General features: G+C 52.7%; 201 protein-coding genes, 2 tRNA genes, 4 pseudogenes, 1 riboswitch and 2 other annotated features (2 of these 210 only partly in view). Of the genes and pseudogenes, 61 read left to right on the plus strand and 146 right to left on the minus strand.

Going from position 1 to position 230,686, the window contains the following annotated elements; translation table 11 throughout:
* The 23 genes from AWM70_RS13590 to AWM70_RS13700 all read right to left on the minus strand — a co-directional run.
* Positions 1-790, minus strand: partial view of an SPOR domain-containing protein gene (locus tag AWM70_RS13590; protein ID WP_068697221.1) — the 5' portion only. It extends 650 nt beyond the left edge of the window; 790 of the gene's 1,440 nt are visible here — the first part of the coding sequence; it begins with the start codon at positions 788-790; the stop codon falls past the left edge of the window.
* Positions 791-997: 207 nt separating this feature from the next.
* Complete coding sequence (gene murC / locus AWM70_RS13595) at positions 998-2,380, minus strand: UDP-N-acetylmuramate--L-alanine ligase (RefSeq protein WP_068697224.1); 1,383 nt, start codon at positions 2,378-2,380, stop codon at positions 998-1,000.
* Positions 2,381-2,385: 5 nt separating this feature from the next.
* The gene (locus AWM70_RS13600) at positions 2,386-3,759 is read right to left on the minus strand and encodes a bifunctional folylpolyglutamate synthase/dihydrofolate synthase (RefSeq protein WP_068697226.1); all 1,374 of its coding nucleotides are present in this window, start codon (positions 3,757-3,759) and stop codon (positions 2,386-2,388) included.
* Between the two features lie 11 nt (positions 3,760-3,770).
* Positions 3,771-6,443, minus strand: a complete 2,673-nt coding sequence (locus tag AWM70_RS13605; protein ID WP_068697228.1) for a valine--tRNA ligase — start codon at positions 6,441-6,443, stop codon at positions 3,771-3,773.
* Between the two features lie 65 nt (positions 6,444-6,508).
* Positions 6,509-6,804 (minus strand) — a binding site (T-box leader).
* A 144-nt stretch (positions 6,805-6,948) separates the two neighbouring features.
* Positions 6,949-8,541, minus strand: coding sequence for a LysM peptidoglycan-binding domain-containing protein (locus AWM70_RS23280; protein ID WP_068697230.1), 1,593 nt, complete (start codon positions 8,539-8,541; stop codon positions 6,949-6,951).
* A 138-nt stretch (positions 8,542-8,679) separates the two neighbouring features.
* Complete coding sequence (locus AWM70_RS13615) at positions 8,680-9,648, minus strand: RluA family pseudouridine synthase (RefSeq protein ID WP_068697232.1); 969 nt, start codon at positions 9,646-9,648, stop codon at positions 8,680-8,682.
* A complete protein-coding gene (gene hemL, locus AWM70_RS13620; RefSeq protein ID WP_068697234.1) occupies positions 9,645-10,946 on the minus strand; it encodes a glutamate-1-semialdehyde 2,1-aminomutase in 1,302 nt (433 codons plus the stop codon). The genes AWM70_RS13615 and hemL overlap by 4 nt, the downstream gene beginning before the upstream one ends.
* Positions 10,947-11,086: 140 nt before the next feature.
* Positions 11,087-12,088: a porphobilinogen synthase gene (gene hemB, locus AWM70_RS13625; RefSeq protein ID WP_068697236.1), complete on the minus strand. Its 1,002-nt coding sequence runs from the start codon at positions 12,086-12,088 to the stop codon at positions 11,087-11,089.
* Between the two features lie 19 nt (positions 12,089-12,107).
* Positions 12,108-13,655: a uroporphyrinogen-III C-methyltransferase gene (cobA, locus tag AWM70_RS13630; RefSeq protein ID WP_068697238.1), complete on the minus strand. Its 1,548-nt coding sequence runs from the start codon at positions 13,653-13,655 to the stop codon at positions 12,108-12,110.
* A gap of 6 nt (positions 13,656-13,661) precedes the next feature.
* A complete protein-coding gene (gene hemC / locus AWM70_RS13635) occupies positions 13,662-14,615 on the minus strand; it encodes a hydroxymethylbilane synthase (protein ID WP_068697240.1) in 954 nt (317 codons plus the stop codon).
* Positions 14,616-14,620: 5 nt separating this feature from the next.
* Positions 14,621-15,265 carry a precorrin-2 dehydrogenase/sirohydrochlorin ferrochelatase family protein gene (locus tag AWM70_RS13640; protein ID WP_068697242.1) on the minus strand — a complete coding sequence of 215 codons (645 nt, stop codon included), beginning with the start codon at positions 15,263-15,265 and terminating at the stop codon, positions 14,621-14,623.
* 5 nt (positions 15,266-15,270) lie between these two features.
* On the minus strand, positions 15,271-16,098 hold the full coding sequence (gene ccsA / locus AWM70_RS13645; RefSeq protein ID WP_068697244.1) for a cytochrome c biogenesis protein CcsA: 828 nt from the start codon (positions 16,096-16,098) through the stop codon (positions 15,271-15,273).
* A gap of 14 nt (positions 16,099-16,112) precedes the next feature.
* Positions 16,113-17,495 (minus strand): glutamyl-tRNA reductase, encoded by a 1,383-nt coding sequence (gene hemA / locus AWM70_RS13650; RefSeq protein WP_068697246.1) that lies wholly within the window; start codon positions 17,493-17,495, stop codon positions 16,113-16,115.
* A gap of 217 nt (positions 17,496-17,712) precedes the next feature.
* The gene (yihA, locus tag AWM70_RS13655) at positions 17,713-18,330 is read right to left on the minus strand and encodes a ribosome biogenesis GTP-binding protein YihA/YsxC (protein WP_068697248.1); all 618 of its coding nucleotides are present in this window, start codon (positions 18,328-18,330) and stop codon (positions 17,713-17,715) included.
* Positions 18,331-18,367: 37 nt separating this feature from the next.
* Entirely contained in the window at positions 18,368-20,704 is a 2,337-nt protein-coding gene (lon, locus tag AWM70_RS13660) for an endopeptidase La (RefSeq protein WP_068697250.1), read from the minus strand.
* 300 nt (positions 20,705-21,004) lie between these two features.
* Complete coding sequence (gene tnpA, locus AWM70_RS13665; protein WP_068693347.1) at positions 21,005-21,478, minus strand: IS200/IS605 family transposase; 474 nt, start codon at positions 21,476-21,478, stop codon at positions 21,005-21,007.
* A gap of 193 nt (positions 21,479-21,671) precedes the next feature.
* Positions 21,672-23,402: an ATP-dependent protease LonB gene (gene lonB / locus AWM70_RS13670; protein WP_068697252.1), complete on the minus strand. Its 1,731-nt coding sequence runs from the start codon at positions 23,400-23,402 to the stop codon at positions 21,672-21,674.
* A 223-nt stretch (positions 23,403-23,625) separates the two neighbouring features.
* The gene (gene ltrA / locus AWM70_RS13675; protein WP_068697254.1) at positions 23,626-24,918 is read right to left on the minus strand and encodes a group II intron reverse transcriptase/maturase; all 1,293 of its coding nucleotides are present in this window, start codon (positions 24,916-24,918) and stop codon (positions 23,626-23,628) included.
* Between the two features lie 573 nt (positions 24,919-25,491).
* Entirely contained in the window at positions 25,492-26,610 is a 1,119-nt protein-coding gene (ispG, locus tag AWM70_RS13680) for a flavodoxin-dependent (E)-4-hydroxy-3-methylbut-2-enyl-diphosphate synthase (RefSeq protein WP_068697256.1), read from the minus strand.
* Positions 26,611-26,728: 118 nt separating this feature from the next.
* Positions 26,729-27,985 (minus strand): ATP-dependent protease ATP-binding subunit ClpX, encoded by a 1,257-nt coding sequence (gene clpX, locus AWM70_RS13685; protein ID WP_068697259.1) that lies wholly within the window; start codon positions 27,983-27,985, stop codon positions 26,729-26,731.
* Positions 27,986-28,001: 16 nt separating this feature from the next.
* A complete protein-coding gene (gene clpP, locus AWM70_RS13690; RefSeq protein WP_068697261.1) occupies positions 28,002-28,589 on the minus strand; it encodes an ATP-dependent Clp endopeptidase proteolytic subunit ClpP in 588 nt (195 codons plus the stop codon).
* Between the two features lie 347 nt (positions 28,590-28,936).
* Positions 28,937-30,241, minus strand: coding sequence for a trigger factor (tig, locus tag AWM70_RS13695; protein ID WP_068697264.1), 1,305 nt, complete (start codon positions 30,239-30,241; stop codon positions 28,937-28,939).
* Between the two features lie 213 nt (positions 30,242-30,454).
* Positions 30,455-31,303: a hypothetical protein gene (locus tag AWM70_RS13700; protein WP_237167714.1), complete on the minus strand. Its 849-nt coding sequence runs from the start codon at positions 31,301-31,303 to the stop codon at positions 30,455-30,457.
* Positions 31,304-31,532: 229 nt separating this feature from the next.
* Here AWM70_RS13700 and AWM70_RS13705 point away from each other — a divergent pair.
* The 4 genes from AWM70_RS13705 to AWM70_RS13720 all read left to right on the plus strand — a co-directional run bounded on the left by AWM70_RS13705 (position 31,533) and on the right by AWM70_RS13720 (position 34,283).
* Positions 31,533-31,606: transfer RNA gene (locus tag AWM70_RS13705), tRNA-Arg, on the plus strand.
* A 339-nt stretch (positions 31,607-31,945) separates the two neighbouring features.
* Positions 31,946-33,052, plus strand: coding sequence for a hypothetical protein (locus AWM70_RS13710; protein ID WP_068697268.1), 1,107 nt, complete (start codon positions 31,946-31,948; stop codon positions 33,050-33,052).
* 132 nt (positions 33,053-33,184) lie between these two features.
* Positions 33,185-33,766, plus strand: a complete 582-nt coding sequence (locus AWM70_RS13715; RefSeq protein ID WP_068697270.1) for a thioredoxin family protein — start codon at positions 33,185-33,187, stop codon at positions 33,764-33,766.
* A gap of 31 nt (positions 33,767-33,797) precedes the next feature.
* On the plus strand, positions 33,798-34,283 hold the full coding sequence (locus tag AWM70_RS13720) for a glutathione peroxidase (RefSeq protein ID WP_068697272.1): 486 nt from the start codon (positions 33,798-33,800) through the stop codon (positions 34,281-34,283).
* An 87-nt stretch (positions 34,284-34,370) separates the two neighbouring features.
* Here the strand turns inward: AWM70_RS13720 and AWM70_RS13725 are convergent, their stop codons facing one another.
* From AWM70_RS13725 to AWM70_RS13745, 5 genes are all read right to left on the minus strand, one after another.
* Entirely contained in the window at positions 34,371-35,270 is a 900-nt protein-coding gene (locus AWM70_RS13725; protein WP_068697274.1) for an ABC transporter permease, read from the minus strand.
* Positions 35,271-35,282: 12 nt separating this feature from the next.
* Positions 35,283-36,287, minus strand: a complete 1,005-nt coding sequence (locus tag AWM70_RS13730; protein WP_068697276.1) for an ABC transporter permease — start codon at positions 36,285-36,287, stop codon at positions 35,283-35,285.
* Between the two features lie 80 nt (positions 36,288-36,367).
* Complete coding sequence (locus AWM70_RS13735; RefSeq protein WP_068697279.1) at positions 36,368-38,035, minus strand: ABC transporter substrate-binding protein; 1,668 nt, start codon at positions 38,033-38,035, stop codon at positions 36,368-36,370.
* 116 nt (positions 38,036-38,151) lie between these two features.
* Positions 38,152-39,156, minus strand: coding sequence for an ABC transporter ATP-binding protein (locus AWM70_RS13740; protein WP_068697280.1), 1,005 nt, complete (start codon positions 39,154-39,156; stop codon positions 38,152-38,154).
* Positions 39,153-40,142 (minus strand): ABC transporter ATP-binding protein, encoded by a 990-nt coding sequence (locus tag AWM70_RS13745; protein WP_068697282.1) that lies wholly within the window; start codon positions 40,140-40,142, stop codon positions 39,153-39,155. Before AWM70_RS13745 ends, AWM70_RS13740 begins: the two co-directional genes overlap by 4 nt.
* A gap of 420 nt (positions 40,143-40,562) precedes the next feature.
* Here AWM70_RS13745 and AWM70_RS13750 point away from each other — a divergent pair, with 420 nt between their 5' ends.
* From AWM70_RS13750 to AWM70_RS13775, 6 genes are all read left to right on the plus strand, one after another.
* On the plus strand, positions 40,563-42,308 hold the full coding sequence (locus AWM70_RS13750) for an ABC transporter ATP-binding protein (RefSeq protein WP_068697283.1): 1,746 nt from the start codon (positions 40,563-40,565) through the stop codon (positions 42,306-42,308).
* A complete protein-coding gene (locus tag AWM70_RS13755) occupies positions 42,301-44,118 on the plus strand; it encodes an ABC transporter ATP-binding protein (RefSeq protein ID WP_068697285.1) in 1,818 nt (605 codons plus the stop codon). Before AWM70_RS13750 ends, AWM70_RS13755 begins: the two co-directional genes overlap by 8 nt.
* 83 nt (positions 44,119-44,201) lie before the next feature.
* Positions 44,202-44,579 carry a PilZ domain-containing protein gene (locus AWM70_RS13760; protein ID WP_068697288.1) on the plus strand — a complete coding sequence of 126 codons (378 nt, stop codon included), beginning with the start codon at positions 44,202-44,204 and terminating at the stop codon, positions 44,577-44,579.
* A gap of 147 nt (positions 44,580-44,726) precedes the next feature.
* Complete coding sequence (locus tag AWM70_RS13765; RefSeq protein ID WP_068697290.1) at positions 44,727-45,482, plus strand: ABC transporter ATP-binding protein; 756 nt, start codon at positions 44,727-44,729, stop codon at positions 45,480-45,482.
* The gene (locus tag AWM70_RS13770) at positions 45,479-46,552 is read left to right on the plus strand and encodes an ABC transporter permease (protein ID WP_068697292.1); all 1,074 of its coding nucleotides are present in this window, start codon (positions 45,479-45,481) and stop codon (positions 46,550-46,552) included. The genes AWM70_RS13765 and AWM70_RS13770 overlap by 4 nt, the downstream gene beginning before the upstream one ends.
* A 61-nt stretch (positions 46,553-46,613) precedes the next feature.
* Positions 46,614-47,291, plus strand: coding sequence for a TetR/AcrR family transcriptional regulator (locus tag AWM70_RS13775; protein WP_068697294.1), 678 nt, complete (start codon positions 46,614-46,616; stop codon positions 47,289-47,291).
* Positions 47,292-47,317: 26 nt separating this feature from the next.
* On the opposite strand, the gene AWM70_RS13780 is transcribed toward AWM70_RS13775, so the two are convergent.
* The 4 genes from AWM70_RS13780 to AWM70_RS13795 form a co-directional block, all read right to left on the minus strand.
* Positions 47,318-48,070 (minus strand): amino acid ABC transporter ATP-binding protein, encoded by a 753-nt coding sequence (locus AWM70_RS13780; RefSeq protein WP_068697296.1) that lies wholly within the window; start codon positions 48,068-48,070, stop codon positions 47,318-47,320.
* Between the two features lie 11 nt (positions 48,071-48,081).
* On the minus strand, positions 48,082-48,750 hold the full coding sequence (locus AWM70_RS13785; RefSeq protein WP_068697299.1) for an amino acid ABC transporter permease: 669 nt from the start codon (positions 48,748-48,750) through the stop codon (positions 48,082-48,084).
* Between the two features lie 35 nt (positions 48,751-48,785).
* Entirely contained in the window at positions 48,786-49,643 is an 858-nt protein-coding gene (locus AWM70_RS13790; protein WP_206093354.1) for an amino acid ABC transporter substrate-binding protein, read from the minus strand.
* 149 nt (positions 49,644-49,792) lie between these two features.
* Entirely contained in the window at positions 49,793-50,533 is a 741-nt protein-coding gene (locus tag AWM70_RS13795; protein ID WP_068697301.1) for a TetR/AcrR family transcriptional regulator, read from the minus strand.
* A gap of 303 nt (positions 50,534-50,836) precedes the next feature.
* Here AWM70_RS13795 and AWM70_RS23920 point away from each other — a divergent pair.
* A pseudogene (locus AWM70_RS23920) lies at positions 50,837-51,364 on the plus strand (MFS transporter); the annotation flags it as partial.
* 145 nt (positions 51,365-51,509) lie between these two features.
* The gene (locus AWM70_RS23925) at positions 51,510-52,256 is read left to right on the plus strand and encodes an MFS transporter (RefSeq protein WP_237167715.1); all 747 of its coding nucleotides are present in this window, start codon (positions 51,510-51,512) and stop codon (positions 52,254-52,256) included.
* Positions 52,257-52,365: 109 nt separating this feature from the next.
* Here AWM70_RS23925 and AWM70_RS13805 read toward each other — a convergent pair whose 3' ends face one another.
* The 5 genes from AWM70_RS13805 to AWM70_RS13825 form a co-directional block, all read right to left on the minus strand.
* The gene (locus AWM70_RS13805) at positions 52,366-53,640 is read right to left on the minus strand and encodes an MFS transporter (RefSeq protein ID WP_068697303.1); all 1,275 of its coding nucleotides are present in this window, start codon (positions 53,638-53,640) and stop codon (positions 52,366-52,368) included.
* Positions 53,641-53,817: 177 nt separating this feature from the next.
* Entirely contained in the window at positions 53,818-54,990 is a 1,173-nt protein-coding gene (locus tag AWM70_RS13810) for an ABC transporter permease (protein ID WP_068697305.1), read from the minus strand.
* On the minus strand, positions 54,987-55,703 hold the full coding sequence (locus AWM70_RS13815; RefSeq protein ID WP_269465770.1) for an ABC transporter ATP-binding protein: 717 nt from the start codon (positions 55,701-55,703) through the stop codon (positions 54,987-54,989). The genes AWM70_RS13810 and AWM70_RS13815 overlap by 4 nt, the downstream gene beginning before the upstream one ends.
* Positions 55,703-57,190 carry an efflux RND transporter periplasmic adaptor subunit gene (locus tag AWM70_RS13820; RefSeq protein ID WP_068697307.1) on the minus strand — a complete coding sequence of 496 codons (1,488 nt, stop codon included), beginning with the start codon at positions 57,188-57,190 and terminating at the stop codon, positions 55,703-55,705. The genes AWM70_RS13815 and AWM70_RS13820 overlap by 1 nt, the downstream gene beginning before the upstream one ends.
* Positions 57,191-57,436: 246 nt before the next feature.
* Entirely contained in the window at positions 57,437-58,105 is a 669-nt protein-coding gene (locus AWM70_RS13825) for a phosphatase PAP2 family protein (RefSeq protein WP_068697309.1), read from the minus strand.
* Between the two features lie 417 nt (positions 58,106-58,522).
* Between AWM70_RS13825 and AWM70_RS13830 the strand changes: the two genes are divergently transcribed.
* Complete coding sequence (locus tag AWM70_RS13830; RefSeq protein WP_068697311.1) at positions 58,523-59,023, plus strand: hypothetical protein; 501 nt, start codon at positions 58,523-58,525, stop codon at positions 59,021-59,023.
* Positions 59,024-59,324: 301 nt separating this feature from the next.
* On the opposite strand, the gene AWM70_RS13835 is transcribed toward AWM70_RS13830, so the two are convergent.
* Positions 59,325-59,398, minus strand: a tRNA-Arg gene (locus AWM70_RS13835).
* A gap of 211 nt (positions 59,399-59,609) precedes the next feature.
* Entirely contained in the window at positions 59,610-59,960 is a 351-nt protein-coding gene (locus AWM70_RS13840; RefSeq protein ID WP_068697314.1) for a hypothetical protein, read from the minus strand.
* A 158-nt stretch (positions 59,961-60,118) separates the two neighbouring features.
* Between AWM70_RS13840 and asnB the strand changes: the two genes are divergently transcribed.
* Both asnB and AWM70_RS23285 read left to right on the plus strand, forming a co-directional pair.
* Positions 60,119-61,963 carry an asparagine synthase (glutamine-hydrolyzing) gene (gene asnB / locus AWM70_RS13845; protein ID WP_068697316.1) on the plus strand — a complete coding sequence of 615 codons (1,845 nt, stop codon included), beginning with the start codon at positions 60,119-60,121 and terminating at the stop codon, positions 61,961-61,963.
* Positions 61,964-62,214: 251 nt separating this feature from the next.
* Complete coding sequence (locus AWM70_RS23285; protein ID WP_151208756.1) at positions 62,215-62,400, plus strand: multidrug efflux MFS transporter; 186 nt, start codon at positions 62,215-62,217, stop codon at positions 62,398-62,400.
* Between the two features lie 216 nt (positions 62,401-62,616).
* On the opposite strand, the gene AWM70_RS13850 is transcribed toward AWM70_RS23285, so the two are convergent.
* From AWM70_RS13850 to AWM70_RS13860, 3 genes are all read right to left on the minus strand, one after another.
* Positions 62,617-63,252 carry an XTP/dITP diphosphatase gene (locus AWM70_RS13850; protein WP_068697318.1) on the minus strand — a complete coding sequence of 212 codons (636 nt, stop codon included), beginning with the start codon at positions 63,250-63,252 and terminating at the stop codon, positions 62,617-62,619.
* Positions 63,249-63,998, minus strand: coding sequence for a ribonuclease PH (rph, locus tag AWM70_RS13855; RefSeq protein ID WP_068697320.1), 750 nt, complete (start codon positions 63,996-63,998; stop codon positions 63,249-63,251). The genes AWM70_RS13850 and rph overlap by 4 nt, the downstream gene beginning before the upstream one ends.
* A gap of 196 nt (positions 63,999-64,194) precedes the next feature.
* On the minus strand, positions 64,195-65,535 hold the full coding sequence (locus AWM70_RS13860) for a GerMN domain-containing protein (protein ID WP_068697322.1): 1,341 nt from the start codon (positions 65,533-65,535) through the stop codon (positions 64,195-64,197).
* Positions 65,536-65,668: 133 nt separating this feature from the next.
* On the opposite strand from AWM70_RS13860, the gene AWM70_RS13865 reads away from it, so the two are divergent.
* A complete protein-coding gene (locus AWM70_RS13865; protein WP_068697324.1) occupies positions 65,669-66,241 on the plus strand; it encodes a phosphatidylglycerophosphatase A family protein in 573 nt (190 codons plus the stop codon).
* A gap of 68 nt (positions 66,242-66,309) precedes the next feature.
* Here the strand turns inward: AWM70_RS13865 and AWM70_RS13870 are convergent, their stop codons facing one another.
* From AWM70_RS13870 to AWM70_RS13880, 3 genes are all read right to left on the minus strand, one after another.
* Positions 66,310-67,314 carry an MBL fold metallo-hydrolase gene (locus tag AWM70_RS13870; protein WP_068700674.1) on the minus strand — a complete coding sequence of 335 codons (1,005 nt, stop codon included), beginning with the start codon at positions 67,312-67,314 and terminating at the stop codon, positions 66,310-66,312.
* A gap of 19 nt (positions 67,315-67,333) precedes the next feature.
* Complete coding sequence (locus AWM70_RS13875) at positions 67,334-68,089, minus strand: class I SAM-dependent methyltransferase (protein ID WP_068697326.1); 756 nt, start codon at positions 68,087-68,089, stop codon at positions 67,334-67,336.
* 171 nt (positions 68,090-68,260) lie between these two features.
* On the minus strand, positions 68,261-69,478 hold the full coding sequence (locus tag AWM70_RS13880) for a peptidyl-prolyl cis-trans isomerase (RefSeq protein WP_068697328.1): 1,218 nt from the start codon (positions 69,476-69,478) through the stop codon (positions 68,261-68,263).
* 243 nt (positions 69,479-69,721) lie between these two features.
* Between AWM70_RS13880 and AWM70_RS13885 the strand changes: the two genes are divergently transcribed.
* Positions 69,722-71,077, plus strand: coding sequence for a dipeptidase (locus tag AWM70_RS13885; RefSeq protein WP_068697330.1), 1,356 nt, complete (start codon positions 69,722-69,724; stop codon positions 71,075-71,077).
* Between the two features lie 166 nt (positions 71,078-71,243).
* Here AWM70_RS13885 and AWM70_RS23290 read toward each other — a convergent pair whose 3' ends face one another.
* The gene (locus AWM70_RS23290; RefSeq protein ID WP_151208757.1) at positions 71,244-71,456 is read right to left on the minus strand and encodes a hypothetical protein; all 213 of its coding nucleotides are present in this window, start codon (positions 71,454-71,456) and stop codon (positions 71,244-71,246) included.
* A gap of 145 nt (positions 71,457-71,601) precedes the next feature.
* Between AWM70_RS23290 and AWM70_RS13890 the strand changes: the two genes are divergently transcribed.
* Both AWM70_RS13890 and AWM70_RS13895 read left to right on the plus strand, forming a co-directional pair.
* Positions 71,602-72,270, plus strand: a complete 669-nt coding sequence (locus tag AWM70_RS13890; protein ID WP_068697332.1) for an HAD family hydrolase — start codon at positions 71,602-71,604, stop codon at positions 72,268-72,270.
* A gap of 182 nt (positions 72,271-72,452) precedes the next feature.
* Positions 72,453-73,679 carry a mannitol-1-phosphate 5-dehydrogenase gene (locus AWM70_RS13895; RefSeq protein WP_068697335.1) on the plus strand — a complete coding sequence of 409 codons (1,227 nt, stop codon included), beginning with the start codon at positions 72,453-72,455 and terminating at the stop codon, positions 73,677-73,679.
* Between the two features lie 626 nt (positions 73,680-74,305).
* On the opposite strand, the pseudogene AWM70_RS13905 reads toward AWM70_RS13895, so the two are convergent.
* From AWM70_RS13905 to AWM70_RS13920, 4 genes and pseudogenes are all read right to left on the minus strand, one after another.
* A pseudogene (locus AWM70_RS13905) lies at positions 74,306-74,531 on the minus strand (helix-turn-helix domain-containing protein).
* Between the two features lie 151 nt (positions 74,532-74,682).
* Positions 74,683-76,173, minus strand: coding sequence for a glycerol kinase GlpK (gene glpK, locus AWM70_RS13910; RefSeq protein ID WP_068697336.1), 1,491 nt, complete (start codon positions 76,171-76,173; stop codon positions 74,683-74,685).
* Positions 76,174-76,413: 240 nt separating this feature from the next.
* Positions 76,414-77,577 (minus strand): group II intron reverse transcriptase/maturase, encoded by a 1,164-nt coding sequence (gene ltrA, locus AWM70_RS13915; RefSeq protein ID WP_237167918.1) that lies wholly within the window; start codon positions 77,575-77,577, stop codon positions 76,414-76,416.
* 739 nt (positions 77,578-78,316) lie between these two features.
* The gene (locus tag AWM70_RS13920; RefSeq protein WP_068697338.1) at positions 78,317-78,901 is read right to left on the minus strand and encodes a DoxX family protein; all 585 of its coding nucleotides are present in this window, start codon (positions 78,899-78,901) and stop codon (positions 78,317-78,319) included.
* A gap of 262 nt (positions 78,902-79,163) precedes the next feature.
* Between AWM70_RS13920 and efeO the strand changes: the two genes are divergently transcribed.
* Genes efeO through AWM70_RS13935 form a run of 3 tightly spaced genes read left to right on the plus strand, consistent with a single transcriptional unit; the run spans position 79,164 to position 83,373 of the window.
* The gene (gene efeO / locus AWM70_RS13925) at positions 79,164-80,078 is read left to right on the plus strand and encodes an iron uptake system protein EfeO (RefSeq protein WP_068697340.1); all 915 of its coding nucleotides are present in this window, start codon (positions 79,164-79,166) and stop codon (positions 80,076-80,078) included.
* Between the two features lie 3 nt (positions 80,079-80,081).
* Positions 80,082-81,422 (plus strand): iron uptake transporter deferrochelatase/peroxidase subunit, encoded by a 1,341-nt coding sequence (gene efeB / locus AWM70_RS13930; RefSeq protein WP_083180308.1) that lies wholly within the window; start codon positions 80,082-80,084, stop codon positions 81,420-81,422.
* A gap of 49 nt (positions 81,423-81,471) precedes the next feature.
* Positions 81,472-83,373, plus strand: coding sequence for an FTR1 family iron permease (locus AWM70_RS13935; RefSeq protein WP_083180309.1), 1,902 nt, complete (start codon positions 81,472-81,474; stop codon positions 83,371-83,373).
* Between the two features lie 95 nt (positions 83,374-83,468).
* On the opposite strand, the gene AWM70_RS13940 is transcribed toward AWM70_RS13935, so the two are convergent.
* A complete protein-coding gene (locus AWM70_RS13940; RefSeq protein ID WP_237167716.1) occupies positions 83,469-83,918 on the minus strand; it encodes a MarR family winged helix-turn-helix transcriptional regulator in 450 nt (149 codons plus the stop codon).
* Between the two features lie 247 nt (positions 83,919-84,165).
* Here AWM70_RS13940 and AWM70_RS13945 point away from each other — a divergent pair, with 247 nt between their 5' ends.
* From AWM70_RS13945 to nagA, 3 genes are read left to right on the plus strand one after another with little or no spacing between them, the layout of a single operon-like run.
* The gene (locus AWM70_RS13945) at positions 84,166-85,029 is read left to right on the plus strand and encodes a MurR/RpiR family transcriptional regulator (RefSeq protein ID WP_418303161.1); all 864 of its coding nucleotides are present in this window, start codon (positions 84,166-84,168) and stop codon (positions 85,027-85,029) included.
* Positions 85,030-85,048: 19 nt separating this feature from the next.
* Positions 85,049-85,777: a glucosamine-6-phosphate deaminase gene (nagB, locus tag AWM70_RS13950; RefSeq protein WP_068697344.1), complete on the plus strand. Its 729-nt coding sequence runs from the start codon at positions 85,049-85,051 to the stop codon at positions 85,775-85,777.
* Positions 85,777-86,958 (plus strand): N-acetylglucosamine-6-phosphate deacetylase, encoded by a 1,182-nt coding sequence (gene nagA / locus AWM70_RS13955; RefSeq protein WP_068697347.1) that lies wholly within the window; start codon positions 85,777-85,779, stop codon positions 86,956-86,958. Before nagB ends, nagA begins: the two co-directional genes overlap by 1 nt.
* Before the next feature lie 96 nt (positions 86,959-87,054).
* Here the strand turns inward: nagA and AWM70_RS13960 are convergent, their stop codons facing one another.
* Positions 87,055-88,062, minus strand: a complete 1,008-nt coding sequence (locus AWM70_RS13960) for a hypothetical protein (protein ID WP_068697349.1) — start codon at positions 88,060-88,062, stop codon at positions 87,055-87,057.
* Positions 88,063-88,247: 185 nt separating this feature from the next.
* Here AWM70_RS13960 and AWM70_RS13965 point away from each other — a divergent pair, with 185 nt between their 5' ends.
* Complete coding sequence (locus tag AWM70_RS13965) at positions 88,248-89,315, plus strand: glycosyltransferase family 4 protein (protein WP_068697351.1); 1,068 nt, start codon at positions 88,248-88,250, stop codon at positions 89,313-89,315.
* An 83-nt stretch (positions 89,316-89,398) separates the two neighbouring features.
* Here AWM70_RS13965 and AWM70_RS13970 read toward each other — a convergent pair whose 3' ends face one another.
* The 18 genes from AWM70_RS13970 to AWM70_RS14055 form a co-directional block, all read right to left on the minus strand.
* Entirely contained in the window at positions 89,399-89,749 is a 351-nt protein-coding gene (locus AWM70_RS13970; protein WP_068697353.1) for a hypothetical protein, read from the minus strand.
* 17 nt (positions 89,750-89,766) lie between these two features.
* Entirely contained in the window at positions 89,767-90,807 is a 1,041-nt protein-coding gene (locus AWM70_RS13975) for a glycosyltransferase family 4 protein (protein ID WP_068697355.1), read from the minus strand.
* A 33-nt stretch (positions 90,808-90,840) separates the two neighbouring features.
* Positions 90,841-91,431, minus strand: a complete 591-nt coding sequence (locus tag AWM70_RS13980) for a class I SAM-dependent methyltransferase (RefSeq protein WP_068697357.1) — start codon at positions 91,429-91,431, stop codon at positions 90,841-90,843.
* Between the two features lie 27 nt (positions 91,432-91,458).
* Complete coding sequence (locus AWM70_RS13985; protein ID WP_068697359.1) at positions 91,459-92,376, minus strand: SDR family NAD(P)-dependent oxidoreductase; 918 nt, start codon at positions 92,374-92,376, stop codon at positions 91,459-91,461.
* Positions 92,369-93,199: a dTDP-4-dehydrorhamnose reductase family protein gene (locus AWM70_RS13990; protein WP_068697361.1), complete on the minus strand. Its 831-nt coding sequence runs from the start codon at positions 93,197-93,199 to the stop codon at positions 92,369-92,371. The genes AWM70_RS13985 and AWM70_RS13990 overlap by 8 nt, the downstream gene beginning before the upstream one ends.
* Positions 93,196-94,182, minus strand: coding sequence for a polysaccharide biosynthesis protein (locus tag AWM70_RS13995; RefSeq protein WP_068697362.1), 987 nt, complete (start codon positions 94,180-94,182; stop codon positions 93,196-93,198). Before AWM70_RS13995 ends, AWM70_RS13990 begins: the two co-directional genes overlap by 4 nt.
* On the minus strand, positions 94,175-95,266 hold the full coding sequence (gene wecB / locus AWM70_RS14000) for a non-hydrolyzing UDP-N-acetylglucosamine 2-epimerase (protein ID WP_068697365.1): 1,092 nt from the start codon (positions 95,264-95,266) through the stop codon (positions 94,175-94,177). Before wecB ends, AWM70_RS13995 begins: the two co-directional genes overlap by 8 nt.
* Positions 95,267-95,302: 36 nt before the next feature.
* The gene (locus AWM70_RS14005; protein WP_068697367.1) at positions 95,303-96,817 is read right to left on the minus strand and encodes a glycosyltransferase family 4 protein; all 1,515 of its coding nucleotides are present in this window, start codon (positions 96,815-96,817) and stop codon (positions 95,303-95,305) included.
* Positions 96,818-96,881: 64 nt separating this feature from the next.
* Positions 96,882-98,039, minus strand: a complete 1,158-nt coding sequence (locus AWM70_RS14010; protein WP_083180310.1) for a CgeB family protein — start codon at positions 98,037-98,039, stop codon at positions 96,882-96,884.
* Positions 98,040-98,069: 30 nt separating this feature from the next.
* Positions 98,070-99,158: a CgeB family protein gene (locus AWM70_RS14015; protein ID WP_237167717.1), complete on the minus strand. Its 1,089-nt coding sequence runs from the start codon at positions 99,156-99,158 to the stop codon at positions 98,070-98,072.
* A 220-nt stretch (positions 99,159-99,378) separates the two neighbouring features.
* A complete protein-coding gene (locus AWM70_RS14020; protein WP_068697371.1) occupies positions 99,379-101,475 on the minus strand; it encodes an alpha-galactosidase in 2,097 nt (698 codons plus the stop codon).
* Between the two features lie 59 nt (positions 101,476-101,534).
* Complete coding sequence (locus AWM70_RS14025; protein ID WP_068697372.1) at positions 101,535-103,136, minus strand: response regulator transcription factor; 1,602 nt, start codon at positions 103,134-103,136, stop codon at positions 101,535-101,537.
* A complete protein-coding gene (locus AWM70_RS14030) occupies positions 103,137-104,954 on the minus strand; it encodes a sensor histidine kinase (RefSeq protein ID WP_068697374.1) in 1,818 nt (605 codons plus the stop codon). It abuts the gene before it with no gap.
* Positions 104,955-105,099: 145 nt separating this feature from the next.
* Positions 105,100-106,770, minus strand: a complete 1,671-nt coding sequence (locus tag AWM70_RS14035) for a type 2 periplasmic-binding domain-containing protein (RefSeq protein WP_068697377.1) — start codon at positions 106,768-106,770, stop codon at positions 105,100-105,102.
* Between the two features lie 82 nt (positions 106,771-106,852).
* Positions 106,853-107,749: a carbohydrate ABC transporter permease gene (locus AWM70_RS14040; RefSeq protein WP_068697378.1), complete on the minus strand. Its 897-nt coding sequence runs from the start codon at positions 107,747-107,749 to the stop codon at positions 106,853-106,855.
* Positions 107,750-107,752: 3 nt separating this feature from the next.
* A complete protein-coding gene (locus AWM70_RS14045) occupies positions 107,753-108,646 on the minus strand; it encodes an ABC transporter permease (protein ID WP_068697380.1) in 894 nt (297 codons plus the stop codon).
* Positions 108,647-108,800: 154 nt separating this feature from the next.
* Positions 108,801-111,887 (minus strand): discoidin domain-containing protein, encoded by a 3,087-nt coding sequence (locus AWM70_RS14050; RefSeq protein WP_068697382.1) that lies wholly within the window; start codon positions 111,885-111,887, stop codon positions 108,801-108,803.
* A 170-nt stretch (positions 111,888-112,057) separates the two neighbouring features.
* Positions 112,058-112,894 (minus strand): AraC family transcriptional regulator, encoded by an 837-nt coding sequence (locus AWM70_RS14055; protein WP_068697384.1) that lies wholly within the window; start codon positions 112,892-112,894, stop codon positions 112,058-112,060.
* Between the two features lie 195 nt (positions 112,895-113,089).
* Here AWM70_RS14055 and AWM70_RS14060 point away from each other — a divergent pair, with 195 nt between their 5' ends.
* Positions 113,090-115,558, plus strand: a complete 2,469-nt coding sequence (locus tag AWM70_RS14060) for a beta-mannosidase (RefSeq protein WP_068697386.1) — start codon at positions 113,090-113,092, stop codon at positions 115,556-115,558.
* 104 nt (positions 115,559-115,662) lie between these two features.
* Here the strand turns inward: AWM70_RS14060 and AWM70_RS14065 are convergent, their stop codons facing one another.
* The 11 genes from AWM70_RS14065 to AWM70_RS14115 all read right to left on the minus strand — a co-directional run bounded on the left by AWM70_RS14065 (position 115,663) and on the right by AWM70_RS14115 (position 125,103).
* Positions 115,663-116,022, minus strand: coding sequence for a hypothetical protein (locus tag AWM70_RS14065; RefSeq protein WP_068697388.1), 360 nt, complete (start codon positions 116,020-116,022; stop codon positions 115,663-115,665).
* A 3-nt stretch (positions 116,023-116,025) separates the two neighbouring features.
* Positions 116,026-116,331, minus strand: coding sequence for a hypothetical protein (locus tag AWM70_RS14070; RefSeq protein ID WP_068697390.1), 306 nt, complete (start codon positions 116,329-116,331; stop codon positions 116,026-116,028).
* A complete protein-coding gene (locus AWM70_RS14075; RefSeq protein ID WP_068697392.1) occupies positions 116,328-116,690 on the minus strand; it encodes an alpha-helical endospore appendage domain-containing protein in 363 nt (120 codons plus the stop codon). The genes AWM70_RS14070 and AWM70_RS14075 overlap by 4 nt, the downstream gene beginning before the upstream one ends.
* Positions 116,691-116,714: 24 nt before the next feature.
* A complete protein-coding gene (locus AWM70_RS14080) occupies positions 116,715-117,002 on the minus strand; it encodes a nucleoside-diphosphate sugar epimerase (protein WP_099093094.1) in 288 nt (95 codons plus the stop codon).
* Positions 117,003-117,132: 130 nt separating this feature from the next.
* Entirely contained in the window at positions 117,133-118,653 is a 1,521-nt protein-coding gene (locus tag AWM70_RS14085) for a glycosyltransferase family 2 protein (protein WP_169823445.1), read from the minus strand.
* A 27-nt stretch (positions 118,654-118,680) separates the two neighbouring features.
* Positions 118,681-119,904 carry a GT-D fold domain-containing protein gene (locus AWM70_RS14090; protein WP_237167719.1) on the minus strand — a complete coding sequence of 408 codons (1,224 nt, stop codon included), beginning with the start codon at positions 119,902-119,904 and terminating at the stop codon, positions 118,681-118,683.
* 34 nt (positions 119,905-119,938) lie between these two features.
* Entirely contained in the window at positions 119,939-120,670 is a 732-nt protein-coding gene (locus AWM70_RS14095) for a sugar phosphate nucleotidyltransferase (protein ID WP_068697394.1), read from the minus strand.
* A 53-nt stretch (positions 120,671-120,723) separates the two neighbouring features.
* The gene (locus AWM70_RS14100; RefSeq protein WP_068697396.1) at positions 120,724-121,470 is read right to left on the minus strand and encodes a glycosyltransferase family 2 protein; all 747 of its coding nucleotides are present in this window, start codon (positions 121,468-121,470) and stop codon (positions 120,724-120,726) included.
* Positions 121,470-122,846: a glycosyltransferase family 2 protein gene (locus AWM70_RS14105; RefSeq protein WP_151208758.1), complete on the minus strand. Its 1,377-nt coding sequence runs from the start codon at positions 122,844-122,846 to the stop codon at positions 121,470-121,472. The genes AWM70_RS14100 and AWM70_RS14105 overlap by 1 nt, the downstream gene beginning before the upstream one ends.
* A gap of 5 nt (positions 122,847-122,851) precedes the next feature.
* A complete protein-coding gene (locus AWM70_RS14110) occupies positions 122,852-123,670 on the minus strand; it encodes a glycosyltransferase family 2 protein (protein WP_068697398.1) in 819 nt (272 codons plus the stop codon).
* A 248-nt stretch (positions 123,671-123,918) separates the two neighbouring features.
* Positions 123,919-125,103 carry a glycosyltransferase family 4 protein gene (locus tag AWM70_RS14115; protein ID WP_099093096.1) on the minus strand — a complete coding sequence of 395 codons (1,185 nt, stop codon included), beginning with the start codon at positions 125,101-125,103 and terminating at the stop codon, positions 123,919-123,921.
* A 140-nt stretch (positions 125,104-125,243) separates the two neighbouring features.
* On the opposite strand from AWM70_RS14115, the gene AWM70_RS14120 reads away from it, so the two are divergent.
* Entirely contained in the window at positions 125,244-126,482 is a 1,239-nt protein-coding gene (locus AWM70_RS14120) for a YheC/YheD family endospore coat-associated protein (protein ID WP_083180313.1), read from the plus strand.
* Between the two features lie 238 nt (positions 126,483-126,720).
* A pseudogene (asd, locus tag AWM70_RS14125) lies at positions 126,721-127,516 on the plus strand (archaetidylserine decarboxylase).
* Positions 127,517-127,904: 388 nt separating this feature from the next.
* Here asd and AWM70_RS14130 read toward each other — a convergent pair.
* Entirely contained in the window at positions 127,905-128,693 is a 789-nt protein-coding gene (locus AWM70_RS14130) for a helix-turn-helix domain-containing protein (RefSeq protein WP_068697403.1), read from the minus strand.
* Between the two features lie 33 nt (positions 128,694-128,726).
* Entirely contained in the window at positions 128,727-130,346 is a 1,620-nt protein-coding gene (locus tag AWM70_RS14135; RefSeq protein ID WP_068697405.1) for an aminotransferase-like domain-containing protein, read from the minus strand.
* Positions 130,347-130,474: 128 nt separating this feature from the next.
* Between AWM70_RS14135 and AWM70_RS14140 the strand changes: the two are divergent.
* From AWM70_RS14140 to AWM70_RS14150, 4 genes and pseudogenes are all read left to right on the plus strand, one after another.
* Positions 130,475-131,094, plus strand: a pseudogene (locus AWM70_RS14140) (pyridoxamine 5'-phosphate oxidase family protein).
* A 97-nt stretch (positions 131,095-131,191) separates the two neighbouring features.
* On the plus strand, positions 131,192-132,487 hold the full coding sequence (locus AWM70_RS14145) for an aminotransferase class I/II-fold pyridoxal phosphate-dependent enzyme (RefSeq protein ID WP_068697407.1): 1,296 nt from the start codon (positions 131,192-131,194) through the stop codon (positions 132,485-132,487).
* Between the two features lie 94 nt (positions 132,488-132,581).
* Complete coding sequence (locus AWM70_RS23930) at positions 132,582-132,707, plus strand: YjcZ family sporulation protein (RefSeq protein ID WP_237167720.1); 126 nt, start codon at positions 132,582-132,584, stop codon at positions 132,705-132,707.
* Between the two features lie 451 nt (positions 132,708-133,158).
* Positions 133,159-133,632 (plus strand): hypothetical protein, encoded by a 474-nt coding sequence (locus AWM70_RS14150; protein WP_068697409.1) that lies wholly within the window; start codon positions 133,159-133,161, stop codon positions 133,630-133,632.
* A 79-nt stretch (positions 133,633-133,711) separates the two neighbouring features.
* Here the strand turns inward: AWM70_RS14150 and AWM70_RS14155 are convergent, their stop codons facing one another.
* The 5 genes from AWM70_RS14155 to AWM70_RS14175 form a co-directional block, all read right to left on the minus strand.
* On the minus strand, positions 133,712-134,932 hold the full coding sequence (locus AWM70_RS14155) for an ABC transporter permease (RefSeq protein ID WP_068697412.1): 1,221 nt from the start codon (positions 134,930-134,932) through the stop codon (positions 133,712-133,714).
* On the minus strand, positions 134,932-135,684 hold the full coding sequence (locus AWM70_RS14160) for an ABC transporter ATP-binding protein (RefSeq protein ID WP_068697414.1): 753 nt from the start codon (positions 135,682-135,684) through the stop codon (positions 134,932-134,934). The genes AWM70_RS14155 and AWM70_RS14160 overlap by 1 nt, the downstream gene beginning before the upstream one ends.
* Positions 135,685-135,756: 72 nt before the next feature.
* Positions 135,757-137,193, minus strand: a complete 1,437-nt coding sequence (locus tag AWM70_RS14165; protein WP_068697416.1) for a DEAD/DEAH box helicase — start codon at positions 137,191-137,193, stop codon at positions 135,757-135,759.
* A gap of 162 nt (positions 137,194-137,355) precedes the next feature.
* Entirely contained in the window at positions 137,356-138,129 is a 774-nt protein-coding gene (locus tag AWM70_RS14170; protein ID WP_068697418.1) for an SDR family NAD(P)-dependent oxidoreductase, read from the minus strand.
* Positions 138,130-138,215: 86 nt separating this feature from the next.
* Positions 138,216-138,671 carry a chemotaxis protein CheX gene (locus AWM70_RS14175; RefSeq protein WP_068697420.1) on the minus strand — a complete coding sequence of 152 codons (456 nt, stop codon included), beginning with the start codon at positions 138,669-138,671 and terminating at the stop codon, positions 138,216-138,218.
* 287 nt (positions 138,672-138,958) lie between these two features.
* On the opposite strand from AWM70_RS14175, the gene AWM70_RS14180 reads away from it, so the two are divergent.
* Both AWM70_RS14180 and AWM70_RS14185 read left to right on the plus strand, forming a co-directional pair.
* Complete coding sequence (locus AWM70_RS14180) at positions 138,959-139,861, plus strand: LysR family transcriptional regulator (RefSeq protein ID WP_068697423.1); 903 nt, start codon at positions 138,959-138,961, stop codon at positions 139,859-139,861.
* 29 nt (positions 139,862-139,890) lie between these two features.
* Positions 139,891-140,700: a histidinol-phosphatase gene (locus tag AWM70_RS14185; RefSeq protein WP_068697425.1), complete on the plus strand. Its 810-nt coding sequence runs from the start codon at positions 139,891-139,893 to the stop codon at positions 140,698-140,700.
* Positions 140,701-140,922: 222 nt separating this feature from the next.
* Here the strand turns inward: AWM70_RS14185 and AWM70_RS14190 are convergent, their stop codons facing one another.
* From AWM70_RS14190 to AWM70_RS14205, 4 genes are all read right to left on the minus strand, one after another.
* Positions 140,923-141,525: a GNAT family N-acetyltransferase gene (locus tag AWM70_RS14190; RefSeq protein ID WP_068697427.1), complete on the minus strand. Its 603-nt coding sequence runs from the start codon at positions 141,523-141,525 to the stop codon at positions 140,923-140,925.
* A gap of 290 nt (positions 141,526-141,815) precedes the next feature.
* Positions 141,816-142,577, minus strand: coding sequence for a succinate dehydrogenase iron-sulfur subunit (gene sdhB / locus AWM70_RS14195; protein WP_068697429.1), 762 nt, complete (start codon positions 142,575-142,577; stop codon positions 141,816-141,818).
* A gap of 16 nt (positions 142,578-142,593) precedes the next feature.
* A complete protein-coding gene (sdhA, locus tag AWM70_RS14200; protein WP_068697430.1) occupies positions 142,594-144,342 on the minus strand; it encodes a succinate dehydrogenase flavoprotein subunit in 1,749 nt (582 codons plus the stop codon).
* 15 nt (positions 144,343-144,357) lie between these two features.
* The gene (locus AWM70_RS14205; protein ID WP_068697432.1) at positions 144,358-145,029 is read right to left on the minus strand and encodes a succinate dehydrogenase cytochrome b558 subunit; all 672 of its coding nucleotides are present in this window, start codon (positions 145,027-145,029) and stop codon (positions 144,358-144,360) included.
* Positions 145,030-145,318: 289 nt separating this feature from the next.
* Between AWM70_RS14205 and AWM70_RS14210 the strand changes: the two genes are divergently transcribed.
* Positions 145,319-146,245, plus strand: a complete 927-nt coding sequence (locus AWM70_RS14210) for a LysR family transcriptional regulator (RefSeq protein WP_068697434.1) — start codon at positions 145,319-145,321, stop codon at positions 146,243-146,245.
* A 26-nt stretch (positions 146,246-146,271) separates the two neighbouring features.
* On the opposite strand, the gene AWM70_RS14215 is transcribed toward AWM70_RS14210, so the two are convergent.
* The 3 genes from AWM70_RS14215 to AWM70_RS14225 all read right to left on the minus strand — a co-directional run bounded on the left by AWM70_RS14215 (position 146,272) and on the right by AWM70_RS14225 (position 149,645).
* On the minus strand, positions 146,272-147,549 hold the full coding sequence (locus tag AWM70_RS14215; protein ID WP_237167721.1) for a nitric oxide synthase oxygenase: 1,278 nt from the start codon (positions 147,547-147,549) through the stop codon (positions 146,272-146,274).
* A gap of 68 nt (positions 147,550-147,617) precedes the next feature.
* On the minus strand, positions 147,618-148,298 hold the full coding sequence (locus AWM70_RS14220) for a potassium channel family protein (protein WP_068697438.1): 681 nt from the start codon (positions 148,296-148,298) through the stop codon (positions 147,618-147,620).
* Between the two features lie 18 nt (positions 148,299-148,316).
* Complete coding sequence (locus AWM70_RS14225) at positions 148,317-149,645, minus strand: TrkH family potassium uptake protein (protein ID WP_335582134.1); 1,329 nt, start codon at positions 149,643-149,645, stop codon at positions 148,317-148,319.
* A gap of 200 nt (positions 149,646-149,845) precedes the next feature.
* On the opposite strand from AWM70_RS14225, the gene AWM70_RS14230 reads away from it, so the two are divergent.
* On the plus strand, positions 149,846-151,480 hold the full coding sequence (locus AWM70_RS14230; RefSeq protein WP_237167722.1) for a CPBP family intramembrane glutamic endopeptidase: 1,635 nt from the start codon (positions 149,846-149,848) through the stop codon (positions 151,478-151,480).
* Positions 151,481-151,485: 5 nt separating this feature from the next.
* On the opposite strand, the gene AWM70_RS14235 is transcribed toward AWM70_RS14230, so the two are convergent.
* The 3 genes from AWM70_RS14235 to AWM70_RS14245 are packed head-to-tail and all read right to left on the minus strand — an operon-like array spanning position 151,486 to position 154,842.
* Complete coding sequence (locus AWM70_RS14235) at positions 151,486-152,772, minus strand: hypothetical protein (RefSeq protein ID WP_068697445.1); 1,287 nt, start codon at positions 152,770-152,772, stop codon at positions 151,486-151,488.
* Positions 152,769-153,866 carry a DUF58 domain-containing protein gene (locus tag AWM70_RS14240; protein WP_068697447.1) on the minus strand — a complete coding sequence of 366 codons (1,098 nt, stop codon included), beginning with the start codon at positions 153,864-153,866 and terminating at the stop codon, positions 152,769-152,771. Before AWM70_RS14240 ends, AWM70_RS14235 begins: the two co-directional genes overlap by 4 nt.
* A gap of 1 nt (position 153,867) precedes the next feature.
* On the minus strand, positions 153,868-154,842 hold the full coding sequence (locus AWM70_RS14245; protein ID WP_068697449.1) for an AAA family ATPase: 975 nt from the start codon (positions 154,840-154,842) through the stop codon (positions 153,868-153,870).
* Positions 154,843-155,093: 251 nt separating this feature from the next.
* Between AWM70_RS14245 and AWM70_RS14250 the strand changes: the two genes are divergently transcribed.
* The 4 genes from AWM70_RS14250 to AWM70_RS14265 all read left to right on the plus strand — a co-directional run bounded on the left by AWM70_RS14250 (position 155,094) and on the right by AWM70_RS14265 (position 158,821).
* Positions 155,094-156,788 (plus strand): plastocyanin/azurin family copper-binding protein, encoded by a 1,695-nt coding sequence (locus AWM70_RS14250; RefSeq protein ID WP_068697451.1) that lies wholly within the window; start codon positions 155,094-155,096, stop codon positions 156,786-156,788.
* A 15-nt stretch (positions 156,789-156,803) separates the two neighbouring features.
* Positions 156,804-157,271 (plus strand): cupredoxin domain-containing protein, encoded by a 468-nt coding sequence (locus AWM70_RS22860; RefSeq protein WP_083180314.1) that lies wholly within the window; start codon positions 156,804-156,806, stop codon positions 157,269-157,271.
* 174 nt (positions 157,272-157,445) lie between these two features.
* Positions 157,446-158,012: an RNA polymerase sigma factor gene (locus AWM70_RS14260; RefSeq protein ID WP_068697454.1), complete on the plus strand. Its 567-nt coding sequence runs from the start codon at positions 157,446-157,448 to the stop codon at positions 158,010-158,012.
* A gap of 2 nt (positions 158,013-158,014) precedes the next feature.
* On the plus strand, positions 158,015-158,821 hold the full coding sequence (locus AWM70_RS14265) for an anti-sigma factor (protein ID WP_068697456.1): 807 nt from the start codon (positions 158,015-158,017) through the stop codon (positions 158,819-158,821).
* A gap of 25 nt (positions 158,822-158,846) precedes the next feature.
* Here the strand turns inward: AWM70_RS14265 and uvrC are convergent, their stop codons facing one another.
* The 4 genes from uvrC to AWM70_RS14285 all read right to left on the minus strand — a co-directional run bounded on the left by uvrC (position 158,847) and on the right by AWM70_RS14285 (position 164,124).
* Positions 158,847-160,868 (minus strand): excinuclease ABC subunit UvrC, encoded by a 2,022-nt coding sequence (gene uvrC, locus AWM70_RS14270; protein ID WP_099093097.1) that lies wholly within the window; start codon positions 160,866-160,868, stop codon positions 158,847-158,849.
* 209 nt (positions 160,869-161,077) lie between these two features.
* Complete coding sequence (gene trxA, locus AWM70_RS14275) at positions 161,078-161,389, minus strand: thioredoxin (RefSeq protein ID WP_068697460.1); 312 nt, start codon at positions 161,387-161,389, stop codon at positions 161,078-161,080.
* Between the two features lie 231 nt (positions 161,390-161,620).
* Positions 161,621-162,571: a primosomal protein DnaI gene (gene dnaI, locus AWM70_RS14280; RefSeq protein ID WP_068697462.1), complete on the minus strand. Its 951-nt coding sequence runs from the start codon at positions 162,569-162,571 to the stop codon at positions 161,621-161,623.
* 44 nt (positions 162,572-162,615) lie between these two features.
* A complete protein-coding gene (locus tag AWM70_RS14285; RefSeq protein WP_068697464.1) occupies positions 162,616-164,124 on the minus strand; it encodes a replication initiation and membrane attachment family protein in 1,509 nt (502 codons plus the stop codon).
* A gap of 214 nt (positions 164,125-164,338) precedes the next feature.
* Here AWM70_RS14285 and hemQ point away from each other — a divergent pair, with 214 nt between their 5' ends.
* Complete coding sequence (gene hemQ, locus AWM70_RS14290) at positions 164,339-165,088, plus strand: hydrogen peroxide-dependent heme synthase (RefSeq protein WP_068697467.1); 750 nt, start codon at positions 164,339-164,341, stop codon at positions 165,086-165,088.
* Between the two features lie 101 nt (positions 165,089-165,189).
* Here the strand turns inward: hemQ and AWM70_RS14295 are convergent, their stop codons facing one another.
* Complete coding sequence (locus AWM70_RS14295; protein WP_068697469.1) at positions 165,190-165,441, minus strand: hypothetical protein; 252 nt, start codon at positions 165,439-165,441, stop codon at positions 165,190-165,192.
* Complete coding sequence (locus tag AWM70_RS14300; RefSeq protein ID WP_068697470.1) at positions 165,441-166,634, minus strand: NAD(P)/FAD-dependent oxidoreductase; 1,194 nt, start codon at positions 166,632-166,634, stop codon at positions 165,441-165,443. Before AWM70_RS14300 ends, AWM70_RS14295 begins: the two co-directional genes overlap by 1 nt.
* Positions 166,635-166,771: 137 nt before the next feature.
* On the opposite strand from AWM70_RS14300, the gene AWM70_RS23490 reads away from it, so the two are divergent.
* Positions 166,772-167,053, plus strand: coding sequence for a hypothetical protein (locus AWM70_RS23490; RefSeq protein WP_169823446.1), 282 nt, complete (start codon positions 166,772-166,774; stop codon positions 167,051-167,053).
* 6 nt (positions 167,054-167,059) lie between these two features.
* Entirely contained in the window at positions 167,060-168,061 is a 1,002-nt protein-coding gene (locus AWM70_RS14305) for an NAD(P)/FAD-dependent oxidoreductase (protein WP_068697472.1), read from the plus strand.
* A 191-nt stretch (positions 168,062-168,252) separates the two neighbouring features.
* Here AWM70_RS14305 and sda read toward each other — a convergent pair whose 3' ends face one another.
* From sda to AWM70_RS14320, 3 genes are all read right to left on the minus strand, one after another.
* The gene (gene sda / locus AWM70_RS14310) at positions 168,253-168,396 is read right to left on the minus strand and encodes a sporulation histidine kinase inhibitor Sda (RefSeq protein WP_094094054.1); all 144 of its coding nucleotides are present in this window, start codon (positions 168,394-168,396) and stop codon (positions 168,253-168,255) included.
* Positions 168,397-168,680: 284 nt separating this feature from the next.
* Positions 168,681-169,343 (minus strand): YheC/YheD family protein, encoded by a 663-nt coding sequence (locus tag AWM70_RS14315; RefSeq protein WP_068697474.1) that lies wholly within the window; start codon positions 169,341-169,343, stop codon positions 168,681-168,683.
* A gap of 529 nt (positions 169,344-169,872) precedes the next feature.
* The gene (locus tag AWM70_RS14320; RefSeq protein WP_068697476.1) at positions 169,873-170,229 is read right to left on the minus strand and encodes a HesB/IscA family protein; all 357 of its coding nucleotides are present in this window, start codon (positions 170,227-170,229) and stop codon (positions 169,873-169,875) included.
* 328 nt (positions 170,230-170,557) lie between these two features.
* Here AWM70_RS14320 and mqnE point away from each other — a divergent pair, with 328 nt between their 5' ends.
* On the plus strand, positions 170,558-171,664 hold the full coding sequence (gene mqnE / locus AWM70_RS14325) for an aminofutalosine synthase MqnE (protein ID WP_068697478.1): 1,107 nt from the start codon (positions 170,558-170,560) through the stop codon (positions 171,662-171,664).
* Between the two features lie 128 nt (positions 171,665-171,792).
* The gene (locus AWM70_RS14330) at positions 171,793-172,854 is read left to right on the plus strand and encodes an NAD(P)/FAD-dependent oxidoreductase (RefSeq protein ID WP_068697480.1); all 1,062 of its coding nucleotides are present in this window, start codon (positions 171,793-171,795) and stop codon (positions 172,852-172,854) included.
* 159 nt (positions 172,855-173,013) lie between these two features.
* Here the strand turns inward: AWM70_RS14330 and AWM70_RS14335 are convergent, their stop codons facing one another.
* Positions 173,014-173,274: a YuzB family protein gene (locus AWM70_RS14335; RefSeq protein ID WP_068697482.1), complete on the minus strand. Its 261-nt coding sequence runs from the start codon at positions 173,272-173,274 to the stop codon at positions 173,014-173,016.
* Between the two features lie 86 nt (positions 173,275-173,360).
* On the opposite strand from AWM70_RS14335, the gene AWM70_RS14340 reads away from it, so the two are divergent.
* On the plus strand, positions 173,361-173,606 hold the full coding sequence (locus AWM70_RS14340; protein ID WP_068697485.1) for a NifU family protein: 246 nt from the start codon (positions 173,361-173,363) through the stop codon (positions 173,604-173,606).
* 71 nt (positions 173,607-173,677) lie between these two features.
* Here AWM70_RS14340 and AWM70_RS14345 read toward each other — a convergent pair whose 3' ends face one another.
* The 13 genes from AWM70_RS14345 to AWM70_RS14405 form a co-directional block, all read right to left on the minus strand.
* Complete coding sequence (locus tag AWM70_RS14345; RefSeq protein WP_068697487.1) at positions 173,678-174,448, minus strand: SDR family oxidoreductase; 771 nt, start codon at positions 174,446-174,448, stop codon at positions 173,678-173,680.
* A gap of 69 nt (positions 174,449-174,517) precedes the next feature.
* Positions 174,518-176,113 carry a response regulator gene (locus AWM70_RS14350; RefSeq protein ID WP_068697489.1) on the minus strand — a complete coding sequence of 532 codons (1,596 nt, stop codon included), beginning with the start codon at positions 176,111-176,113 and terminating at the stop codon, positions 174,518-174,520.
* A complete protein-coding gene (locus AWM70_RS14355; protein ID WP_083180315.1) occupies positions 176,091-178,001 on the minus strand; it encodes a sensor histidine kinase in 1,911 nt (636 codons plus the stop codon). Before AWM70_RS14355 ends, AWM70_RS14350 begins: the two co-directional genes overlap by 23 nt.
* A gap of 65 nt (positions 178,002-178,066) precedes the next feature.
* Complete coding sequence (locus AWM70_RS14360; RefSeq protein ID WP_068697493.1) at positions 178,067-179,758, minus strand: extracellular solute-binding protein; 1,692 nt, start codon at positions 179,756-179,758, stop codon at positions 178,067-178,069.
* A 107-nt stretch (positions 179,759-179,865) separates the two neighbouring features.
* A complete protein-coding gene (locus AWM70_RS14365) occupies positions 179,866-180,756 on the minus strand; it encodes a carbohydrate ABC transporter permease (RefSeq protein ID WP_068697495.1) in 891 nt (296 codons plus the stop codon).
* Between the two features lie 18 nt (positions 180,757-180,774).
* Positions 180,775-181,743 carry an ABC transporter permease gene (locus AWM70_RS14370; protein ID WP_068697497.1) on the minus strand — a complete coding sequence of 323 codons (969 nt, stop codon included), beginning with the start codon at positions 181,741-181,743 and terminating at the stop codon, positions 180,775-180,777.
* Between the two features lie 238 nt (positions 181,744-181,981).
* Entirely contained in the window at positions 181,982-182,842 is an 861-nt protein-coding gene (locus AWM70_RS14375) for a MetQ/NlpA family ABC transporter substrate-binding protein (RefSeq protein WP_068697499.1), read from the minus strand.
* Between the two features lie 93 nt (positions 182,843-182,935).
* Positions 182,936-183,604 carry a methionine ABC transporter permease gene (locus AWM70_RS14380; protein ID WP_068697501.1) on the minus strand — a complete coding sequence of 223 codons (669 nt, stop codon included), beginning with the start codon at positions 183,602-183,604 and terminating at the stop codon, positions 182,936-182,938.
* Between the two features lie 2 nt (positions 183,605-183,606).
* Positions 183,607-184,665 carry a methionine ABC transporter ATP-binding protein gene (locus AWM70_RS14385; protein ID WP_068697503.1) on the minus strand — a complete coding sequence of 353 codons (1,059 nt, stop codon included), beginning with the start codon at positions 184,663-184,665 and terminating at the stop codon, positions 183,607-183,609.
* A 205-nt stretch (positions 184,666-184,870) separates the two neighbouring features.
* Positions 184,871-184,989: riboswitch (SAM riboswitch) on the minus strand.
* Between the two features lie 122 nt (positions 184,990-185,111).
* Positions 185,112-185,831 (minus strand): Cthe_2314 family HEPN domain-containing protein, encoded by a 720-nt coding sequence (locus AWM70_RS14390; RefSeq protein ID WP_068697505.1) that lies wholly within the window; start codon positions 185,829-185,831, stop codon positions 185,112-185,114.
* A 78-nt stretch (positions 185,832-185,909) separates the two neighbouring features.
* Positions 185,910-187,691, minus strand: coding sequence for a UbiD family decarboxylase (locus tag AWM70_RS14395; protein ID WP_068697507.1), 1,782 nt, complete (start codon positions 187,689-187,691; stop codon positions 185,910-185,912).
* A gap of 266 nt (positions 187,692-187,957) precedes the next feature.
* Positions 187,958-188,887 carry a COX15/CtaA family protein gene (locus AWM70_RS14400; RefSeq protein WP_068697509.1) on the minus strand — a complete coding sequence of 310 codons (930 nt, stop codon included), beginning with the start codon at positions 188,885-188,887 and terminating at the stop codon, positions 187,958-187,960.
* Positions 188,888-189,033: 146 nt separating this feature from the next.
* Complete coding sequence (locus AWM70_RS14405; protein WP_068697511.1) at positions 189,034-189,384, minus strand: thioredoxin family protein; 351 nt, start codon at positions 189,382-189,384, stop codon at positions 189,034-189,036.
* Positions 189,385-189,501: 117 nt separating this feature from the next.
* Here AWM70_RS14405 and AWM70_RS14410 point away from each other — a divergent pair, with 117 nt between their 5' ends.
* Complete coding sequence (locus AWM70_RS14410; RefSeq protein ID WP_169823447.1) at positions 189,502-190,869, plus strand: DUF2515 family protein; 1,368 nt, start codon at positions 189,502-189,504, stop codon at positions 190,867-190,869.
* A 184-nt stretch (positions 190,870-191,053) separates the two neighbouring features.
* On the opposite strand, the gene AWM70_RS14415 is transcribed toward AWM70_RS14410, so the two are convergent.
* From AWM70_RS14415 to AWM70_RS14425, 3 genes are read right to left on the minus strand one after another with little or no spacing between them, the layout of a single operon-like run.
* Complete coding sequence (locus AWM70_RS14415) at positions 191,054-192,688, minus strand: putative polysaccharide biosynthesis protein (RefSeq protein WP_068697513.1); 1,635 nt, start codon at positions 192,686-192,688, stop codon at positions 191,054-191,056.
* 54 nt (positions 192,689-192,742) lie between these two features.
* On the minus strand, positions 192,743-193,234 hold the full coding sequence (locus tag AWM70_RS14420; protein WP_068697515.1) for a DUF456 domain-containing protein: 492 nt from the start codon (positions 193,232-193,234) through the stop codon (positions 192,743-192,745).
* A gap of 5 nt (positions 193,235-193,239) precedes the next feature.
* Positions 193,240-193,986 carry a Cof-type HAD-IIB family hydrolase gene (locus AWM70_RS14425; RefSeq protein ID WP_068697517.1) on the minus strand — a complete coding sequence of 249 codons (747 nt, stop codon included), beginning with the start codon at positions 193,984-193,986 and terminating at the stop codon, positions 193,240-193,242.
* Positions 193,987-194,453: 467 nt separating this feature from the next.
* Here AWM70_RS14425 and AWM70_RS14430 point away from each other — a divergent pair, with 467 nt between their 5' ends.
* The gene (locus AWM70_RS14430; protein WP_206093356.1) at positions 194,454-194,918 is read left to right on the plus strand and encodes a nuclear transport factor 2 family protein; all 465 of its coding nucleotides are present in this window, start codon (positions 194,454-194,456) and stop codon (positions 194,916-194,918) included.
* A 26-nt stretch (positions 194,919-194,944) separates the two neighbouring features.
* On the opposite strand, the gene AWM70_RS14435 is transcribed toward AWM70_RS14430, so the two are convergent.
* Positions 194,945-195,100: a hypothetical protein gene (locus AWM70_RS14435; protein WP_169823448.1), complete on the minus strand. Its 156-nt coding sequence runs from the start codon at positions 195,098-195,100 to the stop codon at positions 194,945-194,947.
* 84 nt (positions 195,101-195,184) lie between these two features.
* On the opposite strand from AWM70_RS14435, the gene AWM70_RS23495 reads away from it, so the two are divergent.
* Positions 195,185-195,418, plus strand: a complete 234-nt coding sequence (locus AWM70_RS23495) for a hypothetical protein (RefSeq protein WP_169823449.1) — start codon at positions 195,185-195,187, stop codon at positions 195,416-195,418.
* On the opposite strand, the gene AWM70_RS14445 is transcribed toward AWM70_RS23495, so the two are convergent.
* The 5 genes from AWM70_RS14445 to AWM70_RS14465 all read right to left on the minus strand — a co-directional run bounded on the left by AWM70_RS14445 (position 195,408) and on the right by AWM70_RS14465 (position 202,157).
* Positions 195,408-195,710 (minus strand): MerR family transcriptional regulator, encoded by a 303-nt coding sequence (locus AWM70_RS14445; protein WP_237167723.1) that lies wholly within the window; start codon positions 195,708-195,710, stop codon positions 195,408-195,410. The genes AWM70_RS23495 and AWM70_RS14445 overlap by 11 nt on opposite strands.
* Before the next feature lie 134 nt (positions 195,711-195,844).
* Positions 195,845-197,920 (minus strand): peptidoglycan D,D-transpeptidase FtsI family protein, encoded by a 2,076-nt coding sequence (locus AWM70_RS14450; protein ID WP_068697535.1) that lies wholly within the window; start codon positions 197,918-197,920, stop codon positions 195,845-195,847.
* 303 nt (positions 197,921-198,223) lie between these two features.
* Complete coding sequence (locus AWM70_RS14455; protein WP_068697539.1) at positions 198,224-200,272, minus strand: peptidoglycan D,D-transpeptidase FtsI family protein; 2,049 nt, start codon at positions 200,270-200,272, stop codon at positions 198,224-198,226.
* 219 nt (positions 200,273-200,491) lie between these two features.
* A complete protein-coding gene (locus AWM70_RS14460; protein WP_068697541.1) occupies positions 200,492-201,631 on the minus strand; it encodes a transglutaminase domain-containing protein in 1,140 nt (379 codons plus the stop codon).
* 67 nt (positions 201,632-201,698) lie between these two features.
* Positions 201,699-202,157 (minus strand): hypothetical protein, encoded by a 459-nt coding sequence (locus tag AWM70_RS14465; RefSeq protein WP_237167724.1) that lies wholly within the window; start codon positions 202,155-202,157, stop codon positions 201,699-201,701.
* A gap of 354 nt (positions 202,158-202,511) precedes the next feature.
* On the opposite strand from AWM70_RS14465, the gene AWM70_RS14470 reads away from it, so the two are divergent.
* Entirely contained in the window at positions 202,512-203,666 is a 1,155-nt protein-coding gene (locus AWM70_RS14470; RefSeq protein WP_068697546.1) for an MFS transporter, read from the plus strand.
* A 100-nt stretch (positions 203,667-203,766) separates the two neighbouring features.
* A complete protein-coding gene (locus AWM70_RS14475; protein ID WP_068697548.1) occupies positions 203,767-204,123 on the plus strand; it encodes a toprim domain-containing protein in 357 nt (118 codons plus the stop codon).
* 115 nt (positions 204,124-204,238) lie between these two features.
* Here AWM70_RS14475 and cyoE read toward each other — a convergent pair whose 3' ends face one another.
* Both cyoE and trpS read right to left on the minus strand, forming a co-directional pair.
* Positions 204,239-205,177: a heme o synthase gene (gene cyoE / locus AWM70_RS14480; protein WP_068697564.1), complete on the minus strand. Its 939-nt coding sequence runs from the start codon at positions 205,175-205,177 to the stop codon at positions 204,239-204,241.
* A gap of 338 nt (positions 205,178-205,515) precedes the next feature.
* On the minus strand, positions 205,516-206,502 hold the full coding sequence (gene trpS / locus AWM70_RS14485; protein ID WP_068697566.1) for a tryptophan--tRNA ligase: 987 nt from the start codon (positions 206,500-206,502) through the stop codon (positions 205,516-205,518).
* Positions 206,503-206,591: 89 nt separating this feature from the next.
* Positions 206,592-206,837, minus strand: a binding site (T-box leader).
* Between the two features lie 136 nt (positions 206,838-206,973).
* On the opposite strand from trpS, the gene AWM70_RS14490 reads away from it, so the two are divergent.
* Positions 206,974-207,942, plus strand: a complete 969-nt coding sequence (locus tag AWM70_RS14490) for an aldose 1-epimerase (protein ID WP_068697572.1) — start codon at positions 206,974-206,976, stop codon at positions 207,940-207,942.
* A 250-nt stretch (positions 207,943-208,192) separates the two neighbouring features.
* Positions 208,193-208,414, plus strand: a complete 222-nt coding sequence (locus AWM70_RS14495) for an alpha/beta-type small acid-soluble spore protein (protein WP_068697573.1) — start codon at positions 208,193-208,195, stop codon at positions 208,412-208,414.
* Between the two features lie 248 nt (positions 208,415-208,662).
* Here AWM70_RS14495 and AWM70_RS14500 read toward each other — a convergent pair whose 3' ends face one another.
* Both AWM70_RS14500 and AWM70_RS14505 read right to left on the minus strand, forming a co-directional pair.
* Positions 208,663-209,082: an O-methyltransferase gene (locus AWM70_RS14500; RefSeq protein WP_099093157.1), complete on the minus strand. Its 420-nt coding sequence runs from the start codon at positions 209,080-209,082 to the stop codon at positions 208,663-208,665.
* 326 nt (positions 209,083-209,408) lie between these two features.
* A complete protein-coding gene (locus AWM70_RS14505) occupies positions 209,409-211,226 on the minus strand; it encodes a M3 family oligoendopeptidase (protein ID WP_068697577.1) in 1,818 nt (605 codons plus the stop codon).
* Between the two features lie 106 nt (positions 211,227-211,332).
* Between AWM70_RS14505 and AWM70_RS14510 the strand changes: the two genes are divergently transcribed.
* Entirely contained in the window at positions 211,333-211,494 is a 162-nt protein-coding gene (locus AWM70_RS14510; protein WP_068697579.1) for a YycC family protein, read from the plus strand.
* Complete coding sequence (locus AWM70_RS14515; RefSeq protein WP_068697581.1) at positions 211,491-211,721, plus strand: hypothetical protein; 231 nt, start codon at positions 211,491-211,493, stop codon at positions 211,719-211,721. The genes AWM70_RS14510 and AWM70_RS14515 overlap by 4 nt, the downstream gene beginning before the upstream one ends.
* A gap of 55 nt (positions 211,722-211,776) precedes the next feature.
* Here AWM70_RS14515 and AWM70_RS14520 read toward each other — a convergent pair whose 3' ends face one another.
* The gene (locus AWM70_RS14520; RefSeq protein ID WP_068697583.1) at positions 211,777-212,475 is read right to left on the minus strand and encodes a DUF2225 domain-containing protein; all 699 of its coding nucleotides are present in this window, start codon (positions 212,473-212,475) and stop codon (positions 211,777-211,779) included.
* 41 nt (positions 212,476-212,516) lie between these two features.
* Entirely contained in the window at positions 212,517-212,912 is a 396-nt protein-coding gene (locus AWM70_RS14525) for a globin domain-containing protein (RefSeq protein WP_068697585.1), read from the minus strand.
* Positions 212,913-213,402: 490 nt separating this feature from the next.
* Between AWM70_RS14525 and ylbJ the strand changes: the two genes are divergently transcribed.
* Both ylbJ and AWM70_RS14535 read left to right on the plus strand, forming a co-directional pair.
* On the plus strand, positions 213,403-214,632 hold the full coding sequence (gene ylbJ, locus AWM70_RS14530) for a sporulation integral membrane protein YlbJ (protein ID WP_068700697.1): 1,230 nt from the start codon (positions 213,403-213,405) through the stop codon (positions 214,630-214,632).
* Positions 214,633-214,813: 181 nt separating this feature from the next.
* Positions 214,814-215,617 carry an NAD kinase gene (locus AWM70_RS14535; RefSeq protein WP_068697589.1) on the plus strand — a complete coding sequence of 268 codons (804 nt, stop codon included), beginning with the start codon at positions 214,814-214,816 and terminating at the stop codon, positions 215,615-215,617.
* A 109-nt stretch (positions 215,618-215,726) separates the two neighbouring features.
* Here the strand turns inward: AWM70_RS14535 and AWM70_RS14540 are convergent, their stop codons facing one another.
* Complete coding sequence (locus AWM70_RS14540) at positions 215,727-216,425, minus strand: YutD family protein (protein WP_068700698.1); 699 nt, start codon at positions 216,423-216,425, stop codon at positions 215,727-215,729.
* Positions 216,426-216,603: 178 nt separating this feature from the next.
* Between AWM70_RS14540 and AWM70_RS14545 the strand changes: the two genes are divergently transcribed.
* Complete coding sequence (locus AWM70_RS14545; RefSeq protein WP_068697593.1) at positions 216,604-217,638, plus strand: M23 family metallopeptidase; 1,035 nt, start codon at positions 216,604-216,606, stop codon at positions 217,636-217,638.
* Between the two features lie 275 nt (positions 217,639-217,913).
* On the plus strand, positions 217,914-218,261 hold the full coding sequence (locus AWM70_RS14550) for a DUF4181 domain-containing protein (protein ID WP_068697594.1): 348 nt from the start codon (positions 217,914-217,916) through the stop codon (positions 218,259-218,261).
* A gap of 70 nt (positions 218,262-218,331) precedes the next feature.
* Here the strand turns inward: AWM70_RS14550 and yunB are convergent, their stop codons facing one another.
* The 9 genes from yunB to AWM70_RS14595 form a co-directional block, all read right to left on the minus strand.
* Positions 218,332-219,366 carry a sporulation protein YunB gene (gene yunB / locus AWM70_RS14555; protein WP_068697595.1) on the minus strand — a complete coding sequence of 345 codons (1,035 nt, stop codon included), beginning with the start codon at positions 219,364-219,366 and terminating at the stop codon, positions 218,332-218,334.
* A gap of 133 nt (positions 219,367-219,499) precedes the next feature.
* A complete protein-coding gene (gene treR, locus AWM70_RS14560) occupies positions 219,500-220,216 on the minus strand; it encodes a trehalose operon repressor (protein WP_068700700.1) in 717 nt (238 codons plus the stop codon).
* Between the two features lie 119 nt (positions 220,217-220,335).
* Positions 220,336-222,393: a PTS system trehalose-specific EIIBC component gene (gene treP / locus AWM70_RS14565; RefSeq protein WP_068697600.1), complete on the minus strand. Its 2,058-nt coding sequence runs from the start codon at positions 222,391-222,393 to the stop codon at positions 220,336-220,338.
* 119 nt (positions 222,394-222,512) lie between these two features.
* A complete protein-coding gene (gene treC, locus AWM70_RS14570) occupies positions 222,513-224,231 on the minus strand; it encodes an alpha,alpha-phosphotrehalase (RefSeq protein ID WP_099093099.1) in 1,719 nt (572 codons plus the stop codon).
* A gap of 279 nt (positions 224,232-224,510) precedes the next feature.
* Positions 224,511-225,587, minus strand: a complete 1,077-nt coding sequence (locus tag AWM70_RS14575) for a BtaManbiosPhlase (protein WP_068697601.1) — start codon at positions 225,585-225,587, stop codon at positions 224,511-224,513.
* Positions 225,588-225,655: 68 nt separating this feature from the next.
* Entirely contained in the window at positions 225,656-226,597 is a 942-nt protein-coding gene (locus AWM70_RS14580; protein WP_418303218.1) for an MTP-1 family protein, read from the minus strand.
* A gap of 45 nt (positions 226,598-226,642) precedes the next feature.
* Positions 226,643-227,482, minus strand: coding sequence for a carbohydrate ABC transporter permease (locus AWM70_RS14585; RefSeq protein WP_068697603.1), 840 nt, complete (start codon positions 227,480-227,482; stop codon positions 226,643-226,645).
* On the minus strand, positions 227,469-228,344 hold the full coding sequence (locus AWM70_RS14590) for a carbohydrate ABC transporter permease (protein ID WP_068697605.1): 876 nt from the start codon (positions 228,342-228,344) through the stop codon (positions 227,469-227,471). The genes AWM70_RS14585 and AWM70_RS14590 overlap by 14 nt, the downstream gene beginning before the upstream one ends.
* A 16-nt stretch (positions 228,345-228,360) precedes the next feature.
* The gene (locus AWM70_RS14595; protein WP_083180324.1) at positions 228,361-229,695 is read right to left on the minus strand and encodes an ABC transporter substrate-binding protein; all 1,335 of its coding nucleotides are present in this window, start codon (positions 229,693-229,695) and stop codon (positions 228,361-228,363) included.
* A 350-nt stretch (positions 229,696-230,045) separates the two neighbouring features.
* On the opposite strand from AWM70_RS14595, the gene AWM70_RS14600 reads away from it, so the two are divergent.
* Positions 230,046-230,686 carry the 5' portion of a LacI family DNA-binding transcriptional regulator gene (locus tag AWM70_RS14600; RefSeq protein WP_068697607.1) on the plus strand. 445 nt of this gene lie beyond the right edge of the window, so the window shows 641 of its 1,086 coding nt (coding positions 1-641); it begins with the start codon at positions 230,046-230,048; its stop codon lies beyond the right edge, outside the window.

The following is a 230,686-nucleotide window of genomic DNA, read 5'->3' on the forward strand; positions in this document are numbered from 1 at the left end:
CCCCTACGGCAGGCAGCGAATCAGCCGCTTTCTGGGCAGATTCGCTAATGGCGGCAAGGCCCGGAATCGGGAAATCAACTTCTTTATTAAACAACGATAGAACCACCATGCCGAACAAAGCCCCGGTAATGACGGCTCCGGTTACCGAACCGACCACTTTCCATCTCGAGCCACGTGCAGGCGGACGATGATGAACAGGATCATCTCTCCAAACAGGGCCTTGTCCGCCCCCTGCTTGGGTATAGCGGTTGTCCCGGTCCAATCGGCCTTCGGGCTCGTAAGACAGGATAGGCGGCTGCTCCCCTCCCTGTTCAATAACCGGCCCGCGACCTGCGTTATCCTCCGGCTCCGGATAACCGTAAGCCCCCAAACCGGAATGGGCCTGAAACGGATTGCCCATATCCTCTTCCGGCCAATTGCTGATCGCTGCATTCATATCTGCGTAACTCCGCCGCTCCGCCTGTTCTGCGGCCTTTGCAGCCTTCAGCGGCGGCCGCCCGCCTGACACGCCTCCCCCGCTGTCCCGATCCGGCCTGCGTCCACGTTCAGCTGTTCTCTTGCGGTCAGACATGCGGTTTAAATCAATGATCCGGCCTTGCTCAAAGCTCCGGTTGTGCTCATTCAACTCGGCTGACCTCATCTTATCCAAAGGAGCGGCCGAAGACGCCGAGTTCTCCTGATCTCCCGGTTCCATAGGTTGTCCGTTTGCAGGATCCCATAACGGCTCGCTTTGTTTTGTCCGGGTGGTCTCCTGACCATCAAAGCGGAACGTCATTCTGGCTTTATTCACCGTCACACTCTCCTTGTCCATCTTCTATATCACCAACCTATGAACAAGAACGGGAAGTTATGCCTTTAAAAAATAACCCGGCTGCATCGGCCGCAGCCATAGATTCTCCTCGCTGGCATCAGAGTGGGCATCATCCTAAGGCCGTTCAACACCAAAACACCCCAGCTGTCGGCTGCTGCCATTAGCTGGGGTGTTGTCCATTAATCGTTATTCCGCTTCTCGAATCTCCTTGGCCAGCGTATAGCCAACCTTCCAGATATCGCCGGCTCCCATCGTAAGCACAAGGTCTCCCGGCTGTACTCGTCCCGCCAAATCGGCGAGCACTTCCTCTTTCGTCGGGATATAACGAGCCCCGGCGTTGCTGTTCTGCTTGATCAGCTCAACCAGTTTAGAAGAGCTGACCCCTTCAATCTGCTTCTCGCCGGCAGGTGAATAGATGTCGGTAATGATCACTTCATCCGCATCGGCAAACGCCTTGCTGAACGCGTCCAGCAGGAAGAAGGTCCGCGTATACCGCTGAGGCTGGAAGACAGCCACGATTCGCTTGCCTGTTGCTTTAGCGGCGCTGATCGTCGCCTGAATCTCTGTCGGATGGTGGGCATAGTCATCAATGACCAAAATGTCCCTGGCTTCGCCCAGCACCTGGAACCGGCGTTTCGCTCCGTTAAACTGGTGGATGGCGCCTGCAATAGCCTCAAACTTGATGCCTGCCTCCAGACAGACAATCACCGTAGCTAGAGCATTGTAAACATTATGGATGCCCGGAACGGACAACTCAATGGTTCCCAGCTTCTGCTGGCCGTGACTTACCGCGAAGGAGACCTTGCGGTCGCCAAGCTGAATGTCACTGGCCATATAATCGCATTCCCGGTGGATGCCATAAGTCACTATATTGGCTTTAACCTGCGGAAGCAGCTCCAGCACCGTCTCATCATCCCCGCAGACCACGGCTTTGCCGTCCGCTTTGGTCTGATTCAGGAACTGGACGTAAGCTTGCTTCAGCTGCCCGAAATCGCCGCCGTAGTTCTCCAGATGATCGGCTTCAATATTCGTTACAACAGAAAGCGCCGGGTAGTAATGGAGGAACGAGCCGTCGCTTTCGTCGGCCTCTGCCACTACGTATTCGCCTTTGCCCGCTTTCGCGTTTGTGCCGATATTCATGATTTCTCCGCCGATGATATAGGTAGGGTCCGTTCCACATTCCTCCATGACCAAAGCGATCATCGACGAAGTCGTCGTTTTGCCGTGCGCTCCGGCAACGGCTACGCCTCTGCGTTCATTCAGCAGACGGGCCAGCATCTGGGAACGGTGCAGGATCGGGATTCCTTGTTCCTGAGCTTCTACCCGCTCTACATTATCTTTCGGCAGTGCCGTTGAATATACAACCATATCAGCGCCATGGACCTGTTCGGCCGTATGCCCGATATAAATTTTCGCCCCTTTAGCCGCAAGCTTCTCGGTAAGCTCCTGGGAAGCGACATCCGAACCCGTGACGGTGTATCCCATCTCCAGCATGACCCGGGCGATCGCACTCATGCCATAGCCACCGATCCCGATGAAGTGAACGTGTTCTGTTACCGTGTTTGACATTGAATTCACCAGCCTTTTTCAGAATCGGTTTGGTGCAGCAGCGCTGCCCGAACATCAGAAATTAAATACAGCGTACCGGATACGACCCCCAGATCCTCCGCCTTTGTCAGCGACTTCAGCTTCTCAAGAGCCGCTTTCCAATCGGGTTCCACGATGATTTCCAAATCCGGCTTCGCTGCCGTTCCCTTCAATTCCTCAACAAGGCCAAACAACGCCTCCGCGTCCATCTTCCTGCGAAAATCCGGCTCGGTAAGGATAAGTGTATCCACTATCGGTAATATATGCTTCAAGTATCCCTGATGATGCTTGTTGGACAGCATGCCCATCATTAAAATAAGTTTGTCGTACCGGAAAATCTCCGGGAGAGACCGGGCAAGCGATTCCGCGCCCTCCGGATTGTGCGCCCCATCCAGGACGATCCGCGGCTCCCTGGCCACCTGTTCCAAACGTCCGGCCCACGCCGTCTGCCGCAGTCCGCGGTTCACGTCTTCGTCATCGAGGATAAACGCCATATACTGGCGTAAAACCTCAAGGACCATAAGCGCGCCGGACGCATTTTTACATTGGTGTTCGCCCAGCAGGCCGACCTCGACCTCCATATCACGGAAAGGGCCTTTGAACCGAAGCTGCTGCTTGCCGTCTTTCAGCTCGCCGCGCTCATAGCTGAACTGTTCATCCATTAAATATAACGTGGAATGTTTCCGGGCTGCTTCGGCTTTAATAACCTGCACCGCCTCAGGCTGCTCGGCGCAGCTGACAACCGGAACGCCAGGCTTGATAATTCCGGCTTTCTCGCCGGCAATTTGCTCCAGCGTATCTCCCAGAATATCCATGTGGTCAAAGCCAATGTTCGTAATGAGAGAAACGATAGGCGTTACGATGTTGGTCACATCCATCCGCCCGCCGAGTCCGGTCTCCCAAACCACCACGTCCGGATAACAGACCTCTGCATAATACAGGATGGCCAAAGCGGTTGAAACCTCAAACATCGTTGGCGAGCCCAGCTCTGTCTCGGCCAGCTCCTTCACAACCGGATACAGACGATTGGAAAGTTCCAGCAGAACCTGCTCTGGTATATCTTCACCGTTATACTGAAAACGATTCGTAAATTTTGTTATATAGGGGGACGTATAAGTTCCCACGCTGTAGCCGCTCTCCAGCAGCACGCTGGTCAAGAAAGCGCAGGACGATCCCTTGCCGTTCGTTCCGGCCACGTGAATAAACTTCAGGCGGCGCTGCGGATTGCCGAACCGCTCCATCAGGGCGTAAATCCGGTCGAGACCGGGCCGGATTCCGAATGGAATCAGGCCGTTAATCCAATCCACCGCTTCACTGTATGTCCGCAGCGGCGTTTGCTGTTCCTCATCGCGCTCGTTCATCGCAGTTCACCTTACCCTTTCAGCTCTTCGATCCGGGCAAGCACCTTATCGCGTTTGTCCGCATAATCCTTCTGTTTGGCGCGTTCCTCTTCAATAACCGCTGCCGGGGCTTTGGAAACAAAACCTTGGTTGCTGAGCTTCTTCTCTACACGCTCCACCTCTTTGTTCAGATGGTCGAGCTCCTTCTCCAGACGGGCGATCTCCTGGCTGATGTCAAGCAGGCCCGCCAGCGGCAAATAAAGCTCGGCGCCGGTTACAACAGCCGTCATGGCTTTGTCCGGAGCTTCAGCTGCCGTGGATGAAGCAAATTCGGACGTGTTGCAGAAACGGCGGATGTAATGCGCATTGCGGTCAATAATGTTCTGCAGTTCGGCGGAAGCCGGCTTGATCAGCAATTCGACTTTTTTGCTCATCGGCACGTTCACTTCAGCACGGATGTTCCGTACGGAGCGGATGATATCGATCAGCAGGTTCATCTCCTGCACCGCCTCCGGAGCGGAGAGCGCCTCGTCGTATTTCGGCCATTCGGCCAGCGTGATCGTTTCGCCTTCATGAGGCAGATGCTGCCAGATTTCTTCCGTGATAAACGGCATGAACGGATGCATGAGGCGCAGCGTGCGGTCAAGCACGTAAGCGAGTACGGACTGCGTTTTGGCTTTGGCTGCCGCATCTTCCCCGTAGAGGGACAACTTCGAGAACTCGATGTACCAGTCGCAAAGATCATCCCAGATAAAGTTGTAAAGCAAGCGGCCCGTTTCGCCGAATTCGTAGCTGTCGATCAGGCGGGTGATGTCGCGCGCCGTTTCGTTAAAGCGGTGCAAAATCCAGCGGTCAGCCGTGCTGAGCTCGCCCGTAATATCGATCTGCTCGGCAGTTACACCTTCCAGATTCATCAGCGCAAACCGCGAAGCGTTCCAGATCTTGTTGGCAAAGTTGCGGGCCTGTTCTACGCGCTCCCAGCGGAAACGCAAGTCCTGTCCAGGCGTGCTGCCTGTAGAAATCATATAACGCATGGCATCCGTGCCGTATTTTTCGATAACTTCAAGCGGATCTACGCCGTTGCCGAGCGATTTGGACATTTTGCGCCCTTCGCTGTCGCGAACGAGACCGTGCAGCAGCACGTCGTTAAACGGCATTTTCCCTGTGAACTCGATGCCTTGGAAAATCATGCGGGCTACCCAGAAATAAATAATGTCGTAGCCGGTAACAAGCACGTTCGTCGGATAATAACGTTTGAAATCTTCGTTATCCTCATCCGGCCAGCCGAGGGTAGAGAATGGCCAAAGCGCAGAGCTGAACCAGGTATCCAGCACGTCCTCGTCCTGGCGAATGTCGTCAGTGCCCAGCTTCGCACGGGCTTCCTCTTCATTCTTGGCAACAACAAACTCGCCGGTTTCGTTGGAATACCAGGCCGGAATGCGGTGTCCCCACCACAGCTGGCGGGAGATACACCAGTCGCGGACATTTTCGATCCAGTTCAAATAGGTTCTCTCGAACCGTTCAGGCACGAAGCTTACGCCTTCGCCTGATTTCTGGGCGTTGATGGCCGCTTCGGCCAGCGGCTGCATCGCAACGAACCACTGCGTAGACAAATAAGGCTCAACAACAGCGCCGGAGCGTTCGCTGTGGCCGACCTGGTGCACATGTTCTTCAATGCGGATCAGGACGCCTTGTTCCTTCAGATCATTGACGATTTGCTTGCGCGCTTCAGCGCGATCCAGCCCTTGATATTTGCCGGCTTCTTCGTTCATCGTGCCGGATTCATCCATCACGATGATTTGCGGCAGATGGTGGCGCAGGCCCACTTCAAAGTCGTTCGGATCGTGAGCTGGCGTAATTTTTACCGCTCCGCTGCCGAAGTCTTTCTCTACGTATTCGTCGGCAATAATCGGAATTTCACGGCCGATAATCGGCAGAACCAGCATTTTACCAACCATATCCTTGTAACGCTCGTCTTCCGGATGTACGGCTACAGCCGTATCGCCCAGCATCGTCTCCGGACGGGTAGTAGCCACCGTAATGGAGCCGCTGCCGTCTTTAAGCGGATATTGAAGATGGTACAAAGCCCCGTTGACTTCTTTGTATTCAACTTCAATATCGGACAACGCCGTACGCGCTGCCGGGTCCCAGTTGATGATCTTTTTGCCGCGGTAAATCAGGCCTTTCTCGTACAGCTTGACGAATACCTCGCGAACGGCGTCGGATAATCCTTCATCCAGCGTAAAACGTTCACGGGAGTAGTCCAGCGAGAAGCCCATTTTGGCCCACTGCTCATGGATGGTCTCCGCATACTGGTCTTTCCACTCCCATACCTTCTCCAGAAATTTCTCGCGTCCAAGATCGTAGCGGGACAGTCCCTGCTCGCGCAGCTTCTGCTCTACTTTGGTTTGCGTAGCAATGCCTGCATGGTCGGAGCCCGGCAGCCACAAAGCATCATAGCCCTGCATCCGTTTGGTGCGGATAAGAATATCCTGCAGCGTGAAGTCAAGCGCGTGGCCGATGTGCAGCATACCCGTTACGTTTGGCGGGGGAATAACGATGGTATACGGCTCAGCGTCCTTGCGCTGGCCAGCTTTAAAAAATTCATTGTCCATCCAGTAGCGGTACCACTTCTGTTCCGCTGCTTTCGGCTCATAAGTTGTCGGCATTTCCGCCGATGCGGGTGTTTTTTGTTCCTCAGTCATGTTTGGATTACCCTCCTAAAATGGTTCGAAGATAATGTTGTAGAAATACAAAAAAGCCTTTCGTCTCAAAGGACGAAAGGCTTGATCTCTCGCGGTACCACCTTTGTTTCGGTTGAACAGGCAAGCAGCCGAGCTTATACTTCAACCCAAGTTAAAAGCAAGCAGGCTTCCGGACGGTTCAAACGACACTTCAGCGCAGGTTAACGGATGCGAACCGGCCTGATCTAGCCCTGACGAGGTCAGGACTTCAAACAGGCAACTAACGGGCGACTTCGGCCAGCTGTGTCCTGCGGAATCTCACAGCAAATAATTCCGCTCTCTGAAGGGCATACGGTCTACTATTCCCGGTCATCGTCTTTGACTATAGTCCATCATAACTTTCTTGTTCCCTATAGTCAATGCCGAGACGCGGAAACCTGACAAGATTTGCACGTTTTTGACGTGTTTTTGCTACTTTGAGCGGGGGAAGCCGTCCTTCAAGCTGCCGGGGATGCCGAAACCTCCCTTACGGCAGATACAGAACCTGGCCTTCCTCAATCGTCTGCTCCGACAACCGGTTATGAAGCAGCAGCTCGCGGGCGCTCATGCTGTAACGCTCGGCAATTTCATCAATGGTCTCTTCGCGCTGAACAATGACCATTCGTACCTTTCGGAAAGGCGTTGCCTCGTTCAGATTGGAGATAAAGGCCTGCTTCCACTGCCGCTCTTCCCGTTCTGCCTGCAGGGCTTCCGGCGAAGGTTCCTCGGAGACGGAAGCCTCCGCTTGTTCCGGCGCAGCCGAGGCAGACGCCTTAGAAGAGTGGAGCAGCTGGCTGAAGCCGAAATGACCGTTGTTCTCCGGAATAGTCTTGTTCTTGCTGCCAAGTGCAATCTTCATTTCCTGAGGTTTCTCTTCTTCGGCAGGCCCGGCTTCTGCTTCAGGGGCATTCTCCAATTCCAGTGCGGAATTGTTCTCGGCAGGGGCCAAGTTCTCCGGCTCCTGGGACTCCGCCGGTTTCTCCGGAGCAGCAGGAGCCTGCTCCTCGTGCCGGGCTTCAGGCGCCTGCTCCTCCCGTTCCGAGTCGACTGCGGAGGAGAAAGCCGACTGTACCGCCGTTTCCGCCTCTTGGCTGCTGATGTTCCAAACCTGAACCTCGGCTTGTTCGCGCGGAACCGTATCGCCTCCTGCAGAGGCGAAAGCCGGAGCCGCTGTTTCCGATGTTTGACTGCCTTCCTCGCTAAACCATTCGTCAGAAGCGGCCTGCGTCTGTGTTTGTTCCGCCTGACGCAGTTCAGGAGTCGCTAACGAAGCAAAGCTGATGCCGGGCAAACCGGCTTCCGGCTCCCTTGCCAAAATGGACGGGATGGCTCCAAAACCCGGACTCGAGGTTTCAGGAGCGGCCTGAGCAAACGACGGCTCCGTATCGTCTTGTCCGAAACGCTCAAAGTCCGGACTGCCGGCTGTCAACCAGGATTCCACGGCACCTGCCGCCCGCTCCTCTGCATCCTCTTCCGCCTCTGCGGACACTTGGACAATTTCCTGTTCATTCGCAGGGATCTGATTCAGGAAATCGGCCTGCTCCTGCTGAAGCGTCTGCTCCTGCTCTCGTTCCTGCGCCTGCTGGGCATCCGATGACGCCTCCTCCTGCAGGAAAGCGGCATCCGCCTGAATCCACGGATCGTTGGTGGGATTAAAGTCCTCCGGCACATACGACGCCGTATATTCCCGGCTGCTCCAATCCTGCGCAACCGGGGCAAAGGCAGCTGTTTCAATGCCTTGCAGGGACAAGACACCGGTCACGTTCAGACTCCGCTCGTTCAGCAGGTCCACGTCGAAATTTTCAATTTCAACCGAGATGTCCTCCAGGCGGTTTACCCGGTTCAGCGGGACCGTAATTTCAACCGGGATCAGGTGGGACAGCTCCCGGCTTTCGCCTTCCCCGCGGTAGAGGCCTGTCAGCAGCAAATGCCCCCGCAGAGTCGCATAATCATCGCCGGACACCACCTGGATTCGCGGATAAAGCTCAATTTCTTCCAATTCGTCGATGCCGACCTCTTCTGCCGATAAATGAACGCGTTCATAGATATCAAATCTCAAACCGTAAGACTGATCAGCCAAGGGTACATACCTCCTTTTTACGCTTGCCAAAACGGAATTCTTCGCTTGTAGCCTACAACCGAAGCTCAATCATCGCTCGTTTCTATCTATATGCCGTAAAAAGGAGAGCATGCCATTCTTTTTGTCCTGGCTGGAAAGTTACCTCCGGGCTCCGCCGCGCAGCTTCTGATCAAGCCGGACAAGCTCCTCCGGCCAAGGATCTGCAATCTCCAGAAATTCGCCGGTTAACGGATGGGCGAACTCCAGCTTTTCTCCATGCAGCGCCTGGTAATCCAGCAGGTTCACCTTGGCGCCATAAAGCTTGTCGCCGATCAAGGGATGACCGGCATAAGCCATGTGGACCCGGATTTGATGGGTCCTGCCGGTCTCCAGCCTCAGGCGGACCAGGGAAGCAGCCGATCCGGCTCCGGCTAACAACCCCGCTGCTGCTCCGGTCCCGGAACCGGCCGGGGCCCCAAAGGTCTCCAGCAGCTCCACATGCGTAACAGCCGATTTCCCGCCGGGCGTCACCCGCTGCCTGCGGCTGTTATGGCGATCCCGGCCGATGGGAGCATCGATTTGTGTCAGCGAAGGGGCAACCCATCCTTCTACCCAGGCCAGGTAGGTGCGTCCGATTTGTTTGAGCGACATCGCTTCATCCAGCTTTAATTGCGCCCATTCATTTTTGGCGTACAGCACCGGACCCGAGGTGTATTCGTCCAACCGGTGGATATGGCGGACGGCAATTTGCTCGCCGCTTGCCTCGTAATAAGCCGCAATTGCATTCGCCAGCGTCACCTGGCGTTCACCGCCATCCGGATGTACCTTCATCCCGGCCGGTTTATGAGCCACTAGGCAATAATCATCTTCGTACAGAATCACCGGCGGCTCACCCATCGGCTCAAACCCAAAGCCGCGTTCAGGAAATACTTTCAAACGCAGGCGGTCTCCCGCCAGTTTGATTTCTCCTTCCGCATTCAAACACTTCAGCAGCTTCTCCGGCATGCCGGCTTCGGTTGCCAGCCACTCTGCCGCCGCAGCCTTTTTATCTTCGGCGCCTTTCAGCGCTTTGCCGGGAGTCAGCTCAAGCCACTCTCCACGGCGTATCCCGGCTCCTTGCTTCATCATAGACGCTGCAGCGCGCGGCGGTGGGCTTCAATCGTGTCGTCGATATCGGCTTCCGTATGCACGCCCGAAACGAACATGCCTTCGAATTGCGAAGGCGCTACGCTGATGCCTTCATCCACCATAGCGGCGAAATAACGGCGGAACAAATCAAGATCGCTGGTTCTGGCCGTGTCGAAGTTGATGACCTTTTCGTTTGTAAAAAATGGGCAAACCATTGAGCCTACTCGGTTGATCGTGCACGGAATGCCGCGCTCCTGCGCATTTTGCTCAAAACCTGCCTGAAGGCGTGCCGAAAGGGTTTCAAGCCGCTCATAAACCTCAGGCGTCAGCAGCGACAAGGTCGTGAAGCCAGCCGTCATGGCCAGCGGGTTCCCGCTTAACGTTCCGGCCTGATAGATCGGGCCTGTAGGCGCCATTTTCTCCATAATTTCCCGTTTACCGCCATAGGCGCCTACTGGAAGCCCTCCGCCAATCACCTTGCCAAGGCAGGTCAAATCGGGCGTAATCCCAAATCGTCCCTGAGCACAGTTCAGCCCCACGCGGAAGCCGGTCATAACCTCATCAAAAATCAGCACGCTGCCATACTGCTCGGTCACGCTGCGCAAGTCCTCCAGGAAACCAGGCAGCGGAGGCACGACCCCCATATTGCCGGCTACAGGCTCTACGATCACGCCGGCAATTTCTTCGCCAAATTTCTCGAATGCCAGCTTAACCGTTTCAATATCGTTATAAGGCACGGTAATCGTATTGGCCGCCACCCCTTCCGGAACGCCCGGGCTGTCCGGCAGTCCCAAGGTCGCAACACCCGAGCCCGCTTTGATCAGCAGGCTGTCCGCATGGCCGTGATAAGAGCCTTCAAACTTGAGGATTTTACTGCGGCCAGTGTAACCGCGGGCCAGACGAATCGCGCTCATCGTCGCTTCTGTTCCCGAGTTGACCATACGCACAATATCAATGGAAGGCACACGTTCGGCTACCAGCTTGGCCATCTCGGTTTCAAGCAAGGTAGGCATGCCGAAGCTGGTGCCTTTGGCTGCCGTCTCCTGCAGCGCTTTAACGACTTCCGGATGGGCATGTCCCATGATCAGCGGACCCCAGGAGCCTACATAATCGATAAAGGAATTGCCGTCGATATCATAAATTCTTGAGCCTTGGCCATGATCGGCGTAAATAGGCGTAAGTCCCACTGATTTAAAGGCGCGAACCGGGCTGTTCACCCCGCCGGGAATATACTGTTTGGCTTCTTCAAAGGCCGTTCTGGATTTATCGTCGCGCCGTTTGGGTTGGTTTGTAGTCATGATATTCACTCCTTGTTATATGTAAGGAAGGCAGAGAGCGGTCCTGTTCTTCAGGGCTTCTGCCTTCTTGCTTATCCTATTTATCTTTACCCTTATTGCAGAATTTTTACAGGCAGGTTGTCCAGCTGCCAGAACTCAGCTTAAGCCTCCCGCAGCCAGCGGGCCATATCTTTGGAGAAATAAGTGATGATCATATCCGCGCCGGCGCGTTTCATGCCCAGCAGCATCTCTGTCACAATAGCCTGTTCATTGATCCAGCCCTGTTGAGCGGCCGCTTTCACCATGGAATATTCCCCGCTCACATTGTAAGCAACAAGAGGCAGATCAAACTGATCTCGAACAAGGCGAATGACATCCATAAAAGCTAGCGCCGGTTTGACCATCAGCATATCGGCACCCTCCAGTACATCGGATTCCGCTTCACGCAGCGCTTCGCGTACATTGGCCGGATCCATTTGGTAGGTTTTGCGGTCGCCGAACTGCGGCGCTGAATCCGCGGCATCGCGGAAGGGACCGTAGAAAGCCGAAGCATATTTCACGGAATAAGACATAATCGGAATATGGGAGAAACCATTTTCGTCAAGCGCAGCCCGAATAGCCTGTACAAAGCCGTCCATCATATTGGAAGGGGCAATGATGTCGGCACCTGCGCGGGCTTGGGATACAGCTGTCCGGGCCAGCAGCTCCAGGGATTCATCGTTCAGAACGTCCCCGCATATATGTCCGTCGCGCTCAAAGGTATGGACCATGCCGCAGTGTCCGTGATCGGTGAACTCGCAAAGGCAGGTATCGGCCACGACAAGCAGGTCAGGATAAAGCTTTTTGATCACACGGGTCGCTTCCTGCACAATGCCGTCTTCAGCGAAACCAGAGCTTCCAATGGCATCTTTGGTCTCCGGAATGCCGAACAGCAGCACAGCTTTGATGCCAAGCTCTACGATTTCCTTCACTTCCTGCTCAAGCGTGTCCAGAGAGAAGTGGTATACCCCCGGCATGGAGGGGATTTCCCTCTTAACCCCCGTTCCGTAAGCGACAAAGATCGGCTGGATAAAATCATCGACCGTCAATACCGTTTCCCGAACCAAACTGCGTATATTGGCGGATTGGCGCAAGCGCCGGTGACGTACGATTGGAAAAGACATGCTGCAACAGCTCCTTCATTTATTGGGATTTATGGTTTATTTCGCACAGCTCGTCAACGAGACTGTCAAGGGTGGCTTGCTCGGCTACAGCAGCAACCCGGAGGCCTGCCGCTTTTGCTGTTTGGGCCGTAACCGGCCCTATGCAGGCGATTGCCGACTTATTCAAAACTTCTGCAGGGTCGGAAAGTCCCATCCGGCGAAGCATCGCGATCAAATTTGTTACGGTAGAAGAACTTGTAAAAGAAATCATATGAATGCCGCCCTCCTCCAGGAGGGTAATCAGCTCGTCGTCATTTTCTTCCGGAAGTACGGTTTCATAAACCTTCATTTCGGTAACTTCCAGCCCCTGCTCAACCAGGGTTTCTGGCAGCCAGGAACGGGCCAGGTTGCCGCGGGGCAGCAGTGCTTTCTGTCCCGGCTTCCACTCGGAGCCAAGCAGCTCCGCTAAACCCTCAGCCTGAAACCGTTCCGGCAGGTCCTCGGCAACAATCCCTTTAGCTTTTAGCGCCTCCCGGGTTGCCGGCCCAACTGCGGCAATTCTGGCTTTATGCAGTGAACGGATATCGGCCCCTGCCTCAATCAGATGACGGAAGAAGAAGTCCACGCCGTTAACGCTCGTAAAAAAAAGCCAGTCATAGCCGCTTAAGCCTGCCAAAGCCTGACGGTTATGCCGAAGCGTCTCTTCATCCCGCGGCATCACGGTTTCGATCACCGGGCATTCATACGGTTCTCCGCCCAGTTCTTCAATCCTCCGCACTAGTTGGCTCGCCTGCGATCTGGAGCGCGTGACGAGCACGCGTCTGCCGAACAGCGGCAGCTCCTCTGCCCAGCTCAGCGCCCCGCGCTGCAGCACCGCTTCTCCGACCACGATGACAGCCGGTGGCTGGAAATCGGCTTGGGCTACCTTTTCCTCAATATCCGCCAAGGTCCCGGTCAAGGTCTCCTGTTCCGCTCTTGTTCCCCAGCGGATCAAAGCGACAGGCGTTTCAGGAGGCCGGCCATGCTCAATCAGCTGCCTGCTGATATAGCCGATTTTGGCGACCCCCATCATAAATATCAGCGTTCCGGTAGCCTGCGTGACCTTATCCCATTTGATGGAATGATCCAGCTTGTCCGGACTTTCGTGTCCGGTGATGATCGACAGCGAGGAGGCCAGCTCCCGGTGCGTAACGGGAATGCCGGCATACGCCGGAACGGCGATAGCCGAAGTCACGCCCGGCACGATTTCAAAAGAGATGCCATGCTGGCGCAGCAGTCCGGCTTCTTCGCCCACGCGGCCAAAGATGGTTGGATCTCCGCCTTTCAGCCGGACGACATTTTTCCCTTGCAGCGCCAAATCGGCCAACAGCCGGTTGATTTCGTCCTGCTTCATCGTATGGCGGTCAGGCCTTTTACCCACATAAATCTTGTCCGCCCCAGGCTTCATCCGCTTCAGCAGTGACGGGTTCGCCAGACGATCGTAAACCACGACATCGGCCTGTTCGATACACTGTAACCCCTTAACGGTAATCAGCCGCGCATCGCCTGGACCCGCGCCTACCAGATATACTTTCCCTTTCCCCGCCATCCGATATCATCTCCTAATTTCAGCCAGAATATCTCCTGCCCCTTGAGCCATCAGTTTGTCAGCTACTTCCTTGCCCAGCTTCTCCGGATCGGTTCCCTGACTCCGCTCTCTCAGCACCTTGCCCCCGTTCGGCGAACCGACCATGCCGGTTAAGCTTAGGACAGGCGCCGCCGAGCGATCGGAAGGAACCGAAAGCTCTGCAAAAGCACCAATCGGAATCTGGCAGCCCCCGTTAAGCTCTGCCAGGAAACGCCGTTCAGCCTGAACGGTAAGCGCGGTTCCCGGATCATTGTACAGCGACAGCAGGCGACGGACCTCTTCGTCCCCTTCCCGGCATTCAATGCCAAGCGCTCCTTGGCCTACCGCCGGAATACAGATATCCGCCGGCAGATAGTAGCTGATCCGGTCGCTCCAGCCCATCCGCTGAAGTCCCGCAGCGGCCAAAATAATCGCATCAAATCCTTCCGTCTCCAGCTTGCGGAGCCTGGAGTCGATATTGCCGCGCAGCGACTCGATCCGGAAGTCAGGTCTTACCGCCATAAGCTGGCTTGCCCGGCGCAGACTACTGGTTCCTACTTTGGCGTTCTCGGGCAAATCCATCAGAGACGCAAGCCCCTCCTGCTTGGTAATCAGTGCATCCCGCACATCCGCGCGGCGGGGAACCGCCCCGTTGATCAACCCTTCCGGCAGCCAGGCCGGCATATCCTTCATACTGTGTACGGCCATATCAATTTCTTTGTCCAGCATGGCTTGTTCAATCTCTTTCACGAACAGTCCTTTGCCGCCCACCTTGGATAAAGTCACATCCAGGATCTGGTCTCCACGGGTTACAATTTTGCGGATTTCAAATTGAAACGGCAGATTATGTTCCTCGCAAATCCGGGTCAAATCATCAATCACCTGACCAGTTTGAGTTAAAGCCAGCTGACTTTGTCTGGTACCTACTATAATCGTCCGCATGCTGTTCATCCTTTCACAATCCATTCATCTATTTGTCCCTCAGACCAGATTTGAAATTCTCCTGCTCTGATTTGTTCCCATATATCCAGTTCGCCCAGCTTGTTCATCAGATAGAGCCTTTTGGCAGGATCGTCGACCTGTCGTTTCACCCGCTCTCTGACCTTGCGGCAGAACTCCAGGTACAAAGCATATTCATCTCCGAAACGGGCATTGAGCTCATCGGTTATGCCGCGTACCAGGACCGGACTTGCTCCGGACGCCGAGACCGATATTACCAGATCTCCGCGGCGAATTACAGTCGGCGTAATAAAATTCCCCTCCGAAGAACGTGTTGCCACGTTCACGGGAATATTCAGCTCCCTCGCTTCTTGGGCAAGGTTTCGGTTAACCATTGGATCCGGCGTACAGGCGTAGACAAGCGCAGCCTTTAATGCCTTTAAATCCCCGGCCTGATAAGGCCGGTTCATCCAAATGATCTCCCCTAGCTGCCATTTCTGCTCAAGACTGGGACCCAGCTGCGGACTGATCACCGTTAGCTCAGCTCCTCCTTCGAGCAGCGGAGCGGCTTTCCGCGCTGCTATTCGGCCACCGCCGACTATTACGGCCTTTAATCCTTCACAATCGAGCATAATCGGAATATAGTGCGCCATCGCCGTTACCCCCAGTTCCAGCTATGAAAGGACGAAATTGAATTACTCAGAAAATTCATAATAAGTACAGCATAACCCAGCAACACCCATTTGGCCATGGATACACCAGTTGCCCTTTTGTGTCTTCGGATCAGGAAATACAGCAGATAAATAACAAAGCCGGCAAAGGTGAGCACCAGCTTGAAATCAAGGAACCCTCTCCAGTTTCCTTCCCAAACCATAACCACTCCCGCTATCAGCAGGGAGACCGCCAGCAGGCAAACGCCCCACAAAACGGCAGCCGGTATATAGCTGTCCAAAGCTTCAAGACTCGGCAGGCGGCGCAGAATATCGCCCCATTTCTTTTCCTTGAGCCGGTAATGCAGAAACAGATATAAGACAGCCAGCACGGCAGCGAGCGTCAAAGCTGCAAAACTGACGCCGGCCAGCACAATATGCAGCGTCAGCAGGCTGTGAAGCGTATAACCGGAAACATAAGCCTCCTGTCCCTCCGGGGACCCCAGCCTGCTCGCCGTAAGCAGCACAAATCCGATGAGACTGACGAGCATGACCGCCAATTCCGTTCGAGGCAGAAAAGTAAGAATGATAGAGGCGAGCATCAGGCAAAGAGAGACAAGCTGCAAATAATCATAAGCGGAAAAAAAGGCGGCCAGCCCTTCTTCCGCGATCCTGATCCCGAAAATGGCCAGCATCAAAAACAAAGAACATGTAAGAAGCCCTGTGCCCATCCGTTTGGCTCCCGGATTGCGGTAAAAGCAATTCGAGAAGTAAAACAGAAGGCTCAGGGCATAGATATAAACTACCGCATCATCAATGATCGCAAGCTGCGTCAAGGCTGCTCACCGCCTTATACGGACATCTGTGCCACAGGATAGGTAACCTTGCCCGGTGCCGAAGAGGACCGGCCGCTGCGTTCTTCTCCCGCTTCCCTGGCTTCGGACGGCTTCCGGCCGTCTTCCTGCAGCTGGTCTTCCAGCGCAAAAATTTGGCTGAACATATCCAAAGCGTCGCCGCCGTTCTTCTCGGCAGCCATTTCTTTAATTCGGTTGATCGGGTCAGACATCATTTGGTTAACAATGCTTCGGGTCAAACGGCGGATCACCGTCCGCTGATGTTCGTCCAGCTCCGGCAGCTTGTTGAACAAGCTCTGCAGCGTATCTTCATGAATGGTTGTCGCCTTCTGCTGCAGGGCGCGAATGACAGGTCTAACTCCCAGCGTCTGCAGCCACAAGGCAAAAGCGTCCATTTCCTGTGCGATCATCACTTCGATCTTGGTCGCTTCGCTGCGCCGCATCTCCAGATTGCTTTCCACAATTCCTTCCAGGTCATCAATATCGTAGAGAAAGACATTGGATACATTGGAAATCTGCGGGTCCAAATCGCGCGGCACCGCTATGTCGATCATAAACAAAGGCCGAGAAGGCCGCCGCTTCATAACTGCTGCTACCTGCGGCGATTTCAACACGTAGCTGTCCGACCCCGTCGAGCTGATTACGATGTCTACATCCCCAAGACGGCTGGCGGCCTGCTCCAGCGTGCAAGGCGTGCCTTCAAACTTTGAGGCCAGCTCCTCCGCGCGCTCAAGCGTGCGGTTGGCGACAATCACCTCGTCCGCTCCGTTCGCGTAGAGATGTTTCACGGTGAGCTCGCTCATTTTACCAGCGCCGAGAATCAGCACCTTTTTACCGGAAAAAGAGCCGAATATCCGCTTGCCCAGCTCAACGGCCGCATAGCTGACCGAAACCGCGCTTTCGCCAATCGACGTTTCCGAATGGGCTCTCTTGCCCAAAGTAATGACCTGTTTAAACAGCATATTAAAAAAGGTGCCCGTCGCCTTCTCCTGCTGCGCCAGTAAAAAAGCGCTTTTGACCTGGCCGAGAATCTGCGTTTCGCCAAGGACCATGGAATCCAGCCCCGCCGCAACCCGGAACAGATGCTCGATCGCCTGGTCTTCTTCATAGATATATAAATGCTGCGTAAACTCGGTGCGCTGCACGCCAAACCACTGCTCCATAAAGCTGCGGATATAATGAGCGCACATCGGCAACCTGTCCACAACGACATAAAACTCAGTACGGTTACAGGTGGCAAGAAGAACGGCTTCCAATACACCTTTGATTTGTTTTAACTCCGCAAGCGCTTTGGGCAGATCTGCATCTGCAAAAGTAAACTTCTCCCTTACCTCTACCGGCGCAGTGCGATAGTTTAGTCCAACTGCCATCACGTGCATTGTAAGTTTCACCTGCCTAAATAAATTACGAAAAATCCGTGTCTCAAACAATGTTAATTATATCACACAAAATCAGAAGCATCCCGAGTTGAATATGAAATGTTTATGAAAAGTAGATGAGTTTCAAAGATCAACGGCGGCAGTTAATAGCGTTACCTTTCCACAAAAAAATAACCGCGGATTCAAAAAATCCACAGTTATTTCACTTTTCCCGGCTTTAATTCTCTTCTTCCTCTTCGAGCTCCTCCTGTTCGCCGGCATACCTGCCGATGATTTCCCATAGCTCGTCTTTGCCGATTCCTTCTTCCGCCGAGAACATGACAAAAGGATCTCCACCGCGCATGAGCAGGTCCTGCTTGACGATTTTGACATGCTTCTGCCAGCGGCTCTTTGGAATTTTATCCGCTTTGGTCGCCACGACGCACACCGGCAGCCCATTCGCCTTCAGCCAGTCGTACATCAGAATGTCATCTTTGGAAGGCGGATGACGAAGGTCGATCACCTGGATGACCAGCTTCAGCGGTCCCCGGTTCAGCAAATAATCTTCGATCATTTTGCCCCAAACCGCGCGCAGCGTCTTCGACACTTTGGCATAACCATATCCCGGCACGTCGACGAAATACAGATGGTCATTGATCCGGTAATAGTTCAGATGCTGGGTTTTCCCGGGCGTCGAGCTTGTTCGAGCCAGGTTCTTGCGGGAAATCATCCGGTTGATCAGCGAAGACTTGCCTACATTCGAACGCCCTGCCAGAGCGATTTCCGGCAAGGCGTCTTCAGGATACTGATCAGGCCGGACCGCACTAATAATAAATTCGGCCTTGTTTACTTTCATTGTTATCTACAATTCCTTTCTAAATGCGTGTGTCCTTTTAATGCACTTCACTGTGCTGGACAAGCGCATGTTCCAAAACCTGATCCATATGGGACACCGGAACAAATTCCACATCATGTTTGACGCTGTCCGGAATATCCTTCAGATCCCGTTCGTTGTCTTTAGGCAGCAGAATTTTCTTGTAGCCTGCCCGGTGGGCCGCCAGCGATTTCTCCTTCAGCCCCCCAATCGGAAGCACCCGCCCGCGCAGCGTTATTTCTCCGGTCATCGCAATGTCCTTGGAGACATAACGATTGGTCAGCGCGGAGATCAGGGCCGTTGCGATTGTAATGCCGGCAGAAGGGCCGTCTTTCGGAATGGCGCCTTCCGGAATATGAATATGGACATCATTCTTCTCGTGGAAATCGGTCGGGATGCCCAGCTCCGCCGCTTTGGAGCGGGTATAGCTGAACGCCGCCTGAGCCGATTCCTTCATGACATCCCCGAGTTTGCCGGTCAGCGTCAGCTTCCCGGAACCCGGAACAACCGTAACCTCAATGACTAGCGTTTCTCCGCCGACTTCAGTCCAAGCAAGGCCGGTAACGGTGCCGATTTGATCCTCAAGCTCGGCAACGCCATAACGGAAACGCGGTACGCCAAGATAATCCTTGATTTCGTCCGGTCCGACCACAATGGCCTGCTCCGGATTGGCAACGATTTGTTTGGCGGCTTTGCGGCAGAGCGCTGCAATTTGCTGCTCCAGATTCCGCACGCCGGATTCCCGAGTGTATTCCCGGATCGTCTTCAGGATAGCTTCGTTATTGATGATCAGCTGCTCTTCGGTGAGACCATGGTCTTTCTTCTGTTTAGGCAGCAAATACCGTTCGGCAATCTCCAGCTTCTCCAGCTCGGTGTAGCCCGGAATGTTGAGTACCTCCATCCGGTCCAGCAGCGGTCTCGGAATATTGTGAATAGCGTTCGCTGTAGTCACAAACATCACATTCGACAAGTCAAATGGCAGCTCAATGAAATGATCGCTGAACGTATTGTTCTGTTCCGGATCCAGTACCTCGAGAAGCGCCGCCGAAGGGTCTCCCCGGAAATCGGAGGCCATCTTATCAATCTCATCCAGCAGAAAGACCGGGTTCATGGAACCTGCTGTCTTCATGCCCTGAATGATCCGGCCCGGCATAGCCCCGACATAAGTACGGCGATGTCCGCGGATTTCTGCTTCATCTCTTACGCCGCCCAGGGAGATACGCACGAATTCGCGTCCAAGCGAACGTGCGATCGAACGGGCCAGGGACGTTTTGCCTACCCCTGGAGGACCTACCAGACAGAGAATAGGGCCTTTCAGCTTCTTGACCAGCTTCTGCACGGCCAAATACTCCAGAACACGTTCCTTCGGTTTGTCGAGGCCGTAATGGTCCGCGTTGAGGATTGCTTCCGCTTTGTCCAGATCCAGATCATCTTCGGTCTTCTCGCTCCAAGGCAGACCGAGCAGCCAATCCACGTAGTTGCGGATGACACCGCCCTCCGCCGAGCTTGCCGGCATCTTCTCCAGGCGGTCGATTTCTTTGATGACCTTCTCCCGGACCGGCTCCGGCAGCTCCTTGTCTTCCATTTGGCTGCGAAGCTCATCCGCTTCCCCGGCGCGCCCCTCTTTATCGCCTAGCTCCTTCTGGATCGCTTTCATCTGTTCACGGAGATAATATTCCTTCTGCGTCTTCTCCATCTGCTTCTTGACGCGCTGGTTGATCTTCCGCTCCAGCTCCAGCACTTCACGTTCGTTATTTAAAATGTCCAGCAGCTTCTCCAGCCGCGCACGGACATCAATCGTTTCCAGAATTTCCTGCTTCTCTTTGATCTTCAAAGACAAATGGCTGGTGATCACATCAGCCAGACGTCCCGGCTCCTCGATATCCGAAACTGCGGCGAGCGTTTCCGGCGTCACCTTTTTCGAAAGATTGATATAATGCTCAAACTGGGTCAGCAGCGTGCGCATCAGCGCATCCACTTCCGAATCGGAGGTTTCGGTCTCCGGGCGTTCTTCCGCCAAAACCTCGTAAAACTCCTCGTTATCCAGATATTCAATGATTTCAGCCCGTTCCAATCCTTCAACCAGAACGCGGATCGTGCCGTTGGGAAGCTTCAGCATCTGCCTTACCTTAGCAACGGTACCAATACGGAAAATATCTTCTTGAGTGGGCTCTTCAATGTTCACTTCAGATTGAGAACACAGGAGAATCAGGTTGTCGTCAACCATCGCTTTGTCCAGCGCCTTGACGGACTTCTCGCGGCCTACATCCAGATGGAGAACCATGCTGGGGTAGACGAGAATACCGCGCAAAGGCAGCAGCGGAAACCGGCGGCCCTTGGATTTATGATGTCCCATTGCTTCGCACCTCCATTGGCTCCCTTGTACGATTACTTGCCTGTCTGCCGCATCATTTTGACGGGCCTTGCAATATCATTCCTATTTTAGCAAATGTTCTTTTAAAACACCAACGACCTGACTTTTTTTCTGATATCGCGCATTTCCCTCTGTGGAAAAATCAGAACCACCCGTCCAACGGGTGGTTTGCACTAGGGGTATAACCCCTTGTTGCCAAACTGCGCCTAAAGACGCTAGCCTGACCACAAAGCGTTCAGGCTCAGTGTTATTTGTCTCTTTCACTTACCAGTTAAACTGGTTTTACTTTTTCTTGCTCTTGTTGCTGCTGAATGGATCTTCATACTCTTTTACACTCAGCTTATCCACTGCCTGGTCATGTGCCTCTTGCTCTCGAATGTATTTGGCGACGGTGGCTTCATTTAGCCCCACTGTACTTACGTAGTAGCCTTCCGCCCAGAATTTACGATTCCCATACTTATACTTCAAATTGGCATGCTTCTCAAAGATCATGAGTGCGCTTTTCCCTTTTAAATAGCCCATAAAGGAAGACACAGATATTTTCGGTGGAATCGCCACCAGCATGTGCACATGATCCGGCATCATATGTCCTTCTAATATCTCGACTCCCTTGTATTTACATAGACGCTTCATGATTTCAATTAGATCTCGTCTCACTTGATTGTAGATCTCTTTACGTCTATACTTCGGGGTGAACACAATGTGATACTTACACATCCACTTTGTGTGCGCTAAACTAAAGTTTTTATTTGCCATTTAAGACCATCCTTTCGAATTGAGCCTGAACATCTCAATTTTATCGGGATGGTCTTATTGGTGTAACCCTAGATCCCTCCACCCGCATAGCGGGTGGTTTTATATTTCGCGCGTTTCACGCGCTCAACAGGCTGAAGCCTAAAAATAAAAAGCAGCCTAAGGACAGTTTGTCCATTTCGGCTGCTGAATCATTCTACATTTTACCCGTATAAGGCGGCTTGGCATGAAGAAACGGCGGCTGCGGCGAAGGCGGAAGGAAGAGATCCGCAACACCTTTGGAGGCCTGCTCCTCGGTTTCCTCCGATTGCTGAGGACCAAAAATCCAGCCGAAGGCCTCCTGGATCGTTTCGACAGGGATGACCTGAACGCCTTCGAGTCCTTCAAACATCGAATTCCAGTTCTCTTTCGGAATTAAAACGGTCGTAGCACCGCTTTGGAAAGCCGCTTCGGCTTTGGGAACCACGCCGCCGATCGGCTTCACTTTGCCGTGAATGCCGAGCTCCCCGGTCATGGCGATCTTCGGATCGACCGGCGTTTTGCGGATCGCGGATACTACGGCTACGGCAATGGCCAGACCTGCAGAAGGGCCGTCAATCGGCGTTCCTCCCGGAAAATTGATATGCAGATCGTATTTCTCAGGCTCCACACCAATGTTCTTCAGCACGGTAAGCACGTTCTCCACCGAACCTTTAGCCATGCTCTTGCGGCGCAGCGTACGGCTCCCGCCTCCGCCGATCTCCTCTTCATCGACAACCCCCGTGATGTTGCACAAGCCCTGGCGCCCTTCAGGGGCAGGGACAGCAGTGGCTTCAATTTCGAGCAGCGTGCCCATATTCGGCCCATAGACAGCCAGCCCGTTGACGACACCGATCTGCGGGAATTCCGCAACCTTTTTGTCCGGACGTGGAGCAAGCTGGCTGCTTGTGGCTACCCATTCCAGATCGGCCGCAGCAAGCGTATTCCGCTTCTCGGTAAGCGCCAGCCCTGCTGCGAGCTGCACCATATTGACCGCTTCCCGGCCGTTGGTCGCGTATTTCTTCACTACATCCACCGCTTCGGGACAAGGCTGAAAGCCAAGCCGTTTGACCGCATCTTCGGCAATTTGCGCAATTTCTTCCGGCAGCAGCGGACGGAAAAAGATCTCCATGCACCGCGAACGGATCGCCGGCGGAATCTCCTGCGGCGACCTTGTTGTCGCCCCGACTAACCGGAAATCGGCAGGAAAGCCGTTTTGGAAGATGTCATGGATAAACGCCGGCGTGTTGGAGTCCTCGGAATTGTAATAGGCGCTCTCCAGAAACACCTTGCGGTCCTCCAGCACCTTCAGCAGTTTGTTCATTTGTACAGGATGCAGTTCGCCGATTTCATCAATAAAAAGAATCCCGCCGTGCGCTTTTGTCACTGCGCCTGCCTTCGGCTGCGGTATGCCGGCAACGCCCATGGCGCCGGCCCCTTGATAAATCGGATCATGCACTGAGCCGATCAGCGGGTCGGCAATGCCTCTTTCATCGAAACGCGCCGTAGTCGCGTCGATTTCCGTAAATTTGGCATCGGCCCGGAATGGCGAAGCCGGATTTTTTTTCGCTTCCTCCATAACCACCCTTGCGGCAGCGGTCTTCCCTACCCCCGGCGGCCCGTATATGATGACGTGCTGCGGATTCGCGCTGCAAAGCGCGGCTTTGAGGGCCCGCAGTCCGTCTTTCTGCCCTACTATGTCTTTCATCGCTGCCGGACGTGTACGTTCGGCCAGCGGCTGCGTCAACGAAACGGACCGCAGCTTGCGCAGCTTCTCCATCTCCTTGCGTGATTCGCGGTCTACCGCCGTCCGGCTGCCTTTCTGGCTGCGCAGCAGATTCCAGAAATACATGCCGATAATCACGCCGAAAAACAAGTTGACGACCATTACTATAACGCTCAGATTCATGTTAGACTAACCTCCCGTTTTCTCCTGGCTGTACGTTAATTGACTAATACTTGGTAGTATAGCCTTTTCAAAAACGGCTAAACGTGAAACGGTTATTTTTAGCGATAAATGATGAACTTTGGGCTAGAGTAAAGGGCTGGCTCGCCAGCCCCTCCTCATCAAACCGTACGTGAGGTTTTCCCTCATACGGCTTTCCGATGTTCGTCATTCATGGGCATGCAGATTACAATAGCGTTTGTAGTCCATGCATTTGGGCAATATACTTCACCTCAGATATTGAACTCTTCCAATTCCTGCGTTGTCTCTTCTTCGCGTACCACCGGGTGAATCGCTGCAGAATATACCAATCCAGTTTCGCTAATCTCTTTTGGCTGTAGTTCGTGTAGTAATAATTTCTCCATCCCTTAATCCTTGGATTAAGCCATTCCACCTGTTCCGCGAACGATTTCGAACGCATGCCGGGCGGGGCTAATCTGTCTTTGACCACGCTTCGTATACGTTCCTCTGCCTTCTTCGTTAGCCACTGTTGTGTGGTATAGTACACCTTCCCTTGAGAGGTTTCTGCTTTTGTTTTTCGGTGATGCATCCCTAAGAAGTCGAATCCTTCTTCTCCTGTCCATAAGCCTACAATGCGGGTTTTCGTAGGGTGTAGGGTTAGCTCCAGACGTTCCATTATTCTGCCTATGAGTTCATAGGCATGCTCGGCGTCCTTTCTGGTTTTGCAGACCACTACAAAATCGTCTGCATACCTTGTCAGTTCTCCCAACCCACTTCCGTGTTTCTCCCACAGCCGGTCAAAGTAGTTCAGGTAGATATTCGCCAGAAGCGGTGAAATGACGCCACCTTGCGGTGTCCCTAAATCAGAGCGTCTTACGTTTCCTTCCTCCATGACTCCCGCTTGTAGCCACTTCCGGATTAACTTCAGGATCCTCCTGTCGTTGATACGCATCTGTACCAACTTCATGAGTTTCTCTTGATTCATGTTGTCGAAGTAGCCTTGGATATCGACGTCGACTACCCAATTTCCTTTACGGTTGCAGGCTTTCCGGATTCGCTCCAACGCTCCCTTTGCACTTCGTTTCGGACGAAATCCGAAGGAGACTTCTTTAAAATCCGCTTCGAAGATGGGTTCAATGACTAGTTTGGTTGCCATCTGTAGGACTCGGTCGCGCACGGTAGGGATGCCTAGTGGTCTTGGCTTCCCATCTTTCTTCGGGATGTAGTGCCGCCGCACGGACTGCGGATGGTAATGGCCTTCCTTTAGTTCTCGCTCGCATTCCTTGAGGAAACTTGTTTCTCCTTGTTCTTCAATATCTGCAAGCGTCACGGCATCCACTCCCGCAGCTCCCTTATTTGCTCTCACCCGTTTCCAGGCTTCGCATAGCACATCCCACCGGTAGACTTTGTCGTACAAGGCATGGAATTTACGCTTATGGTTCTCCTTGGCCGCATGACCTAGCTTTTCTTGGAGTTCTTGAACTTTTTCCTTGGGTGTCGTTAGCCGCTTGGCATTCACTCACTCGTACCTCCTCCAAAAGCATAAACAAAGTAGGACCCCTTCCCTCCCTAAGGTTATGTAGTCCTTAGGTTCTTCGGTACTATGAGCCCCTCGGACTCCCTTCCCACAGACGGTTCACTTCATCTTCTGGACTTATAGAGCGTCTCTTTACGGGTTTCTAAAAAAAAAAAATTCCGTGTGGGGGAGGGTCTCCCCAGTTCACTGCATTATCTTTCAACCCATGCCGATCCCTCTACGCCGGAGGATTCTTCACTATTGTTCCAAGTTCTGCACAGTTTCCTTGGCCTTCGTCCATATGTCCGGGACTCGGCTTCCTCTTCTTCCCTTCGCAGGGCCTTTTTGTCGACGCGGCAGGATTCACTTGATGTTACGGCCTGGGTTGTTGCTCGCCCGGCCTCTGGCCGGTACTTTCGTCGATGCGCTTTTACGCACAGATTTCGCCATGCGCAAGCATCCTAGCTACAAGAGTGGCTTGGCCCCTCTCTTGGTTGGACTTTCACCAACTAGATAATGCGTGCCTCTGGGCACGCAACACAAAAAAAGCCGCCTGCAGATGCAGGCAGCCAGTGCTTAAGAGATCGAAGCAGCGCCATGCTGCTTGCGTCCCGGAATTTCTCCCGTTTCCTCATAGGCTTTCACAATAATGTCAATTTCCTTCTTGAGCTCGGACAGCAGCTCTGCCTCCGGCACTTTACGGATCATCTCCCCGTAACGGAACAGTAGGCCTTCGCCCCGGGCTCCGGCAATGCCGATGTCAGCTTCACGGGCTTCCCCCGGCCCGTTGACCGCACAGCCGAGCACAGATACTTTAATCGGCACTTTGATTTTGGAGATGTATTCTTCCACTTCGTTGGCAATGGAGAACAAATCAATATCCAATCGTCCGCAGGTTGGGCAAGAGATCAAAGTAGCGGCATTGGAGATCAAACCAAACGTTTTAAGCAGCTCACGCGCCACCTTGACTTCTTCCACAGGGTCCGCACTGAGCGAGATCCGCACGGTCGAACCGATGCCCATCGACAGCAGCGCACCAATCCCGGCCGAACTTTTGACCGTACCGGCAAACAGGGTTCCCGATTCGGTAATCCCCAAATGGAGCGGATAAGGAATAACCTCAGCCGCTTTGCGGTAAGCCTCAATAGCCATTGGCACATCGGAAGCTTTCAGCGAGACGATAATGTCATGGAAATCAAGCTCTTCGAGGATACCAATATGGTAAAGTGCGCTTTCCACCATAGCATCCGCCGTCGGGTAACCGTATTTCTCCAGCAAATGGTTCTCCAGAGAACCTGCGTTTACACCGATCCGGATCGGAATCCCTTTCTCTTTGCAGGCCTTCACAACCGCTTCGACTTTCTCGCGGCGGCCGATATTGCCCGGATTGATGCGGACCTTATCGATGCCGTTCTCGATTGCTTTCAGCGCAAGTTTATAGTTGAAATGGATATCCGCTACAAGCGGGATATGAATCCGCTTTTTGATTTCCTTGATGGCATCCGCCGCTTCATCGTTGTTGACCGTTACCCGGACCAGCTGGCAGCCCGCTTCCTCAAGACGTAAAATTTCTGCCACCGTTGCCTCAACGTCCGCCGTCTTCGTTGTACACATACTTTGAATTAGGACTTCATTGTTGCCGCCGATGGTCAAATTACCGACTTTCACCGGGCGTGTTTGATGTCTTAGGTACATAGGTCTCTCTCCCCATAACGCCAAATCTCCACCCCTATTCGGCTTAGCGTAGCTAAACCGTCAGAGGTGGAGGAAGGGCGTTTATTGTTGGAAAGGCGTTTGGCTTGCGAACGCAGCCTTACGCGCTTTCTTCTTGTTTCTTGTCGTTACCGGATTTAAGCTCCGGAATGATTTTCTCTTCGACGACTTTCTCGGTAATGACGCAGCTTGTGATATCGTCGCGGGACGGAACCTCGTACATCACTTCAAGCATAATGCTTTCGATGATGGCACGCAGGCCGCGCGCTCCGGTGTTGCGTTTAATCGCTTCACGGGCGATGGCTTCAAGCGCTTTAGGTTCGAATTCCAGCTTCACGTTATCCAGCTCAAGCAGCTTCTGATACTGCTTCACAAGAGCATTTTTCGGCTCTGCCAGGATGCGGACAAGCGTCTTCTCATCCAGCGGTTCCAGCGAAGAGATCACTGGAAGACGGCCAACAAACTCCGGAATCAGACCAAATTTGAGCAGGTCCTCAGGCAGAACAAGCTGCAGGTATTCACCCGGCTTAAGCTCCTTCTGGCCGTCGGAAGCGGCGTTAAAGCCGATAACTTTCTTGCCGACACGGCGTTTGATCATCTGTTCGATGCCGTCAAAAGCACCGCCGCAGATGAACAAAATATTGGTCGTATCGATCTGGATAAACTCTTGATGAGGATGTTTGCGTCCTCCCTGCGGCGGTACGGAAGCTACCGTGCCTTCAAGAATTTTCAGCAAAGCCTGCTGCACGCCTTCACCGGATACGTCACGAGTAATGGACGGGTTCTCCGACTTGCGGGCAACTTTATCAATTTCGTCAATATAGATAATACCGCGTTCCGCTTTCTCGACGTCATAATCCGCAGCCTGAATCAGCTTAAGCAGAATATTCTCGACATCTTCGCCTACATAACCGGCTTCGGTTAAGGAAGTAGCGTCTGCAATCGCAAACGGAACATTCAGGATTTTAGCCATTGTTTGAGCAAGCAGCGTTTTACCGGAACCTGTAGGTCCAAGCAGGAGAATGTTACTCTTCTGCAGTTCAACGTCTTCAATCTTGCTGCCGGAGTTCACTCGTTTGTAGTGGTTATAAACCGCCACGGACAACGATTTCTTTGCCGCCTCCTGGCCGATCACATATTGATCCAAAATCTCGCGAATTTCGCGTGGTTTCGGAATTTCTTTCATGTCGAACTCTTCATCATGACCGAGTTCCTCTTCTACAATCTCCGTGCACAATTCGATGCACTCATCACATATATAAACGCCTGGTCCGGCAACGAGCTTGCGAACCTGATCCTGCGATTTGCCGCAAAAGGAACATTTCAGCTGGCCTTTTTCTTCGTTGAACTTAAACATGACAACACCCCTTTATTCAAATATTAGGCTTATCAATTACTTTATCAATAATCCCATAAGCCTTAGCCTCTTCGGCGCTCAGGAAATAATCGCGGTCTGTATCGCGCTGTATCTTCTCAAGGGGCTGCCCGGTGCGTTCCACATAGATCTGATTGACCTTTTCTTTTGTCTTCAAAATCCATTCGGCATGGATTCCAATATCCGTTGCCTGACCTTGAACACCGCCCAAAGGCTGATGAATCATCACTTCGCTATGCGGAAGAGCGTAACGTTTTCCCGGAGCGCCTGCCGTAAGGAGCAAGGAGCCCATACTGGCAGCCATTCCAACACAAATCGTTGACACGTCTGATTTAATATACTGCATTGTATCATAAATACCCATACCGGCCGTTATAGAACCACCAGGGGAATTTATGTACAAATGAATGTCTTTTCCCGGTTCTTCCGCTTCCAGAAACAGCAGCTGAGCTACAACCAGATTAGCCACTTCATCGTCGATTGCGCCGCTGAGAAAGATGATCCGGTCCTTAAGCAGTCTTGAGTAAATATCGTAGGACCGCTCTCCACGACTAGTCTGTTCAACAACCATTGGTACTAAGCTCATGCCACCGACCCCTTCTCCATATCATCTCAACCAGCTACACCTGTATTCTAACATGTTCCAAAGTCCATGTCATTTTTCCCAAGATGAAGCTTTGGTGATACATTGTATCAGCAACAGCTAATTTATATGCTTTGCTCTTCGTTTGTCAACCCGCCAGAGAGGCATAAGGGTACAGGACTCCAACCTGGCTTGTTGTGCGGAGAAAGAAATCCGCCCTGTTGACACAGAGTATTCGCAGCCAGGATTTCCTGCCATTTTGAACAACGAAGGCACGCAAAAAATCTACGTGCCTTCCCTATTATTTCATATGAAACTTATAGTTCATCCGCTGTTCATTTAGAAGCAGCTTATTCAGCAGCAGCTGCGGTTTCTTTGCTGTTTGCTACCAGGAATTCAATCGTCTTGCGAAGCTGAACTTCTTCGCGCAGACTTCCCAAAGAACCATTGGCAGCGAGAATGTTCTTGATTTCATCTTTGGAGCGTTTGTACATGTCAGCCATGTTCGCCAGCTCTTGCTCGATGTCTTCGTCGGAAACGGTGATGTTCTCTTCTTTCGCGATTTGCTCCAGAACCAGGTTGTTGCGAACGCGTTTCTCAGCGTCGCCTTCCATTTGTTCCTGCAGATCGGAAAGCGTTTGTCCGGAGAAGCTCAGGAACATATCCAGGTTCATGCCTTGGGTGCGAAGACGGTTGTCGAAATCGCGAACCATGTTTTGAACTTCGCCAAGCACCATAGGTCTTGGAATTTCAACTTCCGCATTCTCGGCAACTTTCTCCACGATGGAGGATTCACGAGCCGATTCGCTTTCTTGCTGTTTGCGGGAAGCGAGTTCTTTCTTCAAATCTTCTTTATATTCTTCAAGCGTGTCGAATTCGGAAACGTCCTTCGCAAATTCGTCATCCAAAGCAGGCAGCTGCTTGCGTTTGATTTCATGCAGCTTCACTTTGAACACGGCTTCTTTGCCGGCAAGCTCTTCCGCATGATAGGTTTCAGGGAACGTAACTACAACGTCTTTGAAGTCGCCAGTAGCCATTCCAACTACTTGCTCTTCAAAGCCCGGAATAAAGGATCCGCTGCCCAGTTCCAGGGAATAACGTTCCGCTTTGCCGCCTTCGAAAGGAACACCGTTCACGGAACCGTCGAAATCGATGACAACCGTGTCGCCGTTTTGCGCAGGTTCTTCGTCGATTACGATCAATTCAGCATGACGCTGCTGCAGACGCTCAAGCTCAGCGTTCAGTTCTTCTTCAGTTACTTCAGCTGTAGCAGCCGGAGCTTCGATGCCTTTGTATTCGCCAAGCTTAACTTCCGGTTTAACTGTTACTTTAGCTTTGAAAACAAAAGGTTGTCCTTTTGCAAACTGCTCAACGTCCACTTCAGGACGGTCTACAGGGAAAATATCCGTTTGCTCAACCGCTTCACTGTATACTTCAGGGAGCAAAATGTCGATGGCGTCTTGGTAGAGGCTCTCCACACCGTAGCGTGCTTCGAAAATCGGCCGAGGCACTTTGCCTTTACGGAAACCAGGCACGTTTGCTTTCTTTACTACTTTGTTAAAAGCTTTATCCAGCGCCGCCGCTACGCGTTCCGCTTCGACTTCAACCTCAAGAACGCCGAGGTTCTTCTCTATTTTTTCCCAAGTTGCTTTCATTTTATGCTTTCCCCTCCAAAAATTGTTCACATATTGACAATGAAAAACGAAGTGATGTTATCCGTTTTCAGTCTTGCCCTATCGAATTTCACGTTTAGAATAACCACTATAGTATAATCAAGAATAGTTGATTTTACAAGTGGGCTAAATCATGACGCGATCTGTCAATCTTTTCCGAAATAAAAGATGGGTGTCTCCATTCGCTTTGTTCGCTTAAAAAATCGCTCCGGCTGCGGCAAATTGCTTCATCGCCTTATGGGCTTGTTCAAACCGCAAACGCATCGAATCCGTAATGCCGTACGCCGCTCTCAGCTCCTCATCCGCCTTGCCGTCTCCGCCCTGCAGGCTTTCCGTTACGGTTTGGTGCAGTGCAGCCGCCCAGATGTCCAGCGACGCCTCTTCCTCCCGAATAACGGAGTCATAATCGGCCGTTCCGTACACGCCCATAATAAACTGGTACCAGAACTCCTGGGCAAAATAAAACATGGCCGGATCGTGCACCTGCGCTTCTTGTCCAACCCGGTCCAGCACATCCTGTACCGCCGGAGGGAACTCCTCCGGGGTTAAGGGCACGGCGTCGATCTCAATCGTCGTCAGCGCGCCGCCTCTCCAAAGACGGACCACGCCGCTTGTCTCACGCCGCCGCAGGGTCTGCAACACCCGGAACTGGAGCATCGGATGCCGTTCTTCACGTTCCAGCCATTTGATCAGCGCTTCGTCGATTTCCGGCGCCTGGATAAAAGCCAGCTGCTCCAGGGCCAGAAAAGTATGCTCGGACAAGGGTTTCTCCGTCACGGTCTGCAGCAGTTTGAGCGCATACCCGCGGTCTTCCGCAAATTTCATTTCCGCGTGCCTGCGCGCAAAATCCGCTTCCTCGGCTTCATCCGCCGGCTCCATGACCGGAACGCCCTGGCCTTTCCCTGCCGCAGCTGCCGGGAAAGCCTCCTGCAGCCATTTCAGCAGCGCTTCCCATTCCTCGTAATGACGGTCATCCTGGACCTGGCACTGCAGCAAAAAGCGAAGCAGATCCGCTGCTTCCGCGTAACGCTCCGTTTCCAGCATCCGGGTAAGTTCGACCTGGTAATAATCGAGCGTCTTGGGGAATAGAACTAGATTATCTCGCCCGCTCTGTCGATTCTCGTTAATAAAAGTTCACATCCTTCCACCGCGTCTTCAATGATTTGTAGATTATAACACACGCACCGTCATATTAAAAAGTTATATCCATCAAAAAATCCTTGCTAACCCGCCAAATGTATGGTATATTCTCTTTTGCACGCTTTTATTGTTTGTCCCAGTAGCTCAGCTGGATAGAGCAACGGCCTTCTAAGCCGTCGGTCAGGGGTTCGAATCCCTTCTGGGACGTTCAAGCAAGCTCTCCTTCGGGAGAGCTTTTTTGCGTCTCGGGATGAGAACCCCTTTAGGGGTTCGTCGCAGCGAAGGCACCGTGTGAGGGAGCCTGTGCGAAGTCGCGAGCAATGCGAGCGTACCCCGACTGGGACGCTGAGCGGCTCTCCTTCGGGAGAGCTTTTTTGCGTCGCGCCCCTAGTACTCTCTTTTTATAGCATAACGTTCATAGGCCTCTCATATATTTCGAATAATAGGCTACGCCCATAGAGGTTCGAGATTCTGGTTCTCGCCACCTGCCAACCAGCCTTATGCCGGACAGGCCTTCCTATTTTCCAATTAAGGAGGAGTTATAAATTGAGAACAACCGGAATTCGTTTCACCAAGCTGGCAATCGCGGCCATTTCGGGGATGATCCTGCTGGCAGGCTGCGGCATCAAACGCCCGTCTGCGGACGAGCTTCCAAACGAAATCCAGTCCCGCACAGGTGCGCTGCCCCTGTCCAAGACGTCTTCTTCCTTGCAGAGCGTTAATAGAATTGAAGACGTCGACGGAAGTCTTGGCCTCACCTTTCCCCAAGGCTGGGTTCGGGACGACAACCTGAACAAAGCCGCCGTACTCGGCGTATCAGACCGCTCCAAGGAGAAATACTGCCTGATTGTACGGATGCCTTCCAATCTTCTTAAAGACGCCACTTTGGACAGCATGCGAAGAAAACTTCTGGCCGATACCAAAGTAGCGCTTCAGAACTACCGCTTCGTCGAAAACGGAGATATCACGATTGACGGACTTCCGGCCAAAACCGTCGAGTTCTACGGGACAGCCCGCAGCGTCAACGTCAGGTATCTGGCTGCGGTACTGGAGAAAGACGGAACCTTCTATCAGATCATTACGTGGTCGACTTCCGATTTGTTTGCCGGGTACAAAGATGAATTCAAGAAGGTTATCCAGTCCTTCCAGATCATGAAACCCAACACCAAAACATCGGTCCTGCCCGTACTGGGATCCGCCGCCTCCGATATTTCCCTGGTCACCAGTTCGGACCATCATGCCAGCATTACGATTCCGGAAGGCTGGAGCAAGGATAGCGGCCTGGCTTCAGGAGCCGACATTCAGGCCTCTCATCCTTCTACCGAAGATTATATTGTGGTCCTCAGGGAAGACCGCTCCGGTTTCTCGCCAAACACAACGATCAACGACTACTCCAAGCTGGTGAGCAGCAACATGAAAGAAGCGATTCAAAACGCCAAGCAAGAGATCCCTGAGCAGATTACGATCGGCGGACTGACGGCCCTCCAATATGTCATCACCGGAGAGGTCGACAAAGTCAAAATCAGTTATCTGGTTACGATCATAGCCTCCAAAGACCATTTCACCCAAGTGCTGATGTGGACCCGGTCCGATCTGTTTGAAGCAAAAAAACAAAATTACCTTTACATCGTCAACACCTTCCGGGAATTGTAAGCTCATTCTATTCGAAAGGATGGATGGCATTGAAGAATGGAAGCATGTAGAATAAGAGGAAGTATTTCTTCTATATAAAATCTTTTAAAAATATTGCAGCTTTTCCCGCTGCCCGAGGAGGCCGTGTCATTCATGAGCTTTACTTTGCAGATTGGCGAATCCGCCCCGGATTTTAATCTGAAAGGAACTGACGGAAATCATTACACGCTGGAAAGCTTTGAAGCCTCGAGATTTCTGGTCGTCTTCTTCACCTGCAACCATTGCCCGTTTGTCCTTGGCTCCGATGAAGTCACCCGTCAGACTGCGGATAAATTCACGAAGGACGGGGTAACTTTTATTGGAATCAACGCCAACAGCGAGCAAACCAACCCGCAGGATTCCTTCGATTATATGGTAGCAAGAATGGAAGATAACCGGTTCCCCTGGATCTATTTGCGCGATGAAACGCAGGAAACGGCCAAGGCTTACGGCGCTTTGCGGACACCTCATTTCTTTGTGCTGGACGAGAAACGGAAGCTCGTCTATACGGGACGCGGCATCGACAACCCACGAAATCCGGAGAAAATGACCGTCAACGATCTGGAGCGGGCCCTTTCGGAGCTCGTTGCCGGACAAGCCGTCAGCGTTCCCTTAACCAATCCGATTGGCTGCAATGTGAAATGGAACGGTCAGGATGCGCATTGGATGCCGGCGGAAGCCTGTGACCTGGTTTAGTTTGTTCATATAAAGATAAGGAGGAATTAACATGTCCGATCTGTACAGCATTCAAGTAAAAACCATTGATGGTGAAGCTACCACTCTTCAACCCTACGCAGGACAAGTCCTGCTGATCGTCAACACAGCCAGCGCCTGCGGATTAACGCCTCAATACAAAGGTTTGCAGTCGCTGTACGACACCTATAAAGATAAAGGGTTCACGGTTCTCGGCTTCCCCTGCAATCAATTTGCCGGACAAGAGCCTGGGACCGAAGCTGAAATCAAACAATTTTGCGAGCTGAACTATCAGGTCAGCTTCCCGATGTTCGCCAAAGTGGAAGTGAACGGCGACAACACTCATCCGCTGTACAAATATTTGAAAGAGAACGCCCCTCAGGAAGAGCCTGCGGGCGATATTGAATGGAATTTCGCCAAATTCCTTGTTGACCGTACCGGAAAGGTCGTGAAACGCTACAGCTCCAGAACGGAGCCAGCAGCGATTGAACCTAATTTGCCTGAGCTGCTTGGCGAATAGTCTTAAGACAACTCATCCCCTCGTTACGAACAACAAAATCCGCGTTCTGCTCGTTTACAGCAGACGCGGATTTTGTTGTTTCTAGAATCAATTCTTCATTTTTGGGTCTAAGGCATCGCGCAGACCGTCCCCCATCAGGTTGAACCCTAACACGGTAAGCATGATAGACACTCCAGGGAAAATAACCGTCCACGGTGCAATTTGAATGAACTGGCGGGAATCTGCCAGCATTTTGCCCCACTCCGGCGCCGGCGGTTGTGCTCCAAGGCCCAGAAAGCCGAGGGCCGCAGCCTCGATGATAGCCGTCGCAATCCCCAGCGTGCCCTGTACGATGATTGGGCTTAAGCTGTTAGGCAGGATGTGATGCCATAGGATGCCTCCATTTTTCATGCCGATGGACCTGGCCGCAGTAATAAACTCCTCATTTATCAAGCTAAGCACTTTAGCCCTGATTAACCTTCCATAAACCGGGATGCCAACGATCGCAATCGCTATCAGCGCATTTTGCAGGGAGGGCCCTAGTACCGCCACAATCGCAATCGCCAGCAGCATGCTCGGGAACGCCAGTAAAATATCAAAAAAACGAGAGATCAGCATGTCTAGCCATTTGCCATAGAAGCCGGCCAGAATGCCGAGAAAAGTCCCCAAAATAATCGAACCGACCACAGAGGAAAAACCAACCCAAAGCGAAATCCGCGCTCCGTATATGACCCGGCTGAACAAATCCCTCCCCAAATCGTCGGTACCAAGCCAGTGTTTGCCCGATGGCGCCTTGAGCCGGTCCATCAGCTGCTGCTCTTTGAAATCATAAGGGGCAATTAACGGCGCGAAAATGGCCAGCAGGATAAACAACCCGATGATCACAAGTCCCAGCATAGCCAGCTTGTTCCTTCGAAAGGACTGCCAGGTTTCCCTGGCTGGCCCTTCAGCCCTGGAGGGGATGGCCGGCGGCGTTCCCCCCGTCGTCGTTACTGCTGCATCTGCCATGCTCATCCCTCCTTAACGGTATTTGATCCGGCGGTCAATCGCTGCATACAGAAGATCGACAATTAGATTGATCACAACGAAGATAAAGGCAATGATCAGAATCCCGGTTTGAATGACCGGATAATCGCGGTAGCTTATCGCGTCATACAGATATCGGCCGACGCCCGGCCAGGCAAAGATCGTCTCCGTCAATACTGCCCCGCCTAGCAGCGAACCTGTCTGCAGGCCCACGACGGTTAATACGGGGATGAAGGCATTTTTTAATGCGTGCTTGTACACGACAAGAAACTGAGGCAGACCTTTGGATCTTGCCGTCCGGATATAATCGGATTTCATCACTTCCAGCATGCTTGAGCGAGTCATGCGGGCGATCACCGCCATAGGAATGGTTCCAAGCGCAATGCTCGGCAGGATCAAATGTTTGATCACGATCCAGAGCTGGTCCCATTTCCCCTGGATGATCGCATCCAGCACATAAAGGCCGGTTTGGGTCTCCAAAGGATTGCGCTGATCCATTCGTCCGATGGAGGGAAGCCAGTGCAGCTTAATGGAGAATAACCACTGCTCCATCAGTCCCAGCCAGAAGATCGGCATCGAGATCCCGATCAGCGCAAGCAGCATAGCCGCATAATCGAACCAGGAGTTCTGCTTCCAGGCGCTGAGGATGCCCGCGTTAATGCCGATAATCAAGGCAAACAGCATTGCTGTAAAAGTCAGTTCCAGCGTAGCAGCGAGGTACGGCGTAATCTCTTTGGCGATGGGAACCTTGGTGCGGATGGACTCGCCTAGATCGCCCTTCAGCAGATCTCCGACATACATGAAGTATTGCTGCAGCCACGGTTTGTCCAAACCCAGCTGTTCCCGGAGCGCCTCTTTGGATTGTTCGGTCGCCTTCTGACCCAGGATGGTCTCAGCCGGATCCCCAGGAATGGCATGAATAATGGAAAATACGATCAGGGTCATCCCCACCAAAACCGGGATCAGCACAAAAATGCGTTTCAGCACATACGAATTCATCGCTATTTCACCTGCCGAATCGGAGAGTAGAACGGCCCGATTAACGGGCCGCTAGAAATCGTCTGTCTGACCACAGTCTATTACTCAAAATAAACGCTGCTGTAGTATTCGGTTCCTGTTGGATTCGGAATGAACCCTTTCAGGTTGGCTTTGGCGGCCAGAATGGGCGTCGTGTACACGAGCGGAATCCACGGCGCATCGTCATGAATGATCGTCTGAGCCTGCTTGTACAGATCGGAGCGTTTATTTTGATCGATTTCTTTCTGCGCTTCGACCAGAATGTTGTGCAGATTTTCATTTACATAGAAACCGCGGTTGTTGCCCGGAATGGCGTCTTTATCCAGCAGGGTGTAGATGAAGTTGTCCGGGTCGCCGTTGTCGCCCGTCCAGCCGAGCATGTACAGATCGTCTTTCTCCCCTGCTTTCGTATCGTCCAGGTATGTCGCCCATTCCGGGGATTCAATATTGACCTTTACGCCGATTTTGGCAAAGTCAGCCTGGATGGCTTCAGCCACCTTTTTGCCGTCCGGCATGTAAGGTCTGGATACCGGCATTGCATAGAAGGTGTATTCTCCGGGCAGACCATCCGGATAACCGGCATCAGAAAGCAATTGTTTGGCTTTGTCGAGATCATACGTATAATCCTGAATCTGATCATTATAGCCCCACAAGGTAGGCGGCATCGGATTGACGGCCGGCTTGGCCTGACCGGCGAAGAAAGCGTCGATCAAACCTTGCTTGTTGACGGCATAGTTCAAGGCGACACGCACTTTGGGATCGTCGAAAGGTTTTTTCTTGGTGTTGAAGCCGATGTACGCCACGTTAAATGGCGGGCGCTCGATTTTTTGCAGGGAGGTATTGGCTTCCAGCAGCGTCAAGTCGTCCGGATTTACATCTTCCATCAGGTCGATCTCCCCGTTTTGCAGGGCGTTAAAACGTGCCGAGTTATCCGGAATGGAACGAACGATAACTTTGTTCAGCTTAGGCAGGCCTTCTTTCCAGTAGTTCGGATTCTTCTCCAACGTAATGGAATCGTTTCGTTTCCACTCTTTGAAGACAAAAGGCCCCGTGCCCACCGGTTCGTTTTTGAAGTTTTCCTTTTTCTCCTTGATGGCCGCCGGACTGGCAATCCCGAAGCAGGTCATCGCCAGATTTTGCAGAAAAGGGGCCTGCGGCTGGTTTAGCGTAAACACAACGGTATGGTCGTCTTTGGCGGTTACGTTCTTGATGACGCGCGCTCCGTCCGGTCCAAACATCGAATCATAATAATCGAAAGAGTCCCCTTCAAATTTGTATTCGCTGTTCGGATCGCTCCAGCGGTTGAAGTTGAACACAACGGCATCCGCATTAAAATCCGTGCCGTCATGGAATTTCACCCCTTGGCGCAGCGTAAAGGTATACGTCAAGCCGTCGGCGGAAATTTCCCATTTCTCAGCCAGAGCCGGTTCAACCTCCGTAGTGCCCTCTTTGTACTCTAGCAAGGAATCAAACACCTGATGCACGATTTTGAGCGATTCACCGTCCGTCACGATGGACCCGTCAAGCGAAACGGAATCGCCGCCGCGGCCTAGAATCAGCGTGTCCTGAGTGGATTCGGAAGGTGCTGATGCCGAGGAGGACGGCTGATCGCTAGCCCCCGCATTGTCTGATCCCCCGCTGGCATTATTTGAGCTGCCTCCTCCACAAGCACTTAACAACAGGGTCATGCCGAGCATTAAAGAAAGCAGTTTACCTGTACTTTTGTTCATCCACAAACCCCTTTCTCTTCTCCAAAATTTAATATTAAAACGGGTATGAGTCCCGCTCTAACCAAGACTTGGTACACGCTGTTCATGGGCCCATCCAACAAACGCCAGCAGAAGGCTTAAACTCCACCTGTTACCGATTCGCTGTACAGAAAACAAGCGGTCTGGTGTCCCGCTCCCGTATCGGCAAGCAAAGGCCGCTGCAACCGGCAGATGTCCATAACATGAGGACATCGGGTATGAAAAGCACAGCCTTGGGGGGCATTAGCCGGACTCGGCACCTCCCCCTTCAGAATGATCCGCTGCCGTTTCGCTTTGGGATCCGGCTGCGGAACGGAAGAAAGCAGCGCCTGAGTATACGGATGTTGTGGATGCTGGTAAAGCTCCTGCTTGTCGGCTATTTCCACAATTCGGCCCAAATACATAACCGCGACCCGGTCACAGATATGTTTGACGACGCTCAAGTCGTGGGCGATAAACAAATAGGTCAAACCAAACTCCTGCTGTAAATCCTGCAGCAGATTAATAACCTGGGACTGGATCGATACGTCAAGGGCCGACACCGGCTCATCGGCGACAATCAGCTTCGGCTGCACTGCCAGCGCGCGGGCAATGCCGATCCGCTGCCGCTGCCCGCCGGAGAATTGATGGGGATACCGCTGAAGATGACCGATAGGCAGGCCGACGATATCCATTAGCTGTTCCACTCGCTGCCTCCGTTCTGCGCCTCTGCCGATTCCATGAACCTTTAAAGGTTCTTCAAGAATACGTTTGACGTTCTGCCGGGGATCCAGGGACGAGAACGGGTCCTGGAAAACCATTTGCATGTCCTTCCGGCTTCTCCGCATTTGCTCGGGAGAAAGCGAGGTAAGCTCCTGCCCATCAAACAGGATGGTTCCGCCTGTAGGCTCTATCAGCCTGAGCAGGCTCCGGCCCGTCGTGGATTTGCCGCAGCCGCTTTCTCCCACCAGCCCAAAGGTCTCGCCCCGTCTGATGGCAAAATTCACATCATCTACGGCTTTCACATAAGTGCCTGAGCGCTTCAAGCCCCCCGCAGCGGCAGGGTAATATTTCTTCAAACCATTCACTTCCAGAAGAACATCTTCAGGCTTGGGTCCGTTCATACAGCGTCCTCCTTAACGGCTGAATACAGCCAGCATCGGCAGTACTGTCCCGAGCCCTTATCCTCCAGCTCCGGAAGCTGTTCCCGGCAGATCGGCATCACCTTGCTGCAGCGATCGGCAAACCGGCAGCCCTTCATATCGAGACTCAAAGCAGGAACTTGTCCGGGAATGGAATACAGCCGTTTTCTATCCTCATTCATCAAAGGCATGGATCGAATCAGTCCTTGCGTGTAAGGATGGAGCGGGTTCTCAAACAGCTGCTCCGTCCCGGCTTCCTCTACGATCTTCCCCGCGTACATGACAACAACCCGGGTACAAATTTCCGCTACGACACCAAGATCGTGAGTAATCATCATCATCGTTGTGCCGTTGTCTTCATTCAGTTGTCTGAGCAAATCCAGAATCTGAGCTTGGATCGTCACATCAAGCGCAGTAGTCGGCTCATCCGCAATCAGCAGCTCCGGATTGCACGAGATCGCCATAGCAATCATGACACGCTGCCGCATGCCTCCGGACAATTGATGCGGATATTCATCAATCACCGACTCCGGCCGCGGGATGCCGACTTTGGCCAGCATGCCTATAGCGTGCCGGCGGGCTGCCTTGCGGCCCAGCCCCAAATGAATTTTGACCGCTTCAACAAGCTGTTGACCGATGGTAAATAGCGGGTTTAAAGAGGACATCGGCTCCTGAAAAATCATGGAGATCCGGTCGCCGCGTATTTTTCGCATCTCCCGTTCGGATAAAGCCACTAAATCTTTCCCGCGGAATAGGATCGAACCTTGCACAATTTTGCCGGGAGGCCTGGGGATCAATTGGAGGACAGATAACGAGGTGACGCTCTTCCCGCACCCCGATTCGCCAACAACACCCAGCACCTCTCCGCGGCGGACAACCAGGCTTACCCCATCGACTGCAGGAACCTCTCCCTTGGAGGTCACAAAGTGAGTTCGCAATTCTTGAATTTCAAGCACCGTTTCTTTCATCGGAATCCCCTTCTCTCGAAATAATCGTTTGCGCCAAATGGATCGACATCATTTCAAGCAGGTTAAAGAACAGGAAGCCAAAGAAGGAAATACATAATCAAACACATAATCAAACAGAGTAGGATTAAATAGACTGACATGGTGTGGGAATTAAAGTCATTTGAGGTTCTAATATAATTAAGTGGAAAAAGATAGGTGGTTAATTCAAAACATTACCCCATCTCTCTCTTTTTGACAATACTTATGTGAGGTTATTTATCATTTAAAGATATATAAACCGCAAAAAAATGAGTGGACCGCCTTCACAAACTTTCGGCATTCCGAGAACTAAATTTTTTAATTATGTTATATTTTATATAGATGTGTTTGGTGTTTATCGTAGGAGTCAACAAGAAACAGTCAGAAGGAGGAACCGCCCCGTTGAAAAGCTTTCGATTACTCACGGATTATTTGCGCACCAACAAGAAACTCTATTTGCTAGCCGTCATTTTGATCATTGTTTCGAACGGAATTTTGGCATTGCTCCCCAAGGTGCTTGGAGAAGTTACAGACGGGCTGAAAGCCGGAGAGCTAGGCCAAAACGGGATTGTCCGGTACAGCCTGGTTCTGCTGGCCATTGCCGTCAGCTACGGCGCATTCTTTGGCATAGGACAATTTACGATTATGAAGCTGGGACGCCGGTTTGAGTTCCTGACGCGGGGAAAGATTTTTACCCAGTTCTCCCGGCTTGCTGAAGATTTCTTCTCCAAACAAGGCACGGGCAAACTGCTCAGTTATGTAATGAATGATGTCACCTCTGTGCGTGAAGCCATTTCTTTTGGCGTTACGCAAACGACCAATGCTGTGTTTATGGTGATCTCCTGCGTAGTAATGATGCTGTTCTCGGGAATTCCATTAACTCTGATGCTGGTCAGCGTCTGCCCGCTGGCTGCCATTCCGTTCCTGGTTACCTATTTCGGTCCCCGCATCCGGCAGAGATCCATGTCGGTGCAGGAGAATCTGGCCTCCATGACCGAATCGGCGGACGAACAGATTGGCGGCATCCGCGTAACCAAGACATTCGCCATCGAACCAACCGCGCAAAGCCGGTTTGGAGCTTCCGTTGAACAGGTCAAAGGAGCCCAGCTTCATCTGGTCCGGCTCTCCTCCCTGTTTCAGGCGGCGCTTCCTTTTCTGGGTGCGCTTTCGCTTGTTGTCTCCCTTCTGGTTGGCGGTTATATGACGCTGCATGACAAAATGACGCTGGGAAGCTTCGTCGCCCTGACCTTCTATCTGCGCATGCTGACCGGACCTCTGCAGACCATAGGAAATGTCATTAACATGATGCAGCGTTCCGGAGCCTCGCTGGACCGGGTCAACCGGCTTCTCGCCCAAATCCCGAGCGTCAGGGATCAGGAAAATGCCCGACCGCTGCGCCGTGTAGGCAGCATCGAATTCAATCATTTGACGTTCTCTTATCCGGATTCCGGCGAATATTCCCTGAAGGATATCAGCTTTAAAATTCCGCAGGGTCATACCGTCGGTTTGATTGGGCGGACAGGCAGCGGCAAAACCACGCTCGCCAAGCTGCTGCTGCGCATTTATGAACCGCCTGCAGGCACCATTCGGGTCAATCAGCAGGATATCACCGGGGTGACGCTTGAATCGCTCCGCCGAAAGATCGGATATGTGCCGCAGGACGGCTTCCTGTTCAGCACCGACATAGCCGATAACATCGCGTTTAGCGACCGCTCCGCCAGCTTGGATCAAGTGCAGATTGCAGCTGACCAAGCTTTACTGCTTGAAAGCGTCAATTCCTTCCCGGAAGGCTTCCAAACCCGGCTCGGTGAACGCGGCGTAACGTTATCCGGCGGGCAGCGGCAAAGGGCCAGCCTGGCGCGCGGCCTGATGAAGAAACCTGAGCTGCTGATCCTTGATGACAGCATGAGCGCGGTAGATGCCGTTACGGAAGCGGGAATCCTGAACAATCTGGTCCGTGAACGCACGGGCAAAACAACGTTGATTATTGCACACCGGATCAGCAGCGTGCAGCACGCCGATGAAATCGTCGTTCTGGATCAAGGAAGAATTGCACAAAGGGGTACACACGATCAGCTTCTGCGTGATCCGGACGGATTGTACGCTTCTTTATACCGCATTCAACAGGAGGGATTGCAGCATGCCTAGCTCGGCCGTTAACGCTTTACCGGGAGACAACAGCAAACCGAAACCAGAGAAAAAGGGTTCCCTTGAAGCCTTCAAAGCGGTCTTTGCCTACGCGAAACCTCACAAGCTGGCTTTCTCAGGTGTGTTTGTGTGCGCACTGCTTGGCATTTCCGCGGATCTGCTTCAGCCTTATCTCGTTAAAATTGCGATTGACGATCATTTAGCGATTGGAAAAAAAGATTTCGACTTGATCGGCATCATTGCCGCCGTTTATCTCGGCATTTCTATCATCAGCTTTATCTTCACTTATCTGCAGAACAACCTGCTGCAGTACGCCGGACAAAGCATTGTGGCCAAAATCCGCAACGATTTGTTCGGGCACATCTCCAAGCTGTCCATGTCTTATTTCGATAAAGTCCATCGCGGCAGCCTCGTAACAAACGTATCCAGCGATACGGAGACGATCAGCCAATTCTTCACGCAGGTGCTGCTCAGTCTGATCCGCGACGGGATGACGCTTGTTCTGATCATCGTGTTTATGTTTCAGCTGGATGCAACATTGGCCTGGTATTGCCTGATTGCTTTGCCGGTGATCGGAATCGTGGCCTTCCTGTTCCGCCGTTATCTGCGCGAAGCTTATCAGACGACGCGGAGCCGCCTGTCCCGGCTGATCGGCTTTATTGCCGAGAACCTGTCGGGTATGGGGCTTATTCAGGCCTTTCGTCAGGAGGAAGAACAGACGCGCCGGTTCACCGAGCACAATCAAAGCTATTGGGAAGGCAACATGCGTGAGGTCCGCGCCAACGTGCTGTTCAACAGAACGTTTGATTTTCTTGGGAATGCCGCGCTAGTTCTGGTCGTTTGGCTGGGCGGCATGGCAGTTTTTCATAAGCAGATCGAGGTCGGCGTCCTGTACGCTTTCACCAGCTACATCCGCCAATTTTTTGCTCCGATCAACCAGATTACGATGCAGTGGAATACTTTTCAATCCACCATGGTATCCATGGACCGGATCTGGAGCATATTCAGCACCAGGCCTGCCGTTAAGGAACCTGCTGCCGAAGAAGCCGTCCATCTCCCGCTCGAACAGGTCCAAGGCAGAGTCGACTTTAATCACATTTCCTTTGGTTATACCAGCAGCCAGACCGTTATTCCCGATCTGGATCTTCACATTGCCGCTGGTGAAATGATCGGGGTAGTAGGAACAACCGGGGCGGGCAAAAGCACGCTGATCAGCCTGCTCAACCGCTTCTATGACGTGACACGGGGCAGCATCGAAATCGACGGCATTGATATTCGGCGGCTCCCCCAAAGCCGGATTCACCGGATCGTAGGTTTGATTCAACAGGAGCCCTACCTGTTCTCGGGCAGCATTCTGGATAATGTCCGTTTGTTTCAGAAGGATATTTCCCGGGAAAAAGTCGTCGAGGCCTGTCAGTTCGTCGGCGCTCACGACATGATTATGCGGATGCCCGGCGGTTATGAAACGCCTCTTACGGAAAGGGGCAGCGGGCTTTCAGCCGGGGAACGGCAGCTCATTTCCTTTGCCCGTATTGTGGTATTTAAACCGAAAATTCTGATTCTGGACGAAGCAACCGCAAATCTCGACTCGCAAACAGAGCAGCTGGTTCAGGACGCGCTGCAGAGCGTCTCCAAGGGACGGACAACAATCGTGATTGCCCACCGCTTATCTACCGTCATGCACGCCGACCGGATCATCGTGATGAAGCATGGCCGGGCAGTTGAACAGGGCACACACGATCAACTCCTGGCGCGGCACGGTTATTATGCCGAGCTGTACCGTCATGCCAAGCAGGCTTCCGGACAGTAGCGTCTCGATTTTTGCAATTATTATGTTCTATTTGTCGAATTCTGGTATAATTGAGCAAATGTCTGTTGCCGGAGGTTTGCTTGATGATTACACGTAGAAAAGAACCCTTTCGTTATTCGATGCAAGAGCCGGTGGAATGTCAGCTGGAGTTGACTACCGTCAACCGGATGTCACTCTCAGGGAAGCTGATTCCCGCCCAAGTGATCGACATCAGCAAAAATGGCTGCAAGATCCGTTCCGCGCTGGATTTGAAAGCCTCCGAGCATTTCATTGAATGCCGAATCCACCTTCGCTTGAACGAACAACAGTTTATCTTTCCCGGCCAGATTCGCTGGCAGCGGAATTTGGACGGCTTCAGCCATGATTATGGCATTCATCTCCTGCTCACAGAGGATGAGAAAGAACAAATCAACGTTCAGCTGCGGGGACTTGCAGCGGAACGAAAAATAATAGTAATGTGATTCACAGACCGGTGCGTAAGCGCCGGTCTAATTTTTTGTGACCCAGCAGCATCTAATCAGCGCGCGCAAGTACAAAAAGAGGATTTACTTTCCAGCCGCCAGGGATTACAATAAACGCAAATAAAAAAGTGAGTAATCACTCATTTTATGAGACAGGATGTGATTTTTTTGGAAAGCTCCACGGCACCCGTCCTCTCTGCCCGACAAGTAAACAAAAATTTTTCAGGCAAAACGATTCTGGATGCTATTCACCTTGAGATTAACCCGGCTGAAATCTTTGGATTGCTAGGACCCTCAGGCTCCGGAAAAACAACCCTCGTCAAATTGTTAGCCGGCATCGACGTTCCAACCTCGGGAGAAATCAGGCTGCTCGGCACCCTGCTCCCCAAACGGGCCATGCTCCAGCAAATCGGCTATATGGCTCAGGCAGACGCTTTGTATCAAGAGCTGACCGCCCGCGAGAACATGGAGTTCTTCGCTGCATTGTACGGGCTCAAAGGAAAGCGATGCCTCGACCGGATCACGGAAACGGCAGAGCTTGTGGGACTAAGCGAGCATTTAAGCAAAAAAATCTGGCAGTATTCAGGCGGCATGAAACGGAGATTATCGCTTGCGATTGCCCTGCTGCACGAACCGCCGGTGCTGCTGCTTGATGAACCTACGGTGGGGATCGATCCGATGCTTCGCCGCTCGATCTGGGCGGAGCTGAGGACGCTGGCCCAACAAGGAACCACGGTTGTGCTTACCACCCATGTTATGGATGAAGCGGATAAATGCAACCGGCTGGCCATGATCCGGGATGGACGTATTTTAGCCGAGGGTTCTCCTGCGGCGCTGCTCAAACAAACAGGATCGGAACAAATCGAAGATGCGTTCATTAAATTGGGAGGTGGGAACTTATGAGAATCCGAGCCGTCATCCTCCGCACGCTGCGGCAGTTTAGACGGGATAAGCGAACGGTAGCTCTGATGTTTATCGCTCCTCTTCTCGTGCTCACCTTGATGAACCTTGTATTCAACGGCTCGGCTTACGTGCCGCGCATCGGCATGGCCAGCTCTGGCTCCACATCCGTATCGCAGGAAGCTTTGGCTGGCCAGCTCGAAGCTCAAAATGCCGAAGTGCTTCAATATCCTTCAAACGATTTGGCGGAAAAGGCGCTGGAAGACCACAAACTGGATGCTTTGGTTTCGGTTCAAGAAAATAGACTTGCGATCCGGCTTGAAGGCAGTGATCCGACCGCAAACCGCGCTGTCATGACCGTTATTCAAAAGATGACAACCGCACAGCCGCCTGCACAGCCTCCGTCCTCTGAGGGGACCGAGAACCTTCGATTCTCTCCTGAAATCTCTTATCTGCACGGATCAGAGGATATGAGCACGATTGACCATATCGGTCCGGTGCTGATCGGATTTTTTATTTTTTTCTTTGTTTTCCTTATTGCGGGCGTGGCTTTTCTGCGCGAACGGACCTCCGGTACACTCGAGAGACTGCTCGCCTCCCCGATTCGCCGCTCGGAAATCGTACTCGGCTACCTGGGCGGCTTCGGCTTGTTTACCTTAGCTCAAGCGCTGCTCATTACCTGGTACAGCATCAAGGTGCTCGGTATTGAAATGGCAGGGTCTTTCGGACTTGTGCTGCTGCTCACCCTGCTGCTGTCCATGACCGCACTGACCTTGGGCATTTTGCTATCGGCTTACGCCAGCAACGAGCTGCAGATGATTCAGTTCATCCCGTTAATTATCGTTCCGCAGCTGTTCCTATCCGGATTGTTTAATCTGGATACGCTGCCCGGTTGGCTGGCTGCTTTACGTTTCATTATGCCGTTGTATTACGGTTCGCAAGCTATGACCGATGTTATGATCCGAGGGCAGGGCTGGAACGGAATAGCCGTAAACCTGGTTGTGCTCATTGGTTTCTGCCTGCTATTCACGCTGCTTAATGTAGCGGCTCTTCGCAAACACCGCAAAATCTAGCTCTGCCTGCGAATTCATATGCTAAAATGAAAGGGTGTGTTTACAGAAAGGAGACTTTCAAATGAACCGTCAGCAGGACCGGGAGATTGAACAGTGGCTGGAAGAGCTATCAGCGATGGAGGACGAGCGCAAAATGACCGCCAAACAGCTGCAGATCGTTCGATCAGCCGTGGATATATTTTCCGAAAAAGGGTATGCCGCCGCTTCTACAAGCGAAATCGCCCAGCGGGCGGGCGTTGCCGAAGGGACGATTTTCAGACATTATAAAACAAAAAAAGAGCTGCTGCTCTCGATCGTGACACCGCTTATGAGCCGTCTTGTTGCTCCTTTTATTATCCGCAACTTCCAGGCTGTGCTGAGCGCCCAATATGAAACCTTTGAGGAGTTTCTCCGGGCCGTGATCGAGAACCGGATCGACTTTGCCCGCAAACATATGAAAGTAATCAAAATCCTGATTCAGGAAATCCCGTTTCAGCCGGATTTGAAGAAAGCTTTCCTGGAACAGGTCGGGGCCCCTGTCGGTTCGCGGATCCGTGAAATCATGGTTTATTACCAGGAAAAAGGCCAGCTTAGCAAAGAGATCAAACCGGAAACAGCTTTGCGTTTTATGGCTTCGACCATTATGGGGCTGTTCGCAGAGAAATTCCTGCTGTTCCCTGATCGTCCCTGGGATGAGCAGGCTGCCACGGATGAGCTGATTCAACTGATTTTGCATGGGATGGGCGCAGACTCTAAATAAATTTAAACCTGAAAGGTCCAAATTCCTTAAATATCCCTTTGCGTCAGCACATTCAGGAAAGCAGCGGCCCGCGGACTTGACGGGTGCTGCAGCACCTCGGAAGGCGGCCCCTGCTCGATAATTTGGCCCTGATCAATCAGAATCACCTGATCCGCCACATCGGCCGCAAATTTCATTTCATGGGTGACAACGGCCATCGTCATGCCTTCGGCTGCGAGCTGCTTCATCACTTTAAGCACCTCGCTCACCAGTTCGGGGTCAAGGGCTGAGGTGGGCTCGTCAAACAGCAGCACTTCCGGGTCAACCGCCATCGCCCGGGCGATGCCGACCCGCTGCTGCTGGCCCCCGGAAAGCTGATGCGGATAATTATCCGCCTTATCCGCCAGACCCACCTTGCCCAGCAGTTCAGCCGCCCGTCTTCTCGCTTCCTCCTTGCTTTTCCCCTGTACCGTGATCTGGGCTTCCATCACATTCGCCAGCGCCGTCATATGCGGAAACAAATTATACGACTGGAACACCATACCCGTTCGTTTGCGCAGCGCCAGCACTTCCTTCGGTTTAGGCCTGGACCCCGCATGAAAATCCAGCGTGACGTCACCTACCGTAAGACGTCCTTCGTCAGGCGTTTCCAGCAGGTTCAGACAGCGCAGCAGGGTAGTCTTGCCCGAGCCCGAAGGGCCGATAATGACAAGCACCTTGCCTTTTTCCAAGGAAAGATCAATGCCTTTCAGCACCTCAAGGGCTCCAAACGATTTATGCAAATTTTGAATTTGGATCATAGGGTCCCCTCCTATCGCGCCGAATAACGGGCAAGCCGTCTTTCCAGGTTATTTTGCAGCGCCGACAACACCGTACAGAAGAGAAGATAAATTAGTCCCGCTTCGGAATAGATCAGCAAAGGTTCATATGTGGTGGCCGTTATCTGCTGGGATTTCTTAAACAGCTCTACGTAAGTAATGGTTCCAGCCAATGAAGTATCCTTCACCAGGCTGATAAAAGAGTTTGCCAATGGCGGCACTGAAACTCTGGCGGCCTGAGGTAAAATTATACGCCGCAAAGCCTGGATTCTGGTCATGCCAAGCGAATCGGCAGCCTCCCATTGGCCGTTCGGAATCGACAAAATCGCGGCCCGGACGATCTCCGATCCATAAGCGCCGACACTGAGGGTAAATCCAATCACCGCTGCGGGAAAAGGGTCGAGCGTAATGCCTACAGACGGCAGCCCATAGAAAATAATAAAGAGCTGGAGCAGCAGCGGTGTGCCTCGAATGATCCATACATAAAAACGGGCGAGCTGTCTGAGCACCCCGATATTCGAAAGTCTCGCCAGAGCCGTCAGAATCGCCAGAATAAGTCCAAGCGCAAACGAAATCAAAGTCAGCGGAATCGTGAAAGCCACCCCTGCTTTCAGCAGGGGCAGCAGCGAATCGATAAAGATTTGAATTTTACGGTCATCCATAGGTCAAACCATCCTTTGGGCTTTGGGCTTTGGCCTTATTTCGAAACATCCTCGCCAAAATATTTTTTGGAAATGCTGAGGTAAGTACCGTCCTTCTGCATATCGGCAAGAGCCTGATTAACGGCGTCCACCAGGTCTGTTTCCCCTTTGCGGAAGAGGGCAGCGCTTTGCGAGGCGTTTGCCTCTTCATCCACGATCTTCAGCGGGATATCGGGTTTCTGCTTCTTGAGATCCAGATAAGACAGGTTGTCATTGATCGTGGCGTCAATCCGCTTGGAATTGAGCAGATCAATGGCCTGATTGAAGCCGTCGATATCTACGATCTCGGCCCCATTCTCTTTGGCAATCTTCCCGAGATTGCTGGTCAGCGTCTGGCCGGCTTTTTTCCCCTTGAGATCGGCAAAACTCTTAATATCAGTATTGTCTTTCCGGACGATCAAAACAGCCTTGGAGGCAATGTAAGGGCTTGAGAAATCATATTTCGCCTTGCGCTCATCATTGATGGACACCTCGTTAAACACCGCATCAAAGCGTTTGGCGTCCAGACCGGCTATCATGCCGTCCCATTGAGTTTCAACAAACTCTGCTTTCACGCCGAGTCGTTTGGCTATCTCCTTGGCTATGTCCACGTCAAAGCCGGTCAGCGTACCGCCGGCATCGTGAAAGGAAAAGGGCGCATAAGTTCCCTCTGTCCCGATCAGGAGCGAACCCCGCTTCTGGACCGCGGCCAAAGCGCCTTCACCACCGTTACCGTTGCCGGAGGAAACCTCCGGTGTAGTTCCCTGGGCGTTCCCCGGACTTGGGGAAGGTTCGGCGTTGTTTTTGTTGTTCCCGCAGCCGGCAATCATCAGGACGATTACCAAAACGGCTGCAATCAAATTCCATTTCTTCAAAAGCTCCGTCTCCCTTCTTCCTGTTGTCATGTATACTTTACCCAAATTGTTTATGAGTTATTTGGTGATGAAGCAGCGCAGCCAAATCAAGACAAAAAGCCACTTCATCTTGGATGAAGCGGCCTCCCTAGTTCGCTTTGAGGCGCTCGCTATTCAATTAAACCCGATTTAAACAGGCTGAACACGCCTTCGCAGAACTCCTCTTTCGTTGTGGCATAATGTTTGCGTTGATACATATAGACGTCCGGACTGACAACCGCGATGATCGCATTGGCCGCTAAGGAGGGACTTACCGTCTTCATCTCCCCGCGCCCGGCAGCCTCTGTTAATAAAGCCGTAATCAAGACATTCAGCCTCTCAAAAAAAGGATGCTCAAACTGGGTTAATTGATGTTTGCCCATAAATTCCGCTTTGATGACGTACAGAAGCTCCGTCTGCTCATCAATGAAATTGACGATGTTCTCCAGCGTCCATTTCAAACGATAAACACTGGGATAATCTGCAAGCGGATCGACCAAATCTACGGAATCTCTGGAATCTATCGAGTCCACGGGACCCTGTTCGCCTTTCGACCTGGCCAGCTCCTCCTTGGACGGCCCCTCCTCCAGCCGGGCCAGCAGCGCTTCGCTGCTTCTGCGGAGCAGCTCCGAGCTGATCTCTCCTTTGTTGGCATATCGCCGGTATAAAGAGCCTTGTCCAATATCCGCCAGCTTGGCGATTTGCGACATGGTTGCCTCCTCGAAGGTTCCTTTATGCAGCATGTCTTTAACGACATTCAGAATCCGTTTCTTGTATTCATCTTCAACCTGGGCAACTCCTTTGGAAGACAAGGCTTCCGGACCTTTGGATAATTTCTTCTTATTTTTGTTACCGGCATTAAGCCCTCTCATTCATTACGCTCCCTTGGCAAATCGAATTTGACAATACGGACATTTGTCCGTAAACTATAGATGCTATTTCGGACATCTGTCCGTAAATGGTTTGCCTTTCCTTATATCTTATCTTAAAAAGAACCGGACGGGATCGTCAATGAACCTTTAGGGAAAGTTGTTCCCGATCCGGCAAGAAGAGGAGCAGGAGAAAACATGGTACACTCTGTACAACCGGCTGCGGATTTCAGGCTCAGAAGCATTCTGGTTCCCTTGATCGCCATTATCGCCGGCGTATTTATGGTCGTTCTCGACGGTACGGCTATGAACGTGGCCTTGTCCACTCTGGTGGCGGACTTTAACGCTACCCTCCCCACCCTGCAATGGGTCGTAACGGGATATATGCTGGCCCAGGCTTCCGTTATTCCGCTGTCGGGCTGGCTGTCCGACCGTTTTGGCGCCAAAACGGTGTTTATGACCGCGGTTATCCTGTTTACGCTTGGATCGATTTTATGCGCTACGCCGCAAAATGCAGAGCTGCTGATCGTATTCCGCGTTATTCAGGGACTCGGGGGCGGCTGCGTGCTGCCGGTAGCTATGGCTTACGTTTATCGGCTCGCCCCACGGGAGAAAGTCGGTATTGTAATGGGCATTATGGGGATTCCGGTCTTGTTCGCGCCGGCGATCGGCCCCGTGCTTTCCGGCTGGCTGGTAGAATACCATTCGTGGCGCTGGATTTTTTTGATCAATATTCCGGTCGGCATCCTTTGCGTGCTGGTCGGCATCAAGAAGCTGCCATGGGTGGATCGCAGCAGCGTGCCAGGCTTTGACAAACTCGGCATCATTCTGGGGCCGCTGGCCTTCGCTTCCCTCTCTTACGGGATTAATCAGGGGGCGGACAGCTGGACCTCCCAAAAAAACCGTCATCGGCCTTGCCGTTGGCGCCCTGGCGTTGATCGCGTTTGTGGTGACCGAGCTGCGCGCGAAATCTCCGCTTATGGAGCTGCGCATCTTCCGTTCAGTCGATTTCAGCGTAGGCATTGTCGTGCAGTGGGTCGCCCAGTTTGCGCTTTACGGAGCCTTGTTCCTGCTGCCGCAGTTTCTGCAGCAGGCCCGCGGCTTTGAAGCGTTTGACACCGGTTTGATCCTGCTGCCGCAGGCGATTGCTTCCGGTTTGATGATGCCGATTGCCGGCTTTCTGTTTGACCGGATTGGCGTCCGCTGGCTGGTTGTCATCGGATTAAGTTTAGTCTCGGGGGCTTTGTTTCAGTATTCGCAGGTCGATTTGACCACCGAAGGCAAAGACCTGATCCTGCCGCTGATTATGTGCGGCGCAGGCGTTGGCATGATGTCGATGCCGATGAATACACATCTGCTGAACAAAGCGCCGCAAAAGCTCGTTGGAAGGGTCACCTCGCTCACCAACGCTATGCAGCAGGTGGTCAATTCCATGGCCGTAGCTGCTTTGGTCACTATTTTGACCTCCAACACCACCAAACATGTCAATGAAATGAAAGCAGCTGCCGGGCAGGCCGGAGCTGCCGCCAATGCCGCCTCTGCTTCTCCCGAAGCGCTCAAGCAGGCTGCTGCCGGCGCTATGACGCTGGGCTTTGACGATACCTTTAAGCTGATGGCTTTCGTCGCCATCGGCGGAGCGGTTCTAGGCTTTATTCTTCGCCGCGGACGCAAGGACGCAGCCGAGTCCAGCTCCGCTGCCAGCGTTCAAATTTCAAATTCAGACTGAATGCAGTGATTCAGCCAAAGCAAACAAAATGCCGCCTCGGGGCTCGAGGGCGGCATCTTGCTTTTTTATAGAATGGATCCTATCTATATCCTTGGCTTTCCCCTGAATCTCAGGCAATCCGGCTGACCTCTGGCGGCTCGAGATCGCTCGTTCGCTGAATCTGCCGCACGGGCGAAGCAAGCAGGAGAAATACGGTCATCAACGACAAGCATCCTGCCACCACAAGCGTTCCCCGTAAGCCGATCCAGGTGCCAAGGGCCCCGCCGAGCAAAGCCCCCAGCGGAATCGCTCCCCGGCTAATAAAGGTTTGGGCGGAATTAACCCGTCCCATCTTGTCATTAGGCGTGACGGCCTGCCTCAAACTGACTTGATTAATATAATACACGGTATTTCCCATAGAGGAGCACATTTGGGCCAGCATGAGCAGCAGGAGAATGAGCAGCAGATTCCCAGCAGCCGCAGATACCAGCAAATAACCCGTGCCGATAAGCAGCGAAGAGCCTGCAATCGCTAAGCCGATCCCTGTCTTCGCCGCCAGACGGCCTGCCAGCATAGCGCCCAGCACGGCCCCGAAGCTGCCGACCCCGTAGATCAAGCCTATGGAACCCGCTTGCAAGGACAACTTCTGCACCAGAAACAGCATATACACCGCATCAAAGGAACAGCGGGAGAAATTAAGCAGCGCCGTGGAATAAGCAATGGTTCTAAGGAAAGGATTCGAGAACAGGAATACAAATCCGCTTTTGATGGAGCTCAAGAGGCCTCTGCCGGGAACAGCCGGCAGCTTCTCTGCGATTTTGATTCGTCTGAAGATCCAGATGGATACCAAATAAGTCGCTACATCAACCCAGATGGCAAACGGAGCTGTCAAGGCCTGAATAAGGCCGCCAGCCGTCGTTGGTCCGGCGAACTGCGCCGCCGCCCGTGTTCCTTCCAGCTTGCTGTTGCCTTCGGTGAGCTCTTCCCGGCTTACAATCGAGGGCAGAAAAGACTGGTAAGCAAATTGAAACACCAGAGAGCAAGCTGCCGTCATGAAAGCAAGAATATAAAGGGATTCTATCGTAAGCCAGTCCACAGCATGAAGCAGGGGAATCAAACTAAGCAGAAGAGCGTTCATCAGGTTTGCATTCTTCAAAATCGGCAGGCGCTGAAGCCGATCCACCCAAACTCCGGCCAACAAGCCGACGAGAAAATACGGTGCGGTTGAAGCTGCAGTCAGCAGCCCCATCTGCATGGGGTTCGCCTTAAGAAGTGTTACTGCAATTAATGGCAAAGCCACAAACGTCACCTGCGAGCCCATCATCGAGATCGTTTGTCCCAGCCAAAGCTTCCGGAAGTTATCATTGAGCCATAACCCCCAACCTTTGTTCCCAGATCGGTTCATCTTCGTCCCTCCGAAGTTGATTGCATAGAGCAAAGCTATTCCTGCAACTACTATACCAATCCTATCCAAAAAAGGGATAAAATTTTTGTCATGTTCCCAAAAAAAGACACTGGAGCTCTTTCGAGTCTCCAGTGTCTTTGCGCTTCTTCCTGCTTGTTGATTTGCTTCGCTGCTTGGTCAATCCGTCCGCAGTGCGTAGATCGGCCTCAATTTGGCCGCTTTATTCGCCGGTATAACACCAAATACAATTCCGATCACCAAAGAAAATCCAAAGGAAAGGATGACAATACCCAAGGATACGGAAGTGTTCATTGAAGTATAGTGGCCGACCAGCGCGCTTGCCCCATAACCCAGGCCAACCCCGATCAGACCGCCCAGTCCACTCAGCATGGTAGATTCGATCATAAACTGCAGCAAAATATTCCGTTTCTTCGCTCCGATCGCCTTGCGGATTCCAATTTCCCTCGTTCGTTCGCTCACCGATACTAACATGATGTTCATGATGCCAATTCCGCCCACAAACAAGGAAATGCCGGCAATGCCGCCTAGGGCGATGGACAAGGTTTGGGTCGTGGAATTGAGTGTGTCTATGGCGTCCTGCGAATTAAAGACTGTATAAGAGTTGTCCGCATTTTCAAACTTCTTGTCGAGTGCGGCTTCAATCCGCGTCTTCACACCTTCCACCTGCTCCGCGCTTTCCGCCTGAATCGTAATGGAACGTACCCCTTTGCTTTGCATAACCCGTTCAGCCGTCTTGATCGGAATCAGAATTTTATCGTTGTTGGAGGATGTCAGGCTTGTGCCTTTGGACTCCAGCAATCCGACAATTTTAAAAGGCGAACCGTTGAGCAATACCGTTTGTCCAAGAGGGTCCTCCGTACCGAATAAAGTGCTCGCCGTATCCGTTCCGATCAGCGCCACCTTCATCCGGTAGCCGTTGTCAATATCCAGAATATAACGGCCGGCCTGGACATGGAAATCCTGGACCTCCTCGTAAGCGGGCGTTATGCCTTCTACAGATACCGAGGTATTTTCAGTGCCGTGTTTGGCTGTCATCGAACCGCTGATCACCGGGGATACATGTTTGACTCCATTCAAATCTCCTAAAGCCTCGGCTTCATCATAGGTCAAATAAGTCGTGTTGCCCCGTCCCATAATGTTTACCGTCAGGAGATCTGTCCCCAGCCCTTCAAGCTGGGACGTAATTTGCGAAGTTGTGCCTTTCCCGACGGATACGAGCGCAATGACTGATGATACGCCGATAATGATCCCGAGCATCGTCAGAAACGATCTGATTTTGCTTCCGGCTATGCCTTTCCAGGCCATTTTAAAGCTTTGAAAAAACATCATGCCGGATTCCCCCGATCTTCAACGATCCGGCCATCCTGAATCCGGATAACCCGCTTCGCCCGCTCAGCAATGGACAAGTCATGCGTGATCAGGATGATGGTATGCCCCTGGGCATTCAGCTCTTTCATTTTGTTCATAACATCGACGCCCGTTTTGCTGTCCAGGGCCCCGGTCGGTTCATCTGCCAGCAGAACGGGCGGATTGCCGGCAATAGCTCTGGCAATCGCCACCCGCTGCTGCTGGCCGCCGGATAGTTCAGACGGGCGGTGATGCATCCGGTCGCCAAGTCCTACCCTGGCAAGCGACTCTTCGGCGTTTTTCCTCCGCTCCCTGTGCGGCATACCGCGGTATACCAGCGGGAGCTCTACGTTTTCGAGCGCGGAAAGTTTGGGCAGAAGGTTGAACTGCTGAAAAATAAAACCTATTTTTTCATTACGGATTTTGGCTAACCGGTTGTCGGACAGTTTCTTTACATCTTGACCGTCCAGCAGATAAGTCCCCTCTTTGGCGATGTCCAGGCATCCAAGCATATTCATAAGGGTTGATTTGCCAGAACCTGAAGGCCCAATGATGGCTACAAATTCCCCGTATTCGATTTTGAAATGAAGGTTGTTAAGCACCGTCATCTTTTGGTCAGCCATCACGTAGCTGTGTCCCAGGCCGGTCACTTCGATCAGCGGATGTTTTTTCTCTTCAGGCAAAATGAGATTCATTAGCGGCCACCTCCGCCGCCGAAGCCGCCTCCTCCGGTACGGCCGGCTCCCCCGCCAGTGCCGCCACCAAAGCCACCTCCGGTTAAACCTCCGCCGCCAATACCGCCGAAGCCGCCAGCGCCTCCGAAACCACCACTCCTATTGCCCTGTATTTCTGCTGCTGCCGAAGACGAGGCTTTAACCGTAGGTACCACCACTTCATCGCCTTCATTCAAACCGCTGACGATTTCGATCGTGCTTTCATCATGGATACCGACTTCGATTTGTTTCATTTGGCCTCGGTTTGCTGCCGTACCAGAGCGCTCGGAGATTCTGCTGCCTCCAGCCGTTCCAGAGGTCCTTCCCGTTCTGGCGGCTCCGCCGTTCGGGCTTTCCGTCTGCTGATCGCCGGCGGTTTGACCGCTCTGCGCTTGTCCGGATCCGCTGGCTTGTGCTGCGCCCCTCTGGCCGCTTTCGCCGCCGTTCCGATCACTGCCGTCTGATCCTACGGCGCTTGGAGGGAACCCGCCTTCTTCTGCGCTCGTACTGCTTTCGGTGCCCGAAGCAGCTTCCGTTGTCCCCGTTGGAAGGATGACCATATAATTGTCTCCTCTTTGCTGAACGGCTTCGATCGGAAGCGTAAGCACGTCCTTTTTCTCCTCAATAATAATGGAAGCCTCGGCCGACATGCCTACGCGGGCTTCATCCGCATTTTTCAAGGCAATCGTAACGTCGAATAAGGAAACTCCGTTGGAAGAGGTGCCTTCATTCGCTATTTCGCTTACCTCGCCATCAAAAGTCTGATCGGGCAATGCATCAAGAGTAACCTTAGCCGCCATGCCGGCTTTGACCTTAGGAATATCCAGCTCATCGACACTGACCTTGACGCTGAGCTTCTGATAGTCCGTAATGACAAACAGCTCCGTGCCGCCTTTGGCCTGCTCCCCATCGGTAATGCCAACCGTCGTAATCGTTCCGTCAATCGGCGCCACCAGCGGATCGGGCGCAGCCGCATCCTCCTGCATTTTCGCCAAATCATCTTGGGCGCTGCTGATATCCAGCTCCTGCTTTTCGATCGACTTTTTCACTTCATTTAATTCGTCGTCGGTCGCCCCGGATTGGACTTTTTCTTTAAACTGTTCCTGCAGATCCTCCAAATCCGATTGCTGCAGCTTGATGTTGGATTCGGCCTGCTTGACCTGCTCGGAAATATCGTCTGCCTCGTAGGTCAACAGCTGCTGGCCTTTTTTGACTACGTCGCCGGCCTTGACCAACACCTTGTCCACCTTGCCCTCGTCTTTCGGACGCACGCTTTCCTGCCCCGTGGCTATGACGGAACCTGAGCCCGAAACGCTGACCGTAATATCCCCTTTCTTAACGGTGGTCGTGCTCTGCGGTGCAGCTTGTACCTGAACTTGTTTCCCCGGATAAAACTGCAGAAACACAAAAACGGCGCATGCCAGCACCACAACAGCAACCCCTGTCCAAATCCATACCTTTTTTTTCATCGGCGCCCCTCATCTCTCCCTATACAGAAATGTATGTATTGTGTTCCTTTATTCTATAAAGCGGAAATTAATGGTTCCTGAAATGAAACTGAAGGTTTGCTGAATGTTTAACTTGCAGGAGATGTAGAGACGCATAAAAAAAGACGGAGCAGGCCTCTGGCCTCTGCTTCGTCTGGTAATGCCTTGTGGTGCCTTGGCACCTCTATTTAGTTCGATTTTTGGCTGTTTTCGGACGACAATTTTGCCTCATGCCTCCATCTGCCGGCGGCGTAAGGCCGCCTGCTCGGCATGACGGGCCGGAAGCTTGAAGAGAATCAAACGATAAAACTCAACCAGGGCAAAAGCCGAGAGGGCATCCAAGATGACATGCTGCTTCATAAACAGGGTCGAACAAATAATGGTGATCGACATTCCCCCGATCAGGAGCCTGTTCATCAGGCCGCGCGCAGGACTGGTAAACATCATCCGCAGAACCATATAACTTGAAAAACAATGAATACTCGGAAAACAGTTAAACGGCTGATCCCGGTCGTAAATAAAAGTGACCAGGCGGGAAAAAACGTCGCTCCCGCTCACAACCGGCCGGGGAACCGTCGTCTGGAACACGCTGTAAATCGCGTAGCAGGTCAGCGCGCAAACTGTATAAAGCACGATAGACTGGTAGTAGGCCTTTCTATCCCTGAAAAAGAAATAGACCAGACAAGCATAAATGTAAAAAATCCAGATCCCGTAGGGTACCGAAAAATATTTGATAAACGGTGTCGCACGGTCAAAATCAGTAACCAGAGAATACACATGTTTTGTGGGATGATCCACAAAATGATACAAATATCCCAGCAGCGGAAAAACAAGCATTAGAGCCAGCGGCAGCCAGCGCTGCTGCTCTTTCAAACGAAGTGATGCCCATTTAATCATTTACAATCAAAACCTTCCCTACAGGATCGGGCAGCATGGGCCCGTGACATTACTGACTTATTTTACTGCTCCATCCGCAGGGCGGCAACTTCTAAAGATTTGAAAACAGATATTGTATTTGGTTAAAAGGCAGGAATCAATTGCACTGAAGTAGCTTACGCATGAATAATTTCAAAGAAAAATCAAGAATGCAAAAAGTAAGTGTCTTTTACTTTACAGGAGCTTACTATTTCTTTAGGTATGTATGTTATTATATTCTTACTTTTACTTTGTTTTTATAAGGTAATTTAAATAATATGGAAATTAATTACTTTTTTAACTTATATGATAATATTAAAAAAAGATATTAACAATAATGTGTTGACAATCTATTTTATGTTAATATCTAAATACTACTAATTAGAAAAGGAAATTCATATGAAGAAAAAGGGTGCTTTGTTCGCAATTTTATCTTTAGCATTGGCTACCTCCGTTGCATCAGCAGCATCATCTAATCAAGAAAAGACTTCTGTCCCTGTATCCAGTCCAGTAGTAAGTCAATCATCAAATAATAGTATTAACAGTACAGATGGTTTGTTTAGCCCTTTTATTGTTGATAAAAGCTTCGACATGCTTGCAAATGGAGCGGCTACTGTTCAAAATCCTTTTACAATAAACCCTGGATATGGCCATATTAAATTTCTTATTAAGAATTACAGCAGTGCTTCGGTTAATGTAACACTAACTCATACAGACAGTGGACTAGTCTACTTTTCTAAAACCATTCCTGCCAGTAGTTCTCTGGAATGGTATAACTTCAAAGATGGCTACCCTCAAGGGATGCGCAGTGGTAACTATATCCTGCAATGGAGTGGTGGCGGAACAAATGTAAACGGAGAAGTGTTTGGAAAATTAGCTTCAAGCACTACAGACTTTTAATTACGAGCTGTACTACAAATTAAGCAGAGCGCTAAGAGGTCTATTCTCTTTAGCTCTCTGCTTATTTACGTCTACAGTAACCTTTTAAGTAATTTATGGGCAAGTAAATGCCGCCCACCTTTAGATTTGGTAAACCTGGAGTCAGTATGAAATCTCAGGTTCAATCCTGCTTCCAGGTCTATTTATCCTGCTCGCTTGCGACTTCGCCCAGTCCCTATTACATAGTGCCCTCGCTTCGACGAACCCCCAGGGGTTCTCATCCCGAGACGAAAAAAGCTCTCCCGAAGGAGAGCTTGCTAGACGTCCCAGAAGGGATTCGAACCCCTGACCGACGGCTTAGAAGGCCGTTGCTCTATCCAGCTGAGCTACTGGGACATATGTAAGGACAACGTATATTATTATACCGGAATCTGGATTTATTTCAAGTGTTTTTGATGATAAGCCCGTGAGGCAGCAGCCGCCAAACGCGGTGCTGCGCACGGGAACGGTGACAATCTCCACAAGTCATATTTCTGCGGCAGGCTTCGTTCAGAGTACAGCTACGATAAATTTTAGAGGTACTCCTTCATTTACAGGCTCTCCTTCCTTAGAGGTTCTCCTGCAGCTTGGCGGCAATTTGCTTCATCCCGAACAACGTATCTTTAAACTGCATACGATGAAACTCAGAGGTTTGCGTTGCCGATGACAAACTTGCGCCGAATTCCTCTTCGGAAATTTCTTCGTACGAGTTATGCAGATTGTTGTTGTACCAGTCGATTTCCGGATCGATGTCGGTACTGTACATGTGGACGATGTCGTAAGCCCCCTGAGGTGTCTTGGCTACATAAACGAGCAGGTCATGCTCGCCCGCTTTGCCGGAGCTGACCTCAATTTCCGCACAGCGCTGGCCGTTATAATCGGTCATCCGGCGGAACTCTGCGTTGGTGATTTTGTACATGCTGTCTTCCCCTTTCCTGGTTTCAATTGCAAACGCATCCTCATGTAGTTTCCATAAAGGACAGACATTTTATGCCCTTGTTCGGCATAATGTGTTATTACTTTGGGCGACATCACTACGCACCAGGGAGTGGCTGAAAGAGAGGATGAACATTAATCATGTGTGGAATTACAGGATTTATTGAATGGGGCCGGGACCTGACGCAGGATTCCGAGCTTCTGGTGAATATGACCGAAACCCTGTTCAGACGGGGACCCGACGGCCATGGAACTTGGATTTCCAATCCCTGCGCCTTTGGACACCGCCGCCTGAGTGTTATGGACCCTGAGAACGGCGCCCAGCCGATGACTTTCCAGGATGAGGACTCTGTGTTCACAATCGTATACAACGGGGAGATCTATAACGCACTCGAATTAAAAAGCGAACTCCAGCAAAGAGGCCATCATTTCCGTACCACCTGCGATACTGAAGTTCTCCTTCACTCCTATGCCGAATGGGGTCCGGGCTGCGTGGACCGGCTCAACGGCATTTTTGCGTTTGCGGTGTGGGACAGCGTGAAGCAGCATGTTTTTTTCGCAAGAGACCGTCTAGGGGTTAAACCCTTGTTCTACAGTGAACAGGACGGACTGCTGGTCTTCGGCTCGGAGCCGAAAGCGATTCTTAAACACCCGGGAGTCGAAGCGTCTGTGGACGCGGAAGGACTGGCCGAAATTTTTGCGATTGGACCGGCTCGTACACCTGGCCATGGCGTCTACAAAGAGCTAAAAGAGCTGCGCCCGGGGCATGCGATGATTTACAGCCAGTCCGGGCTGCGGATTTATCCTTATTGGCAGCTCCAAAGCGTGGCTCATGGGGACAATGTCGAGCAGACGGCCGAGAAACTCCGCGCCCTGTTGACGGATACGGTTGAGCGTCAATTGATCTCCGATGTGCCCCTGTGCACGCTGCTGTCCGGCGGACTGGATTCCAGCGCCCTTACCGCGCTGGCCGTCAACTACTACAAACAAACCGGCCAAGGTCAGGTCCACACCTTCTCCGTAGACTATGTGGGCAACGACAAACATTTTAAAGAGCATGTTTTCCAGCCGGGAGCGGACGGACCGTGGATTAAACGGATGGTCGACGAGCTGCAAACCGAACATCATTATGTGCTGATTGACACCGATTCACTGGTCGAAGCGCTGGATGATGCCACAAGAACCCGGGATATGCCGGGGATGGTCGATGTGGATTCTTCACTGCTGCTGTTCTGTCATGAAATTAAAAAAGAAGCCACCGTCGCCCTATCCGGCGAAGCGGCGGATGAAATCTTCGGCGGCTACCCTTGGTTCCACCGTCCAGAATTACGCGATTCCGGCACCTTCCCATGGTCCGTATCCAGCGCCTTCCGCGCCGGGCTGCTGTCGCCGGAGCTGAGAGAGCATATTCAGCCGCTGGATTATGTCGAAAGACGTTATCAGGAAGCGCTGGCCGAGGTTCCCGCCCTGGAAGGCGAAGACGACAACGACGCCAAAATGCGTGTGCTCTCCTACCTGAACATCACCCGTTTCATGCCTACCCTGCTGGACCGCAAAGACCGCATGAGCATGGGGGCGGGACTTGAAGTACGTGTACCTTATTGCGACCACCGGCTGGTCGAATATGTGTTCAACATCCCTTGGCATATCAAAATGACCGGCGACCGGGAAAAAGGCATCCTGCGCAAAGCCCTAGAAGGGCTGCTGCCGGACGATGTGCTGTACCGCAAGAAAAGCCCGTATCCTAAAACACATAACCCGGCTTATCTGGATGCCGTGCGGAATCAGATGCTGGCCGTGCTGGATGATCCTTCATCCCCGATCCTCCCGCTGGTCGACAGCAAGAAGCTGCGCGAAATCGCGGCAACTACCGATCCAACCTCACATCTGCCGTGGTTCAGCCAGCTGATGTCCGGTCCGCAGCTGTTCGCCTACATCACGCAGGTAAACCGCTGGCTTAAGGACTACAACGTTTCCATCCGTTAATCGAGCTTCGTTCTTTAAACGATACGAGCGCATGCAGCGTATGTCTCAAAGTATAATATTCGTGAAAAACCAAGGAGCCAGGCGGAATTATACCGCTTAGCTCCTTGGTTTTTGGTATTTACAGCTGCCGGTTTCGAGCCTGAATAACATAATCAAATATGCTGGCTTTCATCTGAACTGGGAATGGATCTTCCTGGTGAACATTCCGTTCTGCACGGTTGCCATTCTGATGGCATGGCAAGGTCTTCCCAATGAAGAACGCAGAACCCGAACGTTACGGCTGGATTGGGGCAGTATTCTTGCCGGTCATGGCTTCCGCTTATATCGGACTCTCTTCGAGGCAAATCCCGCATGCCAGCGTCACCACTCGTATTATGCAGCAAATCGGCGGTGCCTTCGGCGCATCGTTATCGCTATTATTTTGCAGAACGAGCTGAATTCGATCGTGTCACATGCTCCGGAAGCTCTAGCTGTTGCGTTCGCTCATGCGTTTATCTGGTCGATTGTTTTCTCAGTGCTGGCTTTAATCCCGGCCCTATTTCTGCCGAGAATTAAAAAATAAAGTCAGGTTAGCGGGACTGGATGGCGAAAAGAAAAAGCTATCCCTTAGACAGCAAAGATGCCTGGGGATAGCTCTTGGTTATGATAAACCGCTACAGCTGCTGAGTCTGCTTCTCCAGCATCTCCGCAAGCTTTCGCAGCGCACGGCCGCGGTGGCTGATCGCCTGCTTCTCCTCGAGGCTGAGTTCAGCCATCGTCTTCTCGTATTCCGGCAGGTAAAACAGCGGATCGTAGCCAAAACCGCCGCTCCCGGCCGGCTCGGACGTAATCCAGCCATCCACCTCGCCGTCGGCCTCTACGAAGCTGCCTGAAGCAGGATCATAATAAGCCAGGCTGCAGACGAACCGGGCTGGGCTAAGCAGCGGCTGCTCCGTATCTTCGCCCAGGTTCAGTTCAGCCAGCTCGGCCAGCAATTTCTCGTTGTTCATTTCGTCGCTCGCGCCTTCACCGGCAAAGCGGGCGGAATAGACGCCCGGTCTTCCGTCCAGCCGGTCTACGCAGAGGCCGGAGTCGTCGGCGAGCACCGGCAGCCCCAGCCGGTCGCCGACCTCTTTGGCTTTCTTGCGGGCATTTTCCGCAAACGTTGTCCCGTCTTCCACAACTTCGGGCACGTCCGGGAAGTCGTACATGCTTTTGACCGGCTTCCCTAAGAAAGCCAGCGCATGAGCAAACTCGCGAACCTTGCCTTTGTTCCGCGTGGATACGATAATCGCATTCGTCTCCGTCATGCCTGAGTCCCGCCTCCAATTTGGCCTGCTATCGCGCCCAGCGCTTCACGCTGCTGGGTAATCATTTCGCTGATGCCCTTCTCCGCCAGAGCCAGCAGGCCGTTTAATTCGTCCCGGGAGAATGGATTCTCTTCCCCTGTTCCCTGGACTTCGACAAACTTTCCTTGCCCTGTCATAACAACGTTCATATCGACTTTCGCTTTGGAGTCCTCTTCATAATTCAAATCGAGCAGCAGCTGCTCCCCGATCACGCCAACGCTGACGGAAGCCAGATAATCCGTAACCGGGAATACAGGCAAATTATGTTTAACCGCCAGCTTGTGAATCGCCATTGTCATTGCTACAAAAGCCCCGGTAATTGAGCTTGTCCGCGTACCTCCGTCTGCCTGAATCACATCGCAGTCAATCAGCACCGAACGTTCGCCAAGCGCTTCCAGATTCACGACCGAACGCAAAGCTCTGCCGATCAGACGCTGAATCTCCATGGTACGCCCCGTCAGCTTGCCACGGCTGGCCTCCCGTTGATTACGGGTATGGGTCGCACGCGGCAGCATCGAATATTCGGCGGTTACCCAGCCTTTGCCTTGGCCTTTCATAAAAGGAGGCACCCGTTCTTCTACCGTTGCCGTACAAATAACCTTTGTATCGCCGACTTCGATGAAGACGGAGCCTTCCGCATATTTATTCGTATTTACCGTAAGTTTCATTGCTCTGCGCTCATCCTGAGCGCGGCCGTCCAGTCTCATGTTCCTGTTGTCCTCCTTAGATCCCCACATTGCGGGGCCTTGCGTTGCTTCTCCTTATTCTACCAAAGTCACCCGGCAAAAGCACCCCGCCTTCCGTACTCACACCTATACAAACCTCCGCACAAACCGGCAGGCAAAAAAAAGAGACCCTCTGGTCTCCGATATTTTGATCCATTTTGTTCAGGAACATGCCTGATTAAACGGACAGGTCATTAATTTTTTCCGGGCGGGCAACCGGGCTGCTGTACGTTTTGTTTTCGGTATCCACCACATTTTTGCTGTCGTTAAAGGTAATGTTGACCTTGCTGCCTTTGGCGTTCTCGGTAACGGTCAGCACAACTGCCTCCAGCATTTGCGCCGGAATCCGCTCTCCGCTTTCAAACATGTCATCGTTCATCGCAACGCTGACCACACCGTCTTTGGATTCAACCGACTTCAGCGAGGCGGTTTCGGTGAGGACCTGCTCCAGCCCGTCCCCCTGCTGAGGACCGTTGATCAGCTGGCCAAGCGCAGCTTTCAGCGGATCGTCGCTGTTTGGAACAAACCGGGTAACGGGTACAAAATAAGAGGAGCCGTCCTCGGAGGTTGCGGTGAAATACACCGTCACCGGCGTTGTCTGGGAGACGCTGGTCCCCCCGGTCAATTCCAGATTGATGCCTACTGCTCGGCTTAACGGGTATGAAATCGGCGTATGGTCTACCGGCATTTCATTCAAACGCTGACCATCCACCCAAACTTCAACGGAATCCACGCCAGGCTGTTCGGTAAGCGTCCAGGTGACAGACTCGAGGATTTTGCGTTCATCGGCTTTGTCGTAATTTTCGAAACCTTTGGAAAATTCCACAACAGCCAGCTTCTGATCAGCTTTAAGCGTCACGCTTTTGACTTCGGTGCCCTCGGGCAGAACCCCGCTGAAGCCGAGCGGCAGCTGACTTTGGTAAGGGCCGTTTTTGACCAGGGTCTCCAGACTCTTGACCAGCTTGTCATTCGAAACGTCTGCATTGGAAGCATCAGACGAAACTTGATTCGAAGAATCCTGAACTTCCGCCGAAGTCTCGTCGGCTTGCTGCCCGGCTTCATCTGCAGAGTCTTCCGCGCTCGCCGAATCATCCGCGGCGGCTGGAGGATCCTGGCTTTGATCCGCCTGGGTCGTCAGACTGGAAGCGTCGCCGGAGGAGCTTTCATCTGCAAGAGGATCGGCGGCGGAGGTTTGCTGGGCCCCGGAGCCTTCAGAAGCCGATCCTCCGGTATTTTTCGCATTGTCGGCGGTACCTTTGTCTCCATCAATCGGCAGTGAAACCGGGGCAAGCAGGCCTTGTCCATTGTCCAGATAGACCGTTGTCAAGGTTGCCGGATCATGCTGGACTTCAGCCGCAGTCGGCGTTATGCCGCTTAACATCTGGGTTTCTACATTAGCCGGCGGAGCATCGATGTTGGCAGAGGGGCCGGCTCCGATCAGGGAGCAGCCTGATAAGAGAAGCGGCAGCGTAACCGCGCTGGCGGCGGCCGTCTTTTTCCAGTGTTTCATACGTTTCATGAATGGGGTTCCTCCCTACGTTTATTGGGCTGGTTTGTACTACTATGTATACGAGCCTTCCTGTGAAAAATAACTATATTTTTTGCAGATTTGGACAGCTTATTAAAGATGCTAAGAACGAGGTGATCAGAGAATGGAAGAACCAAAAACCCCTTATGCCCTGAACAGTAAAAAAGTCGCTGAAGCCACCAAATATTGGCTCGAGCGACGCGGCGTGAAGATCGAGGAAATCGCAGAGCTGGTCATGCTGCTGCAGAAGAAATATTACCCCAATCTCACCATGGAAGAGTGTATCCATAACGTCGAGCGGGTATTGTCTAAGCGGGAAGTGCAAAACGCCGTGCTTACCGGGATTCAGCTGGATATTTTATGCGAGCAGAACCTGCTGATTCCCGAGCTGCAGGACATGATCAAATACGATGAAAGCCTGTATGGAGTAGATGAAATCCTCGCTTTTTCGATTGTTAATGTGTATGGGAGCATTGGATTTACAAACTATGGCTACGTGGACAAACTCAAACCCGGTGTGCTGGAGCGTCTGAACGATAAAAGCCTCGGCCCTGTGAACACATATCTTGATGACATTGTCGGGGCCGTAGCTGCGGCCGCAAGCAGCCGGATTGCCCACCGCAAGCAGGCGGAACGCGAGCAGGCACGCGGGGAGGATTCCGTGGATACCCTGGCCGAGAAAGGAACCTCTCTCTAACAAACAAAGCTGCCCGGAACAGATCCTGCGATCTTGTCCTGGACAGCTTTTGTTTTGACTTTCTCTTCTTAATAAATGCGGGCTGCCTTTCGGCTGGTGAAACGATAGAGGCCGCCTGCGTCCTGCGTCATCTCCGCTTCTTGTCTGCGTACCAGCTCGACCAGATGCGCCAAGGTTTCCGACATCGCAAACCTCATCTGATGAATGCCCGGCCTTACCCCGAAAAGAGCTTCGCAAACCGTATAACCGGTCTGGGCTCCTTCCTGCAGCAGCTCGGACACTCTGGCCAGCCGCTCCTCATGATGATCAAGCAGCAGTTCCACCCGTGAACGAAAGAAATCAAACGGATGGCGATGCCCCGGGAACGCCTGGTTCACCTCATAACGGCCCAGCTTCCTTAAACCTTCCATGAAGGCAAGCAGCGGCTGCTCATCTCCGCCAGGATAGAAGCTGATATTCGGCGAAATTTGCGGCAGCACGGCATCCCCGCAGAGCATGACGTGTTCGTCAGCCTGATAAAAGGATAAGTGACCGGTGGCATGCCCTCCGGTCAGCACCGGCTGCCAGCGCCAGCCTCCCATTTCCACCTGACAGCTTTCATCGACATACGTTACTTCCGGCATTGGCTCAACCTGCCGGTAGAAGCTCTCCAAATGTTCCGGCAGCTGGCTTGCAAGCGGCTCCGGAAAGCCGTGCTGCCGGAACAGCTCCGGCAGCGCACGGTTCATGGATCTGTCCGGCCGCCACATCCGCAAAGCTTCCAGATGAGCGGCCTCCGACATGAACACCGGCGCTTCAAACCGCTGCTGCAGCCAGCCGGCCATGCCGAAATGGTCCGGATGATGATGGGTCACGATAATTTGTTTGACCTGCTGCCGGCCAATCTCAAACAGCTTTGCGGCCCTCTCCCATTCTTGCTCCGCCGTCTCCGAACGGGGGCCGGGGTCAATAATCGTCAGCTCCCCCGAAAGGGGATCGCGCAGCAAATAACTGTTCACGGACCGCAGCGGCGGCGCCATGGAGATTGGAAGCTGAAACAGCCTTCCATCCAGCCATTTTTTAATATCTGCCATTTCTGATTCTTCAGACTTCTCAGGCATTCTGCATCCTTCTTCCCACCATAATCATACGCTTGGAGTTATGTTCATCATACGGATCTCGGTCGCTGTAGCTTCCATGCACCTCATCAAGCTGCAGACCGGCCTGGCCAAACATTTGCTTGAACTGGTCCAGCGAATAAAGCTTAATACGTTCCTCATAGCGCCGGCTTTCGCCCGGTTCACCTTCAGCCTTTGTAATTTCGATCTTCTTCTTCACAAAACCTTCTTCGATCCAACGCGTTTCTTTGATCCTTTGCCCGTCATCGACCCGCTCGGACTGCGGAACCAGGTTCCGCACGGTATAATCGGCATTCAGGAAGTCAATCACAAAACGTCCGCCAGGCTTCAGCACCCTCCGGATTTCTTCGAGCACCTTCAAATGCTCTGAATCGTGAATAAAATAACCAAAGGAGGTAAACAGGTCCACCACAGCGTCAAACTGCCCATCCGCAAGCGGGAGGCTGCGCATATCAGCCTTCAGCCACGTAATCAGCCCGTCCGGATCCTTGCGGATAGCCTCGCGCAGCAGCACGTCGGACAAATCAACCCCGGTCATGTGATAACCGGATTGCTGAAGCGCAAGGGAATGCCGTCCGGTCCCGCAGCATAAATCAAGAATTTTAGCTCCGGGCTCAAGCTTCAGCCACTCGATCATCTGCCGGACTTCCTGTCTTGCCCCCTGCTCATCCCTGTGTTTATAAACCAGCAAATAGTCTTCGCCAAAGCTGTGTTCATACCACTCACCCATCTTACCGACCCCTTTTTCCGTCATCGGTGTACCCTTATTTTATAACCCTTTGCGGCCATTTCAAATACCCTGCCGGGCCGAACCGGAAGAACTCGGCTCAAGCAGTATGAAAAAAGCAGCAGCCAGGGGTTCCCGGTCTGCTGCTTGTTAGCTTTAACACTGCTCAAGAGATTATTCGTTTGCTGTTCCTTCCGCAGCCGTTTCATCGGAAGCGGCGTTTCCGGTCAGCGAATTGTTGATAGTCGCTTTGGATCTCAAATCATCCAGCCAGGAAGTCGACATGGTTGACACTTGCTGGGTAATCAGAAGGTCCTTGATGTCTGCTTTCTTCTCTTCCAAAGTTGCAGTATGGGCTTCTTTGGTATCTGTAACTTTAACGACGGCATATTGGCCATCGGACGTTTTGACAGCCGAGCTGATATCGTTTTTCTTCAGCCCGAATGCAGCGGTTTCGATCGCCGGATCTACCGTTCCCGAATCTTTCGCAAAGAAACCAAGGTCTCCGCCTTTGTCTTTGGTAGTGGTATCTGTCGATTTCTCTTTAGCCAAAGCAGCAAAATCCGATCCGCCTTTCAGCTGGGAGATGATATCTTTGGCTTCCTTCTCGGTGGCCACTACGATTTGAGAAGCTTGTACCTGTGCAGGCGTATTGAATTGGGCTTTGTTCTGATCAAAATAAGATTTGATCTGATCATCCGTAACCGTTACTTTAGGCTCAAGCAGCTTGCGAATCTGGGCTTCTTTGTGAAGCTGCTTGTCGAAATCCTCGTTAGTCATGCCGTATTGGGCAAGCAGCTGGTTCAGCGCATCTTCGGAACCAAACTGCGTGATGTAGAAATCTCTTTCTTTCTTAACGTCTGCGTCGGTCACTTGAACATTGGCTTTAACGGCTTCCTGACGGATCAGCTCGTCGTCGATCATACCGCTCAGCGTCTGCTCTCCGCCGGCTTTCACCAAGGCATCGTACAGCTGGCCTTTGGTGATTTTGGCATCATTGACAGTCGCAACCGCTTTTTCGGAATCCTTTTGAGCAAAGGGGTTCGTAAACAAGGAAATAACAAGCAGAACAGCCAGAATAAGCGAAATACCCATCCATAGGCTGCTGTTTCCGCGATTCACCGGTGGTTCTTCATTCACCGGCGTTTCGGAAGCGTCTTCAGCTTGCATGACAGCCAATGCTTCGCTGCTTGCGTCCAGCCCGGTCACGATTGAGCCTTCCTCATCACGTTTGTCTTCGGCTTGCACCTCTTGCTCTTGAACTTCTTCAGGAGCTTGTCCCTCGGAAGTTTCTGCTTTATGTTCAGCTTCGGCTTCTGGAACCTGATTCTCTTCTACAGGCTCGGAAGCGTTAGGGGTTGATCCCTGCAAATCTTTTTTCTCTTCAGTCATTAATACGTGACTCCCTTCTGAATTTCTAAGCTTTTATTAAGATACCAGAAATTTGATGTAAAAACCTTAACGTTTACTAAAAATTATTCTTCATCTTTTTAAGGTTATATTAAGGTTAGCCAAAAAATCAGGATTCATCCATGTTTATCCAATGGATCAACGTGTGCTGTCTCCATTTCCGCTGTCAACCAAAACGTAGTACAATAGACCATAGATTGATGCCAGGGAGGATTAGATAATCAAATGAGCTACCAAACTTATTTTGAGAACCGCAGAGAACAACATTTAAATGAACTCAAGGAATGGCTCTCTATTCCGAGTATCTCCGCTATTTCGCAGCATAAACCCGACGTGAACCGTGCGGCCCAGTGGCTCGCCGATACCTTGAAACGCGCCGGACTCGAAAATGTCTCCATCAACGAAACAAAAGGCCATCCAATCGTGTACGCCGACCATCTGCATGCGCCGGGCAAACCGACGATTCTGGTATACGGCCACTATGACGTGCAGCCTGTGGATCCGCTGAACCTTTGGCAGACGCCTCCGTTCGAGCCGGATGTCCGTGACGGAAAGCTTTTCGCGCGCGGCGCAACGGACGACAAAGGCCAGGTATTTTTACATATCAAAGCCGTTGAAGCCATTCTTGCCGAAGAGAAAGAACTTCCGGTCAATATCAAATTCTGCATTGAAGGCGAAGAAGAGGTATCCAGCCCGAATCTGCCGATTTACCTCGAGCAGCATCAAGATAAGCTGGCAGCCGACGCGGTGCTGATCTCCGACACTTCCCTGATTGAAAAAGGCAAACCAGCTATCTCCACGGGTCTGCGCGGTTTGTGCTCTCTGGAGCTGACGATCAACACGGCCAACACCGACCTTCATTCCGGCTCTTTTGGCGGCGGCGTACCCAATGCCCTGCATGCCATCGTCACTCTGCTGAACTCGCTTCATGACGTGGAAGGACGTGTGGCCGTTGAAGGCTTCTACGACGATGTCGCTCCACTTTCGCCTGAAATGCATGCCGAATTCGAGAAGCAGCAGTTTAATGAGGAGAAGCTGAAACAGGATCTCGGCCTGACTTCCCTGTTCGGCGAACCGGGTTATACGTTTGTAGAGCGCGTTGGCGCCCGTCCTACCCTGGAGATTAACGGCCTGTACGGCGGCTTCCAGGGCGAAGGCTCCAAAACGGTTATCCCTAAGGAAGCGCATGCCAAAATCACCTGCCGTCTGGTGGCCAACCAGAATCCGCATGACATTTTGGAGAAAATCGAACGCCATCTCAAAGCTAATGTGCCAACCGGCGCTGTGCTGACGTTCTATCCGGGTGAGAAAGCTTTTGCTTTCAATATCGACCCTTCCCAGCCGATGCTGCAGAAAGCCGCTGACGCCTATGAAAAAGTGTACGGAACCCGCGCCCTCTTCACGAAAGACGGAGGCTCGATTCCGATCGTCGAAACCTTGTCCCGCGTGCTGAAGGCTCCGGCCGTGCTGATGGGCTTTGGTCTTCCAGACGAGAACCTGCATGCGCCAAACGAGCATTTTAATCTCGAGAACTTCGATAAAGGTCTTCTGACCATTGTCGAATACCTGAGATCTCTGTAAAATTTCCTGACACCAACCGCCCGTTTCGCTCTGAACTCCAGAGAGGAATGGGCGGTTTTTCTTTGATTTCAGCTTGATAAACGATCCATAACTGGATATATATACTATCCCATCCCATCTAAATTAGCCCATTGCAAAATTTTATCAGTCTTTTTTAATTCTCGCTTTAGCTTTCTCTGTTTGCCGGCATGTCCGTTCTTAACGGCAGGCTTAAAGCCGCCCATTGTCCCAAACCTTTGATACTACTGGAGTTGCGCAGCTTCTTGGCCAGACAATTAACCGTCGTTAAAGCGTCCTCATAGGGCAAAAATAACTCAATTTGTAAACGGTTAATTGAGCCCTTTTGTAAGCGCAACCATTCGTGCAGATGGCGTTCCATCGCCTTGACGCTTCACTTTTTCCCATGATAGGGTAGTTAACAAGAAGCCGAAAATTACTTTTTATTCCAAATGAAGCATACAAATTTTTGGCTCGTCTGCAGGATGAAACCTCACCAATCTACTAGAAAAAGGGGATGATGAGTTTTGATCAAAGGATTTATTTTTGATTTTGACGGCACGATTATTGACACAGAGACAGCTTGGTATTATGCGTTTAGAGACGCTTATGCCGAACATGGGGTTGAGCTGACGCTCGAGCAGTACTCCACCTGCATCGGAACGGATCTAAACGACTTCAATCCTTATGAGTACCTGATGACCGATTTGAAGCTGCCGCTCGATAAAGAGGCATTCAGGCAGTCCATCCACCGCCGCCACAGCGAGCTGATGGAGCTGGAAGCGATCCGGCCTGGTATTCAGCAGTATCTGGATGCGGCCAAAGAAGCCAACCTGAAGCTGGGCATTGCCTCAAGCTCCTCCAGGGAGTGGGTAGAGAAACATCTGGATCAGCTCGGCATCACCGATTATTTCGAATGTATCAAAACCTCGGACGATGTAGCAAAAGTGAAACCTGACCCCGAGCTGTACCAGCAGGCGCTGCAATGCCTGAACCTGAAACCCGAAGAGACCGTTGCGATCGAGGATTCGCCGAACGGCTCCAGAGCTGCGGCGGCCGCAGGACTGCACTGCGTTGTGATTCCCAACGAAATCACCCGGTTTCTTGAGTTTCAAACTCCGCATCACCAAACCAGTCGTTTAAGTGACCTCGATTTTGACCATGTCGTATCCCGCAAGCTTTTTCTTGAAGCCTGAGTTTAGCAGATCTGACACCGCCCCTGTCTCTAAAGCGTTACCCGCTATCCACGTGGTCAACGGAAACCAAGGCACGGGAGAATGGATTCCTGTATCTCGATTGTTGCCCCAACTGCTTTCTTCCGCTTGTCCTGGCCTTGACCTCGTCAGCATAACCTGACCGAATAAGGAGGAACAACTCTATGAAAGCTGTACACTTTGGCGCCGGCAATATCGGAAGAGGATTTATCGGCCCGGTATTGTCCCAATCCGGGTATGAGGTTTGTTTTATCGCTAGGAACAAGAAAAAGGTAGACGAACTGAAGAGACGCCGGCAGTATCCGGTGGTGCTCGCCAACGAAGACCGGGATTCCTTCCTCGTTCATAATGTGACCGCGCTCAGCTTGGGCGAAGATCATGCCGTTGCCGCCTCCATTGCAGAAGCCGACATCGTGACGACCGCCGTGGGTGTGAGTGCTTTAAAAGATATATCAGAGGCGATTGCCAAAGGCATCAGTCTGAGACTGAAGAAATTTCCCCAAGCCGGACCGCTGCATGTGATGGCCTGTGAAAACGGCATCGGAGCCAGCAGCCTCCTGAAGAAATGGGTGGGGCAGCATTTAAGGCCGTCCGAAGCCGAACTGGCGGAGACGCGGGTCGCTTTTCCCAACACGGTTGTCGACCGCATCGTACCGGTTCAGAAGCACAGGGATCCCCTGCGGGTCATGGTGGAGCCTTTCTGCGAATGGGTGATCGACCGCAGCCAGCTAATTGGCGAGCTCCCCCCTATTCAGGGCGCTAAATTTGCCGATTCGCTTCATCCCTATGTAGAACGCAAACTGTTTACGGTAAATACCGGCCACTGCTGCGCGGCTTATTACGGTTATTTGGAAGGGTACGGCACCATTCATGATGCCATGCGCGACCCGGGTATCCGTTCCAAGGTTAAAGGAGCCATGCTGGAAACCGGCCGGATGCTGGTTGCCGAACACGGCTTTGATGCCTTCAAACATGAGCTTTATATCGAGCAAATGCTGGAGCGTTTCGCCAATCCGCATTTTAACGATCAAATTCTCCGCGTCGCCCGTTCTCCGCTGCGCAAGCTGTCCCCAGATGACCGACTCATTTCCCCCACCCGTAAGGCGAACGAGGCCGGGTTTAAAACGGAGTATCTCGTGTCGGCCATAGCGGCCGCCCTGTTGTTTGATTCTTCCAAAGATCCGGAAGCGGTGCAGCTGCAAGCTCTTCTCCGCCAGAAAGGCGTCGAGCAGGTGGTGAAGGATGAGCTGGGTTTTCCTGGGGACCATGCGCTTCATCGCAAGATCGTCGCCAGCTACCATAAACATTGCCTGAAATATCCTCACCTTGCCCACTCGGGGTTCGAAGCAATGGTCAAGAACAGGCTTCCCTTGGCTTCCAATGAGGATTGACTGTTGGATAAAGAGTCTACGGAATAGGATGAAAAGCAAACCCTGGTCAAAAGGACACATGCCTTTCCTCCTCTAAAGCGGGTTTTCAGTTTCTACATCACTTCTAGATTTGGCTTGAAGCACGTAAAACAAAATATTTTTATATTACAATAGATTTAATGCAAAACCAAACGAGGTGAAGCCCGATGAAATGGCAAGAAGTAGCTGCTTTATATCCAGGTCGATTTGACTTAGTGGAAGAATTAAAAGCTAGTTCCAGTCACCGGATGCCCGGTTGGAGGATATGGCTGTGATTCAGGATTACGAAAATCCAGAAGAAGTCTGGAACGGATACAAATATTTTTACAAGCTGCATCCGACACGTGAACTGTAAGTATTTCACACTAGTCGCAGGATGTTGAAGTTGTTGAAGAATTCTTCTCCGGTGTCAGGCCACGAGCATGAAGCTGCATCTCCAGCAAGGTTTGCCCGCTGCCTATTTAACCTTAACTTGTAACAAGCGATGCCGGATTAACGGCCGTCGCTTGTTTTTGTATTTTCGCCTATTCCCGACAAAAAAGCCTTCCCGTTTCCCATCAGGGAAGCCGGAAAGGCTATTTGCATTTTGGGGACTTGAAATGAAGCGACTATATCTTAAGTTCCCCAAGCTTGATCAGCTCGACTACCGCTTGTGCGCGGCCCTTGACGTTAAGTTTTTGCATGACATTCGAGATGTGGTTTCGGACGGTTTTTTTCACTTATAAACAGTTGTTCTGCAATGTCCCGAGTCGTTTTGTCCTGCACAAGCAGTTCAAACACTTCCCGCTCCCGATGAGTAAGCAAAAATTTGCTGTTGCGATCGCTGCCCTTCAAAATGTGTCACCCCTCCTTGCCCGGGTTTTGTGGTCTAACAAGGTTAAGGGATACAGTCAACACATTTTATGAGGGGGTCCACTTATTGGTGCGACGGCGGATTAAAAATGGGCGAACTCCCGGGATACTCGCAAGCCTCGGCCAGACCCGTTTATTTAAACGCCATCGCGGCCTGAACGGCTTTTTTCCAGCCGCTGTACAGGACTTCCCGCTCCTCCTGCGGCATCGCCGGCTCATACCGCTGCGCAAGCTTCGATTTGCTGCAGATCTCCTCGCGGCTGCTCCAGAAACCGACGGCCAGGCCGGCGAGATACGCCGCGCCCAGCGCCGTCGTTTCGCTGATTTCCGGCACCTCGACCGGCACATCCAGCAGTCCGCTGAGGAACTCCATCAGGAAGCGGTTGGCCACTGCCCCACCGTCGGCGCGCAGCGTCGGCACCGCGATGCCCGAATCCTGTTCCATCGCTTGCAGAATATCCTTCGTCTGGTAGACAAGCGACTCCAGCGTCGCGCGGATAAAATGCTCCTTGCTGGTGCCGCGCGTCAAACCAAACACGGCGCCCCGGACGTCGCTGTCCCAATAAGGGCTGCCCAGACCAACAAAAGCAGGCACCACGTACACGCCTTCCGTAGAAGTGACCCTCTGCGCATACGTTTCGCTGTCCTTCGCCGATTTGATCATCCGCAGTCCGTCGCGCAGCCACTGCACCGCGGAGCCCGCCACAAAAATGCTGCCCTCCAGCGCATATTCCACTTTGCCGTTTATTCCCCAGGCAATAGAAGTGATGAGGCCGTGTTCCGAGTCCACGGGTCTGCTGCCGGTGTTCATCAGCATAAAGCAGCCCGTGCCGTAGGTTGTTTTGACCATGCCTTCTTCATAACAGGTTTGGCCGAACAAAGCTGCCTGCTGGTCTCCTGCAGCCCCTGCGATCGGCACCCGGGCGCCGAAGAAATGATATTCCACCGTATGGGCATAAACCTCGGAGGACGAGCGGACCTCCGGCAACATCGCTTTCGGAATCTCCAAAATGTCAAGCAGCTCCTCATCCCAGCCCAGCTCGTGGATGTTGTACATCAGCGTACGCGAAGCGTTCGAGTAATCGGTAACATGAACAAGACCGCCCGACAGCTTCCAAATCAGCCAGGAATCCACGGTGCCGAACAGCAGCTCCCCGCGTTCTGCCCGCTCCCTGGCGCCGTCTACGTGATCCAGGATCCACTTCACTTTGGTACCTGAGAAATAAGGATCGATAAGCAGGCCTGTTTTTTGATGAAAAAGCTCCTGCAAACCCCGCCGTTTCAAATCCTCGCATATCTCCGACGTTTGCCGGGACTGCCAGACGATGGCGTTGTAGACGGGGATGCCCGTATTTTTATCCCAGACGATAGCGGTCTCCCGCTGGTTTGTGATCCCGATGCCGCTGACATCCGCCGCCTTCACGCCAGATTCCGACAAACAAGAGGCAATCACCGCCAGAATGGAACCCCAGATTTCATTGGCATTTTGCTCCACCCAACCCGGCTTTGGAAAATATTGCGGGAACTCGTGCTGCGCCGAATGCACCATCCGTCCTTCCCTGTCGAATAAAATAGCCCGCGAGCTGGTCGTGCCTTGATCCAGAGCCATGATATATTGCCCCATTATCCGTTCCTCCCCGTCCTCTTGGATGAGTTTTACCCTTTATATAGTTATAGTAAGAGAAAGCCGCAGATTTGTAAAAAAAGTCACACCGGCTCAAACAGCTTCGCTTTTCACTTCAGCTGCCTTTGCTAGAGTAAAGGGCTGAGTTTTTTTTTTTTTTTTCAGCCCCTCCTCATCAAACCGTACGTGAGGTTTTCCCTCATACGGCTTTCCGATGTTCGTCATTCATGTGCGTGCGACTTACAAAAGCGTTTTGAGTCCATACATTTGGCAGAGCAACTTAACCTCATTTCCAGAACTGCGCCAGCGACTACGTTGGCGCTTCTTTGCGTACCACTTCGTTAGCCTTGTGCGGATGTACCCATCTAACTTTGTCATCCATTTGGAACTGTATGGCGTCGAATAGTAGTTCTTCCAGCCTTGGATTCTCAGGTTGAGCCAGTCCACATGTTCTTGGAACGAAACGTGCCGCATTTTCGGCGGCGCGAGTCGTTCTTTAACGACTTCCCGAATGTGTTTCTCTGCTTTAACACAGAGCCATTGTTGCGTCGTATAGTACACGCGGTTCTGCCCCGTTTCTGCTTTCGTCTTCCGGTGGTGCATGCCGAGGAAGTCAAACCCTTCTTCTCCCGTCCATATCCCCACAATCCGCGTCTTTTCCGGATGCAAGGTCAGTTCCAGACGCTCCATTATCGCTTGAATGAGTTTGTACCCATGGAGCGCATCTTTCTTTGTCTTGCACACGACGACAAAGTCGTCTGCGTACCGCGTGAGTTCCCCGACCTCTTTGCCATGCTTTTCCCACAATCGGTCGAAGTAGTTCAGGTAGATGTTCGCCAGTAGCGGCGAGATCACCCCGCCCTGCGGCGTTCCCAGATCGGAACGTCTGACCGTTCCTTCCTCCGTCACTCCTGCTCCGAGCCATTGCCGAATGAGCTTGAGAATGCGTCTGTCGCTGATTCGCATTTCTACCAGTTTCATGAGCTTCTCTTGGTTAATGTTGTCGAAGTAGCCTTGGATGTCGACGTCGACCACCCAATTGCCTTTGCGGTTGCAGGCTTTACGGATTTGCTCCAGCGCTTGTTTTGCGCCTCGCTTCGGTCGAAAGCCAAACGAGCATTCCTGAAAATCGGCTTCAAAGATCGGTTCCACTATGAGTTTCGTTGCCATTTGCACGACGCGGTCCCTTACCGTTGGAATGCCGAGCGGGCGTTTCCGTCCGTCTTTCTTCGGAATGTAGTGACGGCGCACGGGCTGGGGGCGGTAGGACTTCTTCTGGAGCCGTTCTCGGCATTCCGCTACGAATCGGTCTTCACCCATCTTCGCTATATCTGCCAAGGTTTCACCGTCGATGCCTGCCGCTCCTTTGTTTGCCCGTACTCTCCGCCACGCTTCCTGTAGCACATCCAATCGATGGACTTTGTCGTACAGTGCATGGAACTTTCTGCTCTTGCTCGTCTTGGCCGCATGACCTAGCTTCTCTTGGAGTTGTTGAACTTTTTCTGTTGGTGTCGTTAGCCTTCTGGCATTCACTCACTCGTACCTCCTTGTGAAGCTTGAACAAAGCAGGGCGCCTTCCCTCCCGCAGGTTGTGTTGTCCTGCGTTCCCCGGTACTATTCGCCCCTCGGACTCCCTTCCTGCAGACGGATCACTTCACCTTTTGGCTTATAGAGCGTCTCTTTACGGTTTCGAAAAAAAAAATCTCCGTGCAGGGGAGGGTCTCCCCAGTTCACTGCATCCTCTTTCATCCCATGCCGATCCCTCTACGCCGGAGGATTCTTCGCTGACGCTCCAAGTTCTTATCAGCTTCCATGGCCTTCGCCCATGCTCGCGGGGCTCGGCTTCCTCTTTTCCCTCTTGCGAGGCCTTTTTGACGACGCGGCAGGATTCACTTTATGTTACGGCCTGACATGTTGCTCGCCCTGTCTCCGACAGGTACTTTCGTCGATACGCTTCTACGCACAGCTTTCGCCATACGCAGGTATCCTAGCTACACAGGGGCTTGGCCCCTCCTGTGACCGGACTTTCACCGGCTAGAAGATGCGTGCTTAGCTGGGCACGCAGAGCAAAAAAAGCCCCGCTATGCGGGGCATAAGTCATTCAGCTTCAAAACCTGAACAAACAAGGGGCCGGTACCTTTTCTTAATCCCGGTCCGTCAGCCTTCTGCGCCAAGGCGTTCCCAGCTTCGGCAGCGCCCAGCGGTCAAGCCCGTACCAGCCCGCTACCTTCCAGGCCATGACAAGCCAGGTCGCCAGCACAAACAAAATCGGATTGGTGCTGAGCGTACCGGCGAACAAATAGCTTACATTCATCACACCGCCAAAGAAAGCGGCAATGCCGGTCAATAAACCAACAATTAATCCGATCCCGACAAGCACTTCACCGAATGCCACCAGATAAGAAAAAACCTTGGCGTTCGGCAGAACAAACTCCCTCAGAAAGGAAGCGTACCATCCGGTCACGTCGGCATGTTCGCCTCCCGCCTCGGCTTTCGCGAGGGCTCCCTGAAGAAATCCCGTCAGGCCGGCTCCCGCCTTGGAACCAACCCAAGCCTCTGAATTCACTTTCTCCCAGCCGGCCGACAGCCATTCGTAACCAACATATAATCGGATAATTAGCCAGATCCAAGCAGACCGCGTGCTGGAGAATAGAAAACGCGATACCGGATTTTCCGGAACAATGATTTCTTTCCCATAAAGATTCCCAGAGCCAGGCGATTGGTTCATCAGCGATCTCTCCTTTCAGTTTCTGCAGATTTTGGCGTTTCTTTTCATTATCGGATGAGATAGATTCTTTTATACCCTCAATCAGCAAACGTCTTTATTCTTCCTATTTTACCCTTTCCAATATTTTCTGACATTACAAATTTTATATTTCTTTTTTTCTCGCGGAGGGATTGACGTAATCCTAAGGTCTGAATATGATAGGTTTATCCAATTGCAATTGATAATCATTATCAAATAAACTTACATAAAAAGGAGTTTGATTATGAATCTACGTTATGCCTTTGCCCTAACGGCTTTAGCAGCCATTCTTATTGCTGCCGGGTGCTCAAACAGCAGCAACAGTACCGTAGCAGACACCCCTGATTCCAACAATTCGGCAGCGGCTGCAGCGCCAGCTTCCAGCGGGATTTCCTCGGAGGCTCCGGCCGACGCTGCCGACTCCTCAGCTCCCGTTGATTTGACTTCGGCTATCGACAGCTACCGGACCTACGTCATTCAGGAAACGGATGCCCTGGTGAAGGATACCGGTGCCTTTGTGGATGCAATCAACAGCGGCAAGCTGGAAGAAGCCAAAAAGCTCTATGCCCCTGCAAGAATGCACTATGAAAGAATTGAGCCGATTGCCGAGGCTTTGGGAGATCTGGACCCCAGCATTGATGCCCGCGACGGAGACGTAGATCCTGCGGAATGGCGCGGCTTCCATCGTCTGGAGAAAGCCCTATGGGAAGATAAAACGACAGACGGCACCAAGGAGTTTGCAGACCGCCTGCTGAGCGATACCAAATTGCTGCGCGCCAAGGTCGAGACTGTGGAAATTGCCCCCTCCCTGCTTGTTACAGGAGCGGTTGAACTTCTGAATGAAGTATCTACCTCCAAGGTAACGGGGGAAGAAGACCGCTATTCGCGCACCGATCTATACGATTTCGCTGCAAATGTTGAAGGTGCCCAAAAAATCTACGAGCTGCTGCAGCCAAGCCTAGCCGGCAAAGACGCCGAGCTGGATCAGAAAATCGCCGCCAGCTTTAAAGTGCTGCAGGACGAATTAAACGCCTATGCCAAAGACGGCGGTTATGTCTCTTATGATGTGCTTAAAGAAGATGAGGTCCGCAAATTAAGCCAGAACCTGGACGCGCTGGCTGAACCGCTGTCTCAAATGGGCACCTTGCTGGGAGTGTAATCAATGAAGAAGAAATCCTCTGAGACCCTCATAAATCATAAAGAAACAGGGACGCCTGCCAAGACGCCCGGTTCTCTGCTGAATAAACCCTTAAGCCGGCGGGATGTGCTTAAAATGGCCGGTGTCGGCGGGCTGGGTCTTCTGCTGGGCGGCGGGGCGGCCGGGGCGCTGTTCACCGGTACCCAGGCCGTTGCCCGCCGCAAAAATGTACTGAATGCCGGGCGGGCCCACAGGGCGGCTTATCCTTTTTACGGGGAACACCAGTCCGGAATTATTACCCCTTCGCAAAACTTCCTGTGTTTCGCTTCCTTTGATCTGACCGCAACCAAACTTGATGAGGTCAGGGCTTTGTTCAAGAAATGGACTACGGCAGCAGCCAGCATGACGCAGGGAGCGATGCTCGGGAACGAGTCCACCAACACTAATCCCAACTTGCCTCCCGCCGACACTGGGGAAGCGGCCGGGTTGATCCCTTCCAAAATAACGATCACCTTTGGTGTGGGGCCTTCCTTCTTTGACAGCCGGTTTGGTCTTGCCGCCAAGCGGCCCGCAGCTTTCCCGGACCTGCCCAAGTTCCGCGGCGACGCGCTACAGCCGCAATGGTGCGGCGGGGACATTGGCGTTCAGGTTTGCGCCGATGATCTTCAGGTCGCTTTCCACGCCGTGCGCAACCTAGCCCGGTTGGCCAGGGGTACGGCCGTGCTGCGCTGGACGCAGGAAGGGTTTCAGCGAACGACGGCCGCCGAGCCGACTGCCGGAACCCCACGAAATCTGATGGGCTTCAAAGACGGAACCGGCAATCCTGACGTCAATAACGCCGCACAGATGAAACAGGTGGTTTGGGTCCAGCCTGAAGACGGCGCCTCTTGGATGGCCAATGGAAGCTATATGGTGGTAAGACGCATTCGCATGCGCCTTGAAGTTTGGGACCGGTCCACTCTGGATGATCAGCAGCAAACCTTTGGACGATACCGGGACAGCGGGGCCCCGCTGGGCGCCCGCGATGAATTTGATCCGCTGGATCTTAGCGCCAAAGATGAGGCGGGAAAGCCTGTTATCCCCCTGAATGCCCACTCCCGTCTGGCCCATATGGAGGGCAAAACCAAGCTGCTGCGGCGGGCCTATTCCTATTCCAGCGGTCTGGATCTGAAAACCGGACAGCTGGATGCGGGTTTGATGTTCATCTGCTACCAGCGGAACATCAAACAGCAGTTTATCGCGATGCAGGAAATTTTAGCGGCTGAGGATAAGCTGAACGAATATATCACCCATGTCGGCAGCGCCAGCTTCGCCTGCTTCCCGGGTGTTGCGGAGGGCGGCTATATCGGGGACCGGCTTTTTTAATCTGGGAAAGATCATGAAACCACGAATTTCAGCAGAAAGAGGGACGTTTATGAACGAACAGACGTTAGGTTACGCCGCGGACCACCCAGACCACGCAGACAGCGCACACCAAGCCGTGCTCGCCAAGCGGTTATCAGGTCTTCTGCTGGCAGCAGCTCTGCTTCTTGGCCAGCTTTGGCTGGCCACAGCCACAGTCTCAACCTCCGCATACGCCTCAGGAGATCATGACCAGACGGTGCTGGATACCCTGCTGCCGCTGGTCGGAGGCGCGCTGGTCGCTGCGGGAAGCGGAGACTGGACAGAAGCCTCCAGCGAGCTGTCCCAATTCAATTTGGCTTGGCAGCATCTTTCTCCACCGGATGACATGAACAGCCGCGTCGCCTCAGAGGCCGAGGCCGCCAGGAAAGCCATTGCGGCCCAGGACAAGGAAAGTGCAGCCAAAGCGTTATCCGCCCTGGCCAAAGATGTGAATGCCTATCTGGAGGCAGCGGACGCCAGCGATCCCGCCGGCAAGGAAAGCGGGGCAGCTTCAGTTGCTGATGCCGGCAAACAATCCGCCGGCCAGCTGCTGGCCTTGAGCAATAAAGTTGCCGCTGATCTGAAGCAGTCTGATCTTGAAGTGGCCAAACGGGACTACAAAGCCATAACTGACGGATGGACTAAACTTGAGAACCCGATCCGTCAAGCTCATTTCGGCTTATACAGCAAGCTGGAGACCCAAATGAGCCTGATCCGCGTGGCCCTGCAGGCTAATCCGGCCAAAGCGGACCAGGCAGCCTCCGAGCTGTCCGAGATGAATACCCTGCTTCAGGATTATGTGCACGGCAAGCTGGACGGGCAGAAAGATCAAGCACCGGAGACCGGCAGTGTATCGCTTGGAGATGCCTTAGCTTTATTGCTTGGCGCCTCGGCGCAGCTGGATTCCGGCGACACGGGCGGCGCCCAAAGCCAGCTTGAACAATTTATTGAAATGTGGCCGGCCGTGGAAGGCGCGGTTTCTATCTCGTCTCCTTCTGCTTACCAGAATACGGAGAACCGGATGACGGAGGCGCTCGGATACCTGGCTTCCAATCCTCCGGCAGCTGATCAAGCCCAAACGGTGATCGGGCAAATGCTAAGCCAGCTTGAGCCTATTTCCAAGGTGACCTCTTACAGCGCGTGGGACGCTGCGCTTGTCATGCTCCGCGAGGGGCTTGAGGCCATCCTGGTTGTAGCGGCTCTGCTCGCCTTTGCCAAGCGGGCGGATAACCGGACCGCCCGCAAATTTATATGGTCCGGGGCGGCACTTGGCCTTGTACTGAGCGGTCTCCTTGCCGTGCTGCTCACCTATGCGGTCTCCCGGGCAGCCTCCGGCAGCACACGTGAGCTGACTGAAGGGATTACCGGGCTGTTTGCTGTCGTCATGATGCTGACCATCGGCGCCTGGCTTCACGGTAAATCCAGCACCCAGGCATGGAATGCCTACCTCTCCAGACAGGTTGGCGGAGCCATTGCCCGCGGCAGCTTATGGTCGCTGTTTACGCTTTCGGGATTGGCGATCTTGCGTGAAGGAGCCGAGACCACGGTATTTTATATCGGTATGGCCCCTTCCATCTCCCCGGCTGAGCTGGTTCTGGGAATTGCAGGCGCTTTGGCCGGGCTAGCTGTACTGGGCTACTGCATAATCCGGTTCAGCAGCCGGATGCCGATCCGGCCTTTTTTCCTGACAGCAACTGTATTGATTTATTATTTGGTGCTTCGTTTTCTCGGCGAAAGCCTGCATGCCCTGCAGATTGCCGGCAGGCTGCCCGCACACAGCCAGAGCGGCCTCCCGACCATAGGCTGGCTGGGAGTTTACCCGACCTGGGAAACCTTTATTCCGCAGCTGTTCCTGCTGGTATGGATCGTGTATTCCTTTGTGCGGCCCCATGAGCGGAAACCAGGCAGCGGCCGGCAGGCTCCTGTCGTCTAAAGGCGTATAAAGAAGCAGCCCCAAAAATTCGGGTTCATGAAACCAGTTACACAAAAGGAAGGAGCGCCAAAGCACTCCTTCCTTTTGTGTCCGTATTATTTTTGCAGCCAGGGCGGTTTCTCCATCACCGATAATTTCTCCACAATGCTGACCAGGCTCTCCACCTCGAACGGCTCCAGCTGTTCCAAATACCATTTGACGATTCGGATCGACTTCTTCCGCCCTTCCTCCATCGCCTGGTTCCCGCATTCCGTTAAGGAGACGAGCACTGCCCTCCGGTCTTCCATGTCATGGCGCCTCTCAACAAATCCGTTCTGAACCAGCCGGTCCAGCATAACGGTAATGGCACTCGGCTTCACCTCGAGCGCATCTGCCAGGTCGCTGACCTTGCAGGGGCCTTTACGGTAAATATAAATCAGCATATGAAACTGCGGACCGGTAAGCCCAAGCTCTTTATGCCTCATAATGTCATTTTCTATTTGCTTAAACGTTTTGGTCCAGCCGTTTTGCAGCCGTTCGATATAATGATCCAGATCTACCTCCACGGTCTGCCCCCTCTCTACTGCCTCTTCGCGTAACCCAAACAACCTTTACTATAAATTTAACCTAACTAACTTTATTTCTCAATGCTTCCGTCAGAATGCCGGGGTATGAAATGTCCTATTCGCGGGGCACAACAACCAGTAAAAGGCTTGCATCAACCTTGAAAATGCACTAAGATATTCTTGAAAATTATTTTCACTATATATTAATTTAATACGAAAAATGTTTTCCGAATGTAAAAACGGGAAGGTGAACGATATCTCAACGGTTTCTACTCCTATCCTGCATGCTGTGCAGGAGCATCTGCCGCAGCTTTCCCAGCAGGAGCGCCGGATTGGCGAATATATTCTCGCTTCTCCCGCCACTGTTGTCCATTTGGGCATTACGGAGCTGGCCGATCAGTGCGGCGCCAGTCCCTCGACCGTTACTCGCTTCTGCAAGGCTTTCCATTTTAAAGGTTATCCCGATTTTAAAATGAAGCTGGCCGGCGAGCTGGCCCAGAAGCCTGCGCAGAACGCTTACCAGGATGTCATCGCCGGCAATGACCTGCAAACTATCGCTTCGGCCATGGAATCCAACCATGTAGCGTCAATCGCCGATACGACCCGGCTGCTGGATATCCAGCAGCTTCAGCGGGCGGTTGAAGCGCTGTGCGGTGCGGGCCGGATCGACCTTTACGGGGTGGCTACTTCATCCATCGTCGCTCAGGATTTCTATCAGAAGCTGGTGCGGATCGGCAAGAATTGCACCGCCTTTGCGGACTCGCATATGCAGATTACCTCAGCCACAGCTTTGAGCAGCGGCGATGTGGCCGTCGCCGTCTCCTATTCGGGAGAAACGCCGGAGACCATTGCCGCTCTCAAATGCGCCAAAGACAGCGGCGCCACGACGATCTGCCTGACCCATTACGGCAGCAGCTCCCTGGCATCACTAGCCGATATTCCGCTGTTCTCTTCATCGCTAGAAGAAGGGATGCGCCGCGGAGACATGGCTTCACGGATTGCCCAGCTTCATATTATTGACATCCTGTTTATGGGGATGGTCAGCTCCAGGTTTGAGGATTATGTGCCCAAGCTGGAGCATTCTTATCACAATGTCCGCAATTACCGCTAAATCATTGGAGGAATGAGATATGCCAAACATTATCAAAGCCCAAAACGAAGAACAATTTAACGACATTGGAGCCGGGATTATTGCCAGCCTTTTGCAAAGCAATCCTAAAGCCCTGCTGGGCCTGGCCACAGGCAGCTCGCCTGTAGGCGTGTATGGCCGTCTGGTGGAGCTTTATAAAGAGGGCTCCGTAAGTTTCGCCGAAGCTCAAAGCTACAATCTGGATGAATACGTCGGTTTGCCTGCCGATCATCCGGAAAGCTACCGTCGGTTCATGGATGAGAAGCTGTTTAATCTGGTCGACATTAATCCGGAAAATACCCATGTGCCGATGGGATCTTCGCCTGATCCCGAGCAAGCGGCAGCTGAATATACGCAGCTTCTCCAGCAGGCCGGACGGCTTGACCTGCAAATTCTCGGCGTGGGATTAAACGGCCATATCGGCTTTAATGAACCTGGCGACGAATTGCATGGCTTCACCCATGTCGTAACGCTGGATGAAAGTACACGCCAGGCCAATGCCCGTTTTTTCTCCTCTATCGACGAAGTGCCAACCCAGGCGATTACGATGGGGATCGCCTCAATCCTGCATGCCAAGCAGATTTTGCTGCTCGTTAGAGGCGCCGAGAAAGCCGAGGTTATCGCTCGCGCCCTTAAAGGCCCTGTAACGACGCATTGTCCGGCTTCATTGCTGCAGACACATCCTAATGTGATTGTACTGGTCGATCAGGAAGCGGGGCGTCTGCTTTGATGAACCGTTCCTTTGTTATTACTCATGGCAAGGTCGTAACCCCAACAGGGATAATTGAAGATGGAGCAGTTGCCGTTGAGAACGGGATTATTGCTTTTGTCGGCGCAGCATCGGCTTTGCAGCATAGCAGGACCTCCTATCCGGAAATCGTTGACGCGGACGGCCGCTATATACTTCCTGGTTTTATTGATGTCCACGTCCACGGCGGAGTTCATCACGATTTCACCGGCGCGGATCAGCAGGGGATCGAAGCCATTACCCGTTTCCATTGTTCTCAAGGAACAACCGCCATGCTGGCTACAACCATGACTGCACCAAAGGATGTCTTGGACCAGGTTCTGGCCGAGATCGATACGTTTAAATCAGGCGAGATGCCTTATGCCCAGCTGGAGGGCGTACATCTGGAAGGGCCTTTTATTAGCCCTAAATGGCCGGGAGCCCAAAATCCGGAGCATATTGTCCATCCGAACCGGGACTGGATTGAGGAATGGGAAACCCGTTATCCGGGTCTCATCAAGCAGGTTACCTTTGCTCCCGAACGTGAAGGGGCCTTGGAGTTGATTGCTTATCTTCGCAAGCAGGGCATAGTTGCTGCCGCAGGGCATACCGATGCAACCTATGAGGAGATCATGACGGCGGTCGATGCCGGACTGCATCACGCGGTCCATACCTTTAACGCCATGACGCCGATGCATCATCGCAAACCAGGCACGGCCGGAGCCCTTCTAAGCTCGCCGCAAATGAGCGCCGAAATCATTGCCGATGGCATCCACGTTCACCCGGCGGTCATCTCTGTTTTGGCAGCCGTCAAAAACAATCACAATCTGGTCCTGATCACAGATGCAATGTCCGCAGCCGGGCTTGGCAACGGCGACTACATGATCGGCGATCTTCCCGTAGTTATGAAAGACGGCGTATGTACGCTGAAGGACAGCGAGGGGACCCTGGCAGGCAGTACGCTGACCATGATCCGCGGATTCCGGTTCCTGGTACAGGAGGTTGGCTTAAGCATTGAACGCGCTTCGGAAGCAGCCAGCGGCAATCCGGCCAAACTGATTCGGATCAATGACCGAACCGGGTCGATCGAAACCGGCAAACAGGCAGATTTGCTGCTTGTGGACGATCAACTGGAGCTTCAGTCCGTATGGGTTAAAGGCCTCAAACAAGCAAACGAACAATAAATTGTCGGCCAAACCGCTGTTCAAGCCTAATTTAAAAGTAAAGAGCATTCCGGACGCTTGGCGCGAATGGAATGCTCTTTTTTTGCCATGCTAAGCTTAGCGGTTCGGATTCATATCAAAACGATTGTTATTAGTGGTCGGAGTAGTATTAAAAATGCCAGTATTGCCTGCATTCGTGCGGCCCATATTTCTCAAACGTTCAGGGAACAAGCTGTCAATCATGTTGCCCAGATCGTTAGTTACATTTCTTGCTCCGTTCGTCAGCGGATTATTGCCCAGAGTCATGCCGCCATCTGTGCTGTAGCTGCCGAGCTGGCTTACGAAATCGGAGTTATCCGAAATATACACATGCTGGATGTGCGGAGCCGAACGTTTAACGGTTCGTTCGATTTCACTGCGTACATTGGCTGGAATAGTGCTGTTATTAGTGCTATAAGTGGACAACCCTCTGCCAGCATTAGTTCTGTAAGGCATGTTATCGGCCTGTGCCCCTAATCCTCCGCCAAGTCGGGTTCCATCATAAATGGTTCCTGGATTCGGATTATAGCCGCGAGCTGCCGGGTTGGTTCCCCCGCTGATATTGCTGGTGTGGTCGAGTCCACGGGCTGCACCTGCTGCGCCATTCGGACGGTAGTCGCTTCCCCCCGGATTTACTCCTTGCCCCATCGGACGGCCAAGCGTAGAGGTCCGGCCGGTAACATTGCCTGTGCCTAACGCACCGGGTCCAGTCAATCCGTCTGTTGCATTTGTCGTACCCATGTTGTTGTTCATGCCTGTTCCGTTACCGGAAGCACGGGTACCGCCCAAAGAAGGATTGGTTCCGTTTAAGCTGACAGCCACAAAAGCTTCGCTGCCGGAAGTCATCACATGGGCGGTACGAACGCTGCCTATTTCCGTAACCTTTTTGCTCAGGACCTGGCTGTACTTCATGTTTCTTAAGTTATCCTGGCCCTGATCATAGGAATTGACGTTCAAACGATGAGCCGTTTGATTTTTTACGCCTTGCGTGCCCACCTTATGGTTTTGGCCGCAGCCAGTCAATCCCACCATACCGACAACAAGAGCTGCTGACAGAGATAAACCCAATGTTTTTGAAGCTCGCATAAATGGTCATTCCCCTTCCATTAAGCATAATGAGTGACAGCTATAGAATGGCCTTTATCCAGATGGAGTATCCAGAAAGAATTTAGCATTTGCCCGGCACTTGACCACACCTTGGCAGACGCCTTGACGTATTTTATAGAAGCTTGTTAACCGTCAAATTCCAAGGAATAGAGGTGAATGGGCCGTTGAAAATATTGTTTACGTTCTTTATTCCCAGCGGCGGGGTGGAAACGTTAAACCGCATGCGCAGCCGGGTTCTCCGCAAGCACGGCGTGGAAGCTCATCTGCTGTATAATCAGGCCGGAACAGGGCTGCAAAATATTTCTGACGTTCCGGTGTTCATAACGAGCTCGGATGAAGAGCTGCGCGCCCTTGTGAATCAGCAGCAATATGACGCTGCCATCGCAACTTCGGATTTCATCATGGCCTACCGTCTTCGGCAAGCAGGGTTTACGAAACCTATCCTGTTCGAGGGACAGGGCTTCGGCATGTGGAAAGATGCCTATTTAACCGTTCTGGAAGCTGAACCTTTTATCAGACGTTTTACCAATGGTATTCTGATGCCCCCAACTACCCATTTGGCCGAGTTGTTTGATCTTCTCTGTCCGAATGCGCCGAGATATGTCATTCCGAATATGATTGATCTAAGCCGCTTTCCAAAGCTGGATGTCCCCCCTCCTGCAAATCCGATTATCGCCTGGATCGGCAGACTGGAACCTAATAAGAATTGGTCGGAGTTTCTGTTTATCTGCTATGGGCTGCTGCAGCACAAACCCGATCTGCAGATCCGGATGTATACGGATGAGTCGCTGGCCGCCCCGGGGGAACGCAGCGCTTTCTATGGATTGGTGGAGCAGCTGAATCTGGCGGGGAATCTCCATACCTTAAACAGCGTGCCGAACGATCAGATGTCCTACCATTATTCGCTGATCGCAGCCTCCGGGGGCATGGTGATTTCCACCTCCAAAATGGAAGGCTTCGGCTACGCGGTAGGGGAAGCCATGGCTTGCCGCTGCCCTGTTCTCAGCACGGATTCGGATGGTGTCCGAGCCTTTATCATTCCGGATGTGACGGGCACCTTCTATCCGCTGGGAGATGTGGCTTCCGCGATCGAAAAAGCCCTTCGCCTGATGGAGGACCGGACTCTGCGCGAGCAGCTGACCGAAGCCGGATACCGCCATCTGGAAACCCATTTGTCTCCGGATGTTTATGCGGTTTCCTTGATCCAGACGCTTCAAAGCCTGGGAGGTTAGCCAAGGCATTCAGAGCACAATACACCAGACAAGAAAAAGCATCCCATGTAAGCGGGATGCTTTTTCTGTCTTGTATTATTGTATTAGGATGCCGTCCATTCGACATTCAGTTCGCTCCACATGCCCAAAACCTCTCCGGACGAGTCCCGGAATACAATACGGATTGTAGCATGGTGCAGCAGATGAATGCTTGTCGTAATGACTAGCAGCATCGGTTCATAAATCCCCATATTGCGGATATGCAGGACCGAACCCCGTTCGTGGCAGGGAGCTACCTGGGAAACAAACTGAAATACGGTATTCCCGTTCACTTGCCCCAATATACACGCGTCGAAAGGCTCTGCCCTATTGTTGGCTACTGCTACATCAATCAAATGAATCGGACTTGCGAACGGAGCCATATCTCTTCCGATGACCGTCTGAAATCGAGCCACCCCGAATCACCTCTTCTTCAGCTTGTTCGGGTCAACAGCACTTCTACCGCATGCTCAAAATCGGCGGCGCTTTTGTCCCAGGTAAATTTATAGGAATCGGCTTGACCCGTAGCGGCAAGCTGTGAACGAAACACAGGGTCTACAATCAGGCGGGAAATATCCTCGCCAAGCCGGTTCTCATAGCGATAAGACATCAGGCAATTAACCTCTGGACGGCAGTAATCGGCGTTTCCCCCGGAATATAAAGTGACCAGAGCCGCACCGCAGCGCATCGCTTCCAGGCCCGGAAGTCCGCCCGCATCGTAAACGCTCGAGCTGACAAAAATATCGGTCATATTGTAGAGGTATCTTAGTTCTATATCATCTGCCGGGGTGACCATTCTGAACAATCCGTTTGCCCCAAATTGCTGCAGCTCCGTTGACTCCTCATATTCCCTTGGCGGACAGATCAGATTTATTTCAACGTCGGGATACCGCTGTTTGACCCTTGTCAGCTCATACAGCAAATATTCCTGATCCCTATGCCAGGAGAAGCTTGGTGTTACATTTCGGACAACCGCCGTAATTCGAAGACCCGGAGCAAGCTGATTCCGGAAATTCATATTGTGGAAAAAGCTGCTGACGCCAACCGGCACAATCATGCCGCCGACTCCGTGTATCATCTGGATCAGCTGCTGCTGCCAACGAGATAAAACTATCAGGTGTTCAGTCATGGAATAGGTAGGAAAAGAAGCAAAGTTGTCGCTCAGAAAAACAGGCTCGTAACATAAAGCCAGCCGGACATGTACTCCTTTATTCCGGGCGCTGGCTTCGACTGCCGGATATACGGTTGTGAAGAAATTAGAGACAATCACGTCCGCATCGGGGAAATCTTCTGCCTTCAGCACACTCCGGTCCACACGAAGCACCCTGGACGATATGGCATATTCAACCACACCCTGAGCCGGCATAATAATGGTAACCTCGTGGCCTTTTGCCCCCAGCCAGTTCGTCAGTTCGGCAAGCATCCGCTGCGCTCCCCCCTGGCATAAAGTCAGTATAGGAAAAGTAAAACGCATCTTGAGCCTCCCTCCTCCCGTTCATTTAATGCTCTATTCATCTTTAATCAATTTATAGGCGAGCAGCGCATCTACCGGCGGCGCGTCTTCGCCAAATGCGGCACGAAAAGAAGCATTTTGGGCATTATGAAAGCTTTTAAGCACAATAACCCGGTATCCCCGTTTCATAAATTCCTCCGGCTCCCAGCCGCTCTGATGGGTCTGAAATTTCTCCCCGTTCAGTCCGTAGTTATCGAGACTTTCTTGTGGAAAGAAACCTCTCGGCGTAAAGATAACCACCCGCTGCCGGGCAATCTTCTCCGCATCATCCAGTACCTTAAGGGCATCTGCCTTGGTCAGATGCTCCAAGGAATCAATCAGAGCAACGGCGTCAACCGACCGCGGCATCAGCAGCGAACCGATCTCACGAGCATCTGCTACGATCGGCAGCACAAAAGCGGGGGTCTTGCGCAGATGCTCAAGATAAGGACGATGAATATCCATGGCTACAATAATATTGCAATCATAATGTTCCCATAGGAGGCCCAATCCGCAGCCAACGTCCAGCACGGATACGCAGTAGCGGAATTGCTGCCGGAGCAGCGTAATGAAATTGGCGTTGTAAACTTCCGTATAAAGGTTCAAGCTTTCCTCCCCTTTCGCCTTTTTGGCTTAACGTTGCCCACCCTGCTCAAAGCGCCAATAAGCAACAATATCATGAACCGACTGCTCCCAGGGTATAGAGGGCTTGAATCCCAGCTTGATAAGTTCCTCAGGCCCTTGCGTCTCGCCAGCCTGAGGGATCGCAGACACATCCCCTTCCTCTATACTTACGGGAACCTGCGCCAGGCTGCTGAAGCTGTGCGCCGTTTCCCGCAGCGTACGTTCTTTCCCCGAGCAGATCGGGTAAATTACGCCGCTTTGCCCTTGCTTGAGCAGCAGCTCATAGGCCAGGACTGCGTCTCTTACATCCAGGAAATCACGCCGTTCAAGGCCTGAAGATAAATGGAAAGGGCGTCCGCTGTATGCCTGTTCTTCAGCAGCTATGTGCTTGGCGATCAGAGCACAAATCCCGGTCGAAGGACCCGGTCCAACAAGGTTTCCCGGTTCTCCGATAATGACCTCCTGCCCGAACAGCTGGCCCCAGCACAAAGCCGCCATGCCCCCGAGTGATTTGCTGAGCCCATAGGGATGGTTGGGAACCGGATGATCGGTCAGCTGAAACCGGAGGCGGGAGTGGGCCAGCACCACTCTGCTTGTTCTCCCGCTCCTGCGCAGGGCATCCAGCAGGTACAAGACGCCCATCACATTAGTCTCCATATAATCAATGGGCTGCTCCCAGGACTGCTTGACGGCGTTCTTCCCGCCCAGATGCAGCACATATTCTGCTTGGGCTTCTTCTACCAGCCTCTGCATAGACGCATAGTCTTTCAAATCACAGGCCACATACCGGACGCCGGGTATCGCCTTAACCCCTTCCAGACTCCGTACGGCACCCACAACCTCATAGCCCTGCCCGGCGAAATGCTGGCAGGCATGGTGGCCGGTGAACCCGGCCGCCCCTGTGATGAGAATCGTTTCTTTAGCCATGCTGCTTCATCCACTTTGCCAGCTCAGACAACATGGTGCTGTAATTGGGCAGATCAAGAGCTGCATCACTTCGGGTGGAGACAAGCGTCCGGTCCAGCACGGTCTCTCTCTCCGGCAGAATGTCCACGTCCTGTTTGTCCCAGATCTCCTGCATCAGCTTCAGCAGATCATGTTTGCTCACCTTCTCCGGATGAGCCAGATGGATCAGTCCGGACAGCGGCCGGTCCAGCACCTGCTCGATCACTTTGGCAAGCTGGAGCGTCGTTACACCATTCCACAGCACCCTTTGATAACCGTAGATTCGGCCCGTCTGACTCATAAACCATTCCATCAGGCCGATTCCTCCACTCCGGATTTCAGGCCCTATAATGGAAGTGCGGATTGTCAGATGACGTCCCTGCTTGATCTCGCCAAGCGCTTTGGTTTGCGCATATTTCGAGACGCCGTCCGGCTGGTCATGCTCCGTATAGGAGCCTTTATCGCCCAAAAACACACAATCGGTGCTGATGTGAATCAGTCTGGCCCCATAACGGTCTGCCGCCCGCCGCAGGCGGTGCGGCAGCAAACCGTTGATTTCATAGGCGCCAACCACATCGCGGTCGGCAAACTGATTCAGCACGCCTACCGCATTGATGATGACATCCGGGCGAACGAGAGCGATCGTCTGTTCCGCCATGCCCGGGTCCTGAACATCCAAAAAGATTCCTGCGGTATCCCTTGCGTCGCGGGTCGTATAAAAAACGTCATGGGAGGTGGATTCCCGGAAATACTGCACAAGCATATGCCCGGCCATTCCGTTCCCGCCAAAAATCAATATTTTCATTCAAGGAACCCCCCACGGACGAGGATCTCCTTGATCTCCTTTTTATCCATCAGATTTTTATCCGAGCTGAAGCTGCTGAAAGAAACAAGCGGATAAGCTTTATAGCGGTCTTTCAGGTTGGGAATGTCCAGCGTAGGCAGAATGACCAGATATTCGTCGTCATAAACGACCGTTGACTGGCTTTCGAAATCGCTCATCAGAATTTCGTGAATTTTTTCGCCCGGACGGGTGCCGGTTTCAATGATTTCCACGTTCTCCCGGCCTGAAGCCTCAATCAGCACTTCCGCCAGGTCCACAATCCGGCAGGTTGGCATGGTCATGACGAAGATCTCTCCGCCAACGCTTTCCACCGAAGCTTTGAACAGCAGCTTGATGGCATCCGGAAGGGTAAGGAAGAAGCGGGTCATATTCATATCGGTAATGCGAACCTGGCCTTTGTTTTTAATTTGATTCATAAACAGGTGCACGACACTTCCGTTCGTGCCCAGGACATTCCCGCCCCGTACGCAGACGAATTGCGTCTCCGAAGGGAGCAGATTCGCGTAGACGATCAGCTTTTCGCCGATCGCTTTGGTCATGCCGTAAAAGTTGGATGGATTCGCCGCTTTGTCGGTCGAAATATAGATGACCTTCTTGACGCGGTTCTCCACCGCTGCTTCAATCACATTCTGCGTGCCTACAACATTGGTCTTCAGCGCTTCATAAGGCTGATCTTCACAAACCGGAACGTGCTTCAGCGCCGCTAGGTGAAACACGTAGTCCACATTTTTGCAGGCGGCCGCCAAGGCCTCTTTATCGCGGATATCTCCAATCCTGAAGGTTAGTCTGTGGTCCTCAAAAGCCCGGCTCATCGCCACCTGCGTTGATTCGCTGCGGGAATAAATGATGATTTCTTTCGGATTCTGCGGCAGAAGCTGCTTGATCAGTTCATACCCCCAGGATCCGGTACCGCCAGTCACCAAAATAACCTGATTATTAAACATGCATTTTCCCTCCAAGCAAAAATTTGACTACCTTCTGCGATACATGCTCGGTTAAATAACCGTCCGGAACTTCCCAGTTTACATCGCTTTCCGTCATAATCCGTACCGCCTTGGCGATGGATTGGGCATTTAATCCGGAAACGATATTGCTTCCGCAGTCCACCGTCTCCGGACGCTCCGTTGTCTTGCGCAGGGTTACGGTAGGAACATGCATGATGCAGCATTCCTCCTGCACCGTCCCGCTGTCCGTCAATGCACATTTGGCATGGCGTTCCAGCTTCACGAAGTCAAAGAAGCCAAAGGGCTCATGAAATTGCACAAGCTTATGCATGGTAAGGCTGAAATCAGCCCCCATCTTTGATTGGGTGCGCGGATGCAGACTGCAGATCAAAGGCAGCCCGTATTCCTCCGCTACCGCGTTCAGGCCCTTCATAATCTCCAGCAGGTGCTCGGGACGGTCCACATTCTCCGCACGGTGAGTCGTTACCAGAAAATATTGTCCTGGGGCCAGACCTAGCCGGTCCAGAATGTCGCTGGCGTCCACTTGAGGTTCATAATGCTTCATAACCTCATAAATCGGATTCCCGGTGAGCACAATGCGGGGACCCGGCACACCTTCCCGGATTAAATGCTGTTTGCTCTGCTGCGTGTACGGCATATTAATGCTGGAGATGGCGTCAATTACTTTGCGGTTCTTCTCCTCTGGCACATCAAGGTCATAACAGCGGTTCCCGGCTTCCATGTGAATGACCGGAATGCCCATCCGTTCTGCCAGCACCGCGCAGAGCGCGCTGTTCGTATCCCCGAGCAACAGCACCTTGTCAGGGCGTTCCTGCTTCAGAATGTTCTCCATGCCTGCAAACATCGCCGCAAGCTGCTCGCCCAGTGAAGCCTGCCGGTCCTGCAGCACATAATCGGGAGCACGCAGACCCAGCTCGGAGAAAAAAACGCCGCTTAACGAAACCGTAAAATTCTGGCCGGTATGAACAAGAATATGCCGATCCGCAAAGCGGTCCAGAAGCGGAATGATTAAACTGAGCCGGATAATTTCAGGACGTGTCCCCAGGATCGTCATGATTTTCATTATGTCAACTCCTTCGGGTTAGGTGATACCTGCCGCCTAACGTTTGGTCCGGCGTCCCTTGCCGGGAGCTCCAAGCCTGTTCCTGGACTTGCCGGACAGCTTCGCCCCTGCACGTTTAGGGCGGCGTGAAGCGGTAAGGCGTCCGGAGAGCCGGCGTCTGGCCGAGCTGCTTCTCCTAACGTTTCGGCTTCTTTTTGCCTTTGTGCTCCCATATTTGAAGCGCAAACGGCGCAGCCGGCGGCGTTTCCTCCGCCGAACCGGCACCGGCGTTTCGGGAGCGGGTTCTGGTTCGGCGGCGGCTTCCATGCCCGTTTCTGAAGACCAGACGCGGCTTCCGTCCGCTTCATTTACATACAGCCGGTCAGGACGCCGTGCTGCCCAGGTCTGGACCTCTGACCGAAGCCGGTCAGCAAACGCAGCCGGTCCAAAATGGACCTCTGCCTGCTCCCTGGCTGTGGCGGATAAAGAAGCTGCCGTTTCCTTCGGAAGGTCAAGCAGCGCCTTAATTTGAGCAGTCAGCTGTTCTCTGTTCCCCATCTCTGATAAATAGGGGCCAAATCCGCAGGCGCCGAGCACCTCGCCCAGTCCGCCGGCTTGATAAGCGGCAGTCAGCTTGCCATGGATCATCCCTTCAAGCCCGGTCAGGCCAAAGCCCTCCGGCATAAGGCTGGGAACCACCAGAATATCCATGGCGCAATAAGCGGCTTCCACGTTTTTTTCGTACGGAATGAAGGTGAATCTGGAGAAATATTTGGTTTCGTTCAATTTGTCTAGACATCGTTTATAGAACACTTTGTTGTTCCGCTGGCCTATAACCAGAAAGCGCAGATCCGAGCGCTCCCTGCATAGTTCAAGGGCAGTATCAATGAAATGTTCAAACCCCTTCTCTTCGGTGAGGAAAGAGGAAATAAAGCCGAGCAGCCGGTGTCCGGAGCCTACTCCAAGCTCTGAGCGTTTATTTTCCCGCAAACGGTCCCAGCTGCCCGGATGGTAATCGGACCATTCCCAGGACGGATAAATCAGCCCGAGCTTTTCTCCGGGAATCCCTCCCTGGAAGCGGGATCTGACTGTTTCGGAAATTACAAGCACCCGGTCGCTCAGGCTGTCGATGATCTGCTGCGCGTGACCGAAATAAGCTGTGCGGACTATGGCTTCCGTGATGTTCCAGATGACCGGAATGCCGAGGCGTGAAGCCGCGGCGGCCGGAAGCACATTGACGCAGGTGTTGGTCAAGACCAGGTCTGCCTGCTCCGCCTGCATAAGAGCTGTCAAATGATGAAATTCGGCTGTTTCCGTCAGCTGTTCTATTTCCTGCGGCAGATTGGGACCCGGAGCATACATCTCATAAACGAGGGGATAACGGCAGGGAAGGGTGCGAATACCGTATCTGGCTGCCTGACGGGTTAATTCTCCCGCCTGAGGCACTACCAGCACGCATTGGAAATAGTCCGATAATTTCAGGGCCAGATGCAGCAGCATTTTCTCTGCCCCGGTAATGCTTTGAGTATTGCTGACATGGGTAAATAGCAGCAGCTTCGCTTGATGGGCCATAAGTTTCGTTCTTCCTGCATAAAGTAAGGAAGAAACCGTTCACCTCCTTCCTGCATAAAATCTGTTAACCGAAGATATGGGTCAGAAGCTCATTCAGCCGGTGGCTGTACGTATGCTCCCGCAGTGTGCGGTCCAACGCACGCAGAACTATTTCGCGGCGTTCCGCCTCATGAGTCAAATAAAAGTCGATTTTGGATAGAAGTTCGTCATGGGAAGAGAAGGTTTCAATTTCAACGCCCGGGGTATAGAAACGTGCCAAGTCGTCGCGGACATCGACCAGCTGGAGCGATCCGCTGGCGGCGATTTCAAAGGTCCGGGGATTCGGGGAGACGGCCGGTATTTTGGAAGCATTATTGTTCACACTGTCGTCATCATAGGACCGATGCAAATTAAGCGAAATTTTGCTGCTGCTGTATACGGCTGCCGTTTCTTGAGGGCCCAGCCAGGTGCCTTGTTCGATTCGGCCCGCATAAGAGTCGGCTTCTACCAGGCGGTCCCACCATATTCCATTGATTCGAAGCCCCCGCGCCATCAGCTTGTCGATGATCGGCTGGAAGAAATGCACCCGGTTCCAATAGCCGCTTCCTACAAAGCTGAGATTGCGAACTTCCGGAGCCCGGTCGCGCAGGGGACGGAAATGCCCTGGATGGACGCCGAACGGGAGATAATAAACATTTGGGCAGCCGAGCTGCCGATAATGCTCGACACAGTTCAGTTCAAGCGTAAATACGTAGTCATAATGCAAAGTCAATTGGAACGTCATATCAGTATAATAAGGATCATCTGTCAGCCATACGGCTGTTGGAATTCCCATGGCCCGAATCGCATCGATTTGGTCGGTTGGCATTTCCAGACCATCGAGCACCAAAACCAGGTCCGGACGGTGCTCTGCCGCAAGCTGGGCTACCGGCTGATTCGGCAGTGTCGGGGTAACAGAAGCAACCAGCGAACGGAGTGTTTCGGTGATCCCTTCATCAAAAGGAGAATACGGGAAACCTTTGCCTGAGCTGACGTACATTACGTGGATATTGCGAAGCGGGAATACGGGAGCAGGCTGGCTGGCGATAACATCCATTCTGCCGCGCAGGTATCCTTCTTCAAAGCCGGCCCGCAAGCCGGCGCTTCTTCCTTCCTGTCTGGCAGACAGCACCGTTTGGGAAGAGTAAACCGGTGTGCTGCTTTTTTTTCTTACTCTGCTTCTCGAGCTTTGAATTTTCACCATATGTTCCACTCCTTGTTCAAATTTGTTGGCTTACTTCACGATGGACAGCATACGCCCAATGCGCTCTTTGTAAGAGTGGTTCTTTCTTGTCGTCCAAAGAGCTCTCCAGGCGATTTGCGCCCTTTCCTCCTCATGGCCCAGATAATATTCGATTTTGTCTCGAAGCTCCCCGGCGGTGCCGTAGGTCTCGATGTCATAGCCGGGGCGGTAGTAGGCATGCAAATCCTCGCGAACATCCGTCAGCTGCAGGGTTCCGCAGGCCGAAATTTCATAGGTTCTGGGGTTGATGGACAGTCCCGGCAAACCTGCCGTGTTGTGATTATCCAAGCCGTACTCCGCAGGGCGGTGAAGATTAATGACCACCTTGGCCCCGTTATAATAGAACCGGGTCTCCATCGGGTTCGCCCATCCGTCTCTAATGAAGGGCCGCAGCTCATTGTAGCGGCTCAAGCGATCCCAGTAGGAGCCGACCACAACCACCTTTTTGGTGGACAGATACGGAGCCAGTTCATCGATTAAAGCCACCCGGTTCCAGAAGGCATTACCGATAAAACAAACGTCCGACTGGTAAGAACGCGGAGTCTCTACCGGGGTAAACAGCTCAAGGTCGGCGGCAAGCGGCAAATAATGCACCTCTTTGCATCCCCCGGCCTCATAATAGGGCACGCAGGACTTCTCATGGGTAAAGACATAATCAAAATGCCGGGCAAGATCCAGGGTAAACTCGGTAAAATACGGATCATCCACGAACCACACGGCCGTGCGGATTCCCCAGGAGCGCAGCTGATCGATATGAGCAGCATGCTCCGGCGGAAAGACATGCAGTGCGTTCAGCACCAGCACCAGATCAGGCTTCCAGCTCTGCGCGGTTTCCAGCATTTCGGCCGGTCCCGCAGAAGCGAACTCTGCAGCGCTTTGTTTCAAGGCTTCTATCAATCCATGGTCGATGGTCGGAAACCCCTGAGGCACATACAGGATGCGTAAGCGGCTTCTCTCCGGCCCTGCAGGCGTTACCCTTTCCATCACGGCACGGCATCCCCCGAGTCGATACCCCTCCATCCTGCCCTGCCGGAACGCGTTCTCTCGGGCTTGCTGCATAGATCTGTTCACGGCACACATCCTTATCTATGGGTGTTCATTAAGTCTTTATAACTATATGCGGAGGGCTAAACTCCAGGCATGGACGGCTAACCTGTGCCGCCATAAATTGGCTTATGCCCGCTCGTCCTCCGCAGCCGCACATTTTTGCGAACAAGTTCTTCTGGACAATCACACCTAAAAAAGCCAACCCGCAGCAGGCGGGTTGGCGAAAGCGATAAAATGAGGTTTTCAGTTCTGATTACTTTCTCTGAATCCGAATCAGCTCGCTTGCGTAATCGCCGCGCAGCTTCAGCGGGAAACCGGCATTCATCAGGGTCGAACCATGCAGGACAACCGGGTCAAGGTTGCCGAGCCGAACTTCGTAAGCAGCAGCAGGTTCCAGCCCCTGCAAGCGAAGACGCCGGATTTCCTCGCCGAAATGCTGCGACTGCAGGAAGGCAAACACAACGGACCCTTCGCCGTTCCGGCTGACGTATTGATACGCCGCCAAATTAGAACGCCCGAAAGGCTCAAGCCGGTACTGCTCTCCTTCCATCACAATGGGGCGGATCTCCTTGTAAAGCGCTACCCATCTTCCGGCTTCCTCCATTTCCGCCTCCGACCATCTGCCGATATCAGCGCCGATGCCAAGTCCTCCCATCATAGAGCTGTGGAAGCGGTAGGAAAGCGGCAGGCTGCGGCCATTGAAACCGTTTGGCGATTCCGTTACCCAACACATCATGATTGACGGGCTGTATGCGTACGAGAAACCCTCCTGGATTTCCAGCCGGTCGCGTGCGTCCGTGTTGTCGCTGATCCAGGCCTGATCCGCATAACGCAGAATACCGAGGTCAATCCGGCCCCCTCCGCCTGCGCAGGTCTCTAACTCGACGTCCGGGAACGTCTCCCGGAGTTCTGCCCAGATCGCATACAGGTTCTCGACATGCTTCAGCCATACCGGGAAATCCGGATCGCCCGCTCCAGGCTCCGTCACTGTCCGGTTCATATCCCACTTCACGAATTTGATGTCATAAGCAGAAAGCAGCTCATTTATGAAATCAAGCACAAACCGCTTCACTTCGGGCAGGCCCAGGTTCAGCAGGAACTGATTGCGGAGCTGTGTCCCTTCCCGGGTAGGGAAGCGGTAAATCCAATCCGGATGCCGGCGGAACAAATCGCTGTCCGGGTTCACTGATTCAGGTTCGACCCACAAGCCGAACTCCATGCCAAGTGACTTCACTTCGCCAATCAGCTCCTGAAGCCCGTTAGGGAACTTCTCGGGATTCACATACCAGTCGCCGAGTCCTGCCCGGTCGCTGTGCCTTTGTCCAAACCAGCCGTCGTCAACGACAAATCGTTCGACGCCAAGCCTCGCTGCGCGGCGTGCCAGCTTAATCTGCTCTTGCACCTGGACATGAAATTCAGTCGCTTCCCATGAATTATACAAAACCTGCCGGTGCCGGCCCGAAGGCAGCACATGAGCCCGCTCATATCCGTGCAGCAGCCGGCTCATACCTCCGAAACCGCTGGACGTAAATCCGCCGACAAAGACAGGAGTCGTGTAAGAAGCACCCGGGGCGAGCGAAAAGGCTCCGTCGAAATCGTGGATGCCGCCCACGATCCGAATATGGCCGAAGATTGTCTTCTCGGCCACGATCTTCCAGTTGCCGCTCCAGCCAAGCGCGCCGAACCAGACCCTGCCTTGGGTCTCGTCTGACCGGCCGTCGTCTATGGCAAACCAGGGGTTCGCATGCGGCCCGGTGAATCCCCGGCGCGATTCAATCGTTTTTTTCCCTTCAGTTAACGGGACCTGCCGCAGCTGAAACTCTCCTGCCCACCGTCCGGCCACATGGGTCATCCGGTAGGCCGGCAGAGCTTGCACGGACCAGACCGCGGCCATCGCCTGGTCCACCCGGACCGGCAGCTCCTCATCGTTATAAAGTCGAACGTACCGCTCGATCAGGTCAAATTCAGGGACAACCCGGTAATGAACATCGACGCGAAACGCATAATGGCTGTCCTGCAAACGGATTGTCAGTTCATTTTCACCGTTCAGCTCATATCCCGAATATTGCAGCGCCAGATCGCGGACTCCGTCGCTGAACGCTACCTTTAGTCCGGGTTCGGCGTAATGGCTGCCGCCCCAGCCGCCAAACTCCTCCGTCTCCCGGTCCACGTCCATATCAAACGAGCTGTGCGAGCGCCCTTTCAGCAGAAACGAGCATTCCTCCGCTTCAACCGGCTCTCCCCAATACAAATGCTGGACTGTTCCTTTTTCGTTGATGCCAAATAAATAAGTGGTCCGGTGGGTTCGAAGCTCAAATAGCTGCTGCTGTTCCTTGTATATGATTGCCATGAAATCATCTCTCCTCGCCTTCTGACGGATCCTTTGTTATATAGCAAAATATTGATGTCTCAATCTTCATTTGCATCGTAATGATAGTCCCGGTATTCCTGAGGGGTACAGCCGACCGTTTTCTTGAACAGATAAGTAAAATAAGCCGTCGTCTGCAGGCCGACCTGCTCAGCCACCTCGTACACTTTAATATTCGGGTCCTGAAGCAGCTTGCGAGCCCGCTGAATCCGGGTTTCCTGTATAAATTCGGAGAGCGTTTTGCCCATCTCGCGTTTGAATAAAACGCTCAAATAGCTGGCATTCAGGCTGAACTGCTCTGCAAGCTGCTTAACTGTCCAGTTCTCCTGCAGCCGTTCTTCAATGAAGGCCGCAATCCGGCGGATGAGATTGTGCTGCTGGTGGTGCCGCTTCTTCTCCACCTGCATGTAGCCATCCACGTATTCGATGATTAAACCGATAATCTGCTCGGCGCTGCCGCAGTCGAGCATCCTTCTCCACATGACCATATTGGTTTCCCCGCTCGGTTCCTCCGGCCGTTTCAGCTTCCGGATCAGTTCGCTGAGAAAGCTCATGCCAAAAGCCTGCACGTAAGAAAACGATGCCGCTTCCTGCAGCAGCAGGACATCCAGCACCCGATTCAAATAGGCAGCGACGGCGGCGGCTTCTCCCTGTTCCATCAATTTCAGCAGGTTCGGCATTAATTCCTCGCGCAGCCTGTAGTCTTTGAATTCTCTGGGGTTGCCGTCCTCGTACCGGACGATCTGGCCGTCCGCGATCAGACGCGCTTCGGCCATCGCAAATTTGATCTCCCTGTAGCATAAATCCACTTCCTCCCAAGAGCTTCCCGTCCGGCTGCACCCTACGGTAACGGAAGCGCCGTACTGCTCATCCATCAGGTTCTGAATGAACGGCAGCTGCTTCTCCACATGGACCCGGTCCTGTAGAGTCGGATTCAGGTGCAGAGCCACATATTCGTCCGAGGTGACATGGGCAAGGTAAATAGCCTCCACATCGTTCAGGCTGATCTCAACCGTTTGTTTGAAGCTGGCAGCGATCAGCATCCGGTCTTTGGCGGTTTTTCCGGAGGAAAGGAAAGAATCGAGTGAAAACACGATCAATTGGAACCCTTCCGTAAGCTCGGGAACGTCGAGCAGGCCTTCCCAGGAGAAGACAGTTTCCTGCGCGCCCTGCGTGATGAGGTCCAGCACGAAACGTTCCTTGATCAGCTTCATGCTGCCCGACACTTTTTTTTCAAGTTCATTCGTCTGTTCGACCACCCGGCGCATCTTCTCCAGCGTCTCCCGGAAAGTCTTCAGCCTGCCGGTTACTTCCTCCAGCTTCAGCGGCTTCAGCACGTAAGCCTGGGCGCCGACATGAATGGCATCTTGGACAAATTCGAATTCGTTGTAGCCGCTGATCATCAGCACCTGAAGATGCGGATGCAGCTTTTTGGCTCCGGCCACAAGCTCAATGCCGTTCATGCCTGGCATGGAAACGTCGGAGATCAGCACATCAAAGGCCGTCCCTTCCAGCAGTTTCATCGCCTCTTCCCCCGATTCACTGGTGACGGGAGTCTCATAGCCGTGTTCCTGCCAATCAATATTGCTGACCAGCCCGTACAGATTAAAAGGTTCATCATCGACGATAAGCACTTTCAGCATTTACATAACCCCCTTGCTTGTCGGCGGAGAAACGGATGCCGGGAATACGAGCGTTACCTGCGTCCAGCTTCCCTCTTCGCTATCAATCTCTAACGAGGCTCCGCTGCCGAAATAGAGTCCCAGTCTCTCCCGGATATTGCCTGTTCCGAAGCCGTTGCCTTTGCCGGCGCGTTCCCCCCGGCGGAGCGCCTGCAGCGTCGCCTCGGGAATCCCCTGGCCGTTGTCGCAAACCGACATAAGGATCCGCTCCCCCTGCCTGAGGACGGAGATTCGGATGACCGCATCGGGCCTCCGGATAATAGCGCCATGCTGGTAGCAATTTTCGACGATCGGCTGAAGCACCGTCTTCACCGTGTAGCAGTCCAGCGCGGATTCGTCGATGTCCCATTCGAGCCGCACGCGGTTCGGGTAACGGAACTGGCAGATATCCAGATACGCCCTGACATGCTCAAGCTCGTCGCGGATGCTGATTAAACTGATCCGGTTGTTCAGGGTAAGCCGGTAGAACGTCGTCAGGGCATCGATGATCCGGATCTGCTCTTGGTCCTTCACGTCCAGTGCACGCCAGCGCAGCAGGCCGAGGGAATTATAGATAAAATGCGGATTAATCTGGGCCTGAAGCGCCCTGAAGGCCTGCTCCTTCTCGGCCAGTCCCGCCTGCCGGATGTCCTCTACCAGCTTGCCGAGCCGTTCGGACATAGAATTGAAGACGCTTTCGAGATCGCCAAGCTCATCTTTGTCCTGATGGCGGATCTTCACCTGGAATTCTCCGCGGGAGACATCGCTCATCCGCGTGCCGAGCTTGCGGATGCGCCGGACAATATTATTTACGATCGTCATCATAAGCGAGATGGACAGCAGGAGGAACAGGACGGTGATGCCCACGATGAGCAGCAGAATGGTCCTGGACTGCCCATCCATATATTTCATATGGATTAAAGCGACGACGTGCCAGCCGGAAGACAGCGGCTTGACGATCTGCAGATCCTTGCTGTGGCTCAGGTCGAGTATCTCCCCGCCCTGCCCGCTTTGCTGGCCTTGCCCTCCTTCTTCGGAACCCGGCCAGTCCTTCAATTGGATGCGGAGGCCGATACTCTGCGGGTCAGACGCAGCCAGAATATGATCGGAATCATCCACGATGTACAAGCTGCCGGTTCCCTTAAAAGGCCGGTCGAGCAGTTCGCCGAACACGGCGTCGTAATTGAGCAGAATATAGACCAGGCCAAGCAGATTGCCGCCGGGTCCAATGATTTTTCGCGTGATAACGTTCTGCTTCAGGTTGGCGGGCGCATTGCTCCAGCGGATTGGAGCGGATGCCTTCGTCCCCTCTTCATACCAGGAGCTTTCGTTCATGCCTGCAAGCATCCGGTCTTCGGGCCGCCATAGCAGCTGGCCGTCCTGAACCAGGGTGTCATTGTTGTGATAGATCCGGAAGTCGGCAATGCCGGGCAAATATTTGCTCGTAATGAGAAACGTCCGGTCGACATAATTCACCGTATCTACAATTTCGGGCATGTCCGTATATTCACGGCCAAGCCTTGAGATTAATTCACCGTCCGTCGCCGTTCTTACCGCCAGCAGATCATAGCTTTGTTTGCTGAAATCAACGATCTGCGCCGTCTGCCGCACCATTTCGTCGGCCGTCACCAGATAATTCTGCGTAAAGCTGCGAATGACAAGATAAACGGCTCCGCCGCCGAGCAGCAGGGTAGGCAGGAGCAAAATAAGGACATACATGGCCAGAATTTTGCTCTGCAGGTTCATCCGGTGCATCAGTTTTAAGATCATTTTCTCCAGCCACAATCTCAAGGCCGCCATCTCCCCTCGCCCGTACAATAGTTGGGGTCTATCGCCGTCCGTTTCTCATGCCGCAAGCAGCATTCAGGCCCGCGGCCGCATTCAGCCGCAAAGGGAAGCCGCCTATTTCAGGCAGCTCCCCCGGAAGCTTTTTACCGATAATAAATTAGGACTTGCTCTCCTCCTGGAACGTTTCATTCCATTCGGCCTTAAGCTCGCTCCAATGAGCCCGTTTCTCAAGCGCGGCTTGGAAGTCTTTCCAGGCCGACTCGAACTTCGCATCGCTATCCGCCATCATCAGCTTTGCTTTGTATTCTACGCGAACATTCTCAAGCTCGGGCAAATATTTTTCCCATAAACCGCCGGGTTTGGCTTTGACCCTATCGGCCGGTTCGGCCACCCTGATGCCGCCCATTTTCCCAATTTCCTCGGAGAAATCAATCGTCTTCTGACGGCCCTTAGGCTCAGTAACGGCATAATTCCACCAAGGATACCAGGTGTTGCTGTATGAAGAGAGAGCGTACAGCTCCGGCGTTGTGCTCGCCTTTTTCGCGGCGTCGCCCGAATCATGAAGCTCCTGGAATTTGGCGTCCGTATACTGCCATTTGCCAAGCGGCTTGTCAACCCAGTCCCAGAACACGCCGGCTGGCCCGCTGTCCGCCACCTGCTGCTGTTCCGGCTTCGGCTGCAGCATGTAATCAAGGAACGTAAGGATCGCGTTCAGATTTTTAGTGTTTTTGCTGATATAAACATCATCCGCCGGGTAAGGGTTGACGATCTGATTGGCGCCGATCTGGTCCACGCCCTCTACCTTCGGATAAGGAATGGTTTCATAATACCAGGCCGGCTCCGTAGGTCCGTCCAGCACCTCCCACAGGGAAGCGTCCATGTTAAAAAATCCGCCTACGTTCATGGCTATGCGGCCGGTTTTGTTTTTTTCCTTGTAGCGTTCCTTTTTGTCGGTAATGGCTTCGTGGTCGATAAATCCTTCGCGGTACATTTTGTTCATCCATTTGTAAGCCTCTTTATATTGCGGATCGTCATAAATAAATTGGTAGCCGTCGCCTTGCTTCTCTACTGGAATGACACCTCCGGCGGTAGCCGTAGATACGCCAAACGTGCTTAAAATTACACTCTCGTCGTTAGCGTCCGAAAGAAAGCTGAGCGGAATAAGCTTTTTGCCCGAAGCGTCGGTTAGCTGGGAAGCCGCTTTAAGATATTTCTCCACGCCTTCGATCGTCTTTAGATCGTCCTTAGTCATCCCTGTTTGATCCAGCACATCCTTGCGGATAAACCATCCAAGCGAAGCCCAGCCCGGCCAGGGATCATCCGGGTTCTGATCAAACCAGGTCGGAATCGACCAGATATGACCGTCTGCATCCTTCATGGCATCCAGATAAACCTTCGGAATGGAAGCGAGCCCTGGATATTTATCGGGCATGTTGAAATATTGCTCGAGCGGCAGCACGCTGCCCGAGCGGGCCATGGCCGAATCAATGGTGTCGCTGCGGCCAAACACGGCCGCATCCTCAAAACCGCCGGCATTCAGCTTCAGATTAAGTGCGGTTAAGGCATCGCCCTGCGTGGCCTCCAGCTTTACGTCGATGCCCGGCTCGTGCTCCCGCCAATACGTCTGGACCATGCTGTCGTTGTTAACCGTAATGTTCCAGCCCAGCCACAGCTTAAACGATTTGGAGTCTCCCCCGTCAGCGGAGTTCCCTGCCTGCGAGCCCGCATTTGAGGCCGACTGGCCGCCTGAACAGGCGGTCATCGCCAGGATAAGCAGGGCTAGCGAAAATGCGCCGGCGACCTTGGATTTTTTGCCAAGCCATTTCATACGTTGTTAACCCCTTTCTGTTTCTATTGATCTATGGAGTGTTTCTAGTTGCCGCATAACCGATTAAAGAAGTCGACAATGCCTACCCCTTCACTGAACCGATCAGCACGCCTTTGACAAAATATCTCTGCAAAAAAGGATAGACGCACAAAATCGGAATGGCGCTGATCATCACCGTCGCCATCTTGATCGACATGAGGGTGATGTTCTCCAGCATGCTGCCTCTGGCCAGCGACTCGATGTTGTTATTGGAGCCGAGCACCGTCGAGATGTCCTGTGCGGACAACAGATGCTGAAGGAAGGTCTGGACCGGGATAAGGTTCTGGTCCGAAACAAAGAAAGCCCCGGCAAACCAGTCGTTCCAATGCATGACGGCGACAAACAAACCCAGTGCGGCCAGCATCGGCTGGGAGAGCGGCACCACAACGGACACCAGCACCCGCAGCGGACCTGCCCCGTCCAGTTCAGCCGATTCAATCAGCGCATCGGGAATGCCCTGGAGAAACTTCAGCATGACAAACATGTTCCAGGCCGAGAACGCGCTTGGAATGACATACACCCAAAACGTGTTGACCAGCGACAAATTATATAACTGAATGTAGAAAGGAATAAGCCCCCCGCTGAACAGCATCGTAATGAGCACGTAGCCCAGCAGCGTTCCCCGCAGCGGCAGTCCGCGGTACGAAAGTCCAAATGCGGCGAGCAAGGTAACAAGCAGCCCGGCAATCGTGCCGATCATCGTACGCAGAATCGTAATGAGATAGGCATGCTGGATCACCGCATTGCCGAGCACGACCTCGAAGTTGTATAACGTAAACTTGCGCGGCCATAAATACACACCGCCGTTAGCCGCGTCGCTCCCCACGTTCAGGGAGATCGCAAGCATGTAGAGAAAGGGATACAGCACCGATACGCACAGCAAGCTGAGGAGAACTATGATCAGGATCTGGCCGGTGCGTTCACTAGCGGATAGTTTCATCTTTTACCAGAGCCCCTCTCCGTTCAGTTGTCTGGAAATGCGGTTCGTAAACAATACGAGGAGCAGGCTGATCGCCGAAGAAAGCAGGCCGATTGCAGTTGCCGTTCCGAAGTACCCCTGCTGCAGGCCGTTGCGTAAAATATACGTGTCCAGCACGTCCGCAACCGGCTGGATGGCCGGGTTCATCAGCGGGTAAATCTGGTCCATTCCGACGGCGATCAGGCTTGGCATGCTCAGGATGAGTACGATCGAAACCGTCGGCAGGATGCCCGGGAACGTAATGTGCCGCATCTGAGCCAACCGGCCGGCGCCCTCCACCCGCGCCGCTTCGTAAAGCTGCGGGTCAATGGTCGTGATCGCCGCCAGATACAGAATCGTGTTCCACCCGACTTCCTTCCATAAACCGCTGACCACAATCATCGGCCGGAACCATTCCGTCGAGCCGAGGAAAAAGATCGGCTGGCCGCCAAGATTCGTGATGAACTGGTTCACAAGCCCACCGTCCAGCGTCAGCATCGACTGCAGAATGTACGCTACCACGATCCAGGAAAAGAAATGCGGCAGATAACTGACGGATTGGACAAACCGTTTAAATCCGCTGTGCCGCACTTCGTTAATAAGCAGGGCCAGCAGAATCGGCGCCGGAAAGCCGAACACAAACTTCAGCAGCGCGATCCAGAGCGTGTTTCGGACCACGACCCAGAACTGGTCATCCTGCAGAAAGGAGAAATTTTCAAACTCCACCCAAGGGCTGTTCCAGATCGTAAGGCCGATGTGGAAATCCTTGAACGCTACTTGTATGCCGGCCATCGGGATGTAGCTGAATAAGAAAAGAAGGACAACGGCCGGTGCAATCATGAGATACTGCCACCGATATTTGACCACTTTTGCTAGCATGGAATCACCTCCGTGGCCTAATTATAACGGCGGTATTGTAACCGCTACCATATAACAACGGTTGGATTATTATCGCGACGGTTGGCACTCCTAATAGGCGCCTGGAAAAATGGAAGGCCGGGAACCCGGCCTTCATCTTCACATATCCCGCTGATTATTTATACACTGTAAATCTCAGATCGCGGTTTCCTCCACTCTCCGTCGACCAGGTGAGCCCGCCGTCCGTGGACAGCCGCTCGTAACCTCCGGCGTACGTATTATCATCGCTGTAGGCAAAACCGTATTTATTGGTCGTTGAACCGTCCTCCAGCGTGCCGGGCGAGCGCAAAATGAAGCCGTATTGTTTGCTTGTATCCAGTCCCGTCAAACGCGGATATACTGCATATGGCGCAGGCGCTCCCGGAATGTTGTTCGGATTGAGCGCAGAACTGAACAGCTTTTTCACCGGATTCCCGTTTGAATCCAGTTCCACTACGTCCACGTTAAGCGTATCCTCCGGCACTTTATTCGCGTAACTTTCATACAGGTAAACGTCCAGCCTTGGCAGCTCCGGCTGCATCAGCGTAAAGGTCTGCATCCGCTGCACGACATCGCGGATATCCGAATAGGTCCATGAAGGCGCGCCGCTGTTGTCCTGGTCAATGACAAAACCGGTATTGTCAGGCACGTTATAAGCCGCGATCTCGGCAATCGACGGGATAAACCGGGCTTTCTCCACATACAGCCGCAGCTTGGTCGTGGATACCGCCGGGAAATCAAACACACGGTTGTCGCCGAGCGTATATTCCTTCTTTAGACCCTTGTAGGCAGAGCCGTCCCAATATTGCAGCGCATAAGTTTCAATCTGGAAACTTTGGCTGCCGGAACCGTATTCGCTGACCACGACCCGGTTCAGCTCCGTGCTTTCGCCAAAGTTGACTTCGATCCATTGGTTGTCAGCCGTACCCCCTTCCGCGCTCCAGCGGGTGGCGACATCGCCGTCCGTTACCTTCGAAGCGTCAAAACCGGCTTCTGCAGACCAGGTTGAGGAAGCGGCCGCTTCTTTCCCCAGCGCCAAATTAACAGGCGGCTGCGGCAGTGCCGATTCCTCGTCCGATACCTTGACGATCATAGATTCCCCGGGCTGCAGCGTATGCGAATAGCTGCCGGAGAGTGAACCAAGCTTCGTATGGCTGTACAGCTCGGTCATAGTATAAGCCGCATCAGGATCAAGTCCGATATCCGCGGATGAGAACGAGACTTCAGCCGTATGGTTCATATCCCAGTTGGACAGGCCGACATAGCGGTCGCCGTTTGCATCCGTCAAATAAATCACGGCCGGAGCATGCTCCAGGTGATGATAAAAGTTCGTCATCTGCACCGGCTTCGCCGCCAGCCCTTTCCTGGCCAGCGCAAGAAGATCCGGATTCTGGACAATCATCTTCATCCGGTCTTCCGAAATAAAAGGCACGTTATCGCCAAGGAGCAGATGGCCTCCGCCCATCACGACCGTCGTCGCCAGAAGTTTCGCTTCGTTCAGGGTCATGCTGTCAAACCCGTTGATGACATTTTGCGGGAACAGCATATCCGGATCATTGTAATCATACAGCGTTCCGTTGGTCCACCAGGAAGCGGCGGTATTCAGGGCCTGCCGTTCGATGCCCGGGTAAGATTCCAGCCCGATCGTCGTATCGACGCCGGATCTTCTGCCGTGCGCGTAGCCCGATGGCATCAGCGGGGCAATCGATTCGTCGATAAAGACCGGTTGCGGCGCACTCTCCAGCTCGTCGCGGATAATGCCCATGCCGATCCGGTACGCCTGCATCCCGTTCTTGGACGAGTCATAAAACGCCCCGTCGGTCATGCCTAAGTCTATAAAATCGAGTTTGGCATAATCGAAGCCCGGTGTTACGTGATATCGGTGAATCACCCAGTGCAGGTAAGCCTGGCCGCCAGGATGCGTCGCATCCACGATATAAGTATTGATATAAGATTTGATCGGCTGGCCGCTTTCGTGCTTAAGCGCAATATCTCTGAAGGTATAGGAGGTCCCCGGCACAGTCGAATTCAAATCGTCCCAGATCGCAAACGGCGCGGAATAGGTCCCGGCTTTCATGCCTTTCCCGTGCACGTAATCGACGAACTGCTTCAGGCTCTGATCAATATCCTGCCCTTGAACCCCCCGATAGCAGCAGTCCAGATTCATGTATTCATAACCAAGCGACTTCAAATGATCGGCAAAATAATCCGTCATCGCATACATGGAGTCGGCCGACGAATAGTCGTAGTAGGCGTACCAGGTGTTGAAACCTGTCGGCACATCCCCCAACCAGTCCAGCGTCGGCTCTGCTGCGGCATAGACCTTGCCGAAGGTCTCGAGACCCGTACGGTAATCGTCAAAATAACCGAGGAAGAAGGAATCGGACGACACCTCCGTCCCGCTCTGCTTTCCGCCCGAGTTGTAGACGGATAAGCGGGTCAGCGGACCATTCATCGTTTCCGCCTGCCCTAAATGCTGCATGCTTTTCCATTTAAACGTGGTTGCCGCCCCGGCTACAAAGCCGTGTTTGCTCCAGTTGTCAAAGACGGAGGCCACCCAATAACTCGTGCCGTTAAAAGCGGTCCATTCTTCTGAATAGCCCGGCAGACGTTCGTAACCGTTCTGGCTGTTGCCGAAGTCGTTGACGGGGGCAACGCCGAAATCGAAGTTATTGGTGTAAGGCGTCGTGTAGATCCGTTTGTCCGCGCCTGCTCCGATATCCAGGTTCGGCGCCGCTATCGGCTCCATCAAGTCGATGCTCTGGCTTGTGCCGCTTACGACCTTCATGTCCGCTAGCAGATAAGGCAAATTCTCATAGAACAACAGATTTAATACGAGGGTCGAACCGGAGGCAAGGGTGTTCGTAATCGTCAGCTTCTGACCGCCGTATCCGTAGCGGTCGTTCCCGATCGGAGTCCAGGCCGCCGTCCGCGTGCCCTCGTCAAACGAACTGATGCGGCTTGTGCTGCCCGCCAGCCTGTAGTCCGAGTAAAAGTCCGACATAATCGTCGTATCCCCGGCTCTCAAGTCCCCTTTCCCGTCGGACAAATCGTACGTCACAGTCAGCAGGCCGTTATCGGCCGTAACGATGTCCCCCGTTTGGGTGACGGTTACCGGCACCGTCTCGGCGGCGAATGCGCTCCTGTCTCCCGGCATAAAACAGCCGGTCAGCAGCACGGCTCCGACCGTGGCAAGCAGCAATCGGCGAATCCTTTTGTTCATACTGGTTATCCCTCCCGCTTAAGAGTGAAATCATTTTCCAATTGTAGTTAAAATGTAAGCGTTTTACTATTTAACGATGATTGGATTTCTTTCGTAACGGTTGGGTTTTCGTCCTGGACTTGGCTAGGAACTTGGCTAGGAACTTGGCCAGCAGCTTGGCTAGCGGCTTGTCATCCGCTGCGGATTTTCCCCGGCGACAGGCCATAACATTTTTTGAACAGATGATAGAAATGACTTAGGTTATCAAAACCGGCCTCCAGCGAGACTTCCAGGATAGAAAGCCGGGTAGTCAGCAGCAAATTTCTGGCATAACTGAGCCGGAGCTGATTGATGTAAGCCGTGGGAGTGGTCTGCAGATATTGTTTAAAAATGCGATTGAGATGGCTGACGCTTCGGTCCGCCAGCTCGTTCAGCCTTCCCAGCCCTGCGGTAAAGTTTTCTTTCTTCTGCATTTCGATGAGCAGCGGATCAAGCCATTCCGGCAGGGTTCTGCCGCTTTCGTCCCGGTAATCGTAATAAAAATTCGCCAACGCCTCGGTCAGCAGGCTGCGGGCCGCCGTCCGCGCTTTGGGTTTGTCCGTCGTCGTATACAGGTGCATCTGTCTTCCTTTGTGGCTTAAGGCCTCCAGATCGGAGGACACAAGCCGGACTACAGGCGATTTCCGCCCTTCTTTCAGCTTCTGAGCAAAACCCGGGTTGCCGAAATAAGCGAACGCGTTCTCCACAATTTCCGGATAATAATTGACGTTCATAAACTGACAGTCCTCGTGTCCCCAGTAATCGTAGCCGTGGGTATCTCCGGGCCGGACGAAAGCCATCGCCCCCGTCTCCAAAGGCTGTTCTTCCCCGTTGATCCGGTGGATGCACCTGCCGGAAGTAACCAGGAACAGCTCGTAAAAATCATGGCTGTGCAGCGGATAAGCATGCTGAATCGAATGGACGATATGATAGTTCGACTGCACCTGGGCGTCGATAAGTGCAGCGGCGCGCAGAACAGGAATCTCCATGTTCCCCTCCCTTTCCCGATCAAGTTCAAATCAGAAAAATGATAATATAGTACAAAACTTTACGCAAGCAATACAAGACGACATTCAGACGGAATGCTATGATCTAGCTATTCTTGGCGGTTAGGCTTGAGTCACTGTGAAACCGGAAATACAAATACAGCACAAAATCAACAGCCGATATCAGGAGGAGATCAGATGCGCTTGCTAACACTTAATGGGGCTTGGAAAATGAAACGGACCGACGAAACGGAGTGGAACAGCGCCGTCGTACCGGGATCTGTTTTTCAGGATTTGCTTGAGGCCGGCAAAATGGAAGACCCGTTCTTCCGCGACAATGAATACGACATTCTGGAGCTGACGAAATTTGATTACGAATACGAAAGAACTTTTTTTGTGGAACAAGAGGCGCTTAACCATGACGTTGTCCTGCTCCGCTGCGAAGGCCTGGACACGCTGTGCGAAATCCGGGTCAACGGAAAGCTCGTGCTCGAAGCCGACAACATGCACCGTACCTATGAGCCGGATGTTAAGCAGGTCCTGCAGCCCGGGGAAAATCACATCCACGTCCTGCTGAAGTCGCCGACCCGCTATGTTCTGGAGCGGGACAAGGAGATGTACCTGTGCAGCTGCGCCGATGCGGTGCCCGGCATCTCCCATCTGCGGAAGGCTCACAGCATGTTCGGCTGGGACTGGGGTCCGCAGCTGCCTGATTCGGGCATCTGGCGGGACATCGAGCTGCGCGGCTACGACTTCGGACGGATCGAGGATGTACTTGTGACGCAGCACCATACAGAGGATCACGTCAGCCTGGAGATCCGGACAGACGTCCGCCAGTGGGGAGAAGCCGGCCTGCGGGTGCGCATCGTGTTGAAGGCTCCGGACGGCGAAACATGGGAACATGAAGCAACCCTGGACGGTTACAGCGTTCTGCAGACGATCGGTGTTGACCATCCTGAGCTGTGGTGGCCGCACAATTACGGCAGCCAGCCGCTATATGGACTGACCGTACAGGTGCTGAACGGGGACCGGGTCATCGACGACAAAACGATTCGCATCGGCCTGCGGACGCTGACGATCCGCCAGGAGGAAGACCAATGGGGCGAATCGTTCGAATTTGAAGTCAACGGCAAAAGCATCTTTGCCATGGGGGCCAACTACATTCCGGAGGACAACGTTTTTGGAAGACTAAGCTTCGAGCGGTCTAAGAACCTGCTGCAGAGCTGCGTGGAAGCCAACTACAACTGCATCCGCATCTGGGGCGGCGGCTTTTATCCGGACGACCGCTTCTACGACCTGTGCGACGAATACGGGCTGATCGTCTGGCAGGATCATCTGTATGCCTGCGGCGCTTACGATTTCAACGAAAGCTTTAAAGAAAACATCCGGCAGGAGACGATCGACAACGTCAAAAGGCTCCGCCATCACGCCTCCCTCGGCATCTGGAGCGGCAACAACGAGCTTGAATATGCGTGGGCTTACTGGGGCTGGACGGAACGGTTCGGGGAGAAGCTGCGAGACGATTATCTGCTTCAATTCGAGCAATTTATGCCCGAGCTGAACCAATCGCTTGATCCGAACACCTTTTACTGGCGTTCTTCCCCTTCCTCGGCCGGCGGCCTGGACGATCCGAACAAGGAAAGCCTAGGCGATATGCACTATTGGGATGTGTGGCACGGCCGGAAGCCGATTACGGAATTCCGCACGCTGTATCCGAGATTCATGTCCGAATTCGGGCTGCAGTCGTTTCCTTCGCTGAAAACGGTGGAGACGTTCACCCTGCCTGAAGACCGGAACATTTTCTCCTATGTCATGGAGGCCCACCAGAAGAACGGCACGGGCAACGAAAAAATCCTTTATTATATCAGCGAATACTTTAAATATCCGAAAGACTTTGATTCGCTTCTGTACGTTTCGCAGCTGATTCAGGCGGAAGGCATGCGCGTCGGGGTCGAGCATTGGCGGCGCAACCGCGGCCGGTGCATGGGGGCTATCTACTGGCAGCTGAACGATATCTGGCCTGGAGCCTCCTGGTCCAGCCTGGACTACTTCGGCAGATGGAAAGCCACCCATCATGCGGCCAAACGATTTTTCGCTCCGGTGCTCGCTTCGGCGTGCGAAGAAGGGACAGCCGCGTCGCTGCACGTGACCAACGAGACGCTTCACCCGGTCAGCGGGCGTTTGTCCTGGCGCCTGTTGAACCACCGCTCAGAAGTGATCCACAGCGGCGAAACGGAAGTGTCGGTAGAGGCCCTTTCTTCCAAGGAGGCAGCCAGCCTTGAGTTCAGCAAGGAGCTGGACAGCAAGCAGAAGCTCCGGCAGAGCTACCTGGAATTCGAATTTGCCGCAGCAGGACATCCGGTCAGCAGCGGTACTGTGCTGTTCGTGAAATCCAAACATTTCGACTATTTGGATCCGCAGATCCAAGCAGAAGTAACAGAAGCGAACGATCGTTTCGTGATCGTGCTGCGCAGCCGGGCCTTCGCCAAATTTGTGTCGCTGGACCTGCGGGCGGCGGACGCCCGGTGGAGCGACAACCTTTTTGACTTGTCCGCTTCCAGGCCGAAGTCGGTTACTGTCTTTAAAGACAGCCTGTCGGAAGCCTTAAGCCTGGAGGCTTTCAAGGAGCAGCTGATCGTCCGGAGCTTGTACGAAACGTATGTATAAGCTGCCGGCAACAGACTGAACATAGCGGCCTGGTACCCTGCGTTATAGGGACCAGGCCGTTAATCTTATTTAGAAATCCTGAATTCTGAGGTCAGAAGACCTGTCTATGCTTTGTTCTCCTGCTCCTGGTAGGCCAGCTTGTGACCGTCTTCGAAACCTTGGGCGAAACCGGTGTTAAAGCCTTCTTGATAGGTTTCGTTATAACCCTCCTGGTAAGCGTCTGTGCCTGTTAATTCCTCGGCAGGACTTGGTACCGGCGGCTGAACTACGGCCTTTCTTCCCGGACGTAAGACACTTCTTCTTCTGCGCACCCTTCTGCGAACGGTCTTGCCCTTAGCTGATTTCTTCTTGCGGAGCCAGACCGTACTGCGTCCGGTCCGTTTTGTCAGTTTGCGTTTGCGTAACTTGACTCTGCCTTTTCTTTTGCGCAGCTTGACGGATTTGCTTGTTTTCTTTAAAGCCATAAGTCAATCTTCCTCCTTTATCCCCTGTTCAATGGACGTTGCTGAACCCGCGTTAATCCATGGCTTTGCCGGAACGCCTGTGTACTGCCGATGCATTTGAAGCCCCGTAAGGAGCGAAGCCATCGCCTGCTGATACCGGGTCATTCGGTGAACCTCATGAGCAAGCAGCCCGGCGGTTTCTTCGGAATAAGACGAAATGTCGGCCAAGCTGTCGAGAATGCGCGCTACCGCATTTTGGCTTCTGGATATAGACATAATCAATTGAAGCTTGGCCTCTTGTTCCGTCGGCGGACGGTTCAAGAGCATCATTTTTCCTCATCTCCAAATCCTAAACCGCCCAGGCCGCCCAGGCCCCCAAGCATGTCTCCGAATCCGTCCGAGTCGCCGGAGCCTCCACCCGAGGTTGACAGCACAGCCCTCAGGTTGCTGCATAATCCGTTCTCCAGCTTGGTCAGTCCGTCGATCAGCTCTACCATCTGCTCATGAACGTTCAGCGGCTGACCCAGCTGGCTTTCATGGTCGCTGAAGCTGCTGGCATGCAAATGATTAAGCGTCCAGTTTCTCGCCTTCTCCGCTTCAAGGGCTTTCGCTTCAAGGATCATGGCCACGTTCCACTGAATTTTGGCAGCGGCATCCAATATGTTCACATAAGCGTGCTCCCTGCTCACTTTCTCACCTCCGAAATCGGGCTGCTACTCCTCTTCCGAGCCTTTGAGCTCAGTCATTACCTGCGTAAGGTTCTCAGCAATGGCTTCCTCCAGGTCTGCGATGGAGTTTAAATAAGCGATAATGCTTTTGTTGACTGAAGACGTACTTTCCAGCATTCCCTCAACACCTTCAAAGTCCGGTTCTTCATCCGGCAGCGCATGCACAATCTGTGCCATTCTGACCGTAATGTGGCGTTCGGCATCAATGACACGGGCAAGCTGTTGGTGTGAATGCGCCATGTGCATCAGAATATCGGTAATCTTTTGATCCACGTTTTAGCCCCTCCATTTGCCCCGGACGCCGGCGCCGCAAAACCTAAAACGCCCCGGCGTCCTACTGATTTCAGCATATGCCGGGGCCACAATGTACGTTCCGCCATGGCTCTTCGTCCAGGGGATAATTTTATAATTCGTTAGCTAACAAAATAACGGGCGGGAGAACCGGGCGTCCTTCAGGATAAACGGCGAGCTGGTCAGCCGATCCAGAGGAAATTCTAGGTTCAAGCCCCCAAATCTCCAGGGTGTACCGGGTCAGGATCGGCCGTGCCGTCCCCCGGTCGATCTGGAACCACTGCCCTTCCGGCAGTTCAATCACGGCCCCCTCTTTATAAGGAAAAGGACCTGATTCAGCCGGCGCAGACAGTTCCGCCAAAGCAGCCTTTACCTGCTCCAGCGTCCATTCGCCGGCATAAGGCAAATGCCGCAAATCCCGCTGCGATACCCTGACTTTAGGACCCGCATAAGCCAGCTGGTCATAAGCGCCTCCAGCGCTGATCCGGAATTTCATGCCGTCTTGAAGCCAATACAGGCGCCCTGTGCCGCTTTCGACCACAACCTTGGCCGGAAATCCTTCGTAGGAGCTGCAGCCTTGCAGACCCGCCTGGAGCCGGCGGCTTGGATCTCGTGCCAGAAATTCATGAATGCTGCCCCATTTCCGGCTGAACAGCTGCCGGTTCCGCTCGTTTGCCTCCAGATATTTGTTGGTATCCAAACTTCTCATGGTGACACTGCCGAAATGATGCACAAAGGCATCGCCCGCAATCACCAGCTTCAGCCCCTGCAGCCGGAGCCGGATAATCCAGTCATCATCCTCAAAATTGCCAAGCCGGTAGCCCTCATCCAGATAACCGGTCTGATGGGCAATCTCCCGTCTCATCAGCAGGCAAAAACCGACCAGCCGTTCCGTTTCCCTCCACTTGCTGCGATCCGGCCGGCTCCGCTCTTCGGCAAACCGGTCCAAATCCCGCAGATCCTGATAGGGTACGTCGATCTGCTGTTCTCCGCCAATATAGTTGGTGACCGGTCCCACAGCGCCGATGTCCGGCGAGGACTCCAGACAATCCAGCATATTCGCCAGCCAGCGTTCCGCAACAAATACGTCATTGTTCAGCAGCAGCACTGTACGTCCTTTGGCCAGCATTAACCCGGTGTTGATCGAACCGGCAAATCCTTTGTTGCTGTCATGGACGGCTACCCGTACTTTCCGGTATTGGCGCAGCGCTTCCGCCGTTCCGTCCGACGAAGCGTCATCCACGACGATCACTTCATAAGGCTGCGGCGTATAAGCTTCTATACGATCCAGGCACTGGAGCAGCATCTCCTTCTGATTGTAGGTAGGGATAATGATGCTTGTGCCTTCAAATATCTGCTCGAAATCATCATACCCGGCCTGCCGCCCTTTCTCGTAACCCGCCTTCCAGCCTTCTTCAAAAAGAGGCGCCTGAGCTCCTGCAGAACCGCGGCCGGTTTGGTTATCCTCGCCTGTGGATACCGGGAGGGTTGCTGGCAGCCGGTTCAGCCAGGGGGATGTTGGCTTTCTGCGTCTGCCCCGAAGCCGGCCGCCCGCTCTTCCTCCCCCTTTGGTTCCGCTTCGCTGTATCCTGCCAGGACCCTGCCTCTGCAGCCTGTTTATGGGGTTTGTCATCTTCGCCATTTTTCACCTCTCCCTCCTTCAGCGGAGCATCCATTCGCCGCTTTCCAGTTTATTGGCCGCATGGCCGAAATCGATCGCCGGCTTCCCGAGCCGGGAAGCTATTTCGCTGCAAATGAGAACCGCAGCAATCCCGGCGGAAACCAAAGCCAGGTCAAAGGAATAGCCGGCCGCAGCCGCAATTGCATGTTCGGCATCTTGTGCTCCTTGTACGGAGGGCACAATGCCTCCGATCTCAACTCCCGATCTGGCCAGCACCTCCGCCAGGCCGGCCGACTTGTTGCCGATGACCAGCACTCTTCTCCCCAGCAGCAGGGGAAGGAGCAGGCCGCGCTCCACCAAAGCGTAATTCACCGTAGACGAGGTTAACCGGAGCTGGGCGGGATCAAGTCCATAATGGGAGAAGACCGGAAACAGCAGCCCCTGAAAGGAAGGGTGCCTGGACTGGGGAACGCCGATCATATCCGCTTTTCTGAGAGCTTGCGCCAGCGCTTCCCTTACTCCTGGGGCCGGAAGTTCAACGCCTGCGTAAGGCAGGAAAGGTCCGCGGCGCCGTGCTTCTACCGCAGGCAGAACCGTATCATGCGCCAGCGTCAGCAGTTCTCCGTCTCCAAGCCTCACCAAAGATAAAGGCCGGCCGGAGGCCAAGGCGGCCCGGAAGCTGTCTGCTACGCCTTCCGGCGGCAGAAGCGGAATCAGCGCCTCTTGCGGCAGCTGCGCCAGACCGGAGGTTATAAGATCACGAACCGTATACCCCCGCAGAATCGTATTTGGCGGTAGCAGGCGCGCTACTTCGCCTTCGCCTCCTTCAAAATAACCTTCCCGAAATCCCGCCTGGTATCTTTCTTCCAATTCCGCTTCACTGGCTGGTTGTACGGCTTCATTCCCAGCGTCAATAGTCTGCTGATCCTGCAGCATAGCTGCTTCCTCCTCGAAACGGACCGGCTGCGAAGAGGGGGGCCCTTGTTGGTTCCGTTTGAAAGAGAGCCTCTTGTTTGTTCTGCGGGTTAATCTCCGGAAACCTCTTCTCCGCTTATTCCGGGCATCGGCTCCGGCCCGGACTTTCCGCCGCCGGTTCCGTTTCCTTCCTTCCTTCACACTCAGCTTCCCCCTTCTGTTCCGCCCGGATCGGACGGGAGGATCCGCACTGACGGAAGCCGCAAGCGAAGCGGTCTCCGGAAGGAGGGACCTTCCTTCACAGGAATGGATGTTCACAGCTTGTAACGGCAGCTTCTTCTTGTTCATGGCCCGCTTCCTCCCTTTAACCTGATTGACAGCGTTATTGCCCCGCTTTCCCCATCTTTCGGGCTGCTTCCCGCAAAGAGTCAAATGTGCCGGCATCCGTCCACCATTTCCGCAGAACGTCATATTCCAATTTGCCGTCCCGGGCATACAAATTGTTCACATCGGTAATCTCCAGTTCCCCGCGCGCCGAAGGAGACGTGGCCTCTATCCGCTCAAAGACCTGATCATCGTACATATAGATGCCGGTTACGCTGTAATTTGATTTTGGATGCTCCGGCTTCTCTTCAATTCGCGTAATCAGCTTGCGGTTGTGCTCGTCGAAGACGGGCACGCCATATCGGCGCGAATCCTTAACCGGTTTGAGCAGCACCCTGGCGCTTCCATAAGGCTGCTTCTTGAATTTCTCTACAAAAGGCTGCAAATCATCCATAAACAAATTGTCGCCGAGCAGCACGACAAAACGGCCCCCGGCCGGAATAAATCCGCGGGCGAGACCCAGCGCTTCGGCAATGCCTCCGGCCTGCTCCTGAATTTTGTAGGTAAGGTTCACTCCCATCTCCCGGCCGCTGCCGAGGAAGTCGGTGTACAAGCCGGCCGACTGCTTGCCGATGATCAAGAGAATATCGGTAATGCCGGCCTGCTTAAGCTTGTCGATCCCGTAACAAATCATGGGCGATTCTCCGACCGGAAGCAGGTGTTTGTTGATCAGCCGGGTTAACGGGTACAGTCTTGTTCCTGTGCCTCCCGCCAAGATGACGCCTTTCATGGCCACTCCTCCTCATTTATAAAACCTCTATCTCCAAAACTGCTGTCCCTGACTCACATAAACGAGAGGGGATCACATCCCCACTTCTCGATAAACCGCTGGCGATTGCGGCGGATCAAATCCTGCCATCCGTCCGGATGCTGCGAAGTAAAGCTGGCGCTTCCCTGGTGATAAACAAAGGTGTCCCCGCAGATCAGCAACCGGTATCCCTTGCGGACGGCCCGGTAACAATAATCGTCATCTTCATAATGGCCCGGAGAGAAACCTTCATCCAGCGGGCCAATTCGTTCATAAAGCGACCGCTTGAACAGCATACAAAATCCCACCAGCCGTTTGACCTCCTGCCATTTGGCCGGGTCCGAACGGTTATAGTCTGCCGCAAAAGCAAGCTGCTCCTCCGGGCCTCCCTGCCCCGTGTCGATCCTCTGTCTTCCGCTTGCATAATTCGTTACAGGACCGACGATGCCGACGTCCGGGCTGCTGTACAGAGCCGCAAGCATCTGCGGCAGCCAATCCGGGGTAGCCATACAGTCATTATTCAGCAGCATAAGCTGCTCGCCTGCCGCGACAGCCAGCCCTTTGTTGCAGGCCACCGGGAAACCGCTGTTCTCCGGCAGGGAGACAAAACGCAGCGATTGCCGAACGCCATATTCCGCCGTCCTGTCTGTAGAGCCGTTATCAACGATAATGATTTCATAGGGGACCCGGGTGTAGGCCCGGATGGAATCCACGCATCGGGATACCAGATCGAGCGCATTGTATGTCGGTATAATTATGCTGGTTAAAGGTTCCTTGCCCATTATCCGTTCCTCGCTTTCGCCAATTCCTGCCGAGGCATGCTTTGCCAGTACAGCCTTGGGCCAAGCCGCCTTACAGCTTCGTTCAGCGCCTCGGCATGATCTCCGACAATCAGCTGGGCCACCTGATTGCCTGTTCCCGAATTGCCCTCGCGAAGCCGGTTGCGCTGGATAACCTCCGCCGTGCAAGGGGCGGACACAACCAATCCTTCCAGAATGGCGATCGCCTGCGCCTTCGGGGGAACAGCCAGCGCTGCCGTGCCTATTGCCTCCAGGGCCCGGCGCGACAGCACATGGGGCACCGCCGTCAGCGAACTGCTTCCCAAATCCGGGCGGCCCAGCGCCTGATTCAGAAACACTTTGCAGCGGGTCACTTCATCCTGACGGCCAAATGGAGGCAGAAACGCAGAGATATCATTTAAAACCACATCGTTCCCGCTTTCCCGTTCATATAGGAAAGCTGCCAGCTCCTCTGCAGGCACCTGCATATCGCCATCCATGAAAAGCAGGCTGTCACCGCTGGCCAGTGCCGCGCCAATCGACCGGCCGACATCGTGTCCAAGTCTTTCCGGATCGTAAGCAATCACGACGTTGTCCCGTTTCTTGACCTCGGCAAAGCTGCCGTCCGTGCAGCCATTCAACACGACAATCCGTTCATGCAGCGGCAGGCGGTCCAATTCGTCCAGCAGCGGACCCAGCGTCCTTTCTTCATTGCATGCCGTGATCACAACCGTTGCTTTGCCCTGCAGCGGCACAGGCACCCCGAGAGCTGCAGGGGATAAACCGGCGGCTCTGGCGTACCCCTCGCGGAAAGCCAAGCCGAGGGCCAGCGCGTCACGGAAGGACGGCCGCTTCGCGGAGCGAAGCCCAAACCACTCCGCCAAGGAGCGGCGGAAGGCTTGAAGAGGCTGGACATGGACCGGCTCAGCCGGTTGCGGCGGAGCCAGCTGTCCTTGTCCTTGCGGGTGAACGCCGGCTCCTGCCGATTCTCCGTGAATCTCTGCAGACCTTGCGGCAAATCCCGCACTTCTCCCGGACGCATAAGCCTCGGACAATCCCGCTTGACGGCGGCGCCCCGGTAAAGCAGGTTCCTGCGCTAACCGGCTCGGACGGACAGAGACCGAGCTGCCCCGGCCCTTCAGGACCAACATCCGCTTTCTTCTCTGCCTTCTTAGTGCTGCTGAGCCGCTCCGCCCCTTTCTGGCGGATGCCCCCTTTCCAGCGGATCTCCGTCCTCTCGAGCCTTGGGAAAGACGCGGCTTGACACGGCTTCCCGCCGCCTGGCGGCCTGCAAATGTTTGATCGGATCGGGCTTTGGTTTTGCTGCCGGTTCGCGGCATGCCCGCCGTATGTTTTCTTGCCGTTAGCTTTATCGTCATGAAGATCACCTTGCTCTTTCCCGGAGCCTGCCCAGGTCGGGAAACCCGCCGCGCGGACCCCGCAGCTCCAGAACCCGGCAGGCTGCCTCCAAATGGTCGCCGGCGACAAGCGGAGTCAGGAGATCCTTTTGTCCCGGACGTTTGCGCCTGCGGTTCCGGCTGCCGACATTCACGTAATGAACGGCCCGTACCCGGAGTCCGTCCAGAACCGCTGCCGTATAAGCCACGGGCGGGTTGGACAGGCTGGCGGCTCCGATCAGCGTTACTGCCCTCCGGCTGAGGGCGTGGGGGACGGCAGTCAGGGAGGCCCCTTTCAGATCCGGCCGTCCCAGCAGCGAATTCAGCATAAACTTCGAGCTGATTACAGGATGAATGCTGCCCGCTTGTACAGGCCCGCTGTAGTCATTCAGCGCCAAATCGCCGCCCGCCAGTATTTCTGAAACAAACGGCTTCAGTTCCTCCGTCCGCACAGCCATGTCTCCGTCCACGAACAGCAGCACATCCCCTTGAGCGGCTTTGGCCCCTTCTGCTCTGGGCACATCATGCCCCAGCGGCTCCTCAAACTCCAGAACCTTTGCCCCCAGCTGCCGCGCCAATTCCGCGCTGCCGTCCCGGCAGCCGTTGGCCACCACAATCACTTCTGTTCTCGGGTGTACCCGGGAGGATTCCCGGATGACGTTGGCTAAGGTCCGAGCTTCATTCATAACCGGGATGATGACCGAAACGACCGGCTCCGGATGGCAGGCAATGACGGCAGGCCCCATCTGCTTCTTCCGTTTGCTCCCTCTCGGATTGACTTTGGATCGGACTTTGCGCCTCTTCATCTTCGAAATCCCACCTTTGTCAGTTATGCAGAATGGATGGCATATACGATAGCTTATGCTTTCGTCCGTGCCACGCAACGGCAAACGTACAGGGCGGATGCCGCTTTGCCTAAGCAGACGGCTTTTTAGCCAAAAAAAGCAGGAGAAAGGCCTAAGCCCTCCTCCTGCTCGCTTCTTTTCATCCGGGTGACGCTCAACATCCCGGCCGTCCTCTTTTCTTGCCGTTTCGGGGCACGCTTCCTCCGCCGTCATAAATAGACTTGCCGGTCCTCCCACCTGTCCTCGCTATATTCGGGCGACATGAGCCGCACCCACCGCGCGGCCGTATGCTGCCAGCGGAACCGGCTGCGCACGATATCCAGCCCGCACAATCCCATCTCCCGCCGCAGATGCTCGCTGCCAAGCAGCTTCAGCAGACTGGCCGGCAGTTCATCGCCAAGACGGTCAGGATTCACCAGCAGACCTGACAACCCATCCTCGACGATTTCCGGTATGCCCCCGGCCCGGGTGGCAACAACTGGAACGCCTGCCGCCATGGCCTCCACATTCACCAGTCCGAACGCTTCCTCTTCACCGGAAGGAACCGCTACGACATCGGCGAGATTGTACCAATCCGCCACCTGGGGATAAGGAGTGAACGGGAGAAATTCCACCTGTCCCGGATAAGTTCCGGCCATCTTTTTCAAATCCCGTACATAGGCCGTTTCCCGCAGACTTCCGTAAAAGGCGCCTCCAACGATCAGCAGCAGCACCTCGGGTTCATGAACCCGCAGCTTGGGGATGGCTTGAAGCAGGTGGTGTACCCCTTTTTCCGGAATCAGCCGGCCGATGTATAAAATAATTTTCCGGCTGCTCCAGCCGTATGCCTGAAGCCTTGCCCGCCTTAGAGCTTCTCCGACTGGTGTCCAGCGGGGGACAAAATCCTCCAGGCTGACGCCCAGGTGATTGACCTCCAGTTTGGCTGTTAGCCCGGGAAAAAGGTTCTTCAGCTCCCGCTGCAAAAAATGGCTGTTCACGATGATGCCGTCGAGCTGATTCAGCGCCGCCCCGCCCCAGGTCCGCGGAAAATGTTTATCCTGAACAAACGTCGTGGAGTGCAGCGATAAATAAACTTTGGCCTGGGGCATGCGCTGCTTCAGTCTGCTGGCCAGAATCGGCCTGTTATGAACGTCAACCGAATCCGGCCGCCATGCCCGGAGATGGCGAAGAATGGACGGCAAATAGGCCGAACCTCCAGGCACTCTGCTGCAGGGCACCGTTCCAAGCATCGCTTTCACGGGTCCGTCCTCCCCTGTTCTGCCGTATACCCGGATATCCAGGTTTCCTGCAGCCAGCGGGACCACTTTTTCAATTACACGTTCCACCGAACTGCTTCGTCCTGATGGAATGACAAACGATCCCGGCGAAATAACCGCAACCTTGTGAGGATTCAAAGCCTTTAGCTCCCTTCTGCCAAATATCATTATGATGTAGTTATACGATACAGAACACACTGTGGTGACTCCTGCGCCAAAATCCCCCTTCTTCAGCTAGAGACAAGCGAAATCAGGCGGCTGTAACCCTTCATTCGTCCATGCTTATCACCTGTCCCGGACATAAAATAAACCAAGCCAATGATCCCAACCGGGTGATCCCGGCAGGAAGGGGGAAGGGGATTGTGCATCCCGAATATGTCGGCATTTTGCTCAATGCCAAGATGCACCGGGGCATACCGGCCGGCCGTACCGGCAAAGAAGCTCTGGCGCTTTACGAAGACGGGGCGGCCGTATACGGTTTAATCCCTTGTTATTTGAGGCTGGAGGACATCCGAACCGACAGGGAAACGAGTCCTGTTTATATGCTGCGGGGAGAGCAATACGTCCGTGCCGTGGTGCCGACCCCGCGGGTGATTCATAACCGGGCCATCTACTCCGGGAAGGGAGCGGAACAAAAGATTGCCCGTCTCGGCCAGCAGGGCATCACGGTCTTTAACGCCAATACCCGCTTTCCCAAAGACCAGATCCATCTGCTGCTGGCGGGCCATCCCTCTTTAGCAGGCTGTCAGCCCACTACGATGCCCGCCACCCTTAACAGCATAAGTTTCATGATGCAGCAATATGACGACTTGATTTTAAAGCCTGTCAGAGGCTCCGTCGGACAGGGAATTATGAGAATGCGGCAGGTCAACGGCGTTTGGAAGCTGCTTTACCGCAGCAGCAGCAGCAGCGGCAGCCGAAGGAAACGTTCCGGACGGTGGGTAGAAACGCGGCTGGCACCTGGCCCTGGCAGCAGGATCGCTTTGCCTCCGCCGGTTGCCCGCCAGCTCCGCCGGATTCCATATCTGGTGCAGGAGCGGCTGCCGCTGGCCGAATTCGATGGCCGCCCCTTCGACCTCCGCATTACCGTTCAGCGCGGATTAGACGGAAGCTGGGGCATCACCGGCCAATTCGCCAAGCTGGCAGCTCCGGGCGGATTTCTTTCGAATATTGCTCAGGGAGGCAGCGCCTATCCGGCAGAATCGATATTATCCGCCGTGATGCCGCCCCGGATGGCCGTAAGCGCGCTTGCCGGCGCACGCTCACTCGCGCTCAAGGTGGCGGAATATCTCTCGGCCAGACTGCCCCTGCTCGCCGATCTGGGTCTTGATATCGGGATCACCGATACAGGCCGAATCTACTTTATAGAATGCAACGGCCGCGACCAGCGTTACGGATTTCGGGAAGCCGGCATGGATACCCTTTGGCGGGCCAGCTACCGCCAGCCGATGGCCTTCGCCCGCCACCTCCTAATGGAGCAAAGCGAACGGCCGCTGCCGGCTTTATTTGTTCCGTAGGCGGGATACTCCAGCCAAACTTTGCTTGAGGGGTTCAGACTGTATAAGCCGTCTCCCGAAGCGTCCTTGACGCAACAGGGGGCGGCTTAGTTATGGCTGAGTTTCCGTTTTGTTGTTGACTATGTCGTCTGCGGCGCCCGTTCTTATTGATTTACGGGCTGATCTGTGTCAATATTAGCGGAGTTAAACCCTATTGGCGGACAAGCCAAAGGGCTGAATGATTGAAAGGAGCGTTTTTGTGGCTCAAACGATGATGCGGTTGTTTACGGAGCTTTCATCACGGAAATGGATTGCCTCCATCACCGGGCACTTCTCGCGGTCCGCCGCAAGCCGGCCGTTGATTCCTTTTTTTTGCGAAAATGTACAAAATCCCTTTGCATGAAGCGGAGAAACAGCTGACCGATTACCGGACGCTAAACGAGTTCTTCACCCGCCGGTTAAAGCCTGGGATGCGGCCGATCCACGGGGAGCCGGACACGCTGGTTAGTCCCGTCGATTCCCTGATCACGGCCATGGGGACCATAAAAGCAGGGACTCTGCTGAACGTCAAAGGCCAAAATTATACGATCTCCGATCTGTTGAACGGATCGCCAAGGCTGGAGAAATACAAACACGGTTATTTTTTTGTCCTTTATTTGAGTCCTACCGACTACCACCGGATCCACGCGCCCGTTAGCGGGAGAATGCTGGAAAGCGAACATATCAAAGGCCGGGTTTATCCGGTTAACGATTTCGGCATGACCCACATGAAAGCCGTGCTGGTCCGCAATGAACGGCTGGTCACCTACCTCGCCCATGATCCGGGCGAGGTGGCGCTCGTGAAGGTCGGCGCCATGAACGTTAGCAGCATCAAATATACCAACCCGGACGCCAAAGCCTGGGAGCGGGGCGATGATCTCGCTTATTTTGAATTCGGTTCGACCGTCGTGCTGCTGACGGAAAGCGGGACCTTTGAGCCGCTGGACACCCTGAAGCCGGGCATGGCCGTTAAAATGGGAGCGCTGCTCGGTTATTTCCGCAAGCGGGCGAAATAGGAGCCGGCCACGGAAGCAGCCTTGCCCGCGTTTTCCGAAAAGCTCAATTCTACAAGAGTCCAACAAAAAGTCCAACCAACCAGAAAGCAGCTTCCGCCCGTCGGGCGGAGGCTGCTTTTTTTTGAGGGGTTATGATATATATGGACAATCGCAATGAGAACTAAGTAATGGGGCAATCCTCAGAACCAGGAAATATCCTGAACCGCCGCCGCCTTCAAACGGCGCAGACGGTTTCTGAATAGACTTGATCGGCCTGCAAATCCTCTGCTGCGCATCCGCCGTCTTCTGCTCATAGAATTCACCTCCTTTCAGGCCTTATGGTCCGGGGCAATCCAGAATTAATACCAAATTACCCCCGTTCCCGGGAATTTGAACCCGGATGGCCGCTTCAGCGGATTTCAGAGGGGCTTTTGCCCGTATACTGCTTGAATTGGCGGCTGAAGAAAAAGATATCCCGGTAGCCGAGCGCCTCGGCCACTTCGGTCACATTCATCCCCGCATGGAGCAGCAGATGGCGCGCACGGTCGATGCGGCATTTGATGATATAGGATTGAACAGGTGTACCCGTAATTTCTTTGAATTTGATCGAGAAATAACGCGGCGAAAGCCCCGCTCTTGCTGCCAAATCTTTTGTGCGATGAGGCAAACCGGGATGCTGCAGCACATAATTGGCGATCTCCTGGATCGATTCATCCAGATGATGGCTGACCGCCTGGGGCGCTGGCACATGATGTTCCTCCCGCAGCAGGTAAATCATCATCTGTTTGAGCAGCAAGCGGGCTTCCTCTTCAGCTCCATAAGTATCCTGGTTCAGAAACAGCCGGACATACCTGGACAACATGAATTCAAAATCCAGCGGCTCTTCAAGCCTGCGGTACCGAGCCGGAATTTCCTCAGGTGCGCCCTGGACATCAAAATGAATATAAGTCAGCACAAGCGGCTTCTGAGGGTTATGGGTAGCGCTGGTATAATCGCCCGGCCGGAACAGGAAGCAGCTGCCCTTGCCGATTTCAGTCGGCTGCCCGTTCAGGATCAGCGTGCCTTCCCCGCTCCAGACGTAGAACAGATCGAAATTCTCCAGCGGCTTCTCCCGCTTCTGCCATTTCCATCCGGGTTCGCAGACGATTTTGGCGAATGCCCGCTTTAATACAAAAGAGGAAGGAGAAGTATTCAGCATGATTCTTCCTCCTACGAGTCGTTTTGCTTGCTATTATACTATGGAAATGCCGTCCCCCCAAATTTTGCGTCCAATCTCCTCCATTTGGCCTATCCCCCAAGCAATCTCTTCGGGATGTAGATGCGCGAAAAAGAAGCAGGCCCCCGGCGGGTGCGGCCCTGTCCAGTACACTTCCACGTCGCGGAAGAGGATTCCTTCCCGCCTGCAGGCGTCCGAGAACAAGCGGTAATCCTCCTGGCTCCGGCGCCACCGGGCATAGACATGCAGGCCGCTGTTCAGCGGGAGCGGAGCAAACAAACTGCCAAGGCGGGTCTGCATCTCCCGGCGGAATACCTCATAACGCGCGCCGTAAATCCGGCGCATCCGGCGCAGATGTTTGTCATAGTCGCCGCGGGCCATAAACCTAGCCAGCGTTCGCTGCTCCAGCAGAGCCGGCGAGGCGGGCTCGAACAGCGCTTTGGCGCGCCGCACAGGTTCCACCAGCGGCGGCGGGAGCACCGCGTAGCCGATGCGCAGCGCGGGGAACAGAGTTTTGGTGAACGTGCCGACGAAGACGACCCGTTCACCCCGGTCCTGCGCCATGAGCGGCTCCATCGGCTGGCCGGCCCAGCGGAACTCGCTGTCAAAGTCGTCTTCGACGATGACCGCGTTCCGCCGCACGGCCCAGGCCAGCAGCTCGCGCCGCCGCTCGGGCGCCAGCACGGCGCCGGTCGGGAACTGCCGGCCCGGCGTCACAAACAGCACGCGCGCATCCCAGTCGCGCGGGACAATGCCCCGGCCGTCCACTTCGGCCGGGATCACCGCCGCCCCGGCAGCGGCGGCGGCCAGCCGGATCCCGGGATACCCGGGATCCTCGGCCACGGCCCGCGCTCCTTCGCCCAGCAGCAGCTGGCTCAGGAGCGCGATGGCCTGCATCGATCCGCTGAAGCAGCAGATCGATGCCGGGTCTGCGGCGATGCCGCGGCTGGAGCGGAGATGGGCCGCAATGGCGGCCCGGAGCCCCGCATCGCCAAACACGTCCGCCGCGCCGTCGTAAGCGGCGGAGGACGCCCACGCCAGCGCGCTGCGCCAGGCTGCGTGCGGGAATTCCGCCGGCGGCTTCGCCCCGCCGCCAGCGAAAGAAACGCGGGAGGAAGCGGAGCTGCCCTTCCGCCCGGCTTGCGCAGCTTCTTCCCCCGCTTCTGCTTCTGCCTGCTTGTGTAGTTCTAGCAGCCTTGCCGCCCACGGGGAAAGGTTCAGCTTCATCCCGCCTTTGGAGCCGTCCGCCTCTTCTCCGCCATCAGCTTCCGGGCAGGTTAGCCCTGCAGAAACGTGACCCGCTCCGTCTCTTATATCCCTTCTCGCCTCGTCTGCCGCCACGCCCCTTTCCGCTGGTTTTTGTTTATTCCTTGCCTCCGCGAATCCGGCTGCCACAAACGTTCCCCGGCCCACCCTGGCCACGACATACCCTTCCGCAAGCAGCATATCGTAGGCCTGAGCTACACTGCCCCGCGACAACCCGTACAGCTCGGCCAGTTCCCGAGATGCGGGAAGCCGGGTTCCCTCCGGCAGCGATCCATCCCGGATCATGCTGCGAATCGCATGGTACAAAGCCAAATATTTAAAACGGTACGTCGTAAGCGCTTGTTCCCAAGGCAAAGTGAAATCGGCCATTTTCTGCGGGCCCTCCCTGAATTGGACTAGTAAAACTACTCTAAATTGGTTCTTTTTCTATGTCAATTTGTCTTCTAAACTTAATTTCTATTAACCGGATATTAACCGAATACAAGGGGGAGACCTGCATGAGGAGAAAAGAATTTCACGTCGACCAAGAGGAAGAAATTAAAGAGTTTCTTGCCGAAATGAGTTTTGGTTTTCTGGGGACGCTGACGGCGGACGGGGGCTGCCGGGTAACCCCGCTGAATTTTGCCTATGGAGACGGCGTTTTCTATTTCCATGGCAGCCTCGCCGGCGAGAAAATGAAGCAGATGAAAGCGGACAGCCGGATCAGCTTTACCGTTGCCAAGGAATATGCGCTGATTCCGTCCTACTGGAGTGATGCCGAGCTCGCTTGTCCCGCCACTTCATATTTCAAAAGTGTGATGGCTGAAGGCCATTATGAGAAGGTTGACGATCTGCAGGAGAAAGCGAAAGCCCTCTCCCTCTTTATGCGCAAGCTGCAGCCGGAAGGCGGTTATGTTCCCATTACTGCGGAGGATGACGGTACAAAGGACAGCTCAAGGCCGTCGCCGTCTTTAAGCTTGTACCGTCCGGGCTGACTGCCAAATTCAAATTTGGCCAAAATCTGCAAGAGGAGGCGCGCGCCCAGATCCTGAACGGCCTGGAGTCGAGAGGCGGAACATACGATGCGGATACGGCAGAGCTGATGCAAAAATATTGTCCATTCCATTCTGAAAAATAGTGCTTTGATTCGTGACGCTTGCCTGGCCTGATGTTATAATGTTAGGCAGTCAAAACGAATTTTAGGACCAATAACGAAGTTGGAAGGATGGAAAGTGATGAACCCTCTAGCGTCACAGCTAAACGACCGCCTGAAAGCAGATAGTCCTTATGTATATGAGATGTTGTCCGGACTCGGTCGTGAAATTTATTTCCCTAAGGAAGGGATCTTAAGTCAATCGGCCGAGGCCTCCAGCCAAGCCAAGAAATATAACGCCACAATCGGAATCGCCACGGAAAACGGGGGCCCCATGCACCTGAACGTGATCCAGGATACCCTTTCGGCCTACAGCCCCAAGGACTTGTATCCTTATGCCCCGCCTGCTGGCAAACCCGAGCTGCGCTCGGTATGGCGGGATAAAATGCTGAAGGAGAATCCGTCCCTCGCCGGCAAATCCTTTGGCCAGCCTATTGTAACCAACGCCCTGACCCACGGGCTAAGCATTGTAGCGGACCTGTTCGTCGACGAAGGCGATGCGGTCATTTACCCGGATAAAAATTGGGAAAATTACGAGCTTACCTTCGGCATCCGCCGTCACGCAAACATCGTTAATTACGAGCTGTTTACGGAAGAAATGAGGTTCAACAGCCAGGGACTGCAGGAAGCGCTCCTGTCCGTGCCGGCCGGCGGCAAAGCCGTAGTCCTTCTGAACTTCCCGAATAATCCAACCGGCTATACGCCTGGGGAGCAGGAGGGAAAGGAAATCGTAGCCGCTGTCCAGGCTGCCGCCGAAGCAGGCATTCATGTCGTCGTAGTTACGGACGATGCTTATTTTGGACTCTTTTTCGAGGATTCCCTGCAGGAGTCTCTGTTTGGCAAGCTGGCCGGCCTGCATCCGCGTGTTCTGGCGGTTAAGGTTGACGGAGCCACCAAAGAAGAATACGTTTGGGGTTTCCGCGTCGGCTTTATTACTTATGCCGGAACGCCTGAAGCGGTGTCGGTGCTGGAACAGAAGACGCTGGGCATCATCCGCGCCACGATTTCAAGCGGGGCCCATCCTTCCCAAACCTTTGTGCTGCAGGCGCTGAAGTCGGATGAGTTTCTTCCACAGAAAGAGGAGAAATTTGCGGTCATGAAAGGCCGGGCCAACAAGGTTAAAGCCTTGCTGGACAGCGGCAAATACGGAGACGTATGGGAATATTACCCTTTCAACTCCGGATATTTTATGTGTCTTAAGCTGAAGACGGTGGGTGCGGAGCCGCTGCGTCAGCATTTGCTGCGTCAATACGGGGTAGGTACAATCGCTCTGGGCGAACAGGATTTGCGGATCGCTTTCAGTTGTATCGCCGAAGAGAATCTGGAAGATCTGTTCGATCTGGTGTACCAGGGAGTTCTGGATCTGCAGCAGCAATAAAATTTGGGACCAGCGGCAAAGGCCCAAACCGCCCTTCCCCTCCGCACATATGATACTTCTGTAAGCAACTCAACTGTGGAAAGGGGAATGGCACATGAACGGAGTAGAAGAAGCAAGAGGCGGTTACGGCGGTTATGGTTTCGGAGCATTCACAAGCACAGGTGCAATCCTGGTATTATTCATCCTGCTTGTTATCATCAGCCGTGCATTCATCCTCTAATTAAAGAGCAAGCCAGAGCCGTCCGTATTCACGGGCAGCTAACCAACCAGGCAGACCGGGCTTAGCCCGGCTGCTTTTATTTTGCAGTAATCCGGAATAATACGGACTAATATGGATTAATCAAAACAAAAACCCTATTTCATACGCAAAAATTGCTGGATTAAATCCGAATTCGATAAATAAAGACTAAATTTAAGGTTTACTTTCGGGGTACTTCATGACATAATCCAAATTGTTATTTTAAAAATGTGTTGCTTTACAATCTAATCTAACAAAGAACTTATTTGCGCCTAAGCGGGAGCCCGGGAGCATTACCCGCTGCGGGCTTTTTTTGTGCGCCCTAGCTATAGTGCTCCTTTGGACATCTTTACACGTCCTTTACCTCTTTATGCGCTTTGCCTCGTTAAGGCAAACCAACCTGACCATACTGTTAAAGGAGATCTGATCAAAAATGATTAACAAATTGGAACCCCCGCCTAGGCTAGACGATTACGTCAACCGATTGGCAGCAGGCAAAATCGGCACTATCGAGCTTTTCCGTTATGACCCTAATTTCGTTACGGAAACGATCTGTCCGATTCAGGCTGATGAAGTATACGTCCTGCTGCAAATCACCTGCGGCGGCGTTGTCGGTCAGGCCGAGCTGCACCTGCCGGGAATCCATCCAAATTTTGATCTGATCCGGTTTGCTTCTGTATATAAAGCTTTGAAGAAAGCCGGCGTTGCTGAAGCCCTTCGTTATGTCCATGCCAGTCGCGACGATTGGGGAATTGCCCGCCGCAGGCTGGCGGAAGCCGCTTTAACCGATTTGACCGGGAAGCTGCAAGCTGCTGCCGGCGCTCCCGAGACCGGGATTACCGGCCGCCCTACCGGGTTGACCCGTGACCTTTTATTCGACTGTGCACAGTCCTATTATTCCTTCTAAGCAAATAAATTCAGAAATACAAAAGAACAAGTCACGCGAGTCTGCGGCTCCGGGACTTGTTCTTTTTTTATTTCTTATCTTATTCCTCTTCTTCTTCGCCTTTTTTGCTTCTGCTGCCATAAACACGCTGCAGGAAGGTTATCACCAGCCCGCCAGCCAGCACATATAAAGCCTGCAGGGCTTTCCCTTCGCCAAACGAAGGGAGGAATACCAGCCACATAAGCAGAGCATAGACCAGCTGAATTTGAAAAATCAGCCGGACTACGTTAGCCTTGCGGCTGCCCGCCGGAACCGGGTAAAGCTGCAGCCAAAACGATTCGCTGTGCACCCGGCGAAGCTCGGACAGCTGAACGCCGATCACAAAAACAAAAAAGAGATATACCGCGCCTCCCAACAGGTTCTGACCGCTGAGATAAGCCAGCAAAGCGCCTACAACCGCCACACGAAGGACAATCATAAACATATCGCTGCGCACAAAACTTTTGGTCAGCAGATAACGATAGGCCTGACCGGGATCCCAGGGAATCCGTCCGCCCCATTTCGACAACCAGCGGCGCGTATGCACCCGCTGCTCGCGCCCCGGTACCTCTACAAACCAGCCTAGCACCATCATGGCGCGGGCGGCATGATTTTTTTCTGTTCCGATCAGCAGTTCCCACGGTACACGAAGTCTGGAAGGCAGATAAAGCGCGGCCAAATAAGCGGCACCCAGCACCACGATAAACAGCAAGGCTTTGCCGGCCGGATGCCAAAGCCAGGCCGCTACCGCCAGCACGCCGATCACCCAGCGGAGCAGGCGGTACAGGCCCGCAGTCGGCCGCGATACATAGGTCAGCTCGCGCCAGCTGCCGATGCTCATAACCACCGACCAGGCCGCCAGCAGCAGCGCCGTCCAGCCAAACGGCTTGCCCTGGTCCTCCGCTGTTATGTATAAAGGCCAAAACGTAAGAAGCAGCACAGCCAATATCATATATTTGCGAATCACGGCTCCACGCCAGGCGGGAGCGAAATAACGGCTCATCCGCGCTTCCTGCGGCAGCAGGAATACGGTATCGGCCGGCTGCAGGAATGTGCGGAAGCCGCCGCCAATCGCGAACGGAGCCAGCAGCACCAGCGCGATCCAGCGGATCGGCAGCCCTTCCGGCAAATTCCGGATAAAGGCCGTATACCAGGCGGCGAAGGCAATCAAGCAGAACAGGAACAACACCGCCACACCACTTTGCAGCACATATCCCAGGTACGGAATGATCCCGCCCCAGAATTGGCCGCTCCGTTTGCGCCGAAGCTCAAGAAGATCCATCAAGAACGCCCGTCCTGCACCAGCGAATAAAAAATCTGCTCCAGCGGCTGTCCCTGCATGCCTGCCGCCAAAGCAATTTCTTCCAGCGTTCCCTGCGTAATCACGCGCCCATGGTGAAGAATAACAAAGCGGTCGCAATAATGCTCGATAGTCGATAAAATATGAGAGCTCAGAAGAATCGAAGCCCCTTCGCTCCGCAGCTTCATCATAAAGTCCAGCAGTGAGCGGATGCCAAGCGGATCAAGGCCAAGGAAAGGTTCATCAATAATGTACAGCTTCGGTCGGGCTACGAAAGCACACATGATCATCACCTTCTGCTTCATCCCTTTGGACAAATGGATGGAGAGACTGTCCAGTTTGTCCTCCATCCGGAACAGCGCGGACAACTCCGCCGCCCGCGCCTCATAATCGCTGCGCTCCACCCCGTAAGCCCGGGCCGTAAATTCCAGATGCTCCCGCACGGTCATTTCCTCATAGAGCAGCGGCGATTCGGGGACAAAAGCAAGCGCCCCCTGATATTGCTCCAAATTCCGGGCACGGGTCGTTCCGTCCACCCGAATCTCGCCTTTTTCCGGATTCATCAGACCGAGGATATGTTTCATGGTGGTGCTTTTTCCCGCTCCGTTGAGGCCAATCAGCCCCACCATCTCGCCGGGCATAACCTTCATGCCAATGTCATGCAGCACCGGACGTTTCAAATTATATCCGCCGCTTAAAGCTTCAATTTCCAAAACCGGACTTTGACTTTGCATCCAGGCCTTGCCTCCCTCTTTAAATCTCTTGTTCAGCTTGCGCCCAATAGGTTGTTAACCTGCCGAAAAATATCAGTCCCGAGGCGGTTTGTTCTTAAGCCACTTCGGAGCCCCTTTATTTTTGCGTTCCCGATGCCGGTCCAGCTTCCGTTCCCCGGCCGGCTTAGCGGCTGCCGCTTTGGCGCCTGCTTTGCGGGCAGTCGAAGGTCTGGACTTTGGCGTCCCCCGGCCGGCTTCTGCCCTCCTGTGATTCTCAGTTTCCCCGCCTCCGCCGGCCAATCCGCGTCTTCCGCCCTCACCCCGGCTCCCTCTGTTCTCCGGCTCCGAGTCGCGCAGCGGCTTCACTTCACGCCGGTACGGCCGCGACTCCTCTTTAGGCGCCGTAATGCGTCCACCCGTCAATCCGCGCAGACCAAACGAAATTCCCAGCTCTCTTGCGAACTTGCGAATGATAAAGGTCTCTTGCGGAGAAACAACCGAGATGGACAGCCCTTTGCGACCCATACGGCCTGTCCGGCCGGCCCGGTGCACGTAATTTTCGGAGTCGGTCGCCGGATCAAGGTGAATGACCATCCCCAATTGCTCAATATCCAGACCGCGCGCAGCCACGTCGCTCGCGACCAGCACGCGGTATTCGCCTTCCCGAAATCTGCGGAGCGTCAGGCTGCGTGCCGTCTTATCCGCATCCCCATACAGCGCTCCGGCGTTTAATCCCACATAATTCAGTTTGGCCTCCACTTCGCCGATCGAGTCGATTTGATTCACGAACACCAGAACCTTGGGTTCATCATAAGTACGGACAATCCTCCGTACCAGATCAATTTTGTCTCTTTGCTCGCAGACAAAATACAAATGCTCCAGCGTAGCCGAGGTCCGCTGCTCCGGTTTAATGCCGATTTCCACCGGATCCTTCATTTCACGAGCCGCCAGGGAACGGATTTCGTCCGTTACCGTCGCTGACAGGAACAACAGCTGGCGGTCGCGCAGCGATGCCTTCAGAATTTGATCCACATCTCCTGCTCCGCCCAGCTGGAACAGCTGATCCACCTCGTCGATGACGAGCATGCGCGTCTCATGCAGCTTAAGCTTGCGGATCGAAAGCAGCTCGCGTACCCGCCCCGGTGTTCCGATAACGAGCTGGGGATGTTTCTTCAAACGCTCCACCTGACGGCCGATGGCCGCTCCGCCGATCAGCGCCTGCACTTCAATGCCGGTTCCTTCCGCATACCGCTGGCTTTCACGTAGAATTTGCATCGCCAACTCCTGTGTCGGCGCCAGAATAAGCGACTGCATCACTTTGCGCTCCGGATCAATCCGCTGAAGCACGGGCAGGAGGTACGCAAGCGTCTTGCCCGTTCCCGTCTGCGACTGGGCGAGCACGTCGCGGCCTTCGAGTACAGCCGGAATGGCGCTTTCCTGGACCGGAGACGGCGTAAGGATGCCAAATTCGGCCAATCGTTCTGTCAGCCTCTCCTCGACCCCGATATTCGTAAATGTTTGAGTTGTCATGTAGGTCCACCTTTATTTTAAAAAGTCGTTATTTCCATTATATGCGATATTACCTGCCGCTCCAAATCCAATCCCGGCCGGCTCCGGCTTATCTGGCGTTTCCTTCTTGCGGCCAAAAAAAGCGCCCCGGAGCATTCCGGAAGCGCCTTTCGCAAATCCTTGTTATTTCTTGTTGATTACACCGCCAGCTACTTTATCCGCAAGCCGCGGAAACAGCTGGTAAAGCTTGGTCCCGACACCCGCCGCCCAAGGCAGGTCCACTTCGGTTTTTTTTCTCTCGATCACTTGCACGACGGCCTTGGCCACTTTCTCCGGCTTCAGCATAAACCAGCCGACATTCTTGACATAACTCCCGTCCGGATCCGCCCCTTCAAAGAAAGGAGTATCAATCGGTCCGGGATTGACAGCGGACAGCATAACGCCGGTTCCCCTCAGCTCCTGCCTCAAGGCGTTCGTAAAGCCAAGGACAGCATGTTTGCTGGCTGCATAGGCGGATGACTTCGCCGTGCCAAGCTTGCCAGCGATAGAAGCGATATTAACGATGTGACCCTTGCCGGCTGCCAGCATCCCGGGCAGAACAGCCTTCGTGCAGCGGACCGCACCCATATAATTCACATCCATCATCGCTTCGAACTCGTCCAGCGAGGTTTCGACAAATGGCTTAAATCTTCCGAAGCCTGCATTGTTAATCAGGCAATCCACAGGACCATAGGTTTCTTGAATGGTCTGGAAGGCTTCGGCTACCGACTCTGCTGAAGCAACATCCATTCTGACAAGTCCGTAAGGCCCGGATAACCCGGCGCCTACCTGTTTGAGCTTGTCCTCGTTCCGGGCTGCAAGCACTACAAATGCTCCGCGCATGGACAGCTGACGGGCCATTTCAGCCCCGATCCCGCTGGAAGCGCCGGTAATGACAACACGCTGATCTTTAAGCATGCCCTCGCATCCTTTCTGCTATAGAAGGCGGCAATCCTCCGTCCTGAAGCCCCCGCTTCACTTGCCGCCAGGTTGCAGAATCTATATTACGAGATCATGACTTGAATATCCAATTCGCCAATACCATCCATATGTAGAGGAATGCAGAGCGCCTTGCGCGGTTCATGCGCATTCTCCTCCGACTTCATGACTTTAGGTGGAGTAATATCCACGACATAACCTTGATTCGACAATATGGTGCTGGCATTTCCGCTGATCATATTGCCAAGCTCCGAAATGGCGCTTTGCCCCATTTCGTCCATTTCCGTAAGGACAAATCCACCCATCATGACCGACACAATCCGGAGAGCCACCTGCTCCTGCAGGCCGAACACAACATTGCCGCTGAACTGGCCTGTCATTCCAACTTGGATCCAGATATGATTTTGGATGGGAGCGATCTCTTTTACGCCAAGACTTCCGGTGGAAGGCGAAACCTGAATGACCTGTTCAAGTACAAGCCGTGCAGATTCCAAAAAAGGATTAATCACTTCTGCTTTCACGTAAAATGCGCCCCTTTTCACTTGGAACTGTTATGATGTGCATCCTAAGTCCCGCTCTTATTGATTCTGATTATACTTGATCAAACCAAATAAATCATTAACTTTCAACAAATTTCATGCATAAAAATTCCTTCGACTGTCCATCGTACACGTACAACTAAAATTGCTTATCAAGCTAATTCTGATTACCATTGCCCCGGAACGTGCTAACCCCTATAATATTATGAAAAGCTGACCCAGGTTCGGACCATTTGGTTTAGAGTCGTAGTGATGCAAGGAGGGGTACTATGAACATCAGCCAGTTGGAAACTTTAATCACGATTTCAAAGACAAAAAGCTTTCGCAAAGCCGGTGAACTGCTTAATCTGACGCAGCCCGCGGTATCCGCCCAGATCAAAAGCCTTGAAGATGAATTCAAAACCGTGCTTGTTGACCGCAACCAGCCGGTAACACTCACCGACAGGGGCCAAGTCTTCCTGGAGAGAGCAGAACGCATCCTGGACATTGTCGAAGAATTGAAGCAAAAGCTGTCGGATATGGAGCAGACGCCCCAAGGGCATATTGTCCTGGGTACAACGACCTCCATCGCCATTCAGATTTTGCCGCGCATCCTTTCCTATTTCCAGGATCAATTCCCGCTGATCAAAACGACTATCCAGTCGATGGCTTCATCGCAAATTTATCAGCATGTCGAGCAAGGGCTTGTCGATATCGGAATCGGGTATCTGATCGAGCACAACCCTCAGATCCATGCTTCCGTCCTTTACTACGATACCTTTGAGGTCGTCGTGTCTCCTCTTCATCCGCTTGCCAAGGAAGAACAACCCGAGCTTGAAATGCTGCGGGACCTCCCGTTAATTCTGCTTTCCCCGGATACAGTCGGGCGGCGGTTCGTCGAGCAGGTATTCAGGGATCATAATATGGAGCCTAACGTAGTCATGGAGCTGTCCAGCAGCGAGGAAGTCAAACGGATGGTCGAGATCAACCTGGCCGCCGCAATCATCTCCAAGCAGACCATCTCCAGAGAGCTCAGGCTCGGCACTTTGCAAATTGTTCCTATCCCAGAGCTGGAGGTAACTCATCCGGTAGGCGTAATCTACAAATCGAGCCGTTACATCAACTCGGCCATGCAGCAATTCCTCGGCGATTTGAAGGGCATGCCGGAAACCAAATTTACCGGATCTGATTGACCGGTCCTGATGAAGAAAGGAAACAAACCATGAAATTTGATCTTCATACCCACCATTATCGCTGCGGCCATGCCGACGGCAATATCCGGGATTATATTGAAGCCGGTATAGCTGCAGGCCTTAAGGTTATCGGCATCAGCGATCATACCCCTTATTTCGCGAGTGCCGAAGAGCAGCCCTTTCCCCGCATTGCCATGGGCAAGCAGGAGCTTAAGTCTTATGTAGACGAGGTTTTAAAGCTACAAAAGGAATACGAGGACCGAATCGATGTGCTGCTCGGAATAGAATCCGATTTCTTTCCGGAGCATGCTTCACTTTATCAGTCTACGCTGGCTGCATATCCCTTTGATTATATTATCGGTTCCGTACACAGCAGTGATAATACCAGTATCTTTAATAAATCGCGTTGGAAAAATTTATCGCCTGCCCAGCAGATTGTTCATAAGGAAAATTATTACAATCTGATCCGCCAATCCGCCCGCAGCGGCATGTTTCAGATTCTGGGGCATATCGACGCCATGAAAGGAAATTATCCGGCATTCTCCGATATTCCGGCCGAGCAGGCGATTGAAGATACACTTCGTACAATCGCCGAATGCGGCGTCGCCATCGAAATCAATACCTCGGGGAAAACGAAGCTGAGCGGCGGATGGTATCCGTCCGACGCTATTCTGGAGCGGGCGCTGTATTATGGTGTGGAGGTGACTTTTGGTTCCGACGCTCACGTCCCTTCACGGGTAGCGGACGAATGGGACCAGGTTGCCGCCCGGCTGAAGGAAATCGGCTTTACCAGCTGGGTTTATTACAAACAGAAGCAGAAACAGACAGTAGCTTTGTAATTCTGAATATAGCTTTGCCTATTTTAGCCCATTCAGCTTCTGGGCTTGGGAGGCGTGCAGTGAACCGGTTCTGTCCGGTGGGGCACGTCTCTTTTTGTTAATAAAAACAAAAAAAGAGAACCCGGCCACAACGGCGAGGTTCCAAAACAAATCTATATATTCAAAAGGGGGTCATGTCTTCATATTAACCGCTTTGTGTTAGGTTTAAATCACAGTAATATTTCAATTGTGTAACAAAGCATAACGCACGGACGTTTGTTGTCTGGATTCCGCTGCCAGCATAAAATAATGGGCCGGGCGGACTTCCTTCCCCTTCTTCCATGAGGCCCGATTGCTTCGGCCCAGCCGTTCAAAACCACATTTGTGCAGCACCTTGCCGGAAGCCTCGTTGTCTGGGGCGCAGCAGGCATAAACCCGTTTCAGCCCCAGGCGCCCAAAGCCAAATTCCAGCAGCATGCTGGCGGCTTCCGTAGCCATCCCCCGGTTCCAATATCGGGGAGCAATCATATATCCTATGTTCGCGTTCCCTTCCTCTTCATTCCAGCGCTGAAAAGAGCACAGCCCCGCCACGCTGCCCGATTCCCTGTCACTTACTACAAAATGAAGGGAGGTCATCGCGAAATGGCAGTCCTCAAAATACCGTCTAAGCCGTTCGGCACTGCCTGCCGTCTCCGGGCGAAAGGCAATATAACGCTGAATGAGCGGTTCGTTAAGCAGGCCGTGTAACTCTTGTTCATCCTTCGGCAATACTTTTCGAAGCAGCAACCGTTCGCTTTGCAGCATAGGGAACCGGTTGCGGAGTTCTTGCTTGAGTGAAGTGGGCATTCCTGTGCCTCCTTTATCCAGGCTGGATTTATGAGCGAAGGAATTTCTGATGTCACAGGACCGGCAATTTTCTTCGGTTATAAAGAGAATATAAAACACCTAAGGGTGGAACACAATCCGCACAAAGTACCCTTGCGGCTGCAGGCTTGCTTCTTATTACCCTAAGCAATAGGGCAAATAACAAAAAAACAAGCTCCTCAAGCCGGAAAAAGCTTGGGAGCTTGGGGAGCCTGTTGCCCATTCATCTTAAGGGCCGTTCTTTAAGAACTTCAAACCGCGACCGCGGCTGATCAGCTCGTCAGCCAACGTTTGAACATGTGTTTGGTAGTCTGTTTATTCATTTCGGCAATGGAAGTTGTCAGCGGAATGCCTTTAGGACAAGAGCGCACGCAGTTCTGGGAGTTGCCGCAGCCTTCGATGCCGCCGTCTTCCATCAGCGCCTCCAGACGTTCCTCCGCGTTCATTTCGCCTGTTGGATGAGCATTGAACAGACGAACCTGGGAAATCGGCGCTGGGCCAATGAAATTGGTTTTGTCATTGACGTTCGGGCAAGCTTCCAGGCAGACGCCGCAAGTCATGCATTTGGACAGCTCGTAAGCCCACTGGCGTTTCTTCTCCGCCATCCGCGGCCCCGGCCCCAAATCATACGTGCCGTCGATCGGAATCCAGGCTTTTACCCGCTTCAGTGCATTAAACATGCGGCTGCGGTCGATAATCAAATCACGTACGACCGGGAAGGTCTTCATCGGTTCGATGCGCACCGGCTGCTCCAGCTTGTCGACCAAAGCGGCGCAGGCCTGACGGGGTTTGCCGTTGATGACCATCGAGCAAGCTCCGCATACTTCCTCCAGACAGTTGGACTCCCAGCATACAGGTGCCGTATGTTTGCCGCCGGCGTTAACCGGATTGCGCTGAATTTCCATCAGCGCGCTGATCACGTTCATGCCGGGGCGGTAGTTAAGCTCAAACTCCTCCGTGTAGGAGGGAGATTTCGGATCATCCTGACGGGTGATGATAAACTTCACTTTTTTGGATGCGGTTGTTTCGGCCATGACCTGTTCCTCCTTCTTAGTGTTTGTCCTTGGAGTAGTCCCGAATCCGCGGCGGGATCAGCGATACGTCCACGTCCTCATAACTAATCTGCGGTCCGTCCGGGGTGAATTTCGCCCGGGTCGTCTTCAGGAATTCTTCATCGTTCCGGTTTGGGAAATCCGGCTTGTAATGCGCGCCGCGGCTTTCATTGCGCAGCAGAGCGCCTGTCGTCATCGCTTCAGCCAGCTCCAGCATGTTGCCGAGCTGACGGGTGAAAGCAGCGCCTGCATTGTTCCAGCGGGAAGTATCGTTGATGTTGATGCGTTTATGGCGCTCTTTCAATTCCTTGATTTTGTTGATCGTCGCTTCCAGCTTGTTGTTGTAGCGAACCACAGTCATGTTGTCGGTCATCCATTCGCCTAGCTCCTTGTGGATGACGTAAGCATTTTCCGTGCCGTTCATGGCCAGAATGCCCTCGTATTTCTGTTCTTCCGCTTTCTTGGCTGCCTCATAGACGGAAGAAGATACGTCCTCTGCCGATTTCTTGAGGCCGCGGATATATTCGACTGCCTTCGGTCCGGCAACCATGCCGCCGTAAATGGCCGACAGCAACGAGTTGGCTCCCAGACGGTTCGCGCCGTGGTATTGATATTCGCATTCCCCTGCGGCAAACAGCCCCGGAATGCTTGTCATCTGATTGTAATCGACCCACAGGCCGCCCATGGAATAGTGGACCGCAGGGAAGATTTTCATCGGAATTTTACGCGGGTCGTCGCCCATAAACTTCTCGTAGATTTCAATGATGCCGCCGAGCTTCACGTCCAGCTCCTTCGGATCTTTATGCGACAAATCGAGGTATACCATGTTCTCACCGTTGATGCCCAGCTTCTGGTCCACACACACGTGGAAGATTTCGCGGGTGGCGATATCGCGCGGCACCAGGTTGCCGTATGCGGGATACTTCTCCTCGAGGAAGTACCACGGCTTGCCGTCCTTGTAGGTCCAGATCCGACCGCCTTCGCCGCGGGCCGATTCGGACATCAGGCGCAGCTTATCGTCGCCGGGAATTGCCGTCGGATGGATCTGAATAAACTCGCCGTTGGCGTAATCGACGCCCTGCTGGTACACGGCGCTTGCCGCAGTACCAGTGTTGATGACCGAGTTGGTCGTTTTGCCGAAAATAATGCCGGGACCGCCGGTCGCCAAAATCGTGGCATCCGCCTTAAAGGTCACTACTTCCATGGATCTGAGATTTTGGGCAGTAATCCCCCGGCAGATGCCTTCATCGTCAATGACGGCCTTCAGGAATTCCCAGGATTCATATTTCGTCACCAGGCCCTCCGATTCAAACCGGCGCACCTGCTCATCCAGCGCGTACAGCAGCTGCTGCCCGGTGGTCGCCCCGGCAAAAGCCGTGCGGTGGTATTGGGTCCCGCCGAAACGGCGGAAATCCAGCAGACCTTCCGGGGTGCGGTTGAACATAACGCCCATGCGGTCCATCAGGTGGATGATGCCCGGCGCCGCCTCGCACATCGCTTTAACCGGAGGCTGGTTCGCCAGGAAATCGCCGCCGTAGACCGTATCGTCAAAATGCTCCCAAGGGGAGTCGCCTTCGCCTTTTGTATTTACCGCTCCGTTGATGCCGCCCTGGGCGCAAACGGAGTGCGAACGTTTAACCGGAACCAGCGAGAACAGGGCTACCTGAACGCCCGCCTCGGCTGCCTTAATAGTCGCCATCAGGCCGGCCAGGCCTCCTCCGACGACAATAATGCTTTTTTTAGCCATGTCTTATGCCACTCCTTATCCTATGAACGTCTTCAGCGTCTGAAGCATAGCCGTACCGTCCGCCTCAAATTCAATGCCGCGGAATACAAACAGCGACCAGGTGAACATGACGGCGACAATGACAAACAATCCCATGCAAATATAAGAAGAAACCCGCTGGGAGCGCGGTCCGACCGTGATACCCCAGCTGACCATAAACGACCAAAGCCCGTTCGTAAAATGGAACGATACCGCGATCACGCTGATCAGGTAAATGATGAAATAAACCGGCTGCGTCACGATGTCATGCATCCATTTGCCCAGCCCTTCATGCGTCACATTGCCCAAGGAAACCTGAATCCGCGTCTGCCAGATATGCCAGCCGATAAAGAACAAGGCAATAATCCCCGTCACCCGTTGCAGCGTATACCGGAGATTGCGTTCGTGCTTGAAGCGGTTGTTGTTCGGCTTGGCCTGAAAAGCAATATAAGTGCCATAAACACCGTGGTACAGCAGCGGCAGCCATATAAACAAAATTTCAAGCACGAGCACCAGCGGCAGACTGTTAATCCATTTTACCGCGTCCCTGAATCCCTCCGGTCCGCCTTCAACGGCCGAAAAGTTGGTGATCATGTGCTCCAGCAGAAAAAAACCTAACGGAATGATCCCCAATAGCGAGTGCAGCTTTCTGGAATAAAACCCTTTCATAAATGCGTTTACCCCTTTCACGATTCCGTCTTTGTCGATGATGGCGGTTACATTTTTCGATTTCTATCGATTCAAGCTGCCACGATCCGCTGCATTCCGCCAAGCCGAAGGCTCTGAAATCTACTTTAACCGCGGCTCAAATGTCGGACGTTAGATGTGAACAACTTGTGTCGCTTTAATGTTACTCTTTTTTAGCTTATAATGGAATTGCAATATATTTATTAAATGTTATAACCTTTAGTTATATAGCGAGAAAATAGAGCCATCTTTTTAAAGGAGAGACGCGGGGATGAACGAGGATTTATGGGTATTTGCCACTGTAGTCGAGCAGTCAAGCCTGAACAAGGCATCAAAGCTGTTAAATTTGTCTCAGCCTGCCTTATCCCGCAAAATTGCCAAGCTCGAGGAGGAGCTGGGGGTCGTGTTGTTCGACCGCAAAGGAAAAAGGCTCGAGCTGACCGAAACCGGCCAGGCCGCTTACAACTATGCCATTGAACAGCGGTCGCGCCATAACGAGTTTATGAAGTCCATCTCCCGCTTCAAGAATCCTGTAAGGACTATTGCTACGGTAGGCGCTAGCCTGACCACCATTCAAACGACGCTTCCGCCGCTGATTGAAGCGCTGATGGATAAATATCCGGATACCGAGCTGAAGCTGGTAACGGGCAAAACGCATGAAATCGTATCTCAAGTGAAGGAAAATAAACTTGATCTCGGCGTCATTGCCTCCTCCATCTCCGATCCCGGCCTGCAATGCATTCCGCTGTTCCAGGATCACCTGATGCTGGTGGTCCCCCGCAAGCACAAGCTGACGCGGATCGGACGCGCCGTCGTCATGGAGGATTTGAACGGACTGCCGATGATTACCTTCTCCAAGGATACCTGGTACCGCAGGCTGGTTGACAACCTGTTCGGCAAATACGCCGTGAATCCCGACACCCGGATGGAGATTGACTCCTTCGAAGCCATCGTCCGGCTGCTGCCGATCTGCAAAGCCGCGGCCCTGCTGCCCCGATCTTATTTGCGGCCGCAGCTGCTGCGCGAGAACGAGCTTGTTTCGCTGCCGATGAAGGAGCTCGGCGAAACGCGGCGCGCCACCTGTCTCATCTATCCGCTGCAGCCCGAGAACGGCAGCCAGGCCCTGGAATGGGCCGCGGAAATCAAGGATTTATTCCGCAGCAGCTTGTCCTTTCCGGTTGAAGAATCTTTGGTGTGAGAAGCCGATATCAGGAAATCTAGCGTTCAGGAATGGAACGGGCAGCCCTGCATAGGCGGTCGTGCTTCACCCTCGCCCGGATGAGATGCTGAAATCGAGGCCATCCCTTCTATGCGGCCGCTTGCTCCGGCTCCGGCTTCCACTCTTGCTCCGGCTCCTGCTCCGCTTTCGGCTGCCGCCTCCCCTTCACCACTGCCCCGCCCCGGCCCATACGGCCGCTCCTGGTACACATAGTTCGGCGAAACCTCCCGTTCCTGATAGGGCCGGTCCCAAATCGGCGTCGCCGCCGGGGACATCGGCGGGATCAGCCAGGTCCAGCGTCCGTTGACCTCCCTGCCTTCCGCGGCTTCGCGCTCCTCGAATCTGACAAACTGCTGCGCGGCCGTGTGATGATCCACGATGCTGACCCCGTGCCGCTTGAATGAATGCAGGACGGCCACATTCAGCTCCACAAGCGCGCGGTCCTTCCACAGCGTAGCTGGACTGCTCCGATCGAGTCCAAACGCATCGGCAACCTCCGGCAGCTTGTTGTAACGGCCTTGGTCAGCCAGATTGCGGGCGCCGATCTCCGTCTCCATGTACCAGCCGTTAAACGGTGCTGCGGTGTACCGGAGACCGCCAATCTCCAGCGCCATATCGGCAATAAACGGAACGCCGTACCAACGCAGGCCCAGCCTGTCAAACGCCGGATTGTCCGGATGGCTCAGCGGCACCTCCAGCACAAGCTCTTCCGGCAGCGGGAACCATTCCGGTTCCTGCCCGTCGATTTGAAGAATCAGCGGCAGTACGTCGAACGGCGTGCCGGCTCCCTTCCAACCGAGGCGAAGAGCCGCATCGGTCAGCTCCAGTGACGCCGGATCGCCGACTATCCCGTCCTCCTCCGTCTCGTAACCGGCATAGCGAATCAGCTGATGGTTCCAGATGCGGATCTCCCGCCCTTCCAAGGCCTGACGAAAAATCGTGATCGTCGGTTTGATCTTCCCGCCATTAGTAGCAGTGCTGATATGCTCAAAGATGGCTTCCGCCACCTCCGCAGCCGTCTCCAGCTGACGGGCATCGCGTACGGCTAGCGAATCCCAGAACAGACGGCCGATGCAGCGGCTGCTGTTGCGCCAGGCGGCTTTGGCACCGAATGCCAATTCTTCGGCAGTATGACAGTAAGTGCCTGTTTTCACAATGCTTGACGTAATTTCACTGATCCGGTGCTCGGTTTCCTCCGGACCTTTGCCTAATTCCGGATAACTCGACCGGATGAAGACTGCGGCCTTCTCTAATAAAGCAGCAGCCGTACCCTTATTTAACACTCCCCAACATCCCTTTCCGAGACAAAATCTTCCTTCAGTCTGCCGGGCAGACAGCCGGCGCGCCATTTTTATTGAGGCTCTTGTCCATATTCATCTATGGCCGTTTCAAAATCATGAATGCTGTTATTATTGCCTATAACCACCATTATATCATTCGTGTTCATCAAGTCCAACGACGTGGGGGCAATCAGGCACCCGCCGGGCTTCTGAACCGCAACGATACTGCAGCCGAAGCGGGAACGGGCATTCACTTCGCCGATCGTCTTCCCGTCCAGCGCTGCCGGCACCGTTAACTCCACGATACTGTAGTCTTTGGATAATTCAATGTAATCCAGCAAATTTGGCGTCACCAGCTGGTGGGCCACCCGAATGCCCATATCACGTTCCGGAAAAATAACGCGGTCCACGCCCAGCTTCTCCAAAGCCCTGCCGTGGAGCACGGAAATGGCTTTGGCGACAACCTGGCGGATACCCATTTCTTTGAGCAGGATCGCGGCGAGAATGCTCATCTGGATATCGTCTCCGATCGCCACGATGCCGCAGTCGAAATTACGGATACCCAGCGAACGCAGCATATCCTCGTCCGTCGCATCCGCCACCACCGCATAAGTAAGAAAGTTGCTCATTTCATCGACAACCTCTTCATTCCGGTCTACGCCGAGCACCTCATATCCTAAATCCATCAATTCAAGCGCAAGGCTTGAACCGAAACGGCCGAGGCCGATGACAACAAATTGCTGATTTTTCATAGTTGATCTTTCTTCTCCTTATCCGATAATCATTTGGCCTTCCGGATGCCGGTATAATTCCCGGCCTTTTTTTGGGCCAAGCGCATAAGCTAGAGTAAGCGGACCCAAACGCCCGATAAACATTGTAATACAAATGACGATTTTTCCGAAGACCGTCAGCTTTGTCGTTAACCCCATAGACAGCCCAACGGTGCTGAATGCCGAAGTCGTTTCAAACAAAATGCTCAGGAAGTCCGCTGATTCTGTCGTGGACAAAACCATGGCGATAAAAATCAGCAAAAACAAAGTAAGCAGGGTGATCGTAAGCGCCTTAACGATCCGTTCCTGCACAATCCGGTAGCGGAACATCACGATATCATCCCGCCCGCGGATCATGGAGAACATCGCTCCGATCAGAATCGCAAAGGTCGTCACTTTGATCCCGCCGCCTGTCGAACCTGGAGCTGCGCCGATAAACATCAGAATAATAATAAAGAACTGGGTCGCATGGCGCATAGAAGCGATATCTAAAGTGGCCACGCCCCCGGAACGAGGCGTTATCGACTGGAAGAACGAACTCCAGATTTTTCCTGCCCAGTTAAGCGGTTCGAGCGTATAGGGATTGGTGAACTCAAAGATAAAAATCACAATAGCCCCGATTGCGATTAAAGCGCCGGACATAGATAATACTACTTTGGAGTGCAGTGAAAGCCCGCGGTGCTTGCGGTAATCTACCAGGTCCGAGATGACAATAAATCCGATGCCTCCGGAAATAATAAGCACCATGCTGATCAGGTTGACGATCGGGTCGGATACATGCCGTGTCAAGCTCTGAAAGTTGCCAAGCAGGTCAAAGCCGGCGTTGTTAAACAACGAGATCGCATGAAAGACGCCATAATAAACCGCCTGACTAAACGGCATCTCCACAGCCCAGCGCAAGGTCAGAGCCAGAGCGGCCGTGCCTTCTATAACGACCGAATAAACCATCACCTTGCGGATCAGTCGCACGATGCCCTCCATTGTATTCTGATTCATGGCCTGCTGCAGCAGCAGCCGGTCCTTTAAAGAAATCCGCCGCTTCAGAACCAGCGAGAACAATGTAGCCATCGTCATAAAGCCGAGTCCGCCGACCTGGACCAGAGCCAGGATGACGACCTGACCAAACGGTGTAAAGAAGGTCCCGGTGTCCTTAACAGTAAGACCAGTTACGCACGTCGCGGAGGTAGCCGTAAACAAGGCGTCAATCCAGGAAAGCCGCCCGTCTTGTTTAATGGAAATGGGCAGCATCAACAAAAAAGTGCCTATTGCTATAATTAAAGCAAAACCCAGCACCAGGATCTGCGGCGGTGAAAATTTGCGTTTTTTCAAATCAGGCTTCTCCTTTACATCAAACTTCAATTAATTATTCAACAGAACTTAGGATAACCCTTATTCAGCTAAAATTCATATATATAAATTTACCCTTTTTGAACCCGAATACAACCTTACCCCTTTTTCCTGCAATCTGGCAAGCTTTGTAGTACATGTGTTATGTTACTGGAAGGAATATAAACAAAGGAGTTGGCTTTTTGAAACCAAAAGTATTATGGACGCTTGCTGTAATCGGACTGATTTTATTTGTATACGAGCAGCTGGTTCCTGCACTGAAGAGCGGTTCATCCGAGGGCGGCGGAACGATCAGCAAAACCCAGGCGATCCAGGCAGCAGCCGATTTTGCCGCCAATACGCTCCAATTCCCGGATATCCGGCAAGATGAGGCCGAGGCTACCTATGCTACATTTTCCGATGTATACGGGTATCTGTCCAAAGAAAATCTGCTGAACAAATACAACGACCAATACGGCAAAGCTTTCCCGGCGGAGCTGTTCCGCGTGAGGTTCAAACATCCCGACAGCCATCTGGATGCCCTATACGTCGATGTCAACATGAAAGACGGCAATGTAGTCGGATTTTATGGCGGCGAGCTGTGGAACCGGAGCGTCAGGGATGAGCTGCTGAAATCCGCTGACGGAACTGCCAAAGTAAAGTCGATGGAGGGAGAACTTACCCAGGAGGAGAAAGAACAGCTGGCCGCGCCTTTTGTGCTCGCGTTTGGCTTTAAGCCCGAACAGCTTCAGCCTGTTGATTCAGGCGGGGTTGGCCTCATTTATAATGTACAGGGCTATAAAATGGGCGAAGCCCAGGGACAGCTTATTTTCCACTTTGAGTACAACAGGGTTTCCTCCCTGGAGTCCCGTTTTACCGTTCCGGTCAGCCATACCGAATATGTGGATCAGCAGTCGAGACTCGCCACCTGGCTTACTTTTGCCGGTTATGCTTTCCTCAGCTTTATTCTCGGTATTTTGGCGATTGTCTACAGCGCCAGAACCCGGCCGTACGCTTCGTTCAAACGCGGCATTTTTCTGACGTTATTTTATCTGTTTATCAATGTAGCGAGCACCCTCAATATGCTGCCCGCCTTTGAAGCGGAAGGCGTCAGCGGAGCGGCGCTGGCCTTTGCCATGGCCTTTCAGCTGATGGCCACGCTGGTGATGACGGCTTCGATTTATTTCTCTTTGGTCGGAGGCGACGGCCTCTGGAGACAGAAGGGCCGCAATATGTGGCTCCGGTCCCGGGAAGCGGGCTATGGCAGCCACGTTCTCCACAGCGCATTAAACGGGTATGCCTGGGCGCTGATTCTGCTGGGCGTTCAGTCCCTGATCTACTTGGCTCTCGGATTGACCCTGCATACGTGGTCGACAACCGATGAAACGCAGTCTCCTTACAACATGGTTTATCCTTGGCTGTTCCCGCTGATGGCCTGGATGGCCGGCATCGGCGAAGAAGCCGTCTACCGGCTGTTTGGCATCCCGATGCTGAAGAAAATCGTCCGCAGCACCTTTGTGGCCAGCCTGATCACCACCTTGATCTGGGCGTTCGGCCATACGCTTTACCCGATTTATCCGGTTATCTCCAGACCGATCGAGCTGACCATTATCGGCCTGCTGTTCAGCTATATCTTCCTGCGGCACGGGTATATCGCGGTCATGTTCGCCCATGTCGTGTTCGACAGTCTGCTCATGGGCTTAAGCCTAATCACGATGGGCGGTGCCAGCAATGTGCTGATCGGCATCATCACCTTTGCTATGCCGGCTATCGTCGGTTACCTGATTTCGGTCTTCCGGCCTTCAAAACCCGGAAATACGAAGACGTTATTCGATTGATGCCGTTATTCCCGAGGATTGCCGCGTCTGTAACGGACGGCATTATACCGGCTGATGATGTTCTCCACCTCTTCGGCCGACAGTTCTGTCCAAGAGGAATCCGAGGTCATCGTGATCCCGTTCTCGGAAGGCGTACGGCTTGAACGGAAGGCATACCCTTTCCGGACTGCACGGCGAATCAGATTCTCATAAACCCGACGCGGGTCGTCCTCTCCCACATCGCCGGAGCTCTTCCACAAACGCCGAATGCCGCGAATCCCGCGGGAACCGTTGTGAAGCCGGTCAATCTTCTCCACTTCGTCTACGAAATCGGCTGCTTCAGGAGACACCTGACGAATCGATCTAAGCAGACCCAGCCGGTAAGCGAGGCCTCGAAGCAGCCGCCGGATTCGTTCCGGCAGCCATCTCCGGATCAGCCGGTATATTCCGTAGCCGAGCAGCACCGCAGCCACCAGTCCTGCTAAAGCGAGAACCACGTAGCCGGCTATCTGCAGCCACAAGGGATGTTTGACCGGCCCCTCGTCCATCCCGGGCAGATTCGGCATCTGGGCCGGCTCAGCCGGCATAGCAGGCGGTTCTGGAGGCGGCGCATCCGACTCCAGATAGGAGAACAGCGTGCGCAGTCCGTCACGCAGCAGCAGAAGAAGGCTGCCAAGCCCCTTCCAGCCCCCAAGCACAGCGATAAAAACGATGACCAGCCACGTCAAGGAACGGTTGGCGGCCAGAATGCGGCGAAACAGCGGAAGGTCCGTTTCCTGAGCGTGGGACGCATAATAGACCCGCTCCCCGTTCCAGCGGAGCAAAAGCATAAACAGCACAAGCATCGCTACGATATACAGCGAAGTCCGGTGCGGCTCGAGGACAGCAACCCGCCCAGCCGTAATGTACACGACCAGCGCTGCGGCCAGACCGATGAGCGGCAGACGAAGCGGCGCGAATGCCGGCCACTGCTTGCGGCCTGCAACCAGCCCGCGTACCGCTGCTGCAAGCAAAGCGGCCGCGGCCAGCACAGCCGGGAGCCGTAAGCCGATAACGGCTGCCGGCACCAGCAGCACCGCCGCTATCAACAGAGGGGTCCCCAGCCGCGAGCGGCCCAAGTCTCCGCGGGACCTGGCGGTGCCGAGCAGCACGCCCGCCGCATGGGCGATCCAAACAGCTAGCAGGAACATCAATGGAGGCAAGTGCAGGGCGAACGCTGTTAGCAGGACGATAAACGGATAAACCGATCCGGCTTCCAGCAGCGAGAAGCCAAGCGTTCTGCCCAACCCGCCGAAAGGCTTCAGCTGTTTCATACCACCGCCTCCTTATTCTCCGGCCAGCCGGCCAGGGTTACCCGGTGCCCCTGCTGTTCCAGCAGCCGGATCCCTTCCCGGACCGGTTCGGACAGATGGGCGGTAACCAGCAGATAATCAAGCGTGGTCTCGTGTTCCCTGCCTGCCTCCAGCCGCAAAAATTCGAAAAACGACATCCGGATCTTCATATCCGCCGCCGCCATCGCCTCCAGAATCCGGTCCAGCTGGGCCGAGCCGTATTCTGGTTCGAGTCTCAGCATGTCCTGGTGCTCCTGCTGGACAGAGGCATTATGGCCAAATCCGGCCGCCATACCCTGATGAAGCAGCAAGGCCGCGCACGTAGCCGCATAAGAAAAGGCTTCTTCCACGATCTCCGGCCGGGTCACCACATTCCACATACGCTCGGACTCTTCGATGTTAAGCAGGATCATCACTTGCGGATCAGCGGTAAAGCCGTTTTGATGAACCTGCAGTTCCCCGGAACGGGCGGTGGCCTTCCAGTGAATCCGGTTCATGGGATCCCCCGGGGCATAACCGCGAATTCCGGTAATCAGAAACGGATCTTGAACCATCCAGCGCCGGACGGCCAGCTCCCCCTGCCACGTCTTCCAGGAGGAAGGCAGTTCGTCTTCGCTGAGCAGGGCCGGATAAACGACCAGGCGTCTGTCTATCCTGATCTGGCGTGTCGGTGTGAACAAAGCAAACAAATCTCCGCCGGTCATCGTCGCCGAATCAATCCGGTAGATCCCCCGGCGGACACACTGAAGCTGATGCGTCCGCGTGATCCGGGTTCTGGGGCGGATCGTGAACAGGCTGGTGTGATTCTGATAAATATTCCCTTCGCTGATCGTCATCTCCCGGCTTCGTTTGAAGATCAGGGAAGAGGGCAGCATCGCTTCAAGACGCAGCCAGGGCACGGGCAGAAGCTTGCCGTTCTCGATGACCTCAACCATTTCAATCCGGTCGCCGGCATAACAAACCCCCGTGCTGAAATGCCGCTCATAGGTCAGCTTTCTTAACGCGCCTCTGCCCAGTACCAGGCCCTGCAGCACCAGCGTCAGACCGCAGGCTAACAGCAGCCACAGCAGCGCCATCTTATTTCACGCCGCTTTCCAGTGCCGCTTCGCTCGGCACCGCGACCCGTTCCATCGCTTCAAGCAGAATACGCCCGGCAGCATCCTGCGGAGCCCCGTAACGCTTCTTCAGCACAAGCCGGTGGGCACAGACCGGGATCAGCAGATGTTTGATATCGTCCGGCAGCACATATTCCCTGCCTTTCAGCGCCGCATAAGCCTGGCTGGCGCGGAGCAACGCCTGGGTGCCGCGCGGGCTGATGCCCAGCGCCGCTTCCGCATGGCTGCGGGTCGCCTCGGCGAGCGCTACAATATAACTCATCAAATCTTCGTTCACCTCAACCTGGGCACACAGGCGCTGGGCCTCCAGCACCTCTTCAGCCGACGTAACCGGCTCCGCCCGGTCCGCACCAAGGCCAGGCAAGGTGGCTGTCCGTTTCAAAATTTCCCGCGCCTCCGCTGAAGAAGGATAACCTAATTTCATCCGGATCATAAACCGGTCCATCTGGGCTTCCGGAAGCGGAAAAGTCCCCTGGTTGTCCACCGGATTCTGCGTGGCCAGCACCATAAACGGCCTGCCGAGCTCCATCGTTTCGCCGTCTATGCTGACCTGCCGCTCCTCCATGCATTCCAGCAGGCTGGACTGCGTCCGCGGGGTGGCCCGGTTGATCTCATCGGCCAGAATGACGCTGGAGAACAGCGGCCCCGGCCGGAATTGAAACTCACCTTCCTTTTGGTTGTAGAAATGAATCCCTGTCAAATCAGAAGGCAATAAATCGGGAGTAAACTGAATCCTTTGAAAGCTGAGCGCCAAAGAAGCAGCCAAACTTTTGGCCAGCATCGTTTTACCGGTTCCCGGCACGTCCTCAAGCAGCACATGACCGGATGCCAGAAGCGCCGTCAACAGAAGCTCGACTTCATTTTCTTTCCCTACAATCACCTTGCCGATATTCTCCTTCAGCTTGGCCGCCAGCTCGCGAACAGGTTCCACCTTCATGCCAAATCATCCTTCCGAAAACGATTGCCGCTTTGCAACCATCTTATTTTTATAGTCATAGAAGCGCTTGCAAAAATTCATAAGGGCTGTTTGCTTTATTTTATCACCCGGCCCTTCCTATTTCACTATCCACAGGAAAACAGACGGTCGTTTCAAAATTTTAAATTAATATTTTAAGGCTTTTTCAAACCGGAATTTGACCTGGAGCGTTTTCTCTTACATGAAAGCTAAAACAGGGGAGGTTCACAATCATGGGGACAATCAAAAAACTGCTGGCTGTGGCGGCGCTAGGGACCACGCTCATGCTGCCGGCTTTGTCTGCAGCTGCTGCTGACAGCACCACGGCCGCTGCCGCCGGGGCGGCGAACGTTCAGCCTGCAGGCGCTCATCTAATCACGGACGGCCAAACGGCAGCGCAGTTCAAGCTGCTGCTCGGCGATGGCCAAGGGGTCAATGCCGATTATTTGGCCAAAGACACAACAAGAATCCAGGCCGCAATCATTTCGCTGCGGCTGCAGGGCAAGCTGGCCCAGGCCGAAGCGTTCAAGGGAGGCGCCAACTTCGCTGACGCCAAAGTTGTGAACGCGGACAACCGCCGCATTCTCGCCTTTCTGCACGCCAATCCGCAATACGGCTGGATCGGCAAAACCGGTAACCGGTTTGATCCGCTGGCCAAGCTCAGCTCTCAGCAATTCTACAAAGTGCTGCTGGAAACGCTTGGCTTCAAAGCCGGCAACGATTTTAACTATACCGATACCGAAGCTTTCGCCGCAGGCCAAGGACTGAACCAGATTGCCGGCGTGCCCGCTTTAACCAACAGCCATTTGGCAACCGCACTGGTAGAAGCCTTGTCCGCGAACACCCGCTCCGGCCAAACGCTGTTCGAAGCGCTGCAGCAAAACGGCGTTATTGCAGCGACAGCCTCGCTGCCGGCCGGCGACCGCATCACGCTGCGCACCGATGCCAAGCTTGGCCGTTATCTGGCCGACGGCCAGGGACGCACTTTGTATTTCTTCTCGAACGATGCCGGAAATCTGGATGCCTGTCAGGGACAATGCCTGGCCACCTGGCCGTTTCTGGACTCGGATCAGCTGCAGATTCCTGCCGGGCTGAATCCGTCTGATTTCGCCTTAGTTACGCACGCAAGCGGCACCAAGCAATGGATGTATAAAGGCTGGCCGCTGTACCGCTTTGTTAAAGACAGCAAAGCCGGAGACGTACTGGGGGAAGGCGTGAACGGGATCTGGACCGCAGCCAAACCGGATTATCGCCTTATGCTTGGCGCCAACGCCCAGTTGGGCAAATACCTGACGGACAACGAAGGCCGTACTTTATATTATTTGACCCAGGATATGCCGCAAATGAGCGTGTGCGACGGTCCTTGCCTGGTGGCCTGGCCGGCGTTCGACGCTTCCGGAAGCCTGCCTTCTTTGCTTAATGCGCAAGATTTTGGCTCGATCACCCGCACTGACGGAAGCAAACAAGCGACCTTCAAGGGATACCCGCTTTATTACTTCATTAATGATAAGAAACACGGCGATACAACGGGACAAAATGTAGAGAACGTCTGGTTTGTAGTCAATCCGGACACCTTTACAGGCGGAAGCCCTGCTTCCTCCGGCATGAATTCGAATTCCAATGCCGGGGGCGCTTCGATGCCGACTCCGCCTTCCCAGCAGCCTGCACCGGGCCAAACGGCTAAAACCTATACAGTGAACATCAAGGATTTCTCCTTCGGTGCTCCTTTGACCGTCGAAGCCGGCTCCAAGATTACCTTTACCAATCTGGACGATATGGAGCACAGCGCCGTTGCCGATAACGGCAGCTTCGCTACGCCGCTGCTGGCCAGCGGTGAATCCTATACGATTACCCTTGATAAACCGGGGAGCTACAGCTATCACTGCCAGGTCCACCCTTCAATGACAGGGACGATTACCGTCCAATAAGGAGATGAATTCCGCGTGAAAAAGATAACCGCTATGACCGTTTTGGTTCCTGTCTTCACAGCATTGCTGGTTCTGTCTGCCTGCGGCAATTCAAACAGCGCCAATAACGCTGAAGAAGCGGGATCTGCGCCCGTCCCCTCAGCCTCTGCCCCGGCAGGAGCCTGGGACGCCGGCACCTCAGCATCCGAACCGGCCGCCGACTCAGCCGACTCGCCAAATGCAGCTGCCGGTACGGAACATAATGTCGACATCAGCAATTTCAGCTTCTCGATGGGAACGCTGGAAATCCATCCAGGCGATACGGTTACGTTCACCAATCATGACGATGTCGCCCATTCAGCCACGGCGGATGACAACTCCTTCGATACCGGGCTGCACGGTAAAGACGAGTCGAAGACCATTACCTTCGATAAGGAAGGCGAAATCAGCTACCACTGCTCAGCCCATCCGGGCATGCAGGCTACAATTATTGTCAAGGCTTAAGAAAACGATGCTTTGAGCAAGCTTGCGCATCGGTCATCGTATCTTTTCCATGGGCAAGAGGACCTCGGGTTCTCTTGCTTTTGCCTATCTTTTAGCCATCGCTTATGTCGGATTTTCTGGTACGATGATGGCAAGCTGTTTATCATTTTCTAAGCCGATTCTGGAGGCATCGACATGCACAACCTTTCCGATTACGAATTGATGCTGCTCGTCAAGGAGAAGCGGCAGGAAGCTTTATCTATTCTGTATGACCGTCATGCAGGCCTTGTTTATTCCTTTGCTGTTAGGTCTGTAAGAAATGAACAGGCCGCAAGAGACGTCGTCCAATCTGTTTTTATCCGTTTATGGACCACCGAATCCGGCTATAATCCCGAGAAAGGCCGGTTCACAAGCTGGCTGGTGACCATCACCCGAAATATAGCGACAGACTGGCTTCGCAAGGAGCGGCGAATCAACGAGGGAGTAACCTCCTTTGTTCCCGAACAGTTTGATCAAATTCCTGATGACGGGGTATCTCCGGAAGCAAGCGCAGAGCGGGAATCGCTCAAAAGGCAGATCCGCGCCGCTTATCGCTTCCTGTCCCGCCAGCAGATTGATTTGCTGGAGCATTTTTATTGGCAGGGCTATACCTTGAAGGAGCTTTCGCTCCATTACCGGGAACCGCTCGGAACGGTCAAGAACAGGCTGCACCAGACGCTCAAAGTTCTACGCCGACATTTGATTGTGGAAGGAGAAGGATAACCGTGAACAAGGAACACACACCATTATGCGATCTATGCTTGGATGTGGTTACGAATGAGTGTACGGAGGAAGAGCGGCTTGCTTTTGAACGTCATCTGCCAAGCTGTCCGGCTTGCCAAGCCGAAATGAAAGAATTGCGGGAAACATGGGAGGCGTTATCTGCAGATATGAAATGGATGAGCCCGCCGGAGGATTTGAAGGAGCAGGTGTTGAACGCTGCGTTTGCCGCAGACCTGCCGGAGCCTGGGCCTGTGCAGGAACAGGCTCCGGTGCCAATGTTCCATATCGCCGGAAGCGAGCAGGCCAGAAGGCGCGCCGTGCGAAGAAGCCGGTTTATGACCGCTGCCGCAGCCGTCATGCTGGTATTGTTTCTGGCCAGCGCAAGCTGGAACTACAAGATGTACAGCGAACAAGCCGCAGCTCCGATGCCGGTTGAGAAAGCTCTTAACGTATCCGCTTCGCAGATTAAAATGGCTGTTCCGCTGCATGCCCAATCTGCCGAATATTCCCAGGCTTACGGCTTCGCCTGCATCGTAGATAACGGGAACAGCAAGCAGTTTGTCGTCTATGTCTATGGAGCGCCGGAGACCGCTGCCAGTCAGGCTTATCAGGTTTGGCTGATCAAGGATGGCGTACGGACCAGCGCCGGTACGTTCCGGGTCCAGACGGAAGGAAACAACACCCGCCTGGGGGTGCTCTCCATGCCAATGAAATCGGCCAACCTCCAATTTGATGCTATCGGCATTACGTTAGAGCCGGATGATAAAGGCAGCCAGCCGCGCGGAGTAAAAATGTTCTCTTCGATCTAATTGTTCAATAAAGAAGAGCCGTTCCTCAGGACGGCTCTTCTTCATTTAAAGCTTCTATGATGCGAGCGGCAAGTTTATCGCCGATCGACAGCGGCCGGAAATCCTCGACGGAGGCCTCTTTGATTTTTTTGATGGAACCAAAATGCTTCAGCAGCAGCTTGCGCCGCTTCTCTCCGATGCCGGGGATTGAATCCAGCTTCGAAGTCACCATCGATTTGCCCCGCTGCTCACGGTGGAACGAAATCGCAAAGCGGTGCACCTCATCCTGAATCCGCTGCAGCAGGTAGAACTCCTGGCTGTCGCGCGGCAGTCGAACCGGTTCCGGCGGATCGCCAACCATAAGCTGGGCCGTTTTATGTTTGGCATCTTTGACAAGCCCGCAGACCGGGATAAACAACCCCAGCTCATTCTCCAGAACATCTACGGCAGCAGATATTTGCCCTTTGCCGCCATCGACGACAATTAAATCGGGCTGCTGCAAATTTTCCTTCAACACACGTTCATAACGGCGCCGGATGACCTCACGCATCGTTTCGTAATCATCCGGTCCCTGAACGGTTTTGACCTTATATTTGCGGTATTCCTTCCGGTCCGGTTTGCCGTCCGTAAACACCACCATTGCCGAAACCGGGTTGGCCCCCTGAATGTTGGAGTTATCAAAGGCCTCAATACGGTGAACCGAGTCCAATCCGATATATTGTCCCAGATTGTCCGCCGCTTTGGACGTCCGCTCTTCATCGCGGGCAATCAGACGGAATTTCTCGTCGAGCGCCACACGGGCGTTGTCCGTCGCCATCTTCACCATCTGCTTCTTCAGACCGCGCTGCGGCAGCAGCACTTTGACGCCGAGCCATTCCTGCAGGGAAGCCGCTCCGCCTGACGCCTCTACCCCGCCTTCCAGCACGGTATCGGCTTCTGTCTCTGCTTCAAGGTTTGCCGCAGATGTGGAATAAACAGCGGCATTCTCGGCGACCAGGCTCCCGGCCTCAGATTCTACCGGGGGTTTGTCAGCCTCCTCCTCTCCGCTTGGGCCAGGTTCGGCCGCCGCTTCCCTATGCGGTTCAGGCAGCAGAATTTCCTGAGGCAGAGCCGGATTATCGCTGTAATACTGCGTGACGTAAGACAGAAAATCGCCGTAAGCATCTCCGTAGAACGGGAAAATCGAGGCGTGGCGTTCAATCATTTTCCCCTGGCGCATGTACAGAATCTGTACACACATCCAGCCTTTGTCGACGGAAAAACCAAATACATCGCGGTCTCTCGCATCCGCCATCGTAATCTTCTGCTTCTCCATCAGCGCGTCAATGTTGATAATCTGGTCCCGCAGCTCCTTGGCCCGTTCAAAATTCAGCTCCTCTGCGGCTTCCTCCATCTTGCGCTGCAGCTCCTTCTTGATTTCTTCATGGCCGCCGCTGAGAAACCGGGTGATTTCCTGGGTAATGTCCTCATAAGTTCCTTTGCCTACCTCCTGCACACAAGGAGCCAAACATTGGCCCATATGGTAATAGAGGCAGACCTCCTTAGGCATGACGTTGCATTTGCGCAGCGGATACATCCGGTCGAGCAGCTTTTTGGTCTGCTGGGCGGCATAAGCATTCGGATAAGGGCCAAAGTATTTAGCTTTGTCCTTGACTACTCGCCGGGTCACCTCCAGCCGCGGATGCTGCTCGTTTGTGATTTTGATGTACGGAAACGTTTTATCGTCCTTCAGCAGCACATTATAGCGGGGCATATGGGTTTTGATCAGGTTGCACTCCAGAATGAGCGCCTCCATATTGCTGCCGGTTACAATATATTCAAAGTCCCGGATTTCCGAAACCAGCCGCTGCGTTTTGCCGTTGTGGCTGCCTGTAAAATAGGAGCGGACCCGGTTTTTCAACACTTTGGCTTTGCCGACGTAAATAATGGTGCCTTCCCGGTTCTTCATCAGATAACAGCCGGGAAGATCCGGGAGCAGGGCAAGCTTGTGCCGGATCGCCTCCAGCGCTTTCTCCTGGTCCTGTATATGTTCTATATGTGAATCCACGCAACGTTCTCCTCTCCGCATGGAATATCTGAAATCCCTAATCAAGATTAAGATAAGCTTAACCCCTATATTATAGCCGAACCTGCGTTCTCGCGAAAGAGAACGGCCAAGCATTCCCGGCTCAGCTGCCGTGCAAATTATCCCACCGCCAAATCTGCAGCAAACAAAAAACGCCTCCGGTTCGGGCCGGAGGCGTTCTGTGCAGCTAATCAATCCTGATAAGCTGGCGCTTATTGATGTTTGCTGATCATGTTTTTCAAAGCTTCTTTGGAGTTGACACCTACTACTTTATCCACCGGCTGGCCGTCTTTAAACAGGATCAAAGTAGGAATGCTCATTACGCCGAAACGGGACGCGGTTTCAGGGTTTTCATCCACGTTCACTTTCGCGATGGTAGCGTCAACTTCACCGGATAATTCGTCCAGAATCGGAGCGATCATTTTGCAAGGTCCACACCAAGGAGCCCAGAAATCAACCAGAACAGTACCTTGACCTTCTACTTCGTTTTTAAACGTTGAATCGGAAACATTTACGATTGCCATGTTATCTCCTCCTATAAAAGTATTGAGCTTTGCAAAGTTTGCCCCTTTAGGCGGTACTATCATTCATTACCCCCTTAAAAATGCAGGCAAAACCCAATCTCCAATGTTAAATTATATTGTGTCAAATATGATCACGGAGTCATTATAACATCTTTTTAGGAATTGGCAAATGGTAAGCGGCTTGTAAAAACATATCTTCACGCGATCTTCACGTTGTTCATCCAATCTTCATCAAGCTCTCCGCTGGTTGCTCCCGTTCACCGTCACCACGTCCACAAACGGAGCGATCCTGTCCATCAGCCGCTGGCCTTTATAGGCCTCTTCGCCATCCTTACTTGTAAAGCTGAGATGCTTCTCCAAGTCGGGCAAATCATAATTGGACGTATAAAAAGTCGGCCGGCGGTTCATTCTGTAATTCAAAATAGAACCCAGAACATGATCCCGAACCCATGGATTCAGGTTCTCCGCACCGATATCGTCAAAGACAAGCAGATCAGCCTCGCGCATCGTGTCCACCATTTCCTTCAGCCGCTGGTTGTCCTGCATGACATATTTGACTTCTTCCACAAACTCGGGCATATACACAATGACGCCGGTGTAGCCGGATTCGGCCAGCTCGTGGAGCAGGTAGGACATCAGAAATGTTTTTCCGGTACCGAAATGTCCTTTCAGATAAAGGCCTTTGCTGGGCAGACCGTTCGCCTGGACGTCGTTAATATACTGCAGAACCTGACCAACAGCCGGGGCTCTGTTCTTGTCTTTGGACACAATCTCAACGGCGTTATAACCTTCCTTAAGCGCCCGTTCGTCAATATAAAAGCTTCTGATCCGCTTCCGCACTTCCGTCTCATGCTGATAAGCCAGCTGCTTGGAGCAGGGGACCTTGCGTTCATAAAGCTCGGGGGCAGCCGTTACCGTCTCCACCGTCAGCTTCGTATAATGCCCCTGAAAATCATTCGGGCAGCGGTCCAGACCCGGGCAGGCCGCGCAGTTGCGGCTGTCTTTGACGTACTGGTACAGCTTGCCCAGATGAAGTGTAAGCTGGCTGCGGTCCAGCTCCGGATGAAGCGTAAGCAGCTCGGTGATCAGCGGATCTTCAAACAGCTCCTTCATAACGCGCTCGGAACGGGCTTTGAGCTGCGGACTTTTCATTTGGGACAGCAGTTCGCCCAACGATTCCATGTTTCCGCTCCTCCGTTTCCTAATCTATTCAAATTCGTTTGGCTTTATTTCTTCTGGCCGTTTTGCATTTGCTCCGCCATTTTGAGCAGCTCGGCAAATTCTTCCTCCGACAAGGTTTTGTCCGTATTTACCGCGCTTGGCACGATCGGAATCTCGGGTTTCGCTTTATTGCCCCGGGAATAATTCCGGCTTCTCCCGCCCGCTGCAGCGGTAGACCCACCTTCCCTTACCGCCTTGTTCAGCTTCTCTTGGTCGCGGATGTAGCTGACCGCCTTCTCATAGGTTGTCACCTGCTTCAGCAGCATATTGGAAGCAATCGTTTCAACGAATTTCCGGTTAATCCGCTGTTCTCCTCCCGAAGTAAGCAGCATCATCAAATAATGAATAAGGACATTGATCACTTCTCCGGGCAGCTTGTAATTCAGATCGATTTTCTCAAAAATATCCAGAAGGTTGTCCGGTACCGTCCCCGGAAAAAATTTCGGCAGCAGCCGGGTATGCGGTTCATTGCGGAGCATCATGTTATATTGATGCACGTCGCATTTGCCCAGCAGCTGCGGCGGAACCTCCAAATAAAATTCCATCTGCACGGAGTGCTCCTCCGGCATGTCCGCGGCTTCCTGGTCCTCCTGGCGGAGCGCCACCACCTTGCCCATCGCTACGCTGCGCTCCTCCTGGCGTTTCTTGCCCTGACGGAAATGGAGATTGGCTTTATGCTGCAGCTCATCCAGCTGAAGGCTGCCGTCCGCGGCAAAAATGCCGTCCTCATCCAGCAGCCGGCACAAATCCTGGATGCTGAGATCATATTTACGGGCCGTATAGTTAATGACCCCCATCTTGTCCTGATCGAAGCGCAGAGACTCCACATGCTTGCGGTTCAGCGAACCGCGCGGGAACCGCATAATGATGTCCGCGTAATTATACAGCGGCTCCTCCTGCCTGTTCTCCGGCTGTCTCGAAATCGCCATTTCGGAAATCGCCTGCTCCAGCTCGTAATCGATGGTATGTGTATTTAGTTGAAAAATATCATAAAACGGCACGGTCAGGTTTTCTTTGCTCATCGCCCTGCCATATTCGCTAGCTTCCCGGCTAAACATCTGCTCCTGCAGCGACAGCACCGCAAATTTCCCGAGCTTGTCCCGAAGCAGCAGCGTCAGGTGCTGGGTTTTGAAAAATTCCGACGGTGTCAGCGGAGGCTGAAGCTCGTATTCGTATAAGTAATCTTCGCTCTCCGGGACATAAACCCGGCTGCACTGCAGCAGCCCGACCGCCTCCAGCCTGGAGGCCTGCTCAATCAGCAGCTTGCGGCCTTTCTCGCTCGGCTCTATGCCAAGGGACAAGAACAGGTGGCGCTGCTGCTCCATCTTCGAATAACCGACCTGTTCCAGGGGCACCCGCCCAAACAGAAATTGATAAAGGGCTATGGCAAAACCGCCTACCATCGGCTGGTAAATGAGGCTGAGCATTTTCTGTCCAACGGTACCGAGATCGAAGTCGCGATATACGCAGTAACGGTGGTTTTCCGTAAAATGATGCAGATTATGAATGCGCAAAACACTATCGCTCCTTTCCGGTTAGAACGTCGTTTCTCTATTCTATCACAAAACTTTTCGACTTGAATCGCTAAATATAAACAATTGAGAAAGCAACCTGAAACCAAAAAAATCACGCCAAAATCCATCATTTTGTGAAGATATCATGAAGTCGTTTGCCCCCCGCTCTTCCATTGAGCTACAATATGACATATCTATCTTGAGGAGTGATTTCATGAGTGAAGCAGCTCAAACCCTGGATGGCTGGTACGCCCTGCACGATTTCCGGTCCATTAACTGGGCAGCCTGGAAAGCGGCGGATGATGAAGAACGCGCAGTAGGCCTTGATGATCTTCGCGTGTTTCTGCAAAGCTGGGCGGAAACCGAAGAAGCCAAGGCGGGCAGCACGGCTATCTACAGCATCGTTGGACAAAAAGCCGATTTCGTGATCGTTCACCTGCGTGAAACGCTGGAAGAATTGAACGCTCTGGAAACGGAATTTGATAAATCTACTTTTGCCGATTACACCACCAAAACTTATTCTTATGTCAGTGTAGTCGAACTCAGCAACTATCTGGGCAAAGGCGACGGTACCGATCCCCGCCAGAAACCGGAAATCATGGCGCGGCTTCAGCCGATCCTGCCCAAATCAAAACATATCTGCTTCTATCCGATGAATAAAAAACGCGAGCTTGCCGACAACTGGTACATGCTTTCCATGGAAGAGCGCCAGAACCTGATGCGCAGCCACGGCTTGATCGGCCGCAGCTATGCCGGCAAGGTAAAGCAGATCATTACCGGCTCGGTCGGCCTGGACGACTGGGAATGGGGCGTTACGCTGTTCTCGGATGATGCGCTTCAATTCAAAAAGCTGGTCTACGAAATGCGATTTGACGAAGTCAGCGCCCGTTACGGGGAATTTGGATCGTTCTACGTGGGCAACCTGCTGACGCTCGAAGGTTTCGAACAGCTGCTTAAGCTATAAGAATTGGGACGAGCTTCGCTGCTCGTTTAAAAATACAAGGTCGGGCTGATGACTGTTCATCGCCCGACCTTTTCTACGATTGTATGCATGCCGATTGTGGTTTAATCCTCTTCTTCTTGCATCCGCCGAATGGATTCCAGGAACTCTGCCGTTTCGCGGTCGCGGTCGCGGCTTTTCTCCTTCAACCGTTCAATGGCCGGCAGGATCAGAATATCGACTTCCTTCTGAATGATATAAGCCAGATCATAACGCTGATTGCCCTCTAGATAAGAGCCGACCTCCATCAGGGCGTTATAACGGTCCAGCTCCTCGCGGGTCAGCAGCCCGCGCACCTGAACGCTGCAGTGACGCATTACAAGAATCTCCCTTTCTTCAAAACCAGCGGAATGCCGCCGATAATAAACAGATAACGCAGATCTACCAGCTTCTTGAGCTGAGCGGCTCTCCAGCCGGTCATCTTCTTGTCGCCCACGACAGCAATCGCTTCTCTTTTGCCGAGCGAAGCCACGGTTCCTTTATTGACGAACTCAAACGGACGGGATGCCCCGCCGCGAATGGCGGCCACGATATTTTTCGCACAAACCACACCCTGCTGCATCGCAATCTGGGCCGTCGGCGGATAAGGCCGCCCTTCCGGATTAAACATCAGGGAATTATCTCCGATAATAAAGACGTGATCCATTCCAGGAACCCGCAGCGTCTCATCCACCTTCACCCGGCCGCGTACCGTTTCAAAGCCGGAAGCCTCGATAATCCGGTTGCCGCGTATGCCGCCCGTCCAGACCACGGTTGCGGTTTTGATCGTTTCTCCGCTATCCAGCACGACACCGTCCGGCCGGCATTCCTGAATCGCTGTACCCAGTTTGAAATTAACGCCTTTCTTCTCCAGCACGTTCATTGCATGCTCGACCAATTCCGGATCAAAGCCCGGCAGTGCGCTCGGCGCAGCTTCTATATTATAAATATGAACTTTGGAAGGCTCGACGTCATTCTCTCGGCACAGCCGTGGAATGCGATCGGCCAGCTCAGCCACAAATTCGATGCCGCTGAAGCCGGCGCCGCCCACTACAAAATTCAAACGTTCTTTGCGGGATTCATCCGTTTTGTACAAAGCAAACTGATATTCAATATGCTGGCGGATCATCCGCACGGAATTAATGCTTCTAATGGTAAAGGCGTGCTCCTCCATACCCGGGATGCCAAAGGTCTCCGGTTCGCCGCCAAGCGCAATGACCAAATAGTCATAGGACAAGGTCCCGTCCTCCAGAATCACTTTCCGGTCGGACAGCCGCACTTCGCGTACAGTCGATTTCACCAAATCGATCTTGAACTCATCGATCAGCTTGGAAATCGGCACGCGGGTGTGCTCGATCGAATCGGTACCGGCAGCCGGCATATGTAAATGAGTCGTAAAGTAATGATAGTCGTGTCGGTTCACGAGCGTTACGTCCGCTTCGTTGTAGTTAAGTTCCTTCTGTAATCGTTGTGCGGTCAAAATCCCTCCGTAACCTGCACCCAAGATTACAATCTTAGGAATGGTGCTCATGTTGGTTTTGACTCCTTCCGGCAACTCCTGCTTAATTTGTCTTTTGGTAAATTTGTAAGTGCGTCACAAAAAAATTGTGAAAATTCACACTTGAAATTTGCAACATTAATTGATGGATCTTCGCCTTTTGTTCTAAAATGAGCATCGCGAGAAGATCTGGCCCTCCAATCGTATTTCCAGACGGAAAATTACGCCAAAAACGCGCTAAAATTCCGGCAAAAAAGGGGATACAGAGGATAGTTCCATTGCATTCTAAAGGCAAGCTTACAAAAGATCAAGTTTTATTTTCCCCTCTTCCAAAGAGACTGTCCAGCAGGGAAAAAGCTGAAAAATTCATGAAAAAGACGAAAATTTGCAATCTATCCCTCTCCGATTATAATACAATAGACCTGATTACATTATTTGCTTTGAAGGAGTGATTACACGTGTCAGCGCCTGAAAATAACGGTGATTTCACCGATCTGCTTATTATCGGAGGCGGGCCGGCCGGCATGTTTGCCGCATTCTATGGCGGCATGCGCCATGCGTCCGTGAAATTGATTGAAAGCATGCCCCAGCTCGGGGGTCAGCTGGCCGCGCTTTATCCCGAGAAATATATATATGATGTTGCCGGATTTCCGAAAGTAACAGCCCAGGAGCTGGTGAACAACCTGAACGAACAACTCAAGCTGTTTAACCCTGAAATACGTCTCGAAGAGAAGGTCCAGCAGGTAGAGAAAAAGGACGAGCGTCATTTTGTCGTCACGACAGATAAAGCGGTTCACCATGCCAAAGCCGTCATTATTACAGCAGGCGTTGGTGCCTTTGAACCCCGCCGTCTTGAACTGGAGGAAGCTGCCCGTTTCGAGGGGGTTAACCTGCATTATTTTATCAGTGATCTGAATCAGTTTAAGGGACGCAAGGTGCTGATCAGCGGCGGAGGCGATTCGGCCGTAGACTGGGCGCTTATGCTGGAGCCTATTGCCGAGCAGGTAACGCTGATTCACCGCAGGGACAAGTTCCGCGCCCATGAGCACAGTGTGGAGAACCTCTATGCCTCCGGAGTCAATGTCATTACGCCAACTGAGATTACAGCGCTGCATGGTGCGGACCGCATCGAAGCCGTCACACTTTCTGATGTCAAGACGAAGGAAACCCAAGAGATCGAAGTCGACGACGTCATCGTGAATTTCGGTTTCATCTCTTCGCTGGGACCAATCGCCGAATGGGGGATTGAAATCGAGAACAATTCCGTTGTCGTGGATTCCCGAATGGAGACCTCGATGCCGGGCATTTTTGCAGCCGGAGACATTACCACTTATCCGGGTAAGCTCAAACTGATTGCAGTCGGCTTTGGTGAAGCGCCAACGGCTGTGAACAACGCCAAAGTATATATAGATCCCGAGGCCAAGCTGTCGCCGGGACACAGCAGCAACCTCAAGCTGTAGATTCCTCGCAATTAAACTTATACAAAAAGGGTATCCGGACAAAGGACAGTTCAATCCGTCCAATCTGGATACCCTCTTTTATTTATGCTCCGTTTCATAACGTACATGGCATGCAAAACCAAAACCTCAACCATCATTTCGTAACATTGAATGAAGTCCATCAGGCATACTTTGTCATCTAACGGCATAATTTAATGAACAAGTGGGGTTGCTTCCACATTCAGCTCGCGCTTGTGAATTTCCGCCAACAGCAGTGCAATGAATTCCCTCTCCAATTGGAGCTCGGTCGCCATCCGATAGGAATCCAGCAGCATCTCATCTGTTAACAGCGCCATTTTTAACACTCCCTTTCCTTTTTTTCCCTATGATAGCAAGAATACATAAACAGAACAAGTGTTCCTTTATCCACAAACAACTGTGGAAATCCTGTGAATAATTTGTTGGTAAACCTCGAATCTCCCCATATTACACTGAGGATATTGTGGACAAAAGTTATGCACAGGTTAAAAGGGCCTTTTTGCCGTCAAAAATTTTTTTTCTTTGAACGGCTTTCGTTATGCCAATTGTCAATGATTTACCCATAAAAAAGAGACTAAACGAGAAAAACAGGAAATTCCTCCTATTGCGGACGTGTATTGACCTCAAATATCCAGATCTTCCCGCCCGCATCAACACCATAATCAAATCCTAGTTCCCCGATACCTGGAAAAGCGTTCTCCAACACTCTAATACTTGTATTGGTGAGCTCGCGCATTTCCTTACGTTTGAGTGCAGCTTTTTTTCCGGAGAAGCAGAGGCTTAGCCCTTGTCTGGCTGTTAACTGGCGTCCGCCCTTGCACAGGTTGGTAACAAACAAACCCGGCCGCGCCAATCGGCCCACCATGGAACGGTACTGCCAGCTATCCCCTACCTTGACCACCTTCACCCGGTAATCAATCGGTCTGCCGGAGATGCGGGCAAGACGAATTCCCTGCTGAATCAAATACTTACGTTTCACTTTGGCCTTGCCAAGCGCTGCAAACAAGGCACCGAATGAGCGATATACCTTCTTCATGGTTCCTTTTGTAAAACTGTACGTACTGCCGCTCCACTCTACTTTGATGACGCCGTATCCACCGCCGCCCCGAACAGGCTTAATTACGACCATGCCGAAATGATGAAGCATGTTCTTTAAGTTGGTTTCATCATACAGACGGGTCTGCGGGATGTGTCCGGCAATGGAGGGCTCCGCAAGCAGAGCTTCAGTCTTGAGCCACTTATCAGCAAGCTGTCTTCCTGGCATACAAACCTCCCCTTTCTGTTTAACAGGGCATGGTTATATATACTCGAGACAGCCAGCTTCTTCTTGGATGATTGTCCACGGCTTTCCGCCTGATTTTCAGGAGAGTTGTATAGTAGGTCAACAAAATTAAGCGGGGTACGCAAAAAGGCCTTTGATCGACTGCGTCTGTTTCAATGTGCCTGATCAAAGGGTAAACTTGGGTGGTAGGTATGGCAACATTTTATAAGTGAATTCCGGGTTTAATATAAGGAACTGGTGTTGGGTTAGACAAGTAGACATATCGATGACATCAGCCTGCGCTATTTGTTCCAAAGAGCATTATATCCTATCCTCTCCTTATTGAAAATAAGGATTTAATCATAAAATAGCTTATAGTTTTAAATATTTGTGTTATTTCTCCGTACTTGATCTGTGAAAAAATGCCTACTATTCCTGCCATGCGCAGGATCATGGCAAAATAAAAAAGGTTCTCCCCGCCAGGATTCCGGGAATCCCTGCAGGAAAAACCTCAGCCGGCCGCAGCCAGCTCTTATTCGCACACTTCAGGCCGGCCTTCTTCATCTCTCATCTTAAAGGACTGGCCGCAGCCGCAGGAAGCGATCGCATTCGGATTATCAATGGTGAAGCCGCCGGACATTCCGGTTTCTTCAAAATCGATTTTGAGACCGTTCAAGTAGCGAAGGTCACTTTTATCCACTACAACCTTTAAACCGGACACCTCCATAAAAACATCCCGGTCCGACTCCTGGTCGTCAAATCCCATGGCGTATGAAAATCCGCTGCAGCCACCGGGGTTGACGCCAACACGCAGGAACAAGTCGGGGTTCTCCTGTTCGGCCAAAGTGCTCTTGATTCTATCTAGGGCAGTATCGCTAATATTAATCATAATTTAGAACCTCCTTTACCTTACTATTTACAGTATACGCCTTCTCGCTGCGGGTCTCAACCAAAACGAATACCTATATAAAAATTCACATACATATGTTTAAAACCTTTAAGTTAGGGCGAAATTCCTCGTTTTTACTCGGTTGTTCCCGAAATTTCGTCCTGTAACTGTTATTGCCCCTGTAAGAACAGAGGTTTATAATAGGACGAGTGATAATTGTCGGAATTTTGTCATGCCCTAAAATTTTAGGAAATATATTTTTCTTGAGTGACCTGTTCATTATTTCACAATAAACGGTACTTAGAGATTTAGGAATGGAGGAAATTGTATGTCCGTTGTTGCGCTCCCTCATCAGGACAAAAAGATGGCTGAAATTATTGAGAAAGTCAAAAACGGGGTAAGGTTATCTTTAGAGGACGGAGTTTACCTTTATGAAAGCGACGATTTGCTGACGATCGGCCAACTGGCTAATGAAGCGAATCTGAGAAAGAACGGGAAAAAAGTTTATTTTATTGAAAATATGAGCCTTTACTTCACCAATGTTTGTGAATCGTACTGCGCCTTCTGCAACTTCCGCAAGGACGAGGGCGAAGAAGGCGCTTATACGCTGTCCGGTCAGGAAATGATCGAATATGTGGAGCAGCACATTCATCCGGGAGTCCGCGAATTCCATATCGTCGGCGGCCATAACAACCATGTTCCTTTTCAATATTATGTAGATTCTTTAAAAGCTTTAAATGAGCGTTTCCCCAATGTGACGCTTAAAGCCTATACAGCTGCCGAAATTGAGTTCTTTAGCCGGCTCAGCGGCCTGAGCATTAAAGAAGTGCTTCAAGAGCTGCAAAAGGCCGGATTAAAAACCTTGACCGGCGGCGGCGCAGAAATCCTGTCCGATCAATACCGGCAAAAAATGAAGGTGGACAAAGCCAATGTCGACCAATACCTCGACGTTCACCGTACTGCTCACAAACTGGGCATGAAGACGCACACCACGATGCTGTACGGCTCAATCGAATCACATGAAGACCGTATCCGCCACATGATCCAGATCCGCGAGCTTCAGGATGAAACCAACGGTTTTATGGTCTTTATTCCATTGTCCATGCAGCCTAAAAATAAAAACGCCAGCATCATGCGCCGCAATTCGGCTTACGAAGACCTGAAAACCATCGCCATCAGCCGTTTGATGCTTGATAATATTGACCACATTAAAGCTTACTTCATTAATATCGGCACCCAGCTGACTCAGGTTGCTCTCAGCTTCGGAGCTTCGGACGTTCACGGAACCATCCTTAAGGAACGGATCAGCCATGCTGCCGGAGCCGTAACTCCTGAAGGGATGACCCGCAAAGAACTAATCTGGCTGATCAAGGGAGCGGGACGTATTCCCGTAGAAAGAGATACGTTCTATAACGAAATTGAAGTGTACGAATAAATTCAAATGTTTGTTGACACAGTTGTGATCCAAGTTGTTCAAATAGAAGGTGTTTTAAATTAGTGTGCCGCTGAAGTACCAATACCAGTACCAAATACCGCGGCAAAATGAAGGGGACTCATTAGACTATGAAACATTTTGTTATTCTTGGCGGCGGATACGGCGGCGTTACCGTAGCCAATCATCTTTTTAAAGGCCATCTTCCAAGCGATGTGCAGGTGACCTTGGTAGACCGTATGCCATTTCAAAGCATGAAAACCGAATATTATGCGCTTGCCGCAGGAACTTCATCCGACTTTGAGCTACGTGTTCCTTTTCCCGAGCATGAAGGCCTGCAAATCAAATACGGGGAAGTGACTTCCGTAGATCTGGAGAACAAGCAGGTTATTTTTGCTGCAGCTGATCCGCTTCCTTATGACCAGCTGGTCATCGCACTGGGTTGTACCGATCGTTTCCACGGTATTCCGGGCGCCAAAGAGGTGTCCTCAACGATCCAATCGTTCTCGGCGACGCGCGAAACTTACCGCAGAATTAATGATCTGAAGCCCTATGGCACTATTCACATTGTCGGCGGCGGCCTTAGCGGTGTGGAAGTAGCCGCAGAAGTACGCGAAAGCCGGCCGGATTTGAACATTACTATTCTCGACCGCGGACCTCGCGTTCTCTCTGCCTTCCCTGAGACGTTATCCCGTTATGTATCCAAATGGTTCCATGACCACGGGGTAGAAACCCGCTCTCACATCGGCATTACCTCGCTGGAGCCGGGAATCATCCATAACGGCTCGGAAGAGATTCTGTCGGACGTTACTATATGGACCGCAGGCATTCAGCCCGTAGAGCTGGTTCAGAAGATGGACGTAGCCAAAGACCCATCCGGACGTGTGCTGCTGAATGAATATCATCAGATTCCGGAATATCCGGAAGTGTTCGTATGCGGAGACTGCGCAAGCCTGCCGTTTGCGCCAAGCGCACAGGCCGCTGAAGGCCAGGGCGAGCAAATCGCTCATGTAGCCCTTGCGCAGTGGCGCGGAGAGACGCCGAAGCTGGGAGCGATCAAGCTTAAAGGCACGCTTGGCTCGCTGGGCAAGAAAGCCGGATTTGGCCTGATGGGCAAACGTTATGTGACCGGGCGAGTGCCTCGTATTCTGAAGAGCGGAGTGCTCTGGAAGTCCAAACGTCATCTTGGCTAGGCTTTTGAGGGATTGCACTTAACAATTGACTCCTTAATACTTAATACCGATGCGGAGCCAGCGACTGCGGCTTCATATCCCATACAAATCCCCCTCCGGCTCTCCGGAGGGGGATATCTGTTTTACAGTAAATGCAACTTATGGATAAACCAGCCTTCCTTAATCCAGATCAAAATCCAGCGCATCCCAGGCTTCCATTTCCTTGATCTTGTTCATAATAAGTTCATACAGCTTGTCCGCGCTCTCGGCTTCGACGATTTCTCCATTCACCAAAGCATAAGGAGCGGCCGAGCATAAACCGCAGTTATTTAAACAACCGTATTCAATGACGTCGTAGTCCGGATTCTCCTCCAGCTTCTCCATCACCTCATCGGTTCCGAAGTGCATGTTGCTGACGCAAAATTCAATGATGGGTCTCATGCTGTTATTTCCCTCACTTTATCACCATTTTAATTTAGTCTAATTTGTACTATAATAACATTATGTTCTGAAAGGAGTTGATATCAATGAGCACAAATGCACAAGATACATTGTACGATGAAGTTCTGGAGGTTCTCGACAAACTTCGTCCGTTCCTGCAGCGCGATGGCGGCGACGTTGAACTGGTAGACGTTGAGGACGGCATTGTTAAGCTGAAATTGATGGGTGCCTGCGGCAGCTGCCCAAGCTCCACGATCACGCTGAAAGCCGGTATCGAACGCGCCCTGTTCGAAGAAGTCGAAGGCGTACAAGAGGTCGTACAGGTATTCTAATTTTTTTATAGAAAGTCTTGGTGTTCCTTCCGGAATGCCAAGACTTTTTGTTTGTTCACCAGTCGGTGCGCCTATGGTTTGATCAGAGGACGAATAGGATCAAGGCCGCCCGAAACGTCCATAATGTTGCCTGTAATGAAATCCGAATCCCTCTGGCACAGGAAAGCAATAACCCGGGCTACATCCTCCCCGCTGCCCGGTCGTCCACGCGGCGTTTCGCCATCCTGCAGGCCGCTGACCTCGGCAATCGATTTCTCCTTATTGTCCCCCCGAATATCTCCCGGACATACCATATTGACCGTGATGCCATGAGGCGCCTCTTCGACGGCCAGCGTTTTGGTGAAGGACACCAGTCCGGTCTTGGCAGCCGCGTAAACGGACCTATGGGGCCAAGCTCTGGATTCAGCCGCATGCCCGAAACCAAAATGGATAATACGCCCCCAGCCCTTCTTGCGCATGCCCTCCAGCACCAGATGATCCAGCAGCATCGTTCCGGTCAGGTTGCCTTCAATCAGCGAAAGAATTTCCAGCCAGGAATAGTCGGAGAACAGCTTGCGCTCCCGGATAAACGGACCGGCGTTGTTCACCAGAATATCAATGCCGCCCAACTCCCGCTGAACCGTTTCAACTAGCATTATAATCTCATCATGTTTGGAGATGTCACCTTTAACCGAAATGCACCGAACGCCGAGCTGACGGATCTGCATTTCCAGCTCCCGGGCTTCCCGTTCGCTGTGGACATAGTTCAGCGCAATGTCATAGCCCTGCTCCGCCAGAGCCAGCGCCGTGCGTTTGCCCAGGCCTTTTGCGCTGCCTGTGATCAGGGCGATTTTAGCGTCCAAATGGGCCTTCCTCCTTCCAATAACTGCACGCTGTACTGAAAATGTAAGCTTCCCCTGCTCATCTTTCGGTTATTCGCGGCTGCCAAACCGTTCACTTCCGACGAACAGCTTGCCGCGATATTCAACGGGAGAGACTCCTTCAAGCTCCTTGAATACCCGTGAGAAGTGTCTTGTATTCTCAAATCCAACCGCACTGCTGATTTCTGACAGCTTGAGCTCGCTGGTGCCGATCAGCTCTTTCGCTTTCCGGATTCTGACCTTCTTCAGGTAAGTAACGAAGCTCTCCCCGGTATAAGCCTTAAAGGCTTCACTGAAATAAGAATAGTTCAGGGATACGTGATTGCTTACCATGGCCATATTGAGGGGGCGGTAATAATTGTGCTCGATATAATCCACCGCCTCCTTCATGTCGCCGTTCTCGCTGTGCGCTGACCGGATTTCTTTGATATATTCATTCAGGCTGAACAGCAGCTGCTGCAGTGACCTGAAATAGTCATGAAAATGACGGAAGTTGGACAGGTCTCCTACTTTGCGATAAAGCTTGATCACTTCCACAGACGCTTCACCAAATAGGCGGAAGACTTCATCAAGAACCTGTTCATTGATCCGCTTGCTTACCTCATTCAAATATCCTAGATCAAGGTCTGCCAGTTGGTCAACTTTGAAAATATGGTGCAGCAGCTGCCCGATTTCCTTCTCCTGCTTTGTTCCGAGAATATTTCCCAGCTTGCGGATTTCTTCCTTTGGCAGGACCTGGGCCTGCCTCTGTGCGGGCAGCTCCTTGTACCAAATCAGGCGTGTCTTCGGAAAAATAAATGTATAGTTGAGAGATTCCACCGCCTGCCTGTAGCATTTAGGAAGATCCTCAAGCCGGCTTCCCTCCTCGCTGACGCCAATCAATAACCCGTCAAGCTCCTTCTCGCCCGCCAAAGCCGAAAGCTTCGCCAACTTATGGTGCGGCCCCCCTACAAGCACAACTCTTCCTTCACGATCGAGCAGACAAGCGTCCAGCTCTCCGTCGACGGCTTCAAACATGTGCCCAGCAAGCTGCCTCAGCTCCTCTTTCTTCATTCGGCTGCCGTCTTCGTATTTATAATTCAACACGGCCACCGTGAACGGAGAAGTAAAACGGGCAATATCAATGTCTTTGCTCCACAACTCGATTTCTTCCTCTGTAAGATCCTCAAGCAGCATCAAATCCAGCAGAAGCCCCGATTGGACCCGCTGCCGATAGCTTTCAGTAGCAGACAGTTGTTCGGCAATCCGGGATTGTTTGTCCAGATTGGCTTTGCATTTTCGCAGCGCCCCAAACAGCTCATCCCGGCGGATCGGCTTCAGCAGATAATCGACAGCCTGATACCGGATAGCCGCTTTGGCATATTCAAATTCTTCATAACCGCTCAAAATAATGACCCACGGCCGTCCCTGTTGGCCTTGAGGCAAAGGTTCTGAAGACAACCGCTCGATCAGCGCTATTCCGTCCATCACAGGCATCCGGATATCCGTAAGGATAATGTCTGCGCCTTCAGCACGGTATAGATCAAGCGCTTCCGCCCCCTGCGTTGCCGTAGTCATTTCATATTCATCGGGAAATTCCCGCTCGATCATGGTCTTTAACCCGAAACGGATATTCTTCTCATCATCAACGATCATCAGCTTTATCATCCGAGTACACCCTCCCAGTTAACATCACTTTCGGCAAAATTATCTCAACTCGGGTGAACTTCCCTTGCTCGCTGAACACCTGCAGTCCATATTCTTTCCCATAGAACAACCGGATTCGTTCCTGTACATTGCGGAGGCCAATTCCATAAGTGTTTGACTCGGTTCCATGGGCTTGGGGAGTTTTGTCCAGGAGTCCCGCCCACATCAGCTTCTGGTTCAGTTCTTTGAGCATTTCCGGCTCAAGCCCTCCCCCATTATCCGAGACGGTCATCCTGATCTTGTGCGGCTCCCATTCCTCCACCTGAATCCTAATTTCCCTCATTCCGGATTCTTCTCCTGTCCAGGCATGCTTAACCGCATTCTCCACGATTGGCTGCAGCGACATCTTCAGCATCTCCTGCTCCATATAATCGCCGGGAATATCAAGCACAAGCCGGATCGGCTCGTCAAACCGAATATTCATTACCTCTATATAATTCTCAATATGCCGGATTTCGTCATGGAGCTTCACATATTCTCCTGACCATTTGAAATTATATCTCATCATGCCGCCCAGAGAAGTGAGCGCATCTGAAATAGCTCTCTGGTTCTCAATTTCTGCCAGCATTTTAATATTCTCTAATGTATTATACAGGAAATGGGCATCGATTTGGTTATGGAGTGTACGCAGCTCGGCTTCCTTTGTTAAAGCCTGCTTATGTACAGCTCGTGCAACTAACGTGTTGATGGTGTTCATCAGCTTTGAAAAATGGTGAGCGAGTTCTCCAACTTCGCCTCCTCCGTGAATAACAAGGCCGCTGTAAGCCTTCCCTTTCCGGACCTTCTTCATTTCCTCTGTCAGCAGACGCAGATTCTTCAGTATAAAAGCGTTCAGCACATAAGCAATAACCGTTATCAGCGTAACAAAACCAATATTGGCGCCGATCAGCAAATTACGCGTATGCGAGATTTCCATAAGTACGCTGTCCATGGACACGATATTCAGCAGATCGGCATGGATCCGTTCAATCGGCTTGTGCAGGAGAAGAAAGGACTTGCCGTTCTCTTTATATTCGGCCTTCCATTCGCCGGTTGCCTTATAATGCTGAAGACGTTCCTGCACCGCCGCGCTCATCTCCGGATTGGCCGCTATAAACGAATGGCTGTCGCGTGTAAACAGCTGTGATTCACGATCGGCGATCAGCATTTGGGATTCGCTCTCCGGCGTCTCCGAATAGGTTCGGGGGCTGAAGTTCTGCAGCAGCATATCCACCTGAACCATGCCGACATGATGATTCGCCGGAATGCTCATCTCCCGAAGCAGCGACACCTTTGGCGTCGATACATAGGTATGCCCGTTATAACGATCTATAACGTCCGGGTCGCTTTCGGAGAAGGACCAGTATTCGGTTCCTTTCATTTCCTCCGCCTTCAGGTACCAGGGTTCATCCTCTACCCGGCTCTCGCGAAAGAAAATAGGCCAGATCTCTGTAATATTGCTGCTGGAGAACAAACGAAGATGCTCCACATTGGGATTGTAATACTGGATTCTTGTCAGAGCCTTGAAGCTGTTATTGCTGAATTCCACCAGTTCCCCGGTGTCAGGCTCGACGGTATTGGACAGATATTCTCTTACATCCGGATCATCATACGCCACTTGGGCTGCTCGGACCATGGACTCGATCTGAGTCTGGATATGCATTTCTTCCACATCAAGCAAAGATTGATTCTTCTCCTTGGCATCGCGTATGTACATAGCATTGATCGCTTCATACGAATAAAAGGACACCAGTGTACTGGGTCCTAAAATAATAAAAATATAAGCGGCGATCAAACGGCTCTGCAGCGAGCGGCGTCCAAGCCAATATGTAAATGAACCCCATAACACTTTCCAACGGTTGCTCTTCATAAGGCCAAAAACTCCTTTATGTAAACCCCAAAAGCCCGCTGCATGCGGGCTTTTGGGCACAGCTATTATTGAATGCCGAGTTTCTTCTTATTCTCTTCGTATTTCGTTTGTTGGAAGGCTATAACTTTATCAAGACCGAAACTTTCCTGCTTCTTGATATAATCATTCCACATCTTATCGAAATCGGCATCAGACGGAGTCATCAGCAGCTTAGGCAGCGTCTTGCCGCGCAGGTCTTTGATCTTGCTAAGAATAATCCCTTCCTCCGAGTTGGCTAGAGGATCCAGCAAATCGAATTCGGAGACACTTTTCGTCTTGCCGCGGGTCCAATCTTCCAATTGCTTGAATGGCTCAACCGATGCCGGTGTCCATTGCTGCGTAATATTGGTATCCTGCATCATCCAGAATGTGAAGGAAGAACCGTATTGCTTATCAAATGCAGCGCGGTCTTTGTTCATCAGATCAAACACTTCCGGCTTGAATTGGTCCTTGCCGTCAATTGTATCATAGCTGACGCCTTTTTCGCCAAGATAAAGGTCTTTCTGGCCTTCTTCACTCATCAGGTAAGTCAGGAACTTGATCGCCCGGGCTTTGTCCTTAACATCCTTGGAGATCAGGGTTACGGTCCATCCGGAGATTGACGGGCCGTTCAGTGTCGGCGGGTCCAGCTTTGTATTGGCTGGTCCGTCTACAGCGATATAAATTTTGTTAGGATCCTGCTGATACAAAGTGCCCTCTTGCGTTGCAAAGTCTGTACGCTGGTACAGCATGGCGAAGTAACGGCCTTGGGCGATTTTCTCTTCCATCTGCGGACGTTTGTCGATGAAGATATCCTTCGCCAGCAATCCCTCCTGGTTCGCTTGACGCAGGGTCTTCAGCCAGCGGATATATTCCGGATCCGTTTCGCGGTTGTACAGCTTGCCGTCTTTCTCTCTTGGAATAGCCAGGAAATTCTGAATGTAGCCTTCCAGAGAGTCGTTGCCGGAATCCGTGAATTCATGCAGACCGAGCGGAATGAGCGGTTGACCATCGACCTGAGGGAACATTTCCTGCGCTTTCTTCAGCGCTGCAAGGAAACCTTCAGGCGTCCGCATGTCCGGGCTGCCGATCGCTTCATAGATATCCTTACGGACTACAAAGGTCTGGTTGGATACATAAGTATCGCCGTATTTCTCATAGTCTTTAGGAGACGAAGAAGAGTTCGGATAGCCATAAACATTGCCATCAGCCTGTGTATACCAGCCCAGCTTATCCGGGTCAGCCACTTTGAAGAAATAAGGATCGTATTCCTCTGCCAATTTGTTCAGCGGCTCAACAAGCCCGCCTTCGATCATCTTCTTCACGCCGTCTTCATACCAGCCGAGAGTGATGAAGTCAGGCAGCTTGCCGGAAGCGATCAGCGTGTTCAGCTTCTCGTTCTCATTGCCGGCAGGGACGATAAAGTTAATGTCCACGCCAGTCTTTTTGGTCACATATTGTGACGTCGGGTCAACACCCCATTTATTCGGGAACCAGGAGAAGTTCAGATACCAGTCAAACTTGATGGGGGAGGTATCGGACTTCCAGCCCGGTTCATCCGCCGAAACTGTCGTTGCTGAACTGGACGGCGCCGTTGATTCCTTATTGGCGTTGTTAGCGCTTTCTGTTTTGGATGCATTGTTGCTGCTGTTCCCGCATGCAGACAAAGACAGAGACAATGCCATGATGGATGCCATCATCAGCATCGTCATTTTTTTGGACTTGATTTTCATGCCCATGCTTTTACCCCTTTTCTAAAGTATTATAATGATCATGCTATAAAGGCAACTCCAGAGCCGCCGGCAAGCGGCCCAGAGGAGCTACTGCGAGTGATGAGGACTCTGTTTCAGCCCTTGATGGAACCAATCATCATTCCTTTGACGAAATATCGCTGCAGGAACGGGTAAGCAAATACAATCGGAAGCGTAGTGACAACCATTGTAGCCAGTTTGACCGACTGCGAGGTTACCGATTTGGTCACGGCATTTCCTTGCAGGGCAGTCGTCATAATATTGGAGCTGGACTGCGCCACGACCCGGTACAGGAAGGTCTGAATGGGCTGCAGGGACTCATTATTGATATAGATAATCCCGGTGAAATAATCATTCCATTGGTACACGCCGTGAAACAGAGCTATTGTGGCAAGAACCGGCATGGAGACCGGGAGCACTATTTTTAGAAAAATCGTCCAGTCGTTAGCCCCATCAATCCGGCCCGCTTCTTCAAGACCGTCGGGAATATCCCGGAAGAAGGTCATAAAAATGATAAGGTCAAAGAAGCTGAACAAGACGGGAATAATATAAACCAGGAAGTTATCAAGCAAATGCAGATCGCGGATCAGCAGATAGGTCGGAATCAGCCCCCCGGAGAAAATCATCGTGATCGTCCCGAGCAGAATATAAAGCTTTCCTCCAATCAAATCCCTGCGCGAGAAGGCGTAGGCTACCATCGCCGTGAAAAACACGTGGGCAAAGACCCCAACCAGGGTTTTGGCAACCGTCAGCCACATGGCGGTCAAGATTCCGGCATTATTGAATACAGCCTTATAGTTCTCAATACTGAATATCCTCGGCCACCAGTAGATGCCTCCCAGCATGGCGTCTTTCCCGTCGTTAAAAGAATTGATCAGCACATACCAGATCGGATACAAGGTAGCGAAACAAATCAGCACCATCAAGATATTGTTTAAAAGGTCGAAGACGAATTCGCCTTTTGTTCTGCGGCTTGTTAAAAACATGAGCAGGTCCTCCTTAGCCTAAAACAACGAAGTGTCGTTGAGTTTTTTGGATACTTGGTTCGCAATCAGCAGCAGCACGAGGGCAATAACGGATTTGAACAATCCGATAGCCGCCGAATACGAGAATCGGCTTTGGGAAATCCCCATGTTGTAAACATAATAATCGATTACGTTACTGGCACTGTCATTCAATGAGTTATGCAGCACCAATATCTGGTCGAAGTTGGAGTTCATCACACCGCTTACAGCCAGAATAAACAGGATGCTGATCGTCGGCTTGAGAGCCGGAAGCGTTACATACCACATCTTCTGGAACCGACCAGCGCCGTCAATCGTGGCGGCTTCATACATTTCAGGGGAGATGCTGGTGATAGCAGCCAGATAAATGATAGCCGACCAGCCCAGCTCCTTCCATACATCCGAAGTGATGACAATGGTCCAGAAATAATTAGGCTCTGCCAGAAAGGAAATCGGCTGATCAATCAAGTGCAGCGCCATAAAAACATCATTGATAAATCCTGTATCAGCGAGCCAGGTAGCCAGAATTCCGCCAAGCACAACCCAGGACAGGAAATGCGGCAGGTAGGAAATCGTCTGAATCGCTTTCTTGAACCGCAGCGAACGCACCTCGTTCAGGAACAGGGCAAAAATGATCGGCAGCGGGAACGTCAGCAGCTTAAGCAGGCTGATCCCTAAGGTGTTCTTCATAACATAAGAGAAATTATCATCCGTTAAAAATTCCTTAAAATGCTCGAGTCCTACCCAAGGAGCGCTCGAGATCGTGCCTATAATGTCATAATCCTTAAAAGCAATGATGACCCCATACATCGGAATGTAGTTGAAAATAATCATCCATGCTATGCCGAGAAGCGCCATTACTTGAAGATATCTCTGTGAAATAAGTTTCTTCAGCCATTTTCGCCTCATGTTCGGCGGTGTTTCGGTTTGTATTACGGCTGCGGGCTGTGCAGACTGTTGTACATCCATCCCTATGACCTCCAAGCTGTCTCAATTCTAATTTGAAAGCGGTTCCAATTGATGTTTCTATTGTACCTGGAATTAATTAATGGAATAAGGCATCAAATTTCGTGTTGGGGGGTTCATTTTTCGGGTGGACCTCTTCAGCAGCAAAAAAAAAGCAGCCTGCTCCCCATCGGAGCAGACTGCCTGGTTGCTTTTCTGCCGAGCCGGCAGAAGCAACCTGCATGGTTTGGCAAGCAGCAGCTTAAAACGCCGGTACAACCGCACCTTGGTATTTATCTTCGATAAACTTCTTCACATCGTCGGAAGTGAGCGCTTGAGCCAGCTTCTGGATCGCGTCGGAGTCTTTGTTGTCCGGACGGGCTACCAGCAGGTTGGTGTAAGGAGAATCTTTGTCTTCAATAAACAAAGCGTCTTTGGTTGGAACAAGACCTGCTTCCAGTGCATAGTTCGTGTTGATCAGGGACAGATCCACTTCATCCAGCGTACGAGGCAGCATAGCAGCGTCCATCTCTTTGAATTTCAAATTTTTAGGGTTTGAGACAATGTCTTTTTTGGTTGCTTCAATCCCGGCGTCATCCTTAAGCGTGATCAAACCGTTTTTGGCCAGCAGTAGCAGAGCGCGTCCGCCGTTGGTAGCATCGTTCGGAATCGCTACGGTTGCGCCGTCAGGGATTTCATCTACCGTTTTATATTTGTGGGAATAAGCGCCAAACGGCTCCACATGAACACCTACAACGCCGACCAGATCGGTGCCGAGCTGTTTGTTCTGGTCATCCAGGTAAGGCTGGTGCTGGAAGTAGTTGGCGTCCAGCGTTTTGTCGGCCAGCTCTTTGTTTGGCAGCACATAGTCCGTAAATTCCTTGATCTCAAGGTCAATGCCTTCAGCCGCCAAAGCTGGTTTGATATGCTCCAGAATTTCGGCATGCGGTACGGCAGTTGCGCCTACAACCAGCTTCACAGGCTCAGCAGAAGCTGCCGTAGAATTTTGGGGAGCAGCCGATTCGTCCGAACCGGAAGAAGCATTGTTGGTGTTGTTGCTGCCGCAGGCGGCAAGGACGGCCACCATTACCAGCGTAAGTAAAGCCAAAGTCATTTTTCTCATCTGAATACCCTCCATTTGAATCCTAAATTTTGAATAAGGATGATTGCTCTGTATCTATGTTTGGTTCCTTAATTCCTTATGGATCTTATTTCCTTATTTCCTTGTAAAATGACGTACCAGCCGGTCACCGGCCATCTGCAGAATTTGCACAAGCACGATCATAAACAGCACGGCAATGATCATGACTTCCTTCTCATACCGGTAATAACCGAAGCGGATTGCCAGGTCGCCCAGGCCGCCTCCGCCCACCATACCCGACATCGCGGTGTAGGACACCAGCGTGACCGCCGTGATCGTAGTCCCGGCAATCAGCCCCGGAAGCGACTCCGGCAGCAGCACCCGCCGCACGACCTGCCCGGTAGAGGCGCCCATCGCATAAGCGGCTTCAATGACGCCGCGGTCCACCTCGCGCAGGCTGGTCTCTACCAGTCTGGCGAAAAAAGGCGCGGCGCCGATCACCAGTGGCGGAATCGTTCCCGTTACGCCAAGCGTCGTTCCTACGATCAGCTTTGTTAAGGGCAGCAAGGAGATCAGCAGAATGACGAACGGAACGGATCTTAAAATATTGACGATAAAGGAAATTACGGTGTATATCGAGTTGATTACCCGGTTATTCGAACGTGCCGTCATATACAGAAGGATGCCGAGCGGCAGGCCAATCACGATCGTGAAAAGGAGCGAATAGCCCATCATCGCAAGTGTATCGTAAGAAGCCTGCTTCATTTCATCCCAGTCGATTTGCGAAAAGTCCAATCCCCACATCGTTAACCCAGCACCTCCACATCAAAATCCCGCTCCCGCAGCTTGGCGACCGCCAGCTCTACAGCTTCTTTGGCTCCTGTAAAGCTCACCGTCAGCTGGCTGTACGGGACCTCCTTAATCGTGGAAACCGTGCCCTGCAGGATGGCAAAATGAACGCCGGTGCTGAGCACTACCTCGGATAAAGCGGTGCCGTAGGTGTTCTCGCCCAGGCAGGTAATCCGGAAGACAGCTCCGCCTGTATACGGGAGTGCGGCTGTCTCGGCCGCCTGCCGACCGGATGAAGCCGCAGCCCCGGCTATCCGCACTTCAGGCGCATCTCCGCCGGCTACATCCCGGCTGATAAACTCCTTGGTGACCTCATGTTTCGGCTTCAGGAATACCTCGGCCACCGGTCCCTGCTCCACGATCCCGCCTTCATGAATGACGGCTACCCGGTCACAGATGCTTTGAATGACATGCATTTCATGCGTGATCAGCAGGATCGTCAGCCCCAGCTTGCGGTTAATATCAAGCAGCAGCTTCAAGATCGAATCCGTTGTCTGCGGATCGAGCGCCGAAGTGGCCTCGTCGCACAGCAGCACGTCCGGATCGCTTGCCAGCGCCCGGGCGATGCCGACCCTTTGCTTCTGACCGCCCGACAGCTGGGAAGGGTATTTGCCGCTGTGCGCCTCAAGGCCGACCAGACTCAGCAGCTCCTCCACCTTGCTTTTCAATTTCGTCCGGTCTGTGCCCGCCAGACGAAGCGGGAACGCAATGTTGTCATACACGGTAGCCGAAGACAGCAGGTTAAAGTGCTGAAAAATCATGCCGATGCGGCGGCGTTCCAGCTGCAGCTCTCTTTTTCCCAGTGACGTAAGGTTGCGCCCCCCGACCCAGACTTCGCCGCCCGTAGGACGCTCCAGCAGATTGATGCAGCGGATCAGCGTGCTTTTGCCTGCGCCGGAATGGCCGATCACGCCGAAAATTTCGCCTTTGTCCACGGTCAGGTTCAAGCCGGACAACGCGGTGGTCGCTCTGGACTTGGAGCCGTAAACCTTGGTCAGATTTTTTAATTCGATCATGTATTCCCCGAACCCCCTTTCCTTCTAAATGCCAGACCCATTAAACTTATCATTTTTATCGGGATATCAAACGAATCTGAGCCCGTTGCCTGCCTAAACCCTTGTTCACAAGGCAGCAGAAGCCCCGGGACCCTCTATGAAATCTATCATCAAAAAGAGCCCCAAGCAGATGCTCAGGGCTCTCTAAATCTTCAGAGATCAGACCTTCTCATCTGCCAGAATGCCGACGCACTCTGAGGAATTAGCACCATGACATCCAAATGCGTGATTTGAATCGGTTGCTGGGCTTCATCGGGCCTTTCCCTCCGCCTCTCTTGATAAGAAATATTTAATTGGGTTCACTTGTTACGAGTTGATGATAGAATTTAGTATAGTAAGTCTCACATCTTTTGTCAAAGAAAATTTTCAGCCTGTTTCTGGAAGCCAGCTTCCACTCGCTTTCAAACTTAGCTTTTCGCCCGCTTTTCCTCGAACAGCCGGTTGATATACGAAAAAACCGCGATCAGCGATTTGCACGCCATTTCATAACCCAGCCAAAGATCCTTCATATACCGGTCCAGGTCCTCCAGCTCGATTTTGCCATGCAGCGTCTGATGTCTCTGCCACAAATCGTCCTGCATCTCCATGTTCATGAAATGAATCTCCGTATTTCTCCGCTTCCGCAGCACGGATATCGGCTCTTTATACGCCTCTCTGATCTCGTCCAGCTCTTGCCCCAAATCGGTATGCACCTTCAAATATGGGAACTGCCGAAGCACGGTAAAATAGGAATAATGCGGTTTTACCTTCTCCGTATGCAGCTCAAAGAAATCATCCAGCACGCAGCCGAGCTTATCCAGCAGGGAGAATAAACGGATAAAGCCGTCCTTGTAAAAATAAACGTATCTGGCGTAATCGCTTTTCTCCACCGGATCCATGTCGTCGATGAAATCGGTCTTCACTTTATTCCGGAAGAAACCGGCTGCAAAGGCGCTTTGCTCCAGCTCATCGATGGAGGAAATCAGTCCCCTGACCCAAATTTCCATCTTCCGGTAATCGTGGGTGGGGTCTTGACTGCGCTTGATTTCACCCTCCACCCGTTGAACGGTTTTGACCATGGCATCAACCGCTTCCGCAATCAGACCTTCATTCTCGCGCGGAGGTTCTCCGAGTAAAGTACGCAGCATATTTATCCCTCCTCTGGATGATCGGATCGTATCGCTAAAGAATGGAATCTGGCCCGATTGAAGCGGGTCCCTAACTTATTACCCCGGAAAATACGTTTTCCAACGCTCGTCCACCAGCTTGACAATGTCCTCGCGCGGATTCAGCTCATCGGGATATCCCGGCTTCATGCGGGCATCAATGACCAGCGGCAGGCTGTAAGCCAGATGATGCTGGCGCACCTCGGCCTGCGAATAGATGTCCGTGGCCGGATTAAAACGTGTAAATACGGTCCACAGGAACTTATTGGTGCTGGAAGCAACCGTCTTCGCATCATCCACCAGCACGACCAGCGGCCACAGGGTTCCCCGTTCATGCAGACGGCCAAGCACCCTGGCGGCCAACTCTGGTTCCTGTTCATAGGATGCCCCGGAAACGACCAGACAACCCTTATGGTAAGGTGCAATATGGTCGATTTCCGCAATGTCCCCTTCGTTGTAATCTGCTGGCAGATCGCGCAGCTGATCGCCGACGCCGATCAGGATCGCTTTGCTGCCGTGATTCAGCCTCTTGCCGGTGTAGTCCAGCGTGTCATGGGACGTATTGTTGAAAATAAACAGGTCGGTCGCCGGATTAAACCGCTCCAGCACCGTTTCCAACAGCTTGCGGAAATCAGCCAGATCCAAATGCACGTCCGTCAGCATCAGGAATTTGGTCAAAGACAGCTGGCCTTGGCCCATAATGGAGAAACCGGCCACCAGCGCTTCCCGGGAATAACGCTCTTTGACGATCGCCGAAGCCAACGAATGGTGTCCCGTTTCGCCATACGTCCATACGGTATGCACAGAAGGCATGACCAGCGGGAAAGCCGGCGACAGCAGCTTCTGGAGGAAGTCGCCCAGGTAATAATCCTCCTGGCGCGGTTTGCCGACAATCGTAGCCGGATAGATGGCATCCTTGCGGTGCCACATATGTTTAACGTTCAGCACAGGGAAATCATGCTGCAGCGAATAATAGCCGTAATGGTCGCCAAACGGTCCTTCCGGACGGCGTTCATGCGGCGGCACGGAGCCGTGGATGGCAAATTCGACTTCGGCCGGAATACGGTGTCCGCCCAGCGGATTCTCTGTCATAGGCAGACGTTCGCCCATTACAAACGAAGTCATCAGCAGCTCCGGCAGATGCTCCGGCAGCGGCGCGATCGCCGAAGCGATCAGGGCTGGCGGACCTCCGATCAGAATCGTCACCGGGAGGGCCTGGTTCAGCTTCTCCGCCTCATGATAATGGAAACCGCCGCCTTTATGAATCTGCCAATGAATGCCGGTGGTTTGATCATCATACAGCTGGATGCGATACATCCCCAGGTTATGATCGCCGGCTTTGAGCGGATTCTCTGTGTAAACGAGCGGCAGCGTAATAAACGGTCCGCCATCCTCCTGCCAGCTGGTTACTTTGGGTAATACGGCCAGCGGATTCTCCGTCCGGCAGACCTGAAGAATCGGAGCTTCGGCTTTCGATACCGTCTTCGGAACCGTCCCCCAGCCCATCTTGATAGCGTCCCAAATTAATCCGCGTTCATTCCAGACCGCCTTTGGCGTAGGCGGCATCAGCTTGTCCAGCGCCCCAACCAGGCGGTTTGCCAGCTGCTCCGGCTTAGGTCCAAAAGCCATGTCCACCCGCTTCTCTGTTCCAAACAAATTGGTAGCTACCGGGAACGGCGTTCCTTTCACGTTCGTGAACAGCAGCGCAGGGCCTCCTTCCTCAATGACTCTGCGGTGAACTTCAGCCAGCTCCAAATAAGGATCCACCGGCGCCTCAATAATGGCCAGATCGTTTTCCTTGCGGAGCGCCTCAATCCACTGGCGTAAATTTCGATAACTCAAACCATTCCCCTCCCAAGAGATGCTGTCTATATCAATTATGCGAGCTTCCAATTATCGGGATTTGCCAGCTAAAATCCGTTAATCAAATCACTTCCAACTATATCATATTTCCGCACGGAATCCTGCATCTATCCTTGCCGTCATCCCTGAAAAACAAAAAGACCCGGCGGCGGCAAAACGCCCGGCGGGTCTTCAGGTACCAATCAGCTTCCAAACCGGACCGGACCTGCCCTTTCCCAGATCAGGCCGGATCATTGGCCGTTTATTCACTTGCTGTTTCGGCTGAGCAGCGATGTGCGGACAGCCATGTAACACAGCAGGCCAAACAGAACCTCAATGATGAGGATATGAGAGATTGACGTAAACAGATACCAGTTGTAATCATTCACCGTATAAGTGACCGCAATCCCGGCAAAAATTTGCAGAACGATCAAAATAATGGAGGCAAGTCCCAGCCCGCGGACCTCACGGTTGCCCGACTTGTTCCGGTAAGCAAAATGGGCCAGAACCGCGATGACGACAAACAGCAGAAACGCCGCTGCGCGGTGCATGAACTGAATGCCTTCCCCGCCGGCGAGCGGCGGAACCAGCTTGCCGTTGCAGAGCGGGAAACCATAACACGCTCCGGCAGAGTCGGTATGGGTTACGTAGGCTCCGGTGTAAACCACCAGATAGGTATAAATCGCTGTAAAAATGCTCAAATTGCGCAGTCCTTTGGCTACTTTGCGCGGAGGTTCCGCAGGAACCATCCCTTCCTGCTTGTCCTGCTCCCGGATGCCCAGCGACAGCATCACGGAGCTTGCGAACGAGATCAGGGCGAAACCGAGATGAAGCGCCATAATCGGTGCGGATTGCGTAAACACAACCGCCAAAGCGCCCATGGCCGCTTGGATAATAACAAACAATAAAGCCAGAAAAGCATAAATACGAAGGTCCAGGCGGTTTCTGCGCCAAATCATAAAGGCCACAAAAGCGGCAAGCGCCAAAATCCCGGCCAGGCCGCTCACCCCGCGGTGAGAATATTCAATAATCGACGCAAGCGTATGCGCGGGCACAAATTTGCCGTTGCACAGCGGAAACTGGCTGCCGCAGCCGAGTCCGGACTCCGTTTTGGTGACGACGCCGCCGCCAAAGGTAGCCAGGAATACGAATAACGTGGCCGCGTAAGCCAGCCATTTCAACTGTTTGGTTGTCATTCTATCACCTGCATTATATTTTATTAAAAAGCTTTGCCAATCCATGTTTCATTATACCGGATGGCAAAGCCCATATCACAGGTGACTTGTGACAAAATGTTCAACACTGTCCAATTTCAGCCGATTTGGCCTATCCACTGTGACATTTATGCTTGAGTTTTGAGCGTCTCATGCACAGCTGCGGCTTTATTCAGGAAATCCTCAATCTCCGCCCGGGATTTCCGCAGCTTGTTAACGAAGCGGATTAATTCCTTGCCACCCGAATAGGCAATAAAGCTCGGGATGCCCAAAATATTCTGCTCGCGGCTGATCTCCTCCAGCTCGTCCACATCTACCTGAATCAGCTTGAGGCGGTTCGCGTACTCCTGTTCTACCTCGGGCATAAACGGATCAATAAATTTGCAGTCTCCGCACCAATCGGCTTTATAGACCGCCACCGTAAGCCCTTCCGAACCGATTAATTCATGGAATTGCTCTGCTGTTGCCACTTTAAGCATGTATATCATCCTTCCCTGAAGTTCTTTTTTCTCTAAGTAGAACAAACCTTGGAGTGGAAGTCAAATCGTTTGGCCATAATGAAACTATTAGAGAATTTGCGGAAAGAAGGGCAGTACGTGAGACATTCGGAAGAATACGGGGAAGAGAAACCCTGGGAAATTTGGAGAGGGATCCTGCTGTCCCTGCCTAAAGCGATCTGGCATTCGGCATCCAGCAAAGCGTCCGACCTGGCAGGCTCCAGCCGGCTGCTGCTGGCCAAACGGGAGCTCGATTGGAATGAAACAGCGGCCGACTTTGTTCGTTCCGCCCTGGAGGAACAGCTGAAAAGAGGCGGTCAGCATGGCCGTCAGGAACAGAAATATCTGCATCAACCCTACAAGGATTATGTGCACCTCTGTTCGGAAGAACAGGAAGCGCTGGCCGACATCGATTTGGCCCTCCGGCGGGATAACCGCAACAATGTGACCCGGACCGCGGCCTATCTCAAGCTCTACAACGATTTCCCCGAGCTTCACTGGTCCTTTCTCGCTCATATGGTCTCCCGCAATGCCGGCTGGAACATGAGTGATTTGAAAGGTGGACAGGCAGATCTGCTGCTCAGCGAGACGGACGTTTACCGCACTTACCGGTTTCTGGAACGGAGCAATGCGCTTATTTTTCAGGATGCCTATCCCCAGCTTCTGCTCTATGCCCACAGCAAACGGCTTGGCAAAAGCCTCTTTCACCTGCTCCCCCGGTTTCATGTGTCCCGCTTCATGCAGCCTTTCTGGGAGTATTTCTGGCTCAGCCGGTCCAGCAGCCTGCTGGCCGTCGGGCTCATAATCAATGAACAGAATTATATTGAGAAGAGGGTTGTCAAGCATCCTTTCTTCCAGCAGACGGTCATGCACAAGATGCCTTTCCTGCTCGGCGGCTTGAGCGGAGTCAATCAAGTGGTGTTCCCGTTCAAGCCGGCGGAAGACAATGAAAGAGGAGAGCCGCGGCTGGGCGGCCGGATCATGAGTCATTTTGCCGGTTTAAACGCCCGGATTCAATTGGGCAAACATCTATATGCCGTTTTATTTGGTTTACCCCAGGTTCAGCAGGGGGCTGAGCAGTTTGCCAGTTCTACTCCCCATACCGGCTCACGGGCCGATTACTGGCCGGGCCTGTTCTCCCCTTGCGCAGGAGAAATCAAAGCATTGCCCAGACAAGGTTCAGAGCTGCTGCAGAACCGCTTTCGGCCGGACGGAACGCTAATCTATTCCCCGCCTCTTATGGACTGCTTTGAAGACACCCCTTATGAGCCAATCTCCAGAGAGGACTGGTTTCAGGACGACACGGCCATTGGCGACATCAGCATCCCCGATTACCCGCTGTTGTGCGAAATTACCGCCGGCCACCGGATGGATATCCTGAAACGCGCTTACGTCCATGATGCCGCTGCCGGAGCGCGGAAATGGAACGGGAAAGGACAGGAAACGAGGGAGACAGGAACTCCATAACCCCCTTCTTTAATCCTGCATGGCTGGAAGCTGTGAGAGTGTGAGAGTGCCTGCAAATTAAAAAGGCGTACAAACACCGATAGGGTGAATGTACGCCTTTTAGGGGTATGCAGAAACTGGAACGTCCGGTACCCGCTCTCTAAAGTCTTTAGTCTGCCGGACCTGTCCAATATCTAGGCCGGACTTATCCCTCCGAACGTTTGCCGGAAGCCGGAGCAAACCGCATCAGCGGCCGCAGCAGCCGGCGGATCGCATTTGGATAGCTGTCCAGCTCTTCGCGCCGGATGACGCGCAGCAGAATCAGCATGACCGGATAAAGCGCAACGGTTACGCCGCCTACAAGGCAGCAGGTAATAAAGAAAGCGACCCGATGAGGCATCACATGAACCAGCTGAATCCCGGCTTCATTCAATCCGTAACCGACAGCAGCCAGCACGACCACGGTAACAAGGAAGCCTGTCCAGCGTTTGCCGAGGATCGAGAACGGAACGATTTGCTTCAGGGAACGAATGTTGAGCAGTGTGATGACCAGGAAACAAATGCCCGTTCCGGCCACGATTCCGTAAATGCCGAATACCGGCGCCAGCGCAAAGCTGACCGCCAGCTTGACCACGATCCCGATCAGGACATGGACCATCGACAGGTTCGGTTTGCCCATGCTAAGCAGAATCGCGCTGCTGGTTGACATTGTAATTTGAAAAATGGTCCCGAGCGTCAGCAGGGCAATAATGCCGCTGCCGTCCAACGAGCTGTACAGCATCCCGTTGACCGAGTAGGCCGCCGTACACAAAGCAAGCACTACCGGCATGCCAGTGATGACGGAGATCCGCATTGCCAGCGTGATCTGCTTCTCCAGATAAGGCATGTCCTTCCGTGCAAACGCGCCGGAAATGATCGGGATCAGCGATGTACTGAGCGCAATGGACAGAATCGGCGGAATCCCGGCGATGCTTTGCGCCCGGCTGCCGAGAATACCGAGCAGGTAAGTCGCTTGGTCTAATCCGATCTGGCCTTTCAGCATCGGTTTTACAATCGAGCTGTCTATGAAATAGACGGCCGGTATAGCGAGCGACGAAAGCACAATAGGAATCGACAATTTGAAGATATTGGCATAAATCTTCCTGAAAGGAAGCGCCGGCTCGCCTGTCGACAAATCCTCCTGCGGCGTCTCCTTGTCGGACCGTTTCAGCTTAAAGGCATAATACAGCATGATAGCAAAAGCACCGATACTTCCCAAAACACCACCGAAGGAAGCACCTGCAGCAACCCATTTATCTGCATATCCAGCACTAACCATTACAACCGCGATGGCGATTGCCGTAATTACACGAAGGATTTGTTCTACAATTTGCGAAACCCCGCCGGCACTCATATTATTGCGGCCCTGGAAATATCCCCGCATCATGGCTACAGTCGGGAATAACAGCAGGGCAGGAGCAATGGCCCTAATGGCTGGTGTGGCTTCCGGAGCTGATATCAATCTGGCGTACACCGGCGCCAGGACATACAGAAGAACTGTAATCAGAACTCCAGTAACGGCAGCAAAAATAAGCGCAGCCTTATAAATCCGTTTTGCCTCCCCAGGCCGCTGCAAAGCATACCGCTCGGAGACCATTTTACTAAGCGTACTCGGAATACCTGCAGTCGCAACCGTTAACAAGAGCAAATAAACCGTATTCGAAATCGTAAACGACGCATTCCCCACCGCGCCAAAAAGATGTTCAAGCGGAACCCGCTGCGCCATCCCCAGCACGCGGGCCACAAGAGCAGCCACGGCCAGAATCAGCGTTCCCTTAATAAAAGATTCCTTCTTAGACAAACAGAATTCCCTCTTTCCCCAAGTCCCCTTTACGCGGAGACTTTCTTCGGACAATTAGAAGCTGAAGATCCAGATAAAAAAGACGACAATCATCACGATCTGCAGAATGATCTTGACCGCCATGCTGCTGAACAATCCAACAACGGAGCCTACGCCGGCTTTGATAGATTGCTTAAGCCCGGCTCCTGTCAGCAGTTCGCCGATCACCGCGCCTATAAACGGGCCGATGACCAGACCAAAGGCCGGTATGACAAACGGCCCGATAATAGCTCCGATTGTACTCAGCCAGACGGAAGCCTTACTGCCGCCAAACCTTTTGACGCCCCATGCCCCGACCAGATAATCCGCGACAAGCAGGATCACCACGATCAGCGACTGCAGCGTCCAGAAGAACCAGCCGAAATGCTGGAAGCCGAAAAACCAGCCATAAACAAAAAAGGCCGCATAAACGGCAACCACACCGGGCAGTACGGGAATGATCGCTCCGGCAAGTCCTGTAGCAAACAACGCGATGACTAAAATCCACCCGATGACATCAAGCCACATGTGTTTTACACCTCTTCGGCAAAAATAAATTTCCGGATAACTTCCGCAATTCCGTCATCATTATTGGAGGACGTTACGTAATCCGCATTTTCTTTGACGGCCAGCTGAGCATTCCCCATAGCCACGCCAACAGCTGCTGCCTGAATGGCTGCCAGATCGTTTAAGCTGTCGCCAACGGCAATCGTCTCCGTCATTTCGATGCCAAGCAGTCCGCAAAGGGTACGAATCCCGCTGGCTTTGCTTACACCCTGCGGATTGACCTCGATATTCCAGGGGGCTGAATTGGTAATCTCCAGGCCGCCCATATTCTGAAGCTCCATCAGCACTTGATGGCGAATCTCTTCGTCATGAACGTTATACCCGAATTTCAGCCATTCTTTCTCCTTGATAACCCCTTCATACCAGTTCTCTTCATTAAACAGTCCTTCGACAGAATAAGCCCAGAACCAGACATTAAGGGTCCGAGACAGCTTATACATCTTCTCGACCAGCTCGGGACCCAGCAGTTCCCGGCGATACAGCTCTTTAGGGTTTCGCCAAATTTCACTGCCGTTCACTGTAATCATCGGCGTATCCAGTCCCAGCTCTTCTCCGAACGGGGCGGCTTCGCTGTAAGATCTTCCGGTAGACAAGCAGACATGCACACCGGCATCCAAAGCTTTGTGAATCCATTTTGCCGTTTCCGGGGAAATCTGATGGTTGTCTGTGAGCAGCGTTCCGTCCATATCAAGCGCAAGCAAGCGGTATTTCATTGGCTCATCTCCTCAATCCTATCCTTAGTACATCTCTATTTCTGTTCGCTATTTCACACGTAACGTCATTTTACCACAGACGGCTTCCAGCCACCAACCGCAACCTTTGCTGCAGGTTTGGGGGACAGGCCTGTTACAAAAGGACCGCAGCCACAAGAACGCCTACTGTAATTTTAACCCGCTGAATCGAGCTTTTTTTTATCTGTACAGGAGCCACAGTTCTCTACCTCCTTCAGAGCTTTATAGTTCAGCAAAGCTTAGGTTTAATTTTCTATATATTATTGTCGAGGGTTAACATTGTTTCCTCAAGGAAACATTTGCACAAGACTAAAGAACTAAAAGCCGTCCCTATAGGAACAGCTCAGCAGCTTTTTGAAAACCGTTTTTTGTACTTGTACCGAATGCCCCAAGCCTCCCTCGCATAAGCTGACTGTAACGAAAGACTGAATGGAAGGAGAGGTGTGAAAATGATCAACATCCTGCTGCCGCCATTTACGCGAGAGAAGGCAATTGCAAAAGTCAGACTTGCCGAAGACAGCTGGAACTCCCGGAACCCCGAGCATGTATCCCAGAGTTACACGCCGGACAGCAGGTGGCGCAACCGCGCCGAATTCCTGACAGGCCGCAGGGAGATCATTGCCTTTTTGCACCGCAAATGGGCCAAGGAATTGGACTACCGGCTGATTAAGGAATTATGGGCGTTCACGGATAACCGGATCGCCGTACGTTTCGCTTACGAGTGGCATGATGACAGCGGCTTCTGGTTTCGCTCCTACGGGAACGAGAACTGGGAATTTGACGCAAACGGACTCATGCGGACCCGCTACGCCTCCATCAATGACCTGCCAATCCGAGAATCCGACCGAAAATATCATTGGCCGCTCGGGCGCCGTCCCGACCATTACCCCGGATTATCCGAGCTGGGTTTGTAAAGCAGCGGCCGAGCAGCGAAGAAGAATCAGTCCGTGAACTCAACTCCTGTCAGCTCCTCGCTCATCTGCCAAAGCTGCTCCGCAAGATCAGGGGCGATCGCCCAAGGAAACACTCCACTCAGTACCTGAGCAACTCCGTTCAATTCAAGCGAGGGAACAACAACAACCTCAGCGATATCCACATCCAGGCAGTATCGCCGCCTTTTCCTTCTAATTGAGTATTTGCGGCGCACCACACGGTAGTTGCAGCCCCCTGTTCGGCGGTCTTGTATCCGTCAGGAACGACTGTGCTGCGTTGTCCTTACCTCATCGGAAGCTCCGATAGTGCAAAAATCCTCCTGGTTCATAAAGCGGGACAAATCGGTCAGGATTTGGCCGGGATGGACCGCGAAAGCTCGTTTGCCATGCTTATAGCCGCGCTGGTCCGGCCCAACCGCAACCAGGCGTTGGCTGACTTATCGGTTGCTGGGGAGGGGCATTTAATAGTCTTTAGCGTTTAACATCGTTAATCTCCTCCAGTTTCTGTTTAAGTTCTTCTTCAGCTTCTGCTCCTGGTTCAGCTCCGGCTTTCCGCCCCTGATCGTATTCCTTCTGATCGTATTCCTTCTGGCCGTTCTTCTTGTGTTTCGCCGGAGGCAATAGTCCAATCTTCTCGTAATACCGGATTGAGTCATAGCTGAAACCGGTGCTTCGAGATAATTCCGCAATTGTACAAGTCTGAAGCTTCCCGACCATTGCCTTGTTTTTCTTGCTGCTGTCCACCTGCATTTTATCGTGTGGAGTTTGCTCCATGTCAAGCCGTGTTTGGAGAAAATAGTTCCGTTATAAAAAAGAACCCCTCATCCCAAATAGATGAGGGGTTCAAAAGATTAGAAGCCTGTTCAATTCGTTTCTTGCTAATTCGCCGCCACTAAAAGCCGCGATAATCAGTTTTTGGAATCTGTCTTCGCCGCGTCTTTGTCCGAAGTTTGGTTCTGGGACTCCAGCGTTTTTTTAGGGACGCCGTCCAGACCGTATTCATAGTCATAGGCATCAAAGATTTTGCGGGCTACAGGAGCCGCACTGTAGGCGCCGAATCCGCCTTCGGGAATGACGACGGCTACAGCCAGCTTCGGATTCTCGCGCGGGGCAAAAGCGATAAATACGCCGTTATCGACGTCGTATTTTTTGCCGTTGCCATAAATCGTTTGCGTCGAGGTACCTGTTTTACGGGCGAAATCATAAGGGAAGCCGTTAAACGCTTCGTGGACATCGGTAGCCATGCCCTTCAAAATTTCATTCCAGTAGCTGTCTTTAAACGTTACCGTATTCAGCACTTTCGGCTTGAACTGCTGCACGACATTACCGTTCGCATCCGTGATTTTATCGACAAGCTGCGGCTGCATCCGTTTGCCGCGGGTTGCCAGCATGCTGGCATACTGGGCAAGCTGCATCGTTGTATATTTCCCCTGCTGGCCGAAAGAAGCGTAAGCGAGACGGGACAGCGAGGTTTCTTTTTTGTTCACATACTCGCGGTAGCCTTTGTATTCATTCGGCAAATCAACGCCTGTTAAGACGCCCAGGCCAAACTCCTTCATGTATTTATCCCAAAGCGTAATGCCGTCGTCGCCAAACTCCTTCCACATTCTCTCCCCGACCATATCGACCATAAAGGTGTTGGAGGAGTGGCGAATCGCGTCGGCAGGTGTAGCCAAGTAGCCGTAAGCGTGGCCCTGCGAGTTGCGGACGGAAGCCGAGTTGTTTTTACCGAAATAAGCAATACCAGTGTCGTTATAAGGGGTTGTTGTTGTAAACAAGCCTTCGTTAAGGCCGATCATCACCGACAACGGTTTAATCGTCGAACCCATCAGCACGACCGATTCCGGGTGAACACCTTCCTGGCCGGACGGGAACGAGCGGATCGTTCCGTTCAGGTACACATTCTGGATCGCTTCGTAATCGGACGGAGAAATCCCGCCGCTGCCCCAAACGTTGGGATCATAATCCGGCATGCTGGCCATGGCGACCACTTTGCCGGTGTTCACTTCCATCGCCACGGCGAAGCCGGTTTGAGCGTTAGGGTGATATTTGCCGCTAACCGGATGGTTATGCAGCCAATCGAGCTGATCCATGATGGCCTGCTCGGTTTTGAGCTGGATGTTCTTGTTGATGTTCAGATGCAGGTCGTCGCCCTTCTCGGGAGGCGTGACCTCTGCAACCCCGTCGGCCATGTTGCGGGGATCGACCGGGATGCTTTTATAGCCGTTTTTACCGCGCAGAACATCCTGATACTGATACTCCAGACCATCAAAACCTACGTCCTCGTTGTCCGTATACTGCTGGCCCGGATCATCGGGTGTCATATTGCGAAGCTGTTTATATTTATCAAGGCTCGTGGAGGCCCCTTTAAATTTCTTGATGTAGCCGACAGCCTGGACCGCCACCGTGTCTTTATCGTAGTTTCTTACGCTTTCTTCAATTACGTCTACGCCGGGAAACTCGGATTTATGCTCCAGGAAATAGGCGACTTCCCTGTCGGTCAGTCCGCTCTTCAGGCGCCGGGGCGCATAACCGCCGCTGAGCCGGGAATCTAGGTCCATGGCATCAACGATCTGATCAGCTGTTACTTTCTCCGTCTTCGACTCACCGAGCGTGTTGAACACGTTCGCGATCTTTTTCGCCATTGCGAGAATCTCCGGACGGTTGCTCATGCCTGTTGTGCTGCTGTAGTCCTTAAGGAGCGTAATGTACAAGGATTGCTGCGGCGTGGAATAAGCAAGCTTAACCCCTGTAGCATCGTAAATCGTACCGCGGGTTGGCGGCAGCGGCACCTTCTTGACCGTAAGGCTGCTCTCCTGCGCCTGAAGACTTGGACCGTCTACAAACTGAAGAATCGCAAGGCGGACAATGATAACAGTAAAAATAATAAATGCGCTGAAAAAAAACACATTCAGACGAATATTAAAATGACGCTGACGCGCCGCTTCCTGCTTCTGCGGATCATCCTGATAGGCTTTCTTCATTCGTCTCCTTCACTCTGCTTTCTATAATCTGATAATCTGCCATCTAATATTCTAGCAATGATTCCGAATCTCTATTTTACCATAGCTATGTCGAAAACAGCGAACTTTCACGAATTGTGGGGAAAAATGGAAGTCTAAAGGTTGGCCGGACGTATCCCTCCCTCCTCCAGCCGGATAACGGCCTGATCGTATGCAGTTATTCCCCTCTTATTCCAAACAACGTTTAACCCCCTTAATCAGTTTCAGACTTGCCGAAAAAAACAAAAAAACCGGCTGCCATAGAGCAGCCGATTTATGCCTATCTTATTCGCCAGGTTTTTCTGCTTTCTCCGCGTTGCCTGCCCCTGCCGGGGGGTTCTTGTTGAGCGACTTCTTCGGAACGCCGTCCAGCCCGTATTCCTGATCATACGCATCAAAGATTTGACGCGCTACAGGTGCTGCGCTGTAAGCGCCGAAGCCGCCCTCCGGAATCACAACCGCTACGGCCAGCTTCGGATTCTCCCGCGGAGCAAAGGCGATAAAGACCCCGTTATCCGTCTGGATTCTCTGCCCTTTAATATAGACGTCCTGGGTCGAGGTTCCCGTCTTTCTCGCAAAATCATAAGGGAAGCCGGAGAAGGAGCTGACATCCGTCGCCATCCCTTTGATCACTTCTTTCCAGTAGCTGGAGCTGAAGTGCACCTCATTCAGCACTTTAGGCTGGAAGGTGCGCAGCACCTTGCCGCTGCTGTCAGTAATTTTGCTCACCAGATGCGGCTCCATCCGTTTGCCGCGGTTTGCAAGCATGGCGGCATATTGCGCAAGCTGCATCGTTGTATATTTGCCCTGCTGCCCCCAGGAGGCGTAAACCAGCCGGGAAAGCACGGTTTCCGCTTCGTTCTTATACTCCAGCGTTCCGAGATATTCGTTAGGCAAGTCGATTCCCGTTGAAACCCCCAGGCCAAACTCCTTCATATAGGCGTCCCATTTGGCGATGCCTTTGGAGCCGTATTTGCTGTACAGCTTCTTGCCGACCATATCGACCATAAAAACGTTGGAGGAATGGCGGATCGCATCCGCCGGACTCTTCAAGTAACCGTAGACATGGCCTTCCGAGTTGCGGACCGTAGAACCGTCCTTGCCGAATTCGGCAATCCCCCGGTCCTGGTAAGGCGTTGTCGTCGTGAACAGCTTCTCGTTTAAGCCCAGCAGCACGGACAACGGTTTGATCGTAGAGCCCAGCAGAACCACGGACTCCAGATTATGCCCGGAACGGCCCGAGCTGTACGGCGTAATCGTTCCGTTCTGATAGTTGTCAATGGTCCAGCCTTCCTGGGTATTCGGATCATAATCCGGCATGCTGGCCATGGCTATAATATTGCCGGTATCAACCTCCATCGCCACCGCGTATCCCGTCTGGGCATTCGGATGGAGCTTGCCGCTTACCGGATTGGTATGCAGCCATTTCAATTGATCCAGAATCGCCTGCTGGGTCTTCAGCTGGACGTTCTTGTTGAGCGTCAGATGCAGATCCGCTCCTTTCTCGGGAGGCGTCATTTCCGCTAATCCGCTGACCATATTTTGCGCGTTGATCGGTACGCTTTTGAACCCGTTGCGTCCGCGGAGATCGGCCTGATATTGATATTCAAGCCCGTCATACCCTACGTCTTCCGTATCGATATACTGCATCGAAGGATCAGAAGACCTGATCGACCTGAGCTGCTCATACAGCGGCAAACTGTAAGAGGCCCCTTTAAATTTCTTGGTATAACCTATCGTCTGCACCGCAACCCGGTCAGGATCATAATGCCGAACGCTTTCTTCCACCACATCGATCCCCGGGAAAGCGGCTTTATGCTCCATGAAATAAGCAACTTCCTTGTCGTTCAAGTCTTCTTTGATCCGCCGAGGGGCATAACCTCCGCTGATTTTGGAATCCAGATCCATGGCTGCCACGACATCATCAGCCGTCATCTTCGGCTTGGCAGGGTCGCCGTATTGCTCAAACACCCGGGCAATGTCGGCAGCCAGCACCAGCGCTTCCGGACGGTTCTTGGCGCCTGTCCCGCTGCTGTAATCCTTCATTAGAGTCATGTACAGCGATTGGACCGGCGTGGAATAAGCCAGCTTGACCCCTGTTGCATCCCAAATCGTCCCGCGGTCCGGCGGAAGCGGAATATCCCTGACCGTCAGGCTTGCCTCCTGGGAAGTCAAGGTAGGTCCCTCAACAAACTGGATAATCGCCAGCCTGACAATAATCACAGTAAAGATCGCAAATGCGCTGAAGAAAAAAAGATTAAGGCGAATATTAAAATGACGCTGCATCGAAATTTCCTGATCCTGCATATCCTCGCCGTACCTGTTTGGTTTCATCGCGCTGCCCCCGGTGCTCTTCATCCTGCTAGGGATGAGAAGTTTTATTGTAACATTTTAACACAAATTCCAGCCGAATAGTCAGGCGGCAGGCTCCGGAATTCCTCCGATTGTGCAGGCCCGCTTCCGCCGGAAAATGAATAGGAGCTCCCCTTGTGCAGGAAAGCTCCGCCGCTTGCAGCATGTTCATCGCCAGCTTCTATAAAGTTATCCGCAAAATTATCCGAGCACCTTCTGCTGGACATGCGTTTCTGCAAAATTCGGGACATCAAACCAGTTGCCGCTCTTCGCCCAGGTAGAATCGAGCGGAATCCACTTGTTGTCCACATAAACCTCATTCCAGGCATGAGACCCATATCCGCCTTGTCCGTCATATCCCAGTCCGGTAATCACCTTGACGTCCAATCCCTGCGAACGGGCCATGACGGCATACAGCCGGGCGTAGTCGATGCAGACGCCTTTGCGGGTCTTAAAGGTCATCTCAGGCGTTTGCTCGTGCCATTCGTTATATTTCTCATAAGCCTCAACTTTATCATAATCGTATTGAATACGGGTGCCGATCCAGTTATACAGCCGTTTGGCCTTCTCCCGGTCGGAAGCTGCGCCTTCCACGATCTTCGCGGCTGCTGCGTTAATATTATCCGGAATTTGGGCATCAATAACCTCATATTTCCGTTCAAAAATTCCGTTCAGTTCATTCTGCATGTCCTGCTTCAGAACCGGCAGCTTCTCTTTGATCAGCTTGCCGGAAAGCGGTTCGAGAATCACTTCCGCTCCCTGCCGGTATACCGGGGAAGCTTCTACATATTTGCTGAATCCGCTGTTCGGAAACAACGATACGATCACAAACAGCAGCGCAATCAGAACAATTCCGCGAAAAGCGCCGATCACCGCGCCGATAATTCCACCGAACAAACGGCTTGTCAAGCCGGAGCGAATCTCCTTACGCCCCATCCCGCCGATCCATTTCATGCCTGGAAGGAACAGGCTCAGCAAACCAAGCACAAACCGGATCAGCCAGTAGCAGAGGAAGAAGATCAGGACGTAACGGACCAGCTGAAACTCCCGGATCGCGCCGGCCAGCGTATAGACGGCCTGCTCGGCGCCGCTTAATTGGCGATCCGGCGGCTGGACATGATCCGTCAGCCACTGCTGAACTTTGGGAGACAGATAAGCCGTCACCGGAATCGCGGCAGCCAGGCTGAGCGCGGTCATTATCCCGCCCCCTACCAGCGACAGCAATCTGCCCGCCGATTTGGATGTTCCCCTGAGCACGCCCTGCAGGATAGAACCCGCGATGACGAGGATGAGGATAAGGTTAACCAGATTATATCCTTGCAGCTGTTGAAGTACGGTCACGCGGGACCCTCCTTTCTGATGTTCATCTTTGTTGTTTAATGCCCGGCAGTTCCTGCTTTCAGTTCGGTTATTGACCGCTGCTGCGTTTGGCCTCCTGTATAAAAGCTTCGAGCGTGTCGCCGCGGCTCCATTCCCCAAGAGAGACCCCGCGCAGCGACACCTTCACCTTGTCGCTGCCGCTTTCCCCGGTCACTTCCAGATTAGGCGTCGTAATGGTGAAGGAACCGTCCGCATTGCGCGTAAATTTCGCTTCCTGCGCTTCATTTTTCATGACATTCAGCGCCTCGGACTGCATCGTGTTCATCGTTTGGTCTTTAACCGTCGAGACTGCTTTGCCGATATCGTTCAGCGTGATGCCGCTGTAAACGATCAGAAAAGCCGCAATCGCAATAATCAGGACCCACTTGACGACGGTCTTGACCAGATTGGCCACCAGAAACAAAGCGACCAGGCCAACCACGATAATCAGCCAATTCTGCTTGAAATAATCGACCCATACCTGATAATCCAAACCTTGAAAATTCATGTGTTCCAACACCCCTGTATCTAAATTGGCGGACGTAAATTCTCTGTTATGGCCCTAGATGCACTATCCATTATACATGATCGCCAAATGCTAGCCCAGCTTAACCCTGCCGGCGGCGAATCCCCCTTTCGCTGTATTTCAAAATTGGCATAACTTCGGCGGCCAAGGCGTACAAGTAGAGCATGGCCTACTTTCACACCCGAATCAGAAAGAGCAAGCCAGTTTTATTGCGATGTTTTCTCGGAGTAGTAATGCTTCATAAAACTTAAAGCTTATGCTTCCGATGCCAGTTTTATTGCGATGTTTTCTCGGAGTAGTAATGCTTCATAAAACTTTTAGGAGGACAAACTCAACATGAAAATCGCTATAGGGCTTTATTTCTTTATGTTTATCGCCTTCTTCGACTTGCACGCCCAATATCCGATTCTCACGCCGTTTGCGGTGTCCCTGGGGGCGGCTCCTGCTTTTATCGGCTGGATGATGGGCATCTATGCGTTGACCCATTTGCCCGGCAACCTGATCGCCGGGCACGGGGTCGATAAATACGGCAGCAAACGCTACGTCGTCTTCAGCTTGATTTCAGCCGGAATTGTTCTGCTGCTGCAGGCTCATGTCACGGCGCCTTGGCAGCTGCTGGTACTGCGGTCGATCAGCGGATTTGTGCTGGCCTTCCTCTCCCCGGCTTGTCTGGCCCTGCTCGCCTCCTTGTCCCGGGACGCGGTCACTCAAGGCAAGCTGATGGCCGGGCATGGCGTGACCCATACGCTGGCCTCCGTGTTGTCGCCGGCAGTCGGAGCGTTCCTCGTCAAGCTGGCCGGCTTCTCCCTGACCTTCCAATCCCTCGGATGGCTGCTGATCTCCGCAGGTTTGCTTGCTTGGTTCACCATCCGCGGCAAAGCGGTAGAGATGCAGCTTGAAGTTTCCAGAGCCAACGCGGCCGCGGCGGACAACTCCAGCCTGCTGCCCGGCGTACCGCTCGTTTATTACCTGCTGCCGCTAGGCGTAGCCTGCTCGCAGGGCATTTTGTTTTTCGAGCTCCCCCTCCATGACGGAGGAAGCTCGGAGGGCATTTTACATACGGGCATTTATTTCTCTATCCTAAGTCTGGGGTCGCTCGTTACGCTGGGCATGCTGTTTCTGCACCGCGTCTCCCCTTACCTGAGGGCTCTGGGCGGTGTCCTGCTGCTGGCGTTGTGCTTCTACGGCTTGACGATGCCGGAGAGAATTCCGATGCCTGTCGTGCTGTTTGTGATGGGGATGTCCAAAGGCATTATTTTCCCGGCCATCTCTTCCTTATTTATTGAGGTCAGCGGCGGCGAACGGATGGGCAGCGTGTTCTCATTTCAGTCGATTGCCATGTCGCTGGGTTCCTTTATTGGGCCGATTGTAGCTGGACAGCTGCATTTGACCTTCTCCCCGTATTTCCTGGCGTTTGTCGTCCTGATGCTGTTGCTGATCACACTGCCGGCCAACCGCCGTCTGCCCAAGCAGCCGATACCGGTCGACTGACCACTTTCCGTTCCTTCGACCGGCCTTGGCTGCCTGACGCGTTTCTTTTTTTGCATGAAAAGGGAAATTGCGTTTACACTAAAGGCAGCGAGGTGATGACATGGCGGAGATTACCATTATCGTGGAAGGTAAAAATGACCGCAGCAAGCTGCGCCGGCTGCTCAGCGATGAAATCAACATCCTGTGCACCTTTGGCTCCATGAGCAGCCTCAAGCTCGAACAGCTCCGTAAACAGGCCAAAGACGACGAAATCTATCTGTTTATGGACAATGACTCCTCAGGGAAAAAAATCCGGGCGATCCTGAGGGACGCCTTTCCGGATGCCGAGCAGATTTATACCCGCCGCGGCTATGCCGGTGTTGAAGGCACACCCGATGAATATATAATCGCCCAACTGGAGAAAGCTGGATTGGAAGAATACATTCAGTATCCCCCCGCGCTGCCTGGACTGGAGTAAGGAGCGGCATGCACCATGGCCTCCTCAATATGCCTTTATATGGGTAAAAAAAACAGACGCACCTCCGGCTAGCCGAAAGGGCGTCTTTCTTTTGTTCTATCTTATAGAACATTTATTATTTGTGAACCGTATCCAGGAACATGACGATCAGGCTCAAGGTCAGGTAGTTGATTGAGAAAATAAATACCCGTTTCGACCATTTCTCCACGTCCTGCTTCATGAAGCCTACCAGCGCCATAATCAGCCAGATGGCCGACAGCGCCGTGCCGATGATCAGGAACCAGATGCCGGTAATGTCGTTCGCATACATAAGATATGGAATCGGCAGCAGCAGAGCAATGTAAGGAATCATTTGAATTTTGGTGCGATTGACGCCTTTGACAACCGGAAGCACAGGGAAACCCGCAGCCCGGTACTCCTCGACACGGCGGATCGCCAAAGCCCAAAAGTGGGGCGGCTGCCACAGGAACAGAATCGCAAAGATCATCCAAGCGCCGAGATCAACTTGGCCAGAAGCAGCGACGTAGCCGATTACCGGCGGCATCGCTCCTGAAATTGCACCGACCGAGGTGCTCCAGGTAGAGGAACGTTTCAGCCAGATCGTATAAACCACGCCATAAACGAGCATGCCTACGATGCCGAACAAACCGGCCAAAACCCCGGAGAACAGGAACAGCAGGACAAGCCCCGCCGCGCTCAGAATGCCGGCATAGATCAGTACCGTTCTTGGGGAAAGCTTGCCAAGCGGCAGCGCACGGTTCTGGGTACGCTCCATTTTGGTATCCATTTCCCGGTCATAATAATTGTTGAATACGCAAGCCCCGGCCATGACCAGAGCCGTGCCGATCATCGTGATGATCAGCTTGATGATGTCGATATGCCAATGCGCGCCGAGCCAGTAACCCGCAAAGGTCGCAATCAGATTGGAACGAATAATGCCCGGTTTGGTCAAGGCGACAAAATCGCGCCAAGTTGCCGACTCCGAAGCCGGCGTGGAGTTTACGGACAAAGCTGCGGCATCCGCACCCGCTTCATATCTTAATGGTTTGCCCATTTTACTGCCTCCTACTAAATATTAAATTGCAACATATGGTCATTTCAAACGACAAAAAAAGTTCCAAAACAACCTCTTCTATAAACTTTATCATATCAATCGGGGATCATGTTTGCATCCGGAGGCAAAAAGATGATTTTTGTTTGACAATTTGGTGACGAAAGACTCACATTTCGTTCTGTTATCTCTTTATTATACCCATTCTCCCATGGAAAATAGCCGAGTCCCGCAGCTTCGCCCAGCCGGCTTATCAGCCACAAAAAAGACGCCGCAAGCGGCGTCTAAGCGGGTCTTTCAGTTCTGCTTAAATGGGAATCAGATTCATATCGGGCCGGAGTTCAGCCTCTAGGCAGAAATCCCATCAAATGCTGGATTTCCTTCAGGTTCTTGGCGGCTACGGCTTCTGCACGCTCCGCTCCCTGGCGTAAAATCTCGCGAATTTCGCCGGACTGCCTGATTTCGTGATACCGCTGCTGGAGCGGCTCCAGTACGGACACGATCACTTCGGCCAAATCTTTTTTGAACGGGCCATACATCTGTCCTTCGTAACGCTGCTCGACTTCGGCGATCGACAAGCCTGACAGCTGGCTGTAAATGCCGATCAGGTTGCTGACCTCAGGTTTATTGGCCGGGTCAAATTTGACTTCGCGGCCCGAATCGGTGGTGGCGCGGCTGATCTTCTTGCGGATCACATCCGGCGGATCCAGCAGAGCGATGTAGCTGCCTTCATTCGGATTGCTTTTGCTCATCTTCTTGGACGCATCGTCCAGAGACATGATCCGTGCGCCGACCTCTGGAATATACGGTTCAGGCAGCTTGAAGAATTCGCCAAACCGGTGGTTGAAACGCCCTGCAAGGTCACGGGTCAGCTCCAAGTGCTGCTTCTGATCTTCCCCTACAGGAACCAGGTCGGCGTTAAACAAGAGAATATCAGCAGCCATCAGCGATGGATATACAAACAGACCGGCTCCAACAGTCTCTTTGCCTGCGGATTTGTCCTTGAACTGGGTCATCCGCTCCAGCTCGCCCATCGAGGTCAGCGTCGTCAGCAGCCATCCGAGCTCGGCATGCTGGGGCAGGTGGGACTGCATGTAGACATTTGCTTTGGACGGGTCGATTCCGGCCGCAATATACAGCGTGGCTACAGCTTCCGACTGCTCTCTTAAAGCGGCCGGATCCTGGGCTACGGTGATGGCATGCATGTCCACGATAACAAAGTTGCAGTGGTGCTCATGCTGCAGAGTTACAAAATTTTTAATAGCGCCGATGTAATTGCCGAGCGTCAGCTTGCCGCTGGGCTGTATGCCTGAGAATACGGTTTTCATGATTGGATTTCCTCCTTAACAATATTCTTCATGATTTCGTTGGTTTCGTGTGTGCCGGGATTTCGAAAAATCAAAAAGGCCTCACATCCGCAAGGGACGTGAGACCGTGGTACCACCCTAATTCGCCGACAAGTCCGCCCGTACGCTGCGGAACCGATTATCAGCCTTAAATCCTTAACGCGGATCAACGTCCGGGGATACTTGGGGCCCAGGGCCGTCCGTTCCTCCCGAAGCTCAGGGGTCCATTCGCCGCATACACTTCCGCCGGTTCGCATCACCCACCGGCTTTCTGAAGGAAATTATATACGTTTACTTGTCCCCGTCATCACTTTGTGTTAGAAATGAATTTGATATCCTTCATGATATCGGGCTGAACCCGTCAAGTCAAATCGATTTTTACGGGCGAAGCCAAAAATGTTATGATTAGTTTGACCCGTTTCAGAATCTTTATTTGGGAAAAGGAGCAAAGATATGAAAAAAGTGACCAAAGGGCAATGGAATGGTTACGACACGTACATTTTACATAGCCACGAACTTGAAGTCACGCTGCTGCCTAGACTCGGCAACAATATTATCGGGGTAAGAGACCTGGTACAGCAGCGCGAGGTATTGCGCCGGCCGGAGGAAAGCGATTTGGACTTTTACCTGCAGAAGCCTTACCATTTCGGTATCCCTTTGCTCATTCCGCCAGGCAGAATTCGCAGAGGCCGATTCTCCTATGCGGGACAAACGTATCAGTTTGATCAAAATACCGCTAACGACAATCATATTCACGGCCTTCATCGTACGCAAAGCTGGTGTGTCAGCGATATTGAAGAAGATGAAGACGGCTGCTCCGTCACCACGGAATTTATAACGACCGACGATCCGAACTGGATGCGCCAGTATCCGGTTCCGCTTAAACTGGAAATGACCTTGCGTCTTCAAGGCGCATCGCTCACGCAAACATTCCGCATCACCAATTTGGGTGAGCATGCAGCCCCGTTTGGCCTTGGCCTTCACACCTGGTTCCTGATCGACGGGGAACCTGACCATTGGGATTTGAAGCTGCCGGTCAGCAAACTTTACGTGACGGATGAGGAAATTATCACAACGGGCGAAACCGCTCCTCTGGGAGAATTGGAAGCTCTGAATGACAAGTTGAACCTGAAAGGGACTAACTTTGATACCCCGCTGCAAATCGGCGGCAAACCTGCTGAAGCTCTGCTGATGCGCAAAGACGGATATGGCTTGAAATATTCCGCTGATCCGGCCTATTTCAAACATTGGGTTCTCTATACGAAAGGCGAAGCCGACCAGTTTCTGTGCATTGAGCCTTATACCTGGCTGCCGGATGCGCCTAATCTGGACATCCCTCATGAGGAAAGCGGCCTGATCGAAATCAAACCGGAGCAAAAGCTCGAGCTCCAATTGAATCTGCAAATGATCTACCCAAGTTAAGTTAACCAACATATAAGGCTCCGCTTGGCTGAGGCTAAGCTGCTAAATTCAATAGCTGCCAATCATACTGAAACCCGCGCTCTGCGCGGGTTTTTGGTGTTGTCTTCCCTAGTTCGCAAACCCGGTTCCGGGGAGTACGAAGCTTTGATCATCAGGAAATAATTGGATGTCGATTATTTGAAAATCCGTGCGCATATTTTCCGTCCTACGGCTCATACTAACCTCACAACGAACGAAGGAGGTGACAAACATGGCACAAGGACGCAGCAGCAACAACTTGGTTGTTCCTCAAGCAACTGCAGCTCTTCAACAATTGAAAATGGAAGCTGCACAAGAACTGGGCGTACAAATTCCAGCAGACGGTTACTACGGTAACTACACTTCCCGTGAAACTGGTTCCCTCGGGGGCTATATCACAAAGCGTTTGGTACAATTGGCGGAACAATCTTTGTCGGGTAAATCTTCCCTGTAAACCGCTATTCCTTATAGTACAAGTAGATAACGCTTAGCCGCCCTCGAATCAGGCGGCAGCGTTTCTGCACTGAAATATAAGAATAAAAGGTATTGTGAGGCTTATACTTTTCTTATATTTCACCTAAGCAGCAGACGGTATGCCTGATGGCATACCGTCTGTTCTTCATTTATGACGTAAACGTAAAGCCTTTAAAGCTGCACCCTCTGTCCGGTACTTCTATTGCTTGCTGCCTGATCCCTGGTTCCTTAAGATAAATCCTTCATTTCTCCGTATGGTCCGTATGTATGACTGTTCGTTCTCGGATAACGAATCATCAGATTCGCCATGTTATAGTTTGACTCTAATACGGCATCCACAACAATGGTTCCTTGTCTGAGCGCAAATTCATAGCTGATTTCTCCATGCGTCCACGATTTCTTGAATTTAAGGGCTTCAATGGCCATGTTTCTGAAAGAACTGAGCTGTACGGCATTTAATCCTCCGCCTTCTCCCGCCAGCTGACCATTCCTTCCGGCTATTGGGTTATGCCTGATACCGAATTTGCCGACCACGTTGTTGCGGATCTGAATAAATACCGTTCCCGAGGTCAATCCACCAAGCTCGGACTCCAATTCCTTGAATACTAGATCAAGCTGTCTGGCTAATGAAAGCTGCTCTGTCTTCAGTTTCCCCACTCCCTCAATATTGGTTATTCCCCTAAATTTAGGGCTTATGCAACATTATATTCTAATATCCGATGATTTAACAGAAATATGGTACGTATTTGGGTAATTATTCCTATTGGCTTAAAATTGATTCGTCTTTATCCTCATTCATTCGACAGGAAAAAAGGCGAAACCTGTAGATCGCCGACAGAATTTGCAGCTCTCAATTTCCCCAGCAATTACATGGATCCCCTGGTAAAAATGCCAGCAAAAAACGGCCCCGAAGGGCCGTTTAATCACACCGTTATTAAATCATTGCTTCGCTCGATACTGGCAGCCTAATTTCCTTACATGCCTTCGGTCATTTTAAGGAACTGCTCTACATCAGCTACGGATACGCCAACAGCTTCACGCCAGAAATCCGGAGTGGCCAAATCTACATTCAGATGTTTTTTGGCCAGATCTTCAACCTTCATACGGCCTGTATCTTCCAGAAGTGCGTCATATTTAGCTGCGAAAGTTGGGCCTTCCGCTTTGGCACGGGCATAAATGCCGTTGCTGAACAAGAAGCCAAACGTATACGGGAAATTATAGAAAGGAACGCCCGTAATATAAAAGTGCAGTTTCGACAGCCAGAAATGCGGGTGGTAAGAATCGAGCGCTCCGCAGAACGCTTCCTTCTGAGCCTCCTCCATCAGCGCGGACAGCTCTTCCGCGCTCAGCAGCCCCTGTTTGCGTTTCTCATAGAAACGGGTTTCAAACAGGAAGCGGGCATGAATGTTCATGAAGAAAGCTACGCTGCGCTGAACCTTCTCCTCGAGCAGCATCAGCTTCTCTTCGCGGCTGTCCGCCCGGTCGACCTGGGCCGAGGACAGGATGTTCTCCGCAAAGGTGGACGCCGTTTCAGCTACGTTCATCGCATAATTCCGGCTGAACAAAGGCATATCCTTCAGCAGGAAGGAATGGTAGGCATGACCCAACTCATGCGCCAGGGTCGAGACGTTGGAGGCCGTACCTCCAAAGGTCATAAAGATGCGGGTTTCTTTGCTCTCCGACAAGTTTGTGCAGAAGCCGCCGGGACGTTTGCCGGGACGATCCTCCGCTTCCACCCAGCTGCTGTTAAACGCATGGGTAGCGAAATCCGCCAGCTTGGGGCTGAAGCCGCCGAATTCCTTCACAATCAACTCGGCTGCTTCACCATAAGGAATGTTGTCCGCGCCCTGGGTACCCAGCGTCAGAGGAGCTTCCACGTCCGCCCAGCCCAGCTTCTCTACGCCCATCAGCTTGGCCTTGCGCTCCAGATATTTAACGAATACCGGTTTGGCTTCCGTGATGGCCTGCCACATGGCATCCAGCGTCTCACGAGTCATCCGGTTATAATCAAGAGGTTCTTTCAGTACATCGTCCCAGCCGCGTTTGTTGTACAGCTTAAGACGGAAGCCTGCAAGCCGGTTCAACGTATCGGCGCCGTAATCGCCAAGCTCAGCCCACTTTTCTTCCCACTTGGCAAATACCGTATTGCGAACGCTGCGGTCCGGATCATGCAGCTTGTTATGCGCTTGTCCGGCAGACAGGTTAACCGTATCTCCGTTCTCGTTCACGAAAGGCAGACTGAATTTGCTGACGATCGTGTCATAATGCTCTCCCCAGCCGTGATAGCCGTCGATGGCCAGATCAAGAACCAGGCTCTCAAGCTCTGGCGAAAGTTTGTCTTTGGCTTTCTCGCGGGTTTCGTTCAAGGAGAAGGCAATCGGTGCGATCTCCTCGCGGGCAATCCAGCCGGCAAAAACCTCATCCGAGGTTGCCCGCAGCAAGCTTTCAAATTGAGCGAGCACAGCGCTCAGGCGCGCTCTATGCGAAGTGACTTTGTCCGTCAGCTGAATGGCTTTCTTGTCCGCCGTATTCTGGGCTGTAAGACAGCTGACGAAACTTCCCGCCTGACCGGCTTTGGCGAATACGTCCTGCAGATTCTCGATAAATCCGTCAAAAGCTTGGGTCTCCTCCAGCGTTACCGGCGCTGTCCACTTCTGGGAGAACTGCTCCAGCTCCTGAACCCCCTTCTCCACCTTGTCCAGATGGGCTAGAAATTCGGCCGACTCCGATCCTCCCGGAAAAACAGATTCCAAATCCCAAGTCAGACTTACAGGTTGCTTCAAATTACTCATCTTCGCAAACATCCTTTCCCAGTCAGATAGGTTGATACTTCCGTGTAACAGAGTGTATAACTATAGGTATATCCCGCGCAAGAGGGGCACGAAGGAGGCAATACGGATGAGACCATTACAAATATCCGCGGATACAGCCGTCAAGCTGGCCGAGAAATTACATGTTCCAATTGAACAGCTCATGCATATGCCGCAGCATATTCTGATGCAGAAGCTGGCCGAACTGGCTAAAGAAGACGCCGCAAAGGATAAACCGGACGAGCAATGATTCCATTCAACAAAGCGCTGCCTTATGATATTTCAATGGGTGATGTTTATGTACCCGAATGCCCTTTCTGCGGAAAGGACAACGTTCTGCTGCCGATGAAACCCAAAGAAGTAGCAAGCGTTCGCGAGGGGAAAAAGAAACTTCTCGTCTTCCCTTGCTGTTTCCATAGGGTGACTGTTCTGGACAGCGATGACGACTATCTGTTAACCGATACGATCGTCCGGTAACTGTCCGGTCATGCTGTTATCCTTCCAAATGTAAGCCGCCGGCCGCTGCCGGCGGTTAATTTTTCATTTCCTCCGGCAATTCATGTTTGGCCTCCAGCATCTGTTCCCTGAGCACGGCCCACTGCTCGCGCGATGCGCGGATCATTGCGGCATCCATGATCTTCTGATCATTAATGACACGGGAGAACCAGCGGACGGCTTCGGAGAAGTTGCCCGTTCTGCGGTGAAGCTCTCCAATCAGGTACATAAGCCGGGCATCGTTGGCTCCCACACCTTCCAACTCGTACACCTTGATGTACGATTCCAGGCTGTATTTCAGGAAACGGATTTCCTGTTCCGTGTTTCCTTTATAACGATATAACCAGGCAATATGCTGCAGAAGGCTGGCAATCAGCCGTTCTTTCTCGTCGATGGACTGCGCGCACAGCAAAGCCAGCTTATAGCTTTCCAATGCGGACTCCCAGTCGCGGTGGCCTCCGAAATCACGCGGATGAATCCGCCCTCCAAACGTTTGGCTAAAATTGCTTTTCTGTCTGTCGCTAATCCGTTCCCGGAAATTTTCAGTAAAAGCAAACCCGCAGTGCGGACATACCCTTACCACGTAATAATCAGGATTCTCATTCTGATAATACCCGCAGAAATCGGTATCCGTGCGACTCGCCCGCTTAAAGCTCGGACGCACCCGAGAAGTTACAAATTCTTGCTCACACATCAGACAGTTGGCTTTAATCGTATACAGAGGCTCAAGTTGCATGGCCTGTTCCCTCTTTCCGGCTTTGCAGCCAAATTGCTGGGTCATTCTTGAGATGACGGGGTGTTGACGAAATGCATGGCGGGACCCGACAAGCGCTGCAGCACAACACTGCGGAGCGGCTCCTCAATGCCTACTTCCGTCAAGGCTTCTGCCATGCAGGCGAGCCAAGCCTCCGCCCGTTCAGGCGTGACCGGAAACGGCAGATGACGGGCACGCATCATCGGGTGGCCATGGGCATCGGAATAAAGCGATGGACCGCCAAAAAATTGGGTCAGAAACATATATTGCTTCTCCAGGACGGGATCGATATTTTCCGGAAAAAGAGGTCCCAGCAGCGGGTTGCGCTGCACCCGGGGATAAAAAGCCTCCACTATTTTGCGGATTGTCTCTCCGCCGCCCAAGCTTTCATACAAGGTTTGTCCTTGTTCTGGGTTCATGCCGACATCACCATCTTCCTGAACTTTTATTTTGTATTATAGCAAAGAATCGGAGGAAAAACGCCCCCGAAACTCATAACCTCTTTATATCAAAAAAAGAGCGCTGAACCAGCGCTCTAAGTACCCTCTTGATTATTCATCTTAATAACTGCGCCAATCCTCTTCACCTGAACGGACTAGGGAGGCGCGTATGACATACACAAACGCACATACGAGCAAACCTGCTACAAAACTCATATACATCACTCCGCTCATCAGGATTTGTTGGAATCATAAGAGATCGCGATGCTACACGGTCTATTCTAGCATATTGCGATTAAAAAATCAGCCGTCTGGCAAGCGCTTTCTTGTTTTTTTTGTACTGTTTGTCCTATTGCATTCATAAAACTAAGGAAGATCGAAATAAAAAACATGCTGGTGGAGGCGTTAAAAGGTGCAGATTTCCAGACTTGGACTACCCATCATTCTGCTGGCGCTCATCGCCATTTGTATGCTGATGCTGGCCTTCCCTCAATCCTCCTGGGATGCTGCTGTAAGGGGGCTGTCCATTTGGTGGGACGTGCTGTTCCCTTCGCTGTTTCCCTTTTTCGTCATTTCAGAGGTGCTGCTTGGTTTCGGGATTGTCCATTTTCTGGGCAGGCTGCTGGATCCTCTGATGAAACCGCTCTTCCGTATTCCGGGAAGCGGCGGTTTTGTTGCCGCTATGGGATTTGCCGCCGGCTATCCGGTAAGCGCGCGGCTCACCGTCAAGCTTCGGGAGCAAAACCTGATCAGCCGGGTTGAAGGCGAAAGACTGGTCTCCTTCACCACTTCCTCCGATCCGATCTTCCTGATCGGGGCGGTCTCGGTCGGCTTCTTCCACAGTCCGCAGCTGGCCGGCGTGCTGGCGACCGCCCATTACGGCGGATCGGTGATTATCGGTCTGATCATGCGTTTCTACAGACGCCATGACGCCGAACAGACCAGGCAGAAGAGCGAGCCCGCAGCAGCTTTCTCTGCTGCTAAACCCTCAGAAACGGCTGGTGACGGTCCGGCTATCCCCCGCCCTTCCCGGCTAAAATCCGCTCTTCTGGCCATGCATGAAGCCCGCATGGCAGACGGCAGAGAACTGGGAGAGCTGCTCAGTCAGGCAATCACGTCTTCCCTGCGGCTGATGACCGTGGTCGGAGGACTGGTCGTGTTTTTCTCCGTGTTCCTCGAGGTGCTCACGGCTTCCGGAGTTATGAGCCTCCTGTATGGCAGCCTGCGCAGCCTGCTGTCGGTCATCGGACTTCCTTCGGCTTTGGCCGAACCTTTTATGAGCGGGCTCTTTGAGGTAACGCTGGGAGCCAAAAATGCCGCAGCGGCAGCAGCCGGTATCCCGCTTGCCTTCAAGGCGGCGGCAGCGGTGTTTATTTTGTCCTGGGGCGGATTGTCCGTCCATGCGCAGGTCGCCAGCATTTTGAATGCAACCGATCTGCGTTATTTGCCTTTTCTCGCCGCACGCTTTATTCATGCGGTTCTATCCGCTGTTTTGCTTCTGCTGATCTGGCCATACTTTGGACTAGACGAAACCTCGTCCGCTTTTAGTTCCATTCCCTCTTCCCTTCCTTATGCCTGGCAGGCAAGCGCGGGCAATTTCATTTATGCCACCAAGCTGCTTGCGGTCATGCTTATTTTGTCTATTTTAGCCATTCTCATTCAGAAATGGAGCTTTAAACGGCGGACCCGTCGATCCTAGGCTCGTCTGGAGGCATCGGTATCATCCAAACCTGAGCTTGTTTTTGTGTCCGAAATTGATTATCATCGGATTGGCAAATAACTCCTTGCTAAATTGTTACGAATTCATGTCTGTTTAAGGTATAATGTTAGGCGAAGAATCATGTACGTATACATTACACCCGGGTAAAGGAGCTTTTCACTTGAGATACTACGTTCTAGACCGCGGAGACAGCCTTTCGGTTGAGCTGGCCGAACAATTCCACAAACTTGCCGGAGAACACGGCTTTGAGCTGGATGCCAAATCGCCGGAAATCGTTGTCTCTATCGGGGGAGACGGAACCATGCTTCACGCCTTTCATACGTTTATAGACCGGATTCCTTCCATAGCCTTCGTAGGTGTGCATACCGGTCATCTCGGTTTTTATGCCGACTGGAAAGCGGACGAACTTCCCGAACTGGTTTCGCTCATGGGCGGCAAGGGCGGTCCGGGCACCATGAAGCCGCGAATCGTGAACTATCCCCTGCTCGAAGTAGAAATTACGAAGAAATCCGGCACCTTATCTTATATTTGCCTGAACGAGTTCACCCTCAAGGGCACGGATGGCACACTGGTCGCCCAGGTTGACATCAACGACCAGATGTTCGAAATGTTCCGGGGCGACGGTATTTGCATTTCTACGCCGTCCGGAAGTACGGCTTACAACAAAAGTCTTGGCGGAGCCATGCTGCATCCAACGATCGAAGCCCTGCAGATTTCAGAAATTGCCTCCATCAACAACAGGGTGTTCCGGACGATGGGCTCGGCGCTGGTGCTTCCCAAACACCATCACTGCGATATTTACTCCCGCAAGGAGCAGAATCTGACGATTACGCTGGACCACATCAGCCTGCATCTGAATGACCTGCTGTCCGTTAAATGCCGGGTGGCCCGCCAGAAGATCAGCTTTGTCCGCTATCGTCCTTTCCCTTTCTGGGAGCGGGTGCGCAACGCATTTCTCGATTAAGGTCCCGTTCTCAGGTCCCGTTCTGCGAGCAAAAGAAACAAGCAGGCCAAAGCGATCAGCTTTGAACCTGCTTGTTTTATTTTTTATAAACTTTCCGTCCCCGGCCTGCTTAAACGTCTTTACCGGCGTTGTCGCCCTCTTGCTGACGGGACTGTGGCCCACGTTCCCGCTGCGCTTTCGGTTCACGGTGCTCCTTGTTCATGCTTGTATCCTTCGACTCCTTGAAGTCTCTGGATTCCCTTGATTCTTTAGTTTCTTTGCCAGACCCTCTAGGCTCCTTCGCTTCCTTGCCGTCCTTCGGCTCTTTGGCTTCCCGAGCCTCCCGGGCTTCGCGGGCCGCAGCTTTGCTGGCCTCCTTGGCCTGCTTCATCTTCGCATGATGCTCCCGGGATGAAAGGTGCTCGCGCAGCGGCAGCTGCTCTTTAGGCTTGCCGTCATCCGTTGTTTCACCGGAATCCGGCTTGCTCTGAATCAAAGCCTCCTTGACCGGTTCTTTGGTCTTCTGAAGCACAAAATAAGCGCAGCCGAAGTTGCAATATTCATTGATATAGTCAATCACTCCGGAAATAGCCGTATCCCGGTTCGCTTTCGGATGATTATCTCTATAGAACCCCTTAAGTCTAAGCTGGTTATAACCCCAATCTCCAACGATATAGTCATAACGTTCCAGCACCTCGCTGTAGCGCTGCTTGAAGGCTTCCGGATTCCAGCCGTTCCGGTTATCCTGAATCAATTCATAACTTTTGTTGCCGATTTGTACAAACACCGGTGTCCCTCCTTGTTCCGTTAAGCGCCCTGCCGACTCCATCCGTTCGGCGTTCATCAGCAGGTTCTTTTCTGCCGCGCTGGATATACTGCCCACATTATATCATGAAAGCGGCATAATTACTCGGCTTGTCCATGGATAAAAATCCGTTCCTTGCACCAAATTAACTAAGGATCAATTCGGGATTTGTTTCTATTCGTTCTAATAAGGAGGGACAAAGATGCGATATGCTTCGGTGATCAAACGAAAATGGGGACTGGCTGTCCTGCCTTGGCTGCTGGCTTTCTCCTGGGTCTGCCCGAACGCAGCCGGAGCCGGGACCGATCAGCAAACCGATTCTGCTTCTGCTGCAGTCAGGACGCTGCAGGAGCGGAGGCTGTTGATCCAGGAGATCAGTGAACTGACCCAAGTTCCCTGGACCTATTTGGCGGCTCTGGACCAATATGAGCGGACCCTGACCCCCAAATCCAGAAAGGAACGTTTGAAGAACAAGCTGATTAGCCTCGATCCGCGGCCGGAGCTTTGGGCCGGCATGATCAATCCCGATCCCGGCGACACCAACCCGATCACGATTGCGCTGTTCGGCGGCATCGGCAGGGACGCGAACGGAGACGGCAAAGCGAATCCGGAGGATGACATGGACGCCCTGTACAGCCTCGCCTCCTATATGAAGAGCTTTGGGCTGACGGAGGAGGATTTCCAAATCTCCTTATGGCGTTATTATCAAAATGAACGGGCGGTCACCCGGATTCGGCAGTTCGCCAAACTTTATCAAACCTACGGCACGATCGATTTAAGCAAAACCGCCTTTGTGCTGCCTTTGTCGAGCATCTACAGTTACCGGAGCACTTGGGGAGACCGGCGCGGCTTCGGCGGACTCCGCATGCATGAAGGGACCGATTTGTTTGCTTCCTACGGCGTTCCTGTCAGAAGCGCCTGCTACGGGGTTGTAGAGACGAAGGGATGGAACCGCTTTGGCGGCTGGCGGATCGGCATCCGTGACATTCAGAACCGGTATCATTATTACGCCCATCTGCAGGGTTTTGACAAGAACATCGAAGTCGGCAGCACAGTCGTGCCGGGCCAGGTGGTCGGCTGGGTCGGCAGCAGCGGTTATGGCAAGCCGGGCACATCCGGCAAATTCCCGCCCCATCTGCATTATGGCATTTACAAGGATACGGGCCACTATGAGTGGGCTTTTGATCCTTACCCGCTGCTGAAACGGTGGGAGAATGAAGAACGAAGACGCAAATGAGGCTGAGCGGATCTGTTCATACTTGGCGTTATCAAAAAAATAAGAGGCTGTCCCAAAAGTAAACTTTGGAACGCCCCGCAATTAAATTAGGGTAATATTCACAGAAGTAAGGAGCTAAGCGATTTATTTTCGCTTAGCTCTTTGGTTTTTGCCCCAAACGTATGCTGCTCTCTTTCTCATTATTTAGGTTCGTGCTTGTTATATCAGATTATATTTGTATAATGAGATACTAATTAGTTTTTTTGTTTTTTTCAGGAAATAATAAGGAGTCTGTCATGAGCTATCTATATTATTTTATGATTGGTGTTATATGTATCGTTAATGTAATTATGAGTAAAAAGGTAAACATGGATAGTGAACAGAAAATGTCAGATACAGCAGTATACAAATGGTATATTTTGGGTTTGATTGCCTTTGCAGCTGCGCCTATTGTGGTTATTTGGACTTTTGGTTTAAACAAACCCCAACCGTTATTCCCATTCACCATGACCTTATTTTTTTCTTTCCGAGCTGTTATGGAGTTAATATATATTAAAGAAACACGGCGTTATATAGTTTCATGCGCTGCGGCTGCCGCATCACTAATCTTTACTGTCCTCTTTCTGGTGCTTCGCATTTTATAGATTTATCACAGACAAAAATGGGCTATCCTAAAAATGAAAGTCCATTTTTGTCTATGACATAAAAAAACTATTAGGGCATCACGACCGATGCCCCGCCGGCTCCGGACTGAAGGTCCGTGCTTGAACCCGGACTTGAGCCTGTTCCCGTGCCGGATAAGGACCCGGAGGACGGGTCCGTTAAGGAGCCCGCCGATGCACCGGAGCCTGCACCGGCTCCGGCACCGGCACTGGATCCCGAAGCCTCCCCATTGTCCTGCTGCTGCGACGGCAGGGCAATGCTTGGCGCGTTGGCGCCATTTTCCCCGACAGGCTGGCCTTTGTTGTCATAATAATACATCGGGACATCGCCCACGACCATCAGGTAAGAGACGGGAATATCGGTTTCAACGACCTGCGGCCCCATATTGAACGGCACTACCACGGAAACCTCGGTCCGGATGTGCAAATAAACCTCCACCAGAATCGTGTTGATGCCGGCGTCCTGCTTCCGTGTGTTCAAATCAACCTTCACATCGCTTTGCGGCTCCATGCGAATCGGAATGCGCGGGCCGAAAGAAGCGATAATCGTGCTGCCTAACGCCTGGCCTAAAGGAATCTTCTCATTCAGCTTAGACACGTGATCCAGCGTCCGTTTGACCGTCTGTACCGTGTCCGACGTAATCTCCATATGGGATTTGTAATTCAGCATAAACCCGGTAATTTTCCCGTTCGCATCCGTCTTCCAATCTACGAGGTTCCCATACTGCTTACCGTTGGCCACCTGCTCGCTGATCGCTTCGTTCAACGATTCGGTGGCGATCTGCTTAACCCGGATTTTGGCCAGCTCCATCAGCGGACCGTCCATTCTTCGCTCCACATAATTAAACATTTGCACAAACAAAAGAAGGACCACCATGGAGGCTATTATCCAGACCCACTTCTTCTTGAATTTAATTTCCTTCCGGGGTGTCCCGCCTGCCGGCTTCCAGCCGCCACCGCCCGATTTCCAGCCCCCGCCGGACTTCCAGCCTCCGCTCGATTTCGGTTTGGGCCGCAAGTTAACCCAAGCAGGGCGGCTGCCCCATCTGCGCCTTCTGAACCTGATTGTTCTGCCACCTATCCGCATGATGATAACCTCCCGGCACTGTAGCTCTTTTACCAGATTATGCGGCCAAGCGGCAAAAAAGAAGACAGGGCTGCCAAGTCCCTTGCCGGGAAGCGGCCCCTGCCTGCTTCAGCTCCGTTGCTGACGCGTATGATTAGTGCACCCTGCGCGCGAAATCGACAAACCGAAATTTATCCAGTCTATGACGGGATTCGGTATATTCAAACAGTGTGGTATCCTCCAGATAAACAAAGTTCCTAACGACCACAATATGGGATAGGCCTTTGTAATCCAGAAGTTTCCGGTCTTCCTCAGTCGCTTCCTCCACCGAGATCTCTTTCTTGGCGTAGCTGATCACCAGTCCAAGCTCGTTCTCCAAATAATCATAGATCGACGTGGCAGCAATTTCAGCGGTCAGCTTGGGCACAATAGCGGGCAGGAAATAATCCTTGTCCAAAATAATCCGCTCACCGTCGATTTCGCGGGAACGAATCACTTCCCAGACCAGGTCGCCCGGCTCAATCTGCAGATCTCTCGCGATTTCGGGATTCGCTTTCACCTTGGCCGTCTGATGAACAGCCGTGCGGGTCGGCTTCCCAAGCTTCTCTGCCATCTCTTTGAAGCTGATCAGCCCCGTAATCGGGAAATCCATCCGATGCACATCCAGCACGTAAGAGCCTTTGCCCTTCATCTTGTGAATGTAGCCGTTCTGAACCAGCAGATTCAGCGCTTTGCGCACCGTCTCCCGGGTTGTCCCGTAATCGGCGGCCAGCTCGCTTTCCGAAGGCAGCTTTGCTCCGGGCTCCAGTTCTCCAGCCTGAATGCGTTCGGCGTATTCTTTGTAGATATGAAGAAAAATATTTTTAACCACGATAATCACCGTTCCCATCTTACCATAACCTGCCCGAAGTACAAAGGCACAGACCCGTGGGGGCTGTGCCTGCAAGCTCACAACTTATTCGTCTTTGCACTTCAATCCTACTTGGCAGCTCAGTTGGCTGGCAAATGCACCTTGAGCACGGTGGAGGCTCCGTTCACTGGCTGCCCCGCAGCCGACTCTTCTACGCTTTCAACCGCCGGCTGTCCGTCCGGTATAATGACCGGCGTTATCAGGGACAAACCTGCCGCCTTAATCGTCTCCCGATCAAATTCAAGCAGCAGCTGACCCGCCTTGACCTGATCACCGGTCTCAACATGAGTGGTGAATCCTTCGCCTTTCAGCTTCACCGTATCAATGCCGACATGGATCAGGATTTGCACGCCGCTGGCATGCTCCAGCATCAGGGCATGTTTCGTTTTGGTGATATGCATGACCGTGCCGTCAAAAGGAGCCGTTACACGGCCTTCGGCCGGTTCAATGGCCACGCCTGGACCCATTTGCCCGCTGGCAAATGCCGGGTCCGGGACTTGATCAAGCTTGAGCAAGGAGCCTTCGACCGGAGCCGCAATCTCAAGAACTGTACCGGCGGCAGCTTGGCTGCTCACGTTACCAGCAGCTTGGGCTGGAGCTTGCGCCACATGACTTGCCGCAGGACCAGGGCTTGGAGCCGCCGAAGCCGAAGCAGCGGACACTTCCATGGCAGCTGCGGTATGGCTGGCCGTTTGCTCGGCAGCTGCTGCTGCCGGGGCCAGGCGATTTCTTGTTGACGAAATCTTGCCGAAAGCTACGGTCAATACAAACGGAACTACCAGTACAATCGCCATGCCAATAAAGAACACGCCCCACTGCTGGGCAAAGATAGACAGGAAACCCGGAATACCGCCTACACCTATCGAGGAAGCGAGCACATGTTTGACTGACAGCAGAATGCCGCCGAGAGCCGAACCGACCATACCAAAGATAAACGGATATTTGTACCGGATATTAACCCCAAACAAAGCCGGTTCCGTAACGCCCAGGAATGCCGATACCGAGGACGTCACGGCCAAACCTTTGCTCTTCTGCTCGCGGAACACAAACAGCATCGCAAGTGCCGCAGAACCTTGGGCAATGTTGGACAAAGCCAGCATCGGCCAGAGGAACGTACCGCCCTGCGAGCCGATCAGCTGAACGTCTACGGCCAGGAAGGTATGGTGCATGCCGGTGACGACCAGCAGTGCATACAGACCACCATAGATCAAGCCGCCGAGTACCGGGAAGCTGTTAAAGATATAAACCACGCCGTCCGTAATCGCGTTGGCGATGGCAAAGGTGACCGGACCAATGATCGTAAAGGCCAGGAAGCCGGTGATCAGCAGCGTGACCGGGGCCACGACCAGCAGCTTGATTGAATCTTTGACATGTTTGTTCAGATAACGTTCGATCTTGGCCAGGATATAGGAGGAGACCAGAACCGGGAGCACCTGTCCCTGATAACCAATCTTCTGAATATGCCAGCCGAACAAATCCCAGGTTGGCACCGTGCCGTCCACTTTAGCCTGCGCATAACTCCAGGCATTGAGCAGATCCGGATGCACCAGGATCAAGCCAAGCACAATCCCGAGCAGCGGGCTGCCGCCAAACCGGTTAACGGCCGACCAGCCGATCAGGGCCGGGAGGAACGTAAAGGCCGTATTGGCAATCATATTGATAATGGAAGCAAAATCATTCCAGGCCGGATAAACCTGAACCAGCGATTTGCCGGCAAAAAAAATGTCGCTGCCGGTCAGGATGTTATTAATGCCGAGCAGCAAACCTGCAGTTACGATAGCCGGCAGGATCGGAATAAAGATGTCAGCCAGCGTCTTGATCGCCTGCTGAAGCGGGTTTTGTTTCTTGCCTGCCGCCTTCTTCACATCATCCTTTGAGGCGCGTTTCGTACCTGTAATCGCAATCATTTCTTCATAAACTTTATCAACCAGGCCGGGGCCGATAATAACCTGGAACTGGCCTTGGGTGGAGAAATGGCCTTTGACCAGATCATTTTGTTCCAGCGCTTCTGTATTTACAGCGTTTTCATCATGAAGCACAAAACGGAGACGGGTGACGCAGTGTGTCGCCGTTTCAATATTTTCAGCGCCGCCTACGGCTTGAACGATCTTCTCAACGCTTGTTCTGTCCAGTGACATTAGGATCACTCCTTAGAGTTTCTGCAAAATCTGTGCGAAGCCGGGTGTCTGGCGCTGCCCTCCCCTATAAGGACACTGAACAGCGCACAGCAGCCGATTTCTCGCTTTTATCCAGTCCGTCAGCTCTGCTGGCGGCGGATGAACCACATATAAGAACCATATGGGGGTAAAATCATTTCCTGCTCCAGAACCGGAGCCGTTTGGGTGCTGCCCGCAAGCAGCTCGGATGCTCCCGCCGGCTTCAGCCATTCGGAAGCCATGGAATCCGGCAAGCTGTATTTTGCCGGATTGCCGCTAAAGTTGGAGACAACCAGCAGCGCCTCGTCTCCACTCAATCTTCCGTAAGCAAAAACCTGCGGATGCTGTTCATCCAAACGGACGAAGGTGCCCTCCGTAAAGATCGGCATTTCCTTCCGCAAAGCGATCAGCTTCTTATAATGCTGGAATACCGAGTCCGGGTCGTCAAGCTGGTTCTGCACGTTGATCTCCGGATACCGTTCATCCAGCTTGATCCACGGTGTTCCGGCCGTGAAGCCGGCGCCCGGTCCATCGTTCCAAGGCATCGGCGTACGGGAATTATCGCGGGAGCGTTCGCGGATAATCGCAAAAGCCTCCTTAGCCGACTTCCCCTGCTTCTGCAGAATCCGGAACATGTTCAGGGATTCGATATCCCGCATTTCTTCAATGCTGTTCCACTGCGGATTCGGCAGACCGATTTCTTCGCCCTGGAATACATAAGGCGTACCCTGCATGCCATGCAGCGTTATGGCCAGCAGCTTGGCGCTTTCCACGCGGTATTGCCCATCGTCCGTGAATCGGGACAGCGCTCTTGGCTGATCATGATTGTTCAGGAACAGCGCATTCCAGCCGCCGCCTGCCTGCATGCCGGTCTGCCACCGCGAGAACAGCGATTTAAGCTGCTCGAAGTCATACGGCATAAGCTCCCATTTCTGACCGTTTGGATAATCCACCTTCAAATGATGGAAATTAAACGTCATCGACAGCTCTTCCTGCTCCGGATTGGAATACAAAATACAGCTCTCCAGCGAAGTGGAGGACATTTCGCCGACCGTAACCAGTCCATAAGGCTTAAACACGCGGCGGTTCAGCTCTTTCAGGAATTCATGGATTCTCGGGCCGTCCGTGTAGAATCTCCGTCCATCTCCCGGAGGCACGCTGCCGTCGTCATCAGGGAAATCCTGATTCTTCGAAATGAGGTTGATAACATCAAGCCGGAAACCGCTGACTCCTTTGTCCGCCCAGAAGGTCATCAGCTTGACAACCTCTTCCCGGACCGAGGGATTCTCCCAGTTCAAGTCGGCCTGCGTCTTGTCATACAACGTCAGGAAATACTGTCCGGTCGCTTCGTCATATTGCCAGGCCGGGCCGCCGAATTTGGACTGCCAATTATTAGGCACTCCGCCGCCCGGAGCCGGGTCCCGCCAGATGTAATAGTCTCGGTACGGATTATCCTTGGACTTTCTTGCTTCCTTAAACCATTTATGCTCCGTCGAAGAATGATTAACCACAATGTCTAACATCAGATGCATGTTCCGTTTGCGAACCTCGGCTGACAATTCGTCGAAGTCGTCCATCGTTCCGTATGCCGGATCAATGCTGCAGTAATCCGCCACATCGTAACCGTTATCATTTTGTGGAGAAACGTAAACCGGCTGAAGCCAGACAATGTCAATGCCAAGCTCCTGCAAATAATCCAGTTTCTCTGTCAGCCCCCGGATATCTCCGGTGCCGCTGCCTGTCGTGTCTTTAAAGCTCTTGGGATAAACCTGGTATACGGTTGATTTCTTCCACCAATCCGAAGTCTGCCCATGATGCATGGTCGAATTCCCCCCGCTCTGCATATAAACCGAATTCATTTTAACAAGGTTAAATCCAATTTATACGTTCTATTCTTATGATCGAATTCAGAAAAAGATGTATATACAAGTTCGATACGAGTCCATTGTAAACCTGTATATACATGTTGTCAACAACAAATAAAGCCCTTTCAGAAAGAGGGACCGGAAGGAATATGCCTATAAAAAAGAACCTCCCTTTTATGTCTAAAGGGAGGTTCTTCTTGCAGGCCTTAGTTCATTTAGGCCAATCTATTCCTTTTACCGCGCCGGCTGCTCCGCAGGCTCCAGACTTTCCAAAATCTCTTTCAGACTCAGCTCCGCACAAGCCATGGACGTGTCGGCCACGCCATAATACATTCTGACCACGTCGCCATGAACCGTAGCTCCGCATGAGAATACAACATCACCGAAGAAACCTTTTGTTTCATAATCGGCTTCAGGTTCCATCACCGGTTTGCCGGAACGGGCGATTACTTGGGTCGGATCGTTCAGATCGAGCAGGACGGCGCCCATGCAATACCGGTGGTCCTTGGTCGCCCCGTGGTACAGCTCCAGCCAGCCGCGTTCGGTGCGGATCGGAACGGCTCCTCCGCCGATGCGGCCGCTGTCCCACATGCCCTCGCGCAGTCCGATCAGATGTTTATGGTTGCCCCAATACAGCAGATTGTCCGATTCGGCAATCCAGATTTCCGGGCGGCCTACGCTTTTGGTCGTCGGGCGGTGCAGCGCGTAATATTTGCCGTTGATGCACTCGGGGAAAATAATGACGTCCTTGTTGTCCGGGCCAAAAATCAGGCCATGATGGGTCCAGGTCCGGAAATCCTTCGTCGATACCATCGCCTCTCCGATGCCTACCGGCGAAACCGCCGAGAAATAAATGTAATAGGTATCTCCGATCTGTGAAATCCGCGGGTCTTCGATGCCGAAAATCTCCAGCGAATTGGACGGGTAAATAAACGGTTCGTCGTCGATGGCAAAATGCCGCCCGTCTTTGCTGCGGGCTATCCGCAAATAAGACAGGGAGGTCAGATATTCAAACGCCGGAGCGTCGGTTTTTTTCACAATGACCCGGGGGTCGGAGAAATCATAGCTTTCATCGTCCAGCCGGATCTCCACCAGCTCAAGATCCTGCTTCTCCGGATCGTAGACCGGAGCCAGCACGATGTTCGGATCAGGGCTGACCGGCCGCTCCGCCACACGAAGCAGCAGGATCGTTTCGCCCTTATATTCGGCCACTCCGGCGTTAAACGCGCCGATCACTTCAAAGCCTTCGCGGTGCGGCTTGACATCAGCCGGCGTAATTAGCGGATTTTGTTCATAGCGGTATATATTCATGGCATTTAGCTCCTTGTAGTCACTTTAGTTAACGAAATAAAGTCCGGCGCTCCCTTTCTCGTCCAGCATTATTCGAATTTGGCAAAAGGATCGTCGATCACGATACGCTGCGCGTCGGCATCGCTGATGCCGGCATACAGCACAGCCGTGCCGTCTGCGTTGCGGACCAGGCCGCCGCTGAAGACGACATCCCGCAGGTCCGGCCTTTTTGCCGGTCCGGGCAGAAAGCGGTCGCGTATGGCAATCAGCTCCATATCGGTAAAAGAGCCGTCACTTGGATTGAGCACAAAAGCCATCGGATAATAATGACGATCGCCGGCTTTGTCGTAGCAGGCGGTATGCCCCAGCACACCTACCCGGCCATCCTTTAAGAGGTGGGCTTCATTGGCGCCGCCCCATTCCTCGTCGCTGAACTGTCCTTCCAGCAGCGGCGCATCGTTAATGACCTCAAGCGTCAAATCCTTCAGGGAACGAACCCGGGCAAATCCGATTTTGCCCCGTCCGCCTTTCTCGCCCTGCGGCCGGGTAAAGATACCAATGCTGCCGTCAGCCAGCTCTACGAGACGCAAGTCCTTCATGCCGTCAGGGCCCTTAAAAAATTCCTTAAGCTCGCTCACGCTGTTCCCGCTGTAGAAAACGGTACGCCACATCAGCATGCCTGCTTGGTCCGGGTGAGGGTAAATCTGCACCCCGCCTATGATCAGCTCTCCGCCGATCCGGGTGTGGAACGGGTCCTGCAGGTCAAACACCGGCGCGCCTTCGCGCGGCTGCCATTTCCCGCTCCGCTCCACAAAAAACATCACCTGCGAATATTCGCTGTCCCGCGGTTCGACGCGGCCCGGCAGCACCATTTCGCCCTGATCTTCAAAAGGAGCGGCAATATTGTAGACATCTTTGCCTTCCACCCCTTCAAACAGCAGACGTTCGGCTTTCTCCGCTCTGGCCTGCTTGCGCTGATATTCATCGAGCAGCTTTACGCAGTCCAGGGTTTCTTTTGGTCTAGTCATGATTGATTTCTTCCTCCTACCCCATTGGCCTTCTATCTGTTTTACGTTTTATTTCAAACTGAACTGCATGCCTTCCTGGAACTTCTTGCCGAAGATAATAAACATGATGATAATCGGCAGTGTCAGCAGCGCGGATGCCGCGTAGAGCGGACCCGGATACGAGCCGTAAGGCCCGAACATCTGCGAAATGAGCACGTTCAGCGTGAGCATGCTGTCGCTTTTGACAGCGATCATGTCCCACAGCAGCTCCGTCCACCGTTCCATCAGCAGGAACAGGAAGATGACGGTGGTGATCGACTTGGACATCGGCAGCATGATCTTGTACATGATCTTAAGGTCCGATGCTCCATCCAGCCGCGCCGCTTCAATAAAGACGGTCGGAACGGCCTTAAAGAAATTGGTGTACATAAAAATCGCCCATAGACTGACCGCTTTAGGCAGAATAAGCCCAAAATAACTGTCATACAGCCCCACTCTCTGAATAATCAGGAATGTCGGGATCAGCAGGATGATGGCCGGGAAAAACATATGGAACAACACAAAGTTGTTGATGGCGTTCCGTCCGAAAAAGTTCAGCTTGGACAACGCATAAGCGACCATCACGCCGAAGATCATCATCAGCACTGTCGAGGCCAGCGAAACGATGACGCTGTTCAGGAAAGCGTGAAGCCAAGGCCGGGTGATGCCCGTCTCCCCTCCCGTGAAGAGCCATTCATAGGATTTAAAGCTGTACTTCGTCGGCACCAGCTGTTTATCAATCTGCGTCCAGTCCGCGAACGAATTGAGCACCATATAGAGATAGGGATAAACCATCACAAGAAGCAGGGCAATGGCGAGCACATACCGGACCGTTCGTCTGACGCCGCGATTTCGATTAGACCCAACCATTTCTCTTCCCCCAAATCTCCAGTAATTTACGAATAATAAAGATCGAAATGAAGGTGGCGACCGAAGCCAGCAAAGCTACCGCCGAAGCGTAACCGGCCTGCAGGTTCGTAAACGCCTGTTTGAAAATTTCCATCTGCCAGGTGTTGGTCGCATTGTTTGGACCCCCGCCGGTCAATTGGTACACCTCGGTAAAAATGCCGAACGTTACGCCAAACGCGAGGATCAGCGTCGTATACAGCGACGGATACAGCAGCGGCAGCGTAATGCGCCAGAAGCGCTGGCGCTCGGTAACGCCGTCAATGGCGGCTGCTTCATACACTTCCTTGTCGATGCTTGCCAGCCCGGAAGTCAGAATCAGCGCGTAATAACCCGTGAATTTCCAGGCCAGAATGAGGCCGACGATAAATAAAGCGGACAATGGCGTGCCCAGCCAGTCGATATCCAAGCCTATTTTCCGCAAAAAGACGTTCAGCGGGCTCGTATAAGACAGCAGCCCTTTCACGATCAGGGACGAAACGACACCCGAAGACAGGTAGGGCAGGAAAAAACCGATCAGGAACAGGCTTTTGAACCGCGGCAGTCCGTGCACCAGCACGGCGACCGCAATCGCCAGCACCGTTACGATCGGCACAAAGATCAGCATAAATTTATAGGTGACCCAGAATGCCGAATGAACGCTAGGCGATTTCAAGGCATCCATGAAATTTTCAAATCCAATGATGTTAAAGGTCGGCGCGATCAGGTTCCAGTCCGTAACGGACAGGAAGAAAGACCAGATCAGCGGCCCGAAGAAGAAAATCAGGGAATAGATAAGGTAGGGGCTGGTAAATAACCAGCCCATTTTATTGTTTCTTTGATCCATAATCGGTCATCCTTCCTTATTGAAGGGCGCTCTCAATTGCTTTCTTCATGTTGGCCCAACCGTCTGCCGGAGAAATTTCCCCTTTAACGACTTTGTTAAAAGCTTCGGTTCCGATAATGGTTTGCAGATCGTTGTATTTCGCGTTATCCATCGGCGGAACCGCGTTTGGCACATTTTCCGCATAAGGCTTCAATTCCGGCTGTTTATCCAGGATGGCTTTAAAGGAATCGTTTGTTGTCAAATCATCGCGTGCCGGCGGCAGGTTGGTCTGCTCAAACCATTTCGCATCGTTGGCTGCGTCGGCATATACCCATTTAATAAAGTCGATCGCGGCCGCCTGCTGTTCTTTTGTTGCGGAGGCGTAAACGACCAAACCTTTGGTATCGGCAAACGTCTTGCTGTCTTTAGGATCCATGCCGTCCGGAACCGGAGGCATCGACAAAGTAAAGTTCTCGCCATATTTCAGGTTCGGGTATTTTTCTTTCCAGGTTGTAAAAGTCCAAGGACCAACGTCTGTGAAGACGCCTACGCCGTTCTCAAACGGATCGGTCACCTGACGGGCCAGCAGTCCACTTTCTTTGCGCAGATTGTCTACGAAAGTAAGCACTTCTTCGCCGGCTTTCTGGTCGCCGGTAAACTGGCTGCCTTCAATAAACTTATTGCCGCCGGAAGCCGCATCATACAGCATGTAGAAGTCGAACCAGCGTTTCCAGGCGGTAGGGTCGGCCAGATCGGCTTTGGCCCACAGATATTTTTTGTCGCCGTATTTGTCTTTCAGCTTCTTCGTCAGCTCGACGATTTCGCTGTAGGTCTGCGGTGGTTCGTTGTAGCCAAGCTCTTTCAGCACATCAAGTCTCCAGCCGAACAGCATGGCGTTGGAGTAAATCGGCAGCACATATTGATGACCGTCGGCGAACTTCCAAGGCTCAATCGTGCTTGACATGTTGCGTTCTTTAATGATGTCCTGGAAGCCGTCCAGCGTATCGAGCGGGACCAGCGCTTTGCTGTCTGCAAGCTGGGCGCCAAAGCCGCGGTTGATATTCTCCGACATGGTCGGTGCGCTCTTGGCCGCGATGGCTGATTGAATGCTGGCTTCGGATGTAGGCGATTCCTTGATCGCACTCACATTTATTTTCACATTAGAATGTTCCGATTCATAAGCTTTGGCCATTTCCTGCCAATAAGCCTGTTGGGTAGGGTTCGGTGCAGCCCAGAATTCGATGGTAGTTACCCCGCCGGAGCTTCCTCCGCTTCCGCTGTTTCCCGTGGAGCTTTGGCCGGTCGAGCAGGCGGATAACATCGTGGTGGCAAGTGCAGCGGTGAGCAGTACACCAAGTGATTTTTTAATCATTTGAACATGACCCCCATAATTAAGTAATTTGATTTAGAAAAAAATCAGGTTATTAACATTACAAAATGGTTGTTTTTTTAAAATGTAAGCGCTTATGTCATTTATTATCACCTTTTGTCATCTCGATGTCAAGCAAATATCTACAATTTTACTTTTATAAAGATTACAACTAGGTTTACAAAATAATATTGTAACGTTACAATTAGAACAAGAACGATTAATCCTTTTCCCAGAGCTGAGTCCCTGCCGGAGAATGCTTGACAGCCGTCCCCGGAACTGGAAAAATGAAAACGAATGCATAACCGGTATCAAGACCTTTCGGTTGGTGCTGGACGGAGGTTGAAACCATTTTGAAACATAAAGTCACGATGCAGGATATCGCAGATCATCTTAATATATCCAAGAACTCAGTATCTCAAGCGCTGACAGGCAAAGACGGGGTCAGCGAAGCAACCCGGGCTCTGGTTAAGGAGACCGCCGAGCTTCTGGGGTATGTCTATGGAAGAAGCCGCAAAGGGCAGCAGAACGAAGCTCCAGCTTCTCCTGCTCCTTCCGCTTCCGGGGTTCCTTTGGCTGGCTCGGTGCTGCCGGAAGGCGGCACCATTGCCCTGATTGCTTCGGATTATGCTTTTTCGAGAAAAACGTTTTTTGGCGACATTTATTTAAGTGTAGATAAGGAACTGAAGAAATACGGCTGCGAGCTGGTGATCCAGTCCATCAGTCCTGAGGATACGGAGACGCTTCGCCTGCCCGCCTTCCTGGAGAACCGTTCGGTAGACGGCATTCTGATCCTGAGCCATATCACCACACCTTATGTACAAGCCGTGCTGGATACCGGCATTCCTACCGTTCTGATCGACCATCATCATCCTTCGCTGGAAGCCGACAGCATCTTGACCAACAATCGGTTCAGCGCTTATGAAGGGGTACGGCATCTGATTGAGCTGGGCCACAGGGACATCGGATTTATGGGGGATATCGACTATTCTCC

This window comes from Paenibacillus yonginensis (assembly GCF_001685395.1).
In the GTDB taxonomy this organism is placed as follows: Bacteria; Bacillota; Bacilli; order Paenibacillales; family Paenibacillaceae; genus Fontibacillus; species Fontibacillus yonginensis.

Coding starts and splice junctions, on each gene's coding strand:
- murC (WP_068697224.1), bottom strand. CDS start 2,380: ATGTCAAACACGGTAACAGAACACGTTCACTTCATCGGGATCGGTGGC.
- AWM70_RS13600 (WP_068697226.1), bottom strand. CDS start 3,759: ATGAACGAGCGCGATGAGGAACAGCAAACGCCGCTGCGGACATACAGT.
- AWM70_RS13605 (WP_068697228.1), bottom strand. CDS start 6,443: ATGACTGAGGAACAAAAAACACCCGCATCGGCGGAAATGCCGACAACT.
- AWM70_RS13615 (WP_068697232.1), bottom strand. CDS start 9,648: ATGATGAAGCAAGGAGCCGGGATACGCCGTGGAGAGTGGCTTGAGCTG.
- hemL (WP_068697234.1), bottom strand. CDS start 10,946: ATGACTACAAACCAACCCAAACGGCGCGACGATAAATCCAGAACGGCC.
- hemB (WP_068697236.1), bottom strand. CDS start 12,088: ATGTCTTTTCCAATCGTACGTCACCGGCGCTTGCGCCAATCCGCCAAT.
- cobA (WP_068697238.1), bottom strand. CDS start 13,655: ATGGCGGGGAAAGGGAAAGTATATCTGGTAGGCGCGGGTCCAGGCGAT.
- hemC (WP_068697240.1), bottom strand. CDS start 14,615: ATGCGGACGATTATAGTAGGTACCAGACAAAGTCAGCTGGCTTTAACT.
- AWM70_RS13640 (WP_068697242.1), bottom strand. CDS start 15,265: ATGGCGCACTATATTCCGATTATGCTCGATTGTGAAGGATTAAAGGCC.
- hemA (WP_068697246.1), bottom strand. CDS start 17,495: ATGCACGTGATGGCAGTTGGACTAAACTATCGCACTGCGCCGGTAGAG.
- yihA (WP_068697248.1), bottom strand. CDS start 18,330: ATGAAAGTAAACAAGGCCGAATTTATTATTAGTGCGGTCCGGCCTGAT.
- lon (WP_068697250.1), bottom strand. CDS start 20,704: ATGGGACATCATAAATCCAAGGGCCGCCGGTTTCCGCTGCTGCCTTTG.
- tnpA (WP_068693347.1), bottom strand. CDS start 21,478: ATGGCAAATAAAAACTTTAGTTTAGCGCACACAAAGTGGATGTGTAAG.
- lonB (WP_068697252.1), bottom strand. CDS start 23,402: ATGAATCTGAGCGTTATAGTAATGGTCGTCAACTTGTTTTTCGGCGTG.
- ispG (WP_068697256.1), bottom strand. CDS start 26,610: ATGTACCTAAGACATCAAACACGCCCGGTGAAAGTCGGTAATTTGACC.
- clpX (WP_068697259.1), bottom strand. CDS start 27,985: ATGTTTAAGTTCAACGAAGAAAAAGGCCAGCTGAAATGTTCCTTTTGC.
- clpP (WP_068697261.1), bottom strand. CDS start 28,589: ATGAGCTTAGTACCAATGGTTGTTGAACAGACTAGTCGTGGAGAGCGG.
- tig (WP_068697264.1), bottom strand. CDS start 30,241: ATGAAAGCAACTTGGGAAAAAATAGAGAAGAACCTCGGCGTTCTTGAG.
- AWM70_RS13700 (WP_237167714.1), bottom strand. CDS start 31,303: ATGCTGGAAACGGAGCGTTACGCGGAAGCAGCGGATCTGCTTCGCTTT.
- AWM70_RS13715 (WP_068697270.1), top strand. CDS start 33,185: ATGAGCTTTACTTTGCAGATTGGCGAATCCGCCCCGGATTTTAATCTG.
- AWM70_RS13720 (WP_068697272.1), top strand. CDS start 33,798: ATGTCCGATCTGTACAGCATTCAAGTAAAAACCATTGATGGTGAAGCT.
- AWM70_RS13725 (WP_068697274.1), bottom strand. CDS start 35,270: ATGGCAGATGCAGCAGTAACGACGACGGGGGGAACGCCGCCGGCCATC.
- AWM70_RS13730 (WP_068697276.1), bottom strand. CDS start 36,287: ATGAATTCGTATGTGCTGAAACGCATTTTTGTGCTGATCCCGGTTTTG.
- AWM70_RS13735 (WP_068697279.1), bottom strand. CDS start 38,035: ATGAACAAAAGTACAGGTAAACTGCTTTCTTTAATGCTCGGCATGACC.
- AWM70_RS13740 (WP_068697280.1), bottom strand. CDS start 39,156: ATGAACGGACCCAAGCCTGAAGATGTTCTTCTGGAAGTGAATGGTTTG.
- AWM70_RS13745 (WP_068697282.1), bottom strand. CDS start 40,142: ATGAAAGAAACGGTGCTTGAAATTCAAGAATTGCGAACTCACTTTGTG.
- AWM70_RS13755 (WP_068697285.1), top strand. CDS start 42,301: ATGCCTAGCTCGGCCGTTAACGCTTTACCGGGAGACAACAGCAAACCG.
- AWM70_RS13760 (WP_068697288.1), top strand. CDS start 44,202: ATGATTACACGTAGAAAAGAACCCTTTCGTTATTCGATGCAAGAGCCG.
- AWM70_RS13765 (WP_068697290.1), top strand. CDS start 44,727: ATGAGACAGGATGTGATTTTTTTGGAAAGCTCCACGGCACCCGTCCTC.
- AWM70_RS13770 (WP_068697292.1), top strand. CDS start 45,479: ATGAGAATCCGAGCCGTCATCCTCCGCACGCTGCGGCAGTTTAGACGG.
- AWM70_RS13775 (WP_068697294.1), top strand. CDS start 46,614: ATGAACCGTCAGCAGGACCGGGAGATTGAACAGTGGCTGGAAGAGCTA.
- AWM70_RS13780 (WP_068697296.1), bottom strand. CDS start 48,070: ATGATCCAAATTCAAAATTTGCATAAATCGTTTGGAGCCCTTGAGGTG.
- AWM70_RS13785 (WP_068697299.1), bottom strand. CDS start 48,750: ATGGATGACCGTAAAATTCAAATCTTTATCGATTCGCTGCTGCCCCTG.
- AWM70_RS13795 (WP_068697301.1), bottom strand. CDS start 50,533: ATGAGAGGGCTTAATGCCGGTAACAAAAATAAGAAGAAATTATCCAAA.
- AWM70_RS23925 (WP_237167715.1), top strand. CDS start 51,510: ATGGAGCTGCGCATCTTCCGTTCAGTCGATTTCAGCGTAGGCATTGTC.
- AWM70_RS13805 (WP_068697303.1), bottom strand. CDS start 53,640: ATGAACCGATCTGGGAACAAAGGTTGGGGGTTATGGCTCAATGATAAC.
- AWM70_RS13810 (WP_068697305.1), bottom strand. CDS start 54,990: ATGATGTTTTTTCAAAGCTTTAAAATGGCCTGGAAAGGCATAGCCGGA.
- AWM70_RS13815 (WP_269465770.1), bottom strand. CDS start 55,703: ATGAATCTCATTTTGCCTGAAGAGAAAAAACATCCGCTGATCGAAGTG.
- AWM70_RS13820 (WP_068697307.1), bottom strand. CDS start 57,190: ATGAAAAAAAAGGTATGGATTTGGACAGGGGTTGCTGTTGTGGTGCTG.
- AWM70_RS13825 (WP_068697309.1), bottom strand. CDS start 58,105: ATGATTAAATGGGCATCACTTCGTTTGAAAGAGCAGCAGCGCTGGCTG.
- AWM70_RS13830 (WP_068697311.1), top strand. CDS start 58,523: ATGAAGAAAAAGGGTGCTTTGTTCGCAATTTTATCTTTAGCATTGGCT.
- AWM70_RS13840 (WP_068697314.1), bottom strand. CDS start 59,960: ATGTACAAAATCACCAACGCAGAGTTCCGCCGGATGACCGATTATAAC.
- asnB (WP_068697316.1), top strand. CDS start 60,119: ATGTGTGGAATTACAGGATTTATTGAATGGGGCCGGGACCTGACGCAG.
- AWM70_RS23285 (WP_151208756.1), top strand. CDS start 62,215: ATGAAGAACGCAGAACCCGAACGTTACGGCTGGATTGGGGCAGTATTC.
- AWM70_RS13850 (WP_068697318.1), bottom strand. CDS start 63,252: ATGACGGAGACGAATGCGATTATCGTATCCACGCGGAACAAAGGCAAG.
- rph (WP_068697320.1), bottom strand. CDS start 63,998: ATGAGACTGGACGGCCGCGCTCAGGATGAGCGCAGAGCAATGAAACTT.
- AWM70_RS13860 (WP_068697322.1), bottom strand. CDS start 65,535: ATGAAACGTATGAAACACTGGAAAAAGACGGCCGCCGCCAGCGCGGTT.
- AWM70_RS13865 (WP_068697324.1), top strand. CDS start 65,669: ATGGAAGAACCAAAAACCCCTTATGCCCTGAACAGTAAAAAAGTCGCT.
- AWM70_RS13870 (WP_068700674.1), bottom strand. CDS start 67,314: ATGGCAGATATTAAAAAATGGCTGGATGGAAGGCTGTTTCAGCTTCCA.
- AWM70_RS13875 (WP_068697326.1), bottom strand. CDS start 68,089: ATGGGTGAGTGGTATGAACACAGCTTTGGCGAAGACTATTTGCTGGTT.
- AWM70_RS13880 (WP_068697328.1), bottom strand. CDS start 69,478: ATGACTGAAGAGAAAAAAGATTTGCAGGGATCAACCCCTAACGCTTCC.
- AWM70_RS13885 (WP_068697330.1), top strand. CDS start 69,722: ATGAGCTACCAAACTTATTTTGAGAACCGCAGAGAACAACATTTAAAT.
- AWM70_RS23290 (WP_151208757.1), bottom strand. CDS start 71,456: ATGGAACGCCATCTGCACGAATGGTTGCGCTTACAAAAGGGCTCAATT.
- AWM70_RS13895 (WP_068697335.1), top strand. CDS start 72,453: ATGAAAGCTGTACACTTTGGCGCCGGCAATATCGGAAGAGGATTTATC.
- glpK (WP_068697336.1), bottom strand. CDS start 76,173: ATGGGGCAATATATCATGGCTCTGGATCAAGGCACGACCAGCTCGCGG.
- AWM70_RS13920 (WP_068697338.1), bottom strand. CDS start 78,901: ATGAACCAATCGCCTGGCTCTGGGAATCTTTATGGGAAAGAAATCATT.
- efeO (WP_068697340.1), top strand. CDS start 79,164: ATGAATCTACGTTATGCCTTTGCCCTAACGGCTTTAGCAGCCATTCTT.
- efeB (WP_083180308.1), top strand. CDS start 80,082: ATGAAGAAGAAATCCTCTGAGACCCTCATAAATCATAAAGAAACAGGG.
- AWM70_RS13935 (WP_083180309.1), top strand. CDS start 81,472: ATGAACGAACAGACGTTAGGTTACGCCGCGGACCACCCAGACCACGCA.
- nagB (WP_068697344.1), top strand. CDS start 85,049: ATGCCAAACATTATCAAAGCCCAAAACGAAGAACAATTTAACGACATT.
- nagA (WP_068697347.1), top strand. CDS start 85,777: ATGAACCGTTCCTTTGTTATTACTCATGGCAAGGTCGTAACCCCAACA.
- AWM70_RS13960 (WP_068697349.1), bottom strand. CDS start 88,062: ATGCGAGCTTCAAAAACATTGGGTTTATCTCTGTCAGCAGCTCTTGTT.
- AWM70_RS13975 (WP_068697355.1), bottom strand. CDS start 90,807: ATGCGTTTTACTTTTCCTATACTGACTTTATGCCAGGGGGGAGCGCAG.
- AWM70_RS13985 (WP_068697359.1), bottom strand. CDS start 92,376: ATGGCTAAAGAAACGATTCTCATCACAGGGGCGGCCGGGTTCACCGGC.
- AWM70_RS13990 (WP_068697361.1), bottom strand. CDS start 93,199: ATGAAAATATTGATTTTTGGCGGGAACGGAATGGCCGGGCATATGCTT.
- AWM70_RS13995 (WP_068697362.1), bottom strand. CDS start 94,182: ATGTTTAATAATCAGGTTATTTTGGTGACTGGCGGTACCGGATCCTGG.
- wecB (WP_068697365.1), bottom strand. CDS start 95,266: ATGAAAATCATGACGATCCTGGGGACACGTCCTGAAATTATCCGGCTC.
- AWM70_RS14005 (WP_068697367.1), bottom strand. CDS start 96,817: ATGGCCCATCAAGCGAAGCTGCTGCTATTTACCCATGTCAGCAATACT.
- AWM70_RS14010 (WP_083180310.1), bottom strand. CDS start 98,039: ATGGTGAAAATTCAAAGCTCGAGAAGCAGAGTAAGAAAAAAAAGCAGC.
- AWM70_RS14015 (WP_237167717.1), bottom strand. CDS start 99,158: ATGTGTGCCGTGAACAGATCTATGCAGCAAGCCCGAGAGAACGCGTTC.
- AWM70_RS14020 (WP_068697371.1), bottom strand. CDS start 101,475: ATGGCAATCATATACAAGGAACAGCAGCAGCTATTTGAGCTTCGAACC.
- AWM70_RS14025 (WP_068697372.1), bottom strand. CDS start 103,136: ATGCTGAAAGTGCTTATCGTCGATGATGAACCTTTTAATCTGTACGGG.
- AWM70_RS14030 (WP_068697374.1), bottom strand. CDS start 104,954: ATGGCGGCCTTGAGATTGTGGCTGGAGAAAATGATCTTAAAACTGATG.
- AWM70_RS14035 (WP_068697377.1), bottom strand. CDS start 106,770: ATGAAATGGCTTGGCAAAAAATCCAAGGTCGCCGGCGCATTTTCGCTA.
- AWM70_RS14040 (WP_068697378.1), bottom strand. CDS start 107,749: ATGAAACTATCCGCTAGTGAACGCACCGGCCAGATCCTGATCATAGTT.
- AWM70_RS14045 (WP_068697380.1), bottom strand. CDS start 108,646: ATGCTAGCAAAAGTGGTCAAATATCGGTGGCAGTATCTCATGATTGCA.
- AWM70_RS14050 (WP_068697382.1), bottom strand. CDS start 111,887: ATGAACAAAAGGATTCGCCGATTGCTGCTTGCCACGGTCGGAGCCGTG.
- AWM70_RS14055 (WP_068697384.1), bottom strand. CDS start 112,894: ATGGAGATTCCTGTTCTGCGCGCCGCTGCACTTATCGACGCCCAGGTG.
- AWM70_RS14060 (WP_068697386.1), top strand. CDS start 113,090: ATGCGCTTGCTAACACTTAATGGGGCTTGGAAAATGAAACGGACCGAC.
- AWM70_RS14065 (WP_068697388.1), bottom strand. CDS start 116,022: ATGGCTTTAAAGAAAACAAGCAAATCCGTCAAGCTGCGCAAAAGAAAA.
- AWM70_RS14070 (WP_068697390.1), bottom strand. CDS start 116,331: ATGATGCTCTTGAACCGTCCGCCGACGGAACAAGAGGCCAAGCTTCAA.
- AWM70_RS14085 (WP_169823445.1), bottom strand. CDS start 118,653: ATGACAAACCCCATAAACAGGCTGCAGAGGCAGGGTCCTGGCAGGATA.
- AWM70_RS14090 (WP_237167719.1), bottom strand. CDS start 119,904: ATGAACAAGAAGAAGCTGCCGTTACAAGCTGTGAACATCCATTCCTGT.
- AWM70_RS14095 (WP_068697394.1), bottom strand. CDS start 120,670: ATGAAAGGCGTCATCTTGGCGGGAGGCACAGGAACAAGACTGTACCCG.
- AWM70_RS14100 (WP_068697396.1), bottom strand. CDS start 121,470: ATGGGCAAGGAACCTTTAACCAGCATAATTATACCGACATACAATGCG.
- AWM70_RS14105 (WP_151208758.1), bottom strand. CDS start 122,846: ATGACGATAAAGCTAACGGCAAGAAAACATACGGCGGGCATGCCGCGA.
- AWM70_RS14110 (WP_068697398.1), bottom strand. CDS start 123,670: ATGAAGAGGCGCAAAGTCCGATCCAAAGTCAATCCGAGAGGGAGCAAA.
- AWM70_RS14120 (WP_083180313.1), top strand. CDS start 125,244: ATGCTTATCACCTGTCCCGGACATAAAATAAACCAAGCCAATGATCCC.
- AWM70_RS14130 (WP_068697403.1), bottom strand. CDS start 128,693: ATGCTGAATACTTCTCCTTCCTCTTTTGTATTAAAGCGGGCATTCGCC.
- AWM70_RS14135 (WP_068697405.1), bottom strand. CDS start 130,346: ATGGCCGATTTCACTTTGCCTTGGGAACAAGCGCTTACGACGTACCGT.
- AWM70_RS14145 (WP_068697407.1), top strand. CDS start 131,192: ATGAACCCTCTAGCGTCACAGCTAAACGACCGCCTGAAAGCAGATAGT.
- AWM70_RS23930 (WP_237167720.1), top strand. CDS start 132,582: ATGAACGGAGTAGAAGAAGCAAGAGGCGGTTACGGCGGTTATGGTTTC.
- AWM70_RS14150 (WP_068697409.1), top strand. CDS start 133,159: ATGATTAACAAATTGGAACCCCCGCCTAGGCTAGACGATTACGTCAAC.
- AWM70_RS14155 (WP_068697412.1), bottom strand. CDS start 134,932: ATGGATCTTCTTGAGCTTCGGCGCAAACGGAGCGGCCAATTCTGGGGC.
- AWM70_RS14160 (WP_068697414.1), bottom strand. CDS start 135,684: ATGCAAAGTCAAAGTCCGGTTTTGGAAATTGAAGCTTTAAGCGGCGGA.
- AWM70_RS14165 (WP_068697416.1), bottom strand. CDS start 137,193: ATGACAACTCAAACATTTACGAATATCGGGGTCGAGGAGAGGCTGACA.
- AWM70_RS14170 (WP_068697418.1), bottom strand. CDS start 138,129: ATGCTTAAAGATCAGCGTGTTGTCATTACCGGCGCTTCCAGCGGGATC.
- AWM70_RS14180 (WP_068697423.1), top strand. CDS start 138,959: ATGAACATCAGCCAGTTGGAAACTTTAATCACGATTTCAAAGACAAAA.
- AWM70_RS14185 (WP_068697425.1), top strand. CDS start 139,891: ATGAAATTTGATCTTCATACCCACCATTATCGCTGCGGCCATGCCGAC.
- AWM70_RS14190 (WP_068697427.1), bottom strand. CDS start 141,525: ATGCCCACTTCACTCAAGCAAGAACTCCGCAACCGGTTCCCTATGCTG.
- sdhB (WP_068697429.1), bottom strand. CDS start 142,577: ATGGCCGAAACAACCGCATCCAAAAAAGTGAAGTTTATCATCACCCGT.
- sdhA (WP_068697430.1), bottom strand. CDS start 144,342: ATGGCTAAAAAAAGCATTATTGTCGTCGGAGGAGGCCTGGCCGGCCTG.
- AWM70_RS14205 (WP_068697432.1), bottom strand. CDS start 145,029: ATGAAAGGGTTTTATTCCAGAAAGCTGCACTCGCTATTGGGGATCATT.
- AWM70_RS14210 (WP_068697434.1), top strand. CDS start 145,319: ATGAACGAGGATTTATGGGTATTTGCCACTGTAGTCGAGCAGTCAAGC.
- AWM70_RS14220 (WP_068697438.1), bottom strand. CDS start 148,298: ATGAAAAATCAGCAATTTGTTGTCATCGGCCTCGGCCGTTTCGGTTCA.
- AWM70_RS14235 (WP_068697445.1), bottom strand. CDS start 152,772: ATGAAACAGCTGAAGCCTTTCGGCGGGTTGGGCAGAACGCTTGGCTTC.
- AWM70_RS14240 (WP_068697447.1), bottom strand. CDS start 153,866: ATGGCGCTGCTGTGGCTGCTGTTAGCCTGCGGTCTGACGCTGGTGCTG.
- AWM70_RS14245 (WP_068697449.1), bottom strand. CDS start 154,842: ATGAAGGTGGAACCTGTTCGCGAGCTGGCGGCCAAGCTGAAGGAGAAT.
- AWM70_RS14250 (WP_068697451.1), top strand. CDS start 155,094: ATGGGGACAATCAAAAAACTGCTGGCTGTGGCGGCGCTAGGGACCACG.
- AWM70_RS14260 (WP_068697454.1), top strand. CDS start 157,446: ATGCACAACCTTTCCGATTACGAATTGATGCTGCTCGTCAAGGAGAAG.
- uvrC (WP_099093097.1), bottom strand. CDS start 160,868: ATGCGGAGAGGAGAACGTTGCGTGGATTCACATATAGAACATATACAG.
- trxA (WP_068697460.1), bottom strand. CDS start 161,389: ATGGCAATCGTAAATGTTTCCGATTCAACGTTTAAAAACGAAGTAGAA.
- dnaI (WP_068697462.1), bottom strand. CDS start 162,571: ATGGAATCGTTGGGCGAACTGCTGTCCCAAATGAAAAGTCCGCAGCTC.
- hemQ (WP_068697467.1), top strand. CDS start 164,339: ATGAGTGAAGCAGCTCAAACCCTGGATGGCTGGTACGCCCTGCACGAT.
- AWM70_RS14295 (WP_068697469.1), bottom strand. CDS start 165,441: ATGCGTCACTGCAGCGTTCAGGTGCGCGGGCTGCTGACCCGCGAGGAG.
- AWM70_RS14300 (WP_068697470.1), bottom strand. CDS start 166,634: ATGAGCACCATTCCTAAGATTGTAATCTTGGGTGCAGGTTACGGAGGG.
- AWM70_RS23490 (WP_169823446.1), top strand. CDS start 166,772: ATGAGCATCGCGAGAAGATCTGGCCCTCCAATCGTATTTCCAGACGGA.
- sda (WP_094094054.1), bottom strand. CDS start 168,396: ATGGCGCTGTTAACAGATGAGATGCTGCTGGATTCCTATCGGATGGCG.
- AWM70_RS14315 (WP_068697474.1), bottom strand. CDS start 169,343: ATGCCAGGAAGACAGCTTGCTGATAAGTGGCTCAAGACTGAAGCTCTG.
- AWM70_RS14320 (WP_068697476.1), bottom strand. CDS start 170,229: ATGATTAATATTAGCGATACTGCCCTAGATAGAATCAAGAGCACTTTG.
- mqnE (WP_068697478.1), top strand. CDS start 170,558: ATGTCCGTTGTTGCGCTCCCTCATCAGGACAAAAAGATGGCTGAAATT.
- AWM70_RS14330 (WP_068697480.1), top strand. CDS start 171,793: ATGAAACATTTTGTTATTCTTGGCGGCGGATACGGCGGCGTTACCGTA.
- AWM70_RS14335 (WP_068697482.1), bottom strand. CDS start 173,274: ATGAGACCCATCATTGAATTTTGCGTCAGCAACATGCACTTCGGAACC.
- AWM70_RS14340 (WP_068697485.1), top strand. CDS start 173,361: ATGAGCACAAATGCACAAGATACATTGTACGATGAAGTTCTGGAGGTT.
- AWM70_RS14350 (WP_068697489.1), bottom strand. CDS start 176,113: ATGATAAAGCTGATGATCGTTGATGATGAGAAGAATATCCGTTTCGGG.
- AWM70_RS14355 (WP_083180315.1), bottom strand. CDS start 178,001: ATGAAGAGCAACCGTTGGAAAGTGTTATGGGGTTCATTTACATATTGG.
- AWM70_RS14360 (WP_068697493.1), bottom strand. CDS start 179,758: ATGGGCATGAAAATCAAGTCCAAAAAAATGACGATGCTGATGATGGCA.
- AWM70_RS14365 (WP_068697495.1), bottom strand. CDS start 180,756: ATGTTTTTAACAAGCCGCAGAACAAAAGGCGAATTCGTCTTCGACCTT.
- AWM70_RS14370 (WP_068697497.1), bottom strand. CDS start 181,743: ATGGATGTACAACAGTCTGCACAGCCCGCAGCCGTAATACAAACCGAA.
- AWM70_RS14375 (WP_068697499.1), bottom strand. CDS start 182,842: ATGAGAAAAATGACTTTGGCTTTACTTACGCTGGTAATGGTGGCCGTC.
- AWM70_RS14380 (WP_068697501.1), bottom strand. CDS start 183,604: ATGTGGGGATTGGACTTTTCGCAAATCGACTGGGATGAAATGAAGCAG.
- AWM70_RS14385 (WP_068697503.1), bottom strand. CDS start 184,665: ATGATCGAATTAAAAAATCTGACCAAGGTTTACGGCTCCAAGTCCAGA.
- AWM70_RS14390 (WP_068697505.1), bottom strand. CDS start 185,831: ATGCTGCGTACTTTACTCGGAGAACCTCCGCGCGAGAATGAAGGTCTG.
- AWM70_RS14400 (WP_068697509.1), bottom strand. CDS start 188,887: ATGACAACCAAACAGTTGAAATGGCTGGCTTACGCGGCCACGTTATTC.
- AWM70_RS14405 (WP_068697511.1), bottom strand. CDS start 189,384: ATGCTTAAAGTGGCAACAGCAGAGCAATTCCATGAATTAATCGGTTCG.
- AWM70_RS14420 (WP_068697515.1), bottom strand. CDS start 193,234: ATGTGGCTTGATGTCATCGGGTGGATTTTAGTCATCGCGTTGTTTGCT.
- AWM70_RS14425 (WP_068697517.1), bottom strand. CDS start 193,986: ATGAAATACCGCTTGCTTGCGCTTGATATGGACGGAACGCTGCTCACA.
- AWM70_RS14430 (WP_206093356.1), top strand. CDS start 194,454: ATGATCAACATCCTGCTGCCGCCATTTACGCGAGAGAAGGCAATTGCA.
- AWM70_RS14445 (WP_237167723.1), bottom strand. CDS start 195,710: ATGGAGCAAACTCCACACGATAAAATGCAGGTGGACAGCAGCAAGAAA.
- AWM70_RS14450 (WP_068697535.1), bottom strand. CDS start 197,920: ATGAAGAAAGCCTATCAGGATGATCCGCAGAAGCAGGAAGCGGCGCGT.
- AWM70_RS14455 (WP_068697539.1), bottom strand. CDS start 200,272: ATGAAACCAAACAGGTACGGCGAGGATATGCAGGATCAGGAAATTTCG.
- AWM70_RS14465 (WP_237167724.1), bottom strand. CDS start 202,157: ATGAATTTTCAAGGTTTGGATTATCAGGTATGGGTCGATTATTTCAAG.
- AWM70_RS14470 (WP_068697546.1), top strand. CDS start 202,512: ATGAAAATCGCTATAGGGCTTTATTTCTTTATGTTTATCGCCTTCTTC.
- AWM70_RS14475 (WP_068697548.1), top strand. CDS start 203,767: ATGGCGGAGATTACCATTATCGTGGAAGGTAAAAATGACCGCAGCAAG.
- cyoE (WP_068697564.1), bottom strand. CDS start 205,177: ATGGGCAAACCATTAAGATATGAAGCGGGTGCGGATGCCGCAGCTTTG.
- trpS (WP_068697566.1), bottom strand. CDS start 206,502: ATGAAAACCGTATTCTCAGGCATACAGCCCAGCGGCAAGCTGACGCTC.
- AWM70_RS14490 (WP_068697572.1), top strand. CDS start 206,974: ATGAAAAAAGTGACCAAAGGGCAATGGAATGGTTACGACACGTACATT.
- AWM70_RS14495 (WP_068697573.1), top strand. CDS start 208,193: ATGGCACAAGGACGCAGCAGCAACAACTTGGTTGTTCCTCAAGCAACT.
- AWM70_RS14505 (WP_068697577.1), bottom strand. CDS start 211,226: ATGAGTAATTTGAAGCAACCTGTAAGTCTGACTTGGGATTTGGAATCT.
- AWM70_RS14510 (WP_068697579.1), top strand. CDS start 211,333: ATGAGACCATTACAAATATCCGCGGATACAGCCGTCAAGCTGGCCGAG.
- AWM70_RS14515 (WP_068697581.1), top strand. CDS start 211,491: ATGATTCCATTCAACAAAGCGCTGCCTTATGATATTTCAATGGGTGAT.
- AWM70_RS14520 (WP_068697583.1), bottom strand. CDS start 212,475: ATGCAACTTGAGCCTCTGTATACGATTAAAGCCAACTGTCTGATGTGT.
- AWM70_RS14525 (WP_068697585.1), bottom strand. CDS start 212,912: ATGAACCCAGAACAAGGACAAACCTTGTATGAAAGCTTGGGCGGCGGA.
- ylbJ (WP_068700697.1), top strand. CDS start 213,403: ATGCTGATGCTGGCCTTCCCTCAATCCTCCTGGGATGCTGCTGTAAGG.
- AWM70_RS14540 (WP_068700698.1), bottom strand. CDS start 216,425: ATGGAGTCGGCAGGGCGCTTAACGGAACAAGGAGGGACACCGGTGTTT.
- AWM70_RS14545 (WP_068697593.1), top strand. CDS start 216,604: ATGCGATATGCTTCGGTGATCAAACGAAAATGGGGACTGGCTGTCCTG.
- AWM70_RS14550 (WP_068697594.1), top strand. CDS start 217,914: ATGAGCTATCTATATTATTTTATGATTGGTGTTATATGTATCGTTAAT.
- yunB (WP_068697595.1), bottom strand. CDS start 219,366: ATGCGGATAGGTGGCAGAACAATCAGGTTCAGAAGGCGCAGATGGGGC.
- treP (WP_068697600.1), bottom strand. CDS start 222,393: ATGTCACTGGACAGAACAAGCGTTGAGAAGATCGTTCAAGCCGTAGGC.
- treC (WP_099093099.1), bottom strand. CDS start 224,231: ATGCATCATGGGCAGACTTCGGATTGGTGGAAGAAATCAACCGTATAC.
- AWM70_RS14575 (WP_068697601.1), bottom strand. CDS start 225,587: ATGAATATATACCGCTATGAACAAAATCCGCTAATTACGCCGGCTGAT.
- AWM70_RS14585 (WP_068697603.1), bottom strand. CDS start 227,482: ATGGTTGGGTCTAATCGAAATCGCGGCGTCAGACGAACGGTCCGGTAT.
- AWM70_RS14590 (WP_068697605.1), bottom strand. CDS start 228,344: ATGGATCAAAGAAACAATAAAATGGGCTGGTTATTTACCAGCCCCTAC.
- AWM70_RS14595 (WP_083180324.1), bottom strand. CDS start 229,695: ATGATTAAAAAATCACTTGGTGTACTGCTCACCGCTGCACTTGCCACC.